Raw genomic sequence first — 230,686 nt, 5'->3', positions numbered from 1 at the left:
CTCAAATAGCTAAAGATAAAGCGCTTAATGAGCAACGTTTTGCTCAGGCTATGGAGAAAGGACAGGTACGAGGCTTAATCACAGAGTTTACTCGTCTTGCTGTTGAAGTGCCAAAAGATGCTGAGCTCAAGTTCAATTACACCTTAGGTACTAAAATATATTCTGTATATGTGAATGACAAATTACAGAGTCAATTATTGAATGGCCAACTAGGTATTGTCAGGCACGAAGACAGTAGCTTTATCGTGCCGCATAAACTAGCTGAGCGGGTTAACCTGCTGGTTCCAGAGTGGTGTGGTTATCTGTGGCAACAAGATGATAATCAAGCCGTGGTGGAAGAAGATGATCCGTACGCAGATTATGTTATTCCAGACGATCTAATGTGGTAATTGGTTTCAGTTTAAAAAAGCCTCGCAATTGCGAGGCTTTTTTATGGTTAAGATCTAATAAACAAGACAAAGCGCTTTATTTTGTATGTAAGGTGTTATAAATTAAAACAGGTGTTTAAATCTAATGTTTGAGAGATAATCGATGAATCCATATCAAGCCCCGTTAGCAGACATGAACTTCTTATTAGAGCAGGTATTTGATGCTTCGAATACTTGGGAAAAACTTCCCGCATTCGCAGAATCTGTTGATATGGATACGGCACAAGCCATTATGGATGAAGCGAGTAAGATTGCTCGCGATTTAATCCATCCTATAAACCGTAGTGGTGATGAGCAAGGTGTTCGTCATCAAGATGATAGGGTGATCACACCTGATGGTTATCAAGCGGTTTACCAGCAATACGCCGAAGGTGGCTGGGTTGGACTATGTGGCGATCCTGAATATGGTGGCATGGGCATGCCAAAGATGCTTGGGGTATTAGTCGATGAGATGGGTTATAGCGCTTGTAATGCTTTCACCTTATATGGATCCCTAACGGCTGGAGCGGCATTATGTATTAATGCCCATGGCAGTGAACAATTAAAGCAGCAATTTCTTCCTGGACTGTACAGTGGCGAATGGGCTGGTGCCATGGACATGACAGAGCCACAGGCGGGGTCCGATTTACGTAATATTCGTACCAAGGCCGAACCTCAAGAAGATGGTAGCTATCTCATTACAGGTAGTAAGATTTTTATTACCGGTGGCGATCATGATCTCACTGAAAACATTATTCATTTGGTGTTAGCAAAGCTTCCTGATTCGAATGGGATCTCGCTATTTTTAGTGCCTAAAATCAATGTTGATGAAGCTGGCCAATTAACTACGCCAAATGGTGTAACTGTAGGTTCAATTGAACACAAGATGGGGCTGAAAGGCTCTGCCACTTGCGTCATGAATTATGATAATGCCCGAGGTTTTTTAGTCGGCAAACCTAACCGTGGCCTGATTTGCATGTTCACTATGATGAATTACGAGCGCTTAGCGATTGGTATTCAAGGCTTAGGCTCATCTCAAGCGGCATATCAAATGGCATCTGATTACGCCAAAGAGCGAACTCAAGGTATTGCCGCAGGTGGCTCACCAACTGGTGGCGACTGCGATCCAATTATCGTTCACGGCGATGTTCGCAGAATGTTACTTACCATTCGCTGTTATACCGAAGCAGGTCGCGCTTTATCAGTGTTTACGGGTAAACAATTGGATTTAGCCAAACATGCTGAGGGTGAAACCCGTGATAAGGCAACTCGCTATGTGGGTTTATTAACACCAGTAGCTAAAGCTTTTTTAAGTGACCGCGGTTTAGATATGACAGTAATGGCGCAGCAAGTATTTGGCGGCCATGGCTATATTCGTGAAACCGGAATTGAGCAGCTTGTTCGTGATACACGAATTGCACAAATTTATGAAGGAACAAATGGCATCCAAGCGATTGATTTCCTCGGTCGTAAAACCACTGGCGACAATGTTAAAGCCTTAAGTGAGTTTATTAATGAGCTCCAAACTGAGATGGCTTCTTTTGAACATGTTTCTGATAGCGATAAACTAAAGATAACTCAAAGATGTGAGACATTATTAACCGTTGCTCAGTTGATTAACGATAAAAAAGTTGCACAACCGGCACTTATTAACAGCTGCGCCGTCGATTTCCTCGATGCATTTGGCCATCTTGTTTATGGTTACTTCTGGCTGTTGATGGTAGAGAAATCAGTAGATCATCAAGATCCATTATTTGCTAAAACCAAAGTGCAATTAGCCGATTTTTACTTAGCTAAATTATTGCCCAAAGTGGATTATCATTTAGCCCAGGTAAGTGCTGGTGACGCAGAGATTATGGCGATGGACTTAACTCAGTTTTAATCCTCTTTAAACTAATTCATAAATACTCTTTTATAAATACGATACAGAGCATCATCAATATAAAGCCCGGATTAACCGGGCTTTAATATTTGTTGAGAACTGAGTGATATTAGGGATGGCTTGAAAGCTCGCTTTGTGGTGGCTTATTGTCGAGTAAGCTTTGCAAGAATAATGCATTGAAAGGCGCTAATTGCTCATCTTTAGACTTAGGACTTTGGCCGTTCTCTAAGATCACAAACACTATATCGTCTTCGCCTGGTGAGCTTAGAAATCCTGCTAAATTATCAACACCTTGCATAGAACCCGTTTTGGCTTGGACTTTGTCTTTTAATGGAGCGCGAGTGTAAGGTATTTTATAGCGCAAAGTGCCGCTTTTACCTGCCGCAGGCAACATCTCAATTAGATCCTGTAAACGTTTATCCTTATAGATTAATTGCAATATTTGAACTAACTGATTTGCACTCAATAAGTTATAACGCGATAAGCCTGAGCCATCGACAATTTGGGAATGACTTAAATCGATACCTTCCTCGGTGAGTAGTTTTTCCACCGCGGCGGCGCCATTGGTAAAGCTTCCTGGCGCATTAAAATAACTGGAACCTATAACTTTAAATAAACTGTCGGCAATTAAGTTATCTGACTTTTGCAGCATAGTCGTTAATAACTCGTTTAGGCTAGCAGACTGATGCTGTCCGACTAATCTAAGATTATGGACGGCTTGAGTTGTGCTAGTCACTTTGCCCTTGACCCTAATCTGAGCCGATTTAATTAATTGCTCTACTGTTTGTATGGCATAGAGCTCTGGGTCAGAAATAGCGATGGCTAATTTTATGCTCTCACTACCAGGATAACAGCCACTGATGTGGAAATGGTTTCTGGGTAGTCGTTGTAATTCTAGTTGGCAAAATGCTTGTTGCTCTGTTTTGTCAAACTTCGCGCTGGTTGATAGGCTTGCAGGAAGATAACTTGGAAAGCTCAATCGACTCTCTGAACTGGCTAATTGCGGCTTGAGTTGGCCTAATATGCAGTTTTGATTAATCACAAAGCGTGAAACAGGCGCGGCAAAGCAGATCCCTAAGTCATCCCATACCCAACCTGGAGCCTGTAGCTGTTCATTATCTTGCTTAAATAGGAACAGATCACCGCTTATCTCATATAAACCTTTATCAGCCAATTGTTTAAACAGATCGCGCAAATTATCTGTAGTGAGTGTGGGGTCGCCACTAAAACTAAGATACAGGTCACCATCCAATTTACCATTACGAATATTACCGCGTGTGTATAACTTGGTGGTGAAGGAAAAGTCTACTGCAAGCTGAATTTTTGCCGCCACGGCAGTAAGCAATTTTTGAGTACTGGCAGGTAACAATAAGGTGTCTGCATTATGTTCATAAATAAGCTGATTGTTACTTAAATCAATGGCACTGATAGCAACTTGAGAATGACTAGGTTTGATAACTGCCAGGGTATTGGCAAAATAATCGGTTGCCGCGGAGGCTGTGGTCGTACAAACCGTTAATAACCCGGCAGCGAAAATGAGTTTGTTCAACGTCCCAACCTGTTTTGTCTCATCATAGAGCCATTATGACAGTTAGAAGAGTGCAAGCAAGTTGAACACTAATGAGCCTAGTTCTTATTATCTATTTCGTCGTCAGTGTTGTCTTTTTCCATCAAACGATACAAGCGCAAAGTAACGAACAACACGAGTACAATGAACAAAGGTAAGATCAGCAAGCCGAGCTGAGTTTTAAAATGAAAAATAATCCAAGCAAGTACCAAGGTTACAGCCAAGGTGATGATAATGTTTAAATTCATGATGTATCCAATTTTTATGGAATAAACAGTCTATTTAAGTCAATTACTAACTACTGTGATCCTTTACTCAATAGCCGGATTTCTAATATAAAAGTATGCTAATTAACTCAATTTTAAACAATTAGTGTTCAATTTATCTGCTACCTTCGCAAATCTAGAGAAAAACCTTGCTCCAAAAGGCTTAAATAGGTAATTTCTATCACCTTAATATTTTGATGATGGGATCATCATGCCACATATTCGTATGCGCGGTTTACCGCAACAGGCGGTGATAACAATTAGCGAAACTTTACTCGAACAGCTAGCTCAGATTTGCAACGGCAATATTGACAGCTTCACATTAGATTGGGTACCGAGTATTAGTTATCGACATGGAAAAGCCGACACACGCTTTGTACAAGTAGAAGTGTTATGGTTTCCTAAGGATCCCGATACGCATCATTTGGTAGAGCAGGCTATACGAGAAGCAGTATTGTCAGTTTACTCGCAGGCGACACATATTACGGTTATGTTTACAACCATAACGCCGAGCAGCTACTACCGTGATGGACACCATTTTTGAAGGAGGCAACCTTGCTGGATAAGCTAGGTGGTATAACGTTACAGTCAGATGCTATTCGTTGGTTACTAAAACCGTCCGCACTCAAGACTGAGCTATTACAGCAGATCTCACAGGCAAAATTTGCCATAACCATTGCAGCCTTATATCTAGAAGATGATGAGGCAGGTCGCGAGATTTTGACCGCTCTTATGGCGGCAAAAGCCAATAACCCACAATTAGATGTTACAGTACTCGTCGATTTTCACCGAGCTCGTCGAGGCTTAATTGGCCATAAGGGTGATAGCGGTAACTATTTCATGTACCGTGAATTTATCGAGCAAGCCGAGCACCCAATCGATATCTTAGGTGTGCCGGTTAAATCTCGTGAATTTATGGGCGTACTACATCTTAAAGGTTTTATTATTGACGACACTGTGATTTACAGTGGAGCAAGCCTGAATAACATCTATCTTCATCAAGGGGATAAATACCGTTTCGACCGTTATCATGTGATTGAATCGGCTGAGCTGGCTCGTTCAATGCGTCAAATGATCAAAGATCATATTCAATCCGATAAAGCCGTTACCTCGTTGACTCAAGCTAAAGAGACCGAAGTGCTACCGGATAAAACTGAGGTGCGCAATCTAAAGGGTCGCCTTAGCGCTGCAAGTTATGAGTTTAAACAGACAAAAATAGGGAACCGTATTACCCCGCTTGTTGGCTTAGGTCGCAAACGCAATCAACTCAATAACGTGGTTATTGATCTGGTCAGAGAAGCAAAAGATGTTTTGTTTATCTGTACCCCTTATTTCAATCCACCCTATATATTATCGCGCGCATTATCTAAGCACCTCAAGCAAGGTAAACGCATCGATATCGTCGTAGGTGATAAGACCTCTAATGATTTCTTTATTCCGCCTGATAAACCCTTTTCCACCATTGGTGCCTTGCCTTATCTCTATGAACAATCGTTACGTAAGTTTGCCAAAAGACAACAATGGGCTATTGATTCAGGCTTGCTGAACATTCACCTGTGGAAACACGATCATAACAGCTATCATTTAAAGGGGATTAGCGCTGATAATAACAAGCACCTAATCACTGGTTCTAACCTCAATCCAAGGGCTTGGGCGTTAGATCTTGAAAATGGCTTGTTGTTGCAGGATGTTGAAGGCTGCTGGCGACAACAATTTAAGGATGAACAAGCCTATATCTTGCAGCATACTCAACGACTCAATCACTATAAAGAAATTGAAACTTTAAAAGATTACCCTGTGCAAGTGCGAAAGATCATGAACCGTATTCGTAGACTCAGAGCCGATTTGTTACTTAGACGAATTCTCTAAATGGTAGATTGACTCGATAAAAGGCGCTATTAGCGCTTTTTTTATGTTCGCGCTGGCTGCTGATTTAGATTTATTATGGTCAGTAATGACCTGAATTTCACTATCAAAAAAGTTAAAGAAAATAAGATGAATTTACCTCTACATGCCGTACATCAGCGATATCAATACCGAAAAGCGGTATCGACGCGGCCCTATAATGCCAGGGGGAAGAACCTTGTTCGTTGTGAACGCTGTTTGTTAGCCAGTCGCTTTTGTACTTGTGAATTTCGCCGAACGCTGACATCAAATGCCAGTTTTTTGTTGATCATGTATGACGATGAAGTGCTTAAGCCCAGCAACTCTGGTCGATTAATCGCAGATCTTATTCCTGACACTCATGCCTATATTTGGTCGAGAAATTTTGCCAACCGCAAATTATTGCAACTCTTAACAGACCCTCTATATCAACCATATTTGGTGTTCCCAAGTGAATATGCCAAAGCAGGGCAGTCGGTGGTAGACAGCCAAATCCCCAAGTTGGATAGCAATTCACCTCAAACTAAGCGGCCTCTTTTTATATTACTGGACGGAAGCTGGCGTGAGGCAATCAAAATGTTTAATAAAAGTCCTTATTTACATCAATTGCCGATTTTGTCTTTTACACCTGAAAGTGTAGCGCGTTATGGTTTGCGTAAGGGCAGTCGCGACTTTCAATTGGGTACAGCTGAGGTCGCGGCATTGGCATTAGGAGCCGCTGGCGAGAATAATCATGCTCACAGTTTAAATCTCTGGTTCTCTTTGTTTATAGAATCTTCAATGTTCAGCCGAAGTCGAAAGAGTAGCTTAGATACTTCGCCACTTGTTCAACTGCAGCAAGAGTTCATTCATAGCTTAAAGTAATTTTAAATCTTTTTAAGCCTATTTAGTTTTACCGTAATGCTTGAACACTTGATGCCAAAAATCTGAACCTAGCTTAGCGATCTCTCGTGACTCACCATTGATCAACATGGCCATACCGATTTTTAATTCAGGTGAATAAGCAATTTCAGTGACATACCCAGCAACCCAACCCGCATGATAAATAAGTGGTTTGCCATCAAACTTGTAAACACGCCAACCTTTACCGTAATGAGCATCATCAAGATAACTACGCCATTCACGGCGCCTTAACTCTTTGGTGGTTTTCACCCCTGGGGTGGTTATGTCTTCGATGACATTTTTGGAAATTACATCGGGTTTTAATCCCATACTGGCAATCAGCCATTTACTCATGTCTGTGATGCTGGCATTAACGCCAGCTGCGGGGGCCAGCTGATAGTAATTCGGTTTGACTTTTACATGTTTGAAACCATAACGGGTTTTGATATGTGGTTCCGCGCGATTGTCATTATGCGTAAAAGCTTGATAGCCAATCGATGCGGTATTCATTTTTAGTGGTGTGAAAATACGTTGCTGGATTAAACTTTCATAATCCTGACCACTTTGCTGCTCTAATGCCTGTTCGATAAAAGAAAACGCCACATTTTGATAGCTATAACAGACGCCGGGATTACACATAGGCGTTAACTCAGCAAATTTAGGCAGAATCTTATCCATTTTCACGTTGGCATTTATTAAATTATCGTAGCTATTAGGCATTAACCCTGTGCTTTGTCCGACAATGTGGCCGATAGTGATCTGTTGGCTAAGTGACTTATCCTTTAGTTCAAAATCGGGCAGGTAAGTAGTGATAGGCTGTTGCCAACTGAGTTTGTGTTCGTGAACCAGTAAGCTTGCCAAGGTTCCTGCAAAGGTTTTTGAAACTGAAGCTAATCTAAAAACGGTATCAGAATTGATTTTGTCTTGACGGCCTTTTTGCCTTTTGCCATAAGTATTTAACTTTATAACCTTATCGCCATCGACAATGACAAAGGCACCTCCCGGTACTCTATGTTGCTTGAGGACGTTCTGGAATTCCTTAGTAAAATCTTTACTGATATTTTCGATTGGTGCGGCAATGAGATTGGAGCTGCCAATAAGGGCAAAAAAGGCTATTAAGTAACGAAAATTAGCTTTGAAAAACATTAAAACACCTAGCACTCCGTATATGTACGGTATTAATTATTATGTTGTATTTGAAAACTGCCCGGTAAAAATGACTCAATATTGATAGATAGCAACAACAGATGAACAGCTTTCAATACCTAATAGTAACTAAGCTGCTATTAAGATGTAAGGCTTTAAGCCAGAATTTACTTAAACTCCTGTGTTAATATGAGGGGCTGCTGTTTTTATCAGCAAAGTCACCTGTTTGCTCATGTTAAGGTGACTTATTTATAATCAACAGGCTAATTGCTTGTGCCTAAAATAAACAATATTTTCAAAGGATAATAATCATGCAGGTAGCAAGTAGCGAAAGGTTGCAATATGAGATGGTTACCCATAAAGATAAACATCTACTTTTCGAGCTGGATCAAGATCCAAAAGTGATGCGTTTTATCAATGGTGGGCAACCTTCCACAATAGAGGATATAGAAAATGTCATCTTACCTAGACTCGATTCATATTATGACCCAATGAAAGGTTGGGGCTTATGGAAAGTCACCACTTTAGCTACAGAAACCTTTATGCCTGCTACTTTTATTGGTTGGATCCTTGTTAGACCTATGGGCTTTTTTAGTGATACTCCCTTATTTAATGATCTTGAATTGGGTTGGCGCTTTAAACAAGCGAGTTGGGGCAAGGGTTATGCAAGTGAGGCAGCTAAAGCCGTAAGTGAAGTACTTGCTCAACAAGATACTGTGAACTTTTTATCAGCAGTTGCCGATGAAAACAATTTAGCCTCGATCAATATCATGAAAAAATTAGGCATGACTTATCAAAAAACTGATCAATACCCCACGCCCTCCGGAGATGTTGAAGTGGTTTATTATCAAAAAACCGTTTAAGTTTATAATAACTAAATTAGTAAGCAGATGTGTTGTCTGCTTTTGTGCTAATTGTATATTTGCTAAAATTTCGAAGTTTAATATCACGATGGCCGTGAATTGCTCAAAACAGCTTTTTTTAGTAATTAACACATTGTTATAAAAATAAAAATTATACAAGGATCCTCATGTACCGTATATCCACTATTGGTTTAGTGTCTGCCGCACTGTTTGGCAGCACTGCGTTGAGCGCTAATGAATTTGTATTGAACAAGGTTGCTAAACCTATTTCACAAGCCGTTAAGCTAACCTTAGACCCAGCGAAAGATAACTTTACTGGTTCAACTGAAATAAAGTTAGATGTACTCGATAATACCCATATCATCGAATTAAATGGTGTTGCTTACACAGCAAGCGATATCAAGCTTGGCGGTGCAGGGCAGTGCGATATGACCGCAAAAATGCTCGATACTGGCATAGTACAACTGCATTGCGATCATGAGATCAAAGCGGGCAGCTATACCTTATCATTGGATTTCAGCGCACCTTATAATCGTCAATCAGTTGGATTATATAAGACCATAGATGCTGGCTTGCCTTATCTATTTACCCAGTTTGAAATGAGCGATGCTCGTCGCGCATTTCCTGTGTTTGATGAACCAAGCTATAAAATTCCTTTTCAAGTAACAATCACTGCTCCTAGTAGCGAAAAGGTGTATAGCAACACTCCTGAAATTTCAGTGTCTAGTAAAGATGGTTTCACCACTCATACATTTGCACAAACTAAGCCTATTCCTTCTTATTTAGTGGCATTTGCCGTAGGTCAGTTCGAAGAACTTGAAGTTAAAGGTATGAAAGTTCCGGGTCGGGTCATCACCACCAAGGGTAAAATTGAGATGGCTGAGTATGCTGCCAAGCAGATGCCAGTCATTCTAAGTGCCTTAGAAGATTATTTCGGTGTTGATTATCCATACCCCAAATTAGATACCGTTGCTGTACCTGAGTTTCCATTTGGTGCCATGGAAAATGCCGGATTAGTCACTTATCGAGAAGATATCATTCTGGTTGATGACAAAAATGCCACTCAAAATGCCAAGCAACGTAGTGTGTCTGTTATAGCCCATGAACTGGCTCATCAATGGTACGGCAACTTAGTCACCATGGCATGGTGGAATGACTTGTGGTTAAACGAAGCTTTCGCCAGTTGGATGGCGGCTAAAATCACTTATCAAGTTCATCCAGAGTTTGAGTCTAATTTACGCCTGTCGAAAAACAATGTTATGGGCCTCGATGCTCGTTTATCGACTAAGCCTATTCGTAAGCCAATTAAAACTGAAGCCGACATTATGGATGGTTTGGGACTCGCTTACAGCAAAGGTGAGGCAGTGCTGTCTATGGTTGAAAACTGGATAGGTGAAGAAGCTTTCCGCACTGGTATCCGCAATTATATCAGAGACCATGCTTATCAAAATACCACCGCAGATGATTTATGGAATGCGTTAGCCAAGGCTTCAGGTAAAGATGTCGCTAAGGTGCTCAAGACCTTCATCGAACAATCATCTTATCCATTAATTACAGCCGACATCAAAGGTAATAAGTTAACCTTGAGTCAGCAGCGTTTTGTTACTGCAGGTACTAAAGCGCCAGCACAAATGTGGACCGTTCCTGTTTCAATCAAAATCGGTAATGGTAAGCAATCTAAAGAGTTAACCCTGTTATTGGATAAGCAAACCCAAACTTTCGAACTGCCATTTAAACCAACTTGGGTTTTCCCAGACGGTCAAGGTATGGGCTATTATCGCTGGTTATTAGATCAACAGCAGATGCAGGCATTGTTAGCTAATGCGAAAGAGGGTCTAAACACTCGTGAGCGTAAAGCATTGATTTCTGCTGCGGATGCACTGTTAGATGCAGGTTATATCTCAGGTGGTGATCTACTTAAAACCTTAGGTGAATTTGTTAACGATCAGCACCCACAGATTGTTTCTACCGCATTAGGTTACTTACAGTCTAAAAAGGGCACTTTTGTCGATAACAGTAACAGTGAACTATGGGCTAAATTTATTACCGCTCGAGCAGAGCTAGCCATTAAGCGTTATGGGCTAGTCACTAAAGCCGGTGAAGATGCACAGATCAGCAAATTACGTCCAACGCTTATTTCATTACTTGGCTTTGAAGGCCAAGATAAAGCCATTATAAATACCGCTAAAGCCCAAAGCTTAGCTTATCTCAAGGGAGAAGGAGAGTCAGATAGCTACCTTATCGGCACTTACTTAGCCATTGCCGTATTTAATGGGGATGTGGCGTTTTTACAGCAAGTGCAAGGCGCATTTGAAACCACTAAAGATCCACAAAAGCGAACTCATTTATTACATGCGTTAGGTTATGCCCCAGCTGGTAAAGCACAACAAGCAGTCTTGGCTTATAGCTTAAGCGAACATATTTTAGCGCCAGATCTAAGTTATCTGTTCGGCGGTCAAGATTATACTGAAGCCCGTCAAACGGCTTTCCGTGATTGGGCCTATACAAACTATGATGCGTTAGCAGCGAAACTACCTCCATTTGCACTTCCTCGCATACCAGCCTACCTAGGTGGCGGCTGTAAGCTTGAGCCTCTTGAGCGTGCCAACGCATTCTTTAAGCCGAAAGCAGAGCAAGTTCCAGGTTATGCAAGATCGCTAGCGAAGTTAGAAGAACAGGTAAATAACTGCGTTAAGCTAAAAGCAAGAGAGCAGGCGAGTGTTGATAAATTTCTTAAATAACATCAAGTTTATTTAACTAATTTTAAAAGCCCGCTAAATGCGGGCTTTATTTCAATAGAGAAAATTAACAAACTGATATTTATCGCCAAAACCGATATAATTAATCAAAACTGGCTAATGTAAATTTGTTTTGAGTTTGCTAAAATGCCGCAAAATTTCTTGTGAGAGTTAACTATGCCAATCTATGTAGTCGGCCATAAGGTCCCTGATTCAGATTCAATTTGCGGCGCAATTGCACTTGCTTATCTTAAAAACCAGATCGGTGAAGAAGCCGTAGCGGCTCGTCTTGGTGAACCATCACCAGAAACGGCTTTTATTCTTGAACGTTTCGGCTTTGAAGCGCCACTCTATAAAGAAAGCTACGCAGGTGAACAAGTTTATATTGTTGACCACTCTGAGCTAACTCAAGCGCCGGATGATATTGCCGAAGCGACGATTGTGGGTATTGTCGATCATCATAAGTTGGGTGATCTCACGACATCTACTCCGCTGGAATGCTGGATCCGTCCTGTTGGCTGCAGCAACACAGTGATTAAAATGATGTACGATTTCTACAATGTAGAAATACCAAAAGATATCGCTGGCATCATGCTTTGCGCTATCTTAAGTGACACAGTAATCTTCAAATCGCCAACTTGTACCACAGCTGATATTAAATGTGTTGAAGCACTTGCAGAGATCGCAGGTGTAGAAGATTACAAAGCATTAGGCATGGAAATGTTTAAAGTGAAATCAGCCGTGGAAGGCACGCCAGCTCGTGACCTAGTCATGCGTGATTTCAAAGACTTCAACATGAACGGTAACCTAATTGGTATCGGTCAATTAGAAGTTATTGACCTGTCTGTATTTGATGATATTAAAGCTTCACTTGAAGCCGACATTGCCGCATTAAAAGCCGAAGGTAACCGTCACAGCGTTTTGTTATTGCTAACGGATATCATGAAAGAAGGTTCTGAAATGTTAGTTGTATCTGATGACAGCGAATTGACTTCACGCGCTTATGGCAAAGCCACTGAAAATGGCCGAGTTTGGTTAGATGGTGTATTAAGCCGTAAAAAACAAGTAGTACCAGCTCTGCAAGACGTATTTGCATAAATACTTTTGTAATAATTGCTAAGTCAGCTTAAAAAACCACCTCAGTTGAGGTGGTTTTTTTATGATTATTTTTTAGTTTGTTGCTTTATATGGGCTCGTAATTTCTTTAAACGCTTATCAGCGATACCGAATACTGTATCGTCTTTATAATCTTCAAATTCGAAATCACGTTCACCCGCATCTAATCCTGTTAACAATTTAACCGCTTCAGACACATGCTTAACCGCCCATATAGAAAAACGACCATGTTTAACGGCCTCAACAATCTCGGCTCTTAACATCAAATTTTGTACGTTAGAAGCTGGGATTATCACACCTTGGGAATCGCAACGGCCCTTAATCTTACAAACATCGAAAAAGCCTTCGATCTTTTCATTAACGCCACCTATGGGTTGTGCCTGACCAAATTGATTCATCGAGCCCGTAATGGCGATGTCTTGTCTTAATGGCAAGTTGGCAAAGGCTGAGATAATAGCGCAAAACTCAGCCATCGACGCACTATCACCATCGACTCCAGCATAGTTTTGTTCGAAGGTGAGGTGAGTCGATAGCGGGATCTTGTCTGTTTTACCTAAAACACTTGCTAGGTAAGACGTCAAAATCATCACACCTTTAGAATGTATACTGCCGCCTAGCTCAACCTTTCTCTCAATATCAAATACTTGGCCATCACCAAAAGACGTGCTTGCCGTTATTCTATTAGGTGCACCAAATTGATGATCAGACGTTGCAATAACCGATAACGCATTGATTTGACCTACAACAGCATCTTGAGTATCGATTAATGTGGTGCCATTGATGAAACTTTGCATCACATGATCTCTAAGGCGACACACTCGCAAGGTATGATTATGTAATGCCTGCTCAACATGACTGGCACGGATCATGTTTGAATTACCTGACTTAGCAACATAATTAGTTTCGCGTAACAAGTTGGCGATATCAGCAGAATGTAATGATAACTTATTCTGTGCGTCTGCTTGTCTTGCGCTGAACTCGATGATGCGTTTGATAGCACCACGATCACAATGCAGCATTTTATTATCGTGCACTATGCTCGAAATAAATTGTGCATATAAGGCTTCGGATTGATCGGTGCGTGGCATTTCATCTTCAAAGTCTGCTGTAACCCTAAATAGCTCTTTAAATTCTGGATCGTAATGCTGTAGCAGTTGATACGTCTGATAGTCGCCAAACAAGATGATTTTTACATCCAATGGAATTGCTTCTGGATCTAAAGAAATCGTACCCGATAAAGTGACTTCTCTTTCCAGCGAACTCAAACTTAATTTTCTCGAACGAAGTGCACGTTTAAGTCCGTCCCAAACATAGGGCTGCTCGAGAACCTTAACAGCATCTATCATCAGTACGCCGCCATTCGCCTTGTGTAGACTACCTGCTCGTATTAATGAGAAGTCTGAAAAGATGGTGCCTTTAAAGGTGGCGTTTTCTATATAGCCGAAGATATTGTGATAATTCGGGCTTTCTTCAATCACAATAGGCATAGTGAGTTGCTGATGATTCACCAAGACATTTACTTGATAGCGCCTCGGCATCTTTTTCTCAAGTGAAGCATAGGAGAGGGCGACTTGCTCTTCATTTTGCTCTAAAAAAATATCTAAGTTGTCGGTGATATCCTTATGCATTTCATTGAGATGCGCTTTGACTTCAGGATATTTTTCATAGCTTTTCTTTAAAGGTTCAATCAGGTGGATCAACACATCCTGAGCTACTTGCTCATCTTGCTTTTGTTGCTTATCTAAATACTTTTCTTCCCACAGGGTAAACTTACGTACCACTTCACGCAGTTTTGATTCTAAAACACCTATCTGCTTCTCGAGCTGTTGTTGTTGTTTAGTGGATAAGGCATTAAATGATTCATCGGTATGTGGTTCTTCTCCGTTCATGGCAACCAGCTCATAGCTGCCTTGGGGAGTAATACTTAAGCTGATGTCTTTGGCTGCGGCTTCAGTTGTCAGTTGTGTTAATGCTGATTCTTGTTTTGAGGCTAATTCAGATTTTAACTTTTCCGCACGGGTGTAATAGATTTCGTTATCGAAAGCCAGTGGCAAGGCTTTAACCAGACGTTGCATTAAATTCTCAATGTCTTTTTTAAACTGTTGTCCTTGGCCTTGAGGTAGTTTTAACACTTTTGGTGTTCTAGCATCATCAAAGTTGACGACATAACACCAATCATACAAAGGATGATGGCCATTGGGATCGTAACGGTCTAAATAGCGCATCACCATGGTACGTTTACCTAAACCATTTCGACCGATGGCATAGATATTATAACCTTTATCTTTCATTGACATAGCAAACTCTACGGCTTGCTGAGCACGATCTTGACCAACAATTTCAGTAAGTGGCGTTAGATGTTTGGTCGACTTAACGCTGGCTTCTAAACCAGACAAGGTTGAGGGGCGATAAAGCTTGTCACTGGAAAGAGGAGAAAAGGGCATATAGGATTTACCTCGTATGACAAAAGTTTAATCCAGTGTAGGCATGTAAATTTTAAATTTCAGTAGTTAATTAGCTAGTTAACACCAAATTAACATTGATCGCTTATTAAATAGACAAAAGTCTGATGAAAAGCCAAATTAACGGTCCTGTGTTTTTTATCTAATAAACATAAGGCTTATCATCTTAAGATTTCAGTTTAAGATTTCAGTTATATAAATTAGATTAATTAAAGAAAACACTCCTGCACCTGACTTATTCAATAGTTGGCATTTTAAGCTCTAGGGCTTTCAGTTAAGCTTTCAATGGTGGTCATGTACCAGACCAGTTCGTTAGCGTTACAGTAAACAATGATTAATATTCGCGCGTTGCTACGTAAAATCTAGTTAGAATCTTGAGGCGTTATACATTAGATTTCACGTAGGAGCGCGCACGAGAGTCTCATATAATCATTATCTTTTGCAGTTGCCATGTGCTAATCGGGTCCCAATTAACATGGAGAACTTTGAGCAATCACTAAATGCGATCCCATCGATACTTGAGGTAGCAAGGAATGACGACGAGCGAAGCCTGAGTGCAGGAAAAATGACGCGCGAATGCCGATAAGTAACGTTATTGGCACCTTCTAATCCCCACACATAAAACTGCGTACAATGTATATTATGTTAAATCGCCTGTTGAACATAAAAAAGGCCGACTCCTAATGTATGTCAGCCTTTTTCTATCTATTATCTATTTGAAAAATATTAGTAAAGTTCGAATAAAGGTTTTCCGTCAGTATCAAACTTTACTTCTAACATGCGCGCATGGCGATTTGGATCGTACAGAGGGTCTTTGACTATCTCTTCAAGCGGACGAGTATCTGTTTTTGGTACCACATTCGGGTCACCTACTGCGGCTTCATAATCACGAGCATGGTAAACACAAATAGGTGTGACACCATCTTCAGCTACAGTAAAACTGTTATGCCCTGGGCCGTAAATCTTCTTATCATAATCCGTTACTAACACTGGCTGACGAGTTTTCTTCCACGAATTACGATCTAACAAATCTGCATTTTCATCGGCTTCCATATAGCCCATACAATAACAAGCACCTGTCGCACTGGCAGAAAACGTGATAAAGATTTTGCCGTTATGCTTGAGCACTGCAGGCCCTTCGTTTACCCAAAAATCGATTCTTTCCCAATCATAATCAGGAGTCGTTAACATAAACTGAGTGGTTTTCAGCTTGATTGGCGATTCCATTTCAGCAAGGTAAAGGTTCGATGCTGCAAATTGGCCACCGGTTTTCTCTGCCCAACAAAAATAACGCTTGCCGTTGTTTTCAAAGATAGTTGCATCGAGTGAGAAATCTATAAAAGATTTATTATCGTCATCAGAGGCTTGCATCATGCCTAACTCAATCCATTCATCGTTGAGTGGATCTTGACCTTTGCACTCTAGTACGTATGGACGTAATGCCCAGATGTCTTCTTCTTCACTAGCAGCAAAGTAGATATACCATTTACCGTCAAGATAATGGATTTCTGGTGCCCAGATATGACGACTCATGGGGCCTGTTTCATGTTTAAACCAGATATCAAATGTTTCAGCGCTTTTTAAACCGTCTAAGGTTTTTGACTTTCTGAGTTCGATACGGTCATAAGTCGGTACAGAGCCAGTGAAATAGTAGAAACCATCTGTGTGTTTGTAGGCGAAAGGATCGGCACGTTGTTCTACTAACGGGCTGTTTGTTGCTAACGTCATTGTTCAACCTGTTTGCTAATTAATATTATTGTATGATTATATTGTTTTTAACCTACGACTCAAAGTAAAAGGTCTGTTTCAATCAGTAAATTTGCCATATTTAGCTTAGATCACATGCCCTTGAGCTAACAGCAAGTATCGCTAGAGCAATACCGAGGTCATCTTTTATTTGAATATTTGGTTAATCCGCTGATACAGACACCAATAAAAGTCATCAAACAAATTCGAACAATATCGGCTTGTACATTACATGAGCTGATACTGACATTTTATGATTGAGTAACATTATTTATAAAAGCCTTGCCCTCTTTCTATTCAAATTTTTATACAACTCCCCTGCTCTCGCCCATTTACATCTGACGACATCTATTCTGATCATATCCATCGTGCTTAACATTTTGGTGTTAACTTTATTTACACCATTTTTTATTCATTAATACAGTCTATAGTTGTTATGTTTTTAATAAACATACTGATTATGAGCATTACTAGCTAGAGCTTTTTAGGAGCATGATGTATGACGGACTTTTTGTTGATTGCCTATATTTTCCTCATGGCAGGTGTTGTGGCAGTACCTCTTGCGACCAAATTGGGATTAGGCTCAGTACTCGGTTATTTACTGGCAGGGATCGTGATTAGTCCGTTACTCACACTGTTAAAAGTCGACGTGGAGTCTATTCAGCACTTTGCCGAATTTGGTGTGGTCATGATGTTGTTTATTGTTGGCCTAGAGCTAGAACCTAAAAAATTGTGGGCGATGCGAACCCAGCTGTTTGGACTCGGAGGCGGTCAAGTTGTTCTCACAACCCTTGCGATAATGGCACTAGGTATTCTACTAAACTTATCTTGGCAGATGGCACTTACTATCGGATTGATCCTCTCTATGTCCTCTACTGCCATTGTACTACAAACATTGTCAGAACGTGGTCTAATGAAATCTGATGGTGGACAAGCATCATTTTCGGTTTTGCTTACACAAGATATTGCCGTTATCCCCATGTTAGCTTTTATTCCTATGTTGGCAGCACCTGAGTTAACTCAAGCCGCGATGACAAATGTTATTTCTGATGATCAACATGCTAGCTTGAGTTTGGTTGCTGGACTCGAAACTTGGCAAGTAACATTAGTCACTTTAGGCGCTATCGCCTTAGTGGTTTTCGGTGGCGGCCACCTTACTTCGCCAATATTCCGATTTGTTGCACTAGCCAGATTAAGAGAGCTATTTACTGCCACCGCGTTATTTTTTGTTATTGGTATTGCTTTGATAATGTCATTAGTCGGTTTATCGCCCGCATTAGGAACCTTTCTTGCGGGTGTGGTGCTTGCCAACTCTCCCTATAAACATGAACTAGAAAGTAATATTGCTCCCTTTAAAGGCTTATTACTGGGATTATTCTTTATTACCGTGGGTGCAGGGATCAATTTCGGTTTATTAACCTCTAATTTTGCTTCAATTGTGGGATTAACCTTGGCACTTATTACCATTAAAACGCTGGTATTGTTGTTGCTAGGTTTAATTTTTCAGATTAAAGGTGCTGAAAAATGGTTAATGGCGATGGGATTGGCACAAGCGGGTGAATTTGGATTTGTATTAATCTCCTTTACCCTTGCTAATAATGTATTACCTGCCGAGTTGTCTGAGAGATTGTTATTGGTTGTCACCTTATCAATGCTGTTATCACCGCTGTTGTTTCTTATTTACCAACGCCTAATTGCGCCACGATATGTCAAAAGCGATGCTGATAGAGAATACGCTTATCCTGAACAAAGCGAGATCATCATTGCAGGTTCTGGCCGCGTAGGCGGTTTAGTCGATAGAATTCTCAAAATGGCAAACTATCATGCCACGGTTATCGATTATAACTATCAGCGACTCGATGCGTTAGCCAGCATTGGGTTACGTTATTTCTTTGGTGATGCGACTCGCCCCGATATCCTAAGTGCTGCAGGTATTGAGAATGCAAAACTGTTAATTGTGGCTATAGATAAGAAGGACTCAGCCACTCAGTTAGTTCGATATGTTACGCACTATTTCCCTCACGTTCACGTCGTCGCCCGAGCCGTCGACCGTCATCATGTTTATGACTTATATGCATCAGGTTGCCGTGACATTATTAGGGAAACCTATGACAGTAGCTTACGAATGGGACGCTCTGCTTTCGAAGCGTTAGGAATTGAAAGAGAACAAGCTGAACAGATGATTGATGTTTTCAATGCCAACGATAGACAATTGATGTATCGCATGGCTGATGTTTACGAAAGCGGCGTACCTTTCGAGGAAAATGATGCCTATAAAGCACGGTTACAGGAACTACTTGCAGAAAATGAGCCTCTAGTTAAACAAGCTATAGAAAAAATACGTCAAGGATCTTAGTCTATCCATCACTTAATTTAACAAAACCGATGTATGACTCATAATTGCTCATAAATTTGGACGTTCAGTTTGCAAGCTGAACGCCCAAATATTTAACAGGCCATCGGTAACCAATATTAATTAATAATTAACACAAGTATTCCTTGAGAACCATTAACTCATATTGAGATTATGCAGCGTCTAAAGTTAATGATGCCATATCAATTACGAAACGATAACGTACGTCAGATTTTTCCATACGCTCGAAAGCATGATTGATCTCATCCATACGGATCATTTCGCACTCAGGAAGGATATTCATGCGACCACAGAAATCCAGCATCTCTTGAGTTTCTTTGATACCGCCAATCAGCGAGCCGGCAATGCGGCGACGGCCTAAAATAAGCGGTGGCGTCATTGGCTCAGCCAGTGGACCTACTTGACCAACAAGTACCAAGGTACCGTCGATATTAAGCAGTGGTGTATAAGGGTTGAGATCATGCTTCACTGGCACAGTATCGATGATCAATTCGAAGCGATTCGCTGCTAAAGCCATGGCATCGGCATCTTCTGACACAAGAAACTCATGAGCGCCAAGGGCTAACGCATCGGCCTTTTTACTCTCTGAGCGGCTGATCACTGTGACTTCAGCACCTAAGCCAACGGCTAATTTTATCGCCATATGACCTAAACCACCCATACCAACCACCGCGATACGGCTAGCAGGACCTACATTCCAAGTTCTCAATGGTGAATAAGTCGTAATACCAGCACAAAGCAATGGTGCTACTTTGGCTAAATCCAAAGATTTTGGAACATTAAGCACAAACTCTTCACGTACGATCAGGTGTTTTGAGTAACCACCAAAAGTGATATCTCCATTGATACGGTCGGGAGAATTATAAGTTTGCGTCATACCTTCAAGGCAGAATTGTTCTTCGCCACTATGGCAGTGCTCACACTCTTGGCAGCTATCGACCATACAACCTACGGCAACATGGTCACCTACCTTAAATTTGGTCACGTTAGCACCAATCTCAGTGACACGGCCTACAATTTCATGGCCTGGCACATTCGGATATGCTGTCCATCCCCAGTCGTTACGTGCTGTATGTAGATCGCTATGACACACGCCACAATATAAAATCTCCATTGCTACATCGTTATCACGTAGTTCGCGACGTTCGAAGGTATATGGAACTAACTCAGAATGCTCATCGTGTGCACAATATCCTATGGTTTTCATATTCTATGTCTCCTAATCTGATAGCCCTATTTGAGGCATCAAATACATCGCTAGTTAAAAATAACTAAATCGCTAAGATTTAAATTTAACGATTAGTTTAGACTCAGTGCCAGACAGTGCATATCACAATCCTCCAAATGACTTGCCTATTTCTCTAAATTTAGAGAAACGAACAATCTAAATTTGTTATTTGAGATACAATCAACGATAGTCATTTTTTGATGTGAGATAATGTGAATGGTTGATGAACTTAATCAAGTAAGGCAGAGTATTGTAGATACTTTAATAAGACATACCACTGTGAATGGGGTGAACAGCACTAAAATACATCCGCTTCATCTGTTCAAAGCAACTGAACTCACAAGATGTGATGCAAACGTTTATAAACCCAGCTTAATCCTCACAGTGCAAGGTGCTAAAAGTTTATTTTTATACTGTGAAAATCAGTCATTTAATCAAGGAGAATGTTTAATTTCTTCAATCGATATACCCATCACTTCTAATATTACCAGCGCCAGCGAACATACACCTTATTTTAGCCTAGTTTTTGAATTGGATTTAGCCACAATTAGCAGCTTAATGGTTGAAATGGGCTTCAAAGTCAACGTGTCGATGTCGATATTCCTGCGGTAACTATAGATCAAGCGCCTTTAAGTTTGTTGGCCGCGATGAAGCGCATGACGGACTTGCTTGATAATCCAAAAGATATTGCAATTTTATACCCTTTGCTTGAACGTGAAATTACCTATCGACTGCTCACCAGCCCAATGGGAGCGAGATTAAGACACCTTTGCACATTGGACTCGTCAAGCAATAAAGTGATGCGTGCCATTCAGTATCTTAATGAACATTTTCAGCGTGTGATCAGAATTGAAACTCTGGCCAGTGAAGTCAGCATGAGTGTGTCATCATTGCATCAACATTTTAAAAATTTAACGACACTCAGCCCGCTGCAATTTCAAAAGCAATTAAGGCTGTTTGAGGCTCGACGGTTAATTATGCAAGGTATGGATATTTCTGCAGCAGCGTATCAAGTCGGTTATGAAAGTGCATCACAATTTACTCGGGATTATGGCCGAGCATTTGGCCTTTCCCCATCACAAGATAGAATGTCTTAATCACAAATAAAAAACTCTAACTGATTGGCTCAGTTAGAGTTACTAAATTTTTAGCGATAAATAGCGTTATTTGTTTTTTGTTACGCGGTAAATCGCACCAGCGAAATCATCAGAGATCAATAAGCTACCATCGGCAAGTTCAGCAAATGCCACGGGACGACCAAAAGTTTCCTCATTTTGCATAAAGCCCGTTATAAAAGGCGAGTATTTGATGATTTCTCCATCTTCTATAGTGGCTACGGCAACTTTATAACCCGCTTTTTTACTGCGATTCCAAGACCCATGTTCAGCAACAAAAAGTTGCTCTTGATAAGCCTTCGGAAATTGTTGTCCACGATAAAAGTGAATCCCTAAAGGTGCAACGTGAGCACCAAGTGATAGCGCGGGGGCAGTATAATCTTTCGTGTTTTTTCCCTTACCAAATTCTGGGTCTAAAATGGTGCCAGCATGAACATATGGAAAGCCGAAATGTTCACCTTGATAAGAGACCTTATTGATCTCACAGGGGGGAATATCATCGCCCATCATGTCTCGACCATTATCACTAAACCAAAAAGTATTGGTTTTTGGATGAAAATCAAAACCAACTGAATTACGTACCCCTTGAGCTATAGTGGTTAACTTTTTGGTTTTAAGATCTAACGAAAAGATTCGACCATAACGTTCATTTTCGGCGCATACATTACAGGGGACGCCAACAGGTATGATTAACTCCCCTGTCGGAGAGAAGCCAAGTACTTTCCAACCATGATGCGTGTCACTAGGAAATTTATCGAATACCACATCATATTGGGGGGTGTTTAAATTTTTATCGATATTTTTAAAGCGAATAATCCGTTCCACTTCTGAGACATACAGATTGCCATCTTTATACGCTACACCAGATGGCATGGTTAAACCTGACGCAATGACAATTTTTTCATCGGCGACACCATCGTTATCCTTGTCGATAAGCGCATAAACATTGCCTGCTCTAATAGAGCCCACATAGACAATTCCGGTATCTGAAATGGCTAATTCTCTTGCATTTTCGACATCATCTGCGAATAAACTTACATTGTAACCATCAGCCACGGTGAGTTTATCTAATATGTCTTTTGCCATCACGGGCGCGCTTAATATTGTAATGGTTAGCGCTTGAGCCACTAACGAAATTTTAGTGTTGAATAATTGAGTCATTTAACATCCCTTAGAGACAAAGTTCGCGACTAATTGTTATGAAGTTAATCGCCAAAATGGACAGAGTTAATGTGATAATCGCTATTCTACCGCTTTATGAGGTCTACATGGATTACCAAATGCTATTGTTTTTGCAGGAATATCTTTAGTCACCACACTACCGGCACCAACAACCGCCCCATCACCTATGGTGACACCGGGTAAAATAATGCAGCCGCCACCAATCCACACGTGACACCCAATAGTAATGGGCTCAGCCCAACCTATATGTTGATCCCGGGTTGCAGCATCTAACGGATGGTGTGCGGTATAAAGCTGAACATTAGGACCAATAAAAACGTGATCACCGATAGTTACAGGTGCGCAATCTAGCAGCGTAAAATTGAAATTAATAAACACATGACTGCCAATCATGGTGTTGATGCCGTAATCGATATTCATTGATTTTTCAATATGAACATCGTCACCAACTTTGGCAAAAATCTTATTTATTAAATGACGTTGATGACCACGATCACTCCGTGGGGTCTGATTATATTCTGCGGTTAAATCACGGATATGATCGCGGATCTCAATGAGTTCTGGATCATTAATACAATACCGCTCACCTGCTCGCATTTTACTCAGTGCATTCATCTTTATTACCTATTATCTAATAGCTTTTACCTAATAGCTTTTTTATAACGCTGATATTCAATAACTTATTTCGATAATGATGAATAGTTTAAGGCTTACTTAGTGATTCCCGGTCATCGTTTTATTGAATATCAATGATATTTATATTAAGCATTATCTGCTTAAGTTAGCAATGAGCATTGGGCTAAAAATCTATTCTCCATAGATACAAATAGTAACCAAAATCTATAATTGTTCTACAGTGTTTGTTCGTCGATAATTTCAGGGTTGAATGAACAGCAACAGGATATTCATATATTTGTAATTATTGTGGCGATTGCCGATGTTCTCACATGCACGATGTTTTAAACCTCTATGGCCTATTAATTAAGTCATCGACGGAATACAACGGAGATCGGAGCACACTTTAACTCAGAATTGTTGAGTTTTTTGTTGAGAACATCGATACATTTAATCAGCTTCGATTATCCTTGAGTGACGTTTGACGTTCAAAATTAATGTTAAAAGACGTTTAATTCGGATTGTCTGCTAAAAAGTCGAATATTACAGTTCGTGGTTGACCTTGATAAATAAAACTGACCAATAAACGCCAAACCATGTAGTTACTGCTGCATGAACCGTATACTGTAGTTGCCTGATAATGATTTTCTGAGGTTTGAGATAAATTTACTGGGATAATGCCCATAAACATATCTCTGCCTTCGATTCTGCCACTGAGGTTTTCAACAGGTTTTGAAAAATCTAAATCGATCTGTAATGGTTTTTCACTCGGCGTGTTTTCGGGCGAAATAGTGAGACTAATCAGTAGATCAGCAATAGTTTGTTTACATTCACTTTGTTTGAATTGGCATAAGCTGTCATCAATTTCAAACTGAGATTGACTCTCTAGTTTGCTGGTTACCTTTTGATTGGATTCTTGATTAAAGCAGCCACTCAATAAAAATAGACCTGAAATTAGCCAAAGTGAGCCTAGACGGCAGATAGTTGTTCGAGTTAGCACAAATTTCAACCTTTTCAATCATACTGTTTACATTCTGTATACGAACATTGATCTGGATCAATGTTCCGTGCCGCATAATTCCTATCTTTTTTGATATTGCTCAAGTATCATTGCGTCAGCTAACATTAATTAGCGTTAATGTCGGTTAACATATTGACACTATCGAGTTTGTTTCGTAGGAAACAGGCTTTCGCGTCACTTAACGGGTAAAGTATCACTTTACTCAACTAATAAGTATAAGTAATAAGCAGTGGAAGCAAAATGATGAACCATTCCCAGCCTCAAGGCGCTGATTACAATTACACCGTTGTCCGCCAGTTTGCATTAACCACAGTATTGTGGGGAATCGTCGGTATGTCGGTAGGTGTATTGATCGCGGCCCAGTTAATCTGGCCACACCTAAACTTCGAAACTCCATGGTTAACGTACAGCCGATTAAGACCGCTGCACACTAATGCCGTGATTTTCGCGTTCGGTACTTCAGCTCTTTTCGCAACATCCTATTACGTGGTACAGCGTACCTGTCAAACCCGCCTATTTGCACCTAAATTAGCTGCATTTACCTTCTGGGGTTGGCAAGCCATTATTTTATCAGCCGTTATCACTCTGCCTTTGGGTATTACCAGTGGTAAAGAATACGCTGAATTAGAATGGCCTATCGATATCGCTATCGCCGTAGTTTGGATCTCTTACGCCACGGTTTTCTTCGGTACAATTGTTAAACGAACCACTTCACACATTTATGTGGCTAACTGGTTCTTTGGTGCCTTCATTATTACCGTAGCGGTGCTACACATAGTTAACTCGATGGCAGTGCCAGTAAGCTTGTGGAAGTCTTACTCATTGTATGCAGGTGCTGTAGATGCCATGGTTCAATGGTGGTATGGCCATAACGCAGTAGGTTTCCTATTGACCGCGGGTTTCTTAGGTATGATGTACTACTTCGTCCCTAAGCAAGCAGGTCGTCCTGTTTATTCATACCGTCTATCCATTGTTCACTTCTGGGCACTGATTGCACTTTATATTTGGGCTGGTCCTCACCACTTACATTACACCGCTCTACCTGACTGGACTCAGTCATTAGGTATGGTGATGTCACTGATCCTATTTGCTCCATCTTGGGGTGGTATGATCAACGGTATTATGACTCTTTCAGGTGCTTGGCATAAGCTAAGAACTGACCCTATCCTTCGTTTCTTAGTGGTTTCATTGTCTTTCTACGGTATGTCTACCTTCGAAGGCCCAATGATGGCAATCAAAACGGTAAACGCACTTTCTCACTATACCGACTGGACTATTGGTCACGTTCATTCTGGTGCATTGGGCTGGGTAGCCATGGTTTCGATTGGTTCTCTATACCACTTAATCCCTTCAGTTTATGGTCACGGCCGTATGTACAGCACTAACCTGATTAATGTTCATTTCTGGTTAGCGACTATCGGTACTGTGCTTTATATCGTTTCAATGTGGATCTCTGGTGTGATGCAAGGTCTAATGTGGCGTGCAGTTAACTCTGACGGCACCTTGACTTACAGCTTCGTTGAGAGTTTAGAAGCCTCTTACCCATTCTACTTTGTCCGTTTCTTAGGTGGCTGTTTCTTCGTAACCGGTATGCTATTAATGGCGTACAACGTGTTCAAGACAGTAAAAGCACCAAAAGAATCTTTGCCAGCACTCGCTGAAGCATAAGGAGTAGATTTGATGAAATTTAATCATGAGATAGTTGAAAAAAACATCGGTCTGCTAGGGATCTTCACTGTTATCGCCATTAGCTTTGGTGGTTTAGTACAGATCACTCCCCTACTGTTCCAAAAAGACACGACTGAGCCTGTAGATGGTTTGCGTCCTTACACAGCTTTAGAGCTTGAAGGTCGTGATATCTATATCCGTGAAGGGTGTTATAACTGCCACAGCCAGATGATCCGTCCGCTACGAGCAGAGACTGAGCGTTATGGTCACTACTCTGTTGCTGGTGAATCGGTTTGGGATCACCCATTCCAGTGGGGCTCTAAGCGTACAGGCCCAGATCTTGCCCGAGTTGGTGGTCGTTATAGCGATAAGTGGCATGAAGTTCACTTGATCGATCCTCGCGCTGTAGTACCTCAATCAAATATGCCAGGTTTTCCTTGGCTGGCTGATAACGTGCTCGATGGCAAGTTGACAGCCAAAAAGATTGAAGTATTCCGTGGTTTTGGTGTGCCTTACACTCAGGAAGATGTCGACAATGCTCAAAAGGCTGTCGAAGGTAAAACTGAGCTAGAAGCGCTGATTGCATACCTACAATCGTTAGGTCACGCACTGAAATAATTGGAGGCAATTATATGGATTACGGAACAGTACAAGGGATAATCACCATTGTCGTTATGGTTACGTTTGTCGGTATTTTTGCATGGGCTTATAGCGGACGCCGCAAACATCAGTTTGATGAAGCCGCTAACCTTGTGTTCTCAGATGAAGAGAAACACAAGGACTCAGGAGAACATAAGTGATGATGAGTAGCTTCTGGAGTATTTGGATTACCGTACTCACAATTGTGGTAATCGCAGGATGTTTTATCCTTTTACGCCTTGTGTCTAAAAACAACACAGGTATTGATGAAGGCGAGTCGATGGGTCACAGCTTCGACGGTATCGAAGAGATCAATAATCCACTACCAAAATGGTGGAGCTATATGTTCTATTTGACTATCGTTTTCGGTGTCATCTACTTAGCCCTTTACCCAGGTCTTGGTAACTATAAAGGTTTACTTGGCTGGTCAAGCTCGAACCAAAGTATTGGTACTGAGCATGGCATTAAGGCTGACTCTGCTGCTGCAACTGAATTAGCAGAGAAAGAAGGTCGTTGGGTACAGTACGACAAAGAAGTCGAAAAAGCAGCGGCTAAATACAGCCCTATTTTTGAAGCTTATTTAGCGACTCCGCTAGAAGAGTTAGTAAAGAATGAAGAAGCCCTTAAAGTGGGTGGACGTCTATTCTTACAAAACTGTTCACAATGTCATGGTAGTGATGCTCGTGGTTCTAAAGGCTTCCCTAACCTAACTGATGATGCATGGTTATACGGTGGAGAGCTAGCGACCATCAAGACCACTATCATGAATGGTCGTCACGGTATGATGCCGCCAAAAGGTGGTTTACCTATCGAAGACAGCGAACTAAAAGGTCTAGCCGAATATGTGGTTAAGCTTTCGGGTCGTGAGCATGACGAGGCTTTAGCCGCTCAAGGTCAAGGTTCATTCATGAAAGGATGTTTTGCTTGTCACGGTATGGACGGTACAGGTAACAAATTCATGGGTGCCCCTAACCTAACCGATAGCGCTTGGTTATATGGTGGTAGTCGTGGAGTGATCATAGAAAGCATCAAAAACGGCCGTTCTGGTGTAATGCCAGCTTGGAAAGACGTTTTAGGTGAAGAGAAAGTTCACGTTATTTCTGCTTATGTATATAGCTTATCTCACCAGTAACTAGATGAGTAATATCAAGGCCTCGCATCGCTCGAGGCCTTTTTTTTTAGGTGCGATTTAGCCCAAGAAACGCTAAAATGCCGTCAACAAAAATTACAGGTAGTATCCATGAATCAACCGCAAGCTTGGTATAAACAATTTTGGCCTTGGTTTCTGATTATTTTGCCCTTGTCTGCCGTTATCGCTAGCATCAACTTGCTGATGATCTCTATAGATAATAAAGATTCGCTAGTCTCTGAAGATTATTACAAAGAAGGCAAAGCGATAAACATGGACTTGCGTAAAATCAAGCATGCGCGGCAGTTAGGACTTCAGTTCGAACTGCTAGTTAACGATTATGAGCTCACAATCACCCAACACGGTGGAGAGTCCTATCTCGCGGCTCTACGCGTGCACTTTTTTCATCCAACCATTCAAGCTCGTGACTTCGACCAAATCGCTACCGCCGATGGGGCGCAAATTTACCGACTAAAATTGGATGAACCGATAAAAGGTGCTTGGGAAGTCAGACTAGAAAGTTTTGATAATAGCTGGCGAATTCAAAAGCGCCTTGAGATAACAAGCAATAATAGTTATTGGCTAAATTAATTTATGAGCCAATCCCCTTGTTTTCATTGTGGCGAGCCAGTTACTACTGGCTTGCAATTTACCACTAGCATAGATAACTCTCCGCGGCCCATGTGCTGCCTTGGCTGTCAGGCCGTATCTCAGGCAATTATTGATGCAGGCTTAACCAATTATTATAAATACCGCACTCAGCCAGGAAATAAGCAAGCCGATTTAGTACCTGAAGAGCTAAGTCATTATTCGGCATATGATCTTAAAGAAGTACAACAAGACTTTGTTCATAATGAGCATGATGGCAAGAGTGTATCGCTAACCATTGAAGGCATCACCTGCGCCGCCTGTGCTTGGCTAATTGAACACAAATTAAAAAATGTCGCTGGTATCATTTCAATCCAAGTTAATACCACCACAGAAAGAGCCTTAGTGCAGTGGCAAGAAGAGCAGATTCAACTCAGCAAAATTCTGACGCTAATCAGCCAAATCGGTTACCAAGCAGCACCTTATCAGGTCGATGAGCAAGAGATTCAAAGCAAAGCCAACAGCCGAAAATTCCTTTTACGCCTGGGGCTAGCAGGCTTTGCCACTATGCAAGTGATGATGTTCGCCCTCGCCTTATATTCAGATTACTTCACCGATTTAGACATTGAATTTCGGGATTATTTTCGCTGGGTCAGCATGATTTTCGCCGCTCCAGTGGTGTTCTATTCTGCTCAGCCATTTTATTTCAGTGCCCTGCGCTCGATGCTGTCTGGCAGGTTGAATATGGATGTATCAGTTTCAATCGCCATCTGTGGTGCCTATATCGCCAGTTGCATCGCTACGGTCACAGGTCAAGGTGAAGTCTATTTCGAATCTGTCAGTATGTTCACTTTCTTCTTGTTACTTGGTCGCTATTTCGAGCAGAACGCAAGGCAGAAAGCCTCTATAAGTTCTAATAATCTGCATAAGTTAGTGCCTTTAACCGCCAATCTTGTTGATCTACATGGACAACAACATGAAGTGCCTGCTAAACAGCTTAAACTTGATGACATCATATTAGTTAAACCCGGCGAAGTGATTGCTGCCGATGGTGAAGTGCTCGAAGGCCATACCAGTGTCAATGAAGCCATGCTAACTGGCGAGCAGATGCCAGTAGCAAAAATATGTACCAGCCAAGTGTTTGCCGGCACCATCAATGTCGATCACCCCATTAAGGTCAAAGTGAGTGCCGTTGGCCAAGACCAGTTAGTCGCAGAGATTATTCGCCTTCAAGAAGCCGCTTCGAACAATAAGCCTAAAGTAGCGTTATATGTCGATCAAATATCCAACTACTTTACTTGGACCATATTAGTCGTTGCCTTAGTGACTTATCTTGTATGGAAAACCTATTGGCCAGAGGATGCCTTCTGGGTCACGTTATCGGTTTTGGTTGCCACTTGCCCTTGTGCCCTCGCCCTCGCAACGCCTACAGCGGTCACCTGTGCCACAGGGTTATTCACGCGAATTGGTGTGGTGGCTAGGAAAGCTGGCGTATTCGAAAAGTTACCTTTAATTAATCATGTGGTGTTCGATAAAACGGGCACCTTGACCTGTGGTTCATTAACCATTTCAGAGGTGAAGCTTTTCGCAGAGATGAATCAAGCTCAAGCTTTATCTACGGCTGCAGCACTAGAGGCGCACTCTTTGCATCCAATAGCAAAAGCCTTTGAAATATATCGCTCAGATTTAACCTGCATGAAGAATAAGAATATTGCCGGTATGGGCATTCAAGCAAATGTCGACGGTGTCGATTACTTTATTGGTAGCGCCGCGTTTATTGGCAAACAAATCAATGTGTCACTTGAAGAACAACAACAAGCGATCTATTTGAGTAATAAACAGCAACTATTAGCTCGATTTACCTTAGTAGACCGTATCAGGGAAGATGCAAAGCAGACTGTGGCTCAGCTTAAACAACTAGGTTGCCAGGTAAGTATTGCCAGTGGTGACAGCTCTATCCACGTCGATGACGTAGCTAAAGTGGTAGGAATCGACAAAGTACATAAATCTCTTAAACCACAAGATAAATTAGCATTAGTTCAAAGTTTGCAGCAGACGGATCAAGTGGCCATGTTTGGTGATGGAATTAATGACGCCCCTGTATTAGCCGGAGCTAATTTGTCGATTGCCATGGGTAGCGGCGCTGCGGTAACCAAAAACAGTGCCGACCTCATCTTGCTTGGCGATCAATTATCACGTTTTACCGATGCGGTGAAGATTGCTAAGCTATCAGGCAAAATCATCAAACAAAATTTAATCTGGGCCCTTGGTTACAACTTATTGATCATTCCCCTAGCCGTCACCGGACATGTGGTGCCTTATATTGCCGCCATTGGAATGTCAGCCAGTTCTCTCATCGTCGTAGCCAATAGTCTGCGCCTACTCAAGGTACGTATATGAGCATTATCTATGTGTTAATCCCTATCGCCATGCTGTTTGTATTAATTGCAGTAGGGATTTTTTTCTGGGCAGTAAAGTCTGAGCAATTTGATGACTTAGAAAGACATAGCGTATCGATTTTATTTGATGATGACGTCAAGCCTAATATAGATAAGTCAGTAAAAGAGCCTAAAGATCTTGATTGAGTTTACTATTACAGGTGCCTTTATTGTTGGTCTAATGGGCGCAGGCCACTGCATCGGTATGTGTGGCGGATTAGTCGGCGCATTTTCACAGCAACTATCAAATCAACCCAACCACAACATGCTGGCCTCTCAACTGAGTTTTATCTTCAGCTATAACTTAGGACGGGTATTAAGTTATACCCTTGCAGGAGCCCTTGTCGGGGGTTCAGCCAGCCTACTGAGTACTCTGTTTAGCTTAGACAGCTATTTGATAGCTGTGAGAGTGTTTGCAGGCTTAATGATGATTATCACTGGGCTGTATATCGCCCAAATATGGTCAGGCGTGGTTCAAGTTGAGCGTTTAGGAAAGTTACTCTGGCGTGCTATCGGTCCAATCGCAAAACGCTTGTTACCCATCAAAAACCTGAAACAATCCTTTATCGCTGGCTTGTTATGGGGCTGGTTGCCCTGTGGTTTAGTGTACAGCACATTAACCTGGGCTATCGCGGCCAATAACGCACAACAAGGGGCGCTGATCATGGCGGCTTTTGGACTTGGTACTCTACCCGCCTTAATTAGCGCCGGTGTCGCAGCACAGTTTTTTGCTAAATGGGTTTTGAAAAAACAAGTCCGTATGATCAGTGGCTTAATACTCGTCATTTTTGGCTTACAAACCCTGTATATCGCATTTGGTCAGCTTAGCTAGCCCAGACTATTAAATTAGTTTACCATTAGGTTAATCGCTAAATTTGAGAGAGATTATGACAGACAACATTAAAAGTCGTCGTTCGGGTTTACCTGGATGCGCCATTCATTGTCATGACTGTAGTATGGGAACCTTATGTATCCCTTTCACCTTAAATAACAATGAACTTGATCAACTCGATGAGATCATTGAGCGAAAAAAACCTATCCAAAAGGGCGAACAGATTTTTAAATCTGGAGACGGCTTAAAGTCCCTTTTTGCTATCCGCTCTGGCACCATTAAAAGTTATACCATTACTGAGCAAGGAGATGAGCAAATCACTGGTTTCCATCTGGCTGGTGATGTCATTGGTTTCGATGGGATCAATAAGCAAATCCACCAAAGCTTTGCTCAAGCACTTGAGACTTCAATGGTATGTGAAATACCTTTCGATACCTTAGATGAACTGTCAGGTAGCATGCCCAAACTTCGTCAGCAGATCATGCGTTTAATGAGCAATGAGATCCAAAGCGATCAAGAAATGATCCTGCTGTTAAGCAAAAAAAATGCTGAAGAACGTTTAGCGGCATTTATCAGTAATCTTGCCAATCGTTTCGGTAACCGTGGTTTCTCACCTAAAGAGTTTCGTTTAACTATGACGCGTGGCGATATTGGTAATTATCTTGGTTTAACCGTCGAAACGATTAGCCGATTATTAGGCCGCTTCCAAAAGGCTGAGTTAATCGAAGTTAAAGGTAAATACATCACAATCGTTGATTTTGACTCATTGAATAAACTGGCTGGAAACAATAACATCGGTCGATAAATTGACATTTTAATGAGTTAAATTGATCTAAAGCAAGGCTTTTTATTAGATTTAGCTCATTATTAAAGTACCACGCAAAAGTAAGGAATTATCTATGAAAGATTATCATAAAATTCTTGTTGTAGTGGATCCAACCAAGGACAACCAACCTGCCCTCGCAAGAGCCATTGAACTCGCTTCGAAGAACCACGCCAGCATTACTGTATTCCTCTCCATATTCGATTTCTCCTACGAGATGACTTCCATTTTATCCGGCAATGAACGTGAGGCCATGCGCCAAGGTGTGATTGCTCAACGCAAAGCCTGGTTAGCGGATATCTTAAGTCATTATGACAGTCATGGAGTAAACATAGAAAGTGAAGTTGTGTGGCATAACCGTCCCTTTGAAAGCATTATCTTGCATGCTATGGATGGCGGCTATGATCTGATCGTTAAAGGAACACATCAACATGATAAGCTCAAGTCGGTTATATTCACCCCAACCGATTGGCACTTGATGCGTAAGGCGCCAGTACCTGTACTGCTGGTAAAAGATCATGATTGGCCTGTTGCTGGTAAAATTCTCTGTGCTATTAATGTGGCTTCTGAAGTTGAAGAGCATCAATCAATTAATGGCAAAATCATTGAGCATGCATTAGATTTAGCCAAGAAGTTTGACGCGCAGGTTCATTTAGTCAATGGCTATCCCGGTACACCGGTTAATTTAGCTATCGAGTTACCTGACTTCGATGCCCATACCTACAGCGAAACGATACGTATGCAGCATGAACAGCGAGTCTGTTATCTTGCTAATAGCTACGGTATTTCTAGTGACTTCTGCCATGTCAAAGAAGGCCTACCTGAAGATGTTATCCCTGAGTTAGCACTTAAATTAGATGCCGAATTAGTTATCTTAGGCACTGTAGGACGTACCGGCTTTTCAGCGGCCTTAATAGGTAATACTGCCGAGCATGTTATTGATAGCATTGACTGTGATCTGTTGACTATTAAGCCTGACGGTTATCATTCACCTCTTGAGTCAGAGTGATAGTCGGTATTGCTTCTTCTTAGGTCTAATTTTTTATATACTACGCGCCCAGAATTTTACGATACTAGGCGCGTTTTTTATTATGTCTGAAGAAACACTTTCGAAAAAACAGTTAACTCGGCTGAATAAGCTGCAAAAGCGATTACGACGTGAAGTCGGAAGTGCTATCGCCGACTACAACATGATTGAAGAGGGTGATACCGTCATGTGTTGTCTGTCTGGTGGGAAGGACAGTTACGCCATGCTGGATATCCTAGTTAACTTACAACAACGTGCGCCGATCCAGTTTAATCTGGTTGCGGTAAACTTAGATCAGAAACAACCCGGTTTCCCTGAAGATATCTTGCCAGCCTATTTAGACACTTTAAATGTGCCTTACCATATCCTCGAGAAAGACACTTATTCTATCGTAAAAGATAAGATCCCTGAGGGTAAGACAACTTGCTCGCTTTGCAGCCGTCTTCGCCGTGGTACTTTATATGGTTTCGCACAAAAAATTGGTGCTACGAAAATTGCTTTAGGTCATCACAGAGATGACATTATAGAAACCATGTTCCTCAACATGTTCTTTGCTGGCAAATTGAAAGCGATGCCGCCTAAACTCTTGTCTGATGATGGGGCCAACGTGGTGATCCGTCCCCTCGCCTACAGTCGTGAAAAAGACATTGCCGAATATGCTCAGCTTAAAGCTTTTCCTATTATTCCTTGTAACCTTTGCGGCTCCCAAGAAAACCTTAAGCGCGCCGCAGTAAAAGACATGCTTAAAGGCTGGGACAAACAGTTTCCAGGGCGAATTGAGACTATTTTCACAGCGATGCAAAATACCAGTCCATCACAGGGTGTCGACAGAGCGCAATTCGATTTCGTTTCACTAAAGCAAGATCCGAATGCGCCAATGAAAGGAGATGTCGCTGAATCAGACTTGCCCGCTTTTGATTTTCTCGATATCGCCAACAGCGGTCATATCGATCTCGATGAGGCCAAGCGCCGTTCACAAGGTGCCAGTATTGAGGTGGTGAGTTCTTATACACCCTAATCATAAGGCGAAAAAACGTCCTGAATAGTAAAAAGCCCTCAACTGAGGGCTTTTTATTTGCTATGAATTACGGTTTTATCCACGGGCTAACGACAATTGGCTGTACACTAAACTTGAGTTCAGATAGCAGTTCAATCTGATCAGATGACAAACTAAACTGGTGATTTGTCTGCTGCTGTTTACCATCGATAATCACACTGGCGCTGTCTTCAAATTGGAAGCTAATTCCGTCAATATCTGCGCTAAAATAGCGCATCGGAAACCCCTGTAATTTATTAAGTAAGTTATTCATATCAGCTTTTAAGGCGATCAGCTCCGCCTGCTGATATATTTGTTGCGTTTGTTTAGCTCGAATCTGCATTGCGATACCGCACTGCTGCGCATCATCTTGCATCTGTAAATTAATCAGCGCTCGCTCTGACTTAAGTGTGTCGTCAAAAGGAATGAAAATTCGTTGCTGTTCGGTGATCACTAACGGAAAACGTTCTTTCTCAGTACTAATATAACCAGTTTCAATCAAGCAACCGTTCTGCTTAGGCACAGAAAAAGCGATATCAACCAGAGGAAAATGACCCGCATTTAAAGTTTTAAGACGGGCATAGAATCCCTGGTACTCGAGCGAGATTGGAGCCGCCGTTGTGATAAAGCTACTACCTAACAATAAAACTGCAATGATCACTCTATGCATTAGTAGCAACCAAGAACTGATCATTATGGCGCAACATTTCGAGTAACTCTTCGACATAAGCCCCTTGGCGCTCTGAGTAATTCATCAATCCGTATACCAGTTTATTGGCTGTTATCGGCTTTTCTTGCGCACGTAGATCGGCACGGATCGCTCTGAGCACTGCATAAGCCCCATTTGAGTTGAGGTTTTTCATATATGAACCGACAGATTCATCGACACTTTTGAATACAGCAACCTCGTGGTTTGCTCCTGCATTACGTGATTGAGGAACCAAGCCACAGCCTTTTTTAAAGCACCACTGCCCGAAGAAATTGAGTCCCTCACGAGCAAATCGACTACTCCCCCAGCCGGTTTCATTCGCCGCTTGAATAAGCACTAAATTTTCAGGAACAATATCGACTCTAACTATTAATTCATCAAGAGCCTCAGCGGTAACCGTACGCATAGAAAATTGATATTTACTGGCAAGCTCAAGAATACGGAACTCTTCGGCTTGTGATAATGACTGGTCATCTTGCATGTGTTGTTGTGAATCAAGCAAAAACTTACGCTCATCAGCAATAATGGCGTTGTGGTGCGAAATTGCAGGTCTTAGGTAATCAAAAAATGCACGTTTTTTTTCTGCCACATCTGCAATGGCAGAGAAATCTGGAATAATACTATTATTAGTTGGATTCTTGACCAGTTTACCCTTAGTGGAACTGTCATCGTCATGATCAATGACGAATAATGTTAACGTTAATAACGCCACAACGACAATTGTTAACGACAATATCACATTGTTTATTCTACCTGTTTTCAAATCAACGTCTCTCTTCAACTAGTAAGCCGGCGATTATAAGGTATATCTGCTGTTTAACAAAATTACTAGGCGGAAATGTGATATTGGATATAATAGACACTGTTTATGATGGGGCTTCAGGAAGGAATACCCGAATGCAGGATTATGCTCTAAATCAATTCACGAACGTTGTAGCTATAGGCGGAGGCCATGGACTTGGCCGAGTACTATCATCGTTATCATTTTTAGGCTCCAAACTTACAGGTATCGTTGCCACAACAGATAATGGTGGTTCAACGGGGCGTTTACGACAAGAACAAGATTGTATTGCCTGGGGCGATCTACGTAACTGTTTATCGCAACTAGCTAGTCGCCCTTCTGTGGGTTCGATGTTATTTGAATATCGGTTTGGCGGTAATAGTGAATTAAGTCAACACAATTTGGGTAACCTTATTCTACTTGCACTTGATGAGTTATGTGTCCGTCCATTAGAAGCCGTCAACTTGATACGCAACATGTTGAGTATAGAAACTCAATTGATCCCCATGTCTGAGCAACCCACGCATTTAGTCGCAATTCAGTCTTGTGGAAGTCGGATTTTAGGTGAAGTAGAAGTCGATGAAATGACGGAAGATCCTATCGCCTTGTCTCTTGAGCCTATGGTTGAAGCAACTCAAGAAGCTTATATAGCCATCGAAAATGCCGATCTGATCATCTTAGGTCCTGGTAGTTTTCTCACCAGCATCATGCCGCCTTTGTTGTTACCTAAAATCAGTGAGGCAATTTCACAAAGTAACGCCAAAATAGTATTAATTGAAAACCTGACAGAAGAACCTTCTGCAGCGGCTAACTTCAGTTTAGAAAAGCGCCTAGAATGGTTTAAACAAGTGCTGGGAAATAAAGCGGTAGATCATGTTTTATGTGATGGAGAAAGCTATTCCACTCACGGTCACATCACTCATTACCCTTTGCGTAGTCGACATCATATCGCCCTACACGACCGTAAAGGGTTAATTGAAGCCCTATCATTGGTTGCTAGGCGTGAATTATAAAAATCCCATCTAAAAGATGGGATTTTTATTGTAAACCTAATTTTAGATCACTTGAGCGATAGCTTTACAAATCGTTGGCATATTGTCTGGTGTCATGCCCGCCACGCTGATGCGACCAGAACCTACAATATAAATACCAAACTCTTCACGTAAACGGTTAACTTGCTCTTTATTTAAGCCAGAGAAACTAAACATACCGTTTTGGCTTGAAATGAAGCTAAAGTCTTGGGTAACGCCTTCGGCAACTAGAGATTCAACAAATAACACGCGCATTTGAGCAATACGCTCTCTCATCTGCTGTAATTCACTTTCCCACAATTGTCTTAACTCTGTATCAGATAAAATTGTAGACACAATTAAGGCACCATGTGCAGGTGGATTAGAGTAGTTACAGCGGATAGTACTTTTAACTTGGCTGAAAGCCGTTTCCGCTGTTGTTTTATCTGCCGCTACGATGGTTACTGCACCGATCCGCTCATTATAAAGGCCAAAGTTTTTAGAAAATGAATTTGCAATAATAAGTTCCGGAACCACATTAGCCACAGCACGAAGGCCTTGAGCATCTTCCTCTACTCCGCTACCAAAACCTTGATATGCGAAATCAAATAGCGGAACCAATTGTTTATCTAAACAAAGCTGCGCGATGCTATCCCATTGACTTGGGTCAAGGTCGATACCTGTTGGATTATGACAGCAGCCGTGTAATAACACTAAGTCGCCGGCTTCTGCTTGGTTTAAGTCAGCAACCATAGCATCGAAATCCATACCATGAGTTGCAGCATCATAATAACGGTAAAATTTAACCTCAAGGCCGGCGGAGTTAAAGATGTTGTTATGATTTGCCCAAGTAGGGTTACTCACCCAAATGGTTTTAGAACCGGTATTACGTACCACAAATTCTGCTGCAACTCGTAATGAGCCAGTACCACCCGGTGCTTGGGCGGTTACGGCACGTTGCTGGGTAATAATTTTATGCTGTGTACCGAACAATAAGCTTTGTACTGCTTGGTTATAAGCTTGAACGCCATCAATACCTAGGTAGCTTTTACTTTTTTCGCTCTCAAGCAGTTTTTGCTCTGCTAATTTAACCGATTTTAGAATGGGCGTTGCGCCAGAATCATCCTTATATATCCCCACTCCTAAATTCACTTTATTTGGACGAGGATCGGCTTTAAATGCATCAGTAAGGCCAAGAATAGGATCTGCGGGTGCCAGTTCTACCTGGTTAAATATCATGATGGTATTCCTAATTAGAGTTAATGTGGGCCTTTTCGCTAGTTATACCACTGTAAATCCCCGCTTCATAGTGGATTTTAGTCATCTATATTAATTTTCAAGATTGATGAGATTTATCGCAAATTTTTCGCATTTAAATCGATACTCAATAATTTAAACGCTAAATTAATACAGAATATGAAACCAGTATTGACAATTTATATCCGAAGTTTTGAAAACAAAAAAGCCTCAACAAATGTTGAGGCTTTTTTGTCATCTAATGATGGTACCCGAGGCCAGACTTGAACTGGCACGCTTATTCAGCGAGGGATTTTAAATCCCTTGTGTCTACCGATTCCACCACTCGGGCAAAGTGTGTTTTAGCGTTAATTTCAAATGAACCAACATTAAAACTTAAAGTGGAGGCGCGACCCGGAGTCGAACCGAGATCGACGGATTTGCAATCCGCAGCATAGCCATTCTGCCATCGCGCCGAATTTCGAAGGCCTTAAGGTCAATCTGCGAGATTGGAGCGACATATCGGGTTCGAACCGATGACCTATACCTTGGCAAGGTATCGCTCTACCAACTGAGCTAATGTCGCTTAAATTCTCATACAAACTTAATGTCTTCAATACAGCCACACAAACATAAAGCTTTGCTTGACTGCGGAATGGCATTCTACCGATTTACGTTAAAGAGTCAACGCTATTTTTAGCATTAATTGTGGTTAATTAACTGTTTGCTGCAATATTCACCTTTCTGGCTTTTTGTTAATCAACAGCGCAAGAGAAACAAAAACGCCTTGGCGAATTACCAAGGCATTTGGGGGATAATAAAACTTAAGCCGCTGGCAAAGATTGGTAATTTAGTCCCAGCATTTTCTGCATTACACCAACCACTTGGCAGCTATAACCAAACTCGTTGTCATACCATACATAAATAATAGTACGGTTACCTTCTGCAATCGTTGCTTGTGAATCAACTACACCGGCATAACGAGAGCCAACAAGATCTGAAGACACAATCTCAGTAGATTCAGTGAAATCAACTTGGTTTTGTAGCTCAGAACACAGTGCAACGTTACGAAGATACTCATTCATATCTTCTTTATTGGTTTCACCATTAAGGTTCAAGCTAATGATTGCCATAGACACGTTAGGTGTAGGTACGCGAATTGCGTTACCGGTTAATTTACCCGAAAGCACAGGTAAGGCTTTGGCGACAGCTTTTGCTGCTCCCGTTTCAGTGATCACCATGTTGAGTGGTGCACTACGTCCACGACGGTCAGCTTTATGGTAGTTATCAATCAGGTTTTGATCATTAGTATAAGAGTGGATGGTTTCAACATGGCCATTAACGATGCCGTATTTATCATTCACTGCTTTTAGTACTGGAGTGATGGCATTGGTGGTACAGCTTGCAGCCGACACAATAGTATCTTCAGCTAAGATGTCTGATTCATTCACACCGTAAACGATATTCTTAATTGCGCCTTTAGCCGGAGCCGTCAGCAATACCTTAGTTGCGCCTTTTGATTTAAGGTGTAATCCTAAGCCTGCTTCATCTTTCCAGATACCTGTGTTATCGACCACCAAAGCATCATTAATACCATATTGGGTGTAATCCACTTCATCAGGAGAGTTAGCATAAATCACCTGAATATAAGTACCATTAGCAATAATGGCATTATTTTCTTCATCAACTTCAACAGACCCATTAAACGGACCGTGTACTGAATCGCGACGTAATAAGCTGGCGCGTTTTTCTAAGTCACCCTTACGACCACCGCGTAATACGATTGCACGTAAACATAACTTGTTACTGACGCCGGTACGCTCTATAAGAAGACGTGCCAATAAACGTCCGATACGGCCAAAACCATACAACACAACGTCACGAGCTTGTTGATTATCTTCATGGTCAATAGCAGAAGCTAATTGCTCTGCCATATAACTTTCAACTTCACTCGCATCGTTATGGTTGCGCCAATAGTTTATCGCTAACTTGCCGATATCTACTTTACATTGCTTAACAGCAAGTTTGCTCAAAGCCTCTACAAAAGGAAAACTTTCACGTAGTCTAAGTTTATAACCCACATGGCGACGAACTAGACGATGTGATTTAATGATTTCGATAGTTGATGCGTTAAGAAGTGGCTTACCGTATAGAACAACTTCTACACCTTGGTTACGGTAAAGTTTACCGAGTAGAGGCTGCATTGCCTCAGCCATTTCGAAACGTTCTTGCCAACTTTGTAGGTGTTTATCAGCGGTCATTTACAGAATCCTTTATCTCACTTTAACTACTTAATAGGTAGAAATGATTGAGTAACCATAAGAAAAGACCAATAATCAGTATTGTATTTAGGTCGCTGTTATTGGTCGGCGCCATTGTAATGAAATCTGGCGTTACAATCTAGTAAGATATTTTCTCTAAACGTGTAATTTAATTAGAAAAAATCGAAGAGGAAGCGAGATTTGAAAGCTAATTTTGTAATGATTACACCATTATTGATTATTTTACCGATTTTGGGGCTAATTGGCTGTGATAAAGCCGAGAATACCGCCGCAATATGTAAAAAAAATCCTGAGCTTTGTGTCGATTTACACCGCGATAGCTGGTGTAAAATTGAAAAAGATGACCTAATTAAGCAACGCTACCTCATTAAGCAACAGTCCACTTCTGCAGGAAAACCAGTTTATCAATTACTGCTCAACCTCGAAGATTACAATAAGTGTGTTGAACTTGCCTCTGGGGTTCAGCATATTCTACATCCGGAGCGCACTAATGATCGAACCCGAGCCTATGGTCTTAGCTCACAAACTCTTGCAGAGTTAAGGGAGTCTACTAAAGATAATCAAGACCCCTACCTCTCTTTCTACCATTGGACTCGACTGGGAGACCAACAAGCCCAACAGCGAGTGATTCATCAACAGCAGCAAGGCAAGATAACCGACCCTCTGATCTTGGCACAGCTAGCGGCCTATTATCAGAAATTTGATATTGAGAAAGCCAAGTCAATTTATCTGTCTTTATTGGAAACCGCCACACCTGAGCAGTTCGATCCCAACTGGCTACTCGGCTTAGCTTCTATTTATCAGCAACAACAGGATTTTGAAAAAACCTTTCTTTATTCAAAAGCTAATTTACTGATGACTAATAACACCGCATCAGAGCAAGGAATGAGTCAATTAATCCAGGGGGATAAACAACTCGAAAGCTTTCTCACTAAACAAGCAAATCAGCTGGTGGAACATCTTAATACTGGGGATTACGGTTCCAGTCAATTAAGACTTCAACTACATCCCTCTTCTTAAATTGATCGGCTATGCTTAATCGCTTATGAGTAAGATTAACTGTTTGCTAATAGTATTTTTTTTACAAAAAAGTAAGTGTTTTTAGGCGTCGTTAGGCTCTAATTTCGCCAGACAGCAAAGTTATAGGGCTAAAAAGCCGATATTACTTGACGGTAGCTGTCAATTTGGTAATTTTACTACCAGATTTCTTTTATATAATTACCTGAGGGATATGAGATGACTATCCGCGTTGCAATTAACGGTTATGGCCGTATCGGTAGAAACGTACTTCGCGCACTTTATGAAAGCGAAAAAGATTATCCAATTCAAATCGTCGCGCTTAACGATTTAGGCGATGCATCTATTAACGCCCATCTAACTAAGTATGACTCTGTTCATGGCCGTTTTAATGCTAAAGTAGAGCATGATGAAGAAGCTATCTACGTCAATGAAGATAAGATCTTGACCTTCTCTGAGCGTGATCCAGCTAAACTCCCTTGGGCTGAACTGAATATCGATGTGGTATTCGAGTGTACTGGTATTTTTACTTCTAAAGAAGCGGTACAACCACATTTGTCAGCCGGTGCGAAGAAAGTCATTATCTCTGCGCCAGCGAAGAACGTTGACGCGACAGTCGTATACGGAGTTAACAATAATGAAATTACAGCCGACATGACTGTGATTTCTAATGCATCTTGCACTACCAACTGCTTAGCACCATTCGCTAAGCCTTTAAACGATGAAATTGGTATTGAGTCAGGTTTAATGACCACGATTCATGCATACACCAATGATCAACGTTTATCGGATGTTTATCATACAGACCTACGCCGTGCTCGCGCTGCGGCAATGTCGATGATCCCAACTAAAACAGGTGCGGCAGCTGCAGTTGGCCTAGTGGTTCCTGAACTAGCGGGTAAATTTGACGGTATGGCAGTTCGTGTACCAACGGTTAATGTTTCATTGGTCGATCTTTCATTTATCGCTTCTCGTGATACTACAGTTGAAGAGATCAATGCCATTGTTGAAAAAGCTGCAAGCCTGGCACCAATGAGCGAAGTGTTATCGATTAACAAAGAGCCTTTGGTTTCAATTGACTTCAACCACAACCCCTTCTCTTCTAACTTCGACGCAACGCAAACACGCGTTAATGGTCGCTTAGTTAAAGTGATGGCTTGGTATGATAATGAATGGGGCTTCAGCAATCGTATGCTTGATAACGCGGTAGCTTTGATGTCTGCGAAGTAATTTGCAATGTCATTTAAAAAGGAGCCTAAGGCTCCTTTTTTTGTATTTAATGTCTATTAATCACTTCATCAATTTGAAGAATATGTTGACCTATATAAGCCAGTAAAATCTTCTTTTCAGCTTTAGAAACCTCTGCAAGTAAAATATCTTTATACAGCTCAAGACTATGATGTTTGTGTATTAGCCAAGTTCTATGGGGGATCTTTTGCAAACCGTTATGCCTAACCAACAATAGCTCTCTAATTTTGGATATTTCTAAAGCAATTGAATACTTTAACTGTTGTGCAAGAGTTTGCTGAGACAAAATCGAACAAGATTGCAATCGCCTATCCTCTTGAGATGATTGCATAAGACTGACCTGTACCATGTAACCTCTACTGAATAACAATTAATCGAGTGCAATGGTACGAAAGTCATACTGAAAGTAGGCTTAAATTCTATAAAGTGTTGATGGTTTTTTGTCTAGTTTTTGATCCAGATCGTTTAATAACGTTTAATACGAACGACTTTCATCACTTCGATATCGAAGCCTGCAATAGTTTCAGTTTCAGGATAGTAGGTTAGATTGACTTTTTGGCCCTGCAAGCTGCGGTACTTTTTAGAACGTTTAAATTTAAATGGAGCATCGCAACCTTCTATCGTCACCGTATGTTGTACCCATTCCTCTATTTCACGCTGCGTATGAGACAGGATTTTAACACCTTCTGAATGAACCAATTTCTGGTGTTTATCGAGCATTTTATCAACAACATGTTTCATAGCTTTGCCTTAGAACGAGTGCGTTTCATTACCTTAGAAAGTAGGAGAGTCAAAAATTATAGAACATTGACACGGTTTTGCTCTTAGCCTTGATGATAACAAAATTAGCTTTAAAAGTAGCGATCCTTCAACCAAGCATATTGATAATAGGCTGATTGAACCAAACGGCGGTATTTTGCGTAAGGAAATTTAGGTGCGGCTTCTTGATATAAAGGTAAATTAGGTACGGCTTCACCTGCAATCCGCTGGGCTAATCTAAATGCCGCTTGAGCCGCAAAAGCTACCCCACTGCCACAATAACCAATACTGTAACTGGCACCATTTTGACTAAACACGTGTGGCATGTCGTCCAACGCAGCCGCTATCCAGCCCGTCCAATTATATTCTATGGAACAATCTTCAAGTATCGGAAAACAATCACATAATGCCTGCTTTAAGCGCTTGGCATAAATTGGATTATCGGCCTCGCTACCAGTTATTGCCCCACGGCCACCAAATAACAAGCGATTATCAGGTAATAAACGGTAATAATATTTAAGTAGGCGTGTATCCATGATCACTTGATGTGTTTTAAGGCCAGTGGCTAACAATTGCGATTCGGTCAAAGGCTCAGTTACGATGACATTGCTTAAGATAGGAAGATAGCGATTATCGATAAGTGAATTAATTTGTTTAGGGGTATAAGCATTACCAGCACACAGAACCTGTTTAGCAAACACTTCGCCCTCTTCTGTCTGTAATATGTGACCATTTGGCTGAGTTTGCCAGTTTTGAACACAACTGGACTCGAAAAGGGTTACCCCACTAGACATGGCTATGGCTTTATAACCAAGCAATAATTTTAATGGATTGACCCCAAACCCCTCTGTCAGACGCAGTGCACCAAAGGCTTGATGATTTTGCATATATTGCTGTTGCAAATCTTGTTGTGATAACAGCTGGGCATCGTCTCCTAAATGAGTCGCTATATATTCAGCCGCTGTGATTAACTTAGTGAATGCCGCTCGATTATGAGCCACCTTGATATAACCGTTCGCTTGCTTGTCACAATCAATATGATGTTGCTTGATTAAATGCTCTACTCTGTGTACTGCAGCAGTGTATTCTCGATAAATTCCTTTGGTTACCTCTAAGCCCCATTTTGCACTCATTTGCGGATAACTTAAGCGTCCAGATCCCTTTAAAACAAAGCCCGCATTACGGCCACTGGCACCAAAGCCCACTTGATTGGCTTCGATAATACAGCAATCGATTTCAAACTCAGTGGCAAGATAATATGCGGTTAGTATCCCAGTGTAGCCACCTCCAATAATTGCGACATCAAACTGTTTTCTACCTGTCAATTTCGCCAGTGGCGTAGGCTGACTAACGCTATTAGCCCAATAACTATTTGGCCAAGCTTGATGGCTAGGTGATGAAGATATCAGTGGGTCATAGTGCATTTTGCTCACTTATATAGAAGAATGGTTATCTACGAATTAAAAAAGCAGCAGCATTTCCCAAGCGGTACATTGGCAATCTTTGCCGCACAATACACAAATATAATCGGGGTGATCTGGATTATTATTCCAGCGATGAGCATGAGCTTTAATTAGTTTCCCACCCGCTTTTGAAAAGTAACCTACGGCTGCATTATCGGGACTTTGTTTCCATAAATGGCTAATGCCTCCCACCGCACCTTGTAATCGTGTAGCGTTAATAGATGCCTGTAATAACGCCTTGCCAATACCTTTACCACGATGTTGTTCAGCGACCGTATTACATTTGAAATAACATAACTTGCCAGCATCTACAGGCCACAATTCTGGTGAGCACCATTTGTCTACCTGCCATGATTGAGGAGCATAAGTTAATCTAAAGCCGATCACTTGATTATCAAGCAATGCGATAAAATTAGCATTCACATCTGCTTTATAGCCCTTTGCTGCAATTTCAGACATCATGGCATTATCTAAATAACCTTCTCCATGGACTAAATTTCCAAGATGAATAACCTGATTAAAATAGGCTTCGGTTAAAGGGGCAATTTGTATAGGCATAACAGGCTGAATTGATACTCTATATACTGGAAATAAACACTAATGTAACATGGTTAAGCTTGTGTTTGCATGAAGCATTTTAACGATGTTCACTGATTAAGGGATTACTGTGCAGCTCAGATTGCCACAATTAACAACCGACAATATGTTAAAACGGCTTGCTATTAAGGCAATGTCATTATTCTCACCGATTAAACGTGTGTGGAGAAACTGTTCCATCCCTCAACGTTTTTATCTGCTCGCCATCATAGTGCTATTCGCAAATGAATCTTTAGGGCTTGTGGCAATTATTACAACCATCGCCCTCACCTTAGAGTTTTGGCCGTTATTTACCCGAGTGTGGCATTCTTTAGCAGGTAAAGCCTTGTTATTGTTGTTTTACGCCATTATTGCCAATTTCGCATTGGCAATGTCCGGAAGTATCGTCAATGAAATCGTGGGTGTCCCAGCAAGTCATTTTACTTATACCCATAACTTTGCCATCTTGCTGTTTTTACCCGCCTGGTTTGTAGTGATCAGCGCAATAGGCTTACTCATAGCACAAATCATTGTGCCCTTTTATTTTGTTACTTTATTAATGTTACGGCCTTTAGGCATTACAGGTTGGCGCTTAACTAGACATGCCCATTATCGTTTTATCACCATGTTGATCCGCTTCATTCTGTCAGCAATATTGTTATATAACGCTCTTATGTTGCTTGATAATTTTGAAGAAAAGTTAGAAAAGACCTTAGCAGTTGAAGTCAAAAACACACCTTCTACTAAAGCTAAAGCCGATACAGGACCTGAAATCAAAAATGTCACATCCGAAGAGCCAGATATAAGCGATATCAATACAAAAAAGGTCGATAATACCGTCACTGATGAAATGTACTATGCAGAAATACGAGATAGTTACAAAGCTAAAGTAAGACAACTTATTGCACAGTTTGCATTCAATTTAGAAGCAGATACACGCTCTCGTTGTGAAAAGCTGCCAAATTCAGCAGTAGTAGAACTTAATGATTACGAAATATTAGAGATCATTCCCGACGATACTGCGCAATACCATTACCGTTTTGAAACCAAAAAATGTATATCGCCAGCATTTCCTAGATAGTGTTACCCTATTCAGTCACGAATATTACTATTTGTTTATGGCAGTAATTAGCCCGTATTCTGTAGGTACTGAAGTGGACGTTTCAAATTTTTTGATTACAAGATTACAGGCGACTAAAGCAATAAAAATCGAAACAATACAGTCGTTATGGAGTGGTTATGGTGAAATTGCTCGCTATAAATTAATAACGGATGGCAAAGAAGAACAAGTTATCGTTAAAAATATTCAACCTCCATCGCAAGTTGAACATCCCTATCAATGGAATAATGAACACTCACACCAACGCAAGATGCATTCTTACCATGTCGAGGCTACTTGGTATAAAAACTGGGCTCATCTGTGTAGCGTAGAAACACCACTGCCAAACTATCTTGCGAGTAAATTCGATGAAGCGACCGGACAAAGCATAATGGTGTTGAGCGATCTTAATGTTCAAGGGTTTCCTCACCGTCGAGAGCAATTGTCACTCGATGAATGTAAAGCTGTGATCTCATGGTTAGCTCATTTTCATGGCCAATTTATTACTAAAGACCCGCAATCTAATTGGTGTGATGATCTTTGGCCAATGGGTTGTTACTGGCATTTAGCCACACGAACAGATGAATTCGAAGCTATGCCCGATAATGAACTAAAACACCAAGCTGCTGCTATCGATACACTATTAAATCAATGTCAATTTCAAACCTTGGTTCATGGTGATGCTAAAGTAGCCAATTTTTGTTTTTCAGATGATTTCAAAAACAGAGGTGTTGCTGCAGTTGATTTTCAGTATGTTGGTGCAGGAGTTGGCGTTAAAGATCTTATCTATCTGTTAGGTAGTTGTCTCAGTGTCGATGAATGTGAAACCCACTATGACATCCTCACTGAGTTCTATTTTCAACAACTTATATCAGCTGTTAAAACGAAACTCACTAAGGATGATACACTCAGTTTAGTGACTCAATGGCGACAATTGTTGGTCTTTGCTTGGGCCGATTTCGAACGTTTTTTACAAGGATGGGCCCCAAAGCATCATAAGCGAAACCGCTTCAGTGAAACCATGACCAATCAGGCTTTAGCTGAGCTTAAATCGAATAACAATCTTGATTAAGATTTTTACCCTAGGCTAATAATACAGGCTAAACTTGAATTAAGAGAGTAGTAGATATACGCAACTGGGTGCGTACCCAAAATTGCTTTATGGCTTTTTACGCGGCATCACTGCTCTCTTTCCCATCTATTACCCATCTGTTTTTAATCTTCTACATGAACAAATATCGCGTATTAATTACATACCTTTTTACATTATTACACTTTAACAATTATCATTTTACGTTAACATTCATATCCTAATAGTAGGCATAATTATATGCGCGATTAATATTTCATTATTTTATATAGACTTAGCTCCTAAAAGAGGACTTCTTTGTGGCTACAAAAAAACAAATTATCTTACCTTTAGCCATCCTTGCTGTCGGAATTGGTGGTTACGCCGCATTTGCGGCAATGAAAAAACCACCACAAGAGAAACCCGTTGTCGATAATACCCCTGTTGTTGCTATCGAAATAGTTGATAAAAACCCTATGATTTTTAACGTTAACTCATACGGTATTGTTAATGCTAAATATGAGACCGAATTGGTTTCACAAATTAAAGGCGAAATCACTTATCTTTCTGATACTTTTGTTAAAGGTGGATTTGTTAAAAAGGGCCAAATTCTCGCAAAAATCGATCCCAGTGATTACGAAGCGGCATTAATCGATGCAGAAGCTGCTCTAGCTTCTGCGAAAGCTGCGCTGGTTCAAGAAAAAGCCTATGGCAAAGTAGCTGAAGAAGAATGGAAGCGCATTGAAAATGGCGTGCCTACTGATTTGAGTTTGCGTAAACCACAACTTGCTCAAGAAAAAGCTAAGTTAGATTCATCTGAAGCTGGTGTAAAACGTGCCAAGCGAGATCTTGAACGTACCGTTATCAGAGCGCCATACGATGCTCTTATTGATGGTAGAAACATTGGCTTAGGATCTTACGTCACCGCAGGAACTAAAATTGGGCACTTATTAAGTACTGAAAAAGCAGAAATCCGCCTTCCACTCGCGGATAAAGATATTCGTTATCTCAATAAAAATGGTATCGATGCCAATGTCACCATTACCGCTAATTATGCCGGAGAGCCTTATGACTGGCATGGCAAAGTGGTACGTAGTGAAGGTGTTGTTGATGAAAAAAGTCGCATGACTTACTTAGTTGCAGAAATTACCGATCCTTATGGATTAAAAACAGATATCAACCAATTACGTTACGGCAGTTATGTCACAGCAAGTATTCAAGGTAAAGCGACTCAAGATGTTACGACCTTGGCCCGTCACCTTATTGTTGGTGGAAAAGTGGCGATTCTGGATGATGACAATAAGCTCAAATATCAAGCTGTTGATGTAGTCCGTGAGCAAGGTACTCGAGTTGTCATCGGCTCAGGACTCGATGACGGCATGCGTGTTATTACATCTGCACTTGATTACCCTATTGAAGGGATGAAACTCGCCTTACCAGGACAAAAACATCAGCCTGTTGATAGCATAGATAATATTGCTGAAACTCAATTGGCAGTTAAGGAGTAATCAGCCGTGTCAGATACTAACAAAGGCATGATTGCTTGGTTTGCTCGTAACAGTGTCGCGGCGAACCTATTGATGATTATTATCATCATAGGTGGCTTACTGACCGCTAATACTATACGTAAGCAATTTTTCCCCCAAGTTGAGATTAACTGGATCGAATTTAGCGCCTTCTATCCCGGTGCAGCGCCGCAAGAAGTTGAAGAAGGGATCACGATTAAAATCGAAGAAGCCTTAGAAAGCGTCCAAGGTTTAAAACGAGTTATCACCTACTCTAACCGTAACTCAGCCACGGGTTGGTTCAGGATTGAAGATTCATATGATCCTCAAATGGTGCTTGAAGAGGTGAAATCTGCCATCGACTCCATTTCGAGCTTTCCCGATGGCATGGAAAGACCCAAGGTAGAGCGGATCAAACTCCGCCAAGAAGTATTTTATATCAGCCTTTATGGCGATATGGCGCCAAAACAACTGAAAGAACTTGGCGAGAAAATCCATGATGAGCTAATGCAATTACCTTTAGTCAATATCACCGAATTTTACGGTGGTTTAGGCTATGAAATTGCCATCGAAGTCAGTAAAGATAAGCTGCGTCAGTACAATCTTACCTTTAATGATATTGCCAGTGCTGTACGTGGTTATTCACGCAATATGTCTGCAGGGCAAATCAAAGCCGAAAACGGTTACATTAACCTAAGGGTACAAAATCAGGCTTATGTGGGTTATGAGTTTGAAAACTTACCCTTGGTTACCCTAGAAGATGGAACCAACCTTAAACTCGGTGATGTGGCCACGGTTATCGATGGTTTTGAAGATGGGATTCAATACTCCAAGTTTAATGGCAAAAACTCTGTCACTTTCTTCGTGGGTGCTTCAAACGATCAAAGCATTACCGACGTCGCCAAAGTGGTGAATAATTACGTTGAGCAAAAACAAGCCAGCTTGCCCCAAGGGATCAAATTAGATACTTGGGTCGACATGACTTATTACCTCGAAGGCCGTTTGCAATTGATGCTTGATAGCATGAAAAGTGGTGCGGTATTGGTTTTCTTAATGCTGGCGCTGTTTTTGCGGGTTCGATTGGCATTTTGGGTGATGATGGGACTGCCGGTTTGTTTCCTAGGTACCCTGCTATTTATGCCTATGGCGATGATTGATGTCACCATTAATGTTATCAGCTTATTTGCCTTTATCTTGGTGCTTGGGATCGTGGTAGATGATGCCATTGTCATGGGGGAAAGCGCACACAGTGAGTGTGAAGAGAAAGGGCAAACCATAGATAACGTCATTCGTGGTGTTAAAAAAGTGGCTATGCCTGCAACCTTTGGTGTATTAACTACCATAGCGGCATTCTTACCCATCACTATGGATGAAGGCCCCTCTTCCGCTTTCGGTCAATCCATTGGTTATGTGGTTATCCTATGTCTGCTGTTCTCCTTGGTAGAATCTAAGCTTATTTTGCCTGCGCATTTAGCGCACATGAAAGCCAAAACTATAGTTAAGCCAGGTTCTAAAAAGCCTTTAGATATACTCCGACGTGCGGTTAACTATCTACAGGGTAAAGTCGATGACGGCTTGCAGTACATCATTAAGGATCTTTATCACCCAACGTTAAAACAAGCGGTTAAGTATCGTTATGCTGTGATCATGTTATTTATCAGTTTTATTCTACTCTGCGCTGGTCTGTATGCCGGCGGGATCATCCGCTTTATCGGTCAACCGAAGATCCCCCATGATTTTCCGCGTGTAAAAGTTGAGATGAACATCGATGCATCTGAAAATGCCACCCTATCCGCAGCTTTAGCAATTCAAAAAGCACTCTACGATGTCGATAAGCAGATTGAGCAAGATTATGGCCAGGGAATGATTTCCGATATGCAGGTCGATCTTGAAGGTCGTACTCGTGCCAATATCATGACCAAGCTAGTTGATCCCGAAATCAGACCCATGGACACTTTTGCCTTAGCCGAACTGTGGCGTCAGGCAATGCCAACCATTCCAGGAGTTAAGTCTTTTACGATTCAGGACAATCTGTTTGGTGGGGGTCGCGATGATGGTGACATCAGCTTTAGACTCGAAGGTAAAGATGAACAACAGTTGGTAGCAGCATCTCGCGAACTAAAAGCTAAACTCAATAGCTTACAAGGTGTGGGTGATGTCAACGACAGCAGGCAATCCAGTGCTAAAGAGGTGCAGTTCCAGCTTAAACCTTTAGCCAATAGCGTGGGGTTAACCTTAGCCGATATCGCTAGCCAAGTGAGTGCCAGTTTTTATGGTATGGAGGCTCAACGTATTTTACGTAACGGCGAAGAGATTAAAGTGATGTTGCGCTATCCAGAAGTCCAGCGTAATTCAATCAATCAAGTTAATGATGTAATGTTGTTGACACCAGCCGGAGGCGAAATCCCCCTCTCTGAAGTTGCCGAGATTGAAATTACCCAAGGTGTTAATGGTATTCGACGTGAAAATGGTAACAGAACCATCAATGTCTGGGGCTCTGTTGATGCTGAACAAGCCGAACCATTTAAGCTTGCTCAGGATATTCGAGATAACTTTATCCCTGAATTATTGAAAAAATATCCTCGGGTAAAAAGCGAAGTTTCCGGCAGTATCCAAGAGCAGATGGACAGTGCTAACACTCAGATGCGCGATTTTATTATCTCGCTATTGGTGATTTATAGCTTATTGGCTATTCCGCTTAAATCTTATGTGCAACCACTGATGATTATGTCGGTCATTCCATTTGGTGTTATCGGCTCAGTGTTAGGCCATCTGATGATTGGCATCGATTTAAGTGCTTTATCGTTATTTGGCATCATCGCTGCTGCAGGTGTGGTGGTAAACGACTCTTTGGTGATGGTCGACTATATCAATATCGCAAGAAGCAAAGGCGTGCCGATGCGACAAGCTGTGATTAATGCGGGTTGCCGTCGATTTAGAGCCATCTTGTTGACCTCATTAACAACCTTTATCGGTCTAGTGCCCATAATGACTGAAACCAGTATGCAGGCGCAGATGGTGATTCCGATGGCCGTATCTTTGGCTTTTGGTGTCTTGTTTGCCACCGTAGTGACACTGGGGTTAATTCCTTGTCTTTACGTTGTCATCGAAGATATTAAGGCATTTTTCAATCGTAAAACTGCAGAACAAGCAGAGTTACAAAATGAAGCTTTAGAGTCTCATTAATATCGTCAACATTTGAAAAACGCCGCTAGAATTGCGGCGTTTTTTATATCAATTATTAAACTTCAGATAGCAAAAAGCCCACTGAAATCAGTGGGCTTTTTTAATGTGGCGGAGAGATAGGGATTTGAACCCTAGACGGGCTATAAACCCGTGCCGGTTTTCAAGACCGGTGCATTCGACCACTCTGCCATCTCTCCGAACGCCGCGAATAATATAGCCCCTCGCTGACTATGTAAAGTAAAAATTCGATCAAATGTGTCGTCGGCTTAACTAATCGACAATCTGTGTTATTTTGTACCGCCATCGTCACAATGAATACTGATCCGAGCAGGATCAGGTTGTTGCAGATGTATTTTCGCGCTGTTCCAATCAGATAGTTTTCTCACCCTTGTAGCAACCAAAACAATGACAGCACAAATTAGCATGGCAATAGATATGGTTGCTTTACCTCCAAGAGCCCAAAACGCCACAATTGATGACGCGCCAAAGGCCATAGATATTTGAATAAAATTCTGTAACCCCGCCGCTTTAGCCGATGCCTGCTTAAAAACCTGTAACGCACTATTCACGACTATGGGGTAACAAGCGCCATTAGCAGCGGCTAAAATTGAAAAGAGGATCAGCATTGGCCAAATGGTTTCACTACCCAGTATTAAAGTACTCGTAGCAATCGCAGCTATACACAAACTAAACACTGATAGTATCAAGGTTAAGCTTTGCTCTACTCCCCGTTGTTTAATCCATATTTTGCTAAAATATCCGCCAAGAATGAACATTATCGTCTGTGGAATGAAGCTCAATCCAATCTGTGTTGATTCATAACCGTGTTGCTGCATCACAATTGGCCATAATGTCAGATAAGAAAAAAATGCGGCTGAACAACCACCAAAAATAACCACATTGCCCATGTATTGTGGATTTTTCAGCATAGTGAAGTAGGAAACTTGATTGGGTTTTGTATTCACATCTGTATGATTATTGCTCGCTTTGATTGCAGGTTTAGGTTCAACCCATAAATATGTGACAATAATTAACATTCCGGCTAATAATGTCAGCACCGCAAAAATAGTTTGCCAATCACTGTGTTCCAACAGGTAAGCCCCTAAGATTGGCGCTAATGCAGGAGATAGCGCTACCAATGGCATGATGTTGCTAAACACTTTTTGAGCCGATTTAGCATCATATTTATCAATCACAATCGCCTGCCAAATGACCGAAGCACTACATGCACCTATGGCCTGAAAAAATCGCCCTACATTAAACATCACAATATTATCGCTTAGTGCTACGATAAAACTGGCCACAGCAAACATGCTTAAACCGAATATCAAGCTGTTACGCTTGCCCCAGCACAGAACCAAAGGCCCATAAAGTAATTGCCCTATCGCTAATCCAGCTAAGAAATAGGTTAAGGTGCTGGCCACATTTGCCGACGTTGTATCTAAAGATATTTCAATTGCTTTGAAAGCTGGTAAATACATATCAGTTGCAATAAATCCCAGCATACTCAATAAAGCCAAATAGCCTAAGAAGGCTAAGCTAGCGCTTTTATTCATAATTTTTAAATCCGTTCATAAGAAACCTCAAAGGCGCTAAGTCTAGAGACTTGCCAAAACCTTGTGAAACGGTTAATTTTGCTTACAGCCTTCAAAAATTCTCACAGCAGAGGTTTGACATGCTTTCAGAACAATCCATGCAGCTTATAGATATGGTCGCTCGAGTGGGCAGTTTTACCGCTGCCGCAAACCAACTACATAAGGTACCTTCGGCCGTCAGTTACGCGGTTAAACAAGTTGAAGAAGAGCTCGGTGTTACCTTATTTGAACGTCATCATCGCAGTGTCAGTTTAACCCCCGCAGGCGAGCACTTTGTTAAACAGATCCGTCAATTACTGTCAAACCTGGCCGAGTTAAAAGATGATACCAAACGCGTTGCCAATGGTTGGCAACCCACACTTTCAATAGCATTAGATAATATTGTCAGAGCAGATAAATTGAGTAATTTAATCGCCGATTTTTATCGTCATTTTGATAATGTCGAGTTGATTATTCGTATTGAAGTTTTCAATGGCGTTTGGGAAGCCATTTCGACTGGCCGCAGCGATATTGCTATTGGCGCTACAACCGCTATTCCTGTCGGTGGTGATTACCGTTTTAGAGATATGGGGGATATAGAATGGAGCTTCCTTGTCGCTAAGCATCATCCTTTAGCTAATATAGAACACCCATTAACCGATGCGGAATTAGCCATTTACCCCGCGATCTGTCTTGAAGATACTTCTAGAGAGATCCCCAAACGTGTCACTTGGCTGTTAGAGAATCAACGTCGACTCGTCGTGCCTGATTGGATAAGAGCAATAAATTGTTATCGTGAAGGTCTTGGCATCGGCTATATGCCAAAACATTTTGCAACAGCTTTTGTGCAATCAGGCGCTCTGGTCGAAAAACAACTCGCTTTACCTAAAGCTCCAAGCCCTTGTTGCTTGGCATGGAATGATGCAAACAAGTCTCCCGCGATGACATGGGTATTGGATTATTTAGGAGACACTGAGAAGTTACAGCGAGATTGGTTTAACTAAAACGATGGGAAACCATGGTTATGCTTTCACCTCAGCCCGTGCTCAGGTATGATTTATCAATACGTTAGCCCTTAGGTTAAACTGTTTTCATCTCATGGAACTGATGAGTAAGTTTATACTCAAATAGTTAATGGTTATTAAAAGTCACTGGAGACTAAGATGACACAACAAACCCTGTATACCACTCACACTTCCACACAGGAAGTGAATAAATTACTCAAGAATACATACATGCTGTTGTCTATGACACTGGCTTTCTCTGCCTTGTGTGCTGGATTAGCAATGGCACTGCAAATCGGTCCTATGCTTTCATTAGGACTTTCTATCGGCGGCTTAGTGTTACTGTTTGTGACCTTACGTAAAGCTGATACCGCTGCAGGACTATTTTGGGTATTTGCCTTCACCGGTATGGAAGGTGCGTCTCTTGGTTATATGCTTAACCACTACGCGGGGATGGCAAATGGCCCACAGTTAATCATGCAGGCGCTTGGCTTAACAGCTGTAGTTTTTGTTACCCTTTCAGGCTATGCATTAACGACTAAGAAAGATTTCTCTTTCATGCGCGGATTCCTGATCGCAGGTCTGGTTATCGCTATCGTTGCTGCAATCGCCAATATCTTTATCGGTAGCGGTACCGTGTTTATGGCACTTAATGCAGGTATTGCATTATTAATGACAGGCTTCATTTTGTACGATMCCAGCCGTATCGTTAACGGCGGAGAAACCAACTATATTCGCGCTACGATTTCGCTTTATCTTGATTTCTTAAACCTGTTTATTGCTATTTTGCATCTTATGGGTGTAGGTGGAGACGATTAATTAGTCACCATTAAGTTCGTTAAAATTCATTTTTTAACGGGTTAACTTCAGGTTTAGGCATTTGCCATTAGATTTGAGGTATTTATACAAACTACGCTAAAATAGCTCCCATCCTAGGGAGCTATTTTTTTGCCCCGAATCTGACACAGTGATCTCCATGAGCAAGCCAATAACTGAGCCAAATAAAAAATTCGTCATTCAGGTGAACCGCCCTGCTTACGGGTACAGTAATAGCTATCAAGCACTGACCTTTGCTAAAGCGGTGTTGGCTCAAGGACATCAAATATTGTGTATCTTTTTCTATCAAGATGGCGTGTTAACGACCAATAACCTTAATAGCCCTGCTTCTGATGAATATGACTTAACCCAAGCCTGGGCCGACTTTGGAATACAAAACCAAGTTCCATTAGTTAATTGTGTCTCCGCAGCGCTCAGGCGTGGTGTAATATCTGAAGTTGAAGCCCATGAAAATCAGCAAAATCATTGGAACTTAGGTGCGCCTTTTAGCATGGGTGGTTTAGGTGAGCTGGTTACTACAACAGAACAAGCTGATCGCGTCGTCTGTTTCTAAGAGGTTGATGTGAAGAAGATTACCATTATTTTTAGACATGCTCCTCACGGCAACGCATCGAGTCGTGAAGGATTAGACTTAGCACTCTTGAGTGCCAGTTTTGAGCAAGAAATAAGTCTCGTATTTGCCGATGATGGCGTACTGAATCTGCTCAAAGAGCAACAGCCTAGTCTGATTGGTGGTCGCGACTTTATCTCTACATTTAAGGCGTTACCCTTGTACGATATTGACAATACCTATGCCTGTAAGCAATCCATGAATGAGCGTGGTATAAGCGAAAGTCAGAGTTTAATCGACGTAGAATTACTTGAACTCGATGAAATTAAACAACAATTAACTCAAGCAGATGAGGTGTTTGTTTACTAATGATCTTACATCTCATCCAAGACTCACCGAGTCACAATGCAGCCTTGAAATGTTGCCTACGTTACGCCTCAGCAAACGACAGCATTATTCTAACTGGTGACGCGATAACGGCGATGCTGATGCTGGATTGGCAACAGCAATGCCACGACATAAATCTAATGCTGATTAAAGATGAAGTGATTGCGCGCGGGTTAACTGAGCAGCTTAAGCATTATCCTCAAATTTCTCAGTCAGAGTTTGTCGAACAAACTCTTCTACACTCTAAGGTTATTAGCTGGTGAATTACATTCAATACAAATCAAGCCAAATTGAAACCGATCCTCAAGGCTATTTAAAACATGTTTCAGATTGGAATGAAGAGATCGCTGTCATCATCGCCGAGGCAGAAAATATCACCTTAACTGAAGCTCATTGGGAAGTGATTAACTTTGTTAGAAATTTTTATTTAGAATTTAATACTAGCCCGGCAATCCGTGTTCTAGTTAAAGCCATAGGACAGGCGCTCGGTCCAGAGAAAGGCAATTCCAAATACCTGTATACCCTTTTCCCTGTTGGCCCTGCTAAACAGGCAACTAAAATTGCCGGCCTGCCAAAACCCGCTAAATGTATCTAGCCAAATATCATCTGTATAAGTGACTGGTTAAATAGATTTTTGAAACAAAAAGCCTAGCATTCGCTAGGCTCTTTTGTCTCAATCAAGTGTAAACTTGAACACTCAGATATGAATTAGCCAATCTGAGTTAGGCCGCCCATATAAGGACGCAATACTTCTGGTACGGTAATGCTACCATCGGCATTTTGATAGTTTTCAAGTACCGCAACTAGCGTACGACCAACAGCTAAACCTGAACCATTTAAAGTATGAAGCAAGGCCGGTTTTTTCGCCGATTTAGCCTTGTAACGTGCTTGCATACGACGAGCCTGGAAATCTTGCATGTTGCTGCAAGAAGAGATCTCACGGTAGGTATTTTGCGCAGGTAACCACACTTCAATATCAAATGTTTTCGCCGCACCAAATCCCATGTCACCAGTACAAAGTACAACGGTACGATATGGTAAGCCTAATTTTTGCAGTACGGCTTCAGCATTTTGGGTTAAGCCTTCCAATGCAGCCATTGAGTCTTCAGGCTTAACTAACTGTACTAACTCAACCTTATCAAATTGATGTTGACGGATAAGACCGCGGGTATCACGACCGTAAGAGCCCGCTTCACTTCGGAAACAAGCAGTATGGGCAGTAAACTTCAATGGCAACTCATCTTCGTCGACAATGCTGTCACGTACTAAGTTGGTTAATGGTACTTCTGCAGTTGGGATCAAACTAAGACCTTGTCCCTCTTCAGTGGCAGGCTTAGTGTGAAATAGATCTTCACCAAATTTAGGCAATTGACCAGTGCCTAGTAAGCTATCTTCATTGACCAACAAAGGCACATAGGCTTCGGTATAGCCATGTTCAGTGGTGTGCAAATCCAACATAAACTGTGCTAAAGCACGGTGCATGCGGGCAATTTGTCCCTTCATAACGATAAAGCGAGAACCAGTGATTTTAACGGCATTTTTAAAATCTAAACCACTGAGTTGTTCGCCCAAATCCACATGATCTTTGACTTCGAAGTCGAACTGCTTAGGCTCGCCCCAGCAACGGATCTCAACGTTATCATTTTCATCGGCGCCTATCGGTGCAGATTCATCTGGCAGATTAGGAACACTCATGGCGATAGCGTTTAGCTCATCTAATAACGTAGCTAATTCCGCTTTTTTAGTGTCAAGTTCTGCACCTAAATTACCGACCTGAGCCATAATAGGCGCTACGTCTTCGCCTTTTGCTTTTGCTTGGCCAATTGACTTTGAGATCGCATTTCGTGAAGCTTGTAATTCTTCTGTCGCGACTTGTAATGATTTACGCTTATCTTCTAATTGGCTCAAACGGCCGACATCCAAGATAAAGCCGCGGGTAGCTAAACGCTCGGCTGTCGCTTCTAATTCAGTTCGTAAAAATTTGGGATCTAACATGATTTAGTTTCTTTATAGTTAAATGCGAGAAAAAACCAACTGCTGTCCTAAGTAGACCATGAAAAGACATAGACTCAAGTTCAGAGCGATATTCATTAATGCTTTCAACCACTGACCTTGCTGCATTAACAACAAGGTTTCATTGGAAAAGGTTGAAAATGTGGTGAGAGCCCCTAACAGACCTACTCCCACTAAAGCTTTTATTTCTGGACTGACATTACTAACTTGACCCAGCGCATAAATAACGCCCATCAAGAAAGAGCCAAGGGTATTGACGACAAGTGTACCAAAAGGAAATGCCGAGCCAAATAGCTGAATCATCATAATTGAAATAAGATAACGAAAAACGGCGCCGATAGAACCTCCAAGCGCAACAAATAACAAATTATTCATATCGTTTTATCTCGCTATCCTTATCCATTTGAGCAAGCAGCTCTAATTTTGCTTTGATCCTTTTTTCAAACCCATGTTCTGTCGGATAATAAAAACGTTCACCCGCTAATGCTTCTGGGAAATAACATTCACCACTGGCATATGATTGAGGTTCATCATGGGCATAACGATAACCTTCGCCATAACCGATCTCAGCCATTAACTTAGTTGGCGCATTACGTAGATGATTCGGTACTGGCTCTTGACCAGTCTCACGGGCCAATGTGCGTGCAGCTTTGAAAGCGCTATAAACCGCATTACTTTTGGGAGCACTGGCGAGATAAACAATCGCTTGGGCTATTGCTCTTTCACCTTCTGAAGGACCGACCCGATGAAAGCAGTCCCATGCATTGAGTGCGACAGTCATTGCAACCGGATCGGCATTCCCTATATCTTCTGATGCAATAGCCAGTAAACGTCTGGCGATATACAAAGGATCGCAGCCCCCTTCTAACATTCGACAAAACCAGTACAAGGCAGCGTCGGGCGACGAGCCACGAATGGATTTATGAACCGCAGAGATGAGATCGTAATATTGATCGCCATTCTTATCGAAACCAGCAAGCTGCTGCCCAGCAACATCAATCAATAACTGCTCGGTAAAGCTGTCACCATCATTGAGCATATCACTCATTAATTCGATGAGGTTTAACGCTTTACGGGCATCTCCTTCGCAAACCTCGGCAAGTTTTACTGCCACTGTTTGCGGGAAGTTCAATTGACGCTTACCTAAGCCTCTAACTTCATCTGCGACCGCTTGCTGCACAATAGCAATAATATCATCAGCGTCTAAACGTTTAATAAGATAAACACGAGCTCGTGATAGCAAAGCATTGTTAATTTCAAAAGAAGGGTTTTCTGTGGTGGCACCAATGAAAATCACCGTGCCGTCTTCAATAAAAGGCAAGAAAGCATCTTGCTGACTCTTATTAAAGCGATGCACTTCGTCGACAAATAACAAGGTACGCTGCCCACGTGATTGCGCCACATTTTTAGCATGCTCAATTGCAGCACGGATCTCTTTCACTCCTGAAGTCACCGCAGAAATACGCTCAACATGGGCATTAGTATATTTAGCAATGATTTCGGCTAAAGTCGTTTTACCTGTACCTGGCGGCCCCCACAACATCATAGAATGTGCTCGCCCCGCTTCTAAGGCACTTCGAAGTGGCTTACCTTCATCAAGAAGATGACTCTGTCCGATATATTGCTCTAAGGTTTCAGGGCGCATTCGCGCTGCAAGTGGACGAAAATCAGGGGAAAAATCAAAACTGAGTGTCGACACAGTATTGCCTAATTCATCGCTTTTAAGCGTTGATCGTCGATATCAACACCTTCAGGAACGGTAAACTGGAATAATTGAGTGTCATCTTTATCCAAGCTGCTTTGTTGACTCAAAGAAAACTCACTGATATTGCCTTGTTGATCTTCAAGCTTCATGCTGCTGAGCTGTTTCTGATTAAAACAAACTTCGACGTTTGGCACTCCTGCACCGATTTCTTTAGCAGTGATCTGATAACAATGCCCTGTTAGATTCACATCATAATTTGCCCAAGTTTGTTCATCACGATGTACCAGCAGTGCAATGGGCGAAGCGGATATTGCCTGATTAAAGTCCATAACAGACACTTCTTCTGCAAACGGATTATAAATCCAAACATCAGTGCCATCGGCGACAATCAGTGACTCATCTGGTTGTGTCAGGTGCCAGTAAAATTTATTCGGCACGGCCAAAGCAAAGTTGCCACTGCCCTGTTGAATAGTTTTACCGTTAATGTCGGTAACGGTTTGTTGGAAATTCGCTTTCAATCCATCAATGTTAACGAGTGTCTGTTTAAGTGACAGAGCATCATCAGCTAATACAGACAATGAACAAAACATCGGCAGCGTAAATGCCAATAATGAGATACGTTTTAACATCTAAATTCCTATTAATAATCTGCGCTGCTTGGGTTAATACACTTTCGGTGGCGGTGGTGCTAAAACTTCACGATTACCATTGTGCCCTTGAGAGCTGACTACACCTTGTGATTCCATCTGCTCGATAATACGTGCGGCACGGTTATAACCTATCTTAAATTTACGTTGAACGCTCGAAATTGAACCGCGACGCGTCTCGGTAACAAAGGCAACGGCTTCATCATAAAGTGCATCAGTATCTTCATCACTTTCCGCTGTTTCGCCAGGCAATAGCACTTGTTCGCCTTCGGTGGAGCCTTGCAAAATTTCATCAATATATTGTGGCTTACCGCGAGCACACCAGTCAGCCACGACCGCATGTACTTCATGGTCATCGATAAATGCGCCATGAACACGGTTTGGTACACTAGTCCCCGGTGGCAAATACAGCATATCGCCCATTCCTAATAGGGCTTCTGCACCTTGTTGGTCGAGAATAGTTCGTGAGTCGATACGAGAAGATACTTGGAACGCCATACGAGTTGGAATATTCGCTTTAATTAGACCAGTGATAACATCAACCGATGGACGCTGAGTGGCTAAGATTAGGTGAATACCTGCGGCACGTGCTTTTTGTGCAATACGTGCAATCAGCTCTTCAACTTTCTTACCAACAATCATCATCATATCGGCAAACTCATCTACAACAACGACAATCGACGGCAACTTATCTAACTCTGGAGCCTGCTCTTCCATGCTATCTTGCGAACGCCACAGCGGGTCTGTTATCACCTCGCCTCGTTCTTTAGCGTCTTTGATCTTAGCGTTATAACCTTTTAGGTTACGTACACCAAGAGCAGACATTAGTTTATAACGACGCTCCATCTCACCAACACACCAACGCAGCGCATTAGCGGCTTCTTTCATATCGGTAACGACTTCACATAAAAGATGCGGAATACCCTCATAAACAGAGAGTTCCAACATCTTAGGGTCAATCATGATAAAGCGAACATCGTCAGGACCTGATTTATAAAGCAAACTGGTGATCATCACGTTCACCCCCACTGACTTACCAGAGCCAGTGGTACCCGCTACTAACAAATGCGGCATCTTACCTAAATCGACTACGACTGGATCGCCGGCAATATCCTGACCTAACACCATACTGAGGTGTGATTGACTCTGTGCAAAAGCTTCGCTGTCGAGTACATCACGCATAAATACGGTTTCGCGGAATTTATTGGGGAGCTCTAACCCGACATAGGCCTTACCCGGAATGACTTCGACCACTCGTACACTTTCAGCCAATAAAGAGCGAGCCAAGTCTTTCGATAAGTTGGTGATTTTAGATGCCTTAACGCCTGGAGCGAGTTCAAGCTCGAAACGTGTTACTACAGGCCCTGGGAATACTCCGACAACATTAGCCACAATATTGAAATCGGCTAGCTTAACTTCAACTAAACGGGCCACTTGATCCAACTCTTCTTGAGTGATCGGATTCGCCTTCCTGTCTGGCACATCAAGTAGTGAGATATCCGGCAATGGATTTGTTGGCTTCGTCGGCTGCTCATTTGAGCCTCCTGGAAGTATAACAATACCATCAACAATCTTGGCTTTCTCTTGTTGTTGGCGTTGGGTGCTGGTTACTGCACCAGTAGAATATTTATTATCAAAATCAATCTGTTCAATTTCAGATTCATCTCGACCAATATCACTTTCATCGACAGTGATATCAGCATTAGATTGGAAATCGATGGAAGGTTCTAATTTATCTTCTGTAGTTTTCGTTTTCGAACCTATTTTTAGTTTAGAGAGAGAGAAACGAGACTTAGCTTCTTTTGTTTCGATTTCAGGCTCAATAAACTCTTCAATTGAAGCCTCTTCATATTCAGATTCATCAAACTCTTCTTCCACAGATCGTTTCTGTTTGAAGCGATCGAAGATAGACATAAAGCCTTTAGTATCATCTGTTTCTGGTGCACTAGAGAATTTTTCAGGCAATGACTTAAGTAAAACAAAACACCAAATAGTTGCCATGCCTACTGCATCGACAACAGTCAGCCAACTAATACCAGTCAACAGTGTAAAACCAGCCCCAACGAAACAAAGCAGCAGCAGTGTGGTGCCTAACTGATTAAAATAAGGCAGCATAGCGCCCACTATTACATCACCAGATACCCCGCCAGCTGAAAATTCGTAAATATCATTGGCGTTCATACTCGCTAGCGCGGCAAGGCTGAAAATAATCAATAAAAAGCCAATTAATCTTAAACCGACAGAAAAGTAATCAATCTCAAGTAACTTGTGGACACGCTTAAATAACAACCAGCCTGTCATGGCGACGATTAGTGGAATGGTGTAAGCGGTATACCCAAAGAAATAGAATAAGACATCGGCAAGCCAAGCTCCGACGGCACCGGTGAGGTTTTTAATCTCACCATCAAAATGAGATTGGCTCCAGCCGGGATCGGAAGAGTTAAAGCTTGTTAGGGCTAATAAAATATATGTCGCAGTCATACAACAGATAATCAGTCCACCTTCAAGTAGACGTTGCAGACCACTAAGTGTTGCTACACCAGTTCCTTTTGACAAACGAAGTCCCACGCGAAGAAAAATAACAAGTAAAGATAAGATATCAAATAAATCTGCCGTATGCAGCGTTTTACCTAACGATACAAGGCAATAGCGAGGGATTTATTAACTAATGATGAAAAAGTATGCGCAAATAAAAGAAAAGGAGCTATATAAGCTCCTTTGGATATCGACAAAAATCGATTTATGATTCAAGCGTTACATTAATAGCAACCTTATTGGTTTGCTTAACCTCTTCCATTACAACGTAAGTACGTGTATCGGAAACGGCTGGCAACTTCAATAAAGTTTCACCTAACAAGCGGCGATAAGCCGACATATCAGAAACACGAGTTTTTAATAAATAGTCGAAATCCCCAGAAACCAAATGACACTCTTGAATATCATCTAACAACTGCACAGCCCGATTAAATTTATCAAATACCTCAGCGGTATCTCTATTTAGCGTAATTTCAACGAATACCAATAATGACGCCCCAAGATAATGGGGGTTCACTAGTGCGGTATATCCATTGATATAGCCCTGTTTTTCGAGCCTTTTAACTCTCTCTAAACACGGTGTGGGACTCAGTCCAACACGCTTGGATAACTCAACATTTGAAATGCGACCATCCATTTGTAACTCATTAAGTATGTTACGATCGATCCGATCTAAGTCTTTTATAGGACTCTTTTTATTATTGACCATATTTTTAACCTTGCTTTATCACTAAAACAACATTTACTGCTACGTATGTCCAAACTTCAGCAGCATTAACTGCTGAAGTGATACTATACTAGATTTCCCTGAAACAATCACGTTCAGGGGTAAATAAAATAACAATTCAACCCACATAAACTGGGTTTTTATGCATTTGAGGCTCGAAGATGATAATTGGTGTACCTAAAGAAATCAAAAACCACGAATATCGTGTTGGTATGGTTCCGTCAAGTGTCCGTGAACTGACTTTAAGAGGTCATGAGGTTTTTGTTGAGACCAATGCGGGTGCAGGCATCGGCTTTAGTGATCAAGATTATATCGATGTTGGTGCATCTATTTTAGCTACTGCAGCTGAAGTGTTTGCTAAGACTGACATGATTGTGAAGGTTAAAGAACCACAAGCAGTTGAACGTGCTATGTTACGTGAAGATCAGTTGTTATTTACCTATCTTCACTTAGCACCAGATCTTCCACAAACCGAAGACTTGGTTAAAAGTGGCGCTGTTTGTATAGCATATGAAACTGTTACCGATAATCGTGGTGGTCTTCCATTATTGGCACCAATGTCAGAAGTAGCTGGTCGTATGTCAATTCAAGCCGGTGCAATGGCGTTAGAAAAGTCGATGGGTGGACGCGGCATGCTACTTGGTGGTGTTCCGGGTGTTGAACCCGCTAAGGTTGTTATCATCGGTGGTGGTATGGTGGGTACCAATGCTGCACAAATGGCTGTCGGCTTAGGCGCTGATGTTGTTATCTTAGATCGTAGTATCGATGCTCTACGTCGTTTAAATGCCCAGTTTGATAACCGTGTTAAGGCTATCTACTCAACTGCTGATGCAATCGAGAAACATGTTCTTGAAGCTGACTTAGTCATTGGTGGTGTTTTGGTTCCTGGTGCAGCTGCACCTAAATTGGTCACCAAGGAACACATCAAGGCCATGAAGCCAGGTAGCGCAATTGTTGACGTTGCAATCGACCAAGGTGGTTGTGTTGAAACTTCACATGCAACCACGCACCAAGATCCTACTTATATTGTTGATGATGTTGTTCATTACTGTGTAGCTAACATGCCTGGTGCTGTAGCTCGCACATCAACATTTGCACTGAACAATGCTACGCTTCCTTATATCATCAAGCTTGCTGATCTGGGTTACCGTGAAGCATTGCTTCAAGATAAGCACTTATTAAATGGTCTAAATGTGATGCACGGTAAGATCACTTGTAAAGAAGTATCTGATGCATTAAACCTTGAATTTGTCGATCCAAGTGTTTTGCTTAACTAATCGATAAACTCATAGCTTAAGGGAGCCATTCGGCTCCCTTTTTCGATTAAGATAATCTAAAAGATTGGCTTTACCCTGTAGCGGAAATTCCATACAATCGCTGCAATTTGCTAAAGGCATGGAGATAAAAATGAGCCAAGCTAGACATTGTAATTTATTAATTTTAGGTTCTGGCCCAGCAGGCTATACCGCAGCAGTATACGCAGCACGAGCAAACCTAAAACCTGTAATGATAACAGGTATGCAGCAAGGCGGTCAGTTAACCACCACCACAGAAGTTGAGAACTGGCCTGGTGACGCTGACGACTTAACCGGTCCGGCCTTGATGGAGCGCATGCAAAAGCATGCTGAAAAGTTTGAAACTGAAATTGTTTTCGATCATATCAATAGTGTCGATCTTAATGTGCGACCTTTCCAGCTGACTGGTGACAGTGGCGAATATACTTGTGATGCTTTGATCATTTCAACGGGTGCTTCGGCCATGTATCTTGGCCTTGAATCAGAAGAAGCATTTAAAGGTAAAGGCGTATCTGCTTGTGCAACTTGTGATGGTTTCTTCTATCGTAATCAAAAAGTCGCGGTTATTGGTGGTGGTAACACTGCCGTTGAAGAAGCACTGTATTTAAGTAACATCGCTTCAGAAGTTCATCTTATTCATCGTAGAGACAGCTTCCGCTCAGAGAAGATCCTGACTCAGCGTCTGATGGACAAAGTTGAAAATGGCAATATCATCTTACACTTAGATAATACCTTAGAAGAAGTTGTTGGTGACCAAATGGGTGTTACAGGTCTTAAGATGAAGAGCACTAAAGATGAGTCAATCACCGAGATTGATGTTATGGGTGTTTTCGTAGCTATCGGCCATAAACCTAATACTCAGATGTTTGAAGGTCAGCTAGAAATGAACCATGGCTATATCAAGGTTCAAAGCGGTTTAGCAGGTAATGCAACGCAAACAAGTATTGAAGGTGTATTTGCTGCTGGTGATGTGATGGACCAACACTACCGTCAAGCTATCACCTCTGCAGGCACTGGTTGTATGGCAGCACTTGATGCTGAGCGATATCTCGATGCACAAAAATAGCATCTAACTAACCATTTGAATGATTAAAAAGCAGACAGAGTCTGCTTTTTTTATATCTGATGTTATACCAATCGCAGTAATTATCTGATCATTCTTGCTTGTTAAAATCGCCAATAACCGTATTGTAAATTTTGTAATTAGAATAACTAGTTACTGCAATTTACGACTTATTCTCGACAATTTTTCCTGCGCCCTTTCTGTTACAAACGGGCTGATCTCTAATTTACTTTGATTGGTATTACAGCCTAAACGATGAGGTTTAGCTATAAAAAAAGGGGCCATAGGGCCCCTTTTTAAGCAATAAATACTAATTACTTAGCTAATGCTTCTTTTGCTTTTTCAACTAAAGTTGCAAATACAACTTTGTCGAATACAGCGATGTCAGCCAAAATCTTACGATCGATTTCGATAGACGCTTTCTTAAGACCGTTGATGAAACGGCTATAAGACAGACCATTTTGACGAGAAGCCGCATTGATACGTGCAATCCATAGTTGACGGAATTGACGTTTCTTTTGACGACGGTCACGGTAAGCATATTGACCAGCTTTGATTACAGCTTGCTTAGCTACACGGAAAGTACGTGAGCGAGCACCATAATAACCTTTAGCAAGTTTTAGTACTTTCTTGTGACTAGCACGAGCGGTTACACCACGCTTAACTCTAGGCATTGTTCTTTACTCCTCTAATTAAGCGTATGGTAGTTGACGTGCAATTGCTGGCACATCAGACTTAGCTACTAAACATTTAGCACGTAAGTGACGTTTACGCTTAGTGCTCTTCTTTGTCAAAATATGACGTAAATGGGCTTGCTTGCGCTTGAAACCATTAGCGGTTTTCTTAAAACGCTTTTGTACACCCTTGTCTGTTTTCATTTTAGGCATTTGCTAAAACTCCGCATTGGGACATTAATAAAACGCAAGGCGAGCAGAGTCCCTACAGGTCCCTGCTACTTTTATTGGTTGCCTTACTATTTCTTTTTCGGTGCGAGAACCATCACAGCCTGACGACCTTCCATTTTTGGAAAAGCCTCAACAACTGCTAGTTCAGCCAAGTCGTCTTTAATACGATTCAAAAGATTCATACCAAGACTTTGGTGAGCCATCTCACGACCACGGAAACGCAGCGTTACTTTCGCTTTGTCGCCGTCTTCTAGAAAACGCTTCAGGTTGCGTAGTTTTACCTGATAGTCGTTTTCGTCAGTACCGGGACGGAATTTAATTTCCTTCACCTGTATCTGTTTCTGCTTCTTCTTTTGTTCTTTTTGGGCTTTAGCCTTATCAAAAAGATACTTTCCGTAGTCCATTATGCGACATACAGGCGGTTCAGCATTTGGACTGATCTCTACTAGATCTACCCCTGCTTCGTCTGCAAGTTCTTGCGCTTCACGCAAACTTACAATACCGATAGTCTCTCCGTCTAACCCATTTAAACGTACTTCTGATACGCCCACAATGAGCTCGTTAATTCTATTCGCCGCTGCTTTACGCACGTCTGTTTTCTTGATCTTTATGACCTATTCCTCCAACAAATTTAGACTACGGAGCGAAATTTGTTGTGTGACTTTGGCTGCAAAATCGTCGATTTTCATCTTGCCAAGGTCGACACCATCTCTGGTTCGCACCGCAACTTCCCTATTTTCCATTTCTTGATCACCAACGACCAATAAATAGGGAACACGCCTTAAGGTGTGTTCGCGTATTTTAAAGCCTATCTTTTCATTCCTCAAGTCTTTCGAGGCACGAATTCCCTGATCTTTAAATAAATTGACCACTTCGTCAACATATTCCGATTGTTTATCGGTGATATTCATCACAACGGCTTGAACCGGTGCTAACCAAGTTGGGAATTTACCTGCATATTCCTCGATCAAAATACCAAGGAAACGTTCTAATGACCCCAAAATTGCACGGTGGATCATTACAGGAGTTTGACGGCTGTTATCTTCAGCAACATAAGTGGCTCCCAAACGACCTGGAAGTGCATAATCAAGCTGCACAGTACCACATTGCCATGCTCTATCTAAACAGTCATGTAGCGTGAACTCAATTTTTGGCCCGTAGAAAGCACCCTCACCCGGTAAGATTTCATATTCAATATCGTTTGCAGTTAAAGCGTCCATCAAGGCTTGCTCGGCACGATCCCACATCGCATCATCACCGATTCGTTTTTCAGGACGTGTCGATAGTTTCACTACGATATCTTTAAAACCAAAGGTTTCGTATGTGTCATAAACCATCTTGATACAGCCACTGACTTCCTGTTGAACTTGCTCTTCAGTACAGAAAACGTGCGCATCATCTTGAGTAAAACCACGAACGCGCATCAGTCCGTGAAGAGAACCCGATGGCTCATTACGATGACAACAACCAAATTCCGCCATACGTAACGGCAAGTCACGGTATGACTTTAAGCCTTGGTTGAAGATCTGCACATGACCTGGACAGTTCATCGGCTTAATAGCGTATTCACGATTTTCCGACTGAGTTGTAAACATCGCTTCTGCATATTTATCCCAGTGCCCACTGCGTTCCCACAGTAATCTGTCCATCATCAACGGACCTTTCACTTCTTGATAAGTGTATTGACCTAATTTTTGACGAATGAACTTTTCAAGCTCTAGGAACAAGCTCCAACCATCGTTATGCCAGAACACCATTCCCGGTGCTTCTTCTTGCATATGATATAGGTCTAACTGTTTACCAATCTTACGGTGATCACGCTTAGCAGCTTCTTCTAAGCGGTTAAGATGGGTTTTTAAGGCTTTTTTATCGGCCCAAGCCGTGCCATATACACGTTGCAGCATCTTATTGTCTGAGTTACCACGCCAGTAGGCACCAGCGACACTCATTAACTTAAAATGATGACAGAACTTCATGTTAGGTACATGAGGTCCACGACACATGTCAGTATATTCTTCGTGATGATAAAGGGCGGGAGAATCATCCTTACTGATGTTCTCATCTAAAATCGCCATTTTGTACACTTCACCACGTGATTCAAATGTATCACGCGCTTCTTGCCAGCTAACCACTTTCTTAACCACATCATAATTGGTTTTGGCAAGAGACAGCATACGCTTTTCAAGCTCGGCAATGTCTTCATCAGTCAGCTTATGATCTAAGTCGATATCATAATAAAAGCCGTTATCAATCACTGGACCGATAGCCATTTTGGTTTCAGGCCACATTTGCTTAATGGCATGACCTAGAAGGTGGGCACAAGAGTGACGTAAAATCTCAACACCTTCGTCATCTTTAGCTGTGATGATAGAAAGCTCTGAATCTGTTTCAATAAGATCGCAAGCATCTTTAAGCTCGCCATTCACTCGACCAGCGATACAAGCTTTAGCTAAACCAGGACCAATATCAGCGGCGACATCGAGAGTAGATACAGCATGTGCGAATTCACGCTTACTGCCATCAGGAAGTGTAATTACAGGCATGTAAAATCCTTATCCAGTGGTGACCCCCACGTAGGGCCACTTGGTATCAATATGAGAAAGAAAATAAGCATCTGAAGAGCAAAACATTACTGGAGTCTTGTGATTCCTCAGTGCAGGGCTGACATTCTAGGTTTCCTGCCCCAAGATCGCAAGGCATAAGCCATTAATAAGCGACCTTTAATGGCTTTAGTCACATTTAAATTGTCATCAATTGTCAACTTGGCTGTCATCCATCATTCATCAAGTCTTCCTAAACTAATGACAATTTAATCAAGGAGGTTAAACCATGTTAAATCTTGTCTTATTAGCTGTGACGATTTCATTGCCAACTGAAATTGACTCAGGAACTCAAGTTGAACATTTACAAAGATTGTTAAACCAGCAAGAGGTGAACACTACATTGTTGATTAGCAAGCAAGATCTAGAAACGGAAATAGCTCAAGAGCTAAACCTTAATTTACAAGCCTTAAGTGAACATCTTGAAAATGAAACTACAGAGCGTGATATGTGGGCTAAACAATAACCTTTAATCTACACTTATAAGCCTATGGGCAGCACTTGATAAGTCATCAAAAATGCCTAAGAAATAGGCTAACCAATAAGCCTAGCTACTTAAATCACATAAACTCAAAGCGCTCGACAACCCGGAGTCACGAGCCATGAAAATTATAGACAAAGTCATTAGCTGCCCCCATTGTGGGCATCATCAACATATTAATATCGACACTTCTAGTGGTGATCAAGAATATTACGATGATTGCCAGATCTGCTGTAATCCGATCCACATGAGAATGCACATCGACCCGCAACATCATAAAGTTGAGCTTTATATTGATGCGGATGATGAACAGGTTTACTAAGATTAAATTGCTTGTGAAAATCGCTTAGCTAATACTCGCTCAACGGTATCAACAATTGCTTGGGTTTGACTGTCGATCTCAATATTTAAATGATTACCGACTTGGCATTCACTTAAATTGGTCAAAGATAAGGTTTCTGGGATCAAATGCAGCTTAAAGCTAGTCTCTGTCACCTCGCCCACGGTTAAACTACAGCCATTCACACCAACAAACCCTTTATACAAAATGTAGTTCATCCATCTAGGATTAACTTCAAGTGTTAAATCAAAATGTTCGTCTGTATTACTAACCTCTATCACTTTGGCCTGAGTGTGCACATGGCCCGATAAAATATGCCCCCCAATTTCACTGCCAAAGGTTAAAGAGCGCTCGATATTAACTTGAGAGCCTAAGGTTAACTTAGACAGATTAGTTATCGCTAAAGTCTCTTCCATTACATCAAAAAACACCCTATCATCGGCAATCTTAGTTACGGTTAAACAGACACCATTATTGGCTACGCTTGCACCTGTAACCAGTTTCTCAGTCAATAAAGGCGGCAGTGCGATTTCTAATGTGTTAAGTCCATCTTTTTTAGTTATTGCCACAACTTCACAAGTGGCTTGAACAATACCTGTAAACATAATTAACTCGCTGTATTAAGGCTTTCTCTTAATGAATCAATTCAGCTTTCAAGCCAAAAAGCTCATTCACTTAGCGCTCCCGGTACTCATTGCACAAATTACTCAAACAATGATGGGATTTATCGATACCGTTATGGCCGGTCGAGTGAGCGCGCTCGATATGGCTGCAGTGGCTATTGGCGGCAGTTTATGGTTGCCAGCACTGCTATTTGTCCAAGGTTTACTTATGGCCTTCACGCCGGTATTTGCTCATCATCATGGTGCAGACGACCAAAAATCGATACAACCTATCGCATTTCAGGCTGCCTATATTGCCATAATTGGCAGCGTAGTTGTGATAGCTTTTCTGCTTTTTGCGCCAGTGATCCTTAATTGGATGGCATTGGAGCCCAACTTAGCCAAACTCAGTGTTCAATACCTGTATGGATTTGCTTGGGGCGTACCTGCATTTGTACTTTACCAAGTATTACGAGGCTGCAGTGAGGGGATCTCTTATACCTTACCCACGATGATCATCGGTTTTGTAGGCTTAGCAGTAAACATTCCCGCTAACTATATCTTTATCTACGGTCATTTAGGCATGCCCGCAATGGGTGGTGCGGGTTGTGGTATAGCAACGGCATTAGTTTTTTGGGCCATGTTTATTGCCATGATCATCTATATGCAACTTCACCATAAATTTAAAGCACTAGCACCGTTCAAGGCATTTCATAAACCCCACTTTGCTACCATGTGGCGCATGACTAAACATGGAATGCCAATCGCGTTAGCATTACTATTCGAAGTCAGCTTGTTTGCAATTATTGCCCTGTTATTAGCCCCACTGGGTGCCAATGTGGTCGCAGGACATCAAATAGCACTTAACTTTTCATCGATTGTATTTATGTTGCCACTCTCTATAGGGATAGCGGTATCGATACGCGTAGGGTACTACTTAGGACAAGATAAAATTGAGGTGGCAAAATTGGTCACTAAAGTTGGTTTAATTATCGCCTTTAGTTTAGCCCTAGTCACTGCGATTATTACGGTACTCTTTCGCACACAAATTGCCCTGCTCTACAACAATAATCCTGAAGTAATTGCCTTAGCGAGTAGTTTGATGTTTTTAGCAGCGCTGTATCAATTATCAGATTCGGTTCAAGTTGTCGCAGCAGGTGCGCTTCGTGGCTATAAAGATACCCGCAGTGCGTTTTACATTACACTGTTTTCCTATTGGGCTGTTGGGATGTTAGTTGGCTATTTACTGGCTCAAACCGACGTCATAGTACCAGCAATGGGAGCTCATGGTTTTTGGATTGGTTTGATCGCAGGATTAACTTCAGCCGCCTTGTTATTCGCCCTACGACTCAAATATATCCAAGATAGGCATTTAATTAATCAGGCCACAGCTCAGTCTTAATATTCTGACTTCAATAATGACTATAGATAAATGTGCAAAGGAATTTAAACAGACAAAACATCTTGTTTAGGCAGTATTAATCACCAAATAGCGTCTGTTAGCTTGATAAAATTACCAGTTGCACAGCAAATCACCGCTTAAACCACATTATGCGATTTTTTACTTGCAACCTGGTGTGCAACCCACTTAATATAGCGCACGTTCATTGGCGAAGCCGATAAACAGTTAAAGCAATACAACCGTAGCTCAGTTGGTTAGAGCACCACCTTGACATGGTGGGGGTCGGTGGTTCGAATCCACTCGGTTGTACCAAGCTTTATCAATAGAAATTGACAATACAACCGTAGCTCAGTTGGTTAGAGCACCACCTTGACATGGTGGGGGTCGGTGGTTCGAATCCACTCGGTTGTACCACTCTCGTCGATATCGAGAGACAGGCCAGCGAAAGCTGGTTTTTTTATATCTGTTATTTATGTCTATTATTATCTAGACGTTAAACAGATATCAGACTTCAACCCAAATAGCGTCGATACAAACAAAGCGCTTTATCTCGCAAGTTTATAGCGTGTCGATTTAATCCCTTTTATACCATGCAACTGATAAATAAATAGATCGCCGGCTTGTGGCTCATTAGCTAATTGCTGTTCTGACAAGGTTTGTTTGGCACTGGTAATGATTAACCAATCTAAATTCTTCCCCCCTAAAACTACATTGGTTGGATTAGTAATAGGCACAGGAAAATTTAATACAACATTGCCATCAGGATCATATCGTACGACTTGACCGCCGCCCCACTGGGCACTCCATACAAAGCCTTGCTCATCGACATCCGCACCATCAGGGCAGCAATACATTGGAGTTTTATCAAACTCATAAGCTTGACTTAACGCGCAGTTTTCAATGTCAAAATTAAAACGAGTAATCATTTGTTTCGTAGAATCAGCATGATAAAGATATTGACTATCAGGGCTCCAACAGAGGCTATTTGAGGTGCCGATTCCGCATAAGGTTTTATAGCACTTCGCTTGATGGTCAACACAGTAAAGCGCACCGAGCTCATCTTGTGATGGAACTGCATAATTAAATGGCGTCATCACATACCGGTCACTGTTGTCGACCATAGTCCCAGCCCAGAATCGCCCTTGCCTATCGACTTTTCCGTCGTTAAAGCGATTAAAAGGTAGATGAGATTCGGGTTGTGCTAACCACTCGACGTCAGTATCACCAAATTGATATAGACCGATGCCTCTATCAAAAGCAGCAATAATACGACTATCTTGCTCAATAAGCGCAAAACTGCCAACTCGATACGGCATACTGAATCGTTTTAGTTGCTGCGAGTCGATGTTGTATTGAAAAATGGTCGACTCTTCAATATCTGTCCACCATATTGATTGGCTTTGATCATCCCAGAAAACACCTTCACCTAATGTATTTCCAACTTGAATGGTTGCAATTAAATTACCGACAGAAACAGAGGTCATGAGTTAGCCTATTTGTAAATTATAGTTAGCTAAAATTCATCGAATTGAAAACGTCGGCTAATATAGCAAGTTACTCAAACAAAAACGAATTTTGTTCTAAATTTACCCCAATAAAAAAGCTAGCGCCAATGCGCTAGCTTTTTAAGTACCAAATACCTAAGAGTAAGTTAGTTACTTGACTCGTTGAACAACTCTAGGATATCAGCTTCAGTAATTGCTTCATCGTAGAATTTAAGTTCATCGACTGAACCAGCAAATGGCGTATCCCAGAAGTTAACACCAATCGCAAAGTTAGTGGTAGCTACCGAGAAGACATCAGGGAATCCGAAGCCAGAGAACTTCAGCTCACCGTTCACATAAACTTTCAACTCACCGCCATTAACGGTATATGCGAAATGTGACCACTCGCCTGCCGGTAGTTCATAGTCTGTACGACCATCATACCAAGCGGTACCAGACCATAGAACTGCAGATGGGTAATCAGCTTGACCACCAGGTAGCACACTGGTCCAGCTCGAGTCGGTTGCGTAACCGAACAGAGCTGTAGTATATGCATTTAGCTGGGTTGGATTCAGCCACATGGCAACAGAGTAGGTATAGTCGTTGATTAAGTTGCTAGGCAACTCAATACCAGAAGCTCCATCTAAGATAGCAGCTTGACCGACTGCACCTGCCTCATAAGTCACATTACCACCGGCAATACCAATTAGATTACCAATAACGGTACCTGAACCAAAGTTAGCAGTAGTATCGTTTAGGTTATCTTCGAAGCTGTAAACCGCAACTGGTGTTGGTGGTGCCATAGATTTAACCGTGGCTGTAAACACTTTAGTGCTGGTTTCATTACCCAGTTTCAATGTCGCAGTTAATGTCACTTGCTTATCAGTGTCATCACGACCTGGCTGAGTGACCTCACCAATTTCACTGATAATTGTTGGCTCAGATGTAGTCCATGAGATCGCCGAAGCATAAGGCCCTGTCACAGGTAGATCTAAATCTTCCCTAACTGAGGTTAGATCACCAAGATCTAAGAGGTTAGTCGCCGAAGCCAACAAGTCACTGTCAGGTAACATATCAATATCAAGCGCTTTCACTTCTTCAGCCGTTAGGCTAGCTTCATAGATTTTAAGCTCGTCGATAAGACCGTTATATGGCAGATCCCAGTAGTTAACACCCAGTGCAAACACGGCATCTTGACCACTGAAAATATCGCGCAAGTTACCAGAACTGAACTTCTCAACACCATCGATATAAACACTCACCACACCTTTCTTAACTGAGAAGGCTAAGTGTGACCATGCATTTTCAGGTATACGCTCACCAGCGCTACCATCAAACCAAGCGGTACTTCCGCTCCACAGCATGGTATTGCCATCCCAGCTTTGAGGAAGGAAACTAATCCAATCATTAGAAGTTACACTACCATCATCAAGAGTCTGCTCTACACCACCGAAGAAGGCTGTAGTAAAGCCAGTAATAACCGTTGGGTTGGCCCAGAATGATACAGTGTATTCATAGCTTGAAATCAAACTATTAGGCAGTTTCACACCATGAGCACCGTCGAGTGCAAGTGCATTACCTTCCATCCCCATAGCATAAGAAACGCTGTCTGTGCTAGGAGTAAAGATGCGATCGCCAGTGAGTTCGCCATCAGCAAAGAAGCCAAGTGAATCAGTCAGATTATTATCGAAGCTGTAACTTGCGATACGGTTATAAGGCTGTCTAGCAAGTACGGTGACTTCATAGGTCTTAACCACAGTAACACCATGAACAGTAATCGTCGCTGTCAGTGTTACAACTTGATCGCCCTCACCAGCATTTGGACGGATAACCGTACCGTCTGGACGAACATAGTCATTATTGCTCGAGGTCCATACAATAGTCGCACCACGGGTGGCTTCTGCAGGCAGAACAATGCTGTCTTCCTTAACTTCTGCAGGAATTGTGATAGCAGCAGCAATCTTATCAGCAACTTCTTGACCACTTAGTGGCAGTAACTGAGATCCCCATACCGAAACGCCTTCGTTTGATAATGCACTGAAAGTTGGAACCAACTTCTGTAGCACATCATCCCACTGCCAAGACATTACACCTTCAACTTTTCCAATATCGCTCAAAGTTAAGGTGATACGGTTTGGTTCATTGTCAGAAAGTCGGTAAGTACCAGTAACATCACCTTCAACTGTACGATTTTCAGTCAATGTAATGTAAACCGACTCTTTGGCAGCCGTATTAGTGTCGTGACCCAGATTAATGAAACGATAATCACCTACTACATCAACGCCATCAACAATGTTATCACCGTCGATTGGTGTATAACGGTGTGGAGATGCAACTAACCAACCATCGGCGTTAACATACATTTCATGTACACGGATTGAATGTTGTTCACCGCGCTCAGGGAAACGTGTATGAGTGATCAGTAGGTGTTTACCCGTTTCTGCATCATAGTAAGCTGAGTTATGACCAGGTGAAAGGTAACCATAAGATTGACCAACATCACCGGTTTTCGCTACAAATTCGAAACCACCCATCAGCTTGTTACCAAAGCCTTCTGGCGAATCATAAACCGTACTCATGTCATTACCAGCTGCGTCAAAATATGGACCATCTGGATTCACTGAGCGAGACACACGGATGTTGTAACCACCATCGGCGTTGAAGCCACCGATCGAGGTAAATAGGTAGTAGTAATCTGACTCTGGACTGTAAAGAATGTATGAACCTTCGTTAGCGTGGAAATTACCACCCGTTAAACGAGTGCCATAGCCTTGGCCTGGTTCTGGCATCGCTGTGTCTTCATCCATTTTAAGAATAAAGATACCACCTGAATACGAACCATAAGTCATCCATAACTGACCATCCTTATCATAAAAGACATCAGGATCAATTGCGTTTGGCATGGTCGCAGGATCATAGTGAGTTACGCCTTCAGGCCCTTTACCATCAACAATCTCTTGATCAGTCATACCTGAACGAAGAAATACTCCCTTATTTACATAAGGACCTTCAACATTATCTGCTACTGCAACACCGATAAATGAACGATGATGACAAACAGCTTCAACATCATTATCTGGATTGTTACACCAGTTATAGTAGAAGTAGTACTTGTCATCTTTTAGTTGAATAACATCGGCCGCCCATGAACCTTTAAAATAGGGACCTGTCCACTCGAAACCTTCGGTCATTTCTGTAGACATGGTATCAAATAGTGGGTTTAAATCAGTGGCATCGTTGGCAATACGCTCAACGCCGTTATCATCACGAGTGATGTAACTCCAGTTCATCAAATCGATTGATTTAGCCGCAGCTAAGTGAGAACCAAAAACATAATAGGTGTCATCAGCTTTTATTACAGATGGATCATGCACAGCAAGATCATTAAAGTCGATAACACTAGACTGAATAGTCGGATCTGGAGATTGTGCAACTTCAGGTATAAAGCCAGATGGTAGCCCTCCTGACTCACCATCTTCCCCACCGCAGCCTGCTAAGGCTAAGGCGCCCGCCATAGCTAACATTAACTTATTAATTTTCATTTGAATCTTTTCCCCAATATAAAAAGACATCAGCATTTTTGTTAGGTGTAGAATGTCTGTGGCTGACTCACTTTAGTATCAATAAATGCAAATTGTGAACTTCTCAGCCAGATTCATCATACAATAGTATTTAACAAAATCGCAAAGTGTTATTTAAAACATTCAATCGAACCGTCATTTATGGCAACAACTTCAACTATTTTGTTGACACCATATTAGTCATACAATAGCATCATTAAAAATATAGCAACAAAATTTTTACCGGAACGTTCTATATCACAATGAAGTAATTGCACTTTGGGGGCTTTAATTCATGTTTACACGTACGCTAGTTAGCATGGCTGTTGCATCATCACTCCTGATGACACAATCTGCCTACGCTGAAGAAGAAGAAATAAAAACTGACGACATAGAAGTAATACAAGTTAGTGGCATTCGCGGGAGTCTTACACAAGCACTCTCATTGAAAAAAGAAAATGTTCAGATTGTGGACTCAATTATTGCTGAGGATATTGGTAAATTCCCAGACAATAACGTAGTTGAAGCACTTCAACGTGTTTCAGGTGTCCAGACTACAGGACGTGGAGGCGGAGAAGTTAGTGGGGTAACTATCCGTGGTCTAGGTGATGTATCAACTACCGTTAACGGTAGACAGATCTTTACTTCAATTGGACGCTCAGTTGCACTTGCTGATATTCCTGCATCTTTGCTTAACAGTGTTGATGTATATAAAACTCGTTCTGCAAACCTCATAGAAGGCGGTATTGCGGGTCAAATTGATATCAAGACTAACCGTCCTTTTAGTTTCCAAGGCGAAAAAGTCGTGGTAGCTGCTCGTGGTATCTATATGGATGCCAGTGATAAAGTTGATCCTAACGTCAGTATTCTTGCAAGTAATCGTTGGGAAACCGATTTAGGTGACTTTGGTGCCCTATTCAATGCATCTTATGCTAAGAGTAACTACCGTGACCAAAATGTTTGGATAGGTTCTTCAGATCCATACCGTGCCGATAACTTTACCCGTATCGATGCTAGCCATGTCACTCCAGGTGAAGAGCTATCAACGGCTCCAGGCTCCACTATTGATATCAATGGTGTTGATACCGAATATGTTTTACTTCGCGATGCTATGGGGTTTACCGACTATACCGGTGAACGTGAGCGTCCTGCGATGAACCTATCTCTACAATGGGCACCTACTGATAATTCTGAATATTTATTTGAAGCCTTCTACAACGGTTACCGTGATGAAAACTTCAATTCACTACTATTCTCGTTTGTTAATGGTAACAATCACTTCAGAAACCCAGAGTTTTATGATGGCACCAATGTTGTCAAGAAGACTTATATCAATGATGCGGCCCTATTTACTAGTGGTGACGGTGGAACAGGTAAGACAGACAGTTTTGTTTATGCATTAGGCGGTAAATGGGAATTGGGTGATGACCTGATCCTAAACTCTGAAGTCGTTTATCAAACCAGTAAATATGAGCGCTCATTTGTTGCAATTCAAACTAGCTCATCTCGTGACAGATTAGCAGTTGATTTCAACCATAACGGCTCAGGCAATCCCGCTTTCTCATACCTTGATGATCCAAATACAGCTTATGATGAAGGTAGCTTAACTGATGTTAACGCCTACTCGATGGGTACTTTCTTTGATAACAGTGGTACCGATGAAGGTGATGCAATCACTTGGACGTTAGACGGTGATTACGCACTATATGCTGGTATGTTCGAAACGGTAGACTTTGGTCTGCGTTACAACAAACGTACCGCTAAATCTAAATCTAAAGATCAATCAAGTGGTGCATGTTCAGATAATGGAGCTGCTTGTGTATTAGCCAATATTGATGGCCTTTCGTATATTACCGAATCTGGTTTCTACGATAACAATGCATATGTACCTAATAACTGGTTGTCGACCAATGGTAACTGGATGATTGATAATGTCGAACAGTTACGTGGCCTATATGGTTTACCTCTTGATGGCGGTGCCTATTTAGATTCACGTACTTTTGACATTGAAGAACAAACTATTGCAGCATATGTTCAAACTAACTACGCCACAGAATTATTTGGTTTAACCTTAGATGGTCAAATTGGTGTACGTGTTGTTAACAGTAAAACGGATTTGTCTTTCAATGAATTGGCAGCAAGTCGTGTAGAGCAATCTACAGAAGATACTAACGTCCTACCGAGCTTTATGGCACGTTATTACCTCACTGACGACTTGTTACTTCGCTTCGCTTACGGTAAGACTATCAGTCTACCAAACTTTAGCGATTTGAATCCAACCATGACGTTGACGCCGCCTAACCCTGGTACTAACCAAGCCTTCGGCTATGCATCAAGTGGTAACCCAGATCTAAAACCAGTCGAGTCTCAAAACTTTGATTTGTCTTTAGAGTGGTATTTTGCTGAAAGTAGTAGCTTATATGGTGTGCTGTTCAAGCGTGATGTTGAAGGTTTTGTATATACTGCTAACCGTAACATCGAAGTGACTAACAATCCTAACCCTGATTACAATGCAAAATATGTACTTACTCAGCCACTAAACGCGGGTAAAGGTACACTTCAAGGTTTAGAGCTTGGTTTCACTTGGTTCCCAGATGAACTACCAGAATGGTTACAGGGCATCGGTATTCAAACTAGCTATACCTATATCGATGGTGATACTAAAGATCCTATCTTCTCAGTATTACCAGATGGCAGTGCTGGACCATTAGTGGGTTACGAAACTAAACCATTAATCGGTGTATCTGAAAACTCGTACAGTGCTGTTTTAGCCTACGAAAAAGAAGATTACTCAGCTCGTCTATCTTATGTATACCGCGATGAGTTCTTAACAGGTTATAACTATTGTTGTTCAATGCCTACAGGTATCTATAGCGATTCAGAAGCTAATATGGACTTCCAATTTAGCTGGAACGTTACACCTGATTGGGTATTAACCTTCGATGCGACAAACCTCACAGGCGAAGAGTACCACACAGCCTATACAGACTTTAATTTGTATAACAGTGGTTCAACTATCATCAGCCGTACATTCGCTATTGGTACCCGCTACTCCTTCTAAACAGTCGGATTTATAGCAAGTTAATAAAAGCTAATCATTTGATTAGCTTTTATTTTTTCTAGTACCCGCACCCTATTTCATGCCATAAGGAACCAATATGAAGTCGATATTGCCAATAACATTGTCGCTACTTTGTTTCGCCGCCAATAGCGCTTATGCCATCGATTATCAAGTCCACAGCCCAGACCAACAGATAGCCGTCACCGTTAGTTTAAATGACAACAAATTAAGCTACCGAATCGATAAGAACAACAGCGTGGTTTTAGCTCCTTCGACACTGGGACTCCGTTTATCTGACCGCGATTTCTATCAAAACTTTACCCAACTTAGCGCATCAGATATCAGCAAAGTATCTGAGAATTACCAGCTGTTTACCGGCAAACAAACCCAAGTACAGTATCAAGCCAATGAGCGCCAATTTCACTTAGTGAATGATAAAACGCAAAAACTGGATATCACCTTTCGCGTATCTGATGATGGCGTGGCCTTTCACTACACCGCTTTAAATGATCCCAAAGCCAGTCACCAACAAAAAACGATCACTAGAGAACATACCAGCTTCCAATTGCCTATACACAGTAAGGCTTGGCTACAACCAATTGCAGAAGCACAAACTGGATGGGCAAACACCAATCCGTCCTATGAAGAACACTACCTCATGGGGATCGATATTGATCACCCTTCTCCCTCTCCTGCAGGTTGGGTGCTCCCTGCGCTGTTTAATACTTCAAAATCACAAACCGAGGAAAAGCAGCAAGTTTGGCTGGCTATTACCGAAGCGGGTGTGAAAACCTATCACCATGCCTCTCGTCTTGAAGCACAATCGCCCAATGGCAATTACCACATTGGTATACCTCAGTCTGCTGAAGTGTTCACCCACCAAGGATTACTCACGACGGGTAAATTACCGCTCGACACCCCTTGGCGAGTGCTGGCACTAGGCTCATTAGAACAAGTTGCCAATTCAACCCTAGGCACAGATCTGGCTGAACCCACTAAGGCCTTGGCTACAGACTTCATAAAACCGGGAGTCGCTTCCTGGAGCTGGGGTCTATTAAAAGATGACTCCATCACTTTCCCAGTGCAGAAACAATTTATCGATCACGCTGCCGACATGCAGTGGCAATACGCCTTAATTGACGTCAATTGGGATAAGAACATTGGCGATAAAAAGTTAGCTCAGTTGGTTGAGTATGCCGACAGCAAAAATGTGGGGGTTTTTGTTTGGTATAACTCTTCCGGGGATTGGAACACCACACAGTACAGTCCCAAGAGTCAATTATTGACTAAAACGGCTCGTCAGCAAGCCTTTTCAAAGCTGCACAACATGGGAGTTAAAGGGGTTAAAATCGACTTCTTTGCCGGTGATGGTCAATCTATGATGCAGTATTATCATAATATTTTGGCTGATGCTGCGAAATATCAACTGTTGGTCAATTTTCATGGCACTACCTTGCCACGAGGGCTACAACGCACTTACCCAAACCTGCTCACCTCCGAAGCGGTAAGAGGCTTTGAGATGATCACATTTTTCCAGAATGCGGCCGATAAAGAAGCCAGTCACAGCGCCGTGTTACCTTTTACACGTAACCTATTTGATCCAATGGATTTTACCCCAACAACCTTTAATGAAATCCCTAATATCAAGCGTAAAACCACTAACGGATTCGAATTAGCCTTGCCCATTCTCTTTATCAGTGGCATACAGCATATTGTCGAAACCCATGAAGGAATGCAGCATGTCCCCGACTATGTGAAGGCCTTCTTACAACAAATACCCACACAGTGGGATGAATCAAAGATGGTTGCAGGTATGCCGGGTAAACTTGCGGTGTTCGCCCGTCGCAGCGGCGATACTTGGTTTGTTGCAGGGATTAATGGCGAAAATCTAGTCAAAGAATTGCAACTTGATCTGAGTTTTCTAGCCTCGGATAAAGCCTATATGATTTCCAGTAAAGGAATGCGCGGCTTTAACGAACAGACCATTAAACTGTCCAATCGTACAGATATTACTCTACAAGCAAATGATGGGTTCGTAATGCGTATACAAGCCACTGAAAAATAATGTTAATGTAATGATGTTAAATAAAAAAGCGATGCTTAGTCAGCATCGCTTTTTATTGTCTAGTCTTTAAGGTTTATTAAATCAAACTAACAGCAATCAATATAAGCTAGCGTAATCTAAGTGTGTCTTATTAGCTGTAGCAAATTTTAGGTAAAAAAAAGCAGTAACCAATTCCCTTGGTTACTGCATAAGGCGTTGAGCGATAGATGCAAGCTCAACAAATTTGTCAAAAAAAGCGACCTATACTTTTATGACAAAAAACACACACAAAGTGTTCGTTATTTAGCGTTCACCTCTCTTAAATAGAAGTGTTGCCAAATTGTACTTTTCCAAACGGCTTCAACCATGTTATCGCCGTTAGCATAAGACTCACTTTCAAGTTTCATCGATGAGCCACCTTTACGCGTTACTAAACGTAAAGCACCATTAGGCATATACTCTGCGCGCCACTCACCCTCATCAGTTTTACAGCTTCCGAGTTTCAAGTTGCCTTGATCACTGACCAAACATTGCTGGGCACTGTTTACAGACTGCATGCGATAATAACCTTCAGAGGTAGCAACCGCTTTCCACTGCTGACATGCACTGCCGGTATATTCATGTTGAACCACATTGGCATCGTGAGCACAGCTTTCAGCACTGACGACACGGCCACTGTATGCACTGACGATAGCAAAATCAGACACGGGTTCGATTCGCCAGTCGGTGCAATCACCTCGACGATTTTCACCGGCTACAAGCTCAGCACCTGACTTGCTGCTACAACTTTTTGCTTGCAGGTTTTTAATCGACATCTCATTGGCAAAACGGAACCAACCATCATGGGTAGCATCAACAGACCAACGTTGGCAACGTGAAGCAACCCAAGGGCTAGATGAGATGCCTGTAGCGGCTTCGTCTTGGCATTGCTCTTGAGTCAAGAAAGTACCGTACTGAGCATTCGCAAGACGATATAAACCTTCATTAGTCGGATCGATTACCCAGCTGCTTCCTTGTTTATCACAATCAGCAACCGTAACCTTGCCTTTAGCATCTGTCACCATACATTGATTAATGTCATGATTTACAATGCGATACTTAACACCTTCAACCTTAGCGGTTAATGGGCCTTGCTCGCCACTTGGGACAGGAAGCTGTTGTTTATCAGCTTTTGGTTCACCAAAGTTAGGCAAACCATTTTTATCCCATTTTATTGGCTGAGCACGTGCAGCACGAGTACCACTACAACCATCGGTAGGAGATGAATTGCCATGATAAACTAACCAGTCTTCACTTCCGTCAGGAGAGGTAAAGAAGCCATGGTGACCTGGACCAAAGACGCCATTACCTTTACTGAAGAAAGGTTCGTCATATTTAGTCCAAGATGCTGGATCCATTGGATCTTTGCCAGTTAACTCGACTACAGCAAGTTTATAATCTTCGGTGTTACAGAAACTTGAAGAATGAACTAGGAAGGTTCTATCGTTATGAACGATGATCTCTGGACCTTCGTTAACGTTTAGACCCGATTTTTCCCAGTCATATTCAGGCTTAGTGATCACCTCGTGTTCACCCACTACTGTCCATGGGTTTGACATTTTAGCAATCAAGTTAACCTGATCGTCGCCATGCCATTCTGACCATAAGAAATACAACTGGCCATCATGCTCGAAATAGCTGCCGTCGATGTTCCAATGATCAGGCATTGGTGTGCCTTTAAACTTGTATGGCCCCATAGGGTCGCTGCCTTCACTCTCAAGGATGTGATTGCGCTGACCATCGAAGTTTTCTTCAATACCAGAGGTATAAATAACGTACCAGCGCAAGCCGTTTTCAGTTTGCAGTGGATGGAATTCGAACGCCCAGAAATTACAGCAACGTGACTTATCGGTACCCGACCAAATATTATGCGCAGGCGCATCGGCTAAGCCTTCAATGGTTGGCGACTTACGCATAACCAACTCTGATGTCCAGGTTGTTGTGGTTAAGTAATAGTTACCATTGAAATAGTGCAACCAAGGATCGGCACCATTACGGAATAATGGGTTAGAAAAAGTGTCACCGCTGATTTTTGTGCTTTGTTGCTGTACAGGTGCAGCCTCAACAGCGGGAATCGATAACGCTGCCATCAATGCCACAGCCGTTAGCGATTTTGTAAAAATATGACTCATTATTATCACCTACTTGCTAATTAATACGCTTTCGTAATTATCTAATGCTTTTGGATCGAACGTTGGCCACCCATTTTTATCCCAATCAAGTTCAATCATTTTTAACTTCTGTAAGCCGTTATCAGCAGACTCATAAGCATGGAAGACTAAATAATCTTTGCCATCAAATTCATACATACTGTTATGACCCAGTCCTGGCCAAGCTTTCGTACCATTTAACAACACACTACCGCCGCCCTTAGCCATATCCTTACCTTCTTTATCTAAGTAAGGACCTGTTACAGAAGTTGAGCGACCGATAGCCATACGGTAAGTGCTGTCATCTCCACGGCAACATAAGCCGTAAGACACGGTTAGATAATAAAAATCTCCCTTTTTAAAGATGAAAGGAGCTTCTATTTGTGCTGGACCTGGCTCTGCATCGTCTTCAAATGCAGGACGATCAAGCTTAGCTAATGTGTGCCATTCTTGTGGCTCTGCCATAGAAATCAGATCGTCATTAAGTTTAACCAGTTTCATTCCTCCCCAGAACGAGCCAAAACTCATCCAAGGCGTACCTTTTTCGTCAATGATGATATTAGGATCAATCGCATTCCAGTCATCACGGTAAGGCACTGATTCAACGATAATGCCCTTATCCTGCCAGTTATAGTCTTTTGACTTAGGATCGAGGGATTTACTGACTGCCACACCTATGGCTGAAGTATTTTTACCAAAAGCAGACACAGAGTAATAAAGGTAGAAGGTGCCATTGTGTTCGAAGATATCTGGCGCCCAAAGGTGACCATTGAAACTTGGAGCAACATCTCGCGCCCATGTTGGCTCAGTTTCAAATACTCGGCCTGAGTTTTGCCAATGAACTTTGTCTGTAGAAGAATAGATTGTGATACCAGGGCCTGTGCTAAACAGATAGTAACTGTCACCCTCTTTTGCCATCACAGGATCATGAATACTGACTTGTGCTGCATTTATTTGTGCACTAAAACCAACCAGCCCAACTAAGGTCAAACTTTTTAAATGATTGAATACTTTACTTCTGATGTTTGACATCATCTCTCCTAGTTCTACATGCATCAAGGTTTTACTATTAATGCTATTGTATGATGAATAAGAATATCTTACTATCAATTTCACAATTAACAATCCCATCGCACAAATTTAACAGTAAATTTGTCGAAAGGATCATAGTTAACGGCTGTACACTATCCCAATGAAGTGATGTAGCTGTAATAACATATAAGGGAACCTGGATGAGTACGCATAAGCTTTCAGTACTTGAAAAAGTAGGCTATGGCTCTGGTGACATGGCAGTAAACGTAGTGATTTCATCAATGATGTTAATCATTACCTATTTTTACACTGATATTTTTGGTTTGAAACCTGCAGATCTTGGGATCTTGTTTTTAGTGGTAAGACTCATCGATGCCGTTACCGACCCATTAATGGGCATCATCAATGATAAGGTCACCACCCGCTGGGGACGTTATCGCCCCTACTTCCTATTTATGGCCGTCCCCTTCGGCATCTCGGTCTTCTTGACTTTCAGTACACCAGATTGGGATTACAACAGTAAACTTATCTGGGCTTACTCGACTTATATTTTAGTCACCATCATCTTCACAACGGTAACGATCCCTTACATCTCAGTCATTGGTGTGATGACAGATAACCCCAAAGAGCGTCTATCAGCAAACGGTTATCGTCTATTCTTCGCAAAAGTAGCGGCTTTCTTAGTTACCATCATAGTGCCGATTTTGGCTCAAAAATGGGGTGGTGATAATTTAGCATCGGGTTATCAAGCAGCTATGGGTCTAATGGGCTTAATGGCAACATTATTGTTCCTTTTTTGCTTCTTTACCACTCGCGAACGCGTTGCCTATAAAGTTGAAACTAAGCCGATTTCAACTCAATTCAAGTTATTGATGCGTAATGACCAATGGCGCATATTAGTTTCTATCTGCGTTATTGGCACTATCGGTTATGTGATCCGTGGTTCAGTTGCAGCTTACTACGCAACTTACTATCTAGGCGGCGATGCTAAAATGCTCTCAGCCTTCCTATCCACTGGTGTAGGCGCAGCTATTTTAGCTATGGTGGCTTCGACTTGGATCACCAAGCGTTTCTGTAAACTTAAATTGTTTAGATACAGCCAAATCTTGGTCGGTATCTTAAGTGTCATCATGTTCTTCGCCGTTCAGCCTGGCGATATCATGTTAGCCTTCGTGCTCTATTTCCTTATCTCATTTGTGGTTGATTTACATGCACCTGTGTTCTGGTCAATCATCTCAGAAGCCGTTGATTACGGCACAGTTAAAAATGGACACCGTGTTTCAGGCCTAGCCTTTGGCGGTATTTCGTTTGCTCAAAAAGCAGGTATGGGTCTGGCAGGTTTTGTGGTCGGTATGCTACTTACCTACTTCAATTATGAAGCCGGTGCAGTTCAGAGTGAATTTACCCTAACAGGTATTGCGCTAATGCTAACCGTGATTCCAGGGTTCTTCCACACGTTAATGGGTTCTCTGATGTTTAAGTACCATATCAGTGACAGCAGCTACGAAAAAATTAAAGCCCAGCTGGAAGATATCACTTTCATCGATTCTGCTAGTGAAAGTATTCAGTCTGACGGGGCGAAGCCTGTTAACGTTTAACAAAGGCCAAGGAAAGGACAGTCTGGGTCTACACTTCGATGCTAAAGATGTATCACTGTTAGCCCCTGAAAATTGGCATAAATCAGCAGAGATAAAAACAACTCTGCAGGAGTAAGCCAGTACACATTCTAAGCTCCTACCTGTTAGGAGCTTTTTATTAGGTGGAAAAAATGAAAAGATTACTAACCGCTGCAGCGCTAATGTTGAACAGCAGTATTGCTTTGGCACTGCAACCCACACCCGTGCCACTGCAAGATGTGCGAATTACCGACGGCCCATTTCTTCACGCACAACAAACCGATTTACATTATTTGATGGTAATGGACCCTGAGCGGTTACTTGCTCCATACCGTAAAGAAGCTGGACTGCCAAGTGATGCACCTAACTACCCTAATTGGGAAGATACTGGCCTCGATGGTCATATCGGTGGTCATTATTTAAGTGCCCTTTCACTCATGTACGCCTCAACTGGTGACAGTAAAGTACTCGAACGCCTTAACTACATGGTTGAAGAACTCAACAAATGCCAACAAGCCAATGGCAATGGTTATGTAGGCGGCGTACCTAACGGTGCTAAATTATGGAAATCCATTGCTGAAGGCGATATTCGCGCTGACTTATTCACCCTCAATGAAGCTTGGGTGCCTTGGTATAACGTGCATAAAGTGTTTGCAGGTTTAAAAGACGCTTATATCTACACAGGTAATGAGCAAGCTAAAAAGATGATGGTACTATTCAGTGATTGGATGCTTGAACTGAGTAAAAACCTAAGTGACCAACAGCTTCAGTTAATGTTACGTACTGAATATGGTGGGCTTAACGAAACCTTAGCCGATGTCTATGATATTACAGGAAACAAGGCTTACTTAACCTTGGCAAAGCGTTATACCGATCTGTCTGTATTAAACCCTCTGCTTGAACATAAAGATGCCCTAACCGGCTTACATGCCAACACGCAGATCCCTAAGATTGTTGGGGTCGCTCGTATTGCTCAACTCGAACATAACAAAGACTGGCATGATAGTGCTGACTTTTTCTGGCAAACCATAGTTAATCACAGAACGGTCTCGATCGGAGGTAACAGTGTCCGTGAACATTTTCATCCAAGTAATGATTTCTCTAGCATGTTGGAGTCAGTTGAAGGCCCTGAGACCTGTAACACCTACAATATGTTAAAGCTATCAAAGCTATTGTATGAAGGTAACGGCGACCTTAACTACATAGACTATTATGAGCGTGCGTTATACAACCATATTTTGTCATCACAAAACCCAGAAACTGGTGGTCTAGTTTACTTCACCGCCATGCGGCCCAATCAATACCGTGTTTATTCAGACCCACAAAAAAGCATGTGGTGTTGTGTGGGTTCAGGGATCGAGAACCATGCTAAATACGGTGAGATGATCTACGCCCAGGAGCAAGATCAACTGTTCGTGAACCTGTTTATCGACTCGACGCTAAATTGGCAATCAAAACAGGTGAAACTGAAACAAACGACTCAGTTCCCTGACACTAACACTAGTGAGATTGAGATCCTCTCCAGTGCTAAATTTGGCTTAAACCTACGTTATCCTGTATGGGTAGATGCAGGGGAACTGACAGTCAATGTAAACGGTAAGACACAGAATATCACCGCTAAGCCGGGCGAATATGTACAGCTTGAGCGTCAATGGCAAGCGGGTGATAAAGTAACTATCACTTTGCCAATGAACATCAGCCTAGAGCAGATGCCAGACAAATCGGCCTACTACTCAGTACTTTACGGCCCTATCGTTCTTGCTGCGAAAACCAATCCCTTCCCTAATGAGCAGATTAATTTCGTTGCCGATGACAGCCGCATGGGACACATCGCCAAAGGCCCAACCTGTGAGCCTGAAAATGCCCCTGTATTTATCAGCGATGGCACTCAGTTCCTTAAGGATATTAAGAAAGTGCCTAGTAGTACCCTCGCCTTCACCACAGGTAATGCTAAGCTCAATCTTGGAGAGAAACTGGAGCTGATCCCATTCTTCAGACTGCATGACAGCCGTTATAGCGTCTACTTTGGTCAAAGCAGTACCGATAACTGGCAAAGCCTACAAGCCAGACTTGCCGCACAATCCAAGCAAGCCGCTGAACTTGCCGCCAGCACTCTAGATTTAGTCCAGCCTGGTGAGCAGCAACCGGAATCGGACCACTTCTTTGAGGCTTCTCGCAGCGAAGCGGGGCTCAATGGCACTCGTCACTGGCGTCATGCCCATGACTGGTTCAGCTATCAACTCAATGCCAAAGGCGAAACTCAGCCTGTACTGCGTCTGACCTTCTTTGGTTTAGATAATAACCGTGAATTCGATATCTTGATTGACAAGAAGTACCTTGCCACCGTTAAGTTAACTGGAGACAAGGGGCCTGATTATTTCACTGAGGCCTTCCCTATCCCAGCTAAGTTACTCAAAGACACTACACAGCCTTTTAGAGTGAAATTTAAAGCCAAGCCTGGTTCTATCGCGGGCGGTTTATATGAAGTGCGCTTGATGAAGCCAGAAGAAAAGTAACCAAAACTATCTATGTGATGTAAAAAAGCGAGCAGTTATCCTGCTCGCTTTTTTTGATTCCATCACTGTTGATCCAACAATGAGTTCGACACACCTTGATCGTCCATCTCTGGCAGCACTGATTAGATATTGTAGCCTCGCCTGTTTGCTCTAACCCAATAATCATCAACTAAATGCTTTTTGTCGTCAGTGGTAGATGCAAATAGTATGTAGGTTCTATAACAGAGTCTTTGGATGAGTATGATTGTTCTGCCGAGGTACATACCAACGAACAAGCACTAAAAATTGATAATGCGAGGAATTTTCGTATTGTTAAATCCCTATAACCATAAAAGTAGATAGTGTTCAAATGTCACTATGGCTTACACATAAGTATTAGTTAAATAATTTAAATGTCATGCTAATTAACTGATTTATAAGCAATTAGCTGCCTTAAAAAAACGTCTACTTAGGTAGACGCTTTATCGAAACAAGATGCTTAAACTGATTATTTAAGGCTATAACCCACCATCTCTAAGGTCTGTTGATCCGAGAGATCATTATGGAACTCTGGAAACCCCTTTTCATCCCAAGTGATCGCACGTACCCGAGTATGACGATTACCGTCGGTTAACGGCGTGCCTTGCAGCTCGAGATAATCTCTGGCGTGATAGAACATTAACCAAGTTTTACCATCTTCAGCTAAAACAAAACTATTATGACCTGGGCCATAACGCTTTAGTTGTGGCTGAGTGGTAAACACAGGATCTGGCAACTTGTGCCAGCTGCTCGCATCGAGCAGATCCGCATCTTCATCGGCCCAGATCAACCCCATGCTGTAACGATCGTCAGTGGCACTGGCTGAGTAGCTCACGAAGATTTTGCCTGCATGTTTGATCACTGCAGCCCCTTCGTTCACCTTAAAGCCTAAGCGTTCCCATTCCAGCAATGGCTCGCTAATGATGGTTTCCGGTAAGGCTGTTGCCGTAGGTGAGGTCATTTTTGCGATCACTAAGCCAGTATTATAGGTTTTTGCCCTATCCTGCTGAGCCCAGATCGCATAATGCTGCTCACCGACATTGAAAGTGGTTTCATCTAAAGAGAATGCCGAACGCTCGGTCTGCATCCTGCCTAGCTCTTTCCACTCACCCGTCATCGGATCGTCACCTTCCAGACCCAACACGTACATGCGGTTATGGAAACGGGTATTGATATCACTGGCAGCGTAATAGAGATACCATTTGCCATCGATGTAATGCATCTCAGGTGCCCAGATATCGATACTCATCGGCCCGATATCATGCTTATGCCATACTGCTCTGGTCTTAGCCGTCGCTAATCCTGCAATCGTTTTTGAGTAACGAATCTCAATAAGATCAAATTCAGGCACAGAAGCGGTAAAAAAATACCCGCCATCAGGCGCTTTAATCACCCAAGGATCGGCTCGGCGCTCAACAAAATTATGCGCTGGTTGAGCCTCAACCTTACTATCGGCTGCTAACGTATTCGCATCAACTGTTGCAACAGAACCTGTTAGTGCTGCAACAACCAGCGTAATATAGATAGATTTATGCATTGGCACCCTTACGTACATTCAGTAACTTCTGCAGGACGATAAAGAAGAACAACAGAAGACCGATAACAATCTTAGTCCACCAACTACTTAAGGTCCCTTCGAAGGTGATATAGGTTTGAATCACTCCCATGAGAATCACCCCAAGTACGGTTCCTACAATATAACCACTACCACCGGTTAACAGCGTACCGCCAATTACCACTGCGGCAATCGCATCGAGTTCGGTGCCTATTGTGCCTAAGGCATAACCGGAGAAGGTATAAAATGAAAACACGATACCCGCTAAAGTCGCGAGTGCGCTGCTGGTCGCATAAATAGAGATGGTAGTACGCGCAACATTCACACCCATTAATTTGGCAGATTGTTCATTACCCCCTAAGGCATAAACATTGGTACCAAAACGAGTAAAGTGCATCACGATGAGTAGTACCGCAAATGCCAACATGAAGATCATTGAGCTCACATCTAGCCAGCCATGACCAGGCAAAGCGAAACCAAAATCAGCAATGGCATCATAGAAAGGATGCTCAATGGCGATGGATTCTTCACTCAGGGTTGTAGCCAAGCCTCGCGCTAAGAACATGCCCGCTAAAGTTACAATAAAAGGTTGTAACTTATAATAATGGATGATGCTGCCCATAGCAGCGCCAAACAAGGTACCTAATGGCATTACCAATGCAAAGGCCGCAAGAGGATGCCAACCATGATCGGTAACAAGTAACCCGGTGATCACACCACTGAGTGCAATCACAGCACCAACCGAAAGGTCAATACCACCAGAGATAATCACTAAAGTCATACCTAGTGCGGTGATCAGCAAAAACGCGTTGTCCCTAAAGAGATTGGTAACAACACGAACACTGGCGAAACCATCAAACTGACTTGCGCCAAAGATGAACATCAACAGCACAAGAGACGCAGTGATCCATAAAGGTAAAAAACGACGAGAAAGCATTATGCAGCCCCTTTTTTGCCAAAACTGAACAGACTTTTAAGCTGATTTCTAAACGCTTTAGACTGTAGTAACAACACCAGTAAGATGACCAAAGCTTTGATAAGCAGGTTAAATTTAGCTGGTAGACCACTGACAATAATTGTCGTCGCTAAAGTTTGAATGATCAGCGCGCCAACAATAGATAGGATGAGTGAAAAACGTCCGCCAGTTAAGGCTGCGCCGCCTATAACCACAGCAAGGATCGCATCGAGTTCTAACCATAGCCCGGCATTGTTTGCATCTGAGCCTTGGATATCGGCCGCACTGATCATACCGGCAAATGCAGCACACAAACCCGCAATGGCGTAAACGAAAAGTTTAATCGATTTATCGTTAATCCCCATGTAACGACTCGCTTTAGCATTACAGCCTACCGCTTCGATAAACAAGCCTAGAGCCGTTTTTCGTAGCAGTAACTGAGTCGCAATCAACATACCGATAACGATCCAAATTGGCATTGGTAGACCTAACCACTGTCCTGTTCCTATTGCAGCGAAGCCTGGACTTTGGAAAGTAACAATCTGACCTTGGTTAATAAGCTGTGCGATACCACGACCCGCAACCATCAGTAGTAAGGTTGCAACAATCGGCTGAATACCTAAGTAAGCCACTAAACCACCGTTAATACAGCCAAAGAATACACCGACGGCAATACCAATAAGCACAACAGTAAATACGCTCATATCCGGAGATAACAGCAAATTGGCGCAAACGGCACCGGCAATCGCCATTACCGCGCCAACAGAGAGGTCGATACCACCCGTTGCTATCACTAAGGTCATACCTATAGCAAGTAACGCAACCGGTGCCGAACGATTTAAAATATCAATAAGAGAACCATATAAACGGTCATCTTGATAAGTTAAATGGAAAAAACTGCTGTCGATAAATAGATTCACCAATAGCAATAACACCAATGCAGCCACAGGCCATAGGTATCTTAACCAGGCTTTTTCGGCTCCCGCTTGATAGCGAGCTTGTTTCTTATCTGTCATATCATCACTTTTCGCAGCCACTACAGGCGATGGCTCAATTAATTGTGCTGAATTACTCATGCTCCCTCCGCAATCGCTTGCATAACATGCTGAGAGGTCAGCTGTTCACCAGTGAGTTCTTTGACTGCACTGCGGTCACGCATTACCACGACTTTGTTGGAGAAAGCCACCAGTTCATCTAACTCAGATGATGCCACTAACAGCGACATACCATCATCACAGAGGCTTCTGATCAATTTAATGATCTCAGCATGGGCACCAATATCGATACCACGAGTCGGTTCATCAAGTATTAACAAGATAGGCTCGATGGCGAGCCAACGTGCCAAAATAACCTTCTGCTGATTGCCGCCACTGAGTTGCTCAATAGGTTTATCCGCATCAGGTGTCGCGATTTGCAGTTTATCGATAAAAAACTGCGCCATTTCATCTTGCTTAGCGCGTGACAATCCACGCCACCAACCTAACCTGGCTTGTAGTGCCAGAATGATGTTTTCACGGATAGACAGTGGGCCAATAATACCGTCAACTTTACGGTCTTCAGGACACAAGGCGATCCCTTCATGGATTGCATCAGCAGGATTACTCAGTTTGAGTTGGCGGCCTTTCAGGGTGATATTACCGCTGTTAAGTTGATCTAGACCGAATACCGCATTACACACTTCACTACGACCCGAACCTAGCAAACCTGCTAATCCCACCGCTTTACCTTCAGATAACGTCAGGCTTAAAGATTGAATTGAATCTTTGACTGAAACCCCTTCGAGGCTGAGTAATACCGCTTGTGCTGAATCTTGCTCTTGAGCTGATTTTGGCGCGCTATCGAGGTGAAGATGATCTTCAAGTGCACGGCCCAACATGGCTTCAACCAATTTGGATTGTGGTAGCTCTTTAGTGAGGTGTTCACAGATAAACTCACCATTTCTCAGTACCGTAATACGATCGCTAACCGCATAAACTTGATCTAAGAAATGGGTAATAAAGACAATAGCAACACCCTGCTGCTTTAACTGATTTAGGATAGAAAACAGAACTTTAACTTCATCAGCATCCAAACTTGCCGTTGGCTCATCCAGCACTAACACTTTGGCTGACATGGCAACGCCACGAGCAATTGCGATTAATTGCTGTATTGCGACAGAGTACTTAGATAGAGGCTCTGTTACATCAATATCTAACTTAAATTGCTTTAACACTTCACGGGATTGCTTAACCATCTGCCGATGGTCAATTAAACCAAACTTTTTGGGTTCGTGACCAAGAAACAGGTTCTGCGCTACCGTCAGGTTTGGCAGAAGGTTAACCTCCTGATAAACACTGACGATACCCACGCGCTGTGCTTCGATAGGCGTATTAAATTCACGTTCTTGTCCATCATAATAGATGCTGCCGCTATTTTTAGATTCGGCACCCGTCATGATTTTAACGAGCGTAGATTTACCCGCACCGTTTTCTCCAAGCAAAGCATGCACTTCGCCTGGATAGAGATTTAAACTGACATTTTGTAACGCTTTTACACCAGGATATTGTTTACAAACATCCTTTAACGCTAAAACTACGTCCATTTAGCCTTTCCCCCAAAAGTATAAAGCTGATTTGCGGCGTCTTATTTGTTAACGCGCTTTTTATATTCTTCAGCGGCAGTTTCTTGGGTGTAAACATCACCAGTGGTGCTGATTAGCTTTGGAATATTTTTGTCCCCACCAAGATATTTTTCGATCACGTCAAACGCTGGAGCACCTAAATATGGACTTAGTTCAACGGTCGCGTTCACATCACCTTCAGCCATGGCTTTGAAGTAATCTGGAACACCGTCAACTGACACAACTAAGATATCTTTACCCGGTTTTAAGCCCGCTTCTTTAACCGCTTGGATAGCTCCTAGAGCCATCTCATCATTGTGTGCCCAAATTGCGCAGAATGGCTCGGCAGCAGATTGTGCTTTAAGGAAACTTTCCATCACCTCTTTACCCTTAGCACGAGTAAACTCACCAGTTTGGCTACGAACAATGTTGGCATTAGGATATTTGGCAATCACTTCGTTAAAGCCAGCAGCGCGATCGATTGAAGCTGTTGCACCTACTGTGCCTTGGATTTCAGCGATACGGCATTCGCCCTTAGTTTCATCCATCAACCACTGAGCAATCTTCACGCCCTCTTCTTTAAAATCAGAAGCGATACGAGTGAGATATAAGTTATCAGCAACTTTCACATTACGGTCGACAATCACAACGGGAATACGTGAACGCTTAGCCTCTCGTAGTACGGGTGCCCAACCAGTTTCAACAACAGGGGCAATAATAATGGCGTCAACACCTTGCGCGATAAAACTACGTACCGCTTTAATTTGATTCTCTTGCTTTTGCTGGGCATCAGAGAATTTAAGATCTATGCCTCTTACTTTTGCTTCAGCTTTCACCGCTTCACTGAAGCTGGTACGCCATCCGCTTTCTGAACCTACTTGTGAAAAACCAACCGTCGTTGCACAGGCAACACCAGTGCCTAGCGCCCAAATCGCTAGTGCTGGAATAACTTGTTTAATTTTCATCTTAATTTCCTTCCTGTCTTTTTAGGGACACTGAGTTCCCGGCTTTATAACAAAAGCCTATTGTTTTAATTAATAATGAATCTGTTATAGGTTTTTGAATCTATGTACTGTGGTTTGTGTGTAAGGTGTATTCTTTTCAACAATCATTGTAGGAAAATGTTCAACATTTACCGCATTAGGATAACCATGAGTTTCTAGGCATAAACCTTGATGCTTATTGATCAACTCACCACTTTCACGACGATGAGTACTATCCAAGAAGTTACCGCTATAAAATTGAACACCAACTTCGGTAGATAAAATTTCCATCTCACGCCCAGACGCTTCATCGGTTAATTTAGCGATGAAATTAAGTTGCTCATCTTGAGGGTTGTTAATCACGTAGTAATGATCGTAGCCATTATCGAGTTCTGAAATATCAGCACCAACTAACTTGGCTTCACGAAAATCGTATGCAGTACCAGTAACAGGGACAAATTCACCATTAGGAATTTGTTGCTCGTCTAGGGCTAAGATCTTATCTGAATCGATTTGTAACTTATGATAAAGAATGCCACTGAGTTCATCGGAGCTGAGATTCCAATAGGTATGATTAGTTAAGCAGATAGGTGTAGTTTGGTCTGAAATCGCGTGGTAGTTAATGATCAGCTCATTATTATTGTTAAGGCGATATTCCACTTTAGCTTGTAAATTTCCAGGAAAACCTTGATCGCCGTCCGCACTTTCTATTAAGAAAAATGCACTGACACCGTCATCATTAGTTTGAGTTTCGCAGCGCCAAATGCAATGACTAAATCCTCCTGGACCACCGTGTAGCTGGTTATTACCTTCATTGCTCACTAATGAGTATTGCGTGTCGCCAATTGCAAAGGCTGAATTGCCAATACGATTAGCCACCCGTCCAACGGTAACGCCAAAGTAATAAGGATTCCGAGCCCAATCAGAAGTGTTTTGATAACCAAGGGTTAACGGTACTGTTGTGCCCTGCTCATCAGTATATTCTACCGACCAAATACTGGCACCGAAGCTAGATAAGGTAACTTTAAGTCCTTGGTTGTTAGTTAGGGTAATAACCTCAAATTCACCAGGGAACGCGGGATCTTGCTTGTTGTACTTTGAAATTGCAGCTTGCATCGTTTACTACACACCTTTTGACAAATAATTCGCAACAGCATGAGATGGACGAACCACTCAAACTAAAACGATTGTTTGTTAACAGTGACATAGGGTTTAGATCCAGCCACCATCAACAATAAAATTCTGTGATGTACACAGTTTGCTATCATCTGATGCAAGAAAAAGGGCCATGGCCGCAATATCTTCTGGCATCACATAATCTTTAATACATTGATTTGCTTCAATGTATTTCGCCGTATCCTTATCCACCCAATGCGTCAGCTGTCGCTGTGTCATCACCCAGCCAGGAGTTAAGGTATTGATACGAATATGATCCTTACCTAAATCTGCGGCCAAACCACGAGTTAGCCCCATCACCCCAGCTTTTGAAGCGGTATAACCCGCCATGCCACCTTGATTTTTGTGCCAACTCATAGAGCCCAAATTAATAATCGAGCCGCCACCAAGCTTACACATCTGTAATCTCACCGCTTGCGCAGCGAAAAAATAATGCTTCAAGTTTGTATCAATGCAGTGATCCCAATATTCAGGAGTCACCTCTTCTAACTTATGTCGTTGATCACACGCTGCATTGTTTATCAATACACTGATCGAGCCTAAGTCCTGCTCAACCTCAGTAATCACTTGCTGTAATGCCGGAATATCGACTAAATCACAGCGATAATATTTAACTGTTGTGCTCTGGTAACGCTGGTTTAATTGCTCAACTAAGGCATTCGACGCTTCATCTAAGATGTCGATAAAGGCTACTTTGGCACCTTGCTGCAAAAAAGCCTCGACTAAACAAGCACCTATACTCGTTCCACCACCTGTAATCAAGATGGTTTTATCCAATAAACTTGGATATTGATTGCTCGACTTCATAACGTAACCTTTAGTCTTGTTCTTTATTGGGTTGCATTATAAAAGAAAAAGTAACCATGTTTAATGAGAATGTGCAGGAACTGCCGCACCACGACATCCCAACAGAAAATCAAAGTCACATCCTTCATCCGCTTGCAGTACATGTTGCTTAAACAAGGACAAATAACCAGTTTCGATTATTTGTGGCGTTGCTTGAGCAATTTTGTCTAATCTTTGACTTAACTCTTGTTCACTAATCTCAAGTTCAAGGGTGCCAGCAAAGCTGTCTAGGCTTATCATGTCACCATCTTGCACCGCAGCCAGCGGTCCTAACGCTTTTGCTTCTGGGGCTACATGTAAAATTACAGTGCCAAAGGCAGTACCACTCATGCGCGCATCAGAAATACGCACCATGTCTTTAACCCCTTTCTTGAGCAGTTTAGGTGGTAAGCCCATGTTGCCCACTTCAGCCATTCCCGGATAACCTTTGGGTCCACAATTCTGTAGCACCATGACACAGGTTTCGTCGATATCTAGGCTGTCATCATTAATCCTTGCCTTATAGTCATCAAAACTTTTGAATACAACAGCTCGGCCTCTGTGCTGCATAAGTTCAGGGGTGGCTGCTGAGGTTTTAATCACCGCACCTCTGGGGGCAAGATTACCGCGTAACACACGAATACCACCTTGTTCAATCAAGGGTTCATCGAAAGGTTTAATGACGTCGTCGTTATAACACGGTGCGTTAGAAACGTTTTGCCATAATGTTTTACCGTTAGCAGTAAGTGTTTCTTTATTAATGCTATTGTTATCACCTAAGATTTTTAATACCGCAGGTAAACCTCCTGCATAATAAAAATCTTCCATCAAGTATTCACCCGATGGCGCTAAATTAACTAGCGTCGGAACTTGATAGCCTTCAGTCCAATCATCTAAAGATAGTTCGACGCCGATACGACCCGCGATGGCCTTTAAATGAATCACAGCATTAGTCGAGCCACCAATAGCCGCATTGGCTTTTATAGCATTGATAAAGGCATCTTTGGTGAGAATTTTTGAAAGCACTAAGTCTTCATGCACCATGTCGACAATTCGCATGCCTGACATATGGGCTAATACATTACGACGTGAATCTACTGCAGGAATGGCTGCATTATGAGGTAAGCTGGTACCAAGGGTTTCAGCCAAACAAGCGAGAGTCGAAGCGGTCCCCATGGTATTACAAGTGCCAGTTGAGCGAGACATATCCCCTTCGGCATTCATAAACTGATCTAAAGTGATCTCGCCCGCTTGATATTGTTCATGCATCTGCCAAACCAAAGTGCCTGAACCCACATCTTTACCCTTATGTTTACCATTAAGCATTGGTCCGCCCGTGACCAAAATGGTAGGCAAATCGCAACTCGCAGCCCCCATCAACAAAGCTGGAGTCGTTTTGTCACAACCCACAAGCAATACAACACCATCAATAGGGTTACCACGGATGGCTTCTTCGACATCCATAGAGGCAAGATTACGGGTCAACATGGCGCTTGGACGGAGGTTAGACTCGCCATTAGAAAAAACAGGAAATTCGACGGGAATACCGCCAGCTTCACGGATTCCATTTTTTACCCGCTGAGCTAACTCGCGAAAATGACCGTTACAGGGAGTAAGTTCTGACCAAGTATTGCAGATCCCAATTACCGGCTTTCCTTGAAAGTGATGATCGGGTATACCTTGGTTTTTCATCCAACTTCGATACATAAAACCATTTTTATCGTTACTGCCAAACCAACTAGCAGATCGTAATGGTTTTTTATTTTTATTATTTTCCATCTATCCACCTACCCCAAAATCAGCAATGTTGAGTCCAACAACGCCTAGGCTTTTAATCACGCATGGCAATGTAAATCTTGCTAAACAAGAACACTGTCGCCTTTTGTTTTGCTATTATTGCGCAACTGTAAAAGTATTGGTATTACTATAATACTATAAAGCAAGATTACAATAGAGGATTTATGAAAAAATGTATTTTGGGGCTCTGCCTCAGCTTCAGCGCCGGCGCTTTTGCTGCCAATCCGTTATTTACAGACGTTTATACTGCAGACCCTGCGGCAATGGTGCACGATGACACGGTTTACCTCTATACGGGTCATGATGAAGCCACTCCTGATAGTAAATTTTTCGTAATGAACGACTGGCTTGTATTCAGCTCTAAAGATTTGGTCAATTGGGAAAGACATGGTGCCAAACTTTCTGTTAAAGATTTTAAATGGGCTAGTGGTGATGCTTGGGCTGCCCACGTTATCGAAAAAGATAATAAGTTTTATTGGTATGTCACGGTTCGTCACGCCACCATCAACGGATTCGCAGTGGGTGTGGCCGTTGCTGACTCGCCATTAGGCCCCTTCAAGGATGCCCGTGGCAGTGCACTTATCACCAATGATATGACCACAGATACTGAGATTGATTGGGATGATATCGATCCTGCGGCCTTTATCGATGATGACGGTCAAGCTTACCTTTTCTGGGGTAACAGTAAACCTAAGTACGTAAAGCTCAAAGACAACATGATTGAGATGGATGGCCCAATCCACTCCATCGATCTTCCAGATTTTACTGAAGCGCTATGGGTGCATAAAAAAGATAAGACTTATTACCTTTCATATGCTTACGGATTCCCAGAAAAAATTGCTTACGCCACCAGTGATAGTATTGAAGGTCCTTGGAAATTCCAAGGCGTGTTAAATGAATTGGCTCACAACTCACCGACTAACCATCAATCTATTATCGAATTTAAAGGTAAGTCATACTTCATTTATCATACAGGCGCCGATGAAAATAACGGTGGCGAATTTAGACGCTCAGTCGCTATCGAGCCTATGTATTACAATGAAGATGGCACAATCAAGCCAATCGTAATGACCAAAGATGGGGTTTCCACTCCTCAGTAAATAACCTGAACTCGGGATAACGAGTGTCGGAAAATCTAAATTTAACAAGCTAATTCAATGCTATAAAGGATTAGTTCGAAAAGGAAAGTCTATTTTCTGACTGAATGTGCAGATTTTTGGGCATATCAAGGCGCTTTGTCGTACACCATAGCGAGCTATGGTTAGGCAAAGCAACGCAGAGAGGCACGCAAAGATGCCTATTCAGCGGCTCTGCTTATCCAGAGCTCAGGTTAAATAGTATCCAGCTAATACTAAAAAGCCCAAGCGTTGCTTGGGCTTTTTAATTCATGTCGCATCATATTCTGAATGTGCAGCCGACTTAGGTTTAAACCTCAAAATTCTTATTAACAGTCTCTTGAGAAGTCGATAGTAACGATATCATGGCATTTTTAGCACCAAGGCTATCGCCAGCCTCTATTGCTGTATAAATGGCCTTATGGCCTGGTAGCGACTGAGTAAAGTCATCGGCAAAATTACTACTGACTCTGAAAACTTGTGCCAAAGCTGATTGAATGGACTCCCCTAACGACACCATAAACTCATTATTGGTACCATCGAGGATCGCCATATGGAAATCGATATCGGTAGTGTAAATCTCATCGGTTCCTAATTGAGCATTTTCCATCTTGTAATAGCAATCTTTAATAGCGGCTAATTGCTCAGGGGTACTTTTTCTCGCGGCTAACTCTGCGGCTGCAGGTTCAAATACCGCACGTATTTCATAGAGTGAGGTGTAGAACTCTGGTGATGGTTTTGATTCTGAAAACCAGCCTAAGATCACCGGATCAAACATGTTCCAGTAACGACGCTCGCGAATACGTGTACCCAGTTTAGGACGAGACTCGATTAGCCCTTTTGCTGTTAATACTTTAAAGGCTTCACGCAATGAGGTACGTGATACTTCAAGCTCTTCGCAGATGGTGATTTCATTTGGAATATATTCACCTGGAGTGTAATAACCACTCACGATGCGAGAGCCTAACTCACTAGCAACCCAAGTGTGAATATTTTGTGGTCGACTATTTGCCGGATTAGCCATTGCGCCCTCTCATTTTTTAACTAAATATCCCAGCGCTCTATGTAAAAAAAGCAACTAATGAAGTCAGCTAAAATTATTATTTTTTTAATTATTTACACGATGAAACAAAGAATAAAATATTAATCCTTTAACTTTTATTCTTAACTCGAATGACTATCATATTGATAGAAGCTTTCATATTAATGTTTGCCCCCTTATTTTACAACGATTTAATAACAAGGTAGACAGTTTAACAAACAGATTATTCTCCTGTTACGGAGATCTTATTCACGAAAATAATCATTTTCTATACCATGAGCAGCCAGAACATCAACATACTCCATGCCTGCCGCCTCAGCTGCTTGCATACCTAATTTGGCATCTTCAAAAACTAGGCAACGTGCAGGGTCGATATCCATCAAGGCAGCACAACGTAAAAAAGTATCCGGCGCAGGTTTTGGAGCCGACACCTGATCGGCACCCACCACATAATCAACCAAATCAATTAAGCCGCACAGGGTTAAAATTTCAATCGCTTCGTTGGTATACGCTCCCGTGCCAACCGCCATTGGACGTTTACCATGATTCTGCTTGGCAAATTCAATCAGACTAGTTGGCTTTACATGTTGAGCCATAATTGAGCGGACCAGCGCCTCTTTGTAATCATTGATCTGTTGATCACTATCAGTGGTCGTCACGCCAAAGTGTGCTTTTAATATGGCTAAGGTTTCTATGGTTGGCACGCCTGCAAGCGAGCGCATTAAGCTGGCATCGACAGGAATATTGTATTTAGTTAACGTCTCACGCCACGCAACTTCATGTAGCTGACCGCTATCGACTAAGGTGCCATCCATGTCAAAAATTATTGCATCAAACTCTTGGTACATTCGCCAACGCCTCTTTTTATCTTCTGCTGGTACAAAATAAATAGCCGCCCAAAGGGGCGGCTATTTTATCAAACAATCAGTCTTACAGACCTCTTGCTAGTCCATAATAAACTGAATTGTGTCTCAGTTCATTCTTGAGCTCACGAATATTGGTATTTTCATCGATAATCACCAATTCAGCACCCGCGATTTCAGCAAAATCAACGATGTTATCAGTGGTTACTGCTTGGCTGTATGCCGAGTGATGCGCACCACCTGCATGGATCCAAGCCGCAGCAGCAACAGACAGATTTGGCTTTGGCTCCCATAGTGCAGATGCAACAGGGAGGTTTGGCGTATCTTCTGGTGGCGTTACTGTATCTAATTCGTTAACAATGATACGGAAACGGTTACCCATATCGATAGTCGATACGTTGATTGCTGGGCCAGCTTTACCAGTGAACAATAGGCGCGGTACGTCACAACGAACACCAATAGTGTGTAGATGTACTTCAAGTTGTGGCTTAGCTGCAGCGATAGAAGGACAAACTTCTAGCATGTGAGCACCTAAAACTTGATCGGTCGCACCGAAGTTATAGGTGTAATCTTCCATAAATGAAGTACCCGCGTTACGGCCTTCACCCATCACTTTCATGATGCGAACCATAGCCGCAGTCTTCCAGTCACCTTCACCGCCGTAACCAAAACCTTGTGACATTAGACGTTGAGTCGCCAGTCCAGGGAGACCTGTCATGCCAGTTAGGTTTTCGAAACAGTTAGTGAACGCGCCGTATTGGCCCGCAACTAGGAAGTTTTTCATACCCACTTCGATACGAGCTTCTTTTCGAAGCATATCGAGTTGGTGATCATCGCTAAATACCGATTCATTGATTTGGTAATCTTGGCGATAGTTTTCGATTAAGGCATTAATATCGGCATCGCCTACTGCATTAATCGCATCGTTCAACTCACCTAAGCTATGAGCATTTACTTCATAACCAAATTGGATTTGAGCAGCGACTTTATCACCTTCGGTTACCGCAACTTGACGCATGTTATCGCCAAAACGTGCCACTTTCAGGTTACGGCTTTCATGCCAACCTGCGGCAGCACGGCACCAGTCATCAACTTCAGTTTGTACTGCAGTTGTGTTCCAGTGACCAACAACCACTTTACGCTCTTTGCGCATGCGAGTGCCGATAAAACCAAATTCACGACAGCCATGAGCACTCTGGTGAGTATTCATGTAGTTCATGTTGATTTCAGACCAAGGTAACTCTGCATGGAACTGAGTGTGAAGGTGCATAAATGGCTTGCTTAGCTCATTTAGGCCTGCGATCCACATCTTAGCTGGAGAGAAAGTGTGCATCCATAAGATCACACCGATACAGTTTGCATCGCTATTGGCAGCCTGACAAACCGCATGGATCTCTCTAGGAGACTTAACTGTGGGTTGGTATACGATTTCGGTTGTGATAGTGCTTGATTGGTTAAAACCAGCAACAATCTCTTGGCTGTTTTTAGCCACTTGCTCTAATACTTTTGGTCCGTACAGATCTTGTGAACCTGTAATAAACCACACTTGCTTTTTAGACATAGCGTTCATGACCTTTTACTCCGTGATAACTTGTTTACGGTTATTTAGATTGCCCGTAATAGGCATCCTTACCGTGTTTACGCAAATAGTGTTTGTCGGTAAGACCTTGCTTTAAAGGTCCAACGCTTGGCGCTAAGGTTTTGGTTAAATAAGCCATCCTCGCGATCTCTTCTAACAACACTGCGTGATAAACCGATTTTGCTGCACTGTCACCCCAAGTAAAAGGCGCGTGACCCGCGACGATCACCATAGGTGACTCTTTTGGAGAGCGATCAGCAAAACATTCTAAAATTTGTACACCTGTTTCTTCTTCATAATCACGTGCGATTTGATCATCACGCATGACCGCGGTACAAGGGATCTCACCATATACATAATCAGCATGGGTCGTACCATAACAAGGGATAGGTAATTGCGCTTGTGCCCATGCTGTCGCGTAAGTTGAGTGAGTATGAGTCACACCACCGATGCTATCCCATTGTCTATAAAGATAGGTATGGGTTTTGGTGTCAGATGATGGATTTAATCGCCCCTCTACAACCTTGTTTTCTAAGTCGACAATCACGATATCTTCAACTGTGAGATCTTCATAAGGTACGCCGCTGGGTTTAATAGCGATCACGCCGTGTTGACGATCTACTTGAGACACGTTACCGAAGGTGTAAGTAACCAAATTACGCTTTTCAAGCTCCATATTGGCTTCATACACTTCACGTTTTAATTCACGATAATACATTAAGCAACTCCTGCATCGACAAACTGACCGAGCGCCTTATAGCGTCGATACAACTCTTGATATTTTTCAGCGTTTACCGCATTCGGTTGATAGGTTTTAACTACCTTAGAGGCCATCACTTTTTGTGCACTGTCAACATCAGGATAAACACCAGCTGCAGTTGCTGCGTAGATAGCCGCCCCTAGAGCACAACTTTGCTCACTCTCTAATACATCGATTGGGCAGTTCCATACATCGGCACAAGTTTGCATTACAAAATCTGATTTCTTTGAAATGCCACCAATGGTGACCACTTCATTAATCGCAACACCCTCTTCCACAAAACGGTCAATAATGGCTTTAGCACCAAATGCGGTGGCTTCTACTAGACCTTTAAAGATTTGTGGTGCTTGGCTACCCATATTAAGACCGCTAATTGCCATAGCAACTGACTGATCTGCATCCGGAGTTCTACGACCGTTGACCCAATCCAAAGCAACGATATCGTTAGCATTGATAGGTAATTGACTCGCAGCATCGCCTAATTGACGTAAGATCTGGTCTTCAATCTCTTCTACAAGTTTAGCCTTTGTATCAGCATCTAGAATAGCATCGGTAGCAACATGTTTTAATGGCCAGCACAGGACATTTTTAAACCACGCATAAAGGTCGCCAAAAGCACTTTGACCCGCTTCAAGACCAATCATGCCAGGCATAACCGAACCATCAACCTGACCACAAATACCTTTAATGCAACGATCGCCAATATCTTCATAAGATGCAATGGTGATGTCACAAGTTGATGTACCCATAACTTTAGTAAGCACACCTGGTTTTACGTTGGCACCGATGGCGCCCGCGTGGCAATCAAAAGCACCAAAAGTTACAATAACCTCTGTCGATAAGCCCAATTTTTCGGCCCATTCTGCAGTTAAATTACCGCACACTGTATCGGCAGTTTTCGTTTCAGCCGGTAGGCGATCTCGTAAACCATCAAGTAGTGGATCGATACCCACAAAGAAGTCATTTGGTGGATAACCACCCCAACTTTCATGCCACATGACTTTATGACCTGCTGCGCAGCGGCCGGCAATGAATTTTTCAGGGTGCGTAGTATCGGTTAACAAGGCAGTCATCCAATCGCAATGTTCAACCCAAGCATAGGCTGCATCACGCACTTGGCTATCTTGACGTAGCACATATAGCGCTTTAGCCCAGAACCATTCCGATGAATAGATACCACCTTCATATTTAAGGTAGTTAACTGTATTAGCATTAGCAGCGGCAGTGATCTCTTGCGCTTCTTTAATAGCACAGTGATCTTTCCAAAGCACAAACATGGCATTTGGGTTTTCAGCAAATTCAGGTTTTAATGCCAAGGCGATACCTTGCTCATCTACGGCAATTGGTGTCGAACCTGTGGTATCAAAACTGATGCCGCATACTTTGTTTGCAGCACCAGCAGGAGCAAGTTCCCATAAACCATTAACCACTTGGGTCAATGACTCAATATAATCTAGTGGATGTTGACGGAATTGGCTTTTAACTGGATCGCAATAGCGTCCCTCACTCCAGCGAGGGTAGTAAACAACATTAGTCGCCAATTCAGCACCTGTTTGTGTATCAACAAGCAGTGCACGAACGGAATCTGAACCAAAATCTAACCCTAAAGCGTAAGACATTTGTATCCCCGTAAAATATAAGCATGAAAACATAAACAACTATAATTGTACTACAATACTACGATAGCTTATTTGGGTTCAAATATTATTTTTCACCTAACATCAGCAACTCGTTAACAGAACGAGGAGTTTTAAGTGTTAATTAATTAAAATTTCAGGAATTATTAAGATTTCACCCCGATAGAACTACTGAAAAAACATCTGCACTTTTTTACGCGAATGACTCGCCTTAATTGCATTGGGATAAAATCAGACTTGAATAAGAAAGATGAGTTTGACATCTCAAAAACCCCCTACATCTCAAATTTCTTTATCCTACTAAAATCCTAGAGAAAAAAACTCAAACTGAGTTACACTGCTAAGTGGCTAAAGGACACAGGAGCGCAAGATGAGTCAACGCACGTTACACGCTTTATTTAAACCCAATTCGGTTGCAATTATCGGTGCTTCCAATGGCAAAAATCGTGCGGGTAATGTTGTTATGCGTAACTTGTTATCCGGTGGTTTCTCTGGCCCTATTATGCCAGTTACACCCAAATATAATGCGGTCATGGGCGTCCTCGCCTATCCCAGCATAGACGCCCTACCATTAAAGCCCGATTTGGCCATTGTTTGCACGGCAGCCATACGCGTGCCTCAAATCATCGAGCGCTTGGCCCAGTTTGGTTGTAAAACCGCCATCATCAATGCTTCTGGCATGGCCACTCAAACCGATGATGAAGGTAACAACCTGCTGTTATTGACTCAACAACATGCTAAGCGCTACGGCATGCGACTTCTTGGCCCCAACAGTTTAGGGATGATGCTGCCAAACCTTGGTCTCAATGCCAGCCTAGCTCATACCAGTGCCCTGCCCGGTAAAATTGCTTTCGTATCTCAGTCCGCCGCTATTTGTACCACTGTACTTGACTGGGCCAACAATAAAGGGATTGGCTTCTCATCGTTTATTTCTCTGGGAGATGCTACCGATATCGATTTCGATGAGTTACTCGATTATCTCGGCCGCGACTCGCGGACGACGGCGATTTTACTCTATGTTGATTCAATTAATGAAAAACGCCACTTCTTATCAGCAGCACGAGCAGCGGCGCGCAACAAACCTATTTTAGTGATTAAATCTGGCCGCAGTTTAGAAGGAAACACTGCCGCCAGATTACATACGGGAGGAATAGGCGGTAACGATGCCGTGTACGAAGCCGCCTTCAGACGTGCTGGTATGCTGCGAGTTAACGATCTGGTTGAACTATTTGCCGCCGTTGAGACTCTGGCCCACTCCACGCCGCTTCAAGGAGAAAGACTGGCAATTTTGACTAATGGTGGTGGCCCAGCAGTATTGGCGTTAGATCAGCTGATCTTAGGTGGTGGCAAAGCGGCGGTGCTCGATAGCGAGAGTATTAACGCGCTCGATGAAATTTTACCCAATACCTGGTCTGGACAAAACCCAGTAGATATTGGTGGTGATGCCGATGCCGAGCGTTATACAAAATGCTTGGATATACTAATGAAGGCTGATATTGCCGATGCCATTTTAGTGCTTCATTCTCCCTCAGCCTTAGGCTGTGGTATCGAGATCGCTGACAGCATTGCCAGCCTTATTGCAACTCACCCACAACGAAACCGAGTCAATGTACTGACCAACTGGAGCGGCGAAGACTCGGCTTATCGAGCTAGAAAGCTGTTTAATAAAGCCGGAATTCCGACTTATCGAACCCCTGAAGGCGCGGTAGGTGCCTTTATGCACATGGTCGAATACCGCCGCAACCAAAAGCTATTGCAAGAGGTTCCACAATCTATTCCTGATAACATTCCAACCGATGCCCTATTAGCTCGCAAGCTTCTTACTGAGGCTTTGAGTAAAAATAAAAAGGTATTGGAAACCCATGAGTCCAGCGCAATACTAAAAGCTTATGGTCTTAATACCATTGAAACCCACTTTAGTAACAACGCTGAACAAGCTGCCGAAATCGCCGATCGAATTGGCTACCCCGTAGCGCTTAAAGTGCAATCCCCCGATATTCATTACAAATCTGATGTGCAAGGTGTGGTTCTCAACCTCAGTTCTGGTAGCGAGGTTTTACAAGCGGCAAATGCCATCATCAATCGGGTTCATAGCATCAATGAATCGGCAACGATTGAAGGCATGATAGTACAGAAGATGGCGCTCACGGCTGGAGCACAAGAGATCCGTGTTGCTGTAATGAACGATCCGGTATTTGGTCCAGCTATTCTGTTAGGTGAAGGCGGTTCTGAATGGAATCCAACTACTGATGCAGCAGTTGCCCTACCGCCATTGAATATGACACTGGCGCGCTATATGGTGATCCAAGCATTAAAAACCCACAAACTAAAAGACCGCCATCTGCCACTAGGGCTAAACATGAACGCCCTGTGTGTTATGTTGACCCAAATATCACATTTGATCATAGACTGCCCAGAGATTGCCGCATTGGATCTCAATCCTGTCTTGTGTGCTGGAGAACAAATCACCCTACTCGATGTTAATATTCAACTACAAGAGTGCCCTGCTGACAACGCTAATAGATTGGCCATTTGTCCCTACCCCAAAGAGCTTGAACAGCGCGCCACACTCAAAAATGGGTTAGAAATCATGCTGCGGCCAATCTTACCTGAAGATGAGCCTAAACACTTGGCATTCGATAATTCACTGTCCGATGAAGACAGATACAAACGCTATTTCGGTGTGCGCTCAAAAATGACCCACGAAGAGATGGCGGTATTAACCCAAATCGATTACGCCCGCGAAATGGCTTTCATTGCCACCGCCAAAGCTGAAGATGGTGATGATATTACCCTTGGTGCGATCCGTGCCTCTATCGACCCCGATAACACAGAAGCCGAGTTTGCTATGGCTGTTCGCAGTGATCATCAAGGATTAGGTTTAGGTAAATTATTACTAGAAAAGTTAATCGCCTACTACAAAACCAACGATACTCAAGTATTGACCGGTTTTACTATGTTCGAAAATCGAAACATGGCTAGTCTCGCAAAAAGCCTTGGCTTTAGTGTTACTTTCGATATGGAAGAACATTTAATCAAAATGGATATGCAACTGAAACCCGATTAAGCTTATTGCTTTCAAGCCTTCATAAAAAAACCGCCAGAGTGAACCCCTAGCGGTTTTTTTATCACTTATTTAGTCTTAGCGCATACGACAGCTTGCGAAGATATCGGCTTCTGGGTGATAAACTTCTGTCTCTACGTTCATCAAACCCAATAATGATGAAAACAGGTTGTCGTGAGAAAAGCCGCCCTTATTGGCGTAATTTCTTAGACAATCAGTATCCAGCTTATTTTCATTGGCGAAGTCAGCAGATATCCAGGCTAACATTGGGATTGAGATCTGCTCTTGTGGTGCAAAAGCATAGGGCGCGCCATGTAAATACATACCACTTTCGCCTAAAGACTCACCATGATCTGATAAATAGAGCATGGCAGTATTGGCACTAGCTTGACGCTGTTTAAGGCGCTCGATCACTTGAGCCATAATATAATCAGAATACAAAATGGTATTGTCATAGGTATTCATCAACTGCTCATGATTGCAATTTTGAATGTCACTACGTTGGCAGTCTGGAACAAATTTGCGATGCTCCTCTGGATAACGCAAATAATAGGTTGGACCGTGAGAACCAATGATATGCAATACAATTAAGGTATCAGAGGTAACTGGAGTCTCTAAAACCTTATCCAGTTGATTGAGCAAAACTTGATCATAACAATAGTGGCCATTGCACAGTTGAGGATCGCTATTTAAATCAATATTCAGATGAGTGACTCGATTACAAACCCCTTTGCAACCACTGTCGTTATCCAACCAATTCAGGTTAATACCAGCATGATCTAACACATCAATGGCTGTGTCTTGAGCACGTGCTTTACGAGAGTCATAATTTTCACGACTCATGCTAGAAAACATACATGGAAGTGATACTGCCGTTGCCGTACCGCAAGAAACCGTATCTTGGAAAGCAATCATATTAAATGGCTTGGTATGAGTATTGGTTGGCTTGTTATAGCCATAATACTCATAGTTCATAGCGCGAGCCGTTTCTCCCACCACTAACACCACTAAATTGGGCTTATTGTTACTATCTATAGTAACATTTTTCGCATCTAGCCCCTGCTGTTTATAAACCAGCGGCTCTTGGAAATAATTAATTTTGACATATTTTATCATCGAGCCGATAGCATAAGTCGGTACAATATACCCCTTCATCTCGTCGTTATTACGTCCGAATGCCACATAATTTTGATAGAAAAAGAAGCCAATCACACCGATACCAATCAACATAGAAACCATAAATAAAACTTTATGCAGAAGCTCTTTAAATAACGGCTTATAAGCAATATTGACTTTATAAATCAATAATGCGGGGAGAATACCAGTCACAAAAAAGTTCAACACCGAAGAAAAATTAAGGTAGGTTAATGCTTCACCTTTATTGGTTTGCATGGTGTTTTCTATCATGCCGTAATCAAATACAACACCGTATTGGAGTGCAGCAAAAAACACACTTGAGGAGATTAAGGTGACTGTAATAAAGAATGGTTTTAACAGGTACTTTACGCTAAATAATGAGAAAATAGTACTCAGTGCAAAGACCAAAAATAATGGCATGCTAGCGATGAAAAGATAATTCACATCGGCCTGTTTTTCTATCCCTTGCTTCACAATACCGAATAAAGGGATATTGAACACACAAACATAAAATATGGCAATAATCAGGCAGAACTGGTTTGTTGTTATAGTTTTAATTCTAGATAACACTGAATATTCTCTCTAAGTGAATGTTAACAAATAATAAAGCTGTTCAACCCGCAGCAACAAATGTAACAGCGGGTTGAATTCTATCAATCATCACAGAGAGCGACAAACTTTCTATAACACAAATCTATTCGATACCGATAAAAACACCTAAAAAGCACTGTTCATCTTTTCGAATAAGGTCACTAGTATTTGACGTTCATTATCTGAAAATTTCGCCGTAATTTGATCAGTTAACGTTTGATGTAACCTATCGTGTTCATAGTAAATATTCCATCCAGCAGGCGTTAAACAGACCAAGGTTACCCGTTTATCTTGATCATGAGCCTGACGTTCTACCAAGCCTGCTTGTTCCATTCGATCTACTTGCACTGTCAATGTACCCGTAGTGATACCCATTTTTTCGGCCAACTGCTTCATTCGCATGCCACCATTAGCACCTAAGATCTCAACGGCATGAATTTGCGGCAATGAATGTCCAGCATCTTTAACAACACCAGACTCCCACGATGAGAGTTTTTCATAAAACTCAACGATCTGATGACTGAGTTGCTCATCATGCTCCATTGGTAACCTCTGTAATTGACTTGCTATCTGGGCAATCGCAGGTAAAAACTTCGATAGTTAAATGATTGAGACGAGAAAATCGACTCAATTTTTGTCTGAAATATTCGGCATCTTTGGGGGCATGGCTGACAATAGAAATGATGGCTGCATGATGATCTGCACTGATAGGCCAAACATGTATATCACTCACTTGATGGTCACTTTCTTGCTCAATGGTTTTGACCACATCTGCAACATATTGTTCATCGATGCTGGCATCTAGCAAGATAGGCCCTGTTTGTTTAACCAATCCCCATGCCCAACTGGTAATAATCACTGCGCCCACAATTCCCATGAGAGGATCAAACCAGCCTAAGCCTAAATATTTACCCAATAATAAAGCTCCGATGGCCAGCAATGAAGTTAATGCATCGGCCAAGACATGAAAATAGGCCGCTCTGAGATTATGATCATGTCCGTGGCTATGAGTATGGCCATGATGTTCATGAGAGTGTTGCTCTGACTCATGATGCTGATGACCATCAGAATCTGCATCAGCATGATGATTATGCTCTTTAACATGATCATGGCCGTGATGCCTCTCATGACTATGGCCGGCATGACTATGGCCAGCATGACTGTGACTGTGGCCGTGACTATGTCCATGGCTGTGATGGTCTTTTAATAAAAATACCGACACAACATTCACAGTAAGACCGATTATCGCCACCAAGATGGCTTCATTAAATTGAATATGTTCTGGATTTAATAAACGGCTAACTGATTCAACCACCATGAGTAATGCAACCAGCCCTAGAGCTACCGCGCTGGTAAAGCCACCAAGTACACTGACTTTACCTGCTCCAAAAGCGTATTTCGGATCATCGGCATACTTCTTAGCATAATAGTAAGCAAATAAAGTGATCATAAATGCGGCGGCATGAGTCCCCATATGCCAACCATCAGCTAATAGCGCCATAGAGCCGTAAACACTACCAGCAACTATTTCTGCGATCATGGTGACTAAGGTGAGATAGAGCACATAGCGAGTGTTTCTCTCACCATTACTATTGATGTTGGCAAAGCGATGTTGATGCTGCCACGGAGAAATACTGTGTTGCTGTTCCATTGAATTCCCTATATTTAACACTGATAGTTTGATATTCAAACTAAATATATCGTGATATTGTTTGATTATCAAACTAAATATTTTCTGACTTAATAACCCTTTTTCAAAACCGCTACGTTAATAGCCTTGAATGCAGAATTTAATCACGAGGAGTGTCCATGAAGTCGACCAAAATAAATAAATTAATGGTAAGCCTATTAAGCGCATTAGGGCTGATATCTGTATCTAATTCAGCATTGGCAACATCGCCACCAAAGCCCAATATTGAAATAAAACCTGCAATTACAGTTTCAGTACAAGACAAAGAAAGTTACCAAGCCAAAGAAACTACGAAGATGTTTCCTGCACCAGACACAGAGATGGTGCAGCATATTTTGACCTTAAATAAGCTCAGTAATGAGCCTCAGTATCGTGTTGAAATTGAAATCGGACAGATGCAAATGGTGGATTGCAACCAATATAGTTTGCAGGGCGATTTAGCAGAACAAACCCTTAAGGGCTGGGGATATACTTATTACCAAGTCACAGAGGTAAAACCCGGAATCAGCACCCGTAAAGCCTGTATAAGCCAAACTAAACAACAAGGGTTTATTCCACTACAACAAACACTCATGCTCAAATATGACAGCCGATTGCCAAAAGTCTTTTACCTACCAAAAGATGTGGTACTAAGATACCGTATCTGGCAAGCCGATGGTCCGTACCGATATACACAGCCGATAGACTCTATTAACTAACAGCGATAATCTTTTGATTTAAAAAATAAAAAACCTCTGTCTAGGCAGAGGTTTTTTTATTATTTACAAGCAAACTATTGTGTATTAGATACCAGCTATGGCTTCTTTACATAATTGAGTAATTCGATCCCAGTCGCCCTGCTCCATCGCATCTGCAGGCGCTATCCAACTACCGCCAATACAATCAACATTGCTTAAAGCTAAGTAGTCTTTGTAACTACTTGGGGTGATCCCGCCAGTTGGACAGAAACGAATATTGGCTAGAGGACCAGCAAACGCTTTAAGTGCATTCACACCACCTGAAGCTTCTGCAGGGAAAAACTTAAAATTAGTATAACCTAACGCCATTCCCGCCATCACTTCAGAAATACTTGCAACACCAGGGATCAGAGGTACAGTACCGGCCATCGCTGCTTTTAGCAGATCGGTAGTCGCACCTGGTGTGATGACAAATTGTGCTCCGGCATCGACTGCTTGCTGTAACTGAGCTTCATTTAAAATGGTGCCAGCACCCACAATCGCTTCTGGTACTTCTTTGGCGATTTTAGCAATCGCTTCAAGAGCACAAGGTGTACGCAATGTCACTTCCAATACCGAAATACCGCCAGCAACCAAGGCACGGGCTAAAGGTACCGCATCTTCAATCTTATTAATCACCATTACAGGAACGATTGGGCTACGTTTAAAAATATCTTGTGGTTGTATTGACCAGTTATTCTCAGCCATTGCTTTACTCTTCCTCAATGATTAATAATTTTCGTCGATAGTCGTGGTGCAACGCGCACCCGTTTCTGGACTACTTAAATTTGAACGCAGTGCTGAAAATAACTCACGTCCCATACCGTAACTTGTACTGCGTAGATCGACTTTGTGCGCTTCGCGTGCTGCTAAAACCGCTTCATCAACCAGTAAGCTCACTTCACCCTTCACAGCATCGACACGAATTAAATCGTCATTTTCGACTTTAGCAATCAAGCCTCCATCGAGTGCCTCAGGCGTTAAATGGATAGCTGCAGGCACTTTTCCAGAAGCACCTGACATGCGGCCATCGGTTAATAGAGCAACCTTAAAACCTTTATCCTGTAAGCTACCTAAGATCGGCGTCAACTTATGCAGTTCAGGCATACCGATGGCTTTAGGCCCTTGTCCCTTAACCACTACCACACAATCTTTATCAAGTTCACCGGCTTTAAATAACGCTTCAAGTTTGTTTTGATCGTCAATCACAACCGCAGGCGCTTCAACCACACGATGTTGCTCCGCAACGGCAGAGACTTTGATCACCGCACGACCTAGATTACCTTTAAGCAGTTTTAGACCACCGTTCGCCTGGAAAGGCTCTGCAACACGAGTTAACACTTCTTTATCTAAAGACTCAGTGGGCCCTTCAACCCAAACCAACTCGTTATCGATAAGACGTGGCTCTTGGGTATAACGGCGCAAACCGTAACCCGCTACAGTGTTGACATCTTCATGCAGCAAACCCGCATCGAGTAATTCTTTGATCAGTAATGCCATACCACCTGCCGCGTGGAAATGGTTGATATCGGCATGGCCATTAGGATAAACGCGTGCCAATAGCGGCACAGCATCAGATAACTCAGAGAAGTCATCCCAATTAACAATAATCCCAGCTGCACGTGCGGCGGCGACAATATGCATGGTTAAGTTGGTTGAACCACCTGTCGCTAATAGTGCGACAATGCCGTTAACCACAGACTTTTCGTTAACCACTTCACCGATAGGCGTATATTGCGTTCCCATCTCGGTTAAACGACACACTTGTTTCGCGGCCATCTTGTTTAATGCTTCACGCAGCGGATCATCTGGATTAACAAAAGAGGAGCCAGGTAACTGTAAGCCCATGACTTCAAGCATTAATTGGTTACTATTAGCCGTACCATAGAAGGTACATGTACCGGCACTGTGATATGACTTAGATTCGGCATCCAATAGCGCTGCTCGATCCACCTGACCTTGGGCAAATTTCTGACGAATTCGGGCTTTTTCTTTATTTGGAATACCTGATTTCATTGGGCCAGCAGGCACAAATAACATAGGTAAATGACCAAAGCTTAAAGCACCAATCAAAAGCCCAGGAACAATTTTATCGCAAATACCAAGCAATAAAGCGCCATCAAACATATTGTGTGATAGACCAACTGCCGTACCCATGGCAATCACTTCACGGCTGAGTAAGCTGAGCTCCATGCCGGGTTGACCTTGGGTTACACCATCACACATTGCAGGTACACCGCCGGCTACTTGTGCAACGCTACCCACTTCCTGACAGGCTTGTTTAAGCAACTGCGGATAAGTTTCATAGGGTTGATGCGCCGACAACATATCGTTGAAGGCGGTAACAATACCGATATTGGCCTTAGTCAATGCCTTGATCGCACTCTTATCTGTAGGGTTACAAGCCGCAAAACCATGAGCCAAGTTGCCACAGCTTAGGCTGCTACGATGAACACCTTTAGATTTAGCTTCATCGAGCGCTTTAAGATATTGAGCGCGCGAATGCTTACTACGCTCAATGATTCTGTCGGTTACCGACTGTACTACTGTGTGCATAAGAACTCCTTAAGCGCTCCAATAAACATCAACGGGAGTGTGACTTTGACCCAACACTGCACGTATTGGCATCGTCTTCGCGTCATCATTTTCGAGTGCTTGCCGGTAAACAGAGTGCTTCTGCTCACCAACGATATGTAAATAGATTTGACGGCTGGCTAAAATTCCTTTTTTAGAAATCGTCATGCGGCCGTGTGGTGCTGTAGTAGGGTTACAAGCCAAACATAAAGCATCTGTGGTAAGTGCTTGTTCAATCTCTGCCGAACAAGGGAACCAAGAGCAAGTATGCCCATCATTGCCCATACCCAGCACAACAACATCAAAGGGTTTTGGGAAATTAGCTAGCTGTTCAATAGTCATATCAACACCGGCTTCAGCAGTGTTGAACATGTTTTTCAGACCGCGAAACTTGGCACTTGCGGCGCGATTCTGTAATAAATTTTGACGCACCAAATTTTCATTGGAATCGTCTGATTCCGTATCTACCCAGCGCTCGTCAGCTAAGGTGATATAGACATCTTGCCACTCAATCGCTTTATGACTTAACAGCTCAAACAAGGCTAATGGGGTTGAACCGCCAGAGACGACTAAACTCGCTTTACCACGGGCATCAATCGCCGCCTGGAGCTGCTGGGCAATCCGCTCAGCAAGTTGATTTTCTAGGGCTGATTTATCATCAAATGATTTGAACACAGATTCTCTAATCATGTTAATAATCTCCTACTCATCCCAAGAACGACCATCTTTTGCTATCAAAGCAACTGACGCAACCGGCCCCCAACTCCCCGCAGGATAGGGTTTGGGTTTCTCGTTACTCTGCTCCCAGGCTTGAATAATACCGTCAACCCAAGTCCATGCTTGTTCAACTTCATCACGACGCACGAACAGGGCTTGATTGCCTAACATTGCTTCGAGTAACAGACGCTCATAAGCATCGGCAATACGATCGTTTTTAAAGGTATCTGAGAAACTTAAATCGAGTTTGGTAGTTTGTAATCGTTGCTTTTGCTCTAGACCCGGTACCTTATTCATCATTTGGATCTCAACCCCTTCATGAGGCTGTAGACGAATAGTCAGCTTATTGGCAGGCAGATTACGGTAGCTTGAACGATACAAGTTATGTGGTGGATTCTTGAAATAAACAACAATTTCAGAACTCTTGGTTGGCATACGTTTACCACTTCTTAAATAGAAAGGTACACCAGCCCAGCGCCAGTTATCGATATCGACACGCAAAGCAACGAAAGTTTCTGCGTTAGATTGGGTGTTCGCCCCCTCTTCTTCCAAATAACCAGGAACTGGCGTCCCTTTTAGGAAACCTGAAGAGTACTGACCACGCACAGTATTTTCGTAGATATTATCGGCATCAATAGGACGCAGTGATTTAAGTACTTTCACTTTTTCATCACGAATACTGTCGGCGTTAAGGTTAACCGGAGGATCCATCGCAACTAAGGTTAGCACCTGCAACAGATGGTTTTGGATCATGTCGCGCATCTGGCCTGCTTTATCGAAGTAACCCCAACGTCCTTCAATGCCTACCTCTTCTGCAACCGTGATCTGTACATGATCGATAGTACGGTTATCCCATTTTGAGGCGAATAAAGAGTTAGCAAAACGCAACGCAATCAAATTTTGTACGGTTTCTTTACCTAAATAATGGTCGATTCGATAAACTTGATTCTCATTGAAGAAGGCACTGACTTGGTCGTTAATGACTTTAGATGACTCCAGATCTGAACCGATTGGTTTTTCTAATACAACACGGGTATCTGGGTAAATCAGTTTTTGTTCGTTTAAGCAGCGGCAAATATCGCCAAAAATAGCAGGAGGAGTGGCAAAATAGCACACCATGACACGCTTCTTAGGTTCAAGCACATCATGGAAAGCTTTATATCCCTCAGGTTCGGTAAAGTTAGTACCGACATAAAAGCAACGTTGTAGAAAACGAGCAAGGGTTTCAGAACAAAGGGCTTCTTTAACAAAGCTATTAAGTGCTTTAGTGACTAAAGCTTGGAATTCATCCTGTGTAAATGCATCTTTGGCAACACCAAGCACTTTCGTTTCTTCATTTAGCAGACCGGCTTTATCCAATTGATAAAGTGAAGGCAATAGTTTACGCCTCGCTAAATCGCCTTTGGTTCCAAATAATACAAAATCGCAAGCTTTGGCTTCTGGTGATCGCATGCCCATAGCTTATAAATCTCCTTGTCACTGCGCCTCATTAGGTCTATGAGGAACCGCTATATTTGTTGTAATATAACAACACAATTTGTGAATTGCACCATTATTTTGTAAAAAATGTACTATTAGTAAACTAGTAACAAGACATCAAAATCTGATATGCTTTTTGTGTTTAAATTACTATATATAGTAGTAAGTTTGCTTCGTAGTTAGATCATCATTCGTTATCTAGATCAAACTTTAGCACCTTTTGTTTGTTTCTTTAATGACATAAAAGAATAAATATAATTACATTACTACCGACTGGATATACGCACATGAATACCCTAGAAAAGGTTCAGAAAAGCTTAGCTCAATTCAGTAAATCAGAGCGCAAAGTTGCGGAAGTGATCTTAGCATCACCACAAACGGCAATTCATTCCAGTATTGCAACGCTTGCTAAAATGGCCGATGTCAGCGAACCCACAGTTAACCGCTTCTGTCGCCGCCTGGACACCAAGGGATTCCCAGATTTTAAATTACATTTAGCCCAGAGCTTAGCCAATGGTACACCTTATGTAAGTCGTCACGTCGAAGAAGACGATAGCCCGGACTCATACACCACCAAGATTTTCGAATCGTCAATGGCAGCGCTCGATACAGCGAGACAAAGCATGGATACAGCTGCGATCAATAAAGCGGTAGATATCCTGACCCAAGCTAAGAAAATTTCATTTTTCGGTTTAGGTGCTTCAGCATCTGTGGCCCATGATGCACAGAATAAATTTTTCCGATTTAATGTCCCTGTTATCTGCTTTGATGACGTATTAATGCAACGCATGAGTTGCATTAATAGCTCTGAAGGAGATGTTGTAGTATTGATTTCCCATACTGGTCGCACAAAGTCTCTTATCGATATTGCTCGCTTGGCTCGTGAAAACGGGGCTGCTGTCATTGCTATTACTTCTCGTAACTCACCTCTATCGAGTGAATGTACTTTACCTGTAACAATGGAAGTCCCAGAAGATACCGACATGTACTTACCTATGGCATCTCGCTTAGCACAATTAGTCATTGTCGATGTGTTAGCAACCGGGTTCACACTACGCCGTGGTCCACGCTTTAGAGAGTCATTGAAGCGGGTTAAAGAGGTATTAAAAGAGTCTAGAATAGAAAAAGATCCTATCCTCTAGTACAATTTGTTAGCAGTTTGAGGCGGTTTGTTAATAACAAACCGCCTTTTTTGTGGATTTTATTGGCGTTGGTCACAAAAATAATAACTTGAGATAGATCATTTTGTTTGTAATTTTCCTACAAAAGGCCAATTTGTCTGTTAATATAGAGGTAGAATTTAAACTTAACGGAGTATCTCATGTTCCGCAGAACTAAAATTGTGACCACACTTGGTCCAGCCACCGATCGCGACGATAATTTACGTCGTATTATTAAAGCTGGCGCTAACGTTGTTCGTCTAAATTTCTCCCATGGCTCACCTGAAGATCATCTAAAACGCGCTACCGACGTTAGAAACATCGCCAAAGAACTTGGTGTTCATGTTGCTATCTTAGGTGATCTGCAAGGTCCTAAAATCCGCGTATCAACTTTCAAAGATAATAAGAAAGTCCAATTAGATTTAGGCAAGGCTTTTATCCTCGATGCAGACTTAGCCAAAGGTGAAGGTGATGAAAACCAAGTCGGTATCGATTACAAAGAGCTACCTCAAGATGTGACTGTTGGTGACATCTTAATGCTTGATGATGGTCGTGTTCAGTTAAGAGTTGAAAAAGTTGACGGTAATAAAGTACATACTACGGTTACTGTCGCAGGGCCTTTATCAAACAATAAAGGTATTAACAAAAAAGGTGGTGGCTTATCTGCTGCAGCATTAACAGAAAAAGATAAGCAAGATATCATCACTGCCGCTCAAATTAAGGTAGATTACCTTGCCGTCTCCTTCCCTCGCAGCGGTGCCGATCTAAATTATGCGCGTGAATTAGCTCAGAAAGCAGGTAGTAACGCATTAATTGTCTCAAAAGTTGAACGTGCAGAAGCCGTTGTTTCTGATGAAGCCATGGATGATGTCATTTTGGCTTCTGACGCTGTCATGGTTGCTCGTGGCGATTTGGGTGTGGAAATTGGTGATGCTGCACTAGTTGCGGTCCAAAAGAAACTGATAAGCCGCTCTCGCCAGTTGAATAAGAGCGTGATCACCGCAACTCAAATGATGGAATCGATGATAAGCAGCCCAATGCCAACTCGCGCAGAAGTAATGGACGTGGCTAACGCGGTTCTCGATGGTACCGATGCAGTAATGCTTTCAGCCGAAACCGCTGCTGGTGACTTCCCAGAAGAAACCGTGATGGCTATGGCCAACGTATGTCTTGGCGCCGAAGCCCACCCAAGTGTACAAGTATCTAAGCACCGTTTAGATGAGCGTTTCACCTCTGTTGAAGAAACCATTGCCCTTGCGACTATGTACGCCGCTAATCACCTTGAAGGTGTTAAAGCTATCGTCGCTTTAACTGAATCAGGTGCAACCCCACAATTGATGTCACGCATCAGTTCGGCATTACCAATCTTAGCCCTGTCCCGTCATGATGTGACACTGGCTAAAATGGCGCTGTATCGTGGTGTTCAGCCAGTATATTTTGATTCTACGGCACATAGCGCTGAACTTCTTGCTCAGCGTGCACTAGAAGCATTGCAAGCCAAAGGCTATCTTAACTCTGGTGATATGGTATTAATGACTAAAGGCGATGCGATGGAGACCATTGGCGGTACCAATACCTGTAAGGTATTAGTGGTCGCTTAATCATTTTCACGCTTGTTAGCTCTAAAGTTTTAGATTTTACAAAAGCTAGAGACGAAAAAAGGGTACGCATTACGTACCCTTTTTATTGCCTGAATTTAAGCTACTGGCGTCGCATTACAAGTTTTCAAAATCATCCACATCGATGGCTATCTTGCGTAGGATATCGGCATCGACTAACAATTGATGTTCACTTTGATCGATAATCCCAGCAGACAAGGCCTGTTCAAATAATTCTGTGCCACCAAGTTTTCTGGGTAATTTATTGCCCTTCTGTGCCTGTTTAATTTTTCTCATTAATGGCAAACACAGATGCTGCGCCATAAAGGCTTTTTCAACGTCGGCAACTCCCCCTTTATCACCGCTGAAATCTGGGCAAAGGAAAGTTAATCTGTCCCTTGCAGGTCCAGGCTTCAGCAAGGATTGGCAGATGTTAATCGCCAATGAATCATCCGGCTTATGGAAATGATTACCGAATGGAAAAATCATCACTCGCATTAACCAAGCAACGGGACGATTTGGGAAGTTTCTTAACACCGCCTGTATAGCTTGTGCAGCCTTATACAACCTAGTTTGCATAACATAATGAACTATTGGCAGATCATCTTGTTGACGGCCATTATCTTCGAACAGTTTTAAGGTAGCCGATCCCAGATAAAGCTCACTTAAGATATCCCCAAGACGGGCAGATAACATCTCTTTTCGCTTAAGATCGCCGCCCATCACTAACATGGCAAGATCAGACATAAAGGCTAATGCTGCCGAAATTCGGCTCATCTGCTGATAATAAGTTCTGGTGGAACCACTCACTGGTGCAGAATTAAAACGGCTTCCCGATAGCGCACACCACAAGGCACTAAAAGCATTGCGAGTAGCATAACCAATATGTCCTAGCAGTAAATTATCAAAACGTTCTAGTGCAACACTGTTATCTTCCATTGCTGCGGCTTCCATCTCAGCCAGAACATAAGGATGGCAACGCGTCGCACCTTGGCCGAATATCATCAAGCTTCGGGTAAGAATATTGGCGCCTTCAACCGTAATGGAAATAGGCGTTGACATATAGCCATGGCCTAAATAGTTTTTAGGCCCAAGTTGGATCCCCTTACCCGCTTGAATATCCATCGCATCATTTAATACATCTCGCCCAAGCTCTGTCATGTGGTATTTGGCGATGGCTGTGACCACTGAGGGTTTCATTTTCAGATCTATGCCCGTTGTCGTCAGATGGCGCGCGGCTTCTAACTGATAAGTGTTGGCAATAATACGCACTAAAGCTTCTTGGACACCCTCAAATTGACCGATCGCAACCCCAAACTGCTGTCTCACCGCACTGTATGCCGTAGTCGTTTTAGTGGCTAAGTGACCCGTCGCCGTGGCCATTGCTGGCAGCGAGATCCCGCGTCCTGCAGATAAACACTCGACTAACATACGCCAGCCACGACCTGCATACTGAGGCCCACCGATAATCCAATCCAACGGAATAAAAACATTGTCGCCGGTTGTGGTACCGTTCATAAATGCCATATTCAATGGATTATGACGACGACCAATATTCACGCCAGGATGGTCGGTTGGGATCAGCGCACAGGTAATACCGATATTTTTTTGATCGCCGAGTAAGCCATCGGGATCACGCATTTGGAAAGCTAAGCCTAATACTGTTGCTACTGGCGCTAAGGTAATATAACGCTTATTCCAAGTCAGATTTAAACCCAGTACCTGCTCACCGTTAAATTCACCTCGGCACACAATGCCAGTGTCTGGAATCGCGCTGGCATCTGAGCCCGCATCCGGTGCCGTCAAAGCAAAACAAGGTACATCCTTTCCGCTTGCTAAGCGAGGAAGCCAATAATCTCTTTGCTCCTTAGTACCATAGTGAGTTAACAATTCCCCTGGACCTAATGAGTTAGGCACCATGACACTCACAGCAGCACTCGCGCTACGACTGGCTAATTTACTAACAATGGTTGAATTGGCATAGGCAGAAAACGCCTTTCCGCCATACTCTTTAGGAATAATTAACGCAAAAAAGCCTTCATCTTTAAAGTACTTCCATAACTCAGGAGGTAGATCTTTACGCTGATGAACAATGTCATAATCATCTATCATCTTCAGGGCCGTCATCACCTGATTATCGATAAATGCCTTTTCCTCTTCATTAAGTCGAGATTTACCGTAACTGTGCAGCGTTTCCCAGTTAGGCTTGCCACGAAATAGCTCACCTTCCCACCACACATCGCCCGCTTCCATGGCTTCTTTTTCAGTGCTGGATAATGGAGGTAAGACTTTCTTAAAAAATGAAAATATTGGTCGTGTAATGAATTGCATGCGGATGTTTTTAACACCAAAAAGTACTATCACGACTAATAGTACTAGAAGAAAAACAGACATAACGCCCCCTATTGGGTACTAACAGGCACTGCGACACCGGCAGCGAGATATGGAATAACTTTACGGATCACGGCTTCAATATCATTATGTTCATCGAAATCGGCTTCAGCAATTTCATTAAGCGCATCGGCTGAGGCCATAGTGAAAACCACAGTCCCTAAGGTAAAGTGTAGACGCCAAAACATCTCTGCAGGAGGAATATGTGGCGCGCTTTCAGCTACAGCTTTAACAAACTTAGACAGGTGTTCACCGTAATGAGTGGTAATAAACCAGCGCAAATGCCCCTGACTCTCAATATAACCACGCCCTAATAGTTGTAGAAAAGTACTGGTGCCGTCGGCTTTAAACTTGTTAAGCTCGAGTAATGGCTTGACTAAAGATGAAAAAATATCATTTAGAGACGGATCGCTGCCTTGTCTTAATGATTCAATTTCAGCGGAGGCTTCGGGCATAAAGCGGTCTAAATAACGCGCTAAAACAGCCCTAATTAACTCCTTTTTTGAGCCAAAATGGTAATTAACCGATGCTAGGTTTACTTCCGCCTTACTGGTAATAAGTCTTAGAGAGGTTTCTGAAAATCCACGTTCAGCAAATAACTTTTCTGCGGCATCCAGAATGCGGGTTTTAGTATCAGAACGATTTGCCATTGCGTGACCTTAATTTTTAATTTAAAACATGCGTTTAAATTAAACATTGGTTCACTTTTTGTCAAATGAATTTGAGCTAACATCATCAGAACGTAAGATAGATATGATTTTCGTTAATCGATGAAGCTATCAATTAAAATTTATCAGCAGAATAATTAATGACAATCTTGAATTAACGAATATTGGCTCCTTTACGGGTCAACTCTCGAGTATCTGCTTTGGCTTGTTCTGATTTTGCTAACATCAGCATTAACGCACCATTCCCGCCCAATGACTTTATAGCACTGTGATAAGCCTTTACGGTTTCAATATGCTGCAGCCAATGGGCCAAAAAGGACTTTATTAATGCCGGAATGGGTTTGTTATGTACACCTGTACCATGGATAACCAACACATTGCGAAAGTTTTGTTTAATACAGATGTCAATATAATCGACTAAGGCTTCTCTGGCATGCTGAACCGTCAAGCCACGAAGATCTAACGTCGCCTGCATTGGGTATTGCCCTTGCTTGAACAATCTAAATACCGAGCCTTGAACCCCTTCACAGCGATAATCAATCACGGCTTCAGGTAAAATGGCTTCGACTTGCTGTATGTCCACAGTCAAATCTGCCAATAACGTGCGTCGTTGAGTTTGTTTGAAGCGGTACTGCTGCGCCGATGACACAGAAGTTGTCACTGTACAGGCTGACTTTTCACCATGAAGTGGGATCACATCACTCATAGAAGCACGAAATAAATTAGATTCATCATCCGTCATTCGTATCTCCCTAATTAGGCATTTCAAGCAAGTTAATAAGCTATCGAAATTGTCAGAAATCAACATCTCGCCAAACATTGGCGACATTGATTAGACATAAAATTATTACCAGCAAGGTGACACAATACAAGTCATACAACTCAGCTTGTTATCCATTCGCTGGCTTTTTAAACAATAGGAAAACCTTTTCGAGCTAGCTGTAAATTATGCATGGCAGCCTTATGGCTTGATACACACTTTGTTAAGAACTAAACCTTTCCCATTAAAATGCCTTCGATTATAGTGACCTCAAATTAGTAAAACTAAATCATTACATGAAATTGACTCAATACCTGTTTATCGGCGTCATCGCTTTCATCTGTTTTCCAACAATGGCCGCAGATCACAGCAAGGACAACGAAGCCTTAAATCATCTTTACACTCAGTTTTCATTAGCTTTTAAGCAGCTGGATGCTTCTGTTTTTGAACAGGTCTATGCCATCGATGCCTGTTATATTCCTGAACAGCAAGGTAAAGAGATCACTATGGGGCGAGAGAACATTGTCGCCCTCTACAGTAAGTTTTTTGGTAAAATTAAACATAAAAAAGCCACTATTGAAGTAGATTTTCGAGTGATCGAACGCCAGTTCGATAGCCAAAGCGCCACTGATGTTGGTTATTATCTAGTACGATTTTATCCAGCGAAAGATACTGAAGAACCCATGAGTGAATTTGCCGGAAAATTTGTTAACGTGGCAAATAAAGACAGCGAAGGCCAATGGCATTTGAGGGTTGATACCAGTAATCGCTCTGAGCCGACGTTTTACTTCAAAGCAAAGCCCTCACCTAACTTATATTACGGCAGCCAGTTTGCACCTGTTCAAAGTGAATAACCTGTAAAATGAATACAGTACAATTATGCCCTTGTGGTCAGCGTCAACAACAGCAACGTCTGCAATATGAGGTTTGCTGTCAGCCTTATCACCTGGGCAATCTCCCTCAAACGCCTGAACAGTTGATGCGCAGCCGTTACAGTGCGTTTGTGTTGAAGCTGCATGATTATCTTATTGCAACTCACCACAAAACGTATTTAAACGGGCTTACTGCGGCCATCTTAGATAAAGATAATCATACGCAATGGCTTGCATTGAATGTTAACAACAGCAGCATAAATGGTGACACGGGCAGTGTAGAGTTTCATGCTTGGTACAATGAAAACGGACTAGATGCTATCCATGAGATCTCACAATTCGTCCACGAGGATGGCCGCTGGTATTACACCACGGGCGAACAACTTCCCCCTTGTTACCCTAAACGCAACGATGCCTGTTTTTGTCATAGTGGTAAAAAATTTAAGCAGTGCTGTTTAAACTTGAATTGAGTTGAGGCAATGACGCGTTGGTCTTAATAAATAGGCTAAATTCGGCTTCTCTAAGCGCTGGGCTATACAGAAATCCTTGAGCATGATGACAATGAAGCTGGGTAAGAAATTGCTCCTGCTCCTCGGTTTCAACCCCTTCAGCCGTTAATGAAATATTCAATGCTTTCGCCATGGCGATGATCGCACTGACAATTTCACGGCTTTCATGGCTAATCCCTAAATCAGAAATAAACGACCTGTCTATTTTTAATTTTGATATCGGGAATTGCTTCAAATAACGCATGGAACTGTAGCCAGTTCCAAAGTCATCGATGGCTAAACCGACACCCAACTCCGCTAATTCTTTACAAAGTTTGGTGGCATAGACGATATCTTCCATCAGCTCGGTTTCAGTGATTTCTAGAATTAGGGTTTGTGGTTTGATCTGATAGCGAGTCATAAACTGCCACACTTGATCATAAAGGTTGGTGCTGAAAAACTGCTGTGCAGCCACGTTCACATGCATGGCGATTTCGATCTTATGTCGCTGCCAGAGATGAAGCTGTTTACAAGCTGCTTCGAGTACCCACTCACCGATGGCATTAATTAAACCAGATTGTTCAGCTATGTCGATAAAAGCACCTGGATAAAGTACGCCCTTTTTCGGGTGATGCCAGCGGATTAATGCCTCTGCGGCAACATATTGCTGCGACTGAAGATCTTTTAACGGTTGATAATAAAGTTCAAATTCACGATTTTTTAATGCACTTTGTAAGTCTCGCTCTATTTGCGATCCCTCTTTAAAATTATTTAACAGCGCATTGTTGAACACTTGAATCGCATCACCCTGCTTCTTCTTGGCATATTGTAAAGCAATATCTGCACAGGTTAATGGCGAATACATCTTTTCTAAAGAGTCAATACCCACCACAGAGATCGCGGGTTTAATGTCAAATGTTTCACGAGCAATTTTAACGGGCTGCATTAATTGACTATATAAACGCTTGACCAAAGGCTCTATCAATACTTCAACGGCACTGGTATCAATCATCAAGGCAAACTCATCGCTGCCAACACGAGCAATAAACTCAATATGATTGATACTGGCAAAATGATTTAAACGACGGGCAACTTCAATCAATAGCTTATCGCCTTTCTCATGACCATAAGTATCGTTAAAACGTTTAAAGCCCATCATATCGATTAATATCAAATGTCCTCGGGTTCGGCGCTCTAACTTCTGATTGAAAAAACGACGATTATAAAGACCCGTTAAGGTGCAGTGCCACGCCAGCTGTTCTAACTCTTGTTGATGCTGACGTTCTTCAGAGCAATCCACTGCCATCACCAGCGCATAATCATTGCCACGAGAAGTGGTAAAAGGTTTCGCGGAGTAACGTAACCAATATTGGCTACCATCTTCACGAGCCATCAGAATGTCACCTTTTGCCATCAAGCCCGCTTTGACTCTATCTAAAATAGCTAACGCCTGCTCTGGCTCTTTCTTGAAAAAATTAAGCTTAGTAATGGGGTGACCCAAAATACTTTTTACCGCCACACCGGATACCGATTGATAAGCACCATTAGCATATTCAATAACATCCGATGTCAAATTGACCACCATTAACACTTGTTCTGAGTATTCAATGGCATTATGAAACAGCGCTAAACGCTCATCAGTTTCGTAGGCTCTTTGTGTCGCTAATGTCAGCGCCAGTTGATCGGCAACTTGCGCTGCGAAATTCATTTCACTTTCTAGCCACACTCGTGGCTGTTCTGACTCCAGAAACAATACCCCTTCGAGGTGACCGTTGATCCGAATGGCGATATCTAAGGTGCTACTCACATGTTTTAGGCTGAAATAATCATCATAAAAAATGCTAACTCTGCTATCTGTTGCCACATCAAGCGCATCAATAATACGGTGTTGTTTCAATTCATTGAGGTAACGGGGGCAAAACTGCGGGGCGAAGCGAAGAATATGATTAGCCTTGCCAGTATAGGCGAGAGGTTCAATATGATTATTGTCGATTGAAAAAACACAAACACCGACATTATCGACAGCCAAGTGCTCGGCAAGCAATTGAACAGCTAAATGAGCAGTCTCTTTGAACTTGCCTTGCTGCTTTTCGATTGAGTTCACTATGGACTCAAGCAGTTGCTGATATTTGCGCTTAACCATATATCCCTACAACAGATAGTTGAAAAATCACTACCTAGAAAAAGTCACTAATAGGTGACTGAATAATTATTTTTATTATAAAAACGATAAGTTACGATTCTATAAGACAAAATAATGTTAATGCAATATGTAAACGACCACACTCATAAATTATGGTGTAATTGAAAAATCATCTTCTCGGCACTGAATGCAAAAATGAGTGATAAACGCAATCCATTATCTATAGGTTCAACCTGCATTTTGACTTCAGCAAATCGCACAATGGCGGCTTGCTTTAAAGCTTCAATTTGCGCGTTTGCCTCTGAACCATATTTTTCAATGACTAATAAGGTATCGTGCTCGTCAATAACAGCACCGATATCAGCGTAACTACCACAGTCATTACAAGTATCATTCACTAAATCCGATTGAGCTTTCTTAATACTTTTCATTACCTTCGCCCTATAGAACCACCGTCGGTTGACGCTGAATATTGAATGGGAGCCATCTTATCACCTTTTATATTACAGCTTATAATCAGACTAAAATCTCTGCCATTCTTCTCTGAGCCAGCAGTTGTTCAGCAAAATGCAGATGTTGATCAAGTTTTACCGGTATCGATCGTGATTGATTGTGTCGAGCTTGAGTAAATACATCACAGTTATCTAACACTTGGGTTAAATCGCTACTTAACTCACCCCTTGTCACTAACGCCTCGGGGGTTAAATATTGCTGTAAATGAAACCCACTAAGACCTTGTTGATGAAATGTCATGCTGTTATCGACTACTTCATCCTTAGCCCCCATATCGGCTATTAATGTTTGCGCGGCTGGTAGCTCAAAATGGTCTCTAAGCTTTTGCTCAGCATCAGGCTTATGCCCTTGTAAATGAAATTGCGCCATATCGCGCATGTCGCTTGAAAGCATAGCCAAGAGCAAGCCAAACTCCCCTCGCCTGTCTGAGCTGACAGCAAGATTAAGTCTGGAGCCTAAACTGACTTCATTGATTAACAACTGATTGCTTTGCATAAATAAACGACAATAAAACGGGTAGTTGTAAATTTATCGACCGCTTGATTCACTTCTTTAGCATTAATTTTAATTATGCCCTTTACACAAGCTACGATTGTGTCTACTATTGCCGCCGCAATTGAGGAGGGGTTCCCGAGTGGCCAAAGGGATCAGACTGTAAATCTGACGGCTCCGCCTTCGAAGGTTCGAATCCTTCTCCCTCCACCATTTGCGCACAATTTGATAACGAGATATCCGGAGGGGTTCCCGAGTGGCCAAAGGGATCAGACTGTAAATCTGACGGCTCCGCCTTCGAAGGTTCGAATCCTTCTCCCTCCACCATCGTATCTCAAATCATTTTGTGTCTGGCTAAAGAAGTTATGTGGAGGGGTTCCCGAGTGGCCAAAGGGATCAGACTGTAAATCTGACGGCTCCGCCTTCGAAGGTTCGAATCCTTCTCCCTCCACCACTTTAGCCTCCATCTGTTTAATACTAACCTCCCTCCATTATTCTGAAATAGCGCTTTTACTATTTCTGTTTATATTCATCTGTTTTATTTACTCAATTCTGCTTAATCAAATCTCATTAAACCTGTTACATGCTATCTGTATAAAATCTGATTTCTATTGCAACATTCTCGACCTAATTACTGTAACTAGACCTATTGCTGATGCTAGTCGGTAATAGTTTAACGCTTGCTCATTTAAACCTATTGCCTAACCCGGTTTATCGTTATAATCCATAACCAAAAGCTATATTGAACACGATGAATCAATAATCATCGATTTATAATGGAGATGTAATGGAAAGTACTTGGGTTAATCAAGCCATAGACAAAATTGAAGCGGATTTTCAACGAAGCGCAGATACTCACCTGATTAAATTAGATATTCCTTGCTTAACTTCGGTCGATATTTATTTAAAAGATGAAAGTACTCACCCCACTGGCAGCCTTAAACATCGTTTAGCCCGCTCACTATTTCTTTATGGTTTATGTAACGGTTGGATAAATCAAGATACCCCCATAATAGAATCTTCTTCAGGTAGTACAGCAGTATCGGAGGCTTATTTTGCCCGTCTGCTCGGCTTACCCTTTATTGCGGTAATGCCCAAAACCACTGCCAAACGAAAAATTGAACAAATTGAGTTTTATGGCGGTCGCTGTCATTTCGTCGATCACTCATGCCAAATTTATGCTGAATCACAGCGACTGGCCGATGAGCTATCTGGCCATTATATGGATCAGTTTACCTATGCTGAGCGCGCTACCGATTGGCGCGGTAATAACAATATTGCCAACTCGATTTTTGAGCAGATGCAACGTGAGCCTTTTCCTATTCCTACCTGGATTGTGATGAGTCCTGGTACTGGCGGTACATCGGCGACCATTGGCCGCTATATTCGCTACCAACGTGAAACTACCAAACTGTGCGCTGTCGACCCAGAAAACTCTGTTTTTTTCGACTATTACCACAGCCGAGACCCAAAACTGACTTGCGAAAATGGCAGTAAGATTGAAGGTATTGGCCGGCCACGCGTCGAACCCTCATTTATTCCCGGTGTGGTCGATCATATGGTTAAAATTGAGGATGCGGCATCGATAGCCACCATTTATTGGCTTGAGCAACTCATTGGACGTAAAGCGGGTCCTTCAACTGGAACTAACCTTTATGGCGCATTACAGCTAGCCACACAGATGCAAGATGCCAATCAACAGGGTTCAATTGTCACCTTGCTCTGTGATGGCGGCGAACGTTACTTAGATACTTATTATGATGCGCAGTGGGTTGAGCACAATATTGGCGATATCAGTCAATATCAGCAAAAGTTGACAGAGTTTAATCAAACAGGTCGACTAGACTAAAGTAATGACCCTGTCGTTAACCTATATTAGCAATGGGTAACATTTTGGCGTGATTCAAGTATTGACAATATAACGGGAAGATATAAGAAAAGTGCTCTAAGCCGCAGTCAGAAATGACTCGCGGCTTTTTTAATCTGCTCTCTAATCGATATTAAGATATTTATGAGTCTGGATCGATAAGCGCCAATTACGTTCAATACACACTTTCATTGCCAGCTCTGTCGCTCTCGCCTTCTGACTGATGGGTTGTAAGCAGATAGTTTTATTGCTGATATCAATATCTTTAAGCAGTAGATCTAACTCGTCAATATGAGACTGTTTAGCAACTGGATGCTTTATCTCATTGGCACAATTTAGTGCTTGAGGTAAGACAGGATAACCGCCTTTCATATTGATCTTTGGCGATACCGTCACCCAAGTTTGTGAATGACATTTCACCTCAAAGGTGCCACTGGTTTCTATTTGGCATCGGTAACCTGCATCAAATAACGTACTGGTGAGTTCAGTTAGATCATACATACAGGGCTCACCGCCAGTGATCACGATATGTTCCGCAGTAAAGCCTTGAGCCACGAGCTGATCGATCAATTGCTGTGCGGTTAACTCTGCCCAACGTCCTATTTCACCGTCAACTTGGATCACTAAATCTGCATCAACACGATTTTGGCTTAAAGTTTCCCAAGTATGTTTAGTATCACACCAAGAACACCCTACTGGACATCCCTGAAGGCGGACAAAAATGGCTGGGACACCTGTAAACAACCCTTCGCCTTGGATCGTCTCAAATACTTCATTAACGGGATACTTCATATCTACCTCATCGCTGTGGGTCGGCTTTTATAGAAGATTTTGCTGTGACAAGCAAGTAAAACCACCGTTTGACGCCCTAACTCCTAACCATTAGCTATCCACTTAAGAAAATTGGCAAGCCCTTACCTGTCAGTTAAACTAATGCCAAATTCAGTACATGATAAAAGTTTATGTCAAAAGCCGTTGTCGTTTTTAGTGGTGGTCAAGACTCCACCACTTGTCTTATTCAAGCACTCACTCAATATGATGAAGTTCATGCTATCACTTTCGATTATGGACAACGTCATCGTCAAGAGATCGAGATAGCTAAGTCATTGGCTCAACAGTTGGGCGTTGTCAGCCATAAAGTCCTCGATGTCACTGTATTAAATGAACTGGCTATTTCAGCACTGACTCGTGATGCTATCGAAGTATCTACCGAGCTAATGGATAACGGCTTACCCAATACCTTTGTCCCCGGTCGAAACATTCTGTTTTTAACCTTGGCCGGAATATACGCCTATCAAATTGGTGCCGACACAGTGATCACAGGCGTTTGCGAGACCGACTTTTCTGGCTATCCTGATTGCCGCGATCAATTTATCAAAGCCATGCAATCGGCATTAGAGCAAGGTATGGATCGCCAGCTTAATATTAAAACCCCTTTGATGTGGCTGAATAAGGCACAAACATGGGCATTAGCCGATAAATATCAAAGTTTGGCTTTAGTTAGAGATGAAACCTTAACTTGCTACAACGGTATCAAGGGAACGGGTTGCGGTACTTGCCCTGCCTGTATTCTTAGAAATCAGGGCTTACAAGAATACTTAGATAATCAAACTCGCATCATGGATGAGCTTAATCAGCAATGTTAAGTCATTTAAAAAACAGCAGTAAGCCATATCTCGTCGTACTTATTGTGACGATTATCTGTACCCTGCTTTATTTTCTACACCTTGAACCGCAACTTGCCTTTCGCCGCTCAGCCATAACCGGTGGCCAGTGGTGGCGCTTAATCACAGGAAACCTACTGCACACCAATCATTGGCATCTATTAATGAACCTAGCAGGGTTATGGGTGATCGCTTTCCTGCATGAGATGCATTATAGAGCGAGTAATTTCTTAGGGATTTTTCTGTCGCTGGCGCTGCTGCAAGGCATTGGTCTTTATCTACTGTTTCCAACCCTTGGCGGCTATGTGGGTTTAAGCGGTTTGCTACATGGCTTATTTACCTATGGTGCCTTAAAAGATATTCAAAAAAAGGTGCGTTCAGGTTATCTGTTGTTTGTCGGTGTTTGCGCTAAGGTCGTCTATGAGCAACTGTATGGCGCTACCGATCAAGTCACTCAATTGATAGGCGCTCGCGTTGCCACTGAATCACACCTTGTTGGCGTGATCAGCGGTATTTTCTTATTTGTGCTATTAAGATTCGTTCGCCGCTCAACCTGATGGTCAACTGCGCCTCGATACCTGAGGCGCATTAATCATTTAAGCTTTAATCAGTGCTTCTCGAAGCTGGGCAACTTGATCCCGTAATGCCGCCGCCTGCTCAAACTCAAGATCTCTAGCATGCTGATGCATACGCTTTTCAAGTTCATCAATTTGGTGACTTAAACTCGCTGCATCAGTCGCTTGATATTTTACTTTAGCTTCGGCCACTTTTTGATATTGAGGCAAGACTTTAGCGGTATGCTCATTGTGTTCACCGACATCCATCACATCGGTGATCTTCTTAGATAACCCTTTAGGTGTTATGCCGTTAGCTAAGTTGTACTCATGTTGTTTTTCACGACGCCGGTCAGTTTCATCGATCGCCTTCTTCATCGATTTAGTGATCTTATCGCCATACAAGATCACTTTACCGTTGACGTTACGCGCCGCACGACCAATGGTCTGAATAAGTGAGCGTTCAGAACGTAAAAAGCCCTCTTTATCAGCATCTAAGATACACACCAGAGAGACTTCTGGCATATCGAGCCCCTCACGTAATAAGTTAATGCCGATCAACACATCGAATACACCCAGACGTAGATCGCGAATTATCTCAACCCGCTCTACCGTATCAATATCTGAATGCAGATAACGCACTTTAACGCCATGCTCATCCAGATATTCGGTTAAGTCTTCGGCCATACGCTTGGTTAACGTCGTTACCAATACCCGTTCATTAACCGCCACTCGCTTGCCCACTTCAGAAAGCAAGTCATCCACCTGAATAGCCACAGGACGCACTTCTATTTCGGGATCAAGTAAACCAGTCGGTCTCACCACTTGCTCGGCTATTTCGCCATCGCTCTTATCTAATTCATATTGAGCTGGAGTGGCTGAGACAAACACTGTTTGTGGCATTAAAGATTCGAATTCTTCAAATTTAAGTGGGCGATTATCCAGCGCCGACGGCAGACGGAAGCCGTATTCAACCAAGTTCATTTTCCGAGAGCGGTCACCTTTATACATGGCGCCGATTTGTGGCACCGTCACATGTGACTCATCGATGATCAATAATCCATCGGCAGGCAGATAGTCCAAAAGCGTTGGCGGGCCTTCTCCTGGACGACGTCCCGACAGATAACGAGAATAGTTTTCAATGCCAGAACAATAGCCCAACTCGGTCATCATCTCGATATCGTACTGAACACGCTCGCCGATCCGCTGCGCTTCAATTAGCTTATTATTATCGAGCAGGTACTGTTTACGTTCTCTCAATTCCTGTTTGATCTCTTCGGTCGCCGCCATGATCTTCTCACGTGGTGTGACATAGTGAGTTTTAGGATAAACAGTCGTGCGAGCAATACGCTGTAAGATATGCCCGGTTAATGGATCAAATAAACTTAGGCGCTCAATCTCCTCGTCAAACAGCTCAATTCGAATGGCGTTTTTATCTGAGTCAGCAGGGAAAATATCAATAACCTCGCCACGTACCCTAAATGTCCCTCGAGAAAGCTCAATATCATTGCGGGTATATTGCAGCTCACTGAGTCGCAATAAGATCTCTCTTTGGCCCATCAAATCGCCTTGGCGCAGATGCAGTAACATTTTCATGTAGGAGTCGGGATCGCCAAGACCATAAATGGCTGACACTGAAGCGATCAGCACCACATCTTTACGCTCTAACAACGCCTTAGTCGCAGAAAGTCGCATCTGTTCGATATGCGCATTCACCGAAGCATCTTTTTCAATAAAGGTATTGGTGGAAGGAACATAGGCTTCAGGCTGGTAATAATCGTAGTAGGAGACAAAATACTCAACCGCGTTATGGGGAAAAAACTCTTTCATCTCACCATAAAGCTGTGCAGCTAATGTTTTATTCGGCGCCATGATAATCGTCGGTCTCTGCAGCTGTTTAATCACATTCGCGACGGTGAAGGTTTTACCAGAGCCAGTGACCCCTAATAATGTCTGACACGCCAAGCCAGCTTGGATTCCATCAATTAGTTGATTAATTGCGCTAGGCTGATCTCCCGCGGGTTGATAGTGGGAAACCAGTTGAAACGACGACTCAGCCAATGTGACACTCCTAAAAACAGTAGGCCTGTATCATAATCTACCTCGCTGCTTTATCCAATTATCATTCCAGTTCATCAGTGATTTGATCAAAACAAATAAATTGTACTAATTTCGCATCTATTCATTGGAATTTAATCTGCTTGCAATGAAACTTTAATACAGGGCTGAATATCGCCAAAAATTGATACAATTTGGCTAAATCCCGCGCAATCAGGCAGTTTAATACACAAGCAGGTTGAATAAATCTATTACAAATTCGTAACGTACTACTATTTAATTCAATCTAGGTGTTGATTTTTTTAAATCATTGATTTTTATCCATTAAAAATAATGGAGCGTTTAGTTGCCATTTTAACCTCAAGCCCCTAGCCATCAGGCTTTGACAGCTTGTTTTCATTCTAGCCCACAGGTTTATCCACAGATTTAGTGGATAACTCATGCAACCATAGAGAATTCGTGGCTTTAGGCGATATTACCCCCAAATCCTATGTTGTAACTCCAGAGGTAATTTTACTACATTTCGTTTTTTGCCAGACCAAGTAAGCTATTGCCAACAATATGCATTATCTTCATCTCCTGCTATATAAAAGCTGATGTAACAAACAGCAAAATGCACAGTAAGTGATCACGATGCACATTAGATGAGCACTTAACAGCATAATTACACTTTTTTTCCTAACCTGAGTTGACTCATGTGTAAGAGCGCTTTAATATGCGCTCCGTCTTCAATGACGAGTTGCTTTATTGTTCCCCAGTAGTTCAGTCGGTAGAACGGCGGACTGTTAATCCGTATGTCACTGGTTCAAGTCCAGTCTGGGGAGCCAAAGTAATTTAGAAGTGAAGATAAAAGTGTATATGAAAATAAACACTTAAGATAAAATCGATTCCCCAGTAGTTCAGTCGGTAGAACGGCGGACTGTTAATCCGTATGTCACTGGTTCAAGTCCAGTCTGGGGAGCCAATTTTATCAAGACAATGAGTAAGTACGATTCCCCTGTAGTTCAGTCGGTAGAACGGCGGACTGTTAATCCGTATGTCACTGGTTCAAGTCCAGTCTGGGGAGCCACTTATTTGCTGTCTCAATTTGAAGTTTCGATTCCCCAGTAGTTCAGTCGGTAGAACGGCGGACTGTTAATCCGTATGTCACTGGTTCAAGTCCAGTCTGGGGAGCCACTTCAAATTATTCCAATATCCTACATTATATTCCCCAGTAGTTCAGTCGGTAGAACGGCGGACTGTTAATCCGTATGTCACTGGTTCAAGTCCAGTCTGGGGAGCCAATGTCTTCTCACTGACCTGTCAATCATTTTATAATTTCGCTTTAATCCATATTCAGTTAGACTGTCCTGCAATTAAATAAAAATTGTTTATTTTACTGACTGTTGAGGACGCTTTCGATTTATGAGCATTTCGAAAACCTTTCATCTTATCCTGTTGATTATTTTTGCTAGTCTCTCGCTAATCAACTTTAAGAGTGAACTAGACATCACCTCAACCGAAGCTAATCAGCTGCTTTCTCAATATCGACAGGATCCACTTTGGCAAAAGCCACTCCCCGTCGATGGGCACTCGCTTTACCAGCAATTACATCAGCAATACCCATTCTATTTCTTTCAATATATCCATAACCAAGACGGCGCCCTTAACCATACCCAAGGTCAAATCAATCCCGTTATCGCAGATACAATACAAGGGCTATTTACCCAAGATATCAGTGATATTAAAACGCTAACCGAGGGGCGCTTGCAGATTAGACTCAGTGACGCCGAAATCAGTAACCGAGCCAAAACTAATTTCATCAGTTATCTAAGTTCAATCTGGTCGCTTTACTTAATCATTGCCATCGTTTTTAGTCTGTTGATGGCACGATTTAATCGTGCCATCAAATACAGCAGTGATTATCTCAACACCTTGGCAGAATTAAAATTTGATGCTTTGGCTCAATCAAAATTCAAAGGGGAATTAAAACCTCTAGGTCGTGCACTCGATCGCTGCCGTAGCCAACTCAACGATAAGTTTGATGCCATATTGAAAAGTAATGAGAAGCTCAACCGCGAGGCTTATCAAGATCCGGTAACACTTTTCAGCACCCGCAGTAAATTTACCGAAAAACTAGACTACCTTTCTAAAGTCGAAAAAAGCGACTTTGGCGTCATGGCAACCATCAAAGCCACAGAACTAACTCATATCAACCAATCTCAAGGGCGAGTCGCAGGCGATAGCTATCTTGCCGGTGTCGCAACCTGTATTCGAGAGAGCCTCATAGGTATCAAGAAGGTGGAATACTTTCGGATATCCAGTGCCGATTTTGCGGTATTTATTCCCAATATCATGCTTAAGGATGCTCTACCTTTACTGAAAGAGATAAAGCTTAAATTTGATCAGTTTCAACAGACTATTGATGCCGAAGCCGTCGCTTATGTTGGACTGGTGCCCTATCAAAGTGGTACAGAAGCCTTATCTCTTATTTACCTTGGCGATGCTGCAGTCAGTATTGCACAGACTAAAGGGCCCAATAGCTACCATATTCAAGAAAAGCTTAATAATGATGAGTTATTCGGAGATGAGCATTGGAAACCTGCAATCGAAGAGATCATTAAACGCAAAGCTCTCAAATTCGATGCACAAGATATTCTTCCCTGCCGAGGAGCAGAAAAGGTCTATCGCGAGCTACTTGCACGCTTTTATAGTAGTGAAGGTAAATTCCTGCCCACCGCCACGGTTATCGCGATGGCTGAACGCCACGGCCTAAGTATCGAGCTGGATAAAGTAATTATTCTCAGTTGCTTTAGATTACTGCTCAACAATACTCTGCTTAAAGGGTCTTTTGGGATCAACATCAGCGCCTCTTCCATTACTCAACCACACTTTGTCGCTTGGATTAAAGACCTGTTCGTTAAGCAGCCTCAAATTGCTTCTCGAATCATCTTAGAAATTAATGAAGCCGGTATGCAATCTAACCTCAGCTTATCCCATAAATTTGTCAGAGAGATGCACGGCGTTGGTGCTAGGGTCTCTGTTGAGCGCTTCGGCACTGGCTTTACCTCATTTAAGTTTTTTAAAGAGGTACGTCCCGACTTCATCAAGCTCGATGCTAGTTATACTCAAGGGATCAACATTAATGACAACAACCTGTTTTTTGTGAAAATGTTTGTCGATGTCGCTCGTAAGCAATCGGTAAAAGTCATCGCAACCAGTGTCGAACGTCAGGAAGAAAAATTGACCTTGGAAAAATTGCTAGTGGATGGAATGCAAGGTTTCTATATTGCGAAGCCAAAATTAATTTCGGCTCAAGATGAGCAAACCTCAGCCACTTAAGTGTAAATTGAATTAATCCTTATGTTCTATGTGTTGTTTATCGATGCTTAAAGGTCGATAATAGCCGTTAAATTAGATATAGATACCCTTTGAGATGAGTGAATATCTCCTGCTTTTGATCGGCACAGTGCTGGTCAATAATTTTGTATTAGTCAAATTTCTTGGGCTGTGTCCCTTCATGGGCGTCTCGAGCAAATTAGAATCGGCGATCGGTATGTCCATGGCGACAACCTTTGTGCTCACGCTCGCCTCCATTTTAAGCTATCTGGTCGATAACTATCTGCTGCAACCTTTCGCGCTCGGTTATTTAAGAACCATGGCCTTTATTTTGGTTATCGCAGTTGTTGTCCAATTTACCGAAATGCTAGTGCAAAAAACCAGCGCCTCTTTACATCGTGCCTTAGGAATATATTTACCCCTCATCACCACCAACTGTGCCGTATTAGGTGTGGCATTACTCAATGTTAACGAGCAGCATAACTTCATCGAGTCAGCCATTTATGGCTTTGGCGCTGCAGTGGGTTTCTCTCTGGTGTTAATTCTCTTTTCAGCCATGCGTGAGCGACTCGCTGCTGCCGATGTACCGCAACCTTTTAAAGGCGGAGCCATCGCAATGATCACCGCAGGACTCATGTCACTCGCATTTATGGGCTTTACAGGTTTGGTAAGTTAACCATGTTCGACATTGTTATTGCAGTGCTACTGCTGGGCTTATTAGCGCTTGTTTTTGGTGCGCTACTTGGTTTTGCTGCCCAAAAATTTAAAGTGGAAGGCGATCCCGTTGCCGACCAAGCAGAAGCCTTGTTACCTCAAACCCAATGTGGTCAGTGTGGATATCCCGGTTGCCGCCCTTACGCCGAAGCAATCGCTAGCGGTGATAAGATTAACAAATGCCCTCCTGGCGGCACCGCTACCATGGAGAAGCTCGCCGAGTTAATGGGCGTCGAACCTGAACCATTAACGGCGACGGAAGATACTCAGATTAAGAAAGTGGCATATATTCGTGAAGCTGAATGTATTGGTTGCACTAAGTGTATTCAAGCCTGTCCTGTAGATGCCATTTTAGGCACAGGGAAACAGATGCATACTGTCATTACCGATTACTGCACCGGCTGTGACCTTTGTGTCGAACCTTGCCCTGTTGATTGCATTGATATGTTACCCGTAGAACAAACAGTACAAACATGGAATTGGAAACTCAACGCCATTCCAGTGATGAACGTAAGTGAGGAGTCATAGTGTTAACTTTATTGGAGCAGATTGATAAAGGAACACTTTGGCCTATCTCTGGGGGGATTCATCCACCTGAGTTTAAAACCCAATCGAGCCAAACCAGTATCAGCAGACTGCCCTTGGCAGATCAGTATATTGTTCCGATCCCGCAAGTAGGTGAAAGTTGCACCTTAGCGGTACAAGTGGGCGATAGCGTGGCTCTGGGTCAACCATTAACCACAGGAGACGGTTTCCGCCACCTTCCGGTACACTCTCCCGTTTCTGGCACAATTGACGCCATAGCGCTGCAACCGAGTAATCACGCATCGGGTTTACCTGTCTTAAGCTGTATCATCAAAAATGATCATCAACAGCGAGTAGTTGACACAATTCATCCAGCCTTAAATCGTGATGAAGTTAATGTGATGTCTGCCGATGAGATCATTTCTCGTGTACAACAAGCGGGGATCGCCGGTCTTGGTGGCGCCGCATTTCCGACACATATCAAGCTAAAACCCGTCAGTGATATTGAGCTGCTGATCATCAACGGCGTTGAGTGTGAACCCTATATCACTTCTGACGACCGTCTGATGCAGGAATACAGCGATGAGATCATGCGCGGCATCGAAATTATCCATCGCTTGCTCAATCCAAAGCGGATCATTATCGCCATTGAGGATAACAAGCCCCAAGCCATCGAACAGATGAGCCATGCATTAAACCGCAGTACCCTACCGTCTCGTTCAGCGCGGGTTACCAGTATTCCGACACTTTACCCCTCTGGTGGTGAGAAGCAATTAATCCAAATTTTAACCGGGCAAGAAGTCCCTTCCGGTTCGATTCCCGCGCACTTAGGCATCTTGGTGCAGAATGTGGGGACGGCATATAGCATAGAGCAAGCCGTGTACTGCAACGCACCACTCATAGAGCGAGTCGTGACTTTAACCGGTAGCAACATCAATAAGCCTGGAAATTATTGGGTGCCGATCGGAACCCCAATCGAGCATCTGCTTGAGCAAGTTCAATACCAAGGTAATACCGCTGAGCCTGTTATTATCGGCGGCCCAATGATGGGTTACATGCTGCCAGATACACGTGCGCCACTACTCAAAGGCAGTAACTGTGTATTAACCCCGACGCAAGCAGAAGTTACGACTCCTGCTGAAAAGCCTTGTATCCGCTGCGGCGAATGTGCCGTTGCCTGCCCTGCTCAACTGTTGCCACAGCAACTCTTTTGGCATGCTAAGGCTGAAGAATATGATAAAGCCGCTAACTACAACTTACGCGATTGTATCGAATGTGGTTGCTGCAGTTATGTTTGTCCTAGCGATATTCCCCTCGTCGAATATTATCGAGTAGCCAAATCTGCATTAAGAGTTGAAGCTGAAGAAAAGAAACAAGCCGAACTTGCTAAACAACGATTCGACTCTCGCACCTTGCGCCTCGAAGAGGAAAAGCGAGCCCGAGAAGAGAAAGCCAAACAAGCAGCGGCCAGAAGACAAACCACAATGTCAGGTAATGACAAAGATGTCGTTGCGGCGGCCATGGCACGTATAAAAGCCAAGAAAGCGCAGCAAACTGATGACTTAGCAGCAAGCGAAGTTAAAACGAATCAAATAGAAACTGCCAAAGCACAAAAATCCGATAGTAATCAAAGCGCAACGGTTTCTCAATCGGATAAAGTAGCGGCAGCCATTGCCAGAGCCAAAGCTAAGAAAGCCGCTCAACAGGCTGCGCAAGCTGAAGATACAGTTGATACTGAGCCAAGTGCAGATAAAGTTTCCGACAAAAACAGTGTGAGCCGCACAGATAAAACATCCATTGATGCTCCAATGTCGCAAGCCGAAAAAGTCGCCGCGGCCGTTGCCAGAGCAAAAGCCAAAAAAGCAGCACTAAAGGCACAAGCAGACAATCAAGATAGCAGCGCTACTGATACTCCTGAAGCTCTAACAGAAAGCAAAGCTTTAACTGGGCACAAAGCAGTAACAGAAAGCAAAGCGACAACTGAACATAAAACAAATAGCTTAGATCCTGTTGAAGCAAAAAAAGCCAAGATTGCCGCGGCCGTAGCAAAAGCCAAAGCGAAGAAACTGGCGGCAAACGCAAATGTGGCGGCTGCAACTAGCGAAGATGCAGAACCATTAGAAGCCTCGAAGCAACAGGCTGAAGCCGATGCTCAAGTTGAAGCTCAATCTGAACAGGCTAACGAAGTCACCAACAACAATTTATCTGAAGCAACTTTATCTGCGGCTGAACTCAAAAAAGCCAAAATTGCCGCAGCAGTGGCAAAAGCTAAAGCAAAAAAACAAGCCAAAGCCGATGAGCAGAAGGATCACTAATGGCATTTAAATTAGCCTCTTCACCTCACTTAAACAGCAGCGCGCAAACCAACCGCGTGATGCTAAAAGTGATCTTATGCACCCTGCCGGGCGTCATCGCACAGTGTTATTTCTTCGGTGCTGGCGCACTCATTCAAGTTTTGATGGGCATAAGCCTCGCCATATTAACCGAAGCATGTGTCTTAAAACTGCGCCAACGCCCGATTAAAGCCACTTTAAGTGATAATAGTGCAGCGCTGACCGGTTTATTAATCGGTGTGGCAGTGCCAGCATTGGCACCTTGGTGGATAGTGGTTATCGGTACCTTGTTTGCCATTTTAGTGGTCAAGCAGCTTTATGGCGGTTTAGGAAACAATATTTTCAATCCGGCGATGGCGGCTTACGTGATGCTGCTGATCTCCTTCCCTGTGCAAATGACTACTTGGGTTGCCCCAGCTGGCGGCGCCCTCAACGAACTAGGACTAGTTGCCAGCCTTAGCGTCATATTCCAAGGTGCCAGCCCCGAAGCTATTTTAGCTTACCGCGCCGGATTCGATGGTGTGACGATGGCAACTCCTCTTGATGCGATTAAGACTAGCTTAGCCACAGGACTAACTATCGATGAAGCATTAACCAAAAACAGTTTCTCTGACGGTTTTGGTATTGGCTGGCTGTGGATTAATATTGCCTATCTCGCTGGTGGCCTTGTTATGCTCAAACTCAAGCTAATTCGCTGGCACATTAGCATTGCAGTGTTATTGAGCCTATTTGTCTGCGCTAGTTTAGGTTATATGTTAAGTCCCGATACCCATACTGGGCCTTTGCTACACCTGTTTTCTGGCGCGACCATGTTAGCCGCCTTCTTTATCGCTACCGATCCAGTAACTGCGGCAACCAGCGTTAAAGGCAGGTTGATTTTTGGCGCTCTTATCGGGATTCTTGTCTATGTTATCCGTACTTTCGGTGGTTATCCTGATGCCTTTGCCTTTGCAATTTTATTAGCCAACCTGTGTGCGCCATTTATCGATTATTATGTCAAACCTCGCGCCTACGGCCATCGAACTAGCCGTTAATCATTTGGCAGGAGTGTAAATTGAAACGTTCAATTATCAAAAACGGCAGTTTATTAGCTTTATTTGCGCTGTGTTGTACGGCGTTAGTGGCCGTGGTAAATCATTTCACTGCCGAGCGAATTAAACAGCAGCAAGAACTTGAATTAATGCGTACCCTTCATCAAATCATTCCCGATGAACTTCATGACAACGCCTTAATCGAGCATTGTATTTTAATTCATAATCAAGCAGCGCTAGGTATCGATCAGCCATTACCTGCTTATGTCGCCACTCAAGGACAGCAGCCTGTCGCCATTGCTATCGAAACCGTGGCGCCTAATGGTTATAACGGCCAAATACGTTTAATCATCGCAATCGATGTACAAGGAACCGTGCTTGGGGTTCGAACCTTAGCTCACAATGAAACACCAGGGCTGGGTGACAAAATCGATTTACGTAAATCAGCTTGGGTCACTGGCTTTAACCAACAACAAATTGTCGATAACAGTGACTCTCGCTGGGCAGTTAAAAAAGATGGTGGTGACTTTGACCAATTTACCGGGGCGACAATCACCCCTCGAGCCTATGTGGGTGCCGTGAAGCGGACTTTGCTATTCTTTAAAGCTAACCAGACTGAACTACTTAGCCGTCCCGCCAATTGTGAGGTGTCCTATGAGTAATTACCGTGAGATCGCCTGGCAAGGATTATGGAAGAACAACCCAGGTCTAGTTCAACTGTTGGGCTTATGTCCCCTCCTAGCGGTAACCGCAACACTGACCAATGCACTAGGACTTGGTTTAGCCACAATGTTAGTGCTCGTTGGCTCAAATATTTTGGTATCTCTGGTGCGAAATTATGTCCCCAAAGAGATCCGGATTCCGGTGTTTGTAATGATCATTGCGGCGCTAGTAACCTGTGTGCAACTGCTTATTAATGCTTATGCCTATGGTTTATATCTTTCTCTCGGCATTTTCCTGCCGCTTATCGTAACCAACTGCGTGATCATCGGCCGCGCCGAAGCCTTCGCTTCACGCAATAATGTCGGCGCAGCCGCTTTCGACGGTTTGATGATGGGCAGTGGCTTTACCTTTGTGCTGATGGTATTAGGGGGCTGTCGTGAGCTACTGGGCCAAGGCACCCTGTTTGATGGCGCCGATCTACTGCTCGGTGACTGGGCTAAAGGACTGACGATACATTTCTGGCTGATGGACACCAATTTCTTACTGGCCATGCTGCCTCCCGGCGCTTTTATCGCCATGGGTTTTCTTATCGCTGCTAAAAATGTGATCGATAAAAAAATAGAGCAACGTAAACCGCAAACCCAAGTTCAACCTGCGGTTACCCGAGTCCGAGTCACCAAGGTTAATTAATCGATGAATACCGAAAAACGCCGCCAAATTCTTGAGATCTTACGAGCTAATAACCCTAAGCCGGAAACTGAGCTGAATTTTTCATCCCCTTTTGAACTCTTGGTCGCTGTGACTTTATCGGCACAAGCGACCGATGTCAGCGTTAACAAGGCCACAGACAAACTCTTTCCTGTGGCCAATACCGCTCAAGCTATCTTCGACCTCGGGGTTGATGGTTTAAAAGAGTACATAAAAACCATAGGCTTATATAACAATAAAGCCATCAACGTCATTAAAGCCTGTGAGATTTTAATTAACAAATACGACGGCGAAGTACCCGAAGATAGAGCAGCCTTAGAGGCGCTCCCTGGCGTAGGCAGAAAAACCGCTAATGTGGTACTCAATACTGCCTTTGGCTGGCCAACAATCGCGGTCGATACGCACATTTTCCGTGTTGCTAATCGAACTAAGTTTGCCATGGGTAAAAATGTCGACCAGGTCGAACAGAAAATGCTAAAAGTGGTTCCCGCTGAATTTAAGGTCGACGTGCATCACTGGTTTATTCTCCATGGCAGGTATACCTGCATCGCTCGGACACCACGCTGTGGCAGTTGTCTGATTGAAGAACTATGTGAGTTTAAGGATAAAACTGAGTAAATACTTTATTGCTTCTAAAAGTGAATTTACTGACGTAATAATTCAAATAATACCAATCGGTGTAAGAAAGCGATCAACTTAGTAGAAGTGCTAAACTCTCGCTGAGCAATCACGTCTATATATTGGTAAAAGCTCAGATAAATAAAATGCTTGTGAAAAAGTGTCGATAGAAGCCTACAACTGTTTAATACTTACCCTAGAGCACCTTCATACCACATACCAAGCAAGATGCCCGGCAGATTTTAGCTCTCTTAATTTATCTTGACACTTGTTTTGAAAATACTCTCTAAATAATCGAACCATAGGGGTAATCAGTTGGCGACTCGGGCAAACTAACCATAATTCAGTTGATATTTGACAGTAGTCTGCCAGCAACGTTTGAACCTTGCCATCGAGTATATCGTCTGCCATTTCAAGTGCCGACTTCCGTGCAATACCATGGCCGTCAACACACCACCTTTTGACCAACTCAGAATCGTTGGTTGTACGATCACTGGTCATTTTAACTTTAAAAGTATCTTTGCCATTAGAAAATGGCCAAGTATCATGAACAGTTCCATGTAATTGAAAACACAAGCCATTTAGTGATGTAAGATCATTGGGTGTAGCGGGTATACCCACCTTTTTAATATATGCAGGAGCAGCGCACAAAACAATCGGCACGTCACAAATTTTATAACCATACATTGATGAATCTTTTGGTACGCCATACCGAAGGGCAATATCAATTGGATCACGATAGAAATCGACATTCGAATCACTAATGTGCAGTTTTAGGTTAATTTTAGCGTGCGCTGCCATTAATTCATTAATCCAAGGTAGCAGTACATTTCGACCTAAATCAGACGGAGCAGATAAGCGCATCTCGCCCTCAACTAATTCCTGTTCCTCTTTGACACTTTGGCCAATATTAGCAAGTAAAACATAAGCTTGCTCTATTTGTGGAATAAATTTTTCGCCTGCAGCAGTCAAACGTAAATTTCGTGTTGAGCGCACAAACAACTCAATACCAAAGGATTTTTCAACACGCTTTAAAGCAGCACTGGCTGTAGCAATTTGCATATCCAAACTTTCCGCAGCAAGTTTAATACTTTTAAATTCGGCAACTTTCAGTGTGACCTGTAAATCATTAACCAACATAAATTCAAATTTAATTTGATAATATTTCAAATATTATCAACTTTATCTGAATTTGTTCAAGGTTTAATCTTACCTCATCAATTTTTGGACAACTTATAAACAGAGAGAAATATGATGACGAACAATAAAGTGATTACTTTTGAAGAAACTATCGAGTGGTTTAATTCAACAGCACATCAAGGTGCCATAGGTCTAACCGTGAAATTTCCTATACCAGAAGAAAACGTGCAAGCGTTTATTGATTTTTTTACCGATTACACCCCCTATGTATTGGAAGAAGAAGGCTGTCTACAATTTGGCTTTCATCGTGATTGGAAAGAACCCAATGTATTTTGGTTGGTTGAAAACTGGGCCTCAACAAAAATTTTACTGGCGCATTTAAGCGCAGATTCTCGTAAAGGGACTAAGTATGAAGGTGACGCGCCATTAAAAATTATGGCGGAGTTGGGTGCTAAACCGGAGCCGGCTGCATTGTATTTAGTCAATAATGTATAACACAATATTAATGAATTAAACGGAGTCTAAAATGAGATCAATTGTATTAGAAAAATCCGGCGGCGGTGAAAACTTTAAACTGGTTGACATCGATAAACCTTTGTTGACAGAGAATGAAGTATTAATCGAAACCAAAGCAATTAGTATTAACCCTGTAGATGCCAAAATTAAGTATTCGGAAGAAGGTTTATCCGGTTTAGTCAGCCCAGAGCGCCCTATTACCTTGGGTTGGGATGTCGCCGGAAAAGTTGTGGCGGTTGGCAATAAGGTCAGCAAATATGTAATTGGTGATCTTGTGTTTGGTATGGTGAACTTTCCCGGTCATGGTAAAGCTTATGCGGAATATGTTGCAGCAGATGAATCTCAGCTTGCAAGCATTCCCCCAGGTATTTCATTTACCGATGCCGCAGTAACCACACTTGCAGCTCTAACTGCATTACAAGCGCTAAAAAATAACGTTAAAGCTGGCGATAAAGTGCTTATTCATGCTGGCTCTGGTGGTGTTGGTCATTTTGCGATCCAAATCGCGAAAAAAATGGGAGCCTATGTATTTGCAACCAGCTCAGCAAAAAATCGTGAATTTGTTTTATCACTTGGCGCTGATCAACATATTGATTATCGCACCCAGGCTTTCGAGGAAATATTGACTGATATTAACTTTGTGTTTGATACACAAGGAGAACAAATTGCGACTAAATCACTTCAGGTAATGAGTGCTGGCGGGAAACTAGTATCAATTGCAATGATAGAAATACCTAAAATATTGCAACAACAAGCGAAAAAATTAACCCTCACAGTGCAGGCTATGTTAGTGAATTCAAACGGTGATGACATGGCATGGTTGGCTAGTTTGTTAGCCGAAGGCAGCCTGAAACCTCATGTTTCAACTGTATTCAAATTTACGGAAATGGTTGAGGCCCATGCCGCGATTGAATCAGGCAGAACCGTTGGGAAGATCGCTTTAACCATGTAGAGTTAGTTATAATACAACCTCTTTTGATCTTTAGTAAAACTACTTTAGCGGACAAAATCGTTTCTACAAAACCCAGTAGTATGATTAACAGTAGATCAAGTAAACACGGTTCTCATTTAGGTCGAATATTATTGATTCAATTAAAAATTTTAGTCAGAAATTGATATTTGATTTTGGAGCACAGCTAGTAAAAAAGCCGCTAATAGCGGCTTTTAACTTAAAACATACTCACAAAGAAAATTGATAAGCATAAGGCGATAGTGACCGCTAAACCTAAGGCCATTTTTAACTCAGTTTGCATTTTCCTACTCCTTTAAGTAATTACAGCCATTATCCAGTCCTGACAAAATTACACCAAGGGTTTAACAAAATAGTGTGATATCGATCGGCTATATGACAATTGATAACTCGTGCCGGCAAGACAGCATTTGAATCACCTTAATCATAACCTAAACTGCCCTATTTCAACTCATTATGAGTATAATAAGACATCTTATCCCCTCCTGACTTAGAGGTTTTCATGGCACAACTGTTACACACCATGCTTCGAGTAGGCAATCTAGAGCGCAGCATTCAATTTTACACAGAGATCTTGGGAATGAAATTACTGAGAACCTCTGAAAACCCAGAATATCGCTATTCATTAGCTTTCGTTGGCTTTGATGAAGAAGCTTCTGGGGCTGCGGTCATTGAGTTAACCTATAACTGGGACACAGACAGCTATGATCTTGGTACAGGCTTTGGTCACATCGCCATTGGTGAAGCCGATATCTACGGGCGCTGCGCAGCTATCGAAGCGGCTGGCGGTAAAGTCACTCGCCAACCCGGCCCTGTCGCAGGTGGCTCAACAGAGATCGCCTTTGTTGAAGATCCTGATGGTTATAAAATTGAATTTATTCAGCTTAAATCAGCCCAACATGGCTTAGGTTAATAATTATACCAATCGCAGTAATTATCTGATCATTCTTGCTAGTTAAAATCGCCGATAACCGTGTTGTAAATTTTGCAATTAGAATAACTAGTTACTGAATTTACGCCTTGTTCTCGGCAATTTTTCCTGCGCCTTTTCTGTTACAAACGGGCTGATCACTAATTTACTTTGAATGCTATTAAAGGTTAATTGTATTTTTACTTGAATAAAAAAAGCGCCATAAGGCGCTTTTTTATTGTCTATCTCAATGAGATTAGAACTTCATCGATACACCCGCATAGTACTGACGACCAATAGTGTCGAACACTTCAGGTACGGTACCACCATCACTACCGTTAGAAACCGCCGATGGTAATTCATCGGTAAAGTTCTTCACGCCTGCGCTTAGGGTTACCATCTCGTTCAGATGGTAAGTACCACTCACGTTGTGATATAGCACTGAATCAGAAGTCGCAACCGCAGCAAATGGATTACCGTTAGCATCATAATCTGTGTACTCGTCGTCCATTTCACCAATGTAACGGTTGAAGTACATCACAGACCAATCACCTAAAGCCGCCTGAACACTGAAGTTGTTTCTTACAGTCGCATAAGCACCGAAGTTACCATCTACAGTACCAGTGTAGTCTTCGCCATCTTGCTCAAAGTTAAGTAGATATGTCGTGTCGTTGTTGACCTTCCATTCTAGACCTAACGCTTCAAAGTTATACGACAGGTTAAAGTCGATACCAGAAGTATCTTGACTGCCCACGTTAGTTAGCGGGTTAGTGAAGTTTTCTAAGTTACCCGCTTGCGTAATATTGAAGGTGTCACAAGCGTCGACATCACCAGCAAAACAGCTATTTAAGCCTGATTGAGCATCAAGACGAGTAATGGCATCTTCTACCTTAAAGCGCCAGTAATCTAATGTCAGAGACATGCCATCAATATAGCTTGGAGAGTAAACAAGACCAGCAGTGTATGACTCAGACTTCTCAGGTTGTAGATCTGGATCAGAGGTATAGTTCACTAAAATCTGTGGATCTTGTTCGTTACCCCATGGATCATCAAGGTAATCGTAAGAACCTGTGTTACCACCATATAGTTCAGAAACATTTGGTGCACGGAAGCCGGTTGCAGCAACGGTACGAAGCATTAAGTCATCGGTTGCAACGTAAGTCAGACCAATCTTCCAAGTCGATGCATTACCAAAGGTAGAGTAATCATCGAAACGTAGCGCAAATTCACCGGTTAATTTGTCAGTGAAAGGCACGCTCACTTCTTGGAAAACAGAAATCACGCTGTAGCTACCATCAGTTGGGTCTTGCTGTGCGGCCGTACTGTCACCAGCAATAACCACAGGGTCTGGATCATAGTAACCACTTTCATGACGATATTCTGCACCAATCGCGAAACCTACAGCACCGGCTGACAGCTCAAACAACTCACCATTTAACCCAGCAGAAAGTACGTGTTGTTCGTTACCACCTTCAGTTTGCTCAAGATAGCTAATATCGTTAACGATACTTTGCGACAATGGATCACCACTGAACCATTCGGCTTGATTGTCATAAATAGACTGACTCATATTAGTTGCGTTAATTGAGTTAGCAACCGAAGTCTCAGCCTTGTTGTTACCATAGGTGTAAGACACATCCCAGTTCATACCAGTATTGATGTCTAAGCTACCTTCAAGACCAGCTGATACACGGTAGGTGTCAGTGTCTTGAGAATAGATACGAGGACCAGCATCAGTTGTACGACGACGATAGTTAACACGACCCGTACTATCTGCGGCAATGCCGCCAGCAACCATAGCTTGATCAAGTGTGATACAAGAAGCCGTAGCTGAAATATTAGGATCACCACAGACATTTAACATCACATCTGCAGGCTGAGCAGCCATTTGCTGACTTGACTTACGCTTGGTATAAAGCACATCACCAGTGAAAACAACATCATCCCCCAATTCTTGGGTAGTATTAGCAAACAAGCTGTAACGCTCGCTTGGAGTCTGATACCAGCTGTCTTGGGTGTAATCATAACCAGTGCTGCGTGCAACCCAGTTACCACTGCTGTCCATGACCTGACCGCCAAGACTACCCGTTGGGATAAACGAGCTGTATCCAGGTTCAGTCCAATCACGATCTGACTGAATAACACCTTTACGCTTTGAATATGCCGCACCTATGGTGTAGTTACCCGAATCAGTGTTTACGCCATAGAGCGCACTAATCTCGCCGTTCTCGCCGTCATCTTTATCGGTAATACCGCCAGTAACGTCGATTTGTACACCTTCGAAATCTTTCTTAGTAATGATGTTAACAACACCCGCGATAGCATCTGAACCATAAACTGCTGATGCACCATCTTTAAGGATTTCAACACGAGCAATCATAGCCACAGGAATGGTGTTCAAATCCACAGCGCTATCGGCACCCGAACCCGAGTTCACCATACGGCGCCCATTGAGTAATACCAATGTTCTACTGGCACCCATACCACGAAGATCGACTTGGGCAACACCATCTGAGCCATTGTTAGTGCTTGAACCAACAGCGGCACCCGCCATTGAGGTTTGTGCCTGAAGAATTTCATCGACAGACTTATAACCTTCATTGCGAATCGCGCTCGCATCGATAGTGGTGACTGGCGAAGCAGTTTCCATATCTTGGCGTTTAATGCGTGAGCCTGTGACAGCGATACGCTCAATTTTCGCACCATCATCTGCAGCAAGAGCTAAATGACTGACAACACCGCTGGTGGCAACCGACGCAATTAAACCTAATTTAATTGCAGTTGCCAATTTAGTTGTTTTACTCATTAAAACGAAACTCCCTAGTATATTTACTATTCGTTCTTCAATTATTCATTATTTAATTATTATTGGATGCTAAGAAATAACATCGGTCCTGATACTGTGCTTCAACATTCATTACGTCAACCGCAAAACTAATTAACAAATCAACCTCAAAAGTTAATAAAAAGTTTAAATAAAGTATTACTAATGAGAAATTGATTAATTCATAAACTTTTAATTGTTAACGAATAGGCTAATTAACTAGTTAACTAGCTATAGGCTAGTTTTTTCAACTACAAAAAACGCAACACAAATGTAACTCACAAAAAGCATTTTTTTGTGATAAAGATCGCTTAATCGGCTAAATTCCGAGCTGTAACAAACTTTGAGATGGCATATTGATAACTGTTTTGAGGGAATTCGACTTATTAATTTGGTGGTTAAATAATCAATTTATAGCTTTGTTGAGGTAAACACAAAATCAACAAAAACAACTTAAACCAAAAATAAAAACAATAAACAAATACAATTAACGTTGATGCAACATGATTTCTGTTCGCAGTTACATAATTATGCTCATCAGATAAACATCAATTCAAACCAATTTAAAACCTATAATCGATTAAATAATTAACAGTAATATTTGTAAGGTATTTATTGTCGAGTAAAAGCAATTTCCACAACACCAAAAAATATAAAATTTTTATATTATGTCGATTGCTAATCTTTATGCCTTTAATAACTTTCAGCATAAAATATAAAAGATGAGGTAAAAAAAACGCTATAGAAACAGAGCTCCTATAGCGTTTATAAAAATGATAGATTAATCGTGTTTTTGCCGTTACTCGGGCTTAATCACATTGAAGTGCTGGTACGCCCTTTGAGTTGCAATTCGGCCACGAGGGGTACGTTGAATAAAGCCTTGCTGGATCAAAAAAGGTTCGAGCACATCTTCAATGGTCTCACGCTCTTCACCAATTGCTGCCGCCAAGTTATCCAGCCCCACTGGGCCGCCCATAAACTTATCGATAATAGCGAGCAGTAACTTGCGGTCCATATAATCGAAACCTTCAACATCCACGTCGAGCAAATCAAGCGCACTCTCTGCAATGGCTTTGGTGATCTCGCCATCATATTTCACTTCGGCGTAATCACGGACACGGCGCAGCAAACGATTTGCTATCCGAGGCGTACCGCGTGAACGGCGCGCAACTTCAGTGGCACCACAATCATCTATGGGTAAGCCCAATACATTGGCAGAACGACTGACAATCGTGCTTAAATCTGCAACATTATAGAATTCTAGTCTCAGTGGAATACCAAAACGTGCACGGAGCGGCGAAGTTAAGGCTCCTGCGCGGGTCGTCGCACCAATTAATGTAAATGGAGGTAACTCCAATTTAATCGAGCGAGCAGCTGGTCCCTCACCTATCATGATGTCCAGTTGATAATCTTCCATTGCTGGATAAAGAATTTCTTCAACCACAGGACTAAGACGGTGGATCTCATCGATAAATAGCACATCACCTTCTTCAAGGTTAGTGAGTAGCGCTGCCAAATCACCGGCCTTTTCCAACACAGGACCCGATGTGGATTTGATATTAACCCCCATCTCATTGGCAACAATCATTGCTAAAGTGGTTTTTCCTAAACCAGGAGGGCCGTAAATCAGCATATGATCCAGTGCTTCAGAACGCTTTTTCGCCGCTTCTATAAACACTTTTAGCTGTGCTCGAGTATCATCTTGCCCGGTATACTCACTGAGTAACTTAGGCCGCATCGCTCTGTCTATCTGCTCATCACGCTCTTCAATTCCTTGAGGCTGAGCGTGAATTAATCGATCCGCTTCTATCATCTATTTCTCACTCTTAGCGCTATAACATCGATTTCAGCGATGCTTTGATCAAGGTTTCCGAGTCCATGCCTTCTTTGATAGCACTCGAAACAGCCTTGCTGGCTTGTGCAGGTTTATATCCTAGCGCTAATAAGGCGGCAATGGCATCCTCTTCGGCACTATTTTCTTGTGCCGCTGGCGTATAATTTGATTGCAGCACGAACTCGCGTTCAGAGCCTTGAGAGGTTTCCATCAGGCTCTTAAGTTTGTCGCGCATCTCAACCAATAAGCGCTCTGCGGTTTTCTTGCCAACTCCGGGTAATTTAACCAAGGTTGCAATATCATCATGCTCGACGCATTTCACAAACTCAGCGGCCGTCATACCAGAGAGAATGGTCAACGCCAACTTAGGACCAACCCCATTGGCTTTAATCAACAGTCTAAACAGTGCACGCTCTTGTTTAGTGACAAAGCCATAGAGTAATTGTGCATCTTCACGCACCACAAAGTGGGTATACACTAAAGCTTCTTGGTTCAGTTCTGGCAGTTCATAAAAACTAGTAAGTGGCATCTGTAATTCGTAACCGACACCACTGACTTCAAGTAGGATTTCTGGAGCTTGTTTCTCAACGAGTAAACCGCGTAAACGACCAATCATCTATATCTTCCATAAGTACGAGCACTGGCTTTACCACCAAGGGCGATCAGGCTTTGATAAGTGTGATAATGACAGAGTGCCACTCCCAATGCATCGGCGGCATCGGCCTGTGGTGCGGCAGCTAACTTCAACATCTGTTGCACCATGTGTTGCACTTGGGATTTTTGCGCCCGGCCGGTACCCACAACGGCACTCTTAATTTGAGTTGCTGAGTATTCCGCAACAGGTAATGAAGCGTTAGTTGCCGCTACAATAGCTGCGCCACGGGCTTGACCTAACTTCAATGCAGAATCGGCATTCTTGGCCATAAATACCCGCTCGATAGCAAATTCATCGGGCTGATATTGACGAATGATCTCGCTGACACCATCGAAGATAATCTTTAACCTAGATGCAAGATCGTCACCTTGGGTACGAATACAACCGCTGCCTAAGTAGATCTGCTGCCGACCCTGGCATTTAATCACGCCATAACCGGTGATCCGTGACCCCGGATCGACCCCTAGTATGATCGGCATAAAATCCCTATCAAATTAACCAATGTTTACTCGAGTTCCTGCATGATTTCATCGGAGATCTCGGCGTTATGATACACCTCTTGTACATCATCATGATCTTCAAGATTGTCGATAAGACGCAAAAACTTAGGCGCTGTAGCAGCATCTAAATCCGCTTTAGTCGAAGGCACCATAGTCACTTCGGCGTTAATGGCCTCTAATCCTGCGGCATCAAGTGCATCTTTTACCGCACCAAAATCTTCTGGTGTGGTGTAAACATCGATAGAAGTATCTTCATTGGTAACCACATCTTCGGCGCCAGCATCGAGAGCAGCATCCATGATGGCATCTTCATCGCTGCCTTCATCGAAAGAGATAACGCCGCGTTTATCGAATAGATATGCCACCGAGCCATCTGTTCCTAAATTGCCACCCGATTTACTAAAAGCATTACGGACACCAGACACGGTACGGTTTCGATTATCTGTCATGGTTTCGACCATCACCGCCGTGCCGCCAGGACCATAACCTTCATACATGATGGTTTCTAACACTTGACCATCGAGCTCACCCGCGCCGCGCTTAATCGCACGTTCGACGGTATCGCGAGTCATATTATTAGACAGTGCTTTATCGATAGCTGCACGCAGTCTTGGATTTGAGTCGGGATCTGAGCCCCCTTCTCTAGCAGCAACAGTGAGTTCACGAATGAACTTGGTGAAGAGTTTGCCACGCTTAGCATCTTGCGCAGCTTTACGGTGTTTGATATTAGCCCACTTACTGTGACCGGCCATAACTCACTCCTTATTCGAGTTTTCCTCGAAAAAGCCGAGCTTTCGCTCGGCTTTTTTAACTTTAATTATTCTGAATCTTTGCTAGCTTCCACCACCGAAACCCCCAGCTCTTCGAGCTGTTGCGGGTTTGCAAATCCTGGCGCATTGGTTAACGGACAAGCGGCTGTAGTTGTTTTCGGGAACGCCATTACGTCACGAATCGAACTCGCACCAGTCATCAACATAATGATACGGTCAAGACCAAAGGCTAAACCAGCATGTGGAGGCGTACCATATTTAAGAGCTTCAAGCAGGAATCCAAATTTCTCTTGCGCCTCTTCAGCATTAATACCCAAGATACGGAACACGGCAGACTGCATTTCACTGTTGTGAATACGTACAGAACCCCCGCCTAATTCACAACCGTTCAATACCATATCGTAGGCATCTGACAGTGCGGCAGTTGGATCGGCTTCAAGCTGCTGTGCACTGATACCGCTTGGTGCGGTAAATGGATGGTGCATCGCATGCAAACCGCCATCCGAAGTTCGCTCAAACATTGGGAAATCTACCACCCAAAGTGGTTTCCAATCGCCTTGGAGCAGGTCAAAATCTTCACCCACTTTCAGACGTAATGCGCCCATGGCTTCTGCCACGATGTTAGCTTTGTCGGCACCAAATAGAATCAAGTCACCGGCTTTAGCTGCTGTACGTTCTAGCAGTGCCTTAACGACGGTTTCATTGAGGAACTTCAATACTGGCGACTGGATACCGTCAAAGCCATTACCTAGTTCATTAACTTTCATCCATGCTAGACCTTTAGCGCCATAGATATTGACGTACTTAGCGTATTCATCAAGTTGCTTGCGAGAAAGCGACGCACCACCAGGTACACATAACACGGCAACACGACCTTCGCTGTCGTTAGCAGGGTCTTGGAACACTTTAAACTCGACATCTTTGACTAAATCGGCTACATCGATCAGCTCAAGCGGGTTACGCAAGTCTGGCTTATCAGAGCCATAACGGCGCATGGCTTCGGCAAAGGTCATGCGTGGGAATTCACCCAAGTCAACGTTTAGCAGTTCTAGGAACAGTGAACGCACCATCTCTTCGGTTTTCGCCATCACCTGCTCAGAGGTCATAAACGAGGTTTCGATATCGATTTGAGTAAATTCTGGCTGACGATCGGCACGTAAATCTTCATCGCGGAAACATTTTACGATTTGATAGTAACGGTCAAAGCCAGACATCATCAGTAGCTGTTTAAACAACTGTGGCGACTGAGGTAAAGCGAAGAACTGACCTTTATAGGTACGGCTAGGTACTAAATAATCGCGAGCACCTTCAGGTGTCGCTTTAGTCAAAATAGGCGTTTCGATATCGAGGAAACCGCTACCATCGAGAAAACGGCGTACGGCACTAGTAACTTTCGAACGAAAAATAATACGATCTGCCATCTCAGGACGGCGTAAATCTAAGTAACGATATTTTAAGCGCTGCTCTTCAGTATTGTGTTGGTTTTTGTCCATGTTGATAGGTAGCGGCGCTGAATTGTTAAGAATTAGCAACTCCTTGCCCAATACTTCGATTTCACCAGTACGCATCTGATCATTAACCTGGCTTTCAGGACGGGCACGAACCACACCTTTGACCTGCACACAAAATTCGCTGCGTAAGGTGCTGGCAATGTCAAAGACTTCAGGCAAGTCAGGATCATAAACAACTTGAATAATCCCTTCGCGATCGCGCAGATCAAGAAAAACAACACCACCTAAATCACGGCTACGATTAACCCAACCGACTAGAGTGACCTCTTCTCCAACATGAGACCCATTAACGTCTCCACAATAATGACTGCGCATCTAAAACTTTCCTTTCATCCACAAGGCGTAACTTGGGAAATATTCAATACATGACAAAAGCGGCATTATAGTGAAATATTGCCGATTTCAAAACAACTTCATCGTCTTAACATGAAGTAAATTCTTGGGTTGGATAAATATCCACCGATATGATGGTTGCCTAAATCAAAAGCGTTCTATTTAGCGACTTTTGACCTAAGCACAACGGTAACACTGACCACCATGTTGCACCGCTCGGGACATTAATTGATCTGCGGTTTTGAGTAGTTCAACGGCACTATCTCCATCGCTTGGATACATGGCCACACCAATGCTCACAGATAGTGCCACATCTATACCATCGATAGCAAAAGCACGACTGAATCGGCCAACGATACTGTCTGCGACTTGGCAAACTTTATCCAGATCCTGAATGCGATTAAGCACCATGATAAATTCATTCTCACCAAATCGCGCCAAGGTATCGGATTTTCTTACCGCCTCTTGCAGTTCCTTGGCACCCAATAAGAAAGCTTTGTTACCAATCTCATGGCCAACCCCCTGATTAACATCACGGATATTATCAAAACAGATAAACAGCACCGCAAAGGGGATCATTTCGCGTCTATGCATCAACACGGCTTGCTGTAACCTATCATCGAGTAAACTGCGATTCGCTAAGCCCGTTTGCGAGTCAAACTTCTCTAAACTGGTTAACTGATTTTTAACTCGAGTCAATTCCGCTTTAGTATTTTTATTGACCCTGCGAGAAACCAGTACCAGCGCTATTATGGCGAAAATAAACAGCAGTACGAAACCTTGTTTCCAACTTATGTGATACCACATAGTCCCATTGTTGTGTTTACTCCAGCGTTGATAGATCTGCTGCTGTTGTTCACTACTGATTTGGGCTATCGCTTTATCGAGCATAGGCAATAAAGGCTTAAGCTTAGGGTTAAGACCAAAATGACTCTGCTCTGATGCATAATCAGCCAACACTGACATCTTTAAATTACGATAATCAGATGCACGTAATTCGCCGCCCATATTGACCACTTTTTCAATAAAAGCATCGGCATTTCCTTGGGCAACCGCATCGATACCAGCACGAGTATTTGGCACTAATACTAGCTCAAGGCTTTTGATATTATTCATCAAGTTAGGAATTAGATGGTAACCGGCAACAATTGCTAACCGTTTACCGCTAAGTTGAGATAAATTAAATATAGCAATTTGATCATGCGCGGTAATTAACCCCCATGGTGAAGGCCAATAGGCACTACTAAAGACAAGATCTTTTTCTCTCGAAGCCGTTTGTGCCACGCTGCCGGCGATATCAATATCGCCTATTTTTAACGCTTCCAGCAATGCGTTCCATTCATCGAACACAACCGGCTGCAACTCAAGATGGAGTTTATTCGCCAGCAGATAACTCACTTCACTGTTAATGCCGTTAAACTGCCCATCTGCCCCTTGGAACTCCATGGGTTCCCAATGTCTGAGATAACCGACTTTCAACGGAGGTAAGGATTCGAGGTAGGCTGTTTGCTGTGCATCAAAATGTAATTGGGTCTGATTGATACTGAAGGTACGGTCATCGCTGTTTAGCACCCACTTGGCTTCTATGCTGGCTAACTCCTCTTGAGAGATCAGTTTAAATCCAGCCTGAATACGTTTTACTAAGCCTTTATCTTCATTACGAACTAATCCATAAATATTGGTAATAAAAGTCAAATCAGGAAATTGATAAAAATCACTCCAGGACTCACTGGTTAATAAGTAATGCTGAGTCCATGCAGAAGATGCGAAGAAAGCAGTGATATGACCTGCTTTGGCCGCCTCAATCATCTGCTGAACATCTGGATAAATTTTGAGTTCAGATTCGGGTAATTCGGCTTTCAACTTATCCAAATATGGTGCGGTTGGTACCACGCCAATGCGCTTACCCACTAAATCCGTGATATTTTTTATCGGCTCTCGGTAACTGAATAAGCGGCTTTTAAGTTGATAGATTTGCCATGCACGTGAATAGCGAGTTTTCATGGTCTCGCTTTCTGGGTAGCCAATCTGGATATCGGCTCTACGATATTTGATATCCTCTAAAGTTTCGCTCATCGTTGCGGGACGAAAAACCACGTTGATACCGGTTTTCTTCGACCACAATTTCCAAATATCAACATATAAGCCATGGGGCTCACCATCACCGCCAAGGTCAACAAAAGGTTGAATACCTATACTTGTGGCGATGACCAAGGTGTTGGCATCATTACTGTAACCTAACCAACGTTTCTCGATTTTATCACGGGTCGCTATAGGGATATGTTTGAATCCCTGATTGATCTTGGCAATCAGCGCTTGATTACCTTTAACGACCGCAGGCAACATCTGCGTTTTGTTAATCAACAAACGGTTCTGGATCGGAAACTGTTCCATTACGGCACGGCTGACACTGGTATCTCGAAGATACCCCTCCATACCAGCAAACACATCGACTTCGCCGTCAATAACACCTTTAAGTAATGATACCCGGCTAGCGTAATAACGGAAATTAAGCCCTGAAGCTTGAGCAGATAAAATGGACTCGTGTGATGAACCTGTAACAACACCGATTCGATAGGGACGCAAATCTTTAAAGCTGTTTTTATCGACCAGAGTTTTACGTAAATACAGATAAGTACTGACAGAACTAAACGGCTCGGCGAAATCGAATGCATGCTGACGCTCGGCGGTCCAGCCCATACCAATATGCACATCGGCTCTGGCCTGCTTTAATTGAGTCAATGATGCACTCCAGTGGCGGGGAACAAAAACCACTGGTGTTTGTGTTTGCGAAGACCATTCACGCCAAAGGTCAACCAATATGCCTTTGACATCGCCGTTATCATCGACAAATTGATAGGGAAAACTATCCTCGCCCATTACTAAGACTAATGGACGTTCGGCTTCACTCGCAAACGTTGCTAATGATACAAACAGCAACAAACCTACAGTGAAATGTATAAGTGACTTCAATAGCTTTCCCTAGAACGTCAAACGGCTGTGAAATAATTGTTGTAATTAGGATATTAGACAGAATTTTATCCATAATTTCCAGTACTAGACTTGCTGCAAACTGTTATCATTCGCTAGAATGAAAAATCGAATTCATCTTATAAGCCCTAATGAACTCATCTCAAGATACTATTTACGCCCAAGCTTGTGAAACCATCAGCGATTTTAAATTCGATGATAAGGTCGCGGGTGTATTTAACGACATGATCACCCGCTCGGTACCGGGCTACACACAAATAATCAAAACCTTAGGTGATTTTGCCGATAAATGTGTGACGCCAAACAGTCGTGTTTATGATCTCGGCTGCTCTCTTGGTGCAGCAACCCTCAGTGTTCGTCGCCGTCTCGATGGCCGACATTGCCATATTGTTGCCGTTGATAACAGTCAATCCATGATCGAACGCTGCCAGCAAAATTTAAGCGCCTATGTCAGCGATACCCCTGTCGAACTTATCTGCGCCGATATTCGAGATATCGAGATCAAAGACGCCTCGATGGTGATCCTAAATTTTACAATGCAGTTTCTTGCCCCTGAAGATAGAGATAAATTGCTAAATAAGATCTATTTGGGACTGCAACCTGGAGGCATTTTGGTGTTATCTGAAAAGCTAACCTTTGCAGATGAACCTATTCATCATCTATTGGATGAACTGCACCTGGACTTCAAACGCGCCAACGGATACAGCGAATTAGAGATCAGTCAAAAGCGAAGTTCGCTTGAGCATGTGATGAAGCCAGACACCTTAGCACAACACCAACAGCGCCTCGAAGCTCAAGGCTTCAGCCATTTTAACCAATGGTTCCAATGTTTTAATTTTGCATCTATGGTGGCAATCAAGTGATTAGTTTTAGTTCGTTTTATAAGCAAATTGCCGATTCTAGTCTTCAACATTGGCTAGAGAACATGCCTGCTATCTTGGGTCAATGGCAGCGTAATAATAAGCATGGCGATCTGCCAAAGTGGGAAAAAGTGCTCAACAAGCTTCATTACCCTGAACCAGATCAGATTGATTTCAAAACCAGCGTAACAGTTGGAAGCGGCGAGCAACTTAGTGATGGCGAGCGCGAGAAACTAGAAAATTTATTAAAGCTGTTTAAACCTTGGCGTAAAGGGCCTTATCACTTACACGGCATTCATATCGATACCGAATGGCGCTCCGACTGGAAATGGGAACGAGTTCAGCCACATATATCTCCATTAAATAACCGTACAGTCCTTGATGTGGGCTGTGGCAGTGGTTATCACATGTGGCGCATGTTAGGTGAAGGCGCTAAACATGTGGTGGGAATCGACCCATCGCCGCTGTTTTTGTGTCAATTTGAAGCGGTTAAACGCCTTGCCGGTGAGCAACACCCTATTCACCTTTTGCCCATAGGGATTGAAGATCTCCCCCCTTTGGATGCGTTTGATAGCGTATTCTCCATGGGAGTGCTGTACCATCGTCGTTCGCCTATCGACCATCTTTTTCAGCTTCGAGACCAGCTCAGAGCTGGCGGTGAATTGATATTAGAAACCTTAGTTATTGATGGCGATGAGAATACCGTATTAGTCCCTAGCGAACGCTACGGAAAAATGAATAACGTGTGGTTTTTACCATCGGTAAAAGCATTAGAAGGTTGGCTGAAAAAAGCTGACTTTGTCGATGTTCGTTGTGTCGATGTTGACATTACTTCATTGGCAGAACAACGTAGTACCGAATGGATGCCAAATGAATCTTTAGTCGATTACCTCGACCCTAATGATGTCAATCTCACCGTTGAAGGCTATCCAGCACCTAAACGGGCAACCTTTATTGCCACCAAAAATCAGCCGAATAAAGATTTGGTCTAACAGAAAATAGTAAATGGGATGCACTATGTTAAAACAAATAATTGTTATCGCTGTCGCCACCGCTCTAACGGGATGTGCCGCTGCTAATAAAACTGAGCAACCAACACCTGTCGATACCCAAACCCTGAATGCCAGTTTAGCGCAGCAACAAGGTGAAATTGTGCAATTGATTAAGGACAATCAAGCAGAGCAAAGCAAAGCCATCACGGCGCTAACCAAACAGGTTGATGATTTGCAGACTACAGTCAACAGTGGCCAACAAAAACAAAAAACCGTTATTGCTGTACCAACCGAATGTGAACCTTCCCCCATTGGCGGTAAATTTATTTTAGGCGCTGTTGAAAATGTATTTGTCGATGAGCTTAAAGCGAGCTTTGAGACTCGTATCGATACCGGAGCAGAATCTTCTTCACTGGATGCTCATAATATCATTTTATTTGAACGAGATGGCAAGCAGTGGGTTCGTTTCGACGTATTGACTAATGGCGCAGACAAGCCCGCACAGACGTTTGAGTCCAAAGTTGAGCGATTTGTTCGTATCAAACAGGAAGCTGACGAAAACAGCGATCGCCGTCCAGTGATCCATGCACATTTGCAGATCGGTAAATATAAAGCCGAAACCGACCTTAACTTAACCGACCGCAGCCACCTCGATTACCAAATGTTGTTAGGCCGTAAGTTTATGCAAGATATCGCCGTCGTCGATGTTGCTCAAAGCTTTATCAACGGCAAGGTTACCCCTCCCAAAGACGCAAAATAAAAATAGGATTAGTTGCAAATGCATTCGAGAAAACCGTTTTATATTTTAGTCGTGCTGCTGTTTATCGCAGGTATTGCCGCGAGCGTCTACCGAGGCATAGAACACAATGTGCCTTTTCTCCCCGGGCAGCAAGTTCAAAGCTGGGCTGTTGATGCCAAAGTCAGTTTTCAGGGTATAGGTGAAGCCGCGGAAGTGACCTTCTCATTACCTAGCGATCCCGCTTTTGAAGTGCTAGTTGAAAATGCCACCTCACCTGGTTATGGACTCACCATTGGAGATGATGGCAATGGCCGTTTAGCCACTTGGTCGACGCGCAATGCCGTAGGTCAACAAGACCTTTACTACAAGGTAACCCTTGTCCCTACCGGTAAAACTCAAATTGCCTCTGAAGCAGAACCTGAAACACCGCAAGTTTACAGCTGGCCTGCAACTGAAAAAGCCGCTGCTGAGCAGGTGATCGAAGAGGTATGGTCACGTAGTGCCACCAACCTCTCTTTTGCACAGCAGTTAAATAAAGCATTCAATACCAACGAAAGAAGTCAGAATGTTGAGTTGCTGCTCTCTAGCCATACTCCGGCAAATTTATTCGTAGATATGCTTAATAGCAAAGGGATCCCAGCCAAAAAAGTCAGTGGGTTATTTCTTGAAGATCAGCGTCGTCGCCAACAACTCATCTATTTCGTCGAAGTTTATCATCAAGGCAGTTGGGTATTATTCAATCCTGCTGATGGGACTCAAGGCCGCCCTGATAACTTGTTGATTTGGGATCGTAGCGGTAAATCGACACTCGATGTGGTTGGTGGGGTTAATTCACAAGTCAACTTCTCTATGTTGCAAGATACCCGTTCGGCATTGGCTACCTCTATCGATGTAATGAAAAACAAGGATGCTCTCGATTTCTCACTCTATCAACTCCCCCTGGAAGAGCAGAGCCTGTTTAAAGGAATTTTGTTGATCCCTATCGGGGTGTTAATGGTGGTGTTTTTACGAGTCATTATTGGCATTAAAACATCCGGAACCTTTATGCCGGTATTGATTGCCCTCGCCTTTATCCAAACCACCTTAATCACAGGCCTCGTCGGCTTCTTGCTGATTGTGGCATTCGGTTTAATGATCCGCTCTTACCTGTCAGACCTCAACCTGTTATTGATCTCGCGAATATCTGCGGTGATTATTGTGGTCATTGGTATCATCGGTCTGTTCACACTGTTGTCATATAAATTTGGCCTCAGCGAAGGCTTAACCATCACCTTCTTCCCAATGATTATTTTGGCGTGGACCATCGAAAGAATGTCGATTCTGTGGGAAGAGGAAGGTGCAAAAGAAGTCGTAGTCCAAGGTGGCGGAAGTCTTTTTGTCGCTACGCTGGCCTATCTCGCCATGAGTGCCACTTGGGTACAACATTGGGTGTTTAACTTCTTGGGTATTCACCTTGTGATCTTGGCAATGGTATTACTCATGGGGCAATACACAGGCTATAAATTACTAGAGCTGCGTCGCTTTAGACCTTTGGCGGGAGAATAATCATGCTGTTCGCGCGCCCCAAGGCGCTAAAAGATCAAGGCGTTCTCGGCATGAACAAGCGTAATATCGACTTTATTGGTCGTTATAACCAACGTAAATTTTATAAACGTGTTGATGATAAGCTAACCACTAAACAACTGGCATTAGCCAATGATATCGCTGTGCCGGCATTAATCGGTACTGTGACTCAACAACACGAAATCGTGCATATTCCTGAGATGGTTAACAACCAAAATGGCTTTGTGATAAAACCCTCTCAAGGCTCTGGTGGCAAAGGGATCTTGGTGATCACTAAGGTCGATAATGGTCATTACTTCAAACCTAATGGCCATGAAGTCACCCCAAGTGAGATTGACCGTCATGTATCTAACATTCTCAGTGGCTTATTTTCATTAGGGGGTAAACCTGATGTGGCTATTGTCGAAGGCTTAATCCAATTTGATCCGGTATTCGACGGTTATTCCTTCGAAGGGGTTCCAGATATCAGATTAATTGTCTTTAAAGGCTTCCCTGTCATGGGCATGCTACGACTCTCAACTGCGGCTTCAGACGGTAAGGCTAACTTGCACCAAGGTGCTGTGGGGGTCGGGCTCGACATCGCCACAGGTAAAGGCCTACATGCGGTGCAATTTGATCGTCCGATTGAGTTTCACCCTGATACAGACAAACGCCTGATTGATATTGAAGTACCCCATTGGGATACTTTGTTACATACGGCCTCTAAAGCCTATGAGATGAGTGAACTCGGTTATCTGGGTACCGACATGGTGCTAGATCAAGCATTAGGTCCGCTATTACTTGAACTCAATGCTCGTCCGGGGTTAGCCATTCAAATCGCCAATGGCAGAGGCATTTTGCCAAGGCTGCATCATGTAGAGCAAATGAAGAACAAATCTATGTCCGTCGAAGAGCGTGTCGAATATGCTAAAACACATTTTAGCAGCAGTTCTTCTTAGTCTATCATGGGCGGCTCAGGCCGCCTCTCCTGCTTTTTTATTATCACAGCAATGTCTGCAATATCAGATTAGCATCGAAGATATTGAGTCACTGAGTCTAGAGCAGCAAGCCGTAGCATTAGAACGTCAGTTGCTCGGCCTATTTAATCTGTCAGACAGTGTAAATTACTATCGTCATTACAATAGTACGCAGCAAACCGATCATACTCAGAGCGTCGAACAGCTTTTACGTTGTCAATTAACACTGGCTGACAAGTTCGAGCAGCTGGCTAAAATGCCGCTCATTGGCGAAATTACCCAGCGGCTAAACCAAAGCGCAAACAACCAAGATCAACGACTTGGCCAGCGGTTAACGAAACTGTTTAATGAGCCGCTTAGCACTGACGATAAAGCACGAAGTCATGTGCTCCAAGCCAGTATTCTTCACGCCCTGAAACAGCAAAAACTGTCTTTGGTTATTAGCCAAGACCAATGCTTACTCAAGCAAGATGAAACCAGTAATGGACAAACCAAGCGCTTTAGCGAATCCATAGCCAGTTACTTGATTGAACAAAGCGATCCAAATTGCCGAAAACAAGTTTGGCAGGCTTATGAGTTACGAGCCAAAGCCAAAAATCAAGTCTCTCTTGCAGCGCTTTTAAGTGATAAACAGCAGCTAGCAGCAAGCCATCAATTTGCCGATTACGCCAGTTATCGATTAGCCGAACAATATTTATTCACACCCGATTTAGTTGAGCAATTTCTAAATGCGATCACTAAACCTAGCATTGCACCGTGGGATTTGGGCTTAACCTTAAACCAAGCCAGCAAGATGCAAATTGAGGCAATTTCTAGTCAAGCTCTATTAGATAATATCGCTGAGCAGCTCAAAGACTTGGGCATCACATTCGAATTCATTAACTCACAGGTGATGAGAGTGTGGCATGACCAACGTTTATTAGGCGAGCTGTATCTTGGTCATCAACAGCGTATTCAGGCCAGTAAAATCCGTCTCAGCGTTGTTGGCCATCAGTTTGGCCAAGTGTCTTTTAACTATCCTCGAGTATTAAGCGACTATCGCAGTCAAAAACAATTTATCCAACAATTTTCCAGTGCGTTAAATCTACTTGTTCAAGGTGGGCATTTTTATTTAATTAATAGCTTAGGTGAAAGTATCGACTCGTCATTGGTGGGCCAATATTGGTTAGCGACTTATCTTTGTCAGCAATTATTACCCCCTATTACTGCCGACAGTCGTGAGGCTTACCTGTATCAATATGCGCAGCAGCTCAAAATATTTCGCAGCAAATTGGCGCTGCGTTTTTATCAAGGGAAATTAGATAAACAAGCCATGGAGCAAGCGTTTAAACACAGCTTTTCGCAACCATGGCCACAAGCTGTTGATGCGATATATGGCTTTAAAGGGATTAGCAATGAAGGGCCTTTATACTACCATACTCTATGGCAACAAAGCGTGGCACAACTGATTTACCAAACTCAAAAATGCTGTCAAAATCAAAGGCAAGTTTTTGAAATTCTAATGATAAATGAAGCACAGCTCCCCTTTTCTGCGCAATTAGCATCACTCTTCGGGGAAGCGGTATCGCCCAGCATATTAATTAATAGGATCCAACATGGCTATGTCTCGCATAACTTATAATCTACTTTGTTCACTGACCTTATCAGCAAGTTTATTGCTGCCGATGACGACTGCTGCTAAAACGGCAACTTTAGAGCCACAACAAGTACGTCAAGCCATACAAAGCAATTTAGAAAATCACCTCTACCAGCTACCACCACGAGTACAAGGTCACTACGGAATTCGTCTTTATCGTATGACTGGTGATGAAAAATACGCAAATGCCGCGCTAGTCGATCTGTATGCGGTGACCGAATCACAAGGATTTTATGCCTGTCAGCTCGATAAGCCTGGTTTTATTGAACAAGAAGCTAAAGATGCGATTTCGGTATTAGGTAATGGACCCAGAGCCAAAGCACGTAAGAAGGCCTTACAACCTTTCCCTGATTTTATTTTTTATACTGATGTATTGCTGCGCTTCTCGAGTCGTATCGATGAGTTCGGGCTACAGGGTCCCTGCCATGACAAGTTGTTAAAAGCACTCAAACAAACTGACTTGGAGCCTGGCTTAACTGATAAGGCAATGATTGAGGCTTGGGCGGCGCAGCTGATCAATTATGCATACTGGGCTAAACAGATTGGTGTGGGCGATTACATTGCAGACTATAAAAAGGCCTTTAATGAGGTGTACCCAGCAAGCCGAGACCAACAGCTTAAAAGAGCCGAATTTAGAAATAAAATTTACGGCATGACCCATTTTATCTTTGCTGCCAGTGAATATTATCAGCACAATGTCGATGCAAAAGAGTTCGCTTGGATCTTGGATTATTTCGAGGCAAATATTGATCGCATCTTAAAGGATGCCACCGATGATATTATCGCCGAAGTGGGCATTAGTTTTCATTTAGCCGGTCTGTCTAATCATCCCGTAGTCAGTAAAACTCAGCAACATATCATCAAAGCGTTCAACAAGAGTGAACAAACGATTCCGTCACCTAAAGGTAATCCTGACTTAGCCTTAGGCGAACACCGCAATGTGTTAGCCATGATGCTACTTAATTGGCCAGCAAAACTGTATCAAGGCCCCTATTTTCATAAGCTAAAGGCCACTAAGAAATATCTGCCAAAACAAGTCAGTGTTAAACCATAGACTGATATCAATTAAAGATGATTAACGGGATAGACTGAGCATGAACCAAGCTAAATCAACATTAGAGCAGTGGCGGATCTTACAAGCTGTTGTCGACCACGGCGGCTATGCTCAAGCAGCGCAAAAGCTCAATAAAAGCCAGTCTTCCCTTAATCATGCTGTGGCTAAACTGCAATCTCAACTTGGCGTCTCACTACTGGAAGTGCGTGGCCGAAAAGCTTATCTCACTGAAACCGGAGAGGTACTGTTGAGACGTTCACGCCACATCACCCGCTCGGTATCAGAGCTTGAAAAGCTGGCCAATAGCCTTGAAAAAGGCTGGGAACCGACCTTAATTGTGGCGCGAGAGATCATCTATCCTATGGATAAACTGGTCGATGCCTTAAGTCAATTTGAACATCAAGGACGTGGCACACGGATCATCATTCTAGATTCAGTGATCAGTGGCACCCATGAGCTAATTGAATCTCAGCAAGTTGACATCGCTATCGCAGGAACACCGCCTAAACAATATCTTGCTGAGCCTCTTGGCCAGATTGAATTTCAATTGGTATGTCATCCTTCCCATCCTTTGGTTGAATACGAACTTTTGGACGATCAGACTCTAGCCGAGCATCTGCAGATAGTCATTAAAGATACCGGGCAAGTGGAAAGAACCGATTTCGGTTGGCTCAAAGCTGAACGGCGATGGACTGTATCTAACTTTCATGAAGCCATTACAATTCTTAACAAGGGTTTAGGCTTTTGCTGGGTACCAGCACATTATGTCAACGAGCTAATCAAGAACGGCAAACTACATCAATTATCACTTCAAGGCAGTAGTCATCGCCGCGCTGCCGTTAACCTCATCATTCCCAATAAAGATCAACAAGGTCCGGCTTCACAGCTTTTAGAGCAGCTCATTTTGGCGCAACATCTATGATACTTTAGCTTGCAAAATATAAAGCATAAGTCTTTGTATAAATGATAATTAACTGTATTTATAAGAAATAAAATTTAACTAAACTAAGGTTAAACTAGCTTGAACTGCTATATCTACACAACAAGCTTTAGCTTACACGTGTAAGCTGTCTGGTATTGGTAAGAGTTTGTTGTTACACTGCGGCTAATCAGGTCTAACCAGATAGTAATAATCATTTATGACAAGTCAACCAACATCAATAGCCACTAAGATGCCCGCTGCATCTGCACCATATAGTGCTAATGAAGAATTCGCCAACGCGGTCAGCCACGGCGTTGGAGTCATTGCAGGAATATTAGCCCTGATTTTTTCCATCAACAAAGGACTCAATAACCTTACAAGCGTACAACTTAGTGGTGTTATCATATACTGTTGTAGCATTATCTTATTATTCCTCTGCTCTACCCTCTATCACAGCGTTCGTGATCCCAGATTGAAGCATAAACTGAAAATTGCTGATCATTGTGCGATTTACCTACTGATTGCCGGCACTTACACTCCCCTGATGTTAAATACACTCGATGGTGTGCAAGCACAGATCATACTCATTGCCATCTGGAGTCTAGCTGTGGGCGGGGTATTATTTAAAACGATTTTTATTCATCGCTTTAAAGTCTTTAGTGTGATTTTGTACTTAGTGATGGGTTGGCTCTGCATGGTAGTGCTAGAAGATCTGATTGCCGCAATGACTTCTTTGGGCTTTAACCTGTTACTCGCGGGCGGTCTATTCTACAGTGTGGGGGTGGTATTCTATGTGGGTAAAAACATTCCATACAATCATGCTATTTGGCATCTATTTGTCTTATTAGGCGCACTAAGCCATTTCTTATGTGTATATTTGACGCTAATTTAAGCCGCAACAAATTGAATCACGAATAAATTTACCAGAAAAACTGAGCCACTAGGGCTCATTTTTTCTGGTTAAATAATTGAAATACTTGTTGTAGCTGCTCAGCCTGCTGATTCATATTCAATTGAGTAAATAGCGCTTGTACGCACTCAAGAGTACATAAACCATCAGTTAACTGATTTCGCCGAAGCTGATATTGCGAACTAGATTGGCCCTGTAACGAGTAACGCTGAGCCTGTTGTAGATATGGACTCTGACGCACCATCTTTCGCGCTTCCTGCCAGGTGGCATCCAAGATAATAATCTGTTTATTTGATAACAGCTGCGGGTCTGTCGGGGATTGTGGTTGAGATTGTGGTTGCTCGCGCTCATGCAAAGGGTCCTGTTGCGTTTCAGGAAACAGCAACAGAGCCTGCTGGCTTTCACAGGCTTGTTTAAGTTCGTTATCGGCAGCCGTTCTCGACCATATTATGCGTCGACAATATTGGGGAAATCCTTTTAATGCCAACTGGCCCGTATTAGTTGGACGTGCGATTTCACGCTCATGAGTCAGTAATACAATCTGAATCAAACTCGATCCCTAATCTTAAGCTTTAACAACTCGCTTTAGCGATACTTGTTTACCTTACGAAGTGCAATTTGTTGCTTCAGTTTCGATAAGTGCTCAATAAACACCTTACCATCAAGATGGTCCATTTCATGTTGGATCACGATAGCCAGAAAATCATCGCTCTCTATCTCCAGGGGCTCACCTTGGCGATCGAGTGCTTTCACTTTCACTTTCTCAAAACGATTCACTTTTGAACGATAACCAGGAATGGATAAACATCCCTCTTCACCAACATATTCGCCGGTACGTTCAATAAACTCCGGGTTTATCAACACTAAAGGCTGGTCACGAGAATCTGATAAATCGATCACCAAAATGGCATGCTCACTGCCAACTTGAGTCGCAGCCAGTCCAATACCATCATCGGTGTCATAAAGGGTGTCGATTAAATCATCGATAGAAGCTTGTACGGCTTCGATATCAGTAACCGTTTTAGCTTTGCGTTGCAGGCGTTCATCAGGAATAGTAAGGATTTTTAATACAGACATATCATCTAGACTCGAAAAATTTGTCGACATTATGACCCAATCCTGATGAAAGGCAACTCTAGCACTACAGGCTAAATATAATCAGCATATCGATAAAATAGTTCAACTCATTAGTTATTGATTTAAATATAAAAAATATTTAACAAAAGAAATATTATCGAATATAGATCAATAATTTAAATAGCAACTAAAGTTGATCGTAAGGACTTTTTATTAGCCAAGGAGTGGTTTACCATGCAATAACTTTCTGATTTTTAATTGACTGCAAGGATGGCAAGTGAAACAAAACGCCTTATCCCCCATGGCAAAAATTTGGCATGTTGTAGGGTTAATTCCCAAGGGCAAAGTCAGTTGTTATGGAAAAATTGCCGATCTTGCCGGCTTACCAGGTCGAGCACGATATGTATCTCGAGCACTTAAATTAGCCCCTAAGCAGCTTAATCTACCTTGGTATAGGGTCATTAACAGCCAAGGAAAAATTTCATTTCCTGAAAACACTCCCGCTTATATTGAACAAATTCAGTTGTTAAGAAGTGAGGATATAGAAGTGAACCGTGGCAAGATAAAACTGTCTACTTATAAGTGGCACCCTGATTTAGCGACATTAATGCTTGAACTAGCATACTAAGTATTTGTGACTGGAGATTTTGAGTGTCGAAAATGAAAACCAAATTCATCATATCAAGCCTATTTTTGTTACCACTTAACGTAGCAGCTATCGAAAACCCATTAGCCCCTCAAACGGCTGAATATTTAGTGGACTATGGCAGCATCAATTTAGGTAAGGCTCGTTATCAACTTTCTCCCCCTGAAGACAATGTATATAACTACCGTTTCGACAGTGATCTCAGCCTATTAATGCTTTCCGATAAACGCACCCTCAAAAGCACCTTTTCTTATGATGGCACTCGTTTAACCCCTATGCGTTATACCCACAACCGCAGCGGAACGGGGCCCGATTTTCAAGAACAGGCTGCTTTTGTTATCGATCAAAAACTAGTTCATAGTCGCTATAAAGATGAACGAGCTAAATTTCCGTATACAGAAGATCTGTATGATCCCTTGGTCGCGCAACTGCAATTTAGACTGGATATCAGTGCTGGCGCTAAAACCTTGCACTATAAAATGGTCAAGAGTGGTGAGCTAGACGATTATGACTTTAAAGTGTTAGGAAAGGAAAAAGTCACCATTGAAAGTGGTACCTATGACACCGTTAAAATAGAAGTTGTCAGGGACAATACTAAACGCCAAACCTTCTTCTGGATGTCACCTGAGTTGGCCTACCTCCCCATCAGGCTGACCCATTTCGAGAAAGGTAGTAAACAACTTGATATCAAGTTACTTAACTATCAATTTAGCGCAGTAGAAGATGCTGTAAACACTGAGTCAACAAAGCAAACCCAAGAACAAGCTGAATCCACGGCGCCAGAAAATCAATCCGTTACCGAGGCCGCTAACAAAGATGAGCAGCCTGAGCCTAAATAATCTCGGTTGATGAGTGCATATAATCAGTTAAAAAAAGGGCGAGATAGTAAACCTCGCCCTTTCTTTTTACCTAAGCAACCATTAAGTATTGCCCAGCACTACTTCACCATAGCGAAATACTTTCCAATCGCCCGGAGTTAAAATCTGCCATAGTTCGTTATCGGTTAAGGGGCGGGTCGCAATAACTGTGACTATGTCATTGGGCGTGGTTTCTTTATCAAAATCAATCACCACATCTGTATCAATTAGCTTTGCCTTACCAAAAGGGGCCCGACGGGTAATATGGCATAGATTATTACTACAATAGCTCATTAAATGTTCGCCATCACTGAGGATCATATTAAATACCCCAAGCTGACGGATTTCATCGGCAAGAGTTGCCACATAACGGTAAACAGCAAGTAAATCATCCGGCTGTTTGTCACCAAATTGCTTAGCAAGATTCTCTAAAATCCAACAGAAAGCCAATTCGCTGTCGGTATCACCCACAGGTTGATAGCGCGACACATTAAACTTATCCTGATAATCGCTTAGTTGGCCGTTATGGGCGTAAGTCCAATAACGTCCCCAGAGTTCACGAGTAAAAGGATGGGTGTTTTCCAACGAGACACAACCCCGATTCGCTTGACGGATATGGCTAACCACCACCTCACTCTTGATCGGATATGACTTGATCAGTTTAGCTACATGGGATTGACTACTGGGACGGGCATCTTTAAAAGTGCGATTACCTTTACCTTCATAAAAGGTGATACCCCAACCATCAACATGAGGTCCAGTTACCCCACCACGCTCTGCTAAGCCAGTAAAACTAAACACGATATCCGTTGGCACGTTAGCACTCATGGCTAGTAACTCACACATATAAAGCTTACCTTTAATCACTATTTTGCATAATCAATCATTCTAACCAGTTGAAGCTGTGTGTGGAATCCTCATCGAAATAAAATTATTTAAACAATTGTTTGAAAAACCCTTGTATAAAATACTATAGGAGGTTAGATTTTATGCGACACAGGTCAGACCACAACCTATAATTGTGATAACCATCATACAAAAACAGTGATTCTGTGCAGACAATAGTTGCCATTGAAGGAGAATATCGTGACTAGTTTATTTTGGATTTTTTTAGTGCTGTTTACCTTAGGCGCTCTCGCCTATATCAGAGTTTCTTTATTCACCTCGAGTGTCGTCGTTGCCATTATCATGGCTGCCGGAACGGCAACCGGAATAATCGGCCCCATCTCATGGTTACTGTTTTTATTGATCGCACTTCCTCTTAATGTCGGCCCCATAAGAAAAAACCTGATCACCAAGCCGCTATTAAAACTTTATAAAAGCATTATGCCTGAGATGTCGACTACCGAAAAAGAAGCCATTGAAGCGGGAACCACTTGGTGGGAAGCGGATCTGTTTGCTGGTAAACCTAATTGGAAAAAGCTGCATAACTATCCAGTGGCACGTTTAACCGCTGAAGAACAAGCCTTTCTCGATGGTCCCGTTGAAGAAGTCTGTAAGATGCTCAACCAGCATCAAGTTTCTCATCAACTTGCCGATCTACCCGCTGAAATTTGGCAGTATTTGAAAGACCATGGCTTCTTCGCCATGATCATTAAGAAAAAATATGGTGGTCTAGAATATTCTGCTTACGCACAATCACGGGTATTACAAAAACTAGCAGGCGTATCTAGTGAGCTTGCCTCAACCGTAGGTGTACCTAATTCTCTAGGGCCTGGGGAGCTATTACAACACTATGGTACGCCAGATCAGCAAGACCATTACCTACCTCGTCTAGCCAAAGGACTAGAAGTACCCTGTTTTGCATTAACTAGTCCAGAGGCTGGCAGTGATGCCGGCGCTATCCCTGACTTTGGCATAGTGTGTAAAGGCCAATGGCAAGGTGAAGAAGTCCTCGGCATGAAGCTGACTTGGAATAAACGTTATATCACTTTAGCTCCCGTCGCGACTGTGTTAGGCCTGGCGTTTAAACTTCAAGATCCTGATAAACTACTCGGCGATAAAACAGACTTGGGCATCACCTGTGCTCTGATCCCAACTGATGTACCAGGAGTTGAAACCGGACGTCGTCATTTCCCACTGAACTGTATGTTCCAAAATGGCCCTACCCGCGGCAATGAAGTTTTTGTTCCATTAAGTTTTATCATTGGTGGTCCAGAAATGGCAGGACAAGGCTGGCGTATGCTAGTTGAATGTCTCTCGGTTGGCCGTGGTATTACCTTGCCATCGAATTCCGCTGGAGGGGTAAAAACCGCTGCGGTTGCTACAGGTGCTTATGCTCGTATTCGTCGTCAGTTTAAACTGCCTATCGGTAAACTTGAAGGAATCGAGGAGCCAATGGCGCGTATCGGTGGTAATGCCTATTTGATGGATGCGGTAACTAGCTTAACCACTACCGGCATAGACATGGGTGAAAAACCTTCTGTTATCTCGGCTATCGTCAAATATCATCTTACAGACCGTATGCAAAAATGCGTTATCGATGCCATGGATATTCATGGTGGTAAAGGGGTCTGTTTAGGTGAAGGTAACTATCTTGGTCGTGGCTATCAAGCTGCACCTATCGCCATTACCGTTGAGGGTGCAAATATTCTAACCCGCTCAATGATCATCTATGGTCAAGGCGCAATTCGCTGCCATCCTTACGTGTTAGCAGAGATGGAGTCGGCATTTGACCCTGATACTCAAAAAGCACTTCACGATTTTGACTCGGCGCTATTTGGACATATCGGCTTTAGCATCAGTAACTTCATTCGCAGTTTTTGGCTAGGATTAACCTCAAGCCGTTTCTCAAACAGTCCTTATAATGACAAAACCAAGCGTTATTATCAGCAAATGAATCGCTTTAGTGCAAACCTGGCTTTATTATCAGATTTGGCAATGGCAACGCTTGGCGGTGAACTAAAACGTAAGGAACGTATTTCAGCCAGGCTCGGTGATCTTCTCAGTCAGCTTTATTTGGCTTCTGCAACACTGAAACGTTATCAAGATGAAGGGCGTCAAACTGAAGATCTCGCCTTGGTACAATGGGCCGTTGAAGATGCGCTATACAAGCTACAGGACTCATTAGATGATCTACTCGATAACTTCCCTATGGGCCTTGGGAAACTGTTACGCCTAGTGATTTTCCCATTTGGCCGCACAGTTAAACGCCCAAGTGACGTGCTTGATCACCAAGTTGCTAAGATAATGCAAACCCCTTGTGCCAGCCGAGAGCGTTTAGGTAAAGGACAGTTCTGGACTCCGTCTGAACACAATGCAGTGGGGATCCAAGAGCAGACCTTTAAAGACATTCTTGCTTGCGAACCACTGCACAATAAGATTTGTAAAGCCAGCGGAAAGCGCCTGCCTTTCATGTGGTTAGATAAACTGGCTGCACAAGGCAAAGCCTTAGGCATATTGAGTGACGAGGAAGTGGCTCTACTAGAGCGTGCCGAAATCGGTCGAATGAAATCGATTAATGTCGCTGACTTCGATCCTCAAGAGCTCAAAGCTCAAATGCTTGAAACCGAGAAACAACATCAAGCAGCTTAACTTACATAAACACCTCTAGATAAATAATCAAGCCCAACCTATGTTGGGCTTTATTATTTATCTCAACCACAATATGCAAGCTAACGTAATGGCTTTGGTTATTCCAAGTTGAGGTTAACTTAATACAGCTAAATATTAAAACTAACTAGTATTAAAGCTAAGCCGTTTTCTTTGAAGCAGCTTTTACTGCGGCTTTATCGCTTTCCTTGCCATTCGTTTTTTTCGCCTGTTTCTCACTCTGCTTGAGCTCTTCTTTTTGGTCATCGATGGTTTGCGCCTCATTGAGTGCTTCGCTGGTTAACAGGCTGATCAATTCGATGCCCACAGGCAATGTGGTCACGGAGTCAGTGACCAATCTCACCTTCCCCTCTTGTAAATAAATTAAGGGTAACGCGCCTTCACCGTAGCGTTGTTTAAAATGTTCGAATGTGAAGTTATCGGTCAAATTGGTACTCTTAATCACACCACCTTTTGCCATGGTTGTCGCAAGACGAGCATAGGAAACTGATTCACCGAATAAGCATAAACGCTTTTGATAAGCCTGTGACAACTGATGGCGGGCACTACTGCCCTCACTGTTATTTAAGCCAAACACCTTACTTTTACCTAATAACTCTTGATAATGAAAAGTCACTAATGGATTGAGCTGGCGATAAGGAGATAGCACCAAAAGCCGACCTATACCATTCATATTAATAGAGTTCTCTGCATGTTCAGATGCAGGATTACCAAAATACACTGGGATATTATCCATGCGAGCTAGACGAATATTATCCCAGTTATTGTCGGCTAAGATCACCTGAACATTCTTAGCTAGCAAGACTTTCGCCAGTGCACGAGCAAATTTGGATGCCCCAAAAATAAGAAAACCCTGCGCCGAACCGGCACTGACCCCTAAAAACCTAGCCCAAGTGCCCGCAGTTAAGCTTTGTGCTACCACAGTGCCAATAATGATCAAAAATACCAGCGGTACGATTTTTTCTGCCCCATCAACACCCTGAGCTTCGAGTTTGATTGCAAATAGGGAGGAAACTGCCGCAGCAACAATTCCGCGTGGTGCTAACCAACTTAAAAACCACTTATCTGCACGAGGCAACGAGCAACCAATGCCACATATCCACACACTTAATGGACGAGCTACAAACATCACAACCAATAATACGGCTACTCCTTGCCAGCCTAAATGCAGCAGCGCCGATGAATCTAAACGAGCAGCCAATAAGATGAATAAGCCGGAGATAAATAATACCGTAAGGGTCTCTTTAAATTCGATAATATCGGCAATATCGACACCACGCATATTAGCAAGCCAAATGCCCATGATGGTCACTGTTAGTAAACCTGATTCCTCTTGAAGTAGGTTAGAGCCTACAAAGGCACCCAGCATGATGGTAAGTACCATGGTGTTCTTCAAGTAATGTGGTACCAGTGCTCGACGAATAATCAAACCTATCCCATAACCACAGGCCGCGCCGATACCAAGCCCTATGGCCAGCATATTAAATAATGAATGCAGAACATGACTGGTCGGCGATGCCGCCACCGCAATATATTCGAACACTAACACCGCCAATAAGGCGCCGATGGGATCAATAACAATCCCTTCCCAACGCAAAATACTGGCAATTTGTGGTTTAGGCCGAATACTCCGCAGCATAGGCACAATCACGGTCGGTCCTGTCACCACGACTAAAGCACCAAACAGCATTGCCATAGTCCATTCAAACCCCATAATATAATGAGTCGCACTAGCAATAACGCCCCACGTGATTAACGTCCCAACGGTCACAAGATTAATAACCATACGGCCATGCTCTCGGATCTCTGAGAAATTTAAGGTCAAAGCGCCCTCAAACAGGATAACGGCAACACCAAGAGAGATAATAGGAAATAACAGATCGCCAAAAATAGCGTCGGGGTCCATCACGGAGAATACCGGACCGACTAATAAGCCACAGATTAATAAAGGTAAAATGGCGGGTATTCGCAGCTTCCACCCTAACCACTGACATAAGATTGATAGTACCCCTAACAGGCCCAACATCGCAGTGATCTGCTCAACCATATATTTTTCCTTAAATATGATGCCTTAGATTACAATTAACAGCATGCGCGACACTCTGACAGTTGTCGATAACTTTATCTAAAAAAAGAGTGAAATCGACTGCAATGAAAAGTCGAATTTGAGGCAATAAAAAAGCCTCTTCAAATGAAGAGGCTTTTTTAATGTTGGCGGAGCGGACGGGACTCGAACCCGCGACCCCCGGCGTGACAGGCCGGTATTCTAACCAACTGAACTACCGCTCCTAAACTGACAATCATTTCGTCATTTTTAACAAAACAATTATAAAATTAGGTACTTGACTGGCGGAGCGGACGGGACTCGAACCCGCGACCCCCGGCGTGACAGGCCGGTATTCTAACCAACTGAACTACCGCTCCACATCAAGTTGCGATGGATAATACTGAGGCACAAATGCCCCGTCAATAATTTTTTTAATCAAACGAACTAATCAGTTAAAAAAACGCCACTTTCATCATATTTAGCCTCATGGTCTCTTACGGCTTGTCTAAATCATCGGGCATGGTCAGGTCGATTTCATCTAAACTGGCACTGACAGACTTACTGCGTTCCTGCGCTAAACGCTGCGCAGTTACGGCCTGCAACTTGAGTAAGTTTTGTCGTTTGCGCCAAATCAACAAGGCGATGATGCCAAATAAAATCAGCGCGGCATTAATTGAGACAATCCAAAATAGCGCCTGTTGTTTAGCCTGTGCCTCTTCGGCTGCGGCTTTTTTAGCAGCGATGGCAGCTAACTCTTCTGCCGTCGGTGGTGGCTCAGGAGGCTGTACTAAATTGAAATACTGCTCCGGCAAGGTCAATACAATTTCTCGTCCCGACTGGGTTGTTGCCGCAGCAGTACCTTTGACTCTATAGCTACCAAAATCAGACACTTGTGGCAGATTAAATTGTACTTGATTACTGCTAAGGTTATTCAGTGGAATGGTTAGTTGCAGCCCCGCAGGACCGACTAGTTCAAACTCAAAATAGGTTTCAGCTAATTTAAGCTGTGTCTCATCGACCGCAATCGATAATTGCCAACGCTGCGCTTGTTCGTCACCCGCCTCGGTAACATCTAAACTGATAGGCATAGGTTGCAGCTCAAAGTCCATATCGAATTCACGGCTAAAAATATCGTTTTCAGCTACCACTTGAAACCGATAGTGCCCCCAAGGCTGATTCAGATTTATGTTACTAGTAAACACCCCATCACTTGGGGTTTCATCCAACTTTTTACCATTGTCTTTATAGCTGCCCACAGTGAGATTACCTGCGGCAAAATTTTCATCACTCGACTGATGTTTACTGTTAAATTTAGCGGTCCAATTGACTAGATAATCTAAGCCGGGCATGCGGATTTGTTGTTCATCACCCAATAATTTTGCGGTGATTTTTAGGCGCTCACCTTGATATAAAGGCTGAGGTAATGGCTCGACATAAATATCCAGCGTGGAGACTTTATTGATGCTAGACCCAGTTGCAACTCGACCAAGTAACTGCCAAGGTCCAGGCATAGGTTTGTTTATGGTGATAATGTCGCCGCTTAAACCATCAACCCATTTCACGCTTTCAGGATGACGTGAGCTATACCACTTACTGCCATCGGGTAATACGATAATCACTGGTGCACTGCCATATTCACGCTGAACAAACAGGGTTAGCTCATCGACCATGTGATCGATACGAAAACGATTCTTTAACTCGCTAGCCTGAGAAGATGGCACCACCTGCGCCACCGAGTCCACGCAAGCACAAGCAAGCATTGCTCCAAGACAAATTTGCAGTAGCCACAGTTTCATAAAGTGACGTTTATCCTCGCCAGATACATTGCCCAGATTTCTCAACTAAATCTAATCGTTGTTCATGCATAGTTAATTCATCGGCCGATGCGGCGATCACTTTAAGATTTACTTTATTTGTATCTATACGCTGGATGCCACCGCCCTCTTGTCCCGGCTTCTCGTTAGACAGTTCAAACTTGGTCTGTCCGCCGGTCATGATTAAATAGACGTCGGCTAAGATCTCAGCATCGAGTAAAGCCCCGTGTAACTCACGGCGAGAGTTATCAATGCCATAACGCTTACATAAGGCATCGAGGTTATTTTTCTGTCCTGGATGAAGAAACTTGGCTATTTCAAGAGAATCCAGAACCTGACAAATATCAGTAGTTTTCGGACCTTTAGGCTGTAACAAGGAGAATTCATGATCCATGAAGCTAACGTCGAAGTTAGCGTTATGTGCCACGATCTCAGCACCATCGATAAACGCTAAAAATGATGGCGCTATTTGTGAAAATACAGGTTTATCCGCCACATACTCATTGGTAATACCATGAACGGCAATCGCTTCCTCATCAATTAACTGCATTGGATTGATATATTCGTGATAATGACGACCGGTAAGTTTACGGTTGACCACTTCCACACAACCAATCTCAATAATACGATGCCCAAAAAATATTGCACCGGCACCTTGGTTCATACCTGTGGTTTCAGTATCGAGAATGACTTGGCGTTTGGCACTTGAGATAATATTCATGTAATTACACTTAGATTAAAAATTATTAGGTATACTGCCATCAATTCTCGCTATGGTAACAACTTGATGAGCGGACTGAAACAACTCTTGATATATACCGATGGTTCCTGCCTCGGCAACCCCGGACCAGGTGGTTACGGTGTGGTGATGAAATATAAATCTCACCTCAAAGAACTCTCCGGCGGCTTTGCCCTGACGACCAATAATCGTATGGAGTTACTGGCTCCCATCCTTGCCCTTGAAGCCTTACATGAGCCATGTACTATTATTCTCACCAGTGATAGCCAATATATGCGCCAAGGGATCACTCAATGGATCCACGGCTGGAAAAAACGGGGTTGGCTCACATCGACTAAGCAGGCGGTTAAAAATGTCGATCTTTGGCAAAGGCTCGATAAAGCCACTCAAGGCCATCAAATTGACTGGCGTTGGGTCAAAGGACATGCCGGTCATATCGAAAACGAACGTTGTGATACCCTTGCCCGTCATGCTGCTGAAGCCAAACCCCAAGACGTAGATCATGGCTATGAAGCCAATAATACCCCGTAAATTATCGAGGGTAACATCTAAGTTATGACTTTTATTTGCAATGAGAACCGAGGTTACCAGCTCTACCAACCGTCGGTGCCGTCGACCATTTAGGCTGACGCACAGCCTGTTTGTCGGCTAGGGGCGTTAAAGGTGACTCCAATTTGCGTGCCACTAATACATAAACAGCCCCAGCTCCTGGAAGCCAGGCTTGCAATGCTTGCTGCCATATGGATTCATCATAAATGTCTCGCATTAAATGATGATAAACCAAGCGTTCATCGCCCACTAATTGATAACCTAAAAGTCCTAGCCAATCTTTAACCCGTGAAGGAGTAAAAAATCGGCCACACCAAGGTAACTTATCTTGGTATTTGGGTAACATTTTGCCGATGAAGGCTGGACTAAGTGGATTAAAACCGATGATAAACAGATAGCCGCCAGAAATAAGAACTCTGTCTATTTCTCGTAAAACTCGATAAGGATCGGGTTCGAAATCCAACAATAAATTGCATACAACACCATCAATCACCCCATTCTGTAACGGAATAGCGCAGTAGTTACCGTTGAAATTAGCCTCTCCCTGCTGACACATAGAAAATTCCCGCCCAATAGGCAGGTTAGGTTTTTCCAGTGTCGCGCTCAAAGGCCCCATGCTGAGTAGGTGATAACCAAAAACTTTAGGCCACCAAGGCGATAACTTGTCTTCGATCGCTTCTTGTAGCCAAAGTCCATTGGGTAAATCTTGCCACTGCTGTGGTTTAGTCCCATTGATGGTCACACATCCTCCAGTCGTTTACGAATAGGATTCGCCAGGCTTTAGTGTTAGTTTTATTAAATCCTGAATAGGCTATACAAGCAATAGTCGCAATCAGTAAACTAAAATTTTGATAACCCCTATGGCTCACAAATCATCGGTATTCTCAGCATGCTCACTATCACGCCCATTCCCGCATTTAATGACAACTACATTTGGCTCATCAGTCTAGAGCAGACCCATTACGTGGTTGACCCAGGTGACGCTAAAGTGGTGATTAAACACTTAAAACAACTTAATATTCAGCTGAATGGTATTTTAATCACTCATCATCATTATGATCATACTGGCGGTATTGCAGAGCTACAGCAGCAGTATCAAAATAAGCTACCCGTTTACGGCCCTGATAATGAAGCCATTGACGGTATTACACACCCTATCAGTGTAGGTGATGACAAAATTTCCTTACCTTTATCGCAACATGAGGTTAAGATTTTCCATTTGCCAGGCCATACCTTAGGGCATATCGCTTATCTCATTGATGGCCACCTATTTTGTGGTGATACATTATTTAGTGGTGGTTGCGGCCGTTTATTCGAAGGTACACCACAGCAGATGCTGGATTCTTTAACCCAGCTGAGTCAGCTCGATGGCGCCACACAAATTTACCCCGCTCATGAATATACTCAGGCTAATCTGCGTTTTGCCTTGGTTGTTGAGCCAGAGAACCCACAATTACAAGCTTACAGTTACAAGGTGCAACAACTTAGAACCAAGCAACAAGCCACATTACCAAGCACAATCGCCCAAGAAAACGCGATAAACCCTTTTCTAAGAGCCGATAGCCCGGCAATTTGGCAAAAACTCACCACCCATTTTCAACAACCTATCGCAGATAAACAAACCAGTTTCACGCTTCTAAGGCAATGGAAGGACAACTTCTAATAAATCCTTTACAATATCCGGCTAATTTAAGTCCCCACTCTCATTTGAGCCAGTAAGAGGGACCTTGAAGTAAGGAAAAGAATTATAATGCGATTACCACTTATGCTGATGGTTGGGAGCTTATCCCTGCTTGTCGGTTGCCAATCTATAAGCGAGCAAACGACAACGCCACCACCAAAAGTTGAACCGCCGATCCTGCCCGTTGTAGCACCAGAGCCAGTTGAACAACCTGTTGTAATCACAGATGTATGGCAACGTATTCGTTTAGGACTGACACTACCGGTGCCTGATCAAAAGTTAGTCAATCAATATCGAGACTGGTACCTCAAGCACCCACGTCACCTTGCTCGAGTCTCTGAACGCGCACAACCATTTATGTATCTTATTGTCGAAGAAATTGAAAAGCGTGGCTTGCCCATCGAACTGGCGCTACTACCGATAGTTGAAAGTTCATTCGATCCCTTTGCCTACTCCCACGGCGCTGCATCAGGTTTATGGCAGTTCACCGCGCCCATGGCTAAACACTTTGGCCTAGAAATGAACTGGTGGTATGACGGCCGCAGAGATGTGCCTGCTGCAACATCGGCTGCACTGGATATGATGCAATACCTGTATCAAAAAACACACAACAACTGGTTGTATGCAATGGCAGCTTACAACACAGGTGAAGGCCGTGTGTTAAATGCAGTAAAACGCAACCAAGAGAAAGGCATTAACACTGATTTTTGGTCACTGAGCCTGCCTAAAGAAACTCAGAGATATGTGCCACAGTTGCTGGCATTAGCCGATGTCATAAAACACGCGAAAGAATATGGAATTGAGCTGTACCCTATCGATAACCAGCCTCAGCTAAAAGTCATCGATATTGGCAGTCAAATTGATCTCGCTGTTGCCGCTGAATTAGCGGGAATGAAACTCACGGAATTACATGCACTCAATCCAGGGTTCAACCAATGGGCCACGGCTCCCGAAGGGCCGCATAAGTTGGTTCTGCCGATAGATAAGGCGCCTCAGTTTGAAACAGCATTAGCCAATAGCGATCCACAAGAACGCTTGAAATGGCAGCGCTATAAGATTAAATACGGTGATAACTTAGGGGTAATAGCCAGACGTTTTCATACCACCCCTTCAGCACTACGCGCCGTCAATGGCATGGATAAGAATGTGATTGTGGCTGGTAAATACTTATTGATCCCCATTTCATCAAAAGATCCTTCTAAGTATCTGCTTTCCGCAGAGCAGCGCTTATTACAACGCCAAAGTAATGGCAAGGGACACAAGCTGCAACATGTCGTTCAAAGTGGAGACTCGCTTTGGAAAATTGCTAAGCAATACAAGGTCAAAGTATCCAGCCTGGCAAAATGGAACGGTATGGCACCTAGAGACACCTTGCGTCTGGGACAAAAGTTAGTCGTATGGCAAAAAACTGAGCAAAACAGTAATGCCATCACTCGTACCGTTAATTACACTGTTAGACGTGGTGATTCACTGGCAAAAATTGCTAATAAATTTAGCGTCAGTGTCAATCAATTAATCCAGTGGAATAGCTTGGCGGGACAAAAATATTTAAAGCCGGGTCAGAAATTAACCTTGTATGTCGATGTGACTAAATCCAGCGTTTAGTTTCAGCTGATATCGCTAAAAAAAGCCGAAAGTAGCTTTAAAGCTACTTTCGGCTTTTTTACTTTTAGCTATTTAGCAGACAATGTCCGTGGAAGCGGCGCGATAATATCGGCCATCGCTGGCTGATGACTCTCTAATGCTATCCCAGCATATTTAGCCTGCATCATAGTACCTTGAGAAGTCTTGTTTAATACCGCTTGCGGAATGACAAAAGTCACCGTAAAGGTTTTATCCGCAGCAATAATCATATTACGCAGTGCTTGAGTAAACATCATCTCACTCGACCATGCCCATAAACGCGCGCCGCGACTATCGACTAACCACAAGTCAGCGGTCATTCCTGAGCGATACTGAACCGATACTCCATGGGGTTGCGGGTTAGTGATAGTTAAACGCACGGTTAAGCCTTTAGCAGAAGGCTCTGTGGTCAGCTCCCCCACAAAAATGCTATCTCCCATCAGAGCATCTCCCTTTGGTTGTCTTGGTTCTGTAGTCACAGGCTGACGCCCCTTCACAATGGCAATGGTTTCACCATTTTGTTGCTTGAACTCCACAAACTGTACAGAACCTGAAGCCATTGGCGATGATGCCTTTTTATCAAGCTCACTGCTTGAGACAACATTAGCCGCAACAGGCTTCTCAGCAGTGGTTACCACTTCTTTGGTTTCTCCATGACTACAAGCGGTAACAAACAATGCTACCCCTAGCGCAGAAATCCTTATCACTAAAAACCCCCTAGATTTTTAAACAGCTTATCTTTAAGTTTATCTTTTGCTTTATCGGTTTCTTGCTTTAATTTGGCATCAAATAACGCCGCAGTATCGAGTGCGAATTTAGGTTCAGACATAGAACCCGTAATGGCAAATGGAATATCGACTCCTTTAAGTGCATCTTTACCACTCCCGCCCTGACCTTCTAACGAGCCAACAAGAGTAGTCGTCAATTTATAATCAATCGCTTCGGTGATGATATTCACCCCGCCCTTACCACCTAGGCGTAACAGTGGTGAGGCCATGGCAAGATCGGGATTGTTAACTTCCCCTTTCGCCATCGTAAAACTCCCCGTCAAACTGGTGAAGTCCGTTTTCTTTTCACCACTAGAAGCTGCGTTTAAATCACCGCTCAACTTAGCTTGAGCATCACGGATCATTTGTGGAATGTTGACACCATAGAGAGCACCATCTGCAACTTCAAACTGTCCTTTAGCCAGCAGATTACGTTTGATATTGTCGGTAATTAAACTTTTACCTGAGCCGGAAACACTGAACTTGGTTTTCCCCGCTAGCAGATCAACTTCGGCAACATCGATTAACAATGGACGAACCTGGATCCCGCTGATATCAGTATTAAAGCTATAACTTGCCACTTTCTGTCTGCCATCTAATTTCGCTTTAGTCATTAGCTGACCTTGGTAAAGGTTGGCCGACAATTTATTCAAATCTAAGATGCCATTTTTGATGGTTAACACCATATCCCAATTTGTCGTTTTTATCTTATCGACGTTAATCGACTTAGCAGTGAGTGCTAAATTGAGATCTATGGTTTTTAATGCTGATAAATCAGGTTCTTGCTCTGGTGACTTTGTCTTTTCAGTTGCTGGTTTATCTGCAGTTTCAGCCGACTTTGGTATCCATTTATCCAGATTAATATCGCCAAAGTTCATTGAAGCTACAATAGCAGGGATCTTGTTACCGTAACTGACCTTCACCTCACCAGACGCTTTGATATCTTCAACGGCTAAATCATCAATTTTAGTCACAAGCTGCTGCGTTTCCGTATTCACCTCGACAGTTAATTTGAGACTGTTAGTCAGCTGTTGATTAGGAATTGCTTGCCCGTTCAGCTGATTGTTAATAATAAAATCATTAATGCTGATCTGTTTAAGAGAAGAAGCAACTTTAATTTTTCCCTCTCCTTCACTTAACACCGTTAAGTCAGGTAAATTCGCGCTGAATTTATATGAAAATGTCGCTAACTTATCTAATGAAAACTCGCCTAACAGCAGCTCTTCAAGGGTAAAGGTTTGTGTTTGACCCGTAGCCTCATCGAAAAGATTGATTTGGGTATTAGTAATGGCAACACCACCAACATTTAAGCTGCTTAATTGCACTGAACCATCAACAGAACTTGCGGTGTCAGTTTGAGTCTGCACTTTTGTCGGTTCACTTGAAGTTAATCCATCGAAACTAGAGCGGCCATCGCTGTAACTGTCTAAGTTGAGGGTTAAACCATCAAGATTAAGCTGTGATACCTCCACCTCTTTACTCAACAAAGGCATTAAAGCAACCTCAGCAACCACGCCCTTAACGCTCAGCATTTCGGGATGTTTAAAACCCTTAGGGTTCGCCAGTTTAATATCCCCAAGTGCTATGCCTATGCTAGGGAAAAACGTCCAACTCAAATCTTGTTCTATCGAAAAATCTCTGCCTGTTTGTTGCTTTACTGCATCGATAATTTGAGGTTTAAAGTCATTTAAATCAAAAATTAACGTTAAATACGCAATCAATAAAATAAACAGAGAAACGACAACTGCAATTGACCATTTAATAAATTTCATAACAGGTTCCATCTGGTGTGATTAGCAAGCGTGAAGCGATTAACACATTTGAGAAATATCTAATTTTGATGCTGATAACGCGATTCCATTATCATCGGCGTAAAGCATCATACCAGGGTTAATTATAACGCGGTCTATCTCTAACGTGACATTGACATCCCCGAGATCGCGCTTTTCTGTTTTAATGGGATTAGCTCCTAATGCCTGAATACCTATAGGCATTTGGCTTAATGCGGCAACGTCCCTCACATATCCATTAATCACTATACCGCTCCAACCATTGTCCACTGCACTTTGGGCTATCATATCCCCTAACAATGCACGTCGATTGGAACCGCCACCGTCGACAACTAACACTTTACCCTGACCAGGCTGAGCCAATATTTGTTTAACTTTGGAGTTATCTTCAAAACATTTAACCGTAACAACCTCTCCCCAAAAAATACGCTTCAGGCCATATTGACGATAATGGGGAGTTAACAAAGATAATTGAGAGTGATAGTGATCAAACAGATCAGGTAATAAATCAAGCATATAAAAGCCTCCGTGCAATAACGATTTATTAGGTTACTATATCAAGCGTTCTATAAAATGAAAATTTACGATAATTTAACAATAAGTAGTTTTAGATTAGCAAACTTCAATCTATAATCGCTGTGGAAAGCCACTATTTTAAGGTGCGCCCATTTCGTTTTTATTATTCAAACTTCTGAGACACTATGAAACAAAACCTTAGTTTGCAAGAAGCCTTGACGGCTCTCGATGAATATGGCTATGAGAAAAAACAAACCAGCGGCTTAGATACGGCTCGTAATCTTTCTCAGATGAAAAGCTACCTTAAATCCCTCGACTACAGCTATAAAAGATTAACGACCCTACAAACAGCTATTAATGAGTTAGTCAGCGAGGAACAAGAAGATCTTGCTAAACAAGAGAATATTCAAACCTATAAAACCAAGATCATTAATTTATCAAGAGTTTATGGTATCTCTTTCGATGATGTTGTTGAGGTTATGCGCAAGCAAGACACTCAAAAGTAATCTTTTAGCGCTGAATAAAAGCTTAATGGAAAATAAAAACCTAGGTAAACACTAGGCCTCTGTGTATTATTTAAATGGTTCAACTAATACTCCGCCTAATCTTAACCTATTAAAAGTATTCATCGTCAATTTAACGGTTCATTGAGTATTTAGACCCAATAAGCTTTTCAGCTTAAGCAATTTGACTCTCAGTAATAGTAAACCTGCAAAAATAACCAGATAAACACTAGGCTCAATAATTTCAGATTTCACCGACCAATAAAAATGGATTGGGGCCAACACAGCGATTAAATAAACAAAGTTATGCAGTGTCTGCCAGCGCCGCCCCATTTTACGTTTAATGTGATTTATTGAAGTAATGCTAAGCAGGACTAACAACAAGTAAGCTGAAGCACCCACTAATATATAAGGCCGTTTAACTATCTCGCTCAATAGTAACTGCCATTCTAATAGCAGATCTAAAGTCAGAAAAGCCGTGATATGCAAGGATGCATAGGCAAATACCCAGAGTCCAACCAAACGACGAGTTTGCATTAACACGCCCAGTTTATATCGCTTTGCCAGTGGAGAAATTAATAACACAGCAACGAGGGTATTGAGTGCCCCCATTCCGGTATAGTGAATAATATATTCAACAGGATCCCCTCCCGCAGAGCCATTTAACACACTGCTGATTAAGTAAATGATGGGAATCGCCGCTAACAGATGAAATAACCCTTTAATATAAGGCAGATGTTGTGGACGCAGACTAAGTGGTTTTCTTACATTTATTTTAGGCACGATACTTTCAACTAACCTCTTGCATCATTAATAAAAACCTACAGCCCAATCTTTTAAGCCGTCATTCTATAAAACTAATTTTAATAATAACGACTGAGGTCCATATCTTTATACAAATATGCCACCTGCTCACCATAACCATTAAATGGCTGAGTCTCGATCCGCTGAGCGGAGAATATTCCTCCCGCACCGATGCGGCGTTCGGTGGCTTGAGACCACCTAGGGTGATCCACTTTCGGGTTAACATTGGCATAAAAACCATATTCATGGGGAGCCAGCTGATTCCAGCTGGTTGGAGGCTGTTTGTCCATGACGCGAATACGCACAATGGATTTAATGCTTTTAAAGCCATATTTCCAAGGCAATACCAATCTGATAGGTGCACCATTTTGCGCCGGTAAGGTTTTACCATACAGCCCCACGGCCATAAAAGCTAAAGGATTCATCGCCTCATCAAGCCTAAGCCCTTCGACGTAAGGATAATGAATACCGCCGCCCATTAAGCGGCTCTTTTGTCCTGGCATCTGCTCAGGATCAAAAAGGGTTTCAAATGCCACATGACTCGCCCCGGTTTTAACTCCGGCTTTTTTTAATAATGTCGCCAAAGAAAATCCGACCCAAGGGATCACCATGGACCAGGCCTCTACACACCGCAGCCGATAAACCCGTTCTTCAAGAGCAAACATCTTACTCAAGGCATCAAAATCCAGAGTTAACGGATTATCGACTAAACCTTCCACTTTCAACGTCCATGGTTCCACTTTAAAGCCTTGGGCGTTCTCAATTGGGTCGGTTTTACTGGTACCAAACTCATAGAAATTATTATGTGAAATGACTTTTTGCTCGGGCGTTAATATTTGATCGCCAGTAAATACGCTATTTTTAGTGAAGCTCAATGGCTTGGTCACAAATGGCATTTGAGTTTTCGACTCACCAAATAGATCGAATAAACCCGCTTGAACATACCCAGGAATACTCGCGCCGATGGCTCCGAGGCCCAACGCCTTAATAATTTTTCGTCTGTCGTTAAACACAGGTTCAGGAGTGATATGAGAACTTTTCTCATTCCAATTCGGAGTCACAACTCGTCTGCAATTGTTATGTTTTGTCACGGGTGAGACCTCTGCAATCAAAATATTTTGATAATTAAACTTGTTCAGTAAACGTGTTAACTATTAGATAGTACCAAGAGCAAAAAAATTTCACAGATAAACATCAGAGTGACGAAGAGTTAAGCATTTACCTTGTTCACTCTTGAACCTCAATCGGGCTCGTGAGAGTCTTAACATATTCTAATTTTATGGTTTTTGTCTTATGCCTACTGATTTTCCACTCTCCATAGCTGAAGTAATCGTCCTTGCCGCCGTTGCTTTATTATCAATTTTAATTGGCGCCTTACTCAATCAACGCCTCACTCGCGGTAAATGGCAACAGGTAAAACAGCAACTATTAGATGAACATCAACAAGCCCAGCAAGAATGCCAACAACTGCTAACCCGACTTGAAGTACAACTTGAAGACAAACAAGAAGAAAACCAACAATTACAACAGAAGTTAGAACATCAAATTTCACTATTAGGCATGAGCCAAGCACAGGCACAACGTGCATCTGAGTTAGAAGAGCAGCTACAGCAGAGCCAACGCAAGCAGATGGAAACCCAATTAGCCTTATCTAAATCCAATGCCATGCAACAAACCTTAACAGTTAAGTTTGAAACTGAACAACAAGCATTAGAAGATAAACTGGCACACCTTAATGCGGCCGAAACCCGATTGAATCAACAGTTTGAAAATCTGGCCAACAAAATTTTTGAGACTAAAACCCAGAATTTACAGCAACAAAATCAACAACAACTGGCCAATGTGTTATCGCCATTTAAGCAGCAGCTTGAAGGATTTAGAAAACAAGTACAGGAATCTTATACCGTTGAGCAAGCTGAACGCAGCGCCTTTAAGCACCAATTAGAGTCATTAAAAACCCTCAACTTGCAGATGAGTCAAGACGCCGTCAACCTGACCAAAGCACTCAAAGGCGATAACAAACAGCAGGGTAACTGGGGAGAAGTGATCCTTGAAAGAGTACTGCAGGAAAGTGGCCTCAGAGAAGGACACGAGTACCAGACTCAACAAGATTTGAAAAATGATAAGGGTCAACGCTTTAAACCCGATGTTATCGTGCACCTACCGGAAAATAAAGATGTGGTGATCGATGCAAAAATGTCATTGGTGGCCTATGAGCGCTACTTTAACAGTGAAGACGAATTAACCCGAGCCAGCGCGATTAAAGAGCACTGTAATTCTATCCGAACACACATTAAAGGCTTGAGCCAAAAGGACTACCAACAGCTCCATGGGCTCACAAGTCTAGATTATATTTTAATGTTTATTCCCTTAGAGCCAGCATTTCTACTAGCATTAGAGCACGAACCGAGTTTAATAAATTTTGCGCTGGAAAATAACATTATGCTGGTTAGCCCAACCAATTTACTGGTTGCGCTACGTACCATCAACAATATTTGGCGCTATGAATATCAAAACCAAAATGCACAGCAGATCGCTAAGCAAGCCGGTAAAATTTACGACAAGCTTTGCGGTTATATTGATGATATGGAAAAAGTCGGCCGTGCCATCGAGACCTTAGATAAGAGCTATAACAGTGCAATGAGCAAACTCTCTACAGGTAAAGGCAATTTGATCCGTCAAGCGCATCAAATGCAGCAGTTAGGTGTAAGTACCTCTAAGCAGCTCGATAGTCATCTACTGGATAAATCATTAAATGATAGCCTAGACAATGCTAACGATGAGATGAAATTGAATTAACTGGGTGATATAAGCTTCGCCTTGGCTGTAACTAAGAATGTTAAATGGATTAATACCATGTTTTATAACACTTTAGTTTGTATGGGATTGACACTTAGTTTGCTGTTTATCGGCTCAAGCCAAGGTGCGGAGTTAACCAAGCAACAACAGCAGTACCTCGATGCAAGAGCAGCGTTAAATGATAATAATTTCGACCGATATAGCAAACTTCGTTCCCAGTTAGACAATTACCCGCTAACGCCCTATCTAGACTTTAATGCCGATATGGACCAACTACTGGCTTCCTCAGGCAAACAAGCCTTAAAGCGTATTGAGCCATTTAAAGGCATGCCACTATATCAGAGCGCGCGCTATCGTTATCTCGTTAATGCAGGCAAACAAAAACGCTGGCAGCACTTTTTAACGATCAGCCCTACTGCCCCTAACAATACAGCACTGCAATGTTATTTTTATCGTGCTCAGCTTGCAAATAACAATAGCGAGCTTGCCTATAAAGGCGCGGAAAAGCTATGGCTTTCGGGTCAGTCTCGTCCCAAAGAGTGCGATCCGCTATTTAGTGCTTGGGAGAAAAGCGGGCACCGTAGCCAAGCGTTAATTTGGTCTCGTATGTTATTGTCTTTTAATAGCGGTCAATATTCATTACTGCGTTTTCTGGCCAAGAAAGTCACTCATTATCAACAACAAGCACAGCTATTAGTTTCGGTTTATAAAGACCCGCGCTCACTGAGAAGTCGTAACAAATTCATGGGTAAAGCGCCTATCTACGCTGATATGGTTGATGCCGGTTTAAGACGATTGGCTAGAAGCGATATCGAGCAAGCCGTTAGCCTGTTTCAAAGTTATAGAAAAGCCCACCGTTTTAGTGATTATCAAGCTAAACAGCTGCAGCGTTATTTAATGCGTCGCGCCTTAATAGAGCAACAAACCAGTTTGAAACCTTTTATCGATCAACACCTAGCCAATAGCGACAGTGATGATTTAACCATGATGCGTTTACGTTGGGCGATCAGAGAAAATGATCAACAAGCCATTGAGCAATGGTTACCACTCCTTAGTGCCGACACCCGCGCCAAATCACGGTGGCAATTTTGGTTAACTCAAAGTCAACTCACGGAAATTGATAAACCCAAACTCCTCAATGAATTGGCCAAGCAACGTAATTTCTATGGTTTTATGGCGTCACATCTTTTGGGGCAAAAAGTTCAGCTACAAAATCAAGCGACTGCATTTGATAAAAACCTCAGCACCACACTCAGTCAAGACCCAGGGCTTGCACGAGTGATTGAATTAAGAGCCATTGATAAAATCATCGATGCCCGCGCTGAATGGGTGTTATTACTGGGACGCCACAATAAAGCAACTCAAGCCCAATATGCACTACTTGCCCAGCAGCGCCAATGGCAAGATCTTGCGGTTCAAGCGAGTATTCAGGGCAAACTATGGAACGATATGGATTTACGTTTCCCCTATCCTGCTGAAGAAATCTTCCATAACGCCAGCCAAAAAGCGGCGGTCGATATAAATGAAATTAGAGCGATCGCCAGAAGGGAGTCGGCCTTTTACCCTTATGCCACCTCAGGTGTCGGAGCACGAGGTATGATGCAACTTATGCCTACAACGGCAAAGGCTACGGCTAAGAAATTGGGGTTAAAATATCGCGGTCATCGTAGCCTTTACGATGAGGCGCTTAATATTCAACTAGGCAGCCAATATTATGCCTATTTACTCAGTGAGTTTGATGACAATCGAGTATTGGCCACAGCGGCTTATAATGCAGGGCCTAGCCGGGTTAAACAATGGCTCGATAAAAGTAATGGTCAACTCAATGTAGTTGCCTTTATCGAATCGATCCCCTTTCGTGAAACCCGTGAATATGTACAAGCCGTATTAAGCTATCGAGTGATCTACCAAAGCAGGCAAAATAAGCCAACTGAGCTGTTTTCTGAAAAGGAACTTAGTTTTAAATATTAATGACTAAGCGCTTAGAATATAACTACACTGATAGGGATAAATCTACTGAGTATTTATCCTTAATGACCATTAGTGCGACCAAGGAGTGTCATGTCTCAAGCCAACATTACATCGCTATTAAGCCAACTAGAACAGGTTCTCCTTGGTAAACCACACCAAATCAAACTCGCCGTCACCTGCATCCTTGCTAAAGGGCATTTGCTGATTGAAGATTTACCCGGTATGGGCAAAACAAGTTTGTCTCAAGGCTTAGCTCAAAGTCTAGGTTTGAGCCACCAGCGAATTCAATTTACCAGTGATATGCTACCAGCCGATATTCTCGGGGTTTCCATTTTTAATAAAGAACAATCGCAATTCGTGTTTCATCCAGGGCCTATTTTTAAACAGATGATCTTGGCTGATGAGATCAACCGTGCCAGTCCAAAAACCCAAAGCGCATTACTTGAAGCCATGGCCGAGCATCAGATCACCGTTGACGGTATCACCCACAGATTACCGAGTCCTTTTTTCGTTATCGCGACGCAAAACCCCAGTGAACAATCGGGCACCTTTCCTCTGCCAGAATCGCAACTGGATCGTTTTATGATGCGAATTTCCATTGGTTATCCCGATAAAAAAGCCGAACTGGCCATGCTCAAAGGTGAAGATGTATCACCGCAATCCGAAAGCTTACCTCAGTGTCTCGACCCTATCGGGCTAAAGACCATGCAAAAAGAAGCTCAGCAAGTTAAAACATCAGATGCGCTGCTGAGTTATATTCTGGCCTTGGTCGATGGTTCACGCCAATTAGACGAAGGCTATGGCTTATCGCCCCGAGCCAGCAAAGCTTTACTCAATGCCAGTAAAGCCTGGGCCTATATTCAGGGGCGAAATTATGTGGTACCTGATGATGTACAAGCGGTATTTTCGTCGGTCGCAGAGCATAGATTGCGTAATACCAGCCAGCAACAAGGTGAAGCCCTGTCGCAAAAATTACTCAGTATGACCAATCCTATTCTGTAGTTTGAGAGTGAGCGAATGATAACTGCGCTAACGAAAACTGCTTTCATCCAAACTTGCTGGCAACGCTGGTTATCTAGGCGACTGCCGGCGAGTTCATCGATCACCTTAGCCCATAAGAGCATCTTCATTCTCCCTACAGGATTTGGGCTATTTTGGTTGTTTATTGTAGTGTTACTGTTTCTCTTTGGCACCAACTACCAAAACAATCTGGTGATCGGGTTAAGTTTATTACTATTGAGCGTATTCAATACTTGTATTATCTACAGCTACCGTAATTTAGCTGGGATGAGCCTAGAGGCCAAAACAGGGCCATATGTCTACGCGGGTGAAAGCGTTATTTTCCCAGTGGAGCTCAGCGCCACCCAACATCAATACCAAGTCACTTTGGGTTATCCGCAAAATTTACCGCAAACCATTGCCCATGTTGATAGGCAGAAACTGTTAACCTTATTATCTTTTAAAAATGAGCAAAGAGGCTGGGTAACACCGGGACGCCTTAAAGTTGAATCTCGTTATCCGCTAGGACTATGTCGCGCCTGGTCTAATGTAGATTTAGCCAATCCGCAAATTGTGTTTGCCAAACCGATTGCTTCGGAGCCTGTCCTAACACAGCAACTTAACCAAGATGATCCGTCTTCAACAGATCGTGGGCGAGCCATTGTGGGTGTCGAAGAGTTTCAACACCTTAAACCCTATATCCAAGGTGAATCTCTTAACCAGGTGGCATGGAAACAATTAGCTCAAGGGCGAGGCATGCTAACCAAAGCCTTTAGCCAACCGGCGAGTGAGCCACAATGGTTAGTGCTGGATCCAAACAACCTAGAGATTGAAAAGCAGCTTAGCCAACTGACTTGGGCAGTCAATCAACTAGATCAATCGGGACAGATATTTGGTTTAATCCTACCTAATCAGACCCTTGCCCCCAACCATGGACAACAACATAGAGTCGATTGTTTAAAGGCCATCGCTACCTACCCAAACCTTAACCGGATGCAAGCCCATGGCTAAAACCGCAGAGATCATCAGTCGTCAAAGCCTGTTATGGTTGCTTATCGTTAACCTGTGTATTTTACTCCCCTTATATGAGCAGATGACGCCATGGAGCATGGCTATCTGTGGCATCTGCTTACTATGGCGGATCGGTATTTTCAGCGGTAAAGTCGCCAAGCCACCCCGTTATTTAGTCACCCTATTAGCAATTGCCTCGGCCACCACGCTGGCACTGGTCGCAACTCAAATAGGTATGCTCAATGCACTGATTAATCTGCTTATTTTGGGTTATGCCCTAAAATACATTGAAATGCGAGATCGCCGTGATGTCCGCGCCGTCGTAATGGTAGGCTTTTTTGTGATTGCGATAACCTTTATCGAAAAACAAAGCCTATGGTTTACCTTACAGATCATCATAGTGGCCACCATCAACCTCTGCGTTTTGGTCAGTTTATATCTCGATGAAGATGCCCTTAAGCGCACAGCCAGACTTGGCGGGAAATTGATGCTGCAAAGCCTGCCACTGGCACTGCTACTGTTTATTGTACTACCGCGACTGCCACCACTGTGGATGGTTCCCAAAAGCCACAGCGCCGAAACTGGACTTTCGGATGAAGTCTCGTTTGGCGATATCAGTAAATTAACTAATTCGGCCGAACTTGCCTTTCGGGTGAGTTTTCAAACTAAGCCACCGGGTAATAATCAGCTGTATTGGCGCGCCTTAGTAATGGAAGATTACGATGGCCGTAAATGGACCCAATCAAAAGCAATTAAACAGCTAGAAACACGGCGTCAAGCTGCTAACTATCGTTTAAGACCCAGCGGTGATGTCATCAATTATGATGTGATTGCCAAACCCAGCCACCAGCATTGGTTATTCGGTTTAGATTTAGCTTACAGCCAAACACCCGATGTCAGTAACCTACCAGACGGTCGTCTATATGCGCAAACGCCAGTAGATCAAGAATACCAATATCATGTTAGCAGCTACCCCAATGCCAAACTCGACCTCAATTTGAATGAGGCAACCCGAACGCGAAATCTTAGGCTACCTCAAGATAGTAATCCCAAGACCGCACAACTAGCGCTAAAGTTTAAGCAGACATATCCCGATCCCAAACAGAGGATCAATGCCATGATGTTAAGGTTTAACCAGTCGCCCTATTATTATACCCTGACACCGCCGCCAGTTGGCCCGCAACAAATCGATGATTTCCTGTTTGAGAATAAAGCCGGCTTCTGTGTTCATTATGCCAGTGCATTAACCTTTATGGCTCGCTATAGCGGGATCCCAGCGCGATTAGTCACTGGCTATCAAGGAGGAGAATGGAATGATAATGCGCAATATCTGAGTGTTTACCAATATATGGCCCATGCTTGGGTTGAAGTCTGGTTTGAAGACAGCGGCTGGGTTCGTTTCGACCCCACGGCCATGATAGCCCCTAATCGTGTCGAAGAGGGTTTTGACTCTGTGTTTAACCCAGCAGAAAGCTATCTAATGAGCAGTCCGTTTAGCAGTTTACGATTACGCCAATATCCCCTACTAAATAACCTTAGATTGACCCTAGCCAGTATCGATTTTTATTGGAGTAAATGGGTACTGGGCTTTGATAACGACAAGCAGCAACAACTATTAAAACGCATACTCGGAGATATCAGCGTCACCAAAATGGCAATTTTTATTATCTGCACCATGGTCATTATCGCCCTTGTCATTGCTTATAGTGTCGGCTTATTACAATTTAGCCGCCGTAAAGACCCTTTGGTCGCGGGATTTGACCAAGTGGCCAACATGCTGGCTAAGAAAGGCATTCGCCGCGAAGAAGCTGAATCGGCCACTCAATATAGTCAACGGGTTATCACGCTTTACCCCCATCTCACCCAACCTTTAAGTCATTTTATCGATTGTTATATGACGCTGAAATATAAGCCTGTAGATCAGCGTCGTAAAAAAGCCTTATTACGTCACTTCAACAAGCGTCTAACCCAAATCCGTTTAGCCATTGTGACCAGCGATTGGCAAAGCAAAAACACTTGATGCTTTTTCAAGCTAACTCATTCTATCTTGTCCAAAATATTCACTTGTTTCGATGGACATCAACTCCGAAAGCCCTAGAATGGATTGATATTAATCAGCCCATAGCGCAGCAGTATTAAGTGGGCTTTTTCAGCACAATATAATCGACAATAAGGCGAGTTATGCTCTACTTGGTGCAATCAAATCGAATGGAATCTTTAGCCCACTTATTGGCAGAAGAGCTTAAATCACCACTCGATAGCCATGCTTTGTTAGCAAACGAGCAGATATTAGTTCAAAGTCCGGGTATGTCGACCTGGCTAAGGTTAGCCATCGCCGAGCACAACCAGATTGCCGCAGCATTAGAATTCCCCTTACCTTCAAGCTTTATTTGGCAGCTATGTCATACCCTGTTGCCAAATGTGCCGAAAGAGAATGCTTATACCAAACCCGCGATGACCTGGAAGTTAATGGAGCTGTTACCTACATTACTGCATCAAGACAGTTTTGCCCCGCTGGCTCAATATCTTAAAGACGATGCCATTATCGACGATACTCAAGCAAAACAGTCACTCAAGCTATATCAGTTATGTGCACAAATTGCCGATATATTCGATCAATACTTAGTCTATCGACCCGACTGGATTTTAGCCTGGGAAGCCAATGAGCCTCTACTTCCCCCTTATAATGACAATTTAAGCCCAGAGCAAGCTTGGCAACCGATCCTGTGGCGCGCCTTAGTGGAATATAACGACCATCAACTTGGACAAAATAGTTACCATAGGGCCAACCTTATCCAAGGATTAATTCATACCTTAAGCGATCCTAATTGCTCATTGTCAGGCTTACCAAATAGATTATTTGTGTTTGGCATCTCATCTATCGCGCCGCAAACATTAACCGTACTTTACCATCTGGCGAAACATATCGATGTCGTGATGCTCAACCTCAGCCCATGTCAACACTACTGGGGAGATATAGTCGATCCTCAGGTTCGAGCTAGAATGGCATTGCAATATCTCGATAAACAACAGCTCGATGTTAACTGGGAAGATAAGCTGGAAGTGGGCAATCCGCTACTGGCCAATAATGGAAAAATGGGCCGTGAATTACTGGACTTAATCTTAGCGCTACCCGAGGAAGACACCAATTTTAACTTCGAATGTTATCAAGACCCTGGCGTTGATAAACTCCTTCATGGTGTCCAGCACGATATTTTAGAGTTAACCACCCGTGGGCAGGTGCTCGGCCCCGATGCTGAACTGTTTCAAAACCTCGAAGGCAGACGCGTTCTGAAGGCCAATGATCATTCCATTAGTTTTAAGAGCTGCCATAGCCCCCTACGAGAAATAGAAACCTTACACGATCATCTATTATTGCTACTGTCACAAGAGGATATAAGCCCTAAAGACATAGTGATCATGATGCCCGATGTGGCGAGCTACGCCCCTTATATCGATGCCGTTTTTGCCGCCAAGCAAGGCGCTCACTATATTCCCTATGCCATTGCCGACAGAGGCGCGGCGCAAGAATCGCCATTGATAAACAGTTTTCTTCATCTGTTAACCATCAACCAGAGCCGGTTTGCACTCACCGATGTGCTAGGTATTCTCGAAGTGCCAGCCGTACTGAGAAAATTTGAACTCAGTGACGATGAACTACAGATGATCCGCCAATGGCTCGATCGTGCGGGTGTGCGCTGGGGCCGTGACGGCCAATCACGCCAAGCACAACAACTACCTGACTTCGAGCAAAACGCCTGGTCTTTTGGCATTAAGCGACTGATTTTAGGCTATAGCTTTAGCGATGACGCGCCGATTTATCAAGATAACCTACCCCTAGATGGTATCGAAGGCCAGGATGCGCAGGCATTAGGAAAATTACTTAATTTTATCGAAGCTATCGATGAGCTTTGTCTGGCACTCAATAGTGAATGTTCATTGAATGAGCGCATCACTCAGCTGCAAACATTAGTAGATGAATTTTATGCCTGTGACGATGAAGAGCTGCCTCAGCTGCAAACTATTCACAGCGCGATTACCCGCCTCAATGAAGAGATAACTCAAGCCCATTATCAGAGTCAGCCCGAAATCAAAGTGCTGCATAACTGGTTTGTCAGTCAATTATCTGAATCCCGTGTCGGTCAACGTTATCTCGCCGGTAGCGTTAATTTTTGTACGCTCATGCCAATGCGATCCATTCCATTTAAAGTGGTATGTCTGCTGGGAATGAATGATGGTGTTTATCCGCGAGTGCAGCATCCCGTCGGATTTGATTTGGTGGCACAGTTTGGCCCCCGTAAAGGCGACCGCTCAAGACGGCTCGATGACAGGTATCTGTTTTTAGAGGCGCTGTTGTCGGCACGTGAGCAACTTTATATCAGCTATATTGGTCATAGTGAGCGCGACAATAGTGAACGGATCCCCTCGATGTTGGTTTCTGAGCTCATAGAATATTGCCAGCTATGTTATTTTCCCGAAGCTCTGTTCGAACAGCTGCCTGAAGGCGTGCTCGAACAGCAAGAGTTAGTCAATGTACCTCAGGATATCCTAGACATTGAAGCTGTCGAACACGAGATTGCATCTCAGCTTATCAGTCAGCAGCCATTGCAACCTTTCGATAAACGCTTATATCAAGCAGACTCGACATTGCCACAAAGCTACTCTAAGCAGTGGTGTCCGATAACAACGAGTCAAAATACAGCGTCAGATGATGCTTGCCACAATCGATTTATCAATCAGCCATTAGTGCTTGAAGCAGAAGAGAATGCGGCAGGTGATGATACTCGTGTTGACAGTGCTTACGAGGCCCTTGAGCTATCGGCATTAATCCGCTTCTTCCGAAATCCAGCGCAGTATTTTTTCAATCGCGCTCTCAAGCTGGATCTCAGTCTGAATATTCAAACCGACGATAACGATGAACCCTTTAGCCTGAATGCCTTGTCACGTTATCAATTACAGGCTGAACTTATCGATAATGCGATTAAAGCGGGTCAAGATATGCCCGATAGCCTACTACTACATAAATTGAAGTTGGCTGGCGAGCTGCCCCTTAAACCCTTTGACGATCTGTTGATTAATCAATACCTGCATGATATCCGCCCCATTATTGGCAGAGCCCATTACCTCAAAGGTGAACAGAGTCATGATATCGAGGTCGAGATTTCCCTTGAGGAGAAACAGCGACAGCTCATTGGCCGTATTGATAATATCTCAGCTAAAGGACTTGTTAATTACCGTCCCGGAACCGCGAATGCGAGGGATCTTATTCGGGTTTATCTGCGCCACTTATGTCTATGTGCTATGCAGCAAACCGCTCAACAGCAAGACACGCTTAAGCCTGAACTAAAGCCTCAATCACCCTCTTTTGTTGGCAAGCACCACAGTTATCTGCTGGATATTGGTCATTTTCATGCCTTTGCCCCCATCACAGCAGAGCAAGCCACCGCCCAGTTAAATCTGTGGGTATCGGCCTTTACACAGGGGCAAGCACAGCCATTACTGTTTTTACCCCGCACCGCAATGGCCTATGTCGAAGCCGATGGTGACCATAATGCCAAACTTGTCGAGGCACAAAAACAATGGCTAGATGAACAAGGTCATTTAGGAGAAGGTTTGGAGCCCCATTATCAACGTTTGTATCGCTTCCCTGATGACTTTACTGAGGCTGATTTTGGACAGCTGGCATTAAGACTATTGTCCCCCTTATTAAGCCTTTATCATAAGGCGCCGCTGTCTGATTTAACTCAATTTGTGGAGGAGCAGTGATCATGGCTAGCGAAAAGCTCGATACCTTAACCCTGCCCTTGCATGGTAAACGCCTCATCGAGGCCAGCGCCGGTACAGGGAAAACCTTTACCATAGCGGGTTTGTATATCCGCTTGTTATTAGGCGATGAGCAGCGTAAACCGCTGCGCTGTGAAGAAATTCTGGTAGTCACCTTTACCAATGCCGCCACCGGAGAATTACGAGATCGAATCCGTAAAAAAATTCAGCTGGCCTATCGCCGTTTTATCGGCATTTCCGTTAATGATGAGCTAATAGAACAGCTTTATCAGCAAACCCCGCCAGAACTTCGCCCTATTTCTCTCAAACGATTGGATCTAGCATTAAAGTCTCTCGACGAAGCCGCCATTTTTACCATCCATGGTTTTTGTCAGCGCATTCTGGCCGACATGGCATTTGAATCATCCTTGCTGTTTGAATCAGAATTCACTTTAGACGATAGCGAGTTCCTGCATCATGCCGTGCGTGATTTTTGGCGTGAGACCTGTTATCCCCTACCCAGCTATTTGGCTAAGATTATTAAAGACAAGTTTAGCGATCCCGACGGATTAACCCAGCAAATTCGAGCCTTGCTCGGTGCCAGCCAAGCCGTGGCTAAGCCTAAGCCTGCAGAGTTTGCCAAGGTCGGTTCCGCCTTGAGTCAGAGCCTCAGCCGATTGCAATTAATCTGGCCACGAGAACGAGAACAACTTGAGCAGTTATTACATCAACTGCCGCTTAATGGCACTCGTTTTGGTAAAGCCGATCAGGGCTATCCCAAACTGGCAGTCATGCTGGATAAGATGGATAACTGGGCGGCAGGCAGTTTATCGCTTCCCGATCCTAAGTTGCTCGATGCACTGTCTTTAAATAACTTAAAACTCAATAAAGGCGGCGAAATTCCAACACCTGAGCAGGCACCGCTTCTGGCTCATATTGAAAACCTCAATCAGCTTATCACTCAGTTTATCCCTGGCTTTCTATTTGCGGCTCGAACAGGAATTGCCAAACGATTTGCCAACCAAAAAAGTGAGTTAAACCTATTAACCCCTGATGATCTGCTGCTGACTTTGGCTCAAGCTTTATCAAATAGTACAAACGATCTGCAATCTACTTCGGAAGATCGCCCAACGACTAACAATCACCCCGAGAGTAACAATCAATCCTTAAGCAGCTTAGCAGCTAGCATTGCCAAGCGATTTCCGGTGGCATTAATCGATGAGTTTCAGGATACCGATCCGCTGCAATATCAGATTTTCAGCCAAATTTACCAACTCAGAGAAAGCTCAGATAACAATGCTCAAGCCTTATTGATGATTGGCGATCCTAAGCAGGCGATTTACGCCTTTAGGGGCGCAGATATTCATACCTATATCGATGCGCGACAACAGACGGAATTTCATTACAGCCTATATACCAATTATCGCTCTAGCCGCAATATGATTGCTGGTGTTAACCAACTGTTTAGTCAACATGCGGATCCTTTTATCAGTGAGGCGATCCCTTTCGAAATCGTTGCACCTTCCCCTTTTGCCGATAGTAAGCAGCTTATTGAACAGCAGCAAAACACAAGTGCTTTGCGCATCAAATTACTCGGTGAAGACCCAGATACTGGTCTCAATAAAGCCAGCGCCCGAAAACAGTTAGCCGAAGATAGCTGTAACGAAATCGCTCGCCTACTAACCGAAGCGCAGCAGGGTCTATGTTTAAAAGGCGACACACAGCTTAAGGCCAAAGATATTGCGGTGCTAGTACGTGACAGAAATGAAGCCGCTTATATTAAAACGGCCTTGAGTGAGCGCCAAATTGGAGCGGTATTTCTTAGCCGTGATAGCGTATTTAGTACCTTAGAGGCCAAAGAGCTGGCATTGGTCTTAATCGCAATTGCCAACCCCAAAGATGAACGAGCGCTCCGCTCAGCCTTAGCGACACTGTTACTAGGCTATAGCGCCGAAGAGATCCATCAATTTAATCAGGATGAAGACCGTCGCCAAAACTTATTAGAACTATTCCATCATCTACACCAAATTTGGCTCAAACGCGGAGTTATGCCCTGCCTATTGGCTTTGGCTAATGAAACTCAATTAATTGAGCGGCTCTTAAACAGTAGTGATGGCCAACGTAGACTCACTGACTTCAGGCATTTAGGCGAACTGCTACAGCAAAAGTCAACTGAGCTTGATGGCATTAACGCGCTACTCAATTGGTATCAACAAACATTAGCCGAAAGTCACACCAACGAAGAGGCTCAGCTCAGATTAGAGAGCGAGCAAAACTTGTTGCAGATTGTCACTATCCACAAGAGTAAAGGACTCGAATATCCTGTCTGTTTTGTGCCTTTTGTAAGCCTAGCTCGGGATAATCGCCGTAAGCCTGCACCTATGCTTTACCATGACAATAACCAGTTAGTTTGGGATATAGAACAAAGTGATGAGGGTTGGCAGCAACATAAGCGAGAGAATTTAGCCGAAGATCTGCGTCTGCTGTACGTTGCCCTGACTCGTCCAGTTTTGGCTTGCTACCTTTATGTGGCCAATCACAGCCGATTCACTAAAAAATCAGGGATCAGCAGCCAACTGCACGAAACCGCTATCGGTTATCTATTAGGGATAGAAGACAGCCAATGCGATATCGAACTTATTGAAGCCAGAGCGAACTTACTACAAAGTGAGGCCATTAGTGTTGAGCGGATAGAACACATTGCAGCCGCAACGCCCCTGCCTCAAATTGAAGACGATGATAATAATTTATCGCCGAAGGTCTTAATTCGCCCAAACATAACACCTTGGCGAGTAGGCAGTTATTCTGGTTTAGTCAAAGATATGCCCCATGAGCGTACCACTCCAGGCAGTGATGATGAAAGCTTCCCCGAACTTAGCATCGTACACGACGAAGCCGAGCCAATCCCGTCTCGATTTAGTTTCGAGCGCGGCGCTAATGCCGGTAGTTTTATGCATTTGGTATTAGAGCTTATCGACTTTACGCAAGCCGAAACCGACCTCATCCAGCAGTTACCCATCGCCATGAGTAAATATGGTATCGATGAAAGCTGGCAGCCAATTTTACATCAATGGTATCTCGATCTACTCAACGCGCCTCTCAGACCGAGTACCTTTAGTACTGAAAATATAGGTACTGCCAATGTCAGCACTGGCAGTTTGTGTCTAGCCCATCTCCCACCGAATCAAACCTTAGTGGAGATGGAGTTTTATCTGCCGATTTCTCAGTTACAAGCTCAGGCGCTCAATCAATTACTGAGCCGACATGGCTACCCTATGACATTGGCATTTGACACCTTACAAGGCATGCTCAAAGGTTTTATCGATTTAACTTTTGAACACAATGGGCAATTCTACATCGCCGATTATAAGTCGAATCATTTGGGTGATAGTTTTAGTGATTATCAGCAAGAGCAAATGCAACAAGCTATCAGCGGCCATCGCTATGATCTGCAATACATTATCTACACCCTAGCCTTACATCGTTATCTAAAACTGCGACTAGCCAACTACAGTTATGAGCAGCATATTGGTGGTAGCTACTATTTGTTTTTGCGAGGAATGTCGACTCAAGCTCCAGGTTGCGGCGTATTTTATGATAAGCCGCCCAAGGCCTTGATTGAACAGTTTGATGCCTTAGTACAAACATCCGAAATCCCAACAGCCACTAATAAAGATGGCACTAATGAAGAGAATGCTAATATGGAGAGTACTACAAAGGGCATAGCGAATAAGCAGGCAGGGACACCACCTATCCAGACGGAGTTAGACCTATGAGCCAGCTTCTCAGTCCAATGACCCTACAGCAGCCTATCGAACAACTGTTAAAAGAGTGGCAAGCCTCGAGACTTATCACACCACTGGATCGCCATTTTGCCTTGCAGATGGCGAGTCTACACAAAGAGCACGCAAGTGATAAGTTAGACTCAAATGAGCCACTATTGACCCTAATCTGTACCCTGCTCAGTCGCCAGCTGTCAACGCAACATACTTGCTTGCCTTTGGAACAAATCGACTTTAGCAATCCACTCAAGGAACAGCAGCCTCAATGCCAAATCAATCTAAGTTTGCCTGCACTCGTTGAGAAACTAGCTAATGCCGAAGCCGTCGGTTTAGCGCCACAGCAACTGGATAAACCTTTAATCCTCGATGGCACACGTCTCTATTTACAACGCTATTATCAGTTTGAATCTAAGGTAGCCGACAAGCTACTTCAACTTGCCAAGCCATTACCCATAGAAAATATAGCACTGGCAGCTCAGAGGCTAACTTGCCTGTTTCCAATAAATCAGGGACAAGAATATGATTGGCAGAAAATAGCCACGGCAACAGCACTAACCCAAAAGCTAGCGGTGATCACCGGTGGACCAGGCACAGGTAAAACCACCACAGTGACTAAGCTGTTGCTGCTATTGTGCATACAACAGCAAGACAATCCGACCAATAAATCAGCCCTTAATATTCGTCTAGTGGCACCAACCGGTAAAGCAGCGGCACGCCTTAGCGAATCGATCAAAGCCTCGAAAGCCAGACTCAGTGACGAACTCAAAGCTTATCGTGATATTATCGATATCGATCTGCTGGCTCATGTTCCTGAAGAGGCAGCCACCTTACACCGTCTGCTAGGTGTGCTCCCTAATACTCATCAATTTAGGCATCACAGTGAAAATCCTTTGCGACTTGATTTGCTGGTGGTTGACGAAGCTTCCATGGTCGATCTGCCTATGATGTATAAGCTGCTCTATGCCTTACCAAAGCATGCTCGACTGATCTTATTAGGCGACCAAGACCAACTCGCCTCTGTAGAAGCGGGAGCCGTTTTAGGCGATATTTGTGGTGGCTTAAAACAAACTGATCAAAGCTGGCGCATGCGCTATACGCCCGCCAAAGCCGAGCTCTTGAGTCAGTTGACCCAAACTTCACTGTATGAGTTTATTGACCCAAGCATAAATGCTGATAATTCACATTCTGACATCAATTCCGGCCTAGATAGTCACCCACAAAACAGCACTCATATAAAGAACAGCTTAGGTGACAGCCTAGTTATGCTGATGCATAGCCACAGATTTAAAGGTGATGCCGGAATTGGTCTATTAGCTTCGGCGGTGAATCACAGTGACACACAGGGAATACAGCAAGTTTGGCAGCAAGGCTATCAAGAGCTACATTGGATAACCCACAAATTGCATCAACAGGGAAATTTAGGCTTAGATGAGCTGCTCGCCTATAGTGTTGCACAATATCAGGTCTATCTTGATGAACTGCTCAAAGGCCAATTAACCGCTGTAGAGATCATCGAGCGCTTCAATCAATATCGGATATTATGCGCCATGCGCGCTGGAGAGTATGGTGTCGATGGCATCAATAGCGCCATGACCTCTGCCCTAGCGACAGCAAAATTGATTAATCCCCATGGTGAGTTTTATTCAGGCCGCCCGGTGATCATTCAAAATAATGACTATAACCTCGGGCTGTTTAATGGTGATATTGGTGTCATATTGCCTGATGAAACACATCAACAACGCTTGATGGCCTGCTTTGTTCAAGCCGATGGTAGTTTACTAAAAGTACTTCCGGCGCGATTACCACAACACGATACTTGCTATGCCATGACGGTACATAAGAGCCAAGGCAGTGAATTTGCCAATGTTAGCCTTGTCATGCCAACTAAACCCAGCGTGGCGCAACGACAACTACTGACAAAAGAGCTAGTGTATACCGCGATCACTCGGGCTAAACTGCATTTTACCTGTCTGGGCAATGAAGCTATTTTTGAACAAGCCTGCAAGCAAGCCACTCAGCGCGCCTCAGGATTGGCAAAGCGTTTATGGTCATAGCGATGACAGGATTATAAATGGCGCATAAAATCGACAAACAAGCGCCTAGCTGCAGCGCAAACCTTGCATAAATTTGCCAGCGCGGCATAGTGAGCAAGCGATTAACTATCCGAGATAAAACGGAGAACCGATGAGTTCGATTAACCTATTACTTTTATGCGGCGGTGGCGGTGACGAACACGCAATTTCCCTGTTATCAGCCAATTATTTTGAAACCTCTTTGGCTAAACTGCCTCATATTAATCTGCTTCGAGTCGAATTAGATGGCAATGGCCAATACATGACGAAATCCGGCGAGCGCTGCGAACTCACTAATCGTAAAGAGATCCGTTTCGAAGATGAAACCCTTACGCCTTGGTCTGTCGATTATGTGATCCCCTGTATTCATGGTTATCCAGGTGAGACTGGCGATATTCAATCATATTTTGGCTTAATTAACCTGCCCTATCTTGGCTGTGACTCAGAAGGCTCAAGCAACTGCTTTAATAAGATCACCGCCAAAATGTGGTTTACCGCACTCGGCATTCCTAATACGCCCTATATTTTCCTCAATCAGCTGGATGATGCGGCAGTAGCTCAGGCGCAAACCGCTTTTAAACAGTGGGGATCGATTTTCATTAAAGCAGCTTCACAAGGTTCCTCAGTCGGTTGTTATCGCGTCGACGATACCAGCCAAATTGAAAAAACCTTAACCGATGCCTTTAAATTCTCCCCTTATGTGGTAATAGAAAAAACCATTAAGGCCCGTGAACTCGAAGTCGCGGTATATCAATACCAAGGAAGAACCGTAGCGACACTGCCCGGTGAAGTTATCTGTTCCAGCGATACTTTCTATACCTTCGATGAAAAATATGCGGCTAACAGTAAAGCCTCAACTAAAGTGGTTGCCGAGGTTTCCAGTGAAATTGCTAGCCAGATCCAAGATTATGCGATCAAAGTTTTTGATGGCATGAAATTACGTCATCTATCGCGTATCGACTTCTTCCTCACTGAAACCGGCGAGATCCTTTTAAATGAAATTAACACCTTCCCAGGTTTAACCCCGATTTCTATGTTCCCTAAGATGCTTGCCAACCATGGCGATGATTTTAGTGAGTACCTTAATGAGATAATTACTCAAGGTGTTGGCACACAATAAATAGTGTTTCGGCAGCATTTATATTCAATTTTTACCAATATAAGCAAAGCAAAAGGGAGCCTATTAGCTCCCTTTTGCTCGTCCGGGGAAACGAATTTACCGCTGGTGTGCCGAAGGCTTATTCGGCGTCGAGAAGTCTTGCGCTGCTGATCTCGATTTTACGCGGTTTCATCGCCTCGGGAATTTCTCGTTTCAAGTCAATGTTAAGTAGACCATTTTCAAGCTCTGCACCCACTACTGTCACATAATCGGCCAGCTGGAATGTACGCTCGAATCCTCGCTCGGCAATGCCTTGGTACAGGTATTGACGTTCAGTATCTTGTTCGGCTTTAGTGCCCTTCACCAATAGTTTGTCGCCTTCACTGGTGATATCTAATTCTTGCATCGAAAAACCTGCCACTGCCATAGTAATACGGTAGCGATTCTCATTGAGCAGTTCGATGTTGTATGGAGGATAACCGGAATTACCTTTGTTCGATGCGGCATGTTCTGCAAGCTGGGCTAAACGATCGAATCCAATAGCACTACGGTATAAAGGGGTTAAATCATAATTTCTCATCTTGTATATCCTTGTGTTAAGCAATATCAAATTAAAGTGGCCGAGTTATGGTGATGATTGTCACCTGTCGCACCGAGTTATCATGGTTAACGCTTCAGCCCCGAAGGCACTGATTTGTGGTTAACTTAAGAGCCTCATTGAGCGCTCCATAATCAATATATGTGGATAGCAAAAATTGTTTTCAAGGGAATAAAAACAAAAAATCCCAAATATTTTCATATTCGGGATTTCTATTTATCCAAATTAATAGATAAATTATTGAAAAATAATATCTATTTATAGTTGGCTATTATGCGTCAGCTTCTGGCGTTGGATACTTAGCCGCAGTTTCGCTAATCAGAGTTTGTAACTCACCTTTTTGATACATTTCAGTCAGGATGTCACAACCGCCAATCAATTCACCTTCAACCCACAATTGTGGGAAGGTTGGCCAGTTAGCATATTTAGGCAGTTCGCTACGAATATCTGGATGCTGCAAAATATCAACATAGGCGAATTGTGCGCCGCAGTTAATCATGATCTGAGCAACTTGAGAAGAAAAACCACAGCTAGGCAATTTAGGTGAGCCTTTCATATATACAATGATTGGGTTTTCGGCAATTTGCTGCTTGATTTTTGCTACAGTTTCATTGGTTTCCATATGCTTTCCTAAGTATTACAACATAAGCGAATTTGATAATAACACCTATTGTACGTCAGGATGCCACAGAACAAAAACCTACTTTTATTATGGTTTTTAGCTTAGACATATTATTGATTGAATTAATCTAAAAAATCGGCCAAACAATGATTCACATCACAATTTTATCAGGTAGAATGAGATGTTGTGAGCAAACAGAAAAGACAATTGAATGTCAAATGGAGAAAAAACATGGCTTTTGAATTACCAGCACTTCCTTACGCAAAAGACGCATTAGAGCCCCATATTTCCCAAGAAACTATTGAGTACCACTATGGTAAGCATCACAACACTTATGTTGTGAAACTAAACGGCTTAGTTGAAGGCACTGAACTTGCTGAAAAAAGCTTAGAAGAGATCATCAAAACTTCTACAGGCGGTATTTTCAACAATGCTGCGCAAATTTGGAACCACACTTTCTACTGGAACTGCCTATCACCAAATGGTGGCGGAGCAGCAACAGGTGATATCGCAGCGGCAATCGATGCTGCTTTCGGTTCTTTCGAGGCGTTTAAAGCACAATTTACTGATGCTGCAGTTAACAACTTCGGTAGCGCTTGGACTTGGTTAGTTAAAAATGCAGACGGTTCAGTTGCTATTGTAAACACTAGCAATGCAGCGACTCCCCTAACAGATGAAGGTGTTACTCCGCTACTGACTGTTGATGTGTGGGAACACGCTTATTATATCGATTACCGCAACGTTCGCCCTGACTACCTAGCTCATTTCTGGGAACTGGTTAACTGGGAATTTGTTAACAGCAACTTCGCTGGTTAATCAAACCGTTAATTCTATATTCGATAAAAAAAGGAGCCTAATTAGGCTCCTTTTTATTTGCTCTAAATCCAAACCTCTTTACAGATGCAACAGTTGCAATTGCAATGTTTGCCATTGTTTTTACTATATTTTTTATAACCTACTTTTTATTAGCGTCTATTATTAAAGTACCAGTCTCAGATGATCAGTTTTACTGCGGGGTTTATTTATTGCTTTATTAGGGGGTAGAAAATGGGCATTTTTGAACACTATCAACAGCGCTATGAAAAAAAACTCGATGAAGAGTATTCATTACAAGACTTTTTAGCCATCTGCAAACAAGACCGTATTGCATACGCATCGGCCGCCGAACGCTTATTGATTGCCATTGGCGACCCACAAGTTATCGACACATCCAAAGATTCCGTTTTAAGCCGAATATTTTCTAATCGGTTAATCTCTCGCTATCCCGCATTTAAAGATTTCTACGGTATGGAAGAAGCGATAGAACAGATAGTCGCCTACCTCAAGCACTCCGCACAAGGGCTCGAAGAATCGAAACAGATTCTCTATTTACTTGGCCCTGTGGGCGGCGGTAAATCCTCTCTCGCAGAAAAATTAAAGTCCTTAATGCAACAAGTGCCCATTTACGTATTAAGTGCTAATGGTGTTCGAAGCCCTGTCAATGACCATCCATTCTGCCTGTTTAATCCTGAAGAAGATGGTGAGCTACTCCAAAAAGAGTTTGGTATTCCTCAGCGTTACCTCAAAACGATTATGTCGCCTTGGGCCGTCAAACGTTTACATGAATTTGGCGGTGATATCTCCCAATTTAAAGTGGTTAAAGTCTATCCCAGTATCTTAGATCAACTGGGTATCGCCAAGACCGAACCCGGAGACGAGAATAATCAGGATATTTCGTCACTAGTGGGGAAAGTCGATATTCGTCAATTAGAACATTTTGCCCAACACGATGCCGATGCCTACTCCTATTCGGGGGCACTGTGTCGTGCTAATCAAGGCTTAATGGAGTTTGTTGAGATGTTTAAAGCGCCAATCAAGGTGCTGCATCCTCTGCTTACCGCAACACAAGAAGGTAACTATAACGGCACCGAGGGCCTATCTGCACTGCCCTACAACGGCATTATCTTGGCACACTCCAACGAGTCAGAGTGGACCACATTTAGAAATAATAAGACCAACGAAGCCTTCTTAGACCGTGTCTATATCGTAAAAGTACCTTACTGTTTGCGTGTCTCGGAAGAGATGCAGATTTACAAAAAATTATTGTTAAACTCTGAGTTATCACAGGCTCCCTGCGCCCCTTATACCTTAGAGTTGTTGTCGCAATTTAGTGTACTGTCACGAATTAAAACGCCAGAAAACTCCTCTATTTACTCAAAAATGCGTGTCTATGATGGCGAGAGCCTCAAGGATACCGATCCCAAAGCCAAATCATTCCAAGAATATCGTGATTACGCAGGTGTCGACGAAGGCATGCAAGGGTTATCAACTCGTTTTGCCTTTAAAATTCTGTCGAAAGTATTTAATTTCGATCACAGTGAAATTGCTGCCAACCCTGTGCATCTTTTCTATGTATTAGAGCGACAAATTGAACAAGAGCAGTTCCCTACCGACACTGCAGAACGCTACCTTGAGTTTCTTAAAGGTTACTTAACCCCTAAATATATTGAATTTATTGGTAAGGAGATCCAAACCGCCTATTTAGAGTCTTACTCTGAATACGGGCAAAACATCTTTGACCGCTATGTCACCTATGCCGATTTCTGGATCCAAGATCAAGAATACCGTGACCCTGAAACCGGCCAACTTTTCGACCGTGCAGCACTCAATGCCGAACTGGAAAAAATTGAAAAGCCAGCCGGGATTAGTAATCCCAAAGATTTTCGTAATGAGATAGTCAACTTTGTCCTCAGAGCCAGAGCCAACAACGAAGGCTCTAATCCACTTTGGACTAGCTATGAAAAATTACGCACCGTTATCGAGAAAAAGATGTTCTCGAATACCGAAGATCTACTGCCAGTGATCTCCTTCAATGCCAAGACCTCAACCGATGATCAACGTAAACATGATGATTTCGTCAATCGCATGATGGAAAAAGGCTACACCAAAAAACAAGTTAGGTTGTTATCAGAGTGGTACTTAAGAGTACGTAAATCTTCTTGATCCCCCCCTGTGGGGAGCTTGCTCCCCAGACGTCTTTTGGAGGTGCGCATGGCAAACTTTATAGATAGAAGATTGAATGCCAAAGGGAAAAGCACGGTTAACCGGCAGCGTTTTATTAATCGCTATAAACAGCAAATAAAAAAAGCGGTTAGCGATGCGGTCACCAGACGCAGCGTTACCGATATCGACAAAGGTGAAAAAATTGGTATACCGACTCGGGATATCAGTGAGCCGATTTTTCACCAAGGCCGTGGCGGCATTAAAGAGCGAGTGCATCCTGGTAACGATCAATTCGCTCGAGGCGATCAAATAGAGCGCCCGCCTCAAGGCGCAGGCCAAGGGAGTGGTCAAGGCGATGCTTCCGATGCTGGAGAAGGCCAAGATGATTTTGTTTTTCAAATATCCAAAGATGAATACTTGGAGCTGTTATTTGAAGACTTAGAACTTCCCAATCTACAGAAAAACCGGCTTAATAAACTGGTTGAATATCAAACATACCGTGCCGGATTTACTAATGATGGCGTACCAGCCAACATCAACATTGTTCGCTCCTTGCGCTCTTCACTCGCCCGACGTACAGCCATGACTTCGGCTAAGAAAGCCCTATTAACGGAATTAAAAGCTGAACTTGAACAATTAGAACAAACTCCAGGTTCAGATGCAGAACGAATCATCGATTTAACAACACAAATCGAACAACTTGAAACCCGTATCGCAAAAGTGCCTTTTATCGATACCTTTGACTTACGTTATAACAATTTTGCCAAACGTGAGGTGCCATCAAGCCAAGCTGTGATGTTTTGCCTTATGGATGTATCCGGCTCGATGGATCAAGCCACAAAAGATATGGCAAAACGCTTTTATATCTTGCTGTATCTATTTCTCACTCGTACCTATAAAAACTTAGAGGTGGTGTATATCCGGCACCATACTCAAGCCAAAGAGGTCGACGAACACGAGTTTTTCTACTCCCAAGAAACGGGTGGCACTATTGTTTCAAGTGCGCTGAATTTAATGCATCAAATACAAAGAGAACGCTACCCAAAAAATGAGTGGAATATCTATGCCGCACAAGCCTCTGATGGCGATAACTGGGCTGATGATTCACCAACGTGCAGACACATTTTAGAAAAACAACTTCTGCCCGTCGTGCGCTATTTTAGCTATATCGAAATCACCAATCGTGCCCACCAAACGCTGTGGCGAGAGTATGAACAGCTACAAAAAAGCCATGACAATATCGCCGTTCAGCACATCAGACAGGCGGAAGATATTTACCCTGTCTTTAGGGAATTATTTAAGAAGCAGGCGGTTTAGGGGGGCTTATGACGAGAAAAAAAAGTACGGTATTAGACGATGGGCCCGATTGGAATTTTGAATTATTACAATCCTACCTCACGGAAATAGAGCGGGTCGCTAAGCATTATCGTTTAACCACCTACCCCAATCAAATTGAGGTGATCACAGCCGAGCAGATGATGGATGCCTATGCGGGGATAGGTATGCCAATCGGTTACACTCATTGGTCTTTTGGTAAAAAGTTTATCGAAACAGAACAGGGTTATAAGCGAGGCCAAATGGGCTTAGCCTATGAGATTGTAATTAACTCCGATCCCTGCATTGCCTATTTGATGGAAGAGAACACTATTACCATGCAAGCCTTGGTAATGGCTCATGCTAGCTTTGGCCACAACAGCTTTTTTAAAAACAATTACCTGTTTAAAACCTGGACCGATGCGAGTTCAATTATCGATTACTTAGTCTTTGCAAAGAACTATATTCGTGAATGTGAAGAACGCTATGGCGTTGAGCAAGTTGAGCTACTTATAGACTCTTGTCATGCCCTAATGAATTATGGCGTCGACCGCTATAAACGCCCTAGTGAGATCTCATTTAAAGAGGAAAAAGTACGTCAAAAAGAACGGGAAGAATATCTTCAAAGCCAGGTAAACGATCTATGGCGCACAATTCCGCTTAATCAAGCGGCAGTTAAGCCTTCTGAGTTGACAAACTTTCCTGCAGAACCCCAAGAAAACATTCTCTATTTTATCGAAAAAAATGCGCCTTTATTAGAACCTTGGCAACGAGAAATTGTTCGAATAGTCAGGAAGATGGGCCAATATTTTTATCCACAACGACAAACCCAAGTGATGAACGAAGGTTGGGCAACATTTTGGCATTACACCTTACTCAACCATCTCTATGATGAAGGCTTAGTCAGCGATCGCTTTATGATTGAGTTTTTACAAAATCATACCAATGTGATTGCACAGCCTAGCTACAATAGCCCTTATTACTCAGGCATTAACCCTTATGCTCTCGGCTTTAATATGTTTGTCGATATCCGCCGTATCTGTGAATCCCCCACAGATGAGGATCGACGTTGGTTTCCTGAAATTGCAGGCAGTAACTGGTTAGATACCCTGCACTTTGCTATGGAAAATTTTAAAGATGAGAGTTTCATTAGTCAGTATCTGTCACCCAATATCATTCGGCAGTTCAAACTCTTTAGTATTCTGGATAATGATAAGAAGAATTACTTAAGCATATCTGCAATCCATGATGAACAGGGCTATCACGACATAAGAAACAAACTATCGCAACAATATAACCTATCGAATAATGAACCAAATATTCAAGTACAAAGTGTCGCGATATCGGGAGATCGTTCACTGGTATTGCGCTATATCCCCATAAACCGAATTCCACTAGATGAAAGCTGCCATGAGGTGGTCAAACACCTTCATCGTCTGTGGGGATTCACTGTAACTCTAGAGCAGATAGACGAAGACGGACAAACACAAATCATCTCTACCTGCCCAGATAAACAAACCGAACTGGAAAATATCTAGATATTAGCCAATAAAAAAGCGCCATAAAGGCGCTTTTTTATTGTTTCAATTCCGCATTAAGCGAAAGTGAAATCCACATGTTCGATAAGTGGCTTGAACGCATGACGTTGCATAGCTTGAACGCGGACTTTAACTTCTTTACCATCTAAAACGATAGTTAAATCAGAAGTGTAGAAATCTTCATTCGTTTGAATGTTGATAATATCTTTGTGGTCGAATTCAATAGAAACAGCTTCTTTGCCAGCACCGTAGATAACAGCAGGTACTTTACCAGCATGACGTAGGCGGCGGCTCGAACCTTTCCCTATTTCAGTACGGGTTTGTGCAGTAATTGCGTAAGACATAGTTTACTCACTTATTTTAATAAAGTTTTGGGTGATCACCGTTCTCGACCAACGATGACCTCATTTAAAGCGAGCGAATACTAGCACAAGCAAGCCCACATAACAAATAGAAGTTATCTGAATCAGCTGTTTTATGAGTCGTTACCAAGTTCGAACTGGGCCCGTGTCCACATGTACAAAACCTGAGTTTGGATAAAATCCGACGCCGCCCAATTTCAATGAACGTGCGGCATCACGCAAGTCTTTTAGCTCGACCCCAGGAATCGCAATATCCATCGCCATACCTTTCATATGATAACTTTTCTTGGCTACGCCATTGCTTTTCGATGCCAACATAGCATTAGTCTTTGGACAACGGTAACCAGAGATAACATGAAACTCATGTTCCACATTTAAGGTTTGCTTCAAAGTGAATAACAAGTCAAATAATCGCTTATCCATAGGTGCAATTTGATTGGCACGATGATCACGCAGAAGATGATTAAAATCACTCAATGTTTCTGCTTGATAGTGTCCGTCAACCCAATAGCTTCCGTGCCCTCTTTCGCCTGTATGTCTATTATAAAAACTTAAGCTGCGAACGCCTGTTGCCGAACGGCTTGCTTGAGCTTTTGGTGCAACCATAGAGAACATTGCAACACCACCAAGACCTAATAACAACTGCCTACGCGCAGGACACACTACTGTCAATTCACACCACCGTTCACTTTTTGACCAACAAGGCCGCACAAATTAAACGGAATGAAACCGAAGATCAAGCAGTATTTTTAGACTGAATAATAACTCAAACCTAGGCAGGCTTTAGTATTTGGCGTGTAATGTTGCAGTAATATTCTGATTTCTATTGTATATGTCATCTCTGAACTGTGCGATATTTTGGCCATCTAGCCATGACGTCCAGTAAACTAAATGAATAGGTAATTTGTGATCAAACGCAAACCACTGAGTTTTATTGCGCTCAATCTGCATATCTACCCAAGTTTGCTTATCACTAACTAAGTATGATGCCATCCAATTTGCTAGCTGCTCTACTTTCTCAATTCGAATACAGCCCGAAGACAATGCTCTATCACTCCTAGCGAATAATCCCTTGTCACTGGTATCGTGTAAATAAACACTGTACGGGTTTTCAAAGAAAAATTTATAGCGGCCTAGAGTATTGCCCACCCCAGGCTTTTGTACCAAACGATAGGGAAAACGGCCTCTGGCCACATCGCTCCACTCTTGTGGTGTTTTAGTTACTAGTTGACCGTCATAATTAAACGCTTGAAAATTTCGACGGCTCAAATAGCCTCCATCTTGGCGGACCTTAGGAAGCAGATCATATTTAACCAGTTTTCTTGGCACATTCCAGCTGGGATTTAGTACAAGATTGCTTATCTCGCCTTTTAAAATGGGGGTCTGCCGATAGGGTTTACCTACAATAACTTTCGAACGTAACGCAATTTGCGCACCATCGACCAGTACCATTTCATAGGCCGGGATATTTATTAATAAGTAACGATCGCCGACATGAGACATATATTGGGCACGCTCAATGAAATTAAATGCCAATAACTTAGCTCGTTCTAGCGGCGTGCGATTGAGCCAGCGGATGGTATCAGGACCAATAATGCCATCTTGTTTTAAGCCGTGACGCCATTGAAAGCGCATCACCGCACTACGCAAAGTATCATCGTAATAATCGACTTTGCTTGAACTTGCTGGATCATACTCTGCACTGTAATCCCGCAACCACATCAAACGCTCGGTAATTTCAGGCACAATTGACGCACTCTGACCGGGTTTTAATAGACCAATAAAATGCAGCGGACGCCATTGGTGCTGCTTTGCTAGCCAAGTTAAATAACGAATACGATTATTTAACTGCAAATAACCATCAACCTCTGGCTCTAATGCCATCACAGCAGTGAAGATATCTGGATCATGAATCGATTGAGGGGCGCGAATAGCGATGCCATGACGTTGCCAAAAGTCGGCTATTGCCGTCGCCAGCTCATAGAACTCAGGTTTTGACAAGGAGTCAAAGACAGGTTGAGCGTTACTTTCACTCTCTGTTTCTAGACGTTGTTGATAGAAAACAAAAGGCTCTCTTGGCTCAACAAGTGATATCAACTGAGCCTGCTGGATAAGAGAAATCATAGCGGCATCAGCTCGACCGACAGCGGATGACATTGAAGACATAGCCAACCCTGACAGCAAGACAATAAATAATACAATTGTTCGCATCATAATTCCTCCTAGGGTAATTATGGTGCACAGATCGATTTCTCTCCTGCTGAACTCAAGATAAATTTTTTATAAGCAAGTACGCAAAGCTAACCAAACACTCTTTCTTCGGTATTTATTGCATAAATGGACACAAAAAAGCCCCAACTAATGTTGAGGCGTTTTTGTCATCTAAAGATGGTACCCGAGGCCAGACTTGAACTGGTACGCTTATTCAATTGATACGGATTTTAATTTTCAACACTTAATTGTTGCGGATTTCATCCAAGGAAATTGTTAATACAAAAAACAATAAGACACAAAAAAGCCCCAACTAATGTTGAGGTTTTTTGTCATCTAAAGATGGTACCCGAGGCCAGACTTGAACTGGCACGCTTATTCAATTGATGCGGGTTTTAATTTTCAACACTAAATTATTGCGGATTTAATCCAAGGAAATTTTTAATACGCAAAGCGATAAGGCACAAAAAAGCCCCAACTAATGTTGAGGCGTTTTTGTCATCTAAAGATGGTACCCGAGGCCAGACTTGAACTGGCACGCTTATTCAGCGAGGGATTTTAAATCCCTTGTGTCTACCGATTCCACCACTCGGGCAAAGTGTGTTTTAGCGTTGATTTGTAATGAACCAACATTAAAACTTAAAGTGGAGGCGCGACCCGGAGTCGAACCGAGATCGACGGATTTGCAATCCGCAGCATAGCCATTCTGCCATCGCGCCACTTTCCAATTAGCTTATAACCAAAAAAGCAATTGGAGCGACATATCGGGTTCGAACCGATGACCTATACCTTGGCAAGGTATCGCTCTACCAACTGAGCTAATGTCGCCTTAACTTTACGAACAACTTCAACTGTAAACATCACAAAGGTATCGTCTTGACCTTTACCAACTGAGCTAATGTCGCCTTAACTTTACGAACAACTTTAACTGTAAACATTACAAAGGTATCGTCTTAACCTTTATCAACTGAGCTAATGTCGCCTTAACTTTACGAACAACTTTAACTGTAAACATTACAAAGGTATCGTCTTAACCTTTATCAACTGAGCCAATGTCGCCTTAACTTTACGAACAACTTTAACTGTAAACATTACAAAGGTATCGTCTTAACCTTTAGCAACTGAGCTAATTTTGTTCTTCAATCAATTCTGCCTGTAAAGCTTTCCTTGACTGCGGAATGGCATTCTACCGATTTACCCCTAACTGTCAACGACCTATTTCTCATAAATGGATCGTTTGAACACTTAGTGATCGCATTGCATTTTAATTGTGCGATTCGTCAGTTAAATCCTTCCATGCTGCCATAATATAGCTAACCATTGACCAGAAAGTTAAAATGGCAGCGATATAAAAAAGCACAACAGCGGTAGAGGTCAAAAACGTATTGGGCTGCCAAATTAAACCGATGATGGCCACCATTTGTGCAGCGGTCTTATATTTACCAATCCAAGAAACGGCGACGGCACCACGCTTACCAATCTCAGCCATCCACTCACGTAATGCTGAGATCACAATTTCTCGGCCAATCATAAACAGCGCCGGCAAGGTCAACCAAATTTCATTATATTGCGCGACCAATAGCACCAATGCTGTCGTAACCATAATTTTATCTGCAACAGGATCGAGAAAAGCACCAAAGCGTGTCGATTGCTTCAGTTTTCTCGCTGCATAGCCATCTAACGCATCGGTGACCGCCGCCAGCCAGAAAACGAACGCAGCCGCAAAGGGTGACCATGAATAAGGCACATAAAAAAGAATTACAAAAACAGGTAGTAATACTAGCCTGAAAAGGGTCAAGGCTATCGGTACATTAAACGGCATGGGAAAACCAGTTATCTATAAGCAGCGCCAATCTTGCCTTAATTTTGCTACCCTCGCAATGCATCATGTATTGTTTGTGCCATTTCTGGACTAATACCGGGTACTTTTGCCAACTCTGCAACACTGGCTCCTTTAACTTGTTGTAAGCCACCTAAATACTGAAGCAAGGCTTTACGGCGTTTCGGACCGACACCTGCTATCGACTCTAAAGTGGAGGTATTACGTGTCTTCTGACGTTTATTACGATGGCCAGTGATCGCAAAGCGATGTGACTCATCACGAATATGTTGGATTAAGTGCAGCGCACCAGAGTCGGCTGGCAGATTAAACGCAATTTCATTCTCACCGTAAATCAAGGTTTCTAACCCAGGTTTACGCCCTTCCCCTTTAGCGACACCAATCAATGTCGGTGCGACATCTAACTGGGCAAACTTCTCATTGACCACCTTTTGCGCGATCCGCAACTGGCCAATCCCCCCGTCAATAAACAATATATCGGGAATTTTGCCATTGACATCAACTTTATCAAACCGCCGACTAATTGCTTGCTTCATCGCGGCATAATCATCACCCGGAGTTATACCATGGATGTTATAACGACGATAATCGGCTTTATGTGGTCCTTCACGATTGAACACCACGCATGAAGCCACTGTGCTTTCACCCATGGTGTGACTGATATCGAAACACTCCATACGGTTGATTTTTTGGCTCTGCTCGAGAGCTTCTTCCAATAACAAGAAACGTTGTTCGACAGTATTTTGATGCGACAAACGCGTTTCAACTGCATTTTTGGCATTAGTATCAGCAATCCGTAAAAAACTGGCGCGTTCACTTCGCACCTTAGTTTTTATCGATACGTTTTTCTCTAATGCTTGCTTAACGGCATCTTCTAACTCATGGATATCCTCAAACTCATGACTCACGATAATTTCGTTAGGGATGGTTCTTTGGCTATCCACATTTAGGTAAAACTGCAACATAAAGGCTCGTAGCACTTCACTTAACTCTGTCTCATCTGGCACCGCCGGATAATAACTACGACTACCAAAGATCTTACCGCTGCGAATAATCAGAAGATGAAAGCAAGCAACGCCCGAAGCAAAATACACCCCGATCACGTCCATATCACCATGACTACCAGAGACTTCTTGCTGCTCTACTACTCGCCTTAGGGCACTGATTTGATCGCGATAACGGGCAGCGTCTTCGTAATGCATGTTCTGTGCGGCCTGCTCCATCTTGGCCACTAAACTCGCCAGCACTTGCTGATCTTTGCCCTTTAAAAACAGCGTAGCCAACTTAACCTGCTCTTGGTACTCCTCATCCGATACCTTATCAACACAAGGCGCACTACAACGGGCAATTTGATACTGTAAACAGGGTCGAGACCGCGCTTTATAGTAGAGATCATCACACTGACGTACGGGAAATAGCTTTTGCATTAAATGCAGGCTTTCGCGTACCGCACCACCATTAGGGTATGGTCCGAAATACTGACCTTTCTCCCGCTTAGCACCACGGTGATAAGCCAGCCTAGGATGTTGATGACTACTTAAAAAGATATAAGGATACGATTTATCATCACGCAGCAAGACATTGTATTTAGGCATGTACTGCTTGATGTAATCGTTTTCCAGCAGCAGTGCATCGGTTTCGCTGTGAGTCAAGGTAACATCGATATCACGTATATGTGATACCAAGGCACGAGTCTTAACGTTAGTGACATTCTTGCGAAAATAGGAACTAAGACGTTTCTTTAAGTCTTTGGCCTTACCCACGTAGATAACTGTGCCTTCGCCATCATACATGCGGTATACCCCTGCAGACGAGGAGACCGACTTAAGAAAAGCAACTGAATCAAAACTTGAGGAAGTCATCATTAAACCAGGTTAGCTAGCAAATGCTAAAACTGACCTGTGTCGAGCATTTTGTAACGGATCGCTAAGCGGGTTAACTCCACATCGCCACTGATCCCCAACTTATCAAATAAACGATAACGATAGCTGTTGACGGTTTTAGGACTTAGGTTCAATTGCTCAGAAATATCACTGACCTTCTCGCCGCTGGTGATCATCATCATGATCTGTAATTCTCGTTCAGACAGTGATTTGAATGGATTATCTTCAGACTGATTAAACTGACTCAATGCCATCTGCTGAGCGATTTCAGGCGACAAATAACGTTGGCCGTGGGCAACCTGTCTAATCGCTTGTATCACTTCTGGAGGCGTTGCTCCCTTAGTTAAGTAACCCGATGCGCCCGCTTGCATGACTTTAGTTGGGAAGGGTTCTTCGCTATGAATGGTAAGCACAATGATTTTGGCATGAGATTGATAACGTAAAATTTTGCGCGTCGCTTCTAATCCACCAATGCCGGGCATGTTCATGTCCATCAAGATCACATCGGCTTCATTATTTCGGCTCCACTGTACTGCAGATTCACCATCACCAGCTTCCCCCACAACCTTGATCCCTCTTTCATCTTCAAGAATACGACGGATCCCGGTTCTTACTAATTCGTGGTCATCTACCAAATATACAGAAATCAACTTAATGCTACCTTGGTTAGCAAATTGCTAAACCCACTATGTCACCGAGAATAATTAAAGTTAATTTATCCCAATTGAGATCATTAGGAAAGGAGAAAATCTCTCAGGTTAACCCAATGAATTATAAGTGAACTATTTTAGGAATTTCTGTCTATAAAATCGCTAAACTGCACTATTTTTCACTCTTTCAAATTGAAACTTGATTCGCTGATTTGATTAATTATCAATAGTTTCAAATGAGTTATCACAATAAAAAAGGATGCCATTGCATCCTTTTCAATTAATGAGTCTTACAGTTAAACATGGATTGGCGGCACGGCCACCACACCTTCCATCAAAACCCGCGCACTACGGCTCATACTGACTTTTTCCACCTGCCATTGCTGATCGGCAAACATGGCCTTGGCACCCACTTTTAAGGTGCCAGAAGGATGACCAAAACGCACACTATCACGCTCAATGCCACCTGCAGCCTGATTAACTAAAGTGCCAGGGATCGCCGCAGCCGTTCCAATGGCAACCGCTGCCGTCCCCATCATGGCATGATGCAGCTTTCCCATCGATAAAGCGCGAACCAACAAATCGACATCATGGGTTGAGACCGCTTTGCCACTTGATGAATGATAGGCCTTTGGCGGTGCCACAAACGCCACCTTGGGTGTATGCTGACGTGTGGCAGCTTGCTCAAGATTATCAATCAACCCCATCTTCAACGCCCCATGAGCTCGAATAAGCTCAAACTTAGCTAATGCCGCATCATCGTTATTGATGGCCTCTTGCAGCTCAGTACCATCGTAGCCTAAAGCTTTAGCATTGAGGAAAATTGTCGGTATACCGGCATTAATCATGGTAGCTTCAAAACTGCCGACACCTTCAACATCCAATTGATCGACTAAATTGCCCGTTGGGAACATGGCACCTTCACCATCGGCGGGGTCAACAAACTCAACGACGACTTCGGCGGCGGGGAAAGTAACGCCATCAAGCTCAAAATCACCCAGCTCCAACACCTCTCCGTCTTGCATTGGCACATGAGCAATAATGGTTTTGTGAATATTTGCCTGCCAGATTTTAACGACGGCAATGCCGTTATCTGGCACTTTAGCGCTATCAACTAAACCTTTACTGATGGCAAATGCGCCCACCGCGGCAGTTAAATTACCGCAGTTACCGCTCCAATCGATAAAAGGCTTATCGATTGCCACCTGACCAAAAAGGTAATCTACATCGTGATCGACTTTACTGCTTTTAGCCAAAATTACGGTTTTACTGGTACTTGAGGTGGCGCCGCCCATACCATCTGTATGTTTACCGTAAGGATCGGGGCTACCAATAACCCTAAGCAACAATGCATCGCGCACATCACCAGCAACTTGCGCCGCCTCGGGTAAATCCGTTAGCGAGAAAAACACCCCTTTGCTGGTGCCACCGCGCATATAGGTTGCGGGTATTTTTATCTGTTTCATCTTACTTCCTTAAAGCGGTGATAAGCGATTAAACCTATCACCGCACTCGCTTGTGTTAGCCAGCATTACGCCTGTTTAGCCTCAAGAAAATCTTGAGCGAAACGTTGTAGCACCCCGCCCGCCTGATAAACTGACACTTCGTCGGCAGTATCTAAGCGGCAAGTGACCGGGACTTGCACTCGCTCACCATTTTTACGCTCGATGACCAAGGTAAGCTCAGCTCTTGGCGTTGGCTCACCAATCACATCGAAGGTCTCGGTTCCATCAATCTTATAGGTGTGACGAGTCTCACCCGCTTTAAACTCCAGCGGTAACACGCCCATGCCGACTAAGTTGGTACGATGAATACGTTCAAAACCTTCGGCAACAATGGCCTCAACCCCTGCTAGACGAACCCCTTTGGCAGCCCAGTCACGTGACGAGCCTTGACCATAATCACCACCAGCGACGATGATCAGCGGCTGATTACGTTGCATATAGGTTTCAATCGCTTCCCACATACGAGTCACTTTGCCTTCAGGCTCAATCCGCGTTAGCGAGCCTTGCTTGACTTCGCCATCGACAATGGCCATCTCGTTAATCAACTTAGGATTAGCAAAAGTGGCACGTTGCGCGGTTAAATGGTCGCCTCGGTGAGTAGCATAGGAGTTAAAGTCCACCTCTGGTAGCCCCATTTTCGCCAGATATTCACCGGCTGCACTGCTGGCTAAAATCGCATTTGAAGGCGAAAGGTGGTCTGTGGTGATATTGTCGCCCAGCACAGCTAAAGGTCGCATCCCTTTAAGGGTACGTTCACCCGCCAGAGCACCTTCCCAATAGGGAGGACGACGGATATAGGTACTCTGTGGACGCCAATCATATAAAGGACTGATCTGCTCTCCATAGTCCACAGCTAAGTCGAACATTGGCGTGTAGATAGATCTAAACTGCTCGGGTTTAACACTCGCCTTAACGATAGCATCAATCTCTGCGTCGCTTGGCCAGATATCTTTAAGTAAAATAGGCTGACCCTGCTTATCGACACCCAGGCTGTCTTTTTCAATATCAAAACGTATGGTGCCAGCAATGGCATACGCTACCACCAATGGCGGCGAAGCTAAAAATGCTTGCTTAGCATAAGGATGAATACGGCCATCGAAATTACGGTTACCCGATAACACTGCAGTAGCATATAAGTCGCGTTCAATCACTTCTTGCTGAATAACAGGGTCTAATGCGCCGCTCATACCGTTACAAGTCGTACAGGCGAAACCAACGATACCAAAACCAAGTTGCTCAAGTTCAGGTAACAGGTTGGCATCTTTAAGGTAGAGCTCGGCAACTTTAGAACCTGGAGCAAATGATGATTTAACCCAAGGCTTACGGGTTAATCCCAGCTCATTGGCTTTCTTGGCAATCAAGCCAGCGGCAATCACGTTACGTGGATTACTAGTATTAGTACAGCTGGTAATTGCCGCGATGATCACTGCACCATCTGGCATTAGCCCTTGTTCATTTTCAACTGTGCCTGCTATTCCTTTTTCTGCCAGTTCTGTGGTAGCCACACGGCGATGAGGATTAGAAGGACCGGCGATATTACGTACCACACTCGAAAGATCAAAGCGCAGCACACGCTCATATTCAGCTTGTTTTAGACTATCTGCCCACAAGCCCGTTTGCTTTGCATAGTTCTCAACTAATTTCACCTGATCGCTATCGCGACCAGTGATGGTGAGATAATCGATAGTCTGCTCATCGATATAGAACATCCCTGCCGATGCACCGAACTCAGGCGTCATATTAGAGATGGTGGCTCTGTCTCCTAGCGTAAGATCGGCAGCACCTTCACCGAAGAACTCTAGATAAGATGACACCACTTTTTGCCCACGTAAAAACTCGGTTAACGCGAGCACGATATCCGTCGCAGTAATACCGCTTTGACGTTTACCCGTTAGCTCAACCCCGATAATGTCTGGCAGGCGCATATATGATGGACGACCGAGCATAACATTTTCAGCTTCCAGACCGCCCACACCGATGGCGATGACACCCAGTGCATCTACATGAGGTGTGTGGCTGTCCGTACCCACTAAGGTATCGGGGAACGCCACACCGTCTCGGCTTTGGATCACTGGCGACATCTTCTCAAGGTTGATCTGATGCATGATGCCATTACCAGGCTGGATCACATCGACATTTTTAAAGGCTTTCTTAGTCCAATTAATAAAGTGGAATCTATCTTCATTACGTCTGTCTTCAATGGCGCGGTTTTTAGCAAAAGCTTCTTTATCAAAACCTGCATGTTCAACCGCTAAAGAGTGATCCACAATCAGCTGAGTCGGCACCACAGGATTGACTTCGGCAGGATCGCCGCCCTTTTCGGCAATTGCATCACGTAATCCAGCCAAGTCCACAAGCGCTGTTTGACCTAAGATATCGTGGCAAACGACTCTAGCCGGATACCAGGGAAAATCTAGGTCGCGTTTGCGCTCGATCAATTGCAGCAGCGCATCGTTTAACATGGCTGGCTCACAACGCCTAACTAAGTTTTCAGCCAACACCTTTGAGGTATAAGGCAATTTGTCATAACTTCCCGGAACTAGCGACTCAACCGCGCAGCGGGTATCGAAATAATCTAAGTCACTTCCAGGAAGTGATTTTCGGTATTGGGTATTCATAGTGAAATCCATTTAATTACTGTCACACAACCAAGCCAAGAGCAGCTCAAGCATTAGCATTTTGGCGCTCGCGATCAATGATTCAGCAATCGCGAGCAGCCGTTATCTTTATCGCTGGCTGATAGGTGTGACTTTACGTGGCTCAGAGCCAATATAGTCTGCACTTGGACGAATAATGCGGTTATTGGCACGCTGCTCCATCACATGTGCAGCCCAACCTGTAAGGCGTGAGCAAACAAAGATAGGCGTGAATAACTTGGTTGGAATTCCCATGAAATGATAAGCCGAAGCATGGAAGAAATCGGCGTTACAGAAGAGTTTCTTGCTGTCCCACATAAACTCTTCACAGGCAACAGAAATGTCATAGAGTGAAGTATCACCAAACTCATGGGCCAGTTTCTCTGACCAGGCTTTAATGATCACATTACGAGGGTCTGATTCACGATAAATCGCATGGCCAAAGCCCATGATCTTCTCTTTACGCTCTAACATACCAGCCATTTGCACTTTAGCATCTTCTGGCGATGAGAATTTTTGGATCATATCCATCGCCGCTTCGTTAGCACCGCCATGCAGCGGTCCACGTAAAGAGCCAATGGCGCCAGTGATACAAGAGAACATATCCGACAGCGTCGAAGCACAGACACGAGCAGTGAAGGTAGACGCATTAAACTCATGCTCTGCATAAAGGATCAGTGAAACATCCATAACACGACGATGCTGATCTGAAGGTGTTTTGCCGTTAAGTAATTTAAGGAAGTGTCCACCGAGTGAATCTTCGTTAGTGGTGCAATCTATCTCAACTCCATCATGGCTGAAACGATACCAGTAACACATGATCGCTGGGAACGCGGCTAATAAACGATTGGCGGCTTGTTGCTGCTTAGAAAAGTCCACCTCAGGCTCAAGGTTTCCTAAAAATGAACAACCTGTACGCATCACATCCATTGGGTGAGCATCGGCTGGAATACGTTGTAATACCTCTTTCAATGTCTGCGGCAGGTCGCGCAATGACATCAATTCTGTTTTATAAGCATCTAACTGTGCGGCATTAGGTAACTCACCATTAAACAGCAGGTATGCCACCTCTTCGAACGTAGCATTCTCGGCCAAGTCTGACACGTCATAACCACAGTATGTTAAGCCTGAGCCTGATTTACCCACTGTACATAATTTTGTTTCGCCTGCGCTTTGGCCACGAAGACCTGCGCCACCTAATTTTTTATCAACCATGATATGTTCCTTTTTGGAATCTAATTTAATATCAGCCTCAACAGGTTTTGATTTGAGGCGTAGGGTTTAATTGCAATCTATTACTCGAGCTTTACTTGTTTTTACCTTCGGCAAACAAGCTATCTAGCTTTTGTTCATAATCGTGGTAACCAAGATAGTCATATAGCTCCATACGGGTCTGCATGCTATCGACAACAGCCTTTTGGTCACCATCACGTAAAATCGCGGTGTAAACATTTTCGGCCGCTTTATTCATGGCTCTAAAGGCGCTTAATGGATACAGCACCATATCAGCGCCCCACTCACCTAATTCTTGCTTATTCCACAGCTCGGTTTGACCGAACTCTGTAATATTAGCTAACAAGGGGCCATCTATAGCCTCGGCAAACGCGCGATAGTGCTCTTCAGTTTTTACAGCTTCAGCAAAGATGCCATCTGCACCTGCAGCAATGTAGGCTTTAGCACGTTCAATAGCCGACGCTAAGCCTTCTTGAGCAAAAGCATCGGTACGAGCCATGATGAAAAAGTCAGGATCGGTACGCGCATCAACAGCGGCTTTAATGCGGTCAACCATCTCTTCGGTAGACACAATCTCTTTATTTGGACGATGACCACAACGCTTCTGCGCCACTTGATCTTCCATGTGAACTGCAGCAGCACCGGCTTTTTCCATATCACGAATGGTTTTGGCAATATTAAATGCGCCGCCCCAACCGGTATCGATATCAACCATTAAAGGTAAGTCGCAAGCCGAAGTAATACGCTGTACATCAACGATAACGTCATTAAGTGATGTCATGCCTAAATCCGGTAAACCATAAGAGGCATTCGCGACGCCGCCACCTGAAAGGTAGATGGCTTGATGACCAATCTGCTTCGCCATCATGGCGGTATATGCGTTAATGGTACCGACAATTTGTAATGGTTTATTGTCGACCAATGCTTGACGGAATCTCTTTCCTGCACTCATGGTGATACCTCTTTAATTTATTTATATAAGTTTGTTTTTAATATTATTTTTAGAATACATTATGTGGCGGCGCATCAATATTTCCGCCAACTCTTCGTCACGGTTAGCAATGGCCTGAACAATATGTTTATGCTCATCGAACGCCGTAGTGACTCTAGGGCCAGCCATTCCCAGTTGCACCCGGTACATACGAACCAGATGATAAATTCCGTCGAACAACATGGAGATCAGGTGTTTGTTCTTACTTCCTAAGATGATGCGATAGTGAAAGTCGACATCACCCGCCTCTTGGTAATAGGTCTCGCCCTGTTTGACATCCTTAAAATGACTTTGTAGCAATAATTCAAGCTCGGCTATCTCATCATCTGTCATGTTTTTGGCCGCAAGTCTTGCCGCCATGCCTTCTAATGATTCACGTACTTGATAAAGCTCGATTAAGCCTTCTGTCGTTAAGGCAACGACTCGAGCGCCGACATTGGCTTTACGCTCAACGATATGGCAAGACTCAAGGCGGTTTATC

At 42.9% G+C, this 230,686-nt stretch carries 189 protein-coding genes and 19 tRNA genes (2 of these 208 cut by a window edge); 104 read left to right on the top strand and 104 right to left on the bottom strand.

Features of this window, described 5'->3' with window-relative positions:
* Both L1D21_RS07035 and L1D21_RS07030 read left to right on the top strand, forming a co-directional pair.
* Positions 1 to 389, top strand: partial view of a DUF2058 domain-containing protein gene (locus L1D21_RS07035; RefSeq protein WP_239844528.1) — the 3' portion only. 154 nt of this gene lie to the left of the window's left edge; only the last 389 of its 543 coding nucleotides appear in the window; its start codon lies off the left edge, out of view; its stop codon occupies positions 387 to 389.
* A gap of 142 nt (positions 390 to 531) precedes the next feature.
* Positions 532 to 2,289 (top strand): acyl-CoA dehydrogenase family protein, encoded by a 1,758-nt coding sequence (locus L1D21_RS07030; RefSeq protein ID WP_239844527.1) that lies wholly within the window; start codon positions 532 to 534, stop codon positions 2,287 to 2,289.
* A gap of 109 nt (positions 2,290 to 2,398) precedes the next feature.
* Here L1D21_RS07030 and dacB read toward each other — a convergent pair whose 3' ends face one another.
* Complete coding sequence (dacB, locus tag L1D21_RS07025) at positions 2,399 to 3,838, bottom strand: D-alanyl-D-alanine carboxypeptidase/D-alanyl-D-alanine-endopeptidase (protein ID WP_239844526.1); 1,440 nt, start codon at positions 3,836 to 3,838, stop codon at positions 2,399 to 2,401.
* A gap of 77 nt (positions 3,839 to 3,915) precedes the next feature.
* Positions 3,916 to 4,104: a hypothetical protein gene (locus L1D21_RS07020; RefSeq protein WP_239844525.1), complete on the bottom strand. Its 189-nt coding sequence runs from the start codon at positions 4,102 to 4,104 to the stop codon at positions 3,916 to 3,918.
* Between the two features lie 229 nt (positions 4,105 to 4,333).
* Here L1D21_RS07020 and L1D21_RS07015 point away from each other — a divergent pair, with 229 nt between their 5' ends.
* The 3 genes from L1D21_RS07015 to L1D21_RS07005 all read left to right on the top strand — a co-directional run bounded on the left by L1D21_RS07015 (position 4,334) and on the right by L1D21_RS07005 (position 6,870).
* Positions 4,334 to 4,666, top strand: a complete 333-nt coding sequence (locus L1D21_RS07015; protein WP_239844524.1) for a DUF1904 domain-containing protein — start codon at positions 4,334 to 4,336, stop codon at positions 4,664 to 4,666.
* 11 nt (positions 4,667 to 4,677) lie between these two features.
* A complete protein-coding gene (gene pssA / locus L1D21_RS07010) occupies positions 4,678 to 5,991 on the top strand; it encodes a CDP-diacylglycerol--serine O-phosphatidyltransferase (RefSeq protein ID WP_239844523.1) in 1,314 nt (437 codons plus the stop codon).
* A 126-nt stretch (positions 5,992 to 6,117) separates the two neighbouring features.
* Positions 6,118 to 6,870: a DTW domain-containing protein gene (locus L1D21_RS07005; RefSeq protein WP_239844522.1), complete on the top strand. Its 753-nt coding sequence runs from the start codon at positions 6,118 to 6,120 to the stop codon at positions 6,868 to 6,870.
* 18 nt (positions 6,871 to 6,888) lie between these two features.
* On the opposite strand, the gene L1D21_RS07000 is transcribed toward L1D21_RS07005, so the two are convergent.
* Complete coding sequence (locus L1D21_RS07000; RefSeq protein WP_239844521.1) at positions 6,889 to 8,034, bottom strand: serine hydrolase domain-containing protein; 1,146 nt, start codon at positions 8,032 to 8,034, stop codon at positions 6,889 to 6,891.
* 311 nt (positions 8,035 to 8,345) lie between these two features.
* Here L1D21_RS07000 and L1D21_RS06995 point away from each other — a divergent pair, with 311 nt between their 5' ends.
* From L1D21_RS06995 to L1D21_RS06985, 3 genes are all read left to right on the top strand, one after another.
* A complete protein-coding gene (locus L1D21_RS06995; protein ID WP_239844520.1) occupies positions 8,346 to 8,897 on the top strand; it encodes a GNAT family N-acetyltransferase in 552 nt (183 codons plus the stop codon).
* Positions 8,898 to 9,064: 167 nt separating this feature from the next.
* Positions 9,065 to 11,638: a M1 family metallopeptidase gene (locus L1D21_RS06990; RefSeq protein WP_239844519.1), complete on the top strand. Its 2,574-nt coding sequence runs from the start codon at positions 9,065 to 9,067 to the stop codon at positions 11,636 to 11,638.
* Between the two features lie 174 nt (positions 11,639 to 11,812).
* Positions 11,813 to 12,733 (top strand): manganese-dependent inorganic pyrophosphatase, encoded by a 921-nt coding sequence (locus L1D21_RS06985; RefSeq protein WP_239844518.1) that lies wholly within the window; start codon positions 11,813 to 11,815, stop codon positions 12,731 to 12,733.
* Between the two features lie 65 nt (positions 12,734 to 12,798).
* On the opposite strand, the gene L1D21_RS06980 is transcribed toward L1D21_RS06985, so the two are convergent.
* The 3 genes from L1D21_RS06980 to L1D21_RS06975 all read right to left on the bottom strand — a co-directional run bounded on the left by L1D21_RS06980 (position 12,799) and on the right by L1D21_RS06975 (position 16,941).
* Positions 12,799 to 15,195, bottom strand: coding sequence for an ATP-binding protein (locus L1D21_RS06980; RefSeq protein ID WP_239844517.1), 2,397 nt, complete (start codon positions 15,193 to 15,195; stop codon positions 12,799 to 12,801).
* A gap of 488 nt (positions 15,196 to 15,683) precedes the next feature.
* Positions 15,684 to 15,815 (bottom strand): hypothetical protein, encoded by a 132-nt coding sequence (locus L1D21_RS16530; RefSeq protein ID WP_275658932.1) that lies wholly within the window; start codon positions 15,813 to 15,815, stop codon positions 15,684 to 15,686.
* A 124-nt stretch (positions 15,816 to 15,939) separates the two neighbouring features.
* Entirely contained in the window at positions 15,940 to 16,941 is a 1,002-nt protein-coding gene (locus tag L1D21_RS06975) for a family 43 glycosylhydrolase (protein WP_239844516.1), read from the bottom strand.
* A 517-nt stretch (positions 16,942 to 17,458) separates the two neighbouring features.
* On the opposite strand from L1D21_RS06975, the gene L1D21_RS06970 reads away from it, so the two are divergent.
* On the top strand, positions 17,459 to 19,315 hold the full coding sequence (locus L1D21_RS06970; RefSeq protein WP_239844515.1) for a cation:proton antiporter: 1,857 nt from the start codon (positions 17,459 to 17,461) through the stop codon (positions 19,313 to 19,315).
* Between the two features lie 169 nt (positions 19,316 to 19,484).
* Here the strand turns inward: L1D21_RS06970 and L1D21_RS06965 are convergent, their stop codons facing one another.
* Positions 19,485 to 20,540 (bottom strand): NAD(P)-dependent alcohol dehydrogenase, encoded by a 1,056-nt coding sequence (locus L1D21_RS06965; protein ID WP_239844514.1) that lies wholly within the window; start codon positions 20,538 to 20,540, stop codon positions 19,485 to 19,487.
* Between the two features lie 237 nt (positions 20,541 to 20,777).
* Between L1D21_RS06965 and L1D21_RS06960 the strand changes: the two genes are divergently transcribed.
* Together L1D21_RS06960 and L1D21_RS16525 are read left to right on the top strand one after the other, a co-directional pair.
* Entirely contained in the window at positions 20,778 to 21,173 is a 396-nt protein-coding gene (locus tag L1D21_RS06960) for an AraC family transcriptional regulator (RefSeq protein WP_275658931.1), read from the top strand.
* Between the two features lie 35 nt (positions 21,174 to 21,208).
* Positions 21,209 to 21,658, top strand: a complete 450-nt coding sequence (locus tag L1D21_RS16525) for a helix-turn-helix domain-containing protein (RefSeq protein ID WP_275658930.1) — start codon at positions 21,209 to 21,211, stop codon at positions 21,656 to 21,658.
* A 66-nt stretch (positions 21,659 to 21,724) separates the two neighbouring features.
* On the opposite strand, the gene L1D21_RS06950 is transcribed toward L1D21_RS16525, so the two are convergent.
* The 3 genes from L1D21_RS06950 to L1D21_RS06940 all read right to left on the bottom strand — a co-directional run bounded on the left by L1D21_RS06950 (position 21,725) and on the right by L1D21_RS06940 (position 24,473).
* On the bottom strand, positions 21,725 to 22,837 hold the full coding sequence (locus L1D21_RS06950; RefSeq protein WP_239844513.1) for a PQQ-dependent sugar dehydrogenase: 1,113 nt from the start codon (positions 22,835 to 22,837) through the stop codon (positions 21,725 to 21,727).
* Positions 22,838 to 22,918: 81 nt separating this feature from the next.
* Positions 22,919 to 23,473, bottom strand: a complete 555-nt coding sequence (locus L1D21_RS06945; RefSeq protein ID WP_239844512.1) for a sugar O-acetyltransferase — start codon at positions 23,471 to 23,473, stop codon at positions 22,919 to 22,921.
* A 511-nt stretch (positions 23,474 to 23,984) separates the two neighbouring features.
* On the bottom strand, positions 23,985 to 24,473 hold the full coding sequence (locus L1D21_RS06940) for a hypothetical protein (RefSeq protein ID WP_239844511.1): 489 nt from the start codon (positions 24,471 to 24,473) through the stop codon (positions 23,985 to 23,987).
* A 261-nt stretch (positions 24,474 to 24,734) separates the two neighbouring features.
* Between L1D21_RS06940 and ccoN the strand changes: the two genes are divergently transcribed.
* The 11 genes from ccoN (at position 24,735) to ttcA (ending at position 34,656) form a co-directional block, all read left to right on the top strand.
* Complete coding sequence (ccoN, locus tag L1D21_RS06935; protein WP_239844510.1) at positions 24,735 to 26,162, top strand: cytochrome-c oxidase, cbb3-type subunit I; 1,428 nt, start codon at positions 24,735 to 24,737, stop codon at positions 26,160 to 26,162.
* Between the two features lie 12 nt (positions 26,163 to 26,174).
* On the top strand, positions 26,175 to 26,780 hold the full coding sequence (gene ccoO, locus L1D21_RS06930; protein ID WP_239844509.1) for a cytochrome-c oxidase, cbb3-type subunit II: 606 nt from the start codon (positions 26,175 to 26,177) through the stop codon (positions 26,778 to 26,780).
* A gap of 14 nt (positions 26,781 to 26,794) precedes the next feature.
* Positions 26,795 to 26,962 carry a cbb3-type cytochrome c oxidase subunit 3 gene (locus L1D21_RS06925; protein ID WP_239844508.1) on the top strand — a complete coding sequence of 56 codons (168 nt, stop codon included), beginning with the start codon at positions 26,795 to 26,797 and terminating at the stop codon, positions 26,960 to 26,962.
* Between the two features lie 2 nt (positions 26,963 to 26,964).
* Positions 26,965 to 27,933 (top strand): cytochrome-c oxidase, cbb3-type subunit III, encoded by a 969-nt coding sequence (ccoP, locus tag L1D21_RS06920; RefSeq protein WP_239844929.1) that lies wholly within the window; start codon positions 26,965 to 26,967, stop codon positions 27,931 to 27,933.
* Between the two features lie 108 nt (positions 27,934 to 28,041).
* The gene (locus tag L1D21_RS06915) at positions 28,042 to 28,521 is read left to right on the top strand and encodes a FixH family protein (RefSeq protein WP_239844507.1); all 480 of its coding nucleotides are present in this window, start codon (positions 28,042 to 28,044) and stop codon (positions 28,519 to 28,521) included.
* Positions 28,522 to 28,524: 3 nt separating this feature from the next.
* On the top strand, positions 28,525 to 30,918 hold the full coding sequence (locus L1D21_RS06910; protein WP_239844506.1) for a heavy metal translocating P-type ATPase: 2,394 nt from the start codon (positions 28,525 to 28,527) through the stop codon (positions 30,916 to 30,918).
* Positions 30,915 to 31,103, top strand: a complete 189-nt coding sequence (gene ccoS, locus L1D21_RS06905; RefSeq protein ID WP_239844505.1) for a cbb3-type cytochrome oxidase assembly protein CcoS — start codon at positions 30,915 to 30,917, stop codon at positions 31,101 to 31,103. Before L1D21_RS06910 ends, ccoS begins: the two co-directional genes overlap by 4 nt.
* Positions 31,096 to 31,788 carry a sulfite exporter TauE/SafE family protein gene (locus tag L1D21_RS06900; RefSeq protein WP_239844504.1) on the top strand — a complete coding sequence of 231 codons (693 nt, stop codon included), beginning with the start codon at positions 31,096 to 31,098 and terminating at the stop codon, positions 31,786 to 31,788. The genes ccoS and L1D21_RS06900 overlap by 8 nt, the downstream gene beginning before the upstream one ends.
* Positions 31,789 to 31,843: 55 nt before the next feature.
* The gene (gene etrA, locus L1D21_RS06895) at positions 31,844 to 32,593 is read left to right on the top strand and encodes an electron transport transcriptional regulator EtrA (protein WP_239844503.1); all 750 of its coding nucleotides are present in this window, start codon (positions 31,844 to 31,846) and stop codon (positions 32,591 to 32,593) included.
* 94 nt (positions 32,594 to 32,687) lie between these two features.
* A complete protein-coding gene (gene uspE / locus L1D21_RS06890) occupies positions 32,688 to 33,620 on the top strand; it encodes a universal stress protein UspE (RefSeq protein ID WP_239844502.1) in 933 nt (310 codons plus the stop codon).
* Between the two features lie 82 nt (positions 33,621 to 33,702).
* Positions 33,703 to 34,656, top strand: coding sequence for a tRNA 2-thiocytidine(32) synthetase TtcA (ttcA, locus tag L1D21_RS06885; protein ID WP_239844501.1), 954 nt, complete (start codon positions 33,703 to 33,705; stop codon positions 34,654 to 34,656).
* Between the two features lie 67 nt (positions 34,657 to 34,723).
* Here the strand turns inward: ttcA and L1D21_RS06880 are convergent, their stop codons facing one another.
* Both L1D21_RS06880 and L1D21_RS06875 read right to left on the bottom strand, forming a co-directional pair.
* The gene (locus L1D21_RS06880; protein WP_239844500.1) at positions 34,724 to 35,344 is read right to left on the bottom strand and encodes a DUF2987 domain-containing protein; all 621 of its coding nucleotides are present in this window, start codon (positions 35,342 to 35,344) and stop codon (positions 34,724 to 34,726) included.
* Complete coding sequence (locus L1D21_RS06875) at positions 35,337 to 36,146, bottom strand: glucosaminidase domain-containing protein (protein ID WP_239844499.1); 810 nt, start codon at positions 36,144 to 36,146, stop codon at positions 35,337 to 35,339. The genes L1D21_RS06880 and L1D21_RS06875 overlap by 8 nt, the downstream gene beginning before the upstream one ends.
* 134 nt (positions 36,147 to 36,280) lie before the next feature.
* Here L1D21_RS06875 and yvcK point away from each other — a divergent pair, with 134 nt between their 5' ends.
* On the top strand, positions 36,281 to 37,177 hold the full coding sequence (gene yvcK / locus L1D21_RS06870; RefSeq protein ID WP_239844498.1) for a uridine diphosphate-N-acetylglucosamine-binding protein YvcK: 897 nt from the start codon (positions 36,281 to 36,283) through the stop codon (positions 37,175 to 37,177).
* Positions 37,178 to 37,219: 42 nt separating this feature from the next.
* On the opposite strand, the gene L1D21_RS06865 is transcribed toward yvcK, so the two are convergent.
* From L1D21_RS06865 to L1D21_RS06845, 5 genes are all read right to left on the bottom strand, one after another.
* On the bottom strand, positions 37,220 to 38,413 hold the full coding sequence (locus L1D21_RS06865) for an amino acid aminotransferase (protein WP_239844497.1): 1,194 nt from the start codon (positions 38,411 to 38,413) through the stop codon (positions 37,220 to 37,222).
* A gap of 263 nt (positions 38,414 to 38,676) precedes the next feature.
* Positions 38,677 to 38,762 (bottom strand) — tRNA-Leu (locus tag L1D21_RS06860).
* 50 nt (positions 38,763 to 38,812) lie between these two features.
* Positions 38,813 to 38,886, bottom strand: a tRNA-Cys gene (locus L1D21_RS06855).
* A 34-nt stretch (positions 38,887 to 38,920) separates the two neighbouring features.
* A tRNA-Gly gene (locus L1D21_RS06850) sits at positions 38,921 to 38,996 on the bottom strand.
* A gap of 238 nt (positions 38,997 to 39,234) precedes the next feature.
* Positions 39,235 to 40,671 (bottom strand): glyceraldehyde-3-phosphate dehydrogenase, encoded by a 1,437-nt coding sequence (locus L1D21_RS06845; protein ID WP_239844496.1) that lies wholly within the window; start codon positions 40,669 to 40,671, stop codon positions 39,235 to 39,237.
* Between the two features lie 201 nt (positions 40,672 to 40,872).
* On the opposite strand from L1D21_RS06845, the gene L1D21_RS06840 reads away from it, so the two are divergent.
* On the top strand, positions 40,873 to 41,712 hold the full coding sequence (locus L1D21_RS06840; RefSeq protein ID WP_239844495.1) for a DUF2989 domain-containing protein: 840 nt from the start codon (positions 40,873 to 40,875) through the stop codon (positions 41,710 to 41,712).
* Positions 41,713 to 41,928: 216 nt separating this feature from the next.
* On the top strand, positions 41,929 to 42,939 hold the full coding sequence (gap, locus tag L1D21_RS06835; protein WP_239844494.1) for a type I glyceraldehyde-3-phosphate dehydrogenase: 1,011 nt from the start codon (positions 41,929 to 41,931) through the stop codon (positions 42,937 to 42,939).
* A gap of 46 nt (positions 42,940 to 42,985) precedes the next feature.
* Here the strand turns inward: gap and L1D21_RS06830 are convergent, their stop codons facing one another.
* From L1D21_RS06830 to L1D21_RS06815, 4 genes are all read right to left on the bottom strand, one after another.
* On the bottom strand, positions 42,986 to 43,288 hold the full coding sequence (locus tag L1D21_RS06830; RefSeq protein WP_239844493.1) for a hypothetical protein: 303 nt from the start codon (positions 43,286 to 43,288) through the stop codon (positions 42,986 to 42,988).
* Between the two features lie 134 nt (positions 43,289 to 43,422).
* Positions 43,423 to 43,698 carry a hypothetical protein gene (locus L1D21_RS06825; RefSeq protein ID WP_239844492.1) on the bottom strand — a complete coding sequence of 92 codons (276 nt, stop codon included), beginning with the start codon at positions 43,696 to 43,698 and terminating at the stop codon, positions 43,423 to 43,425.
* A 110-nt stretch (positions 43,699 to 43,808) separates the two neighbouring features.
* Positions 43,809 to 45,140 (bottom strand): FAD-binding oxidoreductase, encoded by a 1,332-nt coding sequence (locus L1D21_RS06820; RefSeq protein ID WP_239844491.1) that lies wholly within the window; start codon positions 45,138 to 45,140, stop codon positions 43,809 to 43,811.
* Positions 45,141 to 45,176: 36 nt separating this feature from the next.
* Positions 45,177 to 45,737: a GNAT family N-acetyltransferase gene (locus L1D21_RS06815; RefSeq protein WP_239844490.1), complete on the bottom strand. Its 561-nt coding sequence runs from the start codon at positions 45,735 to 45,737 to the stop codon at positions 45,177 to 45,179.
* 121 nt (positions 45,738 to 45,858) lie between these two features.
* Here L1D21_RS06815 and L1D21_RS06810 point away from each other — a divergent pair, with 121 nt between their 5' ends.
* The 4 genes from L1D21_RS06810 to L1D21_RS06795 all read left to right on the top strand — a co-directional run bounded on the left by L1D21_RS06810 (position 45,859) and on the right by L1D21_RS06795 (position 52,614).
* A complete protein-coding gene (locus L1D21_RS06810) occupies positions 45,859 to 46,836 on the top strand; it encodes a hypothetical protein (RefSeq protein WP_239844489.1) in 978 nt (325 codons plus the stop codon).
* Positions 46,837 to 46,909: 73 nt separating this feature from the next.
* Positions 46,910 to 47,926, top strand: a complete 1,017-nt coding sequence (locus tag L1D21_RS06805) for an ecdysteroid 22-kinase family protein (RefSeq protein ID WP_239844488.1) — start codon at positions 46,910 to 46,912, stop codon at positions 47,924 to 47,926.
* A 317-nt stretch (positions 47,927 to 48,243) separates the two neighbouring features.
* Complete coding sequence (locus L1D21_RS06800; RefSeq protein ID WP_239844487.1) at positions 48,244 to 49,431, top strand: efflux RND transporter periplasmic adaptor subunit; 1,188 nt, start codon at positions 48,244 to 48,246, stop codon at positions 49,429 to 49,431.
* Between the two features lie 6 nt (positions 49,432 to 49,437).
* Entirely contained in the window at positions 49,438 to 52,614 is a 3,177-nt protein-coding gene (locus L1D21_RS06795; RefSeq protein WP_239844486.1) for an efflux RND transporter permease subunit, read from the top strand.
* 106 nt (positions 52,615 to 52,720) lie between these two features.
* On the opposite strand, the gene L1D21_RS06790 is transcribed toward L1D21_RS06795, so the two are convergent.
* Both L1D21_RS06790 and punC read right to left on the bottom strand, forming a co-directional pair.
* Positions 52,721 to 52,811, bottom strand: a tRNA-Ser gene (locus L1D21_RS06790).
* Between the two features lie 90 nt (positions 52,812 to 52,901).
* Positions 52,902 to 54,170 carry a purine nucleoside transporter PunC gene (gene punC, locus L1D21_RS06785; RefSeq protein ID WP_239844485.1) on the bottom strand — a complete coding sequence of 423 codons (1,269 nt, stop codon included), beginning with the start codon at positions 54,168 to 54,170 and terminating at the stop codon, positions 52,902 to 52,904.
* A gap of 119 nt (positions 54,171 to 54,289) precedes the next feature.
* Here punC and punR point away from each other — a divergent pair, with 119 nt between their 5' ends.
* From punR to L1D21_RS06755, 6 genes are all read left to right on the top strand, one after another.
* Complete coding sequence (gene punR, locus L1D21_RS06780) at positions 54,290 to 55,192, top strand: DNA-binding transcriptional activator PunR (protein ID WP_239844484.1); 903 nt, start codon at positions 54,290 to 54,292, stop codon at positions 55,190 to 55,192.
* Positions 55,193 to 55,351: 159 nt separating this feature from the next.
* A complete protein-coding gene (locus L1D21_RS06775) occupies positions 55,352 to 56,011 on the top strand; it encodes a Bax inhibitor-1/YccA family protein (protein WP_239844483.1) in 660 nt (219 codons plus the stop codon).
* A 157-nt stretch (positions 56,012 to 56,168) separates the two neighbouring features.
* Positions 56,169 to 56,582, top strand: coding sequence for a sulfurtransferase complex subunit TusD (tusD, locus tag L1D21_RS06770; protein ID WP_239844482.1), 414 nt, complete (start codon positions 56,169 to 56,171; stop codon positions 56,580 to 56,582).
* Between the two features lie 9 nt (positions 56,583 to 56,591).
* Entirely contained in the window at positions 56,592 to 56,948 is a 357-nt protein-coding gene (tusC, locus tag L1D21_RS06765; RefSeq protein WP_239844481.1) for a sulfurtransferase complex subunit TusC, read from the top strand.
* Positions 56,948 to 57,229, top strand: a complete 282-nt coding sequence (gene tusB / locus L1D21_RS06760; RefSeq protein WP_239844480.1) for a sulfurtransferase complex subunit TusB — start codon at positions 56,948 to 56,950, stop codon at positions 57,227 to 57,229. Before tusC ends, tusB begins: the two co-directional genes overlap by 1 nt.
* Positions 57,223 to 57,561: a TusE/DsrC/DsvC family sulfur relay protein gene (locus L1D21_RS06755; protein ID WP_239844928.1), complete on the top strand. Its 339-nt coding sequence runs from the start codon at positions 57,223 to 57,225 to the stop codon at positions 57,559 to 57,561. The genes tusB and L1D21_RS06755 overlap by 7 nt, the downstream gene beginning before the upstream one ends.
* Before the next feature lie 113 nt (positions 57,562 to 57,674).
* Here the strand turns inward: L1D21_RS06755 and serS are convergent, their stop codons facing one another.
* From serS to lrp, 6 genes are all read right to left on the bottom strand, one after another.
* The gene (gene serS / locus L1D21_RS06750; protein ID WP_239844479.1) at positions 57,675 to 58,961 is read right to left on the bottom strand and encodes a serine--tRNA ligase; all 1,287 of its coding nucleotides are present in this window, start codon (positions 58,959 to 58,961) and stop codon (positions 57,675 to 57,677) included.
* 18 nt (positions 58,962 to 58,979) lie between these two features.
* Positions 58,980 to 59,354: a fluoride efflux transporter CrcB gene (crcB, locus tag L1D21_RS06745; protein ID WP_239844478.1), complete on the bottom strand. Its 375-nt coding sequence runs from the start codon at positions 59,352 to 59,354 to the stop codon at positions 58,980 to 58,982.
* The gene (locus L1D21_RS06740) at positions 59,347 to 60,678 is read right to left on the bottom strand and encodes a replication-associated recombination protein A (protein ID WP_239844477.1); all 1,332 of its coding nucleotides are present in this window, start codon (positions 60,676 to 60,678) and stop codon (positions 59,347 to 59,349) included. Before L1D21_RS06740 ends, crcB begins: the two co-directional genes overlap by 8 nt.
* Positions 60,679 to 60,686: 8 nt before the next feature.
* The gene (gene lolA / locus L1D21_RS06735) at positions 60,687 to 61,313 is read right to left on the bottom strand and encodes an outer membrane lipoprotein chaperone LolA (RefSeq protein ID WP_239844476.1); all 627 of its coding nucleotides are present in this window, start codon (positions 61,311 to 61,313) and stop codon (positions 60,687 to 60,689) included.
* Between the two features lie 33 nt (positions 61,314 to 61,346).
* Entirely contained in the window at positions 61,347 to 63,887 is a 2,541-nt protein-coding gene (locus L1D21_RS06730; RefSeq protein ID WP_239844475.1) for a DNA translocase FtsK 4TM domain-containing protein, read from the bottom strand.
* Positions 63,888 to 64,071: 184 nt separating this feature from the next.
* Positions 64,072 to 64,575, bottom strand: a complete 504-nt coding sequence (gene lrp, locus L1D21_RS06725) for a leucine-responsive transcriptional regulator Lrp (protein WP_239844474.1) — start codon at positions 64,573 to 64,575, stop codon at positions 64,072 to 64,074.
* A 179-nt stretch (positions 64,576 to 64,754) separates the two neighbouring features.
* On the opposite strand from lrp, the gene ald reads away from it, so the two are divergent.
* A complete protein-coding gene (gene ald, locus L1D21_RS06720) occupies positions 64,755 to 65,870 on the top strand; it encodes an alanine dehydrogenase (RefSeq protein WP_239844473.1) in 1,116 nt (371 codons plus the stop codon).
* 130 nt (positions 65,871 to 66,000) lie between these two features.
* A complete protein-coding gene (trxB, locus tag L1D21_RS06715) occupies positions 66,001 to 66,954 on the top strand; it encodes a thioredoxin-disulfide reductase (protein WP_239844472.1) in 954 nt (317 codons plus the stop codon).
* 311 nt (positions 66,955 to 67,265) lie between these two features.
* Here the strand turns inward: trxB and rplT are convergent, their stop codons facing one another.
* The 4 genes from rplT to thrS form a co-directional block, all read right to left on the bottom strand.
* Positions 67,266 to 67,625 carry a 50S ribosomal protein L20 gene (gene rplT, locus L1D21_RS06710; protein ID WP_239844471.1) on the bottom strand — a complete coding sequence of 120 codons (360 nt, stop codon included), beginning with the start codon at positions 67,623 to 67,625 and terminating at the stop codon, positions 67,266 to 67,268.
* An 18-nt stretch (positions 67,626 to 67,643) separates the two neighbouring features.
* Positions 67,644 to 67,838: a 50S ribosomal protein L35 gene (gene rpmI / locus L1D21_RS06705; RefSeq protein ID WP_011865828.1), complete on the bottom strand. Its 195-nt coding sequence runs from the start codon at positions 67,836 to 67,838 to the stop codon at positions 67,644 to 67,646.
* Positions 67,839 to 67,924: 86 nt separating this feature from the next.
* Positions 67,925 to 68,467, bottom strand: a complete 543-nt coding sequence (gene infC, locus L1D21_RS06700; RefSeq protein ID WP_345773512.1) for a translation initiation factor IF-3 — start codon at positions 68,465 to 68,467, stop codon at positions 67,925 to 67,927.
* A gap of 3 nt (positions 68,468 to 68,470) precedes the next feature.
* Positions 68,471 to 70,399, bottom strand: a complete 1,929-nt coding sequence (gene thrS / locus L1D21_RS06695; protein ID WP_239844469.1) for a threonine--tRNA ligase — start codon at positions 70,397 to 70,399, stop codon at positions 68,471 to 68,473.
* Between the two features lie 286 nt (positions 70,400 to 70,685).
* Here thrS and L1D21_RS06690 point away from each other — a divergent pair, with 286 nt between their 5' ends.
* Together L1D21_RS06690 and L1D21_RS06685 are read left to right on the top strand one after the other, a co-directional pair.
* Positions 70,686 to 70,922: a hypothetical protein gene (locus tag L1D21_RS06690; protein ID WP_239844468.1), complete on the top strand. Its 237-nt coding sequence runs from the start codon at positions 70,686 to 70,688 to the stop codon at positions 70,920 to 70,922.
* A 136-nt stretch (positions 70,923 to 71,058) separates the two neighbouring features.
* Positions 71,059 to 71,259, top strand: a complete 201-nt coding sequence (locus L1D21_RS06685) for a CPXCG motif-containing cysteine-rich protein (protein ID WP_239844467.1) — start codon at positions 71,059 to 71,061, stop codon at positions 71,257 to 71,259.
* Between the two features lie 2 nt (positions 71,260 to 71,261).
* Here the strand turns inward: L1D21_RS06685 and L1D21_RS06680 are convergent, their stop codons facing one another.
* On the bottom strand, positions 71,262 to 71,882 hold the full coding sequence (locus tag L1D21_RS06680) for a riboflavin synthase subunit alpha (protein ID WP_239844466.1): 621 nt from the start codon (positions 71,880 to 71,882) through the stop codon (positions 71,262 to 71,264).
* Between the two features lie 31 nt (positions 71,883 to 71,913).
* Between L1D21_RS06680 and L1D21_RS06675 the strand changes: the two genes are divergently transcribed.
* The 3 genes from L1D21_RS06675 to L1D21_RS06665 all read left to right on the top strand — a co-directional run bounded on the left by L1D21_RS06675 (position 71,914) and on the right by L1D21_RS06665 (position 73,695).
* Complete coding sequence (locus L1D21_RS06675) at positions 71,914 to 73,281, top strand: MATE family efflux transporter (RefSeq protein WP_239844465.1); 1,368 nt, start codon at positions 71,914 to 71,916, stop codon at positions 73,279 to 73,281.
* A gap of 235 nt (positions 73,282 to 73,516) precedes the next feature.
* Positions 73,517 to 73,593: transfer RNA gene (locus L1D21_RS06670), tRNA-Val, on the top strand.
* A gap of 25 nt (positions 73,594 to 73,618) precedes the next feature.
* A tRNA-Val gene (locus L1D21_RS06665) sits at positions 73,619 to 73,695 on the top strand.
* A 131-nt stretch (positions 73,696 to 73,826) separates the two neighbouring features.
* Here L1D21_RS06665 and L1D21_RS06660 read toward each other — a convergent pair.
* On the bottom strand, positions 73,827 to 74,765 hold the full coding sequence (locus L1D21_RS06660) for an SMP-30/gluconolactonase/LRE family protein (protein ID WP_239844464.1): 939 nt from the start codon (positions 74,763 to 74,765) through the stop codon (positions 73,827 to 73,829).
* 167 nt (positions 74,766 to 74,932) lie between these two features.
* Complete coding sequence (locus tag L1D21_RS06655; protein ID WP_239844463.1) at positions 74,933 to 78,307, bottom strand: LamG-like jellyroll fold domain-containing protein; 3,375 nt, start codon at positions 78,305 to 78,307, stop codon at positions 74,933 to 74,935.
* Positions 78,308 to 78,620: 313 nt separating this feature from the next.
* Between L1D21_RS06655 and L1D21_RS06650 the strand changes: the two genes are divergently transcribed.
* Together L1D21_RS06650 and L1D21_RS06645 are read left to right on the top strand one after the other, a co-directional pair.
* A complete protein-coding gene (locus L1D21_RS06650) occupies positions 78,621 to 81,386 on the top strand; it encodes a TonB-dependent receptor (RefSeq protein ID WP_239844462.1) in 2,766 nt (921 codons plus the stop codon).
* A 97-nt stretch (positions 81,387 to 81,483) separates the two neighbouring features.
* Positions 81,484 to 83,451, top strand: a complete 1,968-nt coding sequence (locus L1D21_RS06645; protein WP_239844461.1) for a glycoside hydrolase family 97 protein — start codon at positions 81,484 to 81,486, stop codon at positions 83,449 to 83,451.
* Positions 83,452 to 83,729: 278 nt separating this feature from the next.
* Here L1D21_RS06645 and L1D21_RS06640 read toward each other — a convergent pair whose 3' ends face one another.
* Both L1D21_RS06640 and L1D21_RS06635 read right to left on the bottom strand, forming a co-directional pair.
* Positions 83,730 to 85,601 (bottom strand): family 43 glycosylhydrolase, encoded by a 1,872-nt coding sequence (locus L1D21_RS06640; protein WP_239844460.1) that lies wholly within the window; start codon positions 85,599 to 85,601, stop codon positions 83,730 to 83,732.
* Positions 85,602 to 85,610: 9 nt separating this feature from the next.
* Positions 85,611 to 86,651: an arabinan endo-1,5-alpha-L-arabinosidase gene (locus tag L1D21_RS06635; RefSeq protein WP_239844459.1), complete on the bottom strand. Its 1,041-nt coding sequence runs from the start codon at positions 86,649 to 86,651 to the stop codon at positions 85,611 to 85,613.
* Between the two features lie 200 nt (positions 86,652 to 86,851).
* On the opposite strand from L1D21_RS06635, the gene L1D21_RS06630 reads away from it, so the two are divergent.
* Positions 86,852 to 88,249: an MFS transporter gene (locus L1D21_RS06630; RefSeq protein WP_239844458.1), complete on the top strand. Its 1,398-nt coding sequence runs from the start codon at positions 86,852 to 86,854 to the stop codon at positions 88,247 to 88,249.
* A 170-nt stretch (positions 88,250 to 88,419) separates the two neighbouring features.
* A complete protein-coding gene (locus tag L1D21_RS06625; protein WP_239844457.1) occupies positions 88,420 to 90,783 on the top strand; it encodes a glycoside hydrolase family 127 protein in 2,364 nt (787 codons plus the stop codon).
* 487 nt (positions 90,784 to 91,270) lie between these two features.
* On the opposite strand, the gene L1D21_RS06620 is transcribed toward L1D21_RS06625, so the two are convergent.
* The 8 genes from L1D21_RS06620 to L1D21_RS06585 form a co-directional block, all read right to left on the bottom strand.
* Positions 91,271 to 92,338 carry a family 43 glycosylhydrolase gene (locus L1D21_RS06620; RefSeq protein ID WP_239844456.1) on the bottom strand — a complete coding sequence of 356 codons (1,068 nt, stop codon included), beginning with the start codon at positions 92,336 to 92,338 and terminating at the stop codon, positions 91,271 to 91,273.
* Positions 92,331 to 93,293 carry a galactofuranose ABC transporter, permease protein YjfF gene (gene yjfF, locus L1D21_RS06615; protein ID WP_239844455.1) on the bottom strand — a complete coding sequence of 321 codons (963 nt, stop codon included), beginning with the start codon at positions 93,291 to 93,293 and terminating at the stop codon, positions 92,331 to 92,333. The genes L1D21_RS06620 and yjfF overlap by 8 nt, the downstream gene beginning before the upstream one ends.
* Positions 93,293 to 94,387 (bottom strand): ABC transporter permease, encoded by a 1,095-nt coding sequence (locus L1D21_RS06610; protein WP_239844454.1) that lies wholly within the window; start codon positions 94,385 to 94,387, stop codon positions 93,293 to 93,295. The genes yjfF and L1D21_RS06610 overlap by 1 nt, the downstream gene beginning before the upstream one ends.
* A complete protein-coding gene (locus tag L1D21_RS06605) occupies positions 94,384 to 95,892 on the bottom strand; it encodes a sugar ABC transporter ATP-binding protein (RefSeq protein WP_239844453.1) in 1,509 nt (502 codons plus the stop codon). The genes L1D21_RS06610 and L1D21_RS06605 overlap by 4 nt, the downstream gene beginning before the upstream one ends.
* Before the next feature lie 41 nt (positions 95,893 to 95,933).
* Positions 95,934 to 96,875 (bottom strand): ABC transporter substrate-binding protein, encoded by a 942-nt coding sequence (locus L1D21_RS06600; protein ID WP_239844452.1) that lies wholly within the window; start codon positions 96,873 to 96,875, stop codon positions 95,934 to 95,936.
* Between the two features lie 84 nt (positions 96,876 to 96,959).
* Positions 96,960 to 98,009, bottom strand: a complete 1,050-nt coding sequence (locus L1D21_RS06595; protein ID WP_239844451.1) for an aldose epimerase family protein — start codon at positions 98,007 to 98,009, stop codon at positions 96,960 to 96,962.
* 96 nt (positions 98,010 to 98,105) lie between these two features.
* Complete coding sequence (locus tag L1D21_RS06590) at positions 98,106 to 98,876, bottom strand: SDR family oxidoreductase (protein ID WP_239844450.1); 771 nt, start codon at positions 98,874 to 98,876, stop codon at positions 98,106 to 98,108.
* Between the two features lie 60 nt (positions 98,877 to 98,936).
* On the bottom strand, positions 98,937 to 100,673 hold the full coding sequence (locus L1D21_RS06585; protein ID WP_239844449.1) for an IlvD/Edd family dehydratase: 1,737 nt from the start codon (positions 100,671 to 100,673) through the stop codon (positions 98,937 to 98,939).
* A gap of 182 nt (positions 100,674 to 100,855) precedes the next feature.
* On the opposite strand from L1D21_RS06585, the gene L1D21_RS06580 reads away from it, so the two are divergent.
* Positions 100,856 to 101,791, top strand: coding sequence for a glycoside hydrolase family 43 protein (locus L1D21_RS06580; protein WP_239844448.1), 936 nt, complete (start codon positions 100,856 to 100,858; stop codon positions 101,789 to 101,791).
* Positions 101,792 to 102,116: 325 nt separating this feature from the next.
* On the opposite strand, the gene L1D21_RS06575 is transcribed toward L1D21_RS06580, so the two are convergent.
* The 5 genes from L1D21_RS06575 to L1D21_RS06555 form a co-directional block, all read right to left on the bottom strand.
* Positions 102,117 to 102,830: a FadR/GntR family transcriptional regulator gene (locus L1D21_RS06575; protein ID WP_239844447.1), complete on the bottom strand. Its 714-nt coding sequence runs from the start codon at positions 102,828 to 102,830 to the stop codon at positions 102,117 to 102,119.
* 263 nt (positions 102,831 to 103,093) lie between these two features.
* Positions 103,094 to 103,696, bottom strand: coding sequence for a beta-phosphoglucomutase family hydrolase (locus tag L1D21_RS06570; protein ID WP_239844446.1), 603 nt, complete (start codon positions 103,694 to 103,696; stop codon positions 103,094 to 103,096).
* Positions 103,697 to 103,778: 82 nt separating this feature from the next.
* Positions 103,779 to 105,281, bottom strand: coding sequence for an L-arabinose isomerase (araA, locus tag L1D21_RS06565; protein ID WP_239844445.1), 1,503 nt, complete (start codon positions 105,279 to 105,281; stop codon positions 103,779 to 103,781).
* Between the two features lie 31 nt (positions 105,282 to 105,312).
* Positions 105,313 to 106,008 carry an L-ribulose-5-phosphate 4-epimerase gene (locus L1D21_RS06560; protein ID WP_239844444.1) on the bottom strand — a complete coding sequence of 232 codons (696 nt, stop codon included), beginning with the start codon at positions 106,006 to 106,008 and terminating at the stop codon, positions 105,313 to 105,315.
* Positions 106,008 to 107,669 carry a ribulokinase gene (locus L1D21_RS06555; RefSeq protein ID WP_239844443.1) on the bottom strand — a complete coding sequence of 554 codons (1,662 nt, stop codon included), beginning with the start codon at positions 107,667 to 107,669 and terminating at the stop codon, positions 106,008 to 106,010. Before L1D21_RS06555 ends, L1D21_RS06560 begins: the two co-directional genes overlap by 1 nt.
* A gap of 388 nt (positions 107,670 to 108,057) precedes the next feature.
* Here L1D21_RS06555 and L1D21_RS06550 point away from each other — a divergent pair, with 388 nt between their 5' ends.
* Positions 108,058 to 110,754 (top strand): acetate--CoA ligase family protein, encoded by a 2,697-nt coding sequence (locus L1D21_RS06550; RefSeq protein ID WP_239844442.1) that lies wholly within the window; start codon positions 108,058 to 108,060, stop codon positions 110,752 to 110,754.
* Positions 110,755 to 110,829: 75 nt separating this feature from the next.
* Here L1D21_RS06550 and L1D21_RS06545 read toward each other — a convergent pair whose 3' ends face one another.
* From L1D21_RS06545 to L1D21_RS06535, 3 genes are all read right to left on the bottom strand, one after another.
* Entirely contained in the window at positions 110,830 to 112,458 is a 1,629-nt protein-coding gene (locus tag L1D21_RS06545; RefSeq protein WP_239844441.1) for a phosphoethanolamine--lipid A transferase, read from the bottom strand.
* A gap of 147 nt (positions 112,459 to 112,605) precedes the next feature.
* Positions 112,606 to 113,022, bottom strand: a complete 417-nt coding sequence (locus L1D21_RS06540; RefSeq protein WP_239844440.1) for a MarR family transcriptional regulator — start codon at positions 113,020 to 113,022, stop codon at positions 112,606 to 112,608.
* Positions 113,012 to 114,130 (bottom strand): cation diffusion facilitator family transporter, encoded by a 1,119-nt coding sequence (locus L1D21_RS06535; RefSeq protein WP_239844439.1) that lies wholly within the window; start codon positions 114,128 to 114,130, stop codon positions 113,012 to 113,014. Before L1D21_RS06535 ends, L1D21_RS06540 begins: the two co-directional genes overlap by 11 nt.
* Before the next feature lie 185 nt (positions 114,131 to 114,315).
* On the opposite strand from L1D21_RS06535, the gene eco reads away from it, so the two are divergent.
* Complete coding sequence (gene eco / locus L1D21_RS06530; RefSeq protein ID WP_239844927.1) at positions 114,316 to 114,867, top strand: serine protease inhibitor ecotin; 552 nt, start codon at positions 114,316 to 114,318, stop codon at positions 114,865 to 114,867.
* A gap of 84 nt (positions 114,868 to 114,951) precedes the next feature.
* Here eco and L1D21_RS06525 read toward each other — a convergent pair whose 3' ends face one another.
* The 4 genes from L1D21_RS06525 to zwf are packed head-to-tail and all read right to left on the bottom strand — an operon-like array spanning position 114,952 to position 119,634.
* Positions 114,952 to 115,593, bottom strand: a complete 642-nt coding sequence (locus L1D21_RS06525) for a bifunctional 4-hydroxy-2-oxoglutarate aldolase/2-dehydro-3-deoxy-phosphogluconate aldolase (protein ID WP_239844438.1) — start codon at positions 115,591 to 115,593, stop codon at positions 114,952 to 114,954.
* Positions 115,594 to 115,614: 21 nt separating this feature from the next.
* The gene (edd, locus tag L1D21_RS06520) at positions 115,615 to 117,441 is read right to left on the bottom strand and encodes a phosphogluconate dehydratase (RefSeq protein WP_239844437.1); all 1,827 of its coding nucleotides are present in this window, start codon (positions 117,439 to 117,441) and stop codon (positions 115,615 to 115,617) included.
* Between the two features lie 9 nt (positions 117,442 to 117,450).
* A complete protein-coding gene (gene pgl / locus L1D21_RS06515; protein ID WP_239844436.1) occupies positions 117,451 to 118,149 on the bottom strand; it encodes a 6-phosphogluconolactonase in 699 nt (232 codons plus the stop codon).
* A 12-nt stretch (positions 118,150 to 118,161) separates the two neighbouring features.
* Positions 118,162 to 119,634, bottom strand: coding sequence for a glucose-6-phosphate dehydrogenase (gene zwf / locus L1D21_RS06510; protein ID WP_239844435.1), 1,473 nt, complete (start codon positions 119,632 to 119,634; stop codon positions 118,162 to 118,164).
* A 308-nt stretch (positions 119,635 to 119,942) separates the two neighbouring features.
* On the opposite strand from zwf, the gene L1D21_RS06505 reads away from it, so the two are divergent.
* On the top strand, positions 119,943 to 120,797 hold the full coding sequence (locus tag L1D21_RS06505) for a MurR/RpiR family transcriptional regulator (RefSeq protein ID WP_239844434.1): 855 nt from the start codon (positions 119,943 to 119,945) through the stop codon (positions 120,795 to 120,797).
* A 179-nt stretch (positions 120,798 to 120,976) separates the two neighbouring features.
* Positions 120,977 to 122,416, top strand: coding sequence for a pyruvate kinase (pyk, locus tag L1D21_RS06500; protein WP_239844433.1), 1,440 nt, complete (start codon positions 120,977 to 120,979; stop codon positions 122,414 to 122,416).
* Between the two features lie 114 nt (positions 122,417 to 122,530).
* On the opposite strand, the gene L1D21_RS06495 is transcribed toward pyk, so the two are convergent.
* From L1D21_RS06495 to smrA, 3 genes are all read right to left on the bottom strand, one after another.
* A complete protein-coding gene (locus L1D21_RS06495) occupies positions 122,531 to 124,807 on the bottom strand; it encodes an acyl-CoA dehydrogenase (RefSeq protein ID WP_239844432.1) in 2,277 nt (758 codons plus the stop codon).
* A gap of 8 nt (positions 124,808 to 124,815) precedes the next feature.
* Entirely contained in the window at positions 124,816 to 125,454 is a 639-nt protein-coding gene (locus L1D21_RS06490) for a TetR/AcrR family transcriptional regulator (RefSeq protein WP_239844431.1), read from the bottom strand.
* A 172-nt stretch (positions 125,455 to 125,626) separates the two neighbouring features.
* On the bottom strand, positions 125,627 to 126,214 hold the full coding sequence (smrA, locus tag L1D21_RS06485; protein ID WP_239844430.1) for a DNA endonuclease SmrA: 588 nt from the start codon (positions 126,212 to 126,214) through the stop codon (positions 125,627 to 125,629).
* A gap of 314 nt (positions 126,215 to 126,528) precedes the next feature.
* On the opposite strand from smrA, the gene L1D21_RS06480 reads away from it, so the two are divergent.
* Positions 126,529 to 127,086, top strand: coding sequence for a DUF4440 domain-containing protein (locus tag L1D21_RS06480; protein ID WP_239844429.1), 558 nt, complete (start codon positions 126,529 to 126,531; stop codon positions 127,084 to 127,086).
* A gap of 8 nt (positions 127,087 to 127,094) precedes the next feature.
* The gene (locus L1D21_RS06475) at positions 127,095 to 127,574 is read left to right on the top strand and encodes a YchJ family metal-binding protein (RefSeq protein WP_239844428.1); all 480 of its coding nucleotides are present in this window, start codon (positions 127,095 to 127,097) and stop codon (positions 127,572 to 127,574) included.
* Here L1D21_RS06475 and L1D21_RS06470 read toward each other — a convergent pair.
* From L1D21_RS06470 to L1D21_RS06460, 3 genes are all read right to left on the bottom strand, one after another.
* The gene (locus L1D21_RS06470) at positions 127,546 to 129,735 is read right to left on the bottom strand and encodes an EAL domain-containing protein (RefSeq protein ID WP_239844427.1); all 2,190 of its coding nucleotides are present in this window, start codon (positions 129,733 to 129,735) and stop codon (positions 127,546 to 127,548) included. The genes L1D21_RS06475 and L1D21_RS06470 overlap by 29 nt on opposite strands.
* A gap of 143 nt (positions 129,736 to 129,878) precedes the next feature.
* Positions 129,879 to 130,166, bottom strand: coding sequence for a DUF406 family protein (locus tag L1D21_RS06465; RefSeq protein ID WP_239844426.1), 288 nt, complete (start codon positions 130,164 to 130,166; stop codon positions 129,879 to 129,881).
* Positions 130,167 to 130,251: 85 nt separating this feature from the next.
* Positions 130,252 to 130,743, bottom strand: a complete 492-nt coding sequence (locus L1D21_RS06460) for a VC2046/SO_2500 family protein (protein WP_239844425.1) — start codon at positions 130,741 to 130,743, stop codon at positions 130,252 to 130,254.
* 125 nt (positions 130,744 to 130,868) lie between these two features.
* On the opposite strand from L1D21_RS06460, the gene L1D21_RS06455 reads away from it, so the two are divergent.
* From L1D21_RS06455 to L1D21_RS06440, 4 genes are all read left to right on the top strand, one after another.
* A tRNA-Tyr gene (locus L1D21_RS06455) sits at positions 130,869 to 130,953 on the top strand.
* A 29-nt stretch (positions 130,954 to 130,982) separates the two neighbouring features.
* A tRNA-Tyr gene (locus tag L1D21_RS06450) sits at positions 130,983 to 131,067 on the top strand.
* Positions 131,068 to 131,109: 42 nt separating this feature from the next.
* Positions 131,110 to 131,194 (top strand) — tRNA-Tyr (locus L1D21_RS06445).
* A 333-nt stretch (positions 131,195 to 131,527) separates the two neighbouring features.
* A complete protein-coding gene (locus L1D21_RS06440; protein ID WP_239844424.1) occupies positions 131,528 to 132,589 on the top strand; it encodes a PLP-dependent cysteine synthase family protein in 1,062 nt (353 codons plus the stop codon).
* A gap of 141 nt (positions 132,590 to 132,730) precedes the next feature.
* Here the strand turns inward: L1D21_RS06440 and queE are convergent, their stop codons facing one another.
* Positions 132,731 to 133,399, bottom strand: coding sequence for a 7-carboxy-7-deazaguanine synthase QueE (gene queE, locus L1D21_RS06435; protein WP_239844423.1), 669 nt, complete (start codon positions 133,397 to 133,399; stop codon positions 132,731 to 132,733).
* Between the two features lie 170 nt (positions 133,400 to 133,569).
* On the opposite strand from queE, the gene queC reads away from it, so the two are divergent.
* Positions 133,570 to 134,253: a 7-cyano-7-deazaguanine synthase QueC gene (gene queC, locus L1D21_RS06430; protein ID WP_239844422.1), complete on the top strand. Its 684-nt coding sequence runs from the start codon at positions 133,570 to 133,572 to the stop codon at positions 134,251 to 134,253.
* Positions 134,247 to 134,828: a rhombosortase gene (gene rrtA, locus L1D21_RS06425; protein ID WP_239844421.1), complete on the top strand. Its 582-nt coding sequence runs from the start codon at positions 134,247 to 134,249 to the stop codon at positions 134,826 to 134,828. Before queC ends, rrtA begins: the two co-directional genes overlap by 7 nt.
* A gap of 39 nt (positions 134,829 to 134,867) precedes the next feature.
* Here the strand turns inward: rrtA and uvrB are convergent, their stop codons facing one another.
* A complete protein-coding gene (uvrB, locus tag L1D21_RS06420) occupies positions 134,868 to 136,886 on the bottom strand; it encodes an excinuclease ABC subunit UvrB (RefSeq protein WP_239844420.1) in 2,019 nt (672 codons plus the stop codon).
* 748 nt (positions 136,887 to 137,634) lie between these two features.
* Between uvrB and L1D21_RS06415 the strand changes: the two genes are divergently transcribed.
* From L1D21_RS06415 to nth, 13 genes are all read left to right on the top strand, one after another.
* A tRNA-Asn gene (locus L1D21_RS06415) sits at positions 137,635 to 137,710 on the top strand.
* Between the two features lie 61 nt (positions 137,711 to 137,771).
* Positions 137,772 to 137,847 (top strand) — tRNA-Asn (locus L1D21_RS06410).
* 29 nt (positions 137,848 to 137,876) lie between these two features.
* A tRNA-Asn gene (locus tag L1D21_RS06405) sits at positions 137,877 to 137,952 on the top strand.
* 31 nt (positions 137,953 to 137,983) lie between these two features.
* Positions 137,984 to 138,059 (top strand) — tRNA-Asn (locus tag L1D21_RS06400).
* Between the two features lie 31 nt (positions 138,060 to 138,090).
* Positions 138,091 to 138,166: transfer RNA gene (locus L1D21_RS06395), tRNA-Asn, on the top strand.
* A gap of 121 nt (positions 138,167 to 138,287) precedes the next feature.
* The gene (locus L1D21_RS06390; protein WP_239844419.1) at positions 138,288 to 140,204 is read left to right on the top strand and encodes an EAL domain-containing protein; all 1,917 of its coding nucleotides are present in this window, start codon (positions 138,288 to 138,290) and stop codon (positions 140,202 to 140,204) included.
* Between the two features lie 94 nt (positions 140,205 to 140,298).
* Complete coding sequence (gene rsxA / locus L1D21_RS06385; protein ID WP_239844418.1) at positions 140,299 to 140,877, top strand: electron transport complex subunit RsxA; 579 nt, start codon at positions 140,299 to 140,301, stop codon at positions 140,875 to 140,877.
* 2 nt (positions 140,878 to 140,879) lie between these two features.
* Entirely contained in the window at positions 140,880 to 141,443 is a 564-nt protein-coding gene (gene rsxB / locus L1D21_RS06380; RefSeq protein WP_239844417.1) for an electron transport complex subunit RsxB, read from the top strand.
* Positions 141,443 to 143,755 carry an electron transport complex subunit RsxC gene (gene rsxC, locus L1D21_RS06375; protein ID WP_239844416.1) on the top strand — a complete coding sequence of 771 codons (2,313 nt, stop codon included), beginning with the start codon at positions 141,443 to 141,445 and terminating at the stop codon, positions 143,753 to 143,755. The genes rsxB and rsxC overlap by 1 nt, the downstream gene beginning before the upstream one ends.
* Positions 143,755 to 144,807: an electron transport complex subunit RsxD gene (gene rsxD, locus L1D21_RS06370; RefSeq protein ID WP_239844415.1), complete on the top strand. Its 1,053-nt coding sequence runs from the start codon at positions 143,755 to 143,757 to the stop codon at positions 144,805 to 144,807. The genes rsxC and rsxD overlap by 1 nt, the downstream gene beginning before the upstream one ends.
* Before the next feature lie 20 nt (positions 144,808 to 144,827).
* Positions 144,828 to 145,466, top strand: coding sequence for an electron transport complex subunit RsxG (rsxG, locus tag L1D21_RS06365; protein WP_239844414.1), 639 nt, complete (start codon positions 144,828 to 144,830; stop codon positions 145,464 to 145,466).
* Positions 145,459 to 146,157: an electron transport complex subunit E gene (locus L1D21_RS06360; protein WP_239844413.1), complete on the top strand. Its 699-nt coding sequence runs from the start codon at positions 145,459 to 145,461 to the stop codon at positions 146,155 to 146,157. Before rsxG ends, L1D21_RS06360 begins: the two co-directional genes overlap by 8 nt.
* Positions 146,158 to 146,160: 3 nt before the next feature.
* Entirely contained in the window at positions 146,161 to 146,793 is a 633-nt protein-coding gene (gene nth, locus L1D21_RS06355; protein WP_239844412.1) for an endonuclease III, read from the top strand.
* A 207-nt stretch (positions 146,794 to 147,000) separates the two neighbouring features.
* Here nth and L1D21_RS06350 read toward each other — a convergent pair whose 3' ends face one another.
* Positions 147,001 to 147,963, bottom strand: a complete 963-nt coding sequence (locus L1D21_RS06350) for a LysR family transcriptional regulator (RefSeq protein ID WP_345773508.1) — start codon at positions 147,961 to 147,963, stop codon at positions 147,001 to 147,003.
* Positions 147,964 to 148,047: 84 nt separating this feature from the next.
* Here L1D21_RS06350 and L1D21_RS06345 point away from each other — a divergent pair, with 84 nt between their 5' ends.
* The 3 genes from L1D21_RS06345 to gloA all read left to right on the top strand — a co-directional run bounded on the left by L1D21_RS06345 (position 148,048) and on the right by gloA (position 150,332).
* Positions 148,048 to 148,428: an antibiotic biosynthesis monooxygenase family protein gene (locus tag L1D21_RS06345; protein ID WP_239844411.1), complete on the top strand. Its 381-nt coding sequence runs from the start codon at positions 148,048 to 148,050 to the stop codon at positions 148,426 to 148,428.
* A gap of 31 nt (positions 148,429 to 148,459) precedes the next feature.
* Positions 148,460 to 149,401, top strand: a complete 942-nt coding sequence (locus L1D21_RS06340) for an NADP-dependent oxidoreductase (protein WP_239844410.1) — start codon at positions 148,460 to 148,462, stop codon at positions 149,399 to 149,401.
* A gap of 520 nt (positions 149,402 to 149,921) precedes the next feature.
* Positions 149,922 to 150,332: a lactoylglutathione lyase gene (gene gloA / locus L1D21_RS06335; RefSeq protein WP_239844409.1), complete on the top strand. Its 411-nt coding sequence runs from the start codon at positions 149,922 to 149,924 to the stop codon at positions 150,330 to 150,332.
* A gap of 253 nt (positions 150,333 to 150,585) precedes the next feature.
* Here gloA and L1D21_RS06330 read toward each other — a convergent pair whose 3' ends face one another.
* The 7 genes from L1D21_RS06330 to L1D21_RS06300 form a co-directional block, all read right to left on the bottom strand.
* Positions 150,586 to 153,135: a TonB-dependent receptor gene (locus tag L1D21_RS06330; protein WP_239844408.1), complete on the bottom strand. Its 2,550-nt coding sequence runs from the start codon at positions 153,133 to 153,135 to the stop codon at positions 150,586 to 150,588.
* Between the two features lie 817 nt (positions 153,136 to 153,952).
* Complete coding sequence (gene ruvB / locus L1D21_RS06325) at positions 153,953 to 154,966, bottom strand: Holliday junction branch migration DNA helicase RuvB (RefSeq protein WP_239844407.1); 1,014 nt, start codon at positions 154,964 to 154,966, stop codon at positions 153,953 to 153,955.
* A 19-nt stretch (positions 154,967 to 154,985) separates the two neighbouring features.
* Positions 154,986 to 155,603 carry a Holliday junction branch migration protein RuvA gene (gene ruvA, locus L1D21_RS06320; RefSeq protein ID WP_239844406.1) on the bottom strand — a complete coding sequence of 206 codons (618 nt, stop codon included), beginning with the start codon at positions 155,601 to 155,603 and terminating at the stop codon, positions 154,986 to 154,988.
* The gene (gene ruvC, locus L1D21_RS06315; protein ID WP_239844405.1) at positions 155,600 to 156,121 is read right to left on the bottom strand and encodes a crossover junction endodeoxyribonuclease RuvC; all 522 of its coding nucleotides are present in this window, start codon (positions 156,119 to 156,121) and stop codon (positions 155,600 to 155,602) included. The genes ruvA and ruvC overlap by 4 nt, the downstream gene beginning before the upstream one ends.
* Positions 156,122 to 156,147: 26 nt before the next feature.
* Positions 156,148 to 156,894: a YebC/PmpR family DNA-binding transcriptional regulator gene (locus tag L1D21_RS06310; RefSeq protein WP_239844404.1), complete on the bottom strand. Its 747-nt coding sequence runs from the start codon at positions 156,892 to 156,894 to the stop codon at positions 156,148 to 156,150.
* 65 nt (positions 156,895 to 156,959) lie between these two features.
* Positions 156,960 to 158,738, bottom strand: coding sequence for an aspartate--tRNA ligase (aspS, locus tag L1D21_RS06305; protein ID WP_239844403.1), 1,779 nt, complete (start codon positions 158,736 to 158,738; stop codon positions 156,960 to 156,962).
* 195 nt (positions 158,739 to 158,933) lie between these two features.
* Complete coding sequence (locus L1D21_RS06300) at positions 158,934 to 161,729, bottom strand: transporter substrate-binding domain-containing protein (protein ID WP_239844402.1); 2,796 nt, start codon at positions 161,727 to 161,729, stop codon at positions 158,934 to 158,936.
* A gap of 149 nt (positions 161,730 to 161,878) precedes the next feature.
* Between L1D21_RS06300 and cmoA the strand changes: the two genes are divergently transcribed.
* The 9 genes from cmoA (at position 161,879) to L1D21_RS06255 (ending at position 171,361) form a co-directional block, all read left to right on the top strand.
* Positions 161,879 to 162,610 (top strand): carboxy-S-adenosyl-L-methionine synthase CmoA, encoded by a 732-nt coding sequence (gene cmoA / locus L1D21_RS06295; protein ID WP_239844401.1) that lies wholly within the window; start codon positions 161,879 to 161,881, stop codon positions 162,608 to 162,610.
* Positions 162,607 to 163,599: a tRNA 5-methoxyuridine(34)/uridine 5-oxyacetic acid(34) synthase CmoB gene (gene cmoB / locus L1D21_RS06290; protein ID WP_239844400.1), complete on the top strand. Its 993-nt coding sequence runs from the start codon at positions 162,607 to 162,609 to the stop codon at positions 163,597 to 163,599. Before cmoA ends, cmoB begins: the two co-directional genes overlap by 4 nt.
* Before the next feature lie 25 nt (positions 163,600 to 163,624).
* The gene (locus tag L1D21_RS06285; RefSeq protein WP_239844399.1) at positions 163,625 to 164,359 is read left to right on the top strand and encodes an ATP-dependent zinc protease; all 735 of its coding nucleotides are present in this window, start codon (positions 163,625 to 163,627) and stop codon (positions 164,357 to 164,359) included.
* A gap of 18 nt (positions 164,360 to 164,377) precedes the next feature.
* Positions 164,378 to 165,883, top strand: coding sequence for a UUP1 family membrane protein (locus tag L1D21_RS06280; RefSeq protein WP_239844398.1), 1,506 nt, complete (start codon positions 164,378 to 164,380; stop codon positions 165,881 to 165,883).
* Positions 165,884 to 165,885: 2 nt separating this feature from the next.
* Positions 165,886 to 166,839: an alpha-L-glutamate ligase-like protein gene (locus tag L1D21_RS06275; RefSeq protein ID WP_239844397.1), complete on the top strand. Its 954-nt coding sequence runs from the start codon at positions 165,886 to 165,888 to the stop codon at positions 166,837 to 166,839.
* Positions 166,805 to 168,478 (top strand): M3 family metallopeptidase, encoded by a 1,674-nt coding sequence (locus tag L1D21_RS06270; protein ID WP_239844396.1) that lies wholly within the window; start codon positions 166,805 to 166,807, stop codon positions 168,476 to 168,478. The genes L1D21_RS06275 and L1D21_RS06270 overlap by 35 nt, the downstream gene beginning before the upstream one ends.
* A 43-nt stretch (positions 168,479 to 168,521) precedes the next feature.
* A complete protein-coding gene (locus L1D21_RS06265) occupies positions 168,522 to 169,547 on the top strand; it encodes a DUF3541 domain-containing protein (protein ID WP_239844925.1) in 1,026 nt (341 codons plus the stop codon).
* A gap of 40 nt (positions 169,548 to 169,587) precedes the next feature.
* Positions 169,588 to 170,469 carry a LysR family transcriptional regulator gene (locus L1D21_RS06260; protein WP_239844395.1) on the top strand — a complete coding sequence of 294 codons (882 nt, stop codon included), beginning with the start codon at positions 169,588 to 169,590 and terminating at the stop codon, positions 170,467 to 170,469.
* Between the two features lie 217 nt (positions 170,470 to 170,686).
* Positions 170,687 to 171,361, top strand: a complete 675-nt coding sequence (locus L1D21_RS06255) for a hemolysin III family protein (RefSeq protein WP_239844394.1) — start codon at positions 170,687 to 170,689, stop codon at positions 171,359 to 171,361.
* A 55-nt stretch (positions 171,362 to 171,416) separates the two neighbouring features.
* Here the strand turns inward: L1D21_RS06255 and L1D21_RS06250 are convergent, their stop codons facing one another.
* Both L1D21_RS06250 and def read right to left on the bottom strand, forming a co-directional pair.
* Positions 171,417 to 171,929: a tRNA-uridine aminocarboxypropyltransferase gene (locus L1D21_RS06250; protein WP_239844393.1), complete on the bottom strand. Its 513-nt coding sequence runs from the start codon at positions 171,927 to 171,929 to the stop codon at positions 171,417 to 171,419.
* A 35-nt stretch (positions 171,930 to 171,964) separates the two neighbouring features.
* Positions 171,965 to 172,456 carry a peptide deformylase gene (def, locus tag L1D21_RS06245; protein WP_239844924.1) on the bottom strand — a complete coding sequence of 164 codons (492 nt, stop codon included), beginning with the start codon at positions 172,454 to 172,456 and terminating at the stop codon, positions 171,965 to 171,967.
* 301 nt (positions 172,457 to 172,757) lie between these two features.
* Here def and L1D21_RS06240 point away from each other — a divergent pair, with 301 nt between their 5' ends.
* Together L1D21_RS06240 and L1D21_RS06235 are read left to right on the top strand one after the other, a co-directional pair.
* Positions 172,758 to 173,084 (top strand): MGMT family protein, encoded by a 327-nt coding sequence (locus tag L1D21_RS06240; RefSeq protein ID WP_239844923.1) that lies wholly within the window; start codon positions 172,758 to 172,760, stop codon positions 173,082 to 173,084.
* A gap of 32 nt (positions 173,085 to 173,116) precedes the next feature.
* The gene (locus L1D21_RS06235) at positions 173,117 to 173,941 is read left to right on the top strand and encodes a DUF3108 domain-containing protein (RefSeq protein ID WP_239844922.1); all 825 of its coding nucleotides are present in this window, start codon (positions 173,117 to 173,119) and stop codon (positions 173,939 to 173,941) included.
* An 81-nt stretch (positions 173,942 to 174,022) separates the two neighbouring features.
* On the opposite strand, the gene L1D21_RS06230 is transcribed toward L1D21_RS06235, so the two are convergent.
* Positions 174,023 to 174,805 carry a class II glutamine amidotransferase gene (locus tag L1D21_RS06230; RefSeq protein ID WP_239844392.1) on the bottom strand — a complete coding sequence of 261 codons (783 nt, stop codon included), beginning with the start codon at positions 174,803 to 174,805 and terminating at the stop codon, positions 174,023 to 174,025.
* Positions 174,806 to 175,045: 240 nt separating this feature from the next.
* Between L1D21_RS06230 and fadE the strand changes: the two genes are divergently transcribed.
* Positions 175,046 to 177,493, top strand: a complete 2,448-nt coding sequence (gene fadE, locus L1D21_RS06225) for an acyl-CoA dehydrogenase FadE (protein WP_239844391.1) — start codon at positions 175,046 to 175,048, stop codon at positions 177,491 to 177,493.
* Between the two features lie 157 nt (positions 177,494 to 177,650).
* Here fadE and L1D21_RS06220 read toward each other — a convergent pair whose 3' ends face one another.
* From L1D21_RS06220 to dnaQ, 5 genes are all read right to left on the bottom strand, one after another.
* Positions 177,651 to 179,558: a sodium:proton antiporter gene (locus L1D21_RS06220; protein WP_239844390.1), complete on the bottom strand. Its 1,908-nt coding sequence runs from the start codon at positions 179,556 to 179,558 to the stop codon at positions 177,651 to 177,653.
* A 165-nt stretch (positions 179,559 to 179,723) separates the two neighbouring features.
* Positions 179,724 to 179,800: transfer RNA gene (locus L1D21_RS06215), tRNA-Asp, on the bottom strand.
* Positions 179,801 to 179,858: 58 nt separating this feature from the next.
* Positions 179,859 to 179,935, bottom strand: a tRNA-Asp gene (locus tag L1D21_RS06210).
* Positions 179,936 to 180,052: 117 nt separating this feature from the next.
* Positions 180,053 to 181,318 (bottom strand): TIGR03503 family protein, encoded by a 1,266-nt coding sequence (locus L1D21_RS06205; RefSeq protein ID WP_239844921.1) that lies wholly within the window; start codon positions 181,316 to 181,318, stop codon positions 180,053 to 180,055.
* Positions 181,319 to 181,364: 46 nt separating this feature from the next.
* A complete protein-coding gene (gene dnaQ, locus L1D21_RS06200; protein WP_239844389.1) occupies positions 181,365 to 182,093 on the bottom strand; it encodes a DNA polymerase III subunit epsilon in 729 nt (242 codons plus the stop codon).
* 66 nt (positions 182,094 to 182,159) lie between these two features.
* Between dnaQ and rnhA the strand changes: the two genes are divergently transcribed.
* Entirely contained in the window at positions 182,160 to 182,642 is a 483-nt protein-coding gene (gene rnhA / locus L1D21_RS06195; RefSeq protein WP_239844388.1) for a ribonuclease HI, read from the top strand.
* Positions 182,643 to 182,673: 31 nt separating this feature from the next.
* Here the strand turns inward: rnhA and L1D21_RS06190 are convergent, their stop codons facing one another.
* On the bottom strand, positions 182,674 to 183,402 hold the full coding sequence (locus L1D21_RS06190) for a class I SAM-dependent methyltransferase (RefSeq protein WP_239844387.1): 729 nt from the start codon (positions 183,400 to 183,402) through the stop codon (positions 182,674 to 182,676).
* Between the two features lie 147 nt (positions 183,403 to 183,549).
* Here L1D21_RS06190 and gloB point away from each other — a divergent pair, with 147 nt between their 5' ends.
* Complete coding sequence (gene gloB, locus L1D21_RS06185; RefSeq protein ID WP_239844386.1) at positions 183,550 to 184,323, top strand: hydroxyacylglutathione hydrolase; 774 nt, start codon at positions 183,550 to 183,552, stop codon at positions 184,321 to 184,323.
* A gap of 87 nt (positions 184,324 to 184,410) precedes the next feature.
* Positions 184,411 to 185,946: a LysM peptidoglycan-binding domain-containing protein gene (locus L1D21_RS06180; protein ID WP_239844385.1), complete on the top strand. Its 1,536-nt coding sequence runs from the start codon at positions 184,411 to 184,413 to the stop codon at positions 185,944 to 185,946.
* A gap of 68 nt (positions 185,947 to 186,014) precedes the next feature.
* On the opposite strand, the gene L1D21_RS16560 is transcribed toward L1D21_RS06180, so the two are convergent.
* The 3 genes from L1D21_RS16560 to L1D21_RS06165 are packed head-to-tail and all read right to left on the bottom strand — an operon-like array spanning position 186,015 to position 189,037.
* On the bottom strand, positions 186,015 to 186,671 hold the full coding sequence (locus L1D21_RS16560; protein WP_239844384.1) for a BsuPI-related putative proteinase inhibitor: 657 nt from the start codon (positions 186,669 to 186,671) through the stop codon (positions 186,015 to 186,017).
* On the bottom strand, positions 186,671 to 188,503 hold the full coding sequence (locus L1D21_RS06170) for an AsmA family protein (RefSeq protein ID WP_239844383.1): 1,833 nt from the start codon (positions 188,501 to 188,503) through the stop codon (positions 186,671 to 186,673). The genes L1D21_RS16560 and L1D21_RS06170 overlap by 1 nt, the downstream gene beginning before the upstream one ends.
* Before the next feature lie 39 nt (positions 188,504 to 188,542).
* A complete protein-coding gene (locus L1D21_RS06165; protein WP_239844382.1) occupies positions 188,543 to 189,037 on the bottom strand; it encodes a putative 4-hydroxy-4-methyl-2-oxoglutarate aldolase in 495 nt (164 codons plus the stop codon).
* 185 nt (positions 189,038 to 189,222) lie between these two features.
* Here L1D21_RS06165 and L1D21_RS06160 point away from each other — a divergent pair, with 185 nt between their 5' ends.
* Entirely contained in the window at positions 189,223 to 189,543 is a 321-nt protein-coding gene (locus tag L1D21_RS06160) for a hypothetical protein (RefSeq protein WP_239844381.1), read from the top strand.
* Between the two features lie 138 nt (positions 189,544 to 189,681).
* On the opposite strand, the gene msrQ is transcribed toward L1D21_RS06160, so the two are convergent.
* Together msrQ and msrP are read right to left on the bottom strand one after the other, a co-directional pair.
* Positions 189,682 to 190,323 (bottom strand): protein-methionine-sulfoxide reductase heme-binding subunit MsrQ, encoded by a 642-nt coding sequence (gene msrQ / locus L1D21_RS06155; RefSeq protein ID WP_239844380.1) that lies wholly within the window; start codon positions 190,321 to 190,323, stop codon positions 189,682 to 189,684.
* An 80-nt stretch (positions 190,324 to 190,403) separates the two neighbouring features.
* A complete protein-coding gene (gene msrP / locus L1D21_RS06150) occupies positions 190,404 to 191,405 on the bottom strand; it encodes a protein-methionine-sulfoxide reductase catalytic subunit MsrP (protein WP_239844379.1) in 1,002 nt (333 codons plus the stop codon).
* Positions 191,406 to 191,637: 232 nt separating this feature from the next.
* Between msrP and rmuC the strand changes: the two genes are divergently transcribed.
* From rmuC to L1D21_RS06105, 9 genes are all read left to right on the top strand, one after another.
* Entirely contained in the window at positions 191,638 to 193,143 is a 1,506-nt protein-coding gene (gene rmuC / locus L1D21_RS06145; protein WP_239844378.1) for a DNA recombination protein RmuC, read from the top strand.
* Positions 193,144 to 193,200: 57 nt separating this feature from the next.
* Positions 193,201 to 195,114 carry a transglycosylase SLT domain-containing protein gene (locus L1D21_RS06140; protein ID WP_239844377.1) on the top strand — a complete coding sequence of 638 codons (1,914 nt, stop codon included), beginning with the start codon at positions 193,201 to 193,203 and terminating at the stop codon, positions 195,112 to 195,114.
* Between the two features lie 90 nt (positions 195,115 to 195,204).
* Entirely contained in the window at positions 195,205 to 196,116 is a 912-nt protein-coding gene (locus L1D21_RS06135; protein WP_239844376.1) for a MoxR family ATPase, read from the top strand.
* A gap of 15 nt (positions 196,117 to 196,131) precedes the next feature.
* Entirely contained in the window at positions 196,132 to 197,124 is a 993-nt protein-coding gene (locus tag L1D21_RS06130; protein WP_239844375.1) for a DUF58 domain-containing protein, read from the top strand.
* The gene (locus L1D21_RS06125) at positions 197,117 to 199,144 is read left to right on the top strand and encodes a DUF3488 and transglutaminase-like domain-containing protein (protein WP_239844374.1); all 2,028 of its coding nucleotides are present in this window, start codon (positions 197,117 to 197,119) and stop codon (positions 199,142 to 199,144) included. The genes L1D21_RS06130 and L1D21_RS06125 overlap by 8 nt, the downstream gene beginning before the upstream one ends.
* Before the next feature lie 161 nt (positions 199,145 to 199,305).
* Positions 199,306 to 202,890 (top strand): exodeoxyribonuclease V subunit gamma, encoded by a 3,585-nt coding sequence (gene recC, locus L1D21_RS06120; RefSeq protein WP_239844373.1) that lies wholly within the window; start codon positions 199,306 to 199,308, stop codon positions 202,888 to 202,890.
* A gap of 2 nt (positions 202,891 to 202,892) precedes the next feature.
* Positions 202,893 to 206,663 (top strand): exodeoxyribonuclease V subunit beta, encoded by a 3,771-nt coding sequence (gene recB, locus L1D21_RS06115; protein ID WP_239844372.1) that lies wholly within the window; start codon positions 202,893 to 202,895, stop codon positions 206,661 to 206,663.
* Positions 206,660 to 208,723, top strand: a complete 2,064-nt coding sequence (gene recD / locus L1D21_RS06110) for an exodeoxyribonuclease V subunit alpha (RefSeq protein WP_239844371.1) — start codon at positions 206,660 to 206,662, stop codon at positions 208,721 to 208,723. The genes recB and recD overlap by 4 nt, the downstream gene beginning before the upstream one ends.
* Positions 208,724 to 208,853: 130 nt before the next feature.
* Positions 208,854 to 209,861 carry a D-alanine--D-alanine ligase gene (locus L1D21_RS06105; RefSeq protein ID WP_239844370.1) on the top strand — a complete coding sequence of 336 codons (1,008 nt, stop codon included), beginning with the start codon at positions 208,854 to 208,856 and terminating at the stop codon, positions 209,859 to 209,861.
* 118 nt (positions 209,862 to 209,979) lie between these two features.
* Here L1D21_RS06105 and L1D21_RS06100 read toward each other — a convergent pair whose 3' ends face one another.
* Together L1D21_RS06100 and grxD are read right to left on the bottom strand one after the other, a co-directional pair.
* On the bottom strand, positions 209,980 to 210,420 hold the full coding sequence (locus tag L1D21_RS06100; protein WP_239844369.1) for an Hsp20 family protein: 441 nt from the start codon (positions 210,418 to 210,420) through the stop codon (positions 209,980 to 209,982).
* 289 nt (positions 210,421 to 210,709) lie between these two features.
* Entirely contained in the window at positions 210,710 to 211,060 is a 351-nt protein-coding gene (gene grxD / locus L1D21_RS06095) for a Grx4 family monothiol glutaredoxin (RefSeq protein WP_239844368.1), read from the bottom strand.
* Between the two features lie 231 nt (positions 211,061 to 211,291).
* Between grxD and sodB the strand changes: the two genes are divergently transcribed.
* The 4 genes from sodB (at position 211,292) to L1D21_RS06075 (ending at position 216,894) form a co-directional block, all read left to right on the top strand.
* The gene (sodB, locus tag L1D21_RS06090) at positions 211,292 to 211,876 is read left to right on the top strand and encodes a superoxide dismutase [Fe] (RefSeq protein ID WP_239844367.1); all 585 of its coding nucleotides are present in this window, start codon (positions 211,292 to 211,294) and stop codon (positions 211,874 to 211,876) included.
* A 231-nt stretch (positions 211,877 to 212,107) separates the two neighbouring features.
* Positions 212,108 to 214,042, top strand: a complete 1,935-nt coding sequence (locus tag L1D21_RS06085) for a PrkA family serine protein kinase (protein WP_239844366.1) — start codon at positions 212,108 to 212,110, stop codon at positions 214,040 to 214,042.
* A gap of 48 nt (positions 214,043 to 214,090) precedes the next feature.
* Positions 214,091 to 215,359 carry a YeaH/YhbH family protein gene (locus L1D21_RS06080; RefSeq protein ID WP_239844365.1) on the top strand — a complete coding sequence of 423 codons (1,269 nt, stop codon included), beginning with the start codon at positions 214,091 to 214,093 and terminating at the stop codon, positions 215,357 to 215,359.
* Between the two features lie 8 nt (positions 215,360 to 215,367).
* Positions 215,368 to 216,894, top strand: a complete 1,527-nt coding sequence (locus tag L1D21_RS06075) for a SpoVR family protein (protein WP_239844364.1) — start codon at positions 215,368 to 215,370, stop codon at positions 216,892 to 216,894.
* Between the two features lie 56 nt (positions 216,895 to 216,950).
* Here L1D21_RS06075 and rplY read toward each other — a convergent pair whose 3' ends face one another.
* From rplY to L1D21_RS06005, 14 genes are all read right to left on the bottom strand, one after another.
* Entirely contained in the window at positions 216,951 to 217,238 is a 288-nt protein-coding gene (rplY, locus tag L1D21_RS06070; RefSeq protein WP_239844363.1) for a 50S ribosomal protein L25, read from the bottom strand.
* Positions 217,239 to 217,379: 141 nt separating this feature from the next.
* Complete coding sequence (locus L1D21_RS06065) at positions 217,380 to 217,928, bottom strand: DUF882 domain-containing protein (RefSeq protein WP_239844362.1); 549 nt, start codon at positions 217,926 to 217,928, stop codon at positions 217,380 to 217,382.
* Positions 217,929 to 218,039: 111 nt separating this feature from the next.
* Complete coding sequence (locus L1D21_RS06060) at positions 218,040 to 219,470, bottom strand: L,D-transpeptidase family protein (protein WP_239844361.1); 1,431 nt, start codon at positions 219,468 to 219,470, stop codon at positions 218,040 to 218,042.
* A gap of 506 nt (positions 219,471 to 219,976) precedes the next feature.
* Positions 219,977 to 220,062 (bottom strand) — tRNA-Leu (locus L1D21_RS06055).
* Positions 220,063 to 220,112: 50 nt separating this feature from the next.
* Positions 220,113 to 220,186 (bottom strand) — tRNA-Cys (locus tag L1D21_RS06050).
* A gap of 33 nt (positions 220,187 to 220,219) precedes the next feature.
* Positions 220,220 to 220,295, bottom strand: a tRNA-Gly gene (locus tag L1D21_RS06045).
* 436 nt (positions 220,296 to 220,731) lie between these two features.
* Positions 220,732 to 221,289, bottom strand: a complete 558-nt coding sequence (gene pgsA / locus L1D21_RS06040) for a CDP-diacylglycerol--glycerol-3-phosphate 3-phosphatidyltransferase (RefSeq protein WP_239844360.1) — start codon at positions 221,287 to 221,289, stop codon at positions 220,732 to 220,734.
* 47 nt (positions 221,290 to 221,336) lie between these two features.
* Positions 221,337 to 223,169 carry an excinuclease ABC subunit UvrC gene (uvrC, locus tag L1D21_RS06035; protein WP_239844359.1) on the bottom strand — a complete coding sequence of 611 codons (1,833 nt, stop codon included), beginning with the start codon at positions 223,167 to 223,169 and terminating at the stop codon, positions 221,337 to 221,339.
* A 26-nt stretch (positions 223,170 to 223,195) separates the two neighbouring features.
* On the bottom strand, positions 223,196 to 223,840 hold the full coding sequence (gene uvrY, locus L1D21_RS06030) for a UvrY/SirA/GacA family response regulator transcription factor (RefSeq protein WP_239844358.1): 645 nt from the start codon (positions 223,838 to 223,840) through the stop codon (positions 223,196 to 223,198).
* Between the two features lie 296 nt (positions 223,841 to 224,136).
* Entirely contained in the window at positions 224,137 to 225,306 is a 1,170-nt protein-coding gene (gene prpF / locus L1D21_RS06025; RefSeq protein WP_239844357.1) for a 2-methylaconitate cis-trans isomerase PrpF, read from the bottom strand.
* Between the two features lie 65 nt (positions 225,307 to 225,371).
* A complete protein-coding gene (acnD, locus tag L1D21_RS06020) occupies positions 225,372 to 227,975 on the bottom strand; it encodes a Fe/S-dependent 2-methylisocitrate dehydratase AcnD (RefSeq protein WP_239844356.1) in 2,604 nt (867 codons plus the stop codon).
* 96 nt (positions 227,976 to 228,071) lie between these two features.
* Positions 228,072 to 229,196, bottom strand: coding sequence for a 2-methylcitrate synthase (gene prpC, locus L1D21_RS06015; protein ID WP_239844355.1), 1,125 nt, complete (start codon positions 229,194 to 229,196; stop codon positions 228,072 to 228,074).
* 91 nt (positions 229,197 to 229,287) lie between these two features.
* Positions 229,288 to 230,166 carry a methylisocitrate lyase gene (prpB, locus tag L1D21_RS06010; protein ID WP_239844354.1) on the bottom strand — a complete coding sequence of 293 codons (879 nt, stop codon included), beginning with the start codon at positions 230,164 to 230,166 and terminating at the stop codon, positions 229,288 to 229,290.
* Between the two features lie 21 nt (positions 230,167 to 230,187).
* Positions 230,188 to 230,686 carry the 3' portion of a GntR family transcriptional regulator gene (locus tag L1D21_RS06005; RefSeq protein WP_239844920.1) on the bottom strand. 158 nt of this gene lie beyond the right edge of the window, so only the last 499 of its 657 coding nucleotides appear in the window; its start codon lies beyond the right edge, outside the window — the gene reads right to left on this strand; the stop codon is at positions 230,188 to 230,190.

Source organism: Shewanella sp. Isolate11, assembly GCF_022398315.1.
GTDB lineage: Bacteria > Pseudomonadota > Gammaproteobacteria > Enterobacterales > Shewanellaceae > Shewanella.
This window is presented reverse-complemented; position numbering and strand designations above follow the sequence as displayed.

What these genes read in the sequence shown, in the direction of transcription:
- L1D21_RS06330 (WP_239844408.1), bottom strand. Translation starts at nt 153,135, where the DNA reads ATGAGTAAAACAACTAAATTGGCAACTGCAATTAAATTAGGTTTAATT.
- L1D21_RS06360 (WP_239844413.1), top strand. Translation starts at nt 145,459, where the DNA reads ATGAGTAATTACCGTGAGATCGCCTGGCAAGGATTATGGAAGAACAAC.
- L1D21_RS06910 (WP_239844506.1), top strand. Translation starts at nt 28,525, where the DNA reads ATGAGCCAATCCCCTTGTTTTCATTGTGGCGAGCCAGTTACTACTGGC.
- L1D21_RS06980 (WP_239844517.1), bottom strand. Translation starts at nt 15,195, where the DNA reads ATGCCCTTTTCTCCTCTTTCCAGTGACAAGCTTTATCGCCCCTCAACC.
- thrS (WP_239844469.1), bottom strand. Translation starts at nt 70,399, where the DNA reads ATGCCTGTAATTACACTTCCTGATGGCAGTAAGCGTGAATTCGCACAT.
- L1D21_RS06675 (WP_239844465.1), top strand. Translation starts at nt 71,914, where the DNA reads ATGAATCAATTCAGCTTTCAAGCCAAAAAGCTCATTCACTTAGCGCTC.
- L1D21_RS06475 (WP_239844428.1), top strand. Translation starts at nt 127,095, where the DNA reads ATGAATACAGTACAATTATGCCCTTGTGGTCAGCGTCAACAACAGCAA.
- nth (WP_239844412.1), top strand. Translation starts at nt 146,161, where the DNA reads ATGAATACCGAAAAACGCCGCCAAATTCTTGAGATCTTACGAGCTAAT.
- gap (WP_239844494.1), top strand. Translation starts at nt 41,929, where the DNA reads ATGACTATCCGCGTTGCAATTAACGGTTATGGCCGTATCGGTAGAAAC.
- yvcK (WP_239844498.1), top strand. Translation starts at nt 36,281, where the DNA reads ATGCAGGATTATGCTCTAAATCAATTCACGAACGTTGTAGCTATAGGC.
- L1D21_RS06100 (WP_239844369.1), bottom strand. Translation starts at nt 210,420, where the DNA reads ATGAGAAATTATGATTTAACCCCTTTATACCGTAGTGCTATTGGATTC.
- L1D21_RS06220 (WP_239844390.1), bottom strand. Translation starts at nt 179,558, where the DNA reads ATGGTTGAGCAGATCACTGCGATGTTGGGCCTGTTAGGGGTACTATCA.
- L1D21_RS06995 (WP_239844520.1), top strand. Translation starts at nt 8,346, where the DNA reads ATGCAGGTAGCAAGTAGCGAAAGGTTGCAATATGAGATGGTTACCCAT.
- tusD (WP_239844482.1), top strand. Translation starts at nt 56,169, where the DNA reads ATGAGCAAGCCAATAACTGAGCCAAATAAAAAATTCGTCATTCAGGTG.
- rsxD (WP_239844415.1), top strand. Translation starts at nt 143,755, where the DNA reads ATGGCATTTAAATTAGCCTCTTCACCTCACTTAAACAGCAGCGCGCAA.
- L1D21_RS06635 (WP_239844459.1), bottom strand. Translation starts at nt 86,651, where the DNA reads ATGTCAAACATCAGAAGTAAAGTATTCAATCATTTAAAAAGTTTGACC.
- L1D21_RS06570 (WP_239844446.1), bottom strand. Translation starts at nt 103,696, where the DNA reads ATGTACCAAGAGTTTGATGCAATAATTTTTGACATGGATGGCACCTTA.
- yjfF (WP_239844455.1), bottom strand. Translation starts at nt 93,293, where the DNA reads ATGCTTTCTCGTCGTTTTTTACCTTTATGGATCACTGCGTCTCTTGTG.
- L1D21_RS06815 (WP_239844490.1), bottom strand. Translation starts at nt 45,737, where the DNA reads ATGCCTATACAAATTGCCCCTTTAACCGAAGCCTATTTTAATCAGGTT.
- ruvC (WP_239844405.1), bottom strand. Translation starts at nt 156,121, where the DNA reads ATGCCGATCATACTAGGGGTCGATCCGGGGTCACGGATCACCGGTTAT.
- L1D21_RS06645 (WP_239844461.1), top strand. Translation starts at nt 81,484, where the DNA reads ATGAAGTCGATATTGCCAATAACATTGTCGCTACTTTGTTTCGCCGCC.
- recD (WP_239844371.1), top strand. Translation starts at nt 206,660, where the DNA reads ATGAGCCAGCTTCTCAGTCCAATGACCCTACAGCAGCCTATCGAACAA.
- L1D21_RS06625 (WP_239844457.1), top strand. Translation starts at nt 88,420, where the DNA reads ATGAAAAGATTACTAACCGCTGCAGCGCTAATGTTGAACAGCAGTATT.
- queE (WP_239844423.1), bottom strand. Translation starts at nt 133,399, where the DNA reads ATGAAGTATCCCGTTAATGAAGTATTTGAGACGATCCAAGGCGAAGGG.
- queC (WP_239844422.1), top strand. Translation starts at nt 133,570, where the DNA reads ATGTCAAAAGCCGTTGTCGTTTTTAGTGGTGGTCAAGACTCCACCACT.
- grxD (WP_239844368.1), bottom strand. Translation starts at nt 211,060, where the DNA reads ATGGAAACCAATGAAACTGTAGCAAAAATCAAGCAGCAAATTGCCGAA.
- L1D21_RS06310 (WP_239844404.1), bottom strand. Translation starts at nt 156,894, where the DNA reads ATGGCCGGTCACAGTAAGTGGGCTAATATCAAACACCGTAAAGCTGCG.
- pgl (WP_239844436.1), bottom strand. Translation starts at nt 118,149, where the DNA reads ATGATTAGAGAATCTGTGTTCAAATCATTTGATGATAAATCAGCCCTA.
- L1D21_RS06965 (WP_239844514.1), bottom strand. Translation starts at nt 20,540, where the DNA reads ATGAAAACCATAGGATATTGTGCACACGATGAGCATTCTGAGTTAGTT.
- rrtA (WP_239844421.1), top strand. Translation starts at nt 134,247, where the DNA reads ATGTTAAGTCATTTAAAAAACAGCAGTAAGCCATATCTCGTCGTACTT.
- L1D21_RS06950 (WP_239844513.1), bottom strand. Translation starts at nt 22,837, where the DNA reads ATGACTCAATTATTCAACACTAAAATTTCGTTAGTGGCTCAAGCGCTA.
- L1D21_RS06465 (WP_239844426.1), bottom strand. Translation starts at nt 130,166, where the DNA reads ATGAAAAGTATTAAGAAAGCTCAATCGGATTTAGTGAATGATACTTGT.
- L1D21_RS06525 (WP_239844438.1), bottom strand. Translation starts at nt 115,593, where the DNA reads ATGGCTGAGAATAACTGGTCAATACAACCACAAGATATTTTTAAACGT.
- rplY (WP_239844363.1), bottom strand. Translation starts at nt 217,238, where the DNA reads ATGTCTTACGCAATTACTGCACAAACCCGTACTGAAATAGGGAAAGGT.
- L1D21_RS06945 (WP_239844512.1), bottom strand. Translation starts at nt 23,473, where the DNA reads ATGAATGCACTGAGTAAAATGCGAGCAGGTGAGCGGTATTGTATTAAT.
- L1D21_RS06165 (WP_239844382.1), bottom strand. Translation starts at nt 189,037, where the DNA reads ATGCTTGATTTATTACCTGATCTGTTTGATCACTATCACTCTCAATTA.
- aspS (WP_239844403.1), bottom strand. Translation starts at nt 158,738, where the DNA reads ATGCGCAGTCATTATTGTGGAGACGTTAATGGGTCTCATGTTGGAGAA.
- L1D21_RS06270 (WP_239844396.1), top strand. Translation starts at nt 166,805, where the DNA reads ATGCTAAAACACATTTTAGCAGCAGTTCTTCTTAGTCTATCATGGGCG.
- L1D21_RS06630 (WP_239844458.1), top strand. Translation starts at nt 86,852, where the DNA reads ATGAGTACGCATAAGCTTTCAGTACTTGAAAAAGTAGGCTATGGCTCT.
- L1D21_RS06235 (WP_239844922.1), top strand. Translation starts at nt 173,117, where the DNA reads ATGAAAACCAAATTCATCATATCAAGCCTATTTTTGTTACCACTTAAC.
- eco (WP_239844927.1), top strand. Translation starts at nt 114,316, where the DNA reads ATGGTAAGCCTATTAAGCGCATTAGGGCTGATATCTGTATCTAATTCA.
- ccoS (WP_239844505.1), top strand. Translation starts at nt 30,915, where the DNA reads ATGAGCATTATCTATGTGTTAATCCCTATCGCCATGCTGTTTGTATTA.
- L1D21_RS06140 (WP_239844377.1), top strand. Translation starts at nt 193,201, where the DNA reads ATGTTTTATAACACTTTAGTTTGTATGGGATTGACACTTAGTTTGCTG.
- rpmI (WP_011865828.1), bottom strand. Translation starts at nt 67,838, where the DNA reads ATGCCTAAAATGAAAACAGACAAGGGTGTACAAAAGCGTTTTAAGAAA.
- L1D21_RS06060 (WP_239844361.1), bottom strand. Translation starts at nt 219,470, where the DNA reads ATGATGCGAACAATTGTATTATTTATTGTCTTGCTGTCAGGGTTGGCT.
- ruvA (WP_239844406.1), bottom strand. Translation starts at nt 155,603, where the DNA reads ATGATTGGTCGTTTACGCGGTTTACTCGTTGAGAAACAAGCTCCAGAA.
- L1D21_RS06585 (WP_239844449.1), bottom strand. Translation starts at nt 100,673, where the DNA reads ATGGAAAATAATAAAAATAAAAAACCATTACGATCTGCTAGTTGGTTT.
- L1D21_RS06925 (WP_239844508.1), top strand. Translation starts at nt 26,795, where the DNA reads ATGGATTACGGAACAGTACAAGGGATAATCACCATTGTCGTTATGGTT.
- araA (WP_239844445.1), bottom strand. Translation starts at nt 105,281, where the DNA reads ATGAACGCTATGTCTAAAAAGCAAGTGTGGTTTATTACAGGTTCACAA.
- uspE (WP_239844502.1), top strand. Translation starts at nt 32,688, where the DNA reads ATGAAAGATTATCATAAAATTCTTGTTGTAGTGGATCCAACCAAGGAC.
- L1D21_RS06345 (WP_239844411.1), top strand. Translation starts at nt 148,048, where the DNA reads ATGACGAACAATAAAGTGATTACTTTTGAAGAAACTATCGAGTGGTTT.
- crcB (WP_239844478.1), bottom strand. Translation starts at nt 59,354, where the DNA reads ATGAATAATTTGTTATTTGTTGCGCTTGGAGGTTCTATCGGCGCCGTT.
- pgsA (WP_239844360.1), bottom strand. Translation starts at nt 221,289, where the DNA reads ATGCCGTTTAATGTACCGATAGCCTTGACCCTTTTCAGGCTAGTATTA.
- L1D21_RS06280 (WP_239844398.1), top strand. Translation starts at nt 164,378, where the DNA reads ATGCATTCGAGAAAACCGTTTTATATTTTAGTCGTGCTGCTGTTTATC.
- L1D21_RS06480 (WP_239844429.1), top strand. Translation starts at nt 126,529, where the DNA reads ATGAAATTGACTCAATACCTGTTTATCGGCGTCATCGCTTTCATCTGT.
- L1D21_RS06660 (WP_239844464.1), bottom strand. Translation starts at nt 74,765, where the DNA reads ATGACCTCTGTTTCTGTCGGTAATTTAATTGCAACCATTCAAGTTGGA.
- L1D21_RS06180 (WP_239844385.1), top strand. Translation starts at nt 184,411, where the DNA reads ATGCGATTACCACTTATGCTGATGGTTGGGAGCTTATCCCTGCTTGTC.
- pyk (WP_239844433.1), top strand. Translation starts at nt 120,977, where the DNA reads ATGTTCCGCAGAACTAAAATTGTGACCACACTTGGTCCAGCCACCGAT.
- recC (WP_239844373.1), top strand. Translation starts at nt 199,306, where the DNA reads ATGCTCTACTTGGTGCAATCAAATCGAATGGAATCTTTAGCCCACTTA.
- tusB (WP_239844480.1), top strand. Translation starts at nt 56,948, where the DNA reads ATGATCTTACATCTCATCCAAGACTCACCGAGTCACAATGCAGCCTTG.
- serS (WP_239844479.1), bottom strand. Translation starts at nt 58,961, where the DNA reads ATGTTAGATCCCAAATTTTTACGAACTGAATTAGAAGCGACAGCCGAG.
- L1D21_RS06580 (WP_239844448.1), top strand. Translation starts at nt 100,856, where the DNA reads ATGAAAAAATGTATTTTGGGGCTCTGCCTCAGCTTCAGCGCCGGCGCT.
- L1D21_RS06490 (WP_239844431.1), bottom strand. Translation starts at nt 125,454, where the DNA reads ATGGCAAATCGTTCTGATACTAAAACCCGCATTCTGGATGCCGCAGAA.
- rplT (WP_239844471.1), bottom strand. Translation starts at nt 67,625, where the DNA reads ATGCCTAGAGTTAAGCGTGGTGTAACCGCTCGTGCTAGTCACAAGAAA.
- ccoN (WP_239844510.1), top strand. Translation starts at nt 24,735, where the DNA reads ATGATGAACCATTCCCAGCCTCAAGGCGCTGATTACAATTACACCGTT.
- L1D21_RS07000 (WP_239844521.1), bottom strand. Translation starts at nt 8,034, where the DNA reads ATGTTTTTCAAAGCTAATTTTCGTTACTTAATAGCCTTTTTTGCCCTT.
- uvrC (WP_239844359.1), bottom strand. Translation starts at nt 223,169, where the DNA reads ATGACTTCCTCAAGTTTTGATTCAGTTGCTTTTCTTAAGTCGGTCTCC.
- L1D21_RS06915 (WP_239844507.1), top strand. Translation starts at nt 28,042, where the DNA reads ATGAATCAACCGCAAGCTTGGTATAAACAATTTTGGCCTTGGTTTCTG.
- L1D21_RS06655 (WP_239844463.1), bottom strand. Translation starts at nt 78,307, where the DNA reads ATGAAAATTAATAAGTTAATGTTAGCTATGGCGGGCGCCTTAGCCTTA.
- L1D21_RS06135 (WP_239844376.1), top strand. Translation starts at nt 195,205, where the DNA reads ATGTCTCAAGCCAACATTACATCGCTATTAAGCCAACTAGAACAGGTT.
- L1D21_RS06620 (WP_239844456.1), bottom strand. Translation starts at nt 92,338, where the DNA reads ATGCATAAATCTATCTATATTACGCTGGTTGTTGCAGCACTAACAGGT.
- lolA (WP_239844476.1), bottom strand. Translation starts at nt 61,313, where the DNA reads ATGTTAAAACGTATCTCATTATTGGCATTTACGCTGCCGATGTTTTGT.
- L1D21_RS06685 (WP_239844467.1), top strand. Translation starts at nt 71,059, where the DNA reads ATGAAAATTATAGACAAAGTCATTAGCTGCCCCCATTGTGGGCATCAT.
- L1D21_RS06550 (WP_239844442.1), top strand. Translation starts at nt 108,058, where the DNA reads ATGAGTCAACGCACGTTACACGCTTTATTTAAACCCAATTCGGTTGCA.
- L1D21_RS06845 (WP_239844496.1), bottom strand. Translation starts at nt 40,671, where the DNA reads ATGACCGCTGATAAACACCTACAAAGTTGGCAAGAACGTTTCGAAATG.
- L1D21_RS06560 (WP_239844444.1), bottom strand. Translation starts at nt 106,008, where the DNA reads ATGTATTATCGTGAATTAAAACGTGAAGTGTATGAAGCCAATATGGAG.
- L1D21_RS06820 (WP_239844491.1), bottom strand. Translation starts at nt 45,140, where the DNA reads ATGCACTATGACCCACTGATATCTTCATCACCTAGCCATCAAGCTTGG.
- L1D21_RS06230 (WP_239844392.1), bottom strand. Translation starts at nt 174,805, where the DNA reads ATGTGTGAGTTACTAGCCATGAGTGCTAACGTGCCAACGGATATCGTG.
- acnD (WP_239844356.1), bottom strand. Translation starts at nt 227,975, where the DNA reads ATGGATTTCACTATGAATACCCAATACCGAAAATCACTTCCTGGAAGT.
- L1D21_RS06170 (WP_239844383.1), bottom strand. Translation starts at nt 188,503, where the DNA reads ATGAAATTTATTAAATGGTCAATTGCAGTTGTCGTTTCTCTGTTTATT.
- L1D21_RS07030 (WP_239844527.1), top strand. Translation starts at nt 532, where the DNA reads ATGAATCCATATCAAGCCCCGTTAGCAGACATGAACTTCTTATTAGAG.
- ttcA (WP_239844501.1), top strand. Translation starts at nt 33,703, where the DNA reads ATGTCTGAAGAAACACTTTCGAAAAAACAGTTAACTCGGCTGAATAAG.
- L1D21_RS06970 (WP_239844515.1), top strand. Translation starts at nt 17,459, where the DNA reads ATGACGGACTTTTTGTTGATTGCCTATATTTTCCTCATGGCAGGTGTT.
- gloB (WP_239844386.1), top strand. Translation starts at nt 183,550, where the DNA reads ATGCTCACTATCACGCCCATTCCCGCATTTAATGACAACTACATTTGG.
- L1D21_RS06880 (WP_239844500.1), bottom strand. Translation starts at nt 35,344, where the DNA reads ATGCATAGAGTGATCATTGCAGTTTTATTGTTAGGTAGTAGCTTTATC.
- L1D21_RS06865 (WP_239844497.1), bottom strand. Translation starts at nt 38,413, where the DNA reads ATGATATTTAACCAGGTAGAACTGGCACCCGCAGATCCTATTCTTGGC.
- L1D21_RS06075 (WP_239844364.1), top strand. Translation starts at nt 215,368, where the DNA reads ATGACGAGAAAAAAAAGTACGGTATTAGACGATGGGCCCGATTGGAAT.
- L1D21_RS06285 (WP_239844399.1), top strand. Translation starts at nt 163,625, where the DNA reads ATGTTAAAACAAATAATTGTTATCGCTGTCGCCACCGCTCTAACGGGA.
- L1D21_RS06340 (WP_239844410.1), top strand. Translation starts at nt 148,460, where the DNA reads ATGAGATCAATTGTATTAGAAAAATCCGGCGGCGGTGAAAACTTTAAA.
- L1D21_RS06460 (WP_239844425.1), bottom strand. Translation starts at nt 130,743, where the DNA reads ATGCAAAGCAATCAGTTGTTAATCAATGAAGTCAGTTTAGGCTCCAGA.
- sodB (WP_239844367.1), top strand. Translation starts at nt 211,292, where the DNA reads ATGGCTTTTGAATTACCAGCACTTCCTTACGCAAAAGACGCATTAGAG.
- prpB (WP_239844354.1), bottom strand. Translation starts at nt 230,166, where the DNA reads ATGAGTGCAGGAAAGAGATTCCGTCAAGCATTGGTCGACAATAAACCA.
- ald (WP_239844473.1), top strand. Translation starts at nt 64,755, where the DNA reads ATGATAATTGGTGTACCTAAAGAAATCAAAAACCACGAATATCGTGTT.
- L1D21_RS06605 (WP_239844453.1), bottom strand. Translation starts at nt 95,892, where the DNA reads ATGGACGTAGTTTTAGCGTTAAAGGATGTTTGTAAACAATATCCTGGT.
- L1D21_RS06275 (WP_239844397.1), top strand. Translation starts at nt 165,886, where the DNA reads ATGCTGTTCGCGCGCCCCAAGGCGCTAAAAGATCAAGGCGTTCTCGGC.
- trxB (WP_239844472.1), top strand. Translation starts at nt 66,001, where the DNA reads ATGAGCCAAGCTAGACATTGTAATTTATTAATTTTAGGTTCTGGCCCA.
- L1D21_RS06590 (WP_239844450.1), bottom strand. Translation starts at nt 98,876, where the DNA reads ATGAAGTCGAGCAATCAATATCCAAGTTTATTGGATAAAACCATCTTG.
- L1D21_RS06650 (WP_239844462.1), top strand. Translation starts at nt 78,621, where the DNA reads ATGTTTACACGTACGCTAGTTAGCATGGCTGTTGCATCATCACTCCTG.
- L1D21_RS06990 (WP_239844519.1), top strand. Translation starts at nt 9,065, where the DNA reads ATGTACCGTATATCCACTATTGGTTTAGTGTCTGCCGCACTGTTTGGC.
- L1D21_RS06600 (WP_239844452.1), bottom strand. Translation starts at nt 96,875, where the DNA reads ATGAAAATTAAACAAGTTATTCCAGCACTAGCGATTTGGGCGCTAGGC.
- L1D21_RS06535 (WP_239844439.1), bottom strand. Translation starts at nt 114,130, where the DNA reads ATGGAACAGCAACACAGTATTTCTCCGTGGCAGCATCAACATCGCTTT.
- L1D21_RS07020 (WP_239844525.1), bottom strand. Translation starts at nt 4,104, where the DNA reads ATGAATTTAAACATTATCATCACCTTGGCTGTAACCTTGGTACTTGCT.
- L1D21_RS06690 (WP_239844468.1), top strand. Translation starts at nt 70,686, where the DNA reads ATGTTAAATCTTGTCTTATTAGCTGTGACGATTTCATTGCCAACTGAA.
- dnaQ (WP_239844389.1), bottom strand. Translation starts at nt 182,093, where the DNA reads ATGAATATTATCTCAAGTGCCAAACGCCAAGTCATTCTCGATACTGAA.
- L1D21_RS06540 (WP_239844440.1), bottom strand. Translation starts at nt 113,022, where the DNA reads ATGGAGCATGATGAGCAACTCAGTCATCAGATCGTTGAGTTTTATGAA.
- L1D21_RS06975 (WP_239844516.1), bottom strand. Translation starts at nt 16,941, where the DNA reads ATGACGTTAGCAACAAACAGCCCGTTAGTAGAACAACGTGCCGATCCT.
- rsxA (WP_239844418.1), top strand. Translation starts at nt 140,299, where the DNA reads ATGAGTGAATATCTCCTGCTTTTGATCGGCACAGTGCTGGTCAATAAT.
- L1D21_RS06205 (WP_239844921.1), bottom strand. Translation starts at nt 181,318, where the DNA reads ATGCTTGCTTGTGCTTGCGTGGACTCGGTGGCGCAGGTGGTGCCATCT.
- prpC (WP_239844355.1), bottom strand. Translation starts at nt 229,196, where the DNA reads ATGGTTGATAAAAAATTAGGTGGCGCAGGTCTTCGTGGCCAAAGCGCA.
- ccoP (WP_239844929.1), top strand. Translation starts at nt 26,965, where the DNA reads ATGAGTAGCTTCTGGAGTATTTGGATTACCGTACTCACAATTGTGGTA.
- L1D21_RS06390 (WP_239844419.1), top strand. Translation starts at nt 138,288, where the DNA reads ATGAGCATTTCGAAAACCTTTCATCTTATCCTGTTGATTATTTTTGCT.
- recB (WP_239844372.1), top strand. Translation starts at nt 202,893, where the DNA reads ATGGCTAGCGAAAAGCTCGATACCTTAACCCTGCCCTTGCATGGTAAA.
- L1D21_RS06640 (WP_239844460.1), bottom strand. Translation starts at nt 85,601, where the DNA reads ATGAGTCATATTTTTACAAAATCGCTAACGGCTGTGGCATTGATGGCA.
- L1D21_RS06240 (WP_239844923.1), top strand. Translation starts at nt 172,758, where the DNA reads ATGGCAAAAATTTGGCATGTTGTAGGGTTAATTCCCAAGGGCAAAGTC.
- L1D21_RS16525 (WP_275658930.1), top strand. Translation starts at nt 21,209, where the DNA reads ATGAAGCGCATGACGGACTTGCTTGATAATCCAAAAGATATTGCAATT.
- L1D21_RS06830 (WP_239844493.1), bottom strand. Translation starts at nt 43,288, where the DNA reads ATGCAATCATCTCAAGAGGATAGGCGATTGCAATCTTGTTCGATTTTG.
- L1D21_RS06265 (WP_239844925.1), top strand. Translation starts at nt 168,522, where the DNA reads ATGACGACTGCTGCTAAAACGGCAACTTTAGAGCCACAACAAGTACGT.
- L1D21_RS06495 (WP_239844432.1), bottom strand. Translation starts at nt 124,807, where the DNA reads ATGTCTGTTTTTCTTCTAGTACTATTAGTCGTGATAGTACTTTTTGGT.
- edd (WP_239844437.1), bottom strand. Translation starts at nt 117,441, where the DNA reads ATGCACACAGTAGTACAGTCGGTAACCGACAGAATCATTGAGCGTAGT.
- prpF (WP_239844357.1), bottom strand. Translation starts at nt 225,306, where the DNA reads ATGAAACAGATAAAAATACCCGCAACCTATATGCGCGGTGGCACCAGC.
- cmoA (WP_239844401.1), top strand. Translation starts at nt 161,879, where the DNA reads ATGAACTCATCTCAAGATACTATTTACGCCCAAGCTTGTGAAACCATC.
- L1D21_RS06825 (WP_239844492.1), bottom strand. Translation starts at nt 43,698, where the DNA reads ATGAAACATGTTGTTGATAAAATGCTCGATAAACACCAGAAATTGGTT.
- L1D21_RS06470 (WP_239844427.1), bottom strand. Translation starts at nt 129,735, where the DNA reads ATGGTTAAGCGCAAATATCAGCAACTGCTTGAGTCCATAGTGAACTCA.
- L1D21_RS06595 (WP_239844451.1), bottom strand. Translation starts at nt 98,009, where the DNA reads ATGCAAGCTGCAATTTCAAAGTACAACAAGCAAGATCCCGCGTTCCCT.
- ruvB (WP_239844407.1), bottom strand. Translation starts at nt 154,966, where the DNA reads ATGATAGAAGCGGATCGATTAATTCACGCTCAGCCTCAAGGAATTGAA.
- L1D21_RS06125 (WP_239844374.1), top strand. Translation starts at nt 197,117, where the DNA reads ATGGCTAAAACCGCAGAGATCATCAGTCGTCAAAGCCTGTTATGGTTG.
- etrA (WP_239844503.1), top strand. Translation starts at nt 31,844, where the DNA reads ATGACAGACAACATTAAAAGTCGTCGTTCGGGTTTACCTGGATGCGCC.
- L1D21_RS06105 (WP_239844370.1), top strand. Translation starts at nt 208,854, where the DNA reads ATGAGTTCGATTAACCTATTACTTTTATGCGGCGGTGGCGGTGACGAA.
- L1D21_RS06080 (WP_239844365.1), top strand. Translation starts at nt 214,091, where the DNA reads ATGGCAAACTTTATAGATAGAAGATTGAATGCCAAAGGGAAAAGCACG.
- L1D21_RS06610 (WP_239844454.1), bottom strand. Translation starts at nt 94,387, where the DNA reads ATGAGTAATTCAGCACAATTAATTGAGCCATCGCCTGTAGTGGCTGCG.
- smrA (WP_239844430.1), bottom strand. Translation starts at nt 126,214, where the DNA reads ATGACGGATGATGAATCTAATTTATTTCGTGCTTCTATGAGTGATGTG.
- L1D21_RS06160 (WP_239844381.1), top strand. Translation starts at nt 189,223, where the DNA reads ATGAAACAAAACCTTAGTTTGCAAGAAGCCTTGACGGCTCTCGATGAA.
- L1D21_RS06575 (WP_239844447.1), bottom strand. Translation starts at nt 102,830, where the DNA reads ATGGCTAATCCGGCAAATAGTCGACCACAAAATATTCACACTTGGGTT.
- L1D21_RS06260 (WP_239844395.1), top strand. Translation starts at nt 169,588, where the DNA reads ATGAACCAAGCTAAATCAACATTAGAGCAGTGGCGGATCTTACAAGCT.
- L1D21_RS07005 (WP_239844522.1), top strand. Translation starts at nt 6,118, where the DNA reads ATGAATTTACCTCTACATGCCGTACATCAGCGATATCAATACCGAAAA.
- L1D21_RS06555 (WP_239844443.1), bottom strand. Translation starts at nt 107,669, where the DNA reads ATGTCTTACGCTTTAGGGTTAGATTTTGGTTCAGATTCCGTTCGTGCA.
- lrp (WP_239844474.1), bottom strand. Translation starts at nt 64,575, where the DNA reads ATGGTCAATAATAAAAAGAGTCCTATAAAAGACTTAGATCGGATCGAT.
- L1D21_RS06085 (WP_239844366.1), top strand. Translation starts at nt 212,108, where the DNA reads ATGGGCATTTTTGAACACTATCAACAGCGCTATGAAAAAAAACTCGAT.
- L1D21_RS06680 (WP_239844466.1), bottom strand. Translation starts at nt 71,882, where the DNA reads ATGTTTACAGGTATTGTTCAAGCCACTTGTGAAGTTGTGGCAATAACT.
- punR (WP_239844484.1), top strand. Translation starts at nt 54,290, where the DNA reads ATGCTTTCAGAACAATCCATGCAGCTTATAGATATGGTCGCTCGAGTG.
- rsxB (WP_239844417.1), top strand. Translation starts at nt 140,880, where the DNA reads ATGTTCGACATTGTTATTGCAGTGCTACTGCTGGGCTTATTAGCGCTT.
- L1D21_RS06985 (WP_239844518.1), top strand. Translation starts at nt 11,813, where the DNA reads ATGCCAATCTATGTAGTCGGCCATAAGGTCCCTGATTCAGATTCAATT.
- L1D21_RS06440 (WP_239844424.1), top strand. Translation starts at nt 131,528, where the DNA reads ATGGAAAGTACTTGGGTTAATCAAGCCATAGACAAAATTGAAGCGGAT.
- gloA (WP_239844409.1), top strand. Translation starts at nt 149,922, where the DNA reads ATGGCACAACTGTTACACACCATGCTTCGAGTAGGCAATCTAGAGCGC.
- rmuC (WP_239844378.1), top strand. Translation starts at nt 191,638, where the DNA reads ATGCCTACTGATTTTCCACTCTCCATAGCTGAAGTAATCGTCCTTGCC.
- L1D21_RS06505 (WP_239844434.1), top strand. Translation starts at nt 119,943, where the DNA reads ATGAATACCCTAGAAAAGGTTCAGAAAAGCTTAGCTCAATTCAGTAAA.
- L1D21_RS07015 (WP_239844524.1), top strand. Translation starts at nt 4,334, where the DNA reads ATGCCACATATTCGTATGCGCGGTTTACCGCAACAGGCGGTGATAACA.
- punC (WP_239844485.1), bottom strand. Translation starts at nt 54,170, where the DNA reads ATGAATAAAAGCGCTAGCTTAGCCTTCTTAGGCTATTTGGCTTTATTG.
- ccoO (WP_239844509.1), top strand. Translation starts at nt 26,175, where the DNA reads ATGAAATTTAATCATGAGATAGTTGAAAAAAACATCGGTCTGCTAGGG.
- def (WP_239844924.1), bottom strand. Translation starts at nt 172,456, where the DNA reads ATGTCTGTATTAAAAATCCTTACTATTCCTGATGAACGCCTGCAACGC.
- L1D21_RS06130 (WP_239844375.1), top strand. Translation starts at nt 196,132, where the DNA reads ATGATAACTGCGCTAACGAAAACTGCTTTCATCCAAACTTGCTGGCAA.
- L1D21_RS06960 (WP_275658931.1), top strand. Translation starts at nt 20,778, where the DNA reads ATGGTTGATGAACTTAATCAAGTAAGGCAGAGTATTGTAGATACTTTA.
- zwf (WP_239844435.1), bottom strand. Translation starts at nt 119,634, where the DNA reads ATGGGCATGCGATCACCAGAAGCCAAAGCTTGCGATTTTGTATTATTT.
- rnhA (WP_239844388.1), top strand. Translation starts at nt 182,160, where the DNA reads ATGAGCGGACTGAAACAACTCTTGATATATACCGATGGTTCCTGCCTC.
- L1D21_RS06255 (WP_239844394.1), top strand. Translation starts at nt 170,687, where the DNA reads ATGACAAGTCAACCAACATCAATAGCCACTAAGATGCCCGCTGCATCT.